The sequence below is a fragment of the Flavobacterium sp. genome, assembly GCF_031537875.1.
Taxonomy (GTDB): Bacteria; Bacteroidota; Bacteroidia; order Flavobacteriales; family Flavobacteriaceae; genus Flavobacterium.
In genome coordinates, this window is the sequence record NZ_JAVKNB010000010.1 from 173,015 (window position 1) to 403,700 (window position 230,686).

207 protein-coding genes, 1 tRNA gene and 2 pseudogenes (1 of these 210 only partly in view) are annotated in these 230,686 nt (G+C 34.4%); 80 read left to right on the forward strand and 130 right to left on the reverse strand.

Annotation, left to right across the window (positions count from 1 at the left end; genetic code table 11):
- From yidC to RMR09_RS05995, 6 genes are all read left to right on the forward strand, one after another.
- Nucleotides 1-1,321 carry the 3' portion of a membrane protein insertase YidC gene (gene yidC, locus RMR09_RS05970; protein WP_310594887.1) on the forward strand. The gene continues 584 nt to the left of window position 1, outside the view, so only the last 1,321 of its 1,905 coding nucleotides appear in the window; the start codon falls outside the window, past its left edge; its stop codon occupies nt 1,319-1,321.
- An 87-nt stretch (nt 1,322-1,408) separates the two neighbouring features.
- Nucleotides 1,409-2,110 carry a hypothetical protein gene (locus RMR09_RS05975; RefSeq protein ID WP_310594888.1) on the forward strand — a complete coding sequence of 234 codons (702 nt, stop codon included), beginning with the start codon at nt 1,409-1,411 and terminating at the stop codon, nt 2,108-2,110.
- Between the two features lie 71 nt (nt 2,111-2,181).
- Nucleotides 2,182-3,369 (forward strand): tRNA 2-thiouridine(34) synthase MnmA, encoded by a 1,188-nt coding sequence (gene mnmA, locus RMR09_RS05980; protein WP_310594889.1) that lies wholly within the window; start codon nt 2,182-2,184, stop codon nt 3,367-3,369.
- 38 nt (nt 3,370-3,407) lie between these two features.
- A complete protein-coding gene (locus RMR09_RS05985) occupies nt 3,408-5,009 on the forward strand; it encodes a S8 family serine peptidase (protein ID WP_310594890.1) in 1,602 nt (533 codons plus the stop codon).
- Nucleotides 5,010-5,015: 6 nt separating this feature from the next.
- Entirely contained in the window at nt 5,016-5,960 is a 945-nt protein-coding gene (locus tag RMR09_RS05990) for a nitronate monooxygenase (RefSeq protein WP_310594891.1), read from the forward strand.
- Nucleotides 5,961-5,969: 9 nt separating this feature from the next.
- On the forward strand, nt 5,970-6,383 hold the full coding sequence (locus RMR09_RS05995) for a hypothetical protein (protein ID WP_310594892.1): 414 nt from the start codon (nt 5,970-5,972) through the stop codon (nt 6,381-6,383).
- Here RMR09_RS05995 and RMR09_RS06000 read toward each other — a convergent pair whose 3' ends face one another.
- Entirely contained in the window at nt 6,384-6,824 is a 441-nt protein-coding gene (locus tag RMR09_RS06000; RefSeq protein ID WP_310594893.1) for a DUF4268 domain-containing protein, read from the reverse strand.
- 90 nt (nt 6,825-6,914) lie between these two features.
- Between RMR09_RS06000 and RMR09_RS06005 the strand changes: the two genes are divergently transcribed.
- Together RMR09_RS06005 and RMR09_RS06010 are read left to right on the forward strand one after the other, a co-directional pair.
- The gene (locus tag RMR09_RS06005) at nt 6,915-7,559 is read left to right on the forward strand and encodes a CoA pyrophosphatase (protein WP_310594894.1); all 645 of its coding nucleotides are present in this window, start codon (nt 6,915-6,917) and stop codon (nt 7,557-7,559) included.
- Nucleotides 7,560-7,643: 84 nt separating this feature from the next.
- Nucleotides 7,644-8,453, forward strand: coding sequence for a lysophospholipid acyltransferase family protein (locus tag RMR09_RS06010; protein ID WP_310594895.1), 810 nt, complete (start codon nt 7,644-7,646; stop codon nt 8,451-8,453).
- A gap of 29 nt (nt 8,454-8,482) precedes the next feature.
- Here the strand turns inward: RMR09_RS06010 and RMR09_RS06015 are convergent, their stop codons facing one another.
- The 3 genes from RMR09_RS06015 to RMR09_RS06025 all read right to left on the reverse strand — a co-directional run bounded on the left by RMR09_RS06015 (nt 8,483) and on the right by RMR09_RS06025 (nt 10,806).
- A complete protein-coding gene (locus RMR09_RS06015) occupies nt 8,483-9,097 on the reverse strand; it encodes a hypothetical protein (protein ID WP_310594896.1) in 615 nt (204 codons plus the stop codon).
- Nucleotides 9,094-9,597 carry a sigma-70 family RNA polymerase sigma factor gene (locus tag RMR09_RS06020; protein ID WP_310594897.1) on the reverse strand — a complete coding sequence of 168 codons (504 nt, stop codon included), beginning with the start codon at nt 9,595-9,597 and terminating at the stop codon, nt 9,094-9,096. Before RMR09_RS06020 ends, RMR09_RS06015 begins: the two co-directional genes overlap by 4 nt.
- A 147-nt stretch (nt 9,598-9,744) precedes the next feature.
- Nucleotides 9,745-10,806: a DUF3810 domain-containing protein gene (locus tag RMR09_RS06025; RefSeq protein ID WP_310594898.1), complete on the reverse strand. Its 1,062-nt coding sequence runs from the start codon at nt 10,804-10,806 to the stop codon at nt 9,745-9,747.
- Nucleotides 10,807-10,906: 100 nt separating this feature from the next.
- Between RMR09_RS06025 and RMR09_RS06030 the strand changes: the two genes are divergently transcribed.
- Nucleotides 10,907-12,370, forward strand: coding sequence for an aminoacyl-histidine dipeptidase (locus RMR09_RS06030; protein ID WP_310594899.1), 1,464 nt, complete (start codon nt 10,907-10,909; stop codon nt 12,368-12,370).
- Nucleotides 12,371-12,441: 71 nt separating this feature from the next.
- Here the strand turns inward: RMR09_RS06030 and RMR09_RS06035 are convergent, their stop codons facing one another.
- Nucleotides 12,442-13,209: a carboxypeptidase-like regulatory domain-containing protein gene (locus RMR09_RS06035; RefSeq protein ID WP_310594900.1), complete on the reverse strand. Its 768-nt coding sequence runs from the start codon at nt 13,207-13,209 to the stop codon at nt 12,442-12,444.
- An 86-nt stretch (nt 13,210-13,295) separates the two neighbouring features.
- Nucleotides 13,296-15,188, reverse strand: a complete 1,893-nt coding sequence (locus tag RMR09_RS06040; protein ID WP_310594901.1) for a DEAD/DEAH box helicase — start codon at nt 15,186-15,188, stop codon at nt 13,296-13,298.
- 182 nt (nt 15,189-15,370) lie between these two features.
- On the opposite strand from RMR09_RS06040, the gene RMR09_RS06045 reads away from it, so the two are divergent.
- Nucleotides 15,371-15,982: a trimeric intracellular cation channel family protein gene (locus tag RMR09_RS06045; protein ID WP_310594902.1), complete on the forward strand. Its 612-nt coding sequence runs from the start codon at nt 15,371-15,373 to the stop codon at nt 15,980-15,982.
- Here the strand turns inward: RMR09_RS06045 and RMR09_RS06050 are convergent.
- Complete coding sequence (locus tag RMR09_RS06050) at nt 15,954-16,535, reverse strand: non-canonical purine NTP diphosphatase (protein ID WP_310594903.1); 582 nt, start codon at nt 16,533-16,535, stop codon at nt 15,954-15,956. The two genes, RMR09_RS06045 and RMR09_RS06050, sit on opposite strands and share 29 nt — an antisense overlap.
- A gap of 475 nt (nt 16,536-17,010) precedes the next feature.
- Between RMR09_RS06050 and RMR09_RS06055 the strand changes: the two genes are divergently transcribed.
- Complete coding sequence (locus RMR09_RS06055; RefSeq protein ID WP_310594904.1) at nt 17,011-18,270, forward strand: aminotransferase class I/II-fold pyridoxal phosphate-dependent enzyme; 1,260 nt, start codon at nt 17,011-17,013, stop codon at nt 18,268-18,270.
- A gap of 68 nt (nt 18,271-18,338) precedes the next feature.
- Here RMR09_RS06055 and RMR09_RS06060 read toward each other — a convergent pair whose 3' ends face one another.
- The gene (locus RMR09_RS06060; protein ID WP_310594905.1) at nt 18,339-19,457 is read right to left on the reverse strand and encodes a GTP cyclohydrolase; all 1,119 of its coding nucleotides are present in this window, start codon (nt 19,455-19,457) and stop codon (nt 18,339-18,341) included.
- Nucleotides 19,458-19,467: 10 nt separating this feature from the next.
- The gene (locus RMR09_RS06065) at nt 19,468-20,418 is read right to left on the reverse strand and encodes a transporter (RefSeq protein WP_310594906.1); all 951 of its coding nucleotides are present in this window, start codon (nt 20,416-20,418) and stop codon (nt 19,468-19,470) included.
- 135 nt (nt 20,419-20,553) lie between these two features.
- On the opposite strand from RMR09_RS06065, the gene RMR09_RS06070 reads away from it, so the two are divergent.
- From RMR09_RS06070 to RMR09_RS06100, 7 genes are all read left to right on the forward strand, one after another.
- On the forward strand, nt 20,554-20,835 hold the full coding sequence (locus tag RMR09_RS06070; protein ID WP_310594907.1) for a DUF4834 family protein: 282 nt from the start codon (nt 20,554-20,556) through the stop codon (nt 20,833-20,835).
- 46 nt (nt 20,836-20,881) lie between these two features.
- Nucleotides 20,882-23,290: a YfhO family protein gene (locus RMR09_RS06075; protein ID WP_310594908.1), complete on the forward strand. Its 2,409-nt coding sequence runs from the start codon at nt 20,882-20,884 to the stop codon at nt 23,288-23,290.
- A gap of 45 nt (nt 23,291-23,335) precedes the next feature.
- Complete coding sequence (locus RMR09_RS06080) at nt 23,336-23,494, forward strand: hypothetical protein (protein ID WP_310594909.1); 159 nt, start codon at nt 23,336-23,338, stop codon at nt 23,492-23,494.
- Nucleotides 23,495-23,498: 4 nt separating this feature from the next.
- Nucleotides 23,499-23,963, forward strand: a complete 465-nt coding sequence (locus RMR09_RS06085) for a hypothetical protein (RefSeq protein ID WP_310594910.1) — start codon at nt 23,499-23,501, stop codon at nt 23,961-23,963.
- Between the two features lie 5 nt (nt 23,964-23,968).
- On the forward strand, nt 23,969-25,261 hold the full coding sequence (locus tag RMR09_RS06090) for a glycosyltransferase family 4 protein (protein ID WP_310594911.1): 1,293 nt from the start codon (nt 23,969-23,971) through the stop codon (nt 25,259-25,261).
- Between the two features lie 18 nt (nt 25,262-25,279).
- A complete protein-coding gene (locus tag RMR09_RS06095; protein ID WP_310594912.1) occupies nt 25,280-26,743 on the forward strand; it encodes an oligosaccharide flippase family protein in 1,464 nt (487 codons plus the stop codon).
- A gap of 130 nt (nt 26,744-26,873) precedes the next feature.
- On the forward strand, nt 26,874-27,167 hold the full coding sequence (locus RMR09_RS06100; RefSeq protein ID WP_310594913.1) for a hypothetical protein: 294 nt from the start codon (nt 26,874-26,876) through the stop codon (nt 27,165-27,167).
- A 9-nt stretch (nt 27,168-27,176) separates the two neighbouring features.
- Here the strand turns inward: RMR09_RS06100 and uvrA are convergent, their stop codons facing one another.
- Nucleotides 27,177-29,960 carry an excinuclease ABC subunit UvrA gene (gene uvrA, locus RMR09_RS06105; RefSeq protein WP_310594914.1) on the reverse strand — a complete coding sequence of 928 codons (2,784 nt, stop codon included), beginning with the start codon at nt 29,958-29,960 and terminating at the stop codon, nt 27,177-27,179.
- A gap of 305 nt (nt 29,961-30,265) precedes the next feature.
- Here uvrA and RMR09_RS06110 point away from each other — a divergent pair, with 305 nt between their 5' ends.
- Nucleotides 30,266-30,850, forward strand: a complete 585-nt coding sequence (locus tag RMR09_RS06110) for a sigma-70 family RNA polymerase sigma factor (RefSeq protein ID WP_310594915.1) — start codon at nt 30,266-30,268, stop codon at nt 30,848-30,850.
- 50 nt (nt 30,851-30,900) lie between these two features.
- Complete coding sequence (locus RMR09_RS06115; RefSeq protein WP_296685533.1) at nt 30,901-31,044, forward strand: hypothetical protein; 144 nt, start codon at nt 30,901-30,903, stop codon at nt 31,042-31,044.
- A gap of 62 nt (nt 31,045-31,106) precedes the next feature.
- Here RMR09_RS06115 and nth read toward each other — a convergent pair whose 3' ends face one another.
- Nucleotides 31,107-31,757, reverse strand: a complete 651-nt coding sequence (nth, locus tag RMR09_RS06120; protein WP_310594916.1) for an endonuclease III — start codon at nt 31,755-31,757, stop codon at nt 31,107-31,109.
- Nucleotides 31,758-31,815: 58 nt separating this feature from the next.
- On the opposite strand from nth, the gene bcp reads away from it, so the two are divergent.
- On the forward strand, nt 31,816-32,268 hold the full coding sequence (gene bcp / locus RMR09_RS06125) for a thioredoxin-dependent thiol peroxidase (protein ID WP_310594917.1): 453 nt from the start codon (nt 31,816-31,818) through the stop codon (nt 32,266-32,268).
- Between the two features lie 69 nt (nt 32,269-32,337).
- On the opposite strand, the gene RMR09_RS06130 is transcribed toward bcp, so the two are convergent.
- Entirely contained in the window at nt 32,338-33,798 is a 1,461-nt protein-coding gene (locus tag RMR09_RS06130) for a TonB-dependent receptor (protein WP_310594918.1), read from the reverse strand.
- Between the two features lie 231 nt (nt 33,799-34,029).
- On the opposite strand from RMR09_RS06130, the gene RMR09_RS06135 reads away from it, so the two are divergent.
- Nucleotides 34,030-34,794 carry an MBL fold metallo-hydrolase gene (locus tag RMR09_RS06135; RefSeq protein WP_310595132.1) on the forward strand — a complete coding sequence of 255 codons (765 nt, stop codon included), beginning with the start codon at nt 34,030-34,032 and terminating at the stop codon, nt 34,792-34,794.
- A 7-nt stretch (nt 34,795-34,801) separates the two neighbouring features.
- Entirely contained in the window at nt 34,802-35,302 is a 501-nt protein-coding gene (locus tag RMR09_RS06140; RefSeq protein ID WP_310594919.1) for a hypothetical protein, read from the forward strand.
- A gap of 10 nt (nt 35,303-35,312) precedes the next feature.
- Here RMR09_RS06140 and RMR09_RS06145 read toward each other — a convergent pair whose 3' ends face one another.
- The 4 genes from RMR09_RS06145 to RMR09_RS06160 form a co-directional block, all read right to left on the reverse strand.
- Nucleotides 35,313-35,963, reverse strand: coding sequence for a dienelactone hydrolase family protein (locus RMR09_RS06145; RefSeq protein WP_310594920.1), 651 nt, complete (start codon nt 35,961-35,963; stop codon nt 35,313-35,315).
- Nucleotides 35,964-35,967: 4 nt separating this feature from the next.
- Nucleotides 35,968-36,297 carry a hypothetical protein gene (locus RMR09_RS06150; RefSeq protein ID WP_310594921.1) on the reverse strand — a complete coding sequence of 110 codons (330 nt, stop codon included), beginning with the start codon at nt 36,295-36,297 and terminating at the stop codon, nt 35,968-35,970.
- A gap of 3 nt (nt 36,298-36,300) precedes the next feature.
- Nucleotides 36,301-37,557, reverse strand: coding sequence for a dihydroorotase (locus RMR09_RS06155; RefSeq protein ID WP_310594922.1), 1,257 nt, complete (start codon nt 37,555-37,557; stop codon nt 36,301-36,303).
- Between the two features lie 144 nt (nt 37,558-37,701).
- Nucleotides 37,702-39,630 carry a BatA and WFA domain-containing protein gene (locus tag RMR09_RS06160; RefSeq protein WP_310594923.1) on the reverse strand — a complete coding sequence of 643 codons (1,929 nt, stop codon included), beginning with the start codon at nt 39,628-39,630 and terminating at the stop codon, nt 37,702-37,704.
- 136 nt (nt 39,631-39,766) lie between these two features.
- Here RMR09_RS06160 and RMR09_RS06165 point away from each other — a divergent pair, with 136 nt between their 5' ends.
- The gene (locus RMR09_RS06165; RefSeq protein WP_310594924.1) at nt 39,767-40,870 is read left to right on the forward strand and encodes a lactonase family protein; all 1,104 of its coding nucleotides are present in this window, start codon (nt 39,767-39,769) and stop codon (nt 40,868-40,870) included.
- 48 nt (nt 40,871-40,918) lie between these two features.
- Here RMR09_RS06165 and RMR09_RS06170 read toward each other — a convergent pair whose 3' ends face one another.
- The 7 genes from RMR09_RS06170 to RMR09_RS06200 form a co-directional block, all read right to left on the reverse strand.
- On the reverse strand, nt 40,919-42,265 hold the full coding sequence (locus RMR09_RS06170) for a DEAD/DEAH box helicase (RefSeq protein WP_310594925.1): 1,347 nt from the start codon (nt 42,263-42,265) through the stop codon (nt 40,919-40,921).
- Nucleotides 42,266-42,334: 69 nt separating this feature from the next.
- Nucleotides 42,335-43,099 carry a TIGR02757 family protein gene (locus tag RMR09_RS06175; protein ID WP_310594926.1) on the reverse strand — a complete coding sequence of 255 codons (765 nt, stop codon included), beginning with the start codon at nt 43,097-43,099 and terminating at the stop codon, nt 42,335-42,337.
- Between the two features lie 247 nt (nt 43,100-43,346).
- Nucleotides 43,347-44,012: an ABC transporter ATP-binding protein gene (locus RMR09_RS06180; RefSeq protein WP_310594927.1), complete on the reverse strand. Its 666-nt coding sequence runs from the start codon at nt 44,010-44,012 to the stop codon at nt 43,347-43,349.
- 78 nt (nt 44,013-44,090) lie between these two features.
- Nucleotides 44,091-44,396 carry a DUF6787 family protein gene (locus RMR09_RS06185; protein ID WP_310594928.1) on the reverse strand — a complete coding sequence of 102 codons (306 nt, stop codon included), beginning with the start codon at nt 44,394-44,396 and terminating at the stop codon, nt 44,091-44,093.
- Between the two features lie 106 nt (nt 44,397-44,502).
- Nucleotides 44,503-45,453 carry a D-2-hydroxyacid dehydrogenase gene (locus tag RMR09_RS06190; protein ID WP_310594929.1) on the reverse strand — a complete coding sequence of 317 codons (951 nt, stop codon included), beginning with the start codon at nt 45,451-45,453 and terminating at the stop codon, nt 44,503-44,505.
- Nucleotides 45,454-45,515: 62 nt separating this feature from the next.
- Nucleotides 45,516-46,586, reverse strand: a complete 1,071-nt coding sequence (gene serC, locus RMR09_RS06195; RefSeq protein WP_310594930.1) for a 3-phosphoserine/phosphohydroxythreonine transaminase — start codon at nt 46,584-46,586, stop codon at nt 45,516-45,518.
- Nucleotides 46,587-46,676: 90 nt separating this feature from the next.
- Nucleotides 46,677-47,738, reverse strand: a complete 1,062-nt coding sequence (locus RMR09_RS06200; protein WP_310594931.1) for an acyl-CoA reductase — start codon at nt 47,736-47,738, stop codon at nt 46,677-46,679.
- Between the two features lie 116 nt (nt 47,739-47,854).
- On the opposite strand from RMR09_RS06200, the gene RMR09_RS06205 reads away from it, so the two are divergent.
- Entirely contained in the window at nt 47,855-48,205 is a 351-nt protein-coding gene (locus tag RMR09_RS06205) for a 4Fe-4S dicluster domain-containing protein (protein WP_310594932.1), read from the forward strand.
- Nucleotides 48,206-48,277: 72 nt separating this feature from the next.
- Here the strand turns inward: RMR09_RS06205 and RMR09_RS06210 are convergent.
- Nucleotides 48,278-50,706 (reverse strand): annotated as a pseudogene (locus RMR09_RS06210) (TonB-dependent receptor plug domain-containing protein).
- Between the two features lie 223 nt (nt 50,707-50,929).
- Here RMR09_RS06210 and ychF point away from each other — a divergent pair.
- The 3 genes from ychF to RMR09_RS06225 all read left to right on the forward strand — a co-directional run bounded on the left by ychF (nt 50,930) and on the right by RMR09_RS06225 (nt 56,799).
- Nucleotides 50,930-52,024, forward strand: coding sequence for a redox-regulated ATPase YchF (gene ychF, locus RMR09_RS06215; protein ID WP_310594933.1), 1,095 nt, complete (start codon nt 50,930-50,932; stop codon nt 52,022-52,024).
- A 185-nt stretch (nt 52,025-52,209) separates the two neighbouring features.
- The gene (locus tag RMR09_RS06220) at nt 52,210-54,063 is read left to right on the forward strand and encodes a DNA topoisomerase IV subunit B (protein ID WP_310594934.1); all 1,854 of its coding nucleotides are present in this window, start codon (nt 52,210-52,212) and stop codon (nt 54,061-54,063) included.
- A gap of 27 nt (nt 54,064-54,090) precedes the next feature.
- Nucleotides 54,091-56,799 (forward strand): DNA gyrase/topoisomerase IV subunit A, encoded by a 2,709-nt coding sequence (locus RMR09_RS06225; RefSeq protein WP_310594935.1) that lies wholly within the window; start codon nt 54,091-54,093, stop codon nt 56,797-56,799.
- A 50-nt stretch (nt 56,800-56,849) separates the two neighbouring features.
- On the opposite strand, the gene RMR09_RS06230 is transcribed toward RMR09_RS06225, so the two are convergent.
- From RMR09_RS06230 to RMR09_RS06260, 7 genes are read right to left on the reverse strand one after another with little or no spacing between them, the layout of a single operon-like run.
- Nucleotides 56,850-57,617, reverse strand: a complete 768-nt coding sequence (locus RMR09_RS06230; RefSeq protein ID WP_310594936.1) for a TerC family protein — start codon at nt 57,615-57,617, stop codon at nt 56,850-56,852.
- A gap of 11 nt (nt 57,618-57,628) precedes the next feature.
- Nucleotides 57,629-58,015, reverse strand: coding sequence for a DNA topoisomerase IV (locus RMR09_RS06235; protein ID WP_310594937.1), 387 nt, complete (start codon nt 58,013-58,015; stop codon nt 57,629-57,631).
- Nucleotides 58,016-58,017: 2 nt separating this feature from the next.
- Nucleotides 58,018-58,590, reverse strand: a complete 573-nt coding sequence (locus RMR09_RS06240; protein WP_310594938.1) for a pentapeptide repeat-containing protein — start codon at nt 58,588-58,590, stop codon at nt 58,018-58,020.
- Nucleotides 58,590-58,811, reverse strand: coding sequence for a DUF6095 family protein (locus RMR09_RS06245; protein WP_310594939.1), 222 nt, complete (start codon nt 58,809-58,811; stop codon nt 58,590-58,592). Before RMR09_RS06245 ends, RMR09_RS06240 begins: the two co-directional genes overlap by 1 nt.
- 4 nt (nt 58,812-58,815) lie before the next feature.
- Complete coding sequence (murQ, locus tag RMR09_RS06250) at nt 58,816-59,637, reverse strand: N-acetylmuramic acid 6-phosphate etherase (RefSeq protein WP_310594940.1); 822 nt, start codon at nt 59,635-59,637, stop codon at nt 58,816-58,818.
- Nucleotides 59,638-59,674: 37 nt separating this feature from the next.
- Nucleotides 59,675-60,343, reverse strand: coding sequence for a ZIP family metal transporter (locus RMR09_RS06255; protein WP_310594941.1), 669 nt, complete (start codon nt 60,341-60,343; stop codon nt 59,675-59,677).
- Nucleotides 60,343-61,107 carry a class I SAM-dependent methyltransferase gene (locus tag RMR09_RS06260; protein ID WP_310594942.1) on the reverse strand — a complete coding sequence of 255 codons (765 nt, stop codon included), beginning with the start codon at nt 61,105-61,107 and terminating at the stop codon, nt 60,343-60,345. The genes RMR09_RS06255 and RMR09_RS06260 overlap by 1 nt, the downstream gene beginning before the upstream one ends.
- Nucleotides 61,108-61,255: 148 nt before the next feature.
- Between RMR09_RS06260 and RMR09_RS06265 the strand changes: the two genes are divergently transcribed.
- Both RMR09_RS06265 and RMR09_RS06270 read left to right on the forward strand, forming a co-directional pair.
- Nucleotides 61,256-62,425, forward strand: a complete 1,170-nt coding sequence (locus RMR09_RS06265; protein ID WP_310594943.1) for a THUMP domain-containing protein — start codon at nt 61,256-61,258, stop codon at nt 62,423-62,425.
- Between the two features lie 5 nt (nt 62,426-62,430).
- Nucleotides 62,431-62,664 carry a hypothetical protein gene (locus tag RMR09_RS06270; RefSeq protein ID WP_310594944.1) on the forward strand — a complete coding sequence of 78 codons (234 nt, stop codon included), beginning with the start codon at nt 62,431-62,433 and terminating at the stop codon, nt 62,662-62,664.
- A 32-nt stretch (nt 62,665-62,696) separates the two neighbouring features.
- On the opposite strand, the gene RMR09_RS06275 is transcribed toward RMR09_RS06270, so the two are convergent.
- From RMR09_RS06275 to rlmD, 3 genes are read right to left on the reverse strand one after another with little or no spacing between them, the layout of a single operon-like run.
- Nucleotides 62,697-63,452 carry a DUF6048 family protein gene (locus RMR09_RS06275; protein ID WP_310594945.1) on the reverse strand — a complete coding sequence of 252 codons (756 nt, stop codon included), beginning with the start codon at nt 63,450-63,452 and terminating at the stop codon, nt 62,697-62,699.
- Entirely contained in the window at nt 63,424-63,966 is a 543-nt protein-coding gene (locus RMR09_RS06280; RefSeq protein ID WP_310594946.1) for a DUF6452 family protein, read from the reverse strand. Before RMR09_RS06280 ends, RMR09_RS06275 begins: the two co-directional genes overlap by 29 nt.
- Before the next feature lie 4 nt (nt 63,967-63,970).
- Nucleotides 63,971-65,383 carry a 23S rRNA (uracil(1939)-C(5))-methyltransferase RlmD gene (rlmD, locus tag RMR09_RS06285; RefSeq protein WP_310594947.1) on the reverse strand — a complete coding sequence of 471 codons (1,413 nt, stop codon included), beginning with the start codon at nt 65,381-65,383 and terminating at the stop codon, nt 63,971-63,973.
- 102 nt (nt 65,384-65,485) lie between these two features.
- On the opposite strand from rlmD, the gene tgt reads away from it, so the two are divergent.
- From tgt to RMR09_RS06325, 8 genes are all read left to right on the forward strand, one after another.
- The gene (gene tgt / locus RMR09_RS06290; RefSeq protein ID WP_310594948.1) at nt 65,486-66,616 is read left to right on the forward strand and encodes a tRNA guanosine(34) transglycosylase Tgt; all 1,131 of its coding nucleotides are present in this window, start codon (nt 65,486-65,488) and stop codon (nt 66,614-66,616) included.
- Nucleotides 66,617-66,624: 8 nt separating this feature from the next.
- Nucleotides 66,625-67,719: an LptF/LptG family permease gene (locus RMR09_RS06295; RefSeq protein ID WP_310594949.1), complete on the forward strand. Its 1,095-nt coding sequence runs from the start codon at nt 66,625-66,627 to the stop codon at nt 67,717-67,719.
- Nucleotides 67,706-68,590 carry a DMT family transporter gene (locus tag RMR09_RS06300; protein WP_310594950.1) on the forward strand — a complete coding sequence of 295 codons (885 nt, stop codon included), beginning with the start codon at nt 67,706-67,708 and terminating at the stop codon, nt 68,588-68,590. The genes RMR09_RS06295 and RMR09_RS06300 overlap by 14 nt, the downstream gene beginning before the upstream one ends.
- A gap of 113 nt (nt 68,591-68,703) precedes the next feature.
- Entirely contained in the window at nt 68,704-69,657 is a 954-nt protein-coding gene (locus RMR09_RS06305) for an acetyl-CoA carboxylase carboxyltransferase subunit alpha (protein ID WP_296685454.1), read from the forward strand.
- Nucleotides 69,658-69,798: 141 nt separating this feature from the next.
- Nucleotides 69,799-71,343, forward strand: a complete 1,545-nt coding sequence (dnaB, locus tag RMR09_RS06310) for a replicative DNA helicase (protein ID WP_310594951.1) — start codon at nt 69,799-69,801, stop codon at nt 71,341-71,343.
- 69 nt (nt 71,344-71,412) lie between these two features.
- Nucleotides 71,413-72,675: an asparagine synthetase B gene (locus RMR09_RS06315; protein ID WP_310594952.1), complete on the forward strand. Its 1,263-nt coding sequence runs from the start codon at nt 71,413-71,415 to the stop codon at nt 72,673-72,675.
- Nucleotides 72,676-72,740: 65 nt separating this feature from the next.
- Nucleotides 72,741-73,067, forward strand: coding sequence for a type II toxin-antitoxin system HigB family toxin (locus tag RMR09_RS06320; protein WP_310594953.1), 327 nt, complete (start codon nt 72,741-72,743; stop codon nt 73,065-73,067).
- 5 nt (nt 73,068-73,072) lie between these two features.
- Complete coding sequence (locus tag RMR09_RS06325) at nt 73,073-73,429, forward strand: helix-turn-helix domain-containing protein (RefSeq protein ID WP_310594954.1); 357 nt, start codon at nt 73,073-73,075, stop codon at nt 73,427-73,429.
- Between the two features lie 10 nt (nt 73,430-73,439).
- Here RMR09_RS06325 and RMR09_RS06330 read toward each other — a convergent pair whose 3' ends face one another.
- The 5 genes from RMR09_RS06330 to thrS all read right to left on the reverse strand — a co-directional run bounded on the left by RMR09_RS06330 (nt 73,440) and on the right by thrS (nt 77,679).
- Nucleotides 73,440-74,243, reverse strand: a complete 804-nt coding sequence (locus RMR09_RS06330; RefSeq protein ID WP_310594955.1) for an endonuclease/exonuclease/phosphatase family protein — start codon at nt 74,241-74,243, stop codon at nt 73,440-73,442.
- A gap of 100 nt (nt 74,244-74,343) precedes the next feature.
- The gene (gene rplT, locus RMR09_RS06335; RefSeq protein ID WP_024982755.1) at nt 74,344-74,688 is read right to left on the reverse strand and encodes a 50S ribosomal protein L20; all 345 of its coding nucleotides are present in this window, start codon (nt 74,686-74,688) and stop codon (nt 74,344-74,346) included.
- Nucleotides 74,689-74,856: 168 nt separating this feature from the next.
- A complete protein-coding gene (rpmI, locus tag RMR09_RS06340; RefSeq protein ID WP_136151968.1) occupies nt 74,857-75,054 on the reverse strand; it encodes a 50S ribosomal protein L35 in 198 nt (65 codons plus the stop codon).
- Nucleotides 75,055-75,161: 107 nt separating this feature from the next.
- Nucleotides 75,162-75,716, reverse strand: a complete 555-nt coding sequence (infC, locus tag RMR09_RS06345) for a translation initiation factor IF-3 (protein ID WP_409070959.1) — start codon at nt 75,714-75,716, stop codon at nt 75,162-75,164.
- Nucleotides 75,717-75,732: 16 nt separating this feature from the next.
- The gene (gene thrS / locus RMR09_RS06350; protein ID WP_310594956.1) at nt 75,733-77,679 is read right to left on the reverse strand and encodes a threonine--tRNA ligase; all 1,947 of its coding nucleotides are present in this window, start codon (nt 77,677-77,679) and stop codon (nt 75,733-75,735) included.
- A 202-nt stretch (nt 77,680-77,881) separates the two neighbouring features.
- On the opposite strand from thrS, the gene RMR09_RS06355 reads away from it, so the two are divergent.
- The 4 genes from RMR09_RS06355 to RMR09_RS06370 all read left to right on the forward strand — a co-directional run bounded on the left by RMR09_RS06355 (nt 77,882) and on the right by RMR09_RS06370 (nt 81,845).
- On the forward strand, nt 77,882-78,901 hold the full coding sequence (locus tag RMR09_RS06355; RefSeq protein WP_310594957.1) for a quinone-dependent dihydroorotate dehydrogenase: 1,020 nt from the start codon (nt 77,882-77,884) through the stop codon (nt 78,899-78,901).
- Between the two features lie 69 nt (nt 78,902-78,970).
- Nucleotides 78,971-79,834, forward strand: a complete 864-nt coding sequence (locus RMR09_RS06360; RefSeq protein WP_310594958.1) for a hydroxymethylglutaryl-CoA lyase — start codon at nt 78,971-78,973, stop codon at nt 79,832-79,834.
- A gap of 59 nt (nt 79,835-79,893) precedes the next feature.
- Nucleotides 79,894-80,454 (forward strand): hypothetical protein, encoded by a 561-nt coding sequence (locus tag RMR09_RS06365; protein ID WP_310594959.1) that lies wholly within the window; start codon nt 79,894-79,896, stop codon nt 80,452-80,454.
- Nucleotides 80,451-81,845 carry a DUF5723 family protein gene (locus RMR09_RS06370; RefSeq protein WP_310594960.1) on the forward strand — a complete coding sequence of 465 codons (1,395 nt, stop codon included), beginning with the start codon at nt 80,451-80,453 and terminating at the stop codon, nt 81,843-81,845. Before RMR09_RS06365 ends, RMR09_RS06370 begins: the two co-directional genes overlap by 4 nt.
- Nucleotides 81,846-81,848: 3 nt before the next feature.
- Here RMR09_RS06370 and RMR09_RS06375 read toward each other — a convergent pair whose 3' ends face one another.
- Nucleotides 81,849-84,341: a cation-translocating P-type ATPase gene (locus tag RMR09_RS06375; RefSeq protein ID WP_310594961.1), complete on the reverse strand. Its 2,493-nt coding sequence runs from the start codon at nt 84,339-84,341 to the stop codon at nt 81,849-81,851.
- A gap of 161 nt (nt 84,342-84,502) precedes the next feature.
- On the opposite strand from RMR09_RS06375, the gene guaB reads away from it, so the two are divergent.
- The gene (guaB, locus tag RMR09_RS06380; RefSeq protein WP_310594962.1) at nt 84,503-85,975 is read left to right on the forward strand and encodes an IMP dehydrogenase; all 1,473 of its coding nucleotides are present in this window, start codon (nt 84,503-84,505) and stop codon (nt 85,973-85,975) included.
- 71 nt (nt 85,976-86,046) lie between these two features.
- On the opposite strand, the gene purB is transcribed toward guaB, so the two are convergent.
- Nucleotides 86,047-87,393 carry an adenylosuccinate lyase gene (gene purB / locus RMR09_RS06385; RefSeq protein ID WP_310594963.1) on the reverse strand — a complete coding sequence of 449 codons (1,347 nt, stop codon included), beginning with the start codon at nt 87,391-87,393 and terminating at the stop codon, nt 86,047-86,049.
- A 69-nt stretch (nt 87,394-87,462) separates the two neighbouring features.
- On the opposite strand from purB, the gene RMR09_RS06390 reads away from it, so the two are divergent.
- Together RMR09_RS06390 and pafA are read left to right on the forward strand one after the other, a co-directional pair.
- On the forward strand, nt 87,463-88,125 hold the full coding sequence (locus tag RMR09_RS06390; RefSeq protein WP_310594964.1) for an RNA methyltransferase: 663 nt from the start codon (nt 87,463-87,465) through the stop codon (nt 88,123-88,125).
- Nucleotides 88,126-88,232: 107 nt separating this feature from the next.
- On the forward strand, nt 88,233-89,846 hold the full coding sequence (gene pafA, locus RMR09_RS06395; RefSeq protein WP_310594965.1) for an alkaline phosphatase PafA: 1,614 nt from the start codon (nt 88,233-88,235) through the stop codon (nt 89,844-89,846).
- 68 nt (nt 89,847-89,914) lie between these two features.
- On the opposite strand, the gene RMR09_RS06400 is transcribed toward pafA, so the two are convergent.
- From RMR09_RS06400 to gltB, 7 genes are all read right to left on the reverse strand, one after another.
- Nucleotides 89,915-90,196: a hypothetical protein gene (locus RMR09_RS06400; RefSeq protein WP_310594966.1), complete on the reverse strand. Its 282-nt coding sequence runs from the start codon at nt 90,194-90,196 to the stop codon at nt 89,915-89,917.
- Nucleotides 90,196-92,169 carry a KUP/HAK/KT family potassium transporter gene (locus RMR09_RS06405; protein ID WP_310594967.1) on the reverse strand — a complete coding sequence of 658 codons (1,974 nt, stop codon included), beginning with the start codon at nt 92,167-92,169 and terminating at the stop codon, nt 90,196-90,198. Before RMR09_RS06405 ends, RMR09_RS06400 begins: the two co-directional genes overlap by 1 nt.
- 109 nt (nt 92,170-92,278) lie before the next feature.
- Nucleotides 92,279-92,956, reverse strand: coding sequence for a response regulator transcription factor (locus tag RMR09_RS06410; protein ID WP_310594968.1), 678 nt, complete (start codon nt 92,954-92,956; stop codon nt 92,279-92,281).
- Nucleotides 92,949-93,995: an ATP-binding protein gene (locus RMR09_RS06415; RefSeq protein ID WP_310594969.1), complete on the reverse strand. Its 1,047-nt coding sequence runs from the start codon at nt 93,993-93,995 to the stop codon at nt 92,949-92,951. The genes RMR09_RS06410 and RMR09_RS06415 overlap by 8 nt, the downstream gene beginning before the upstream one ends.
- Before the next feature lie 116 nt (nt 93,996-94,111).
- Nucleotides 94,112-95,329 carry a diaminopimelate decarboxylase gene (gene lysA, locus RMR09_RS06420; RefSeq protein ID WP_310594970.1) on the reverse strand — a complete coding sequence of 406 codons (1,218 nt, stop codon included), beginning with the start codon at nt 95,327-95,329 and terminating at the stop codon, nt 94,112-94,114.
- A gap of 189 nt (nt 95,330-95,518) precedes the next feature.
- The gene (locus RMR09_RS06425; RefSeq protein WP_310594971.1) at nt 95,519-96,973 is read right to left on the reverse strand and encodes a glutamate synthase subunit beta; all 1,455 of its coding nucleotides are present in this window, start codon (nt 96,971-96,973) and stop codon (nt 95,519-95,521) included.
- 2 nt (nt 96,974-96,975) lie between these two features.
- A complete protein-coding gene (gltB, locus tag RMR09_RS06430; protein WP_310594972.1) occupies nt 96,976-101,493 on the reverse strand; it encodes a glutamate synthase large subunit in 4,518 nt (1,505 codons plus the stop codon).
- A gap of 407 nt (nt 101,494-101,900) precedes the next feature.
- Here gltB and sucC point away from each other — a divergent pair, with 407 nt between their 5' ends.
- Entirely contained in the window at nt 101,901-103,094 is a 1,194-nt protein-coding gene (gene sucC / locus RMR09_RS06435; protein WP_310594973.1) for an ADP-forming succinate--CoA ligase subunit beta, read from the forward strand.
- A gap of 78 nt (nt 103,095-103,172) precedes the next feature.
- On the opposite strand, the gene RMR09_RS06440 is transcribed toward sucC, so the two are convergent.
- The 14 genes and pseudogenes from RMR09_RS06440 to RMR09_RS06505 form a co-directional block, all read right to left on the reverse strand.
- Entirely contained in the window at nt 103,173-104,129 is a 957-nt protein-coding gene (locus tag RMR09_RS06440) for an ion channel (RefSeq protein WP_310594974.1), read from the reverse strand.
- 6 nt (nt 104,130-104,135) lie between these two features.
- Nucleotides 104,136-104,597: a DUF1456 family protein gene (locus tag RMR09_RS06445; protein ID WP_310594975.1), complete on the reverse strand. Its 462-nt coding sequence runs from the start codon at nt 104,595-104,597 to the stop codon at nt 104,136-104,138.
- A 41-nt stretch (nt 104,598-104,638) separates the two neighbouring features.
- On the reverse strand, nt 104,639-105,649 hold the full coding sequence (locus tag RMR09_RS06450; RefSeq protein WP_310594976.1) for a dipeptide epimerase: 1,011 nt from the start codon (nt 105,647-105,649) through the stop codon (nt 104,639-104,641).
- Between the two features lie 11 nt (nt 105,650-105,660).
- Nucleotides 105,661-107,652, reverse strand: a complete 1,992-nt coding sequence (gene uvrB / locus RMR09_RS06455; RefSeq protein WP_310594977.1) for an excinuclease ABC subunit UvrB — start codon at nt 107,650-107,652, stop codon at nt 105,661-105,663.
- A gap of 84 nt (nt 107,653-107,736) precedes the next feature.
- Entirely contained in the window at nt 107,737-108,690 is a 954-nt protein-coding gene (rlmF, locus tag RMR09_RS06460) for a 23S rRNA (adenine(1618)-N(6))-methyltransferase RlmF (protein WP_310594978.1), read from the reverse strand.
- A gap of 33 nt (nt 108,691-108,723) precedes the next feature.
- Entirely contained in the window at nt 108,724-109,386 is a 663-nt protein-coding gene (locus RMR09_RS06465; RefSeq protein ID WP_310594979.1) for a thiamine diphosphokinase, read from the reverse strand.
- Nucleotides 109,387-109,423: 37 nt separating this feature from the next.
- The gene (locus tag RMR09_RS06470) at nt 109,424-109,885 is read right to left on the reverse strand and encodes an META domain-containing protein (RefSeq protein WP_310594980.1); all 462 of its coding nucleotides are present in this window, start codon (nt 109,883-109,885) and stop codon (nt 109,424-109,426) included.
- 62 nt (nt 109,886-109,947) lie between these two features.
- Nucleotides 109,948-110,769 (reverse strand): DUF4249 domain-containing protein, encoded by an 822-nt coding sequence (locus RMR09_RS06475; protein ID WP_310594981.1) that lies wholly within the window; start codon nt 110,767-110,769, stop codon nt 109,948-109,950.
- Nucleotides 110,770-110,774: 5 nt separating this feature from the next.
- Nucleotides 110,775-113,156, reverse strand: a complete 2,382-nt coding sequence (locus tag RMR09_RS06480) for a TonB-dependent receptor (RefSeq protein WP_310594982.1) — start codon at nt 113,154-113,156, stop codon at nt 110,775-110,777.
- Nucleotides 113,157-113,284: 128 nt separating this feature from the next.
- On the reverse strand, nt 113,285-115,507 hold the full coding sequence (locus RMR09_RS06485; protein WP_310594983.1) for an NADP-dependent isocitrate dehydrogenase: 2,223 nt from the start codon (nt 115,505-115,507) through the stop codon (nt 113,285-113,287).
- A 266-nt stretch (nt 115,508-115,773) separates the two neighbouring features.
- A complete protein-coding gene (rplS, locus tag RMR09_RS06490) occupies nt 115,774-116,124 on the reverse strand; it encodes a 50S ribosomal protein L19 (RefSeq protein ID WP_310594984.1) in 351 nt (116 codons plus the stop codon).
- 126 nt (nt 116,125-116,250) lie between these two features.
- On the reverse strand, nt 116,251-116,928 hold the full coding sequence (trmD, locus tag RMR09_RS06495) for a tRNA (guanosine(37)-N1)-methyltransferase TrmD (protein WP_310594985.1): 678 nt from the start codon (nt 116,926-116,928) through the stop codon (nt 116,251-116,253).
- Between the two features lie 93 nt (nt 116,929-117,021).
- A complete protein-coding gene (locus RMR09_RS06500; protein ID WP_310594986.1) occupies nt 117,022-119,286 on the reverse strand; it encodes a T9SS type B sorting domain-containing protein in 2,265 nt (754 codons plus the stop codon).
- A gap of 190 nt (nt 119,287-119,476) precedes the next feature.
- Nucleotides 119,477-119,569: pseudogene (locus tag RMR09_RS06505) on the reverse strand (tRNA (guanosine(37)-N1)-methyltransferase TrmD); the annotation flags it as partial.
- 188 nt (nt 119,570-119,757) lie between these two features.
- Between RMR09_RS06505 and RMR09_RS06510 the strand changes: the two are divergent.
- The 3 genes from RMR09_RS06510 to RMR09_RS06520 all read left to right on the forward strand — a co-directional run bounded on the left by RMR09_RS06510 (nt 119,758) and on the right by RMR09_RS06520 (nt 124,642).
- Complete coding sequence (locus RMR09_RS06510; RefSeq protein ID WP_310594987.1) at nt 119,758-121,890, forward strand: M3 family metallopeptidase; 2,133 nt, start codon at nt 119,758-119,760, stop codon at nt 121,888-121,890.
- Between the two features lie 142 nt (nt 121,891-122,032).
- Nucleotides 122,033-122,965 carry a peptidylprolyl isomerase gene (locus RMR09_RS06515; protein WP_310594988.1) on the forward strand — a complete coding sequence of 311 codons (933 nt, stop codon included), beginning with the start codon at nt 122,033-122,035 and terminating at the stop codon, nt 122,963-122,965.
- Nucleotides 122,966-123,103: 138 nt separating this feature from the next.
- On the forward strand, nt 123,104-124,642 hold the full coding sequence (locus RMR09_RS06520; protein ID WP_310594989.1) for a S10 family serine carboxypeptidase-like protein: 1,539 nt from the start codon (nt 123,104-123,106) through the stop codon (nt 124,640-124,642).
- Between the two features lie 57 nt (nt 124,643-124,699).
- Here the strand turns inward: RMR09_RS06520 and RMR09_RS06525 are convergent, their stop codons facing one another.
- Together RMR09_RS06525 and RMR09_RS06530 are read right to left on the reverse strand one after the other, a co-directional pair.
- Entirely contained in the window at nt 124,700-125,080 is a 381-nt protein-coding gene (locus tag RMR09_RS06525; protein WP_310594990.1) for a PUR family DNA/RNA-binding protein, read from the reverse strand.
- 69 nt (nt 125,081-125,149) lie between these two features.
- On the reverse strand, nt 125,150-126,928 hold the full coding sequence (locus tag RMR09_RS06530; RefSeq protein ID WP_310594991.1) for an ABC transporter ATP-binding protein: 1,779 nt from the start codon (nt 126,926-126,928) through the stop codon (nt 125,150-125,152).
- A 224-nt stretch (nt 126,929-127,152) separates the two neighbouring features.
- On the opposite strand from RMR09_RS06530, the gene nusB reads away from it, so the two are divergent.
- Both nusB and yajC read left to right on the forward strand, forming a co-directional pair.
- On the forward strand, nt 127,153-128,064 hold the full coding sequence (gene nusB / locus RMR09_RS06535; protein WP_310595133.1) for a transcription antitermination factor NusB: 912 nt from the start codon (nt 127,153-127,155) through the stop codon (nt 128,062-128,064).
- A gap of 28 nt (nt 128,065-128,092) precedes the next feature.
- Nucleotides 128,093-128,365, forward strand: coding sequence for a preprotein translocase subunit YajC (gene yajC, locus RMR09_RS06540; protein ID WP_310594992.1), 273 nt, complete (start codon nt 128,093-128,095; stop codon nt 128,363-128,365).
- Nucleotides 128,366-128,425: 60 nt separating this feature from the next.
- Here yajC and pepT read toward each other — a convergent pair whose 3' ends face one another.
- From pepT to truA, 7 genes are all read right to left on the reverse strand, one after another.
- Entirely contained in the window at nt 128,426-129,667 is a 1,242-nt protein-coding gene (pepT, locus tag RMR09_RS06545; RefSeq protein WP_310594993.1) for a peptidase T, read from the reverse strand.
- 30 nt (nt 129,668-129,697) lie between these two features.
- A complete protein-coding gene (glgA, locus tag RMR09_RS06550; protein WP_310594994.1) occupies nt 129,698-130,921 on the reverse strand; it encodes a glycogen synthase in 1,224 nt (407 codons plus the stop codon).
- A 52-nt stretch (nt 130,922-130,973) separates the two neighbouring features.
- Nucleotides 130,974-131,420 carry an endo-arabinase gene (locus RMR09_RS06555; RefSeq protein WP_310594995.1) on the reverse strand — a complete coding sequence of 149 codons (447 nt, stop codon included), beginning with the start codon at nt 131,418-131,420 and terminating at the stop codon, nt 130,974-130,976.
- 124 nt (nt 131,421-131,544) lie between these two features.
- A complete protein-coding gene (cysK, locus tag RMR09_RS06560; protein WP_310594996.1) occupies nt 131,545-132,459 on the reverse strand; it encodes a cysteine synthase A in 915 nt (304 codons plus the stop codon).
- A 94-nt stretch (nt 132,460-132,553) separates the two neighbouring features.
- Entirely contained in the window at nt 132,554-133,942 is a 1,389-nt protein-coding gene (gene lpdA / locus RMR09_RS06565) for a dihydrolipoyl dehydrogenase (RefSeq protein ID WP_310594997.1), read from the reverse strand.
- 135 nt (nt 133,943-134,077) lie between these two features.
- Entirely contained in the window at nt 134,078-135,832 is a 1,755-nt protein-coding gene (locus tag RMR09_RS06570; RefSeq protein ID WP_310594998.1) for an ABC transporter ATP-binding protein, read from the reverse strand.
- Between the two features lie 100 nt (nt 135,833-135,932).
- Nucleotides 135,933-136,673 carry a tRNA pseudouridine(38-40) synthase TruA gene (gene truA, locus RMR09_RS06575; RefSeq protein WP_310594999.1) on the reverse strand — a complete coding sequence of 247 codons (741 nt, stop codon included), beginning with the start codon at nt 136,671-136,673 and terminating at the stop codon, nt 135,933-135,935.
- 135 nt (nt 136,674-136,808) lie between these two features.
- On the opposite strand from truA, the gene RMR09_RS06580 reads away from it, so the two are divergent.
- A complete protein-coding gene (locus RMR09_RS06580; RefSeq protein ID WP_310595000.1) occupies nt 136,809-137,306 on the forward strand; it encodes a metallophosphoesterase family protein in 498 nt (165 codons plus the stop codon).
- On the opposite strand, the gene RMR09_RS06585 is transcribed toward RMR09_RS06580, so the two are convergent.
- The 3 genes from RMR09_RS06585 to RMR09_RS06595 form a co-directional block, all read right to left on the reverse strand.
- Entirely contained in the window at nt 137,307-139,001 is a 1,695-nt protein-coding gene (locus RMR09_RS06585; RefSeq protein WP_310595001.1) for an ATP-binding protein, read from the reverse strand.
- Between the two features lie 22 nt (nt 139,002-139,023).
- Nucleotides 139,024-139,686: a response regulator transcription factor gene (locus RMR09_RS06590; RefSeq protein ID WP_310595002.1), complete on the reverse strand. Its 663-nt coding sequence runs from the start codon at nt 139,684-139,686 to the stop codon at nt 139,024-139,026.
- A 137-nt stretch (nt 139,687-139,823) separates the two neighbouring features.
- Nucleotides 139,824-140,237 (reverse strand): DUF4293 domain-containing protein, encoded by a 414-nt coding sequence (locus tag RMR09_RS06595; protein ID WP_310595003.1) that lies wholly within the window; start codon nt 140,235-140,237, stop codon nt 139,824-139,826.
- A 187-nt stretch (nt 140,238-140,424) separates the two neighbouring features.
- On the opposite strand from RMR09_RS06595, the gene rho reads away from it, so the two are divergent.
- A complete protein-coding gene (rho, locus tag RMR09_RS06600; protein ID WP_310595004.1) occupies nt 140,425-142,125 on the forward strand; it encodes a transcription termination factor Rho in 1,701 nt (566 codons plus the stop codon).
- A gap of 65 nt (nt 142,126-142,190) precedes the next feature.
- On the opposite strand, the gene RMR09_RS06605 is transcribed toward rho, so the two are convergent.
- From RMR09_RS06605 to RMR09_RS06615, 3 genes are all read right to left on the reverse strand, one after another.
- Nucleotides 142,191-143,408, reverse strand: a complete 1,218-nt coding sequence (locus RMR09_RS06605) for a methyltransferase domain-containing protein (RefSeq protein WP_310595005.1) — start codon at nt 143,406-143,408, stop codon at nt 142,191-142,193.
- Nucleotides 143,409-143,525: 117 nt separating this feature from the next.
- Nucleotides 143,526-145,487, reverse strand: coding sequence for a KUP/HAK/KT family potassium transporter (locus RMR09_RS06610; protein WP_310595006.1), 1,962 nt, complete (start codon nt 145,485-145,487; stop codon nt 143,526-143,528).
- Nucleotides 145,488-145,597: 110 nt separating this feature from the next.
- Nucleotides 145,598-146,530 (reverse strand): hypothetical protein, encoded by a 933-nt coding sequence (locus RMR09_RS06615; RefSeq protein ID WP_310595007.1) that lies wholly within the window; start codon nt 146,528-146,530, stop codon nt 145,598-145,600.
- Nucleotides 146,531-146,647: 117 nt separating this feature from the next.
- Here RMR09_RS06615 and RMR09_RS06620 point away from each other — a divergent pair, with 117 nt between their 5' ends.
- A complete protein-coding gene (locus RMR09_RS06620) occupies nt 146,648-147,691 on the forward strand; it encodes an oxidoreductase (RefSeq protein WP_310595008.1) in 1,044 nt (347 codons plus the stop codon).
- A gap of 47 nt (nt 147,692-147,738) precedes the next feature.
- Here RMR09_RS06620 and RMR09_RS06625 read toward each other — a convergent pair whose 3' ends face one another.
- From RMR09_RS06625 to RMR09_RS06645, 5 genes are all read right to left on the reverse strand, one after another.
- Entirely contained in the window at nt 147,739-148,200 is a 462-nt protein-coding gene (locus RMR09_RS06625) for a sensor of ECF-type sigma factor (protein WP_310595009.1), read from the reverse strand.
- Nucleotides 148,201-148,223: 23 nt separating this feature from the next.
- Entirely contained in the window at nt 148,224-148,637 is a 414-nt protein-coding gene (locus tag RMR09_RS06630; RefSeq protein WP_310595010.1) for a hypothetical protein, read from the reverse strand.
- Nucleotides 148,638-148,671: 34 nt separating this feature from the next.
- Entirely contained in the window at nt 148,672-149,214 is a 543-nt protein-coding gene (locus tag RMR09_RS06635; protein WP_310595011.1) for an RNA polymerase sigma factor, read from the reverse strand.
- A gap of 54 nt (nt 149,215-149,268) precedes the next feature.
- On the reverse strand, nt 149,269-150,360 hold the full coding sequence (locus tag RMR09_RS06640) for an SRPBCC family protein (RefSeq protein ID WP_310595012.1): 1,092 nt from the start codon (nt 150,358-150,360) through the stop codon (nt 149,269-149,271).
- A 76-nt stretch (nt 150,361-150,436) separates the two neighbouring features.
- Entirely contained in the window at nt 150,437-150,625 is a 189-nt protein-coding gene (locus RMR09_RS06645; RefSeq protein ID WP_310595013.1) for a hypothetical protein, read from the reverse strand.
- Nucleotides 150,626-150,705: 80 nt separating this feature from the next.
- On the opposite strand from RMR09_RS06645, the gene RMR09_RS06650 reads away from it, so the two are divergent.
- Nucleotides 150,706-151,092, forward strand: coding sequence for a nucleoside triphosphate pyrophosphohydrolase family protein (locus tag RMR09_RS06650; protein WP_310595014.1), 387 nt, complete (start codon nt 150,706-150,708; stop codon nt 151,090-151,092).
- A gap of 72 nt (nt 151,093-151,164) precedes the next feature.
- On the opposite strand, the gene RMR09_RS06655 is transcribed toward RMR09_RS06650, so the two are convergent.
- Nucleotides 151,165-152,232 (reverse strand): branched-chain amino acid aminotransferase, encoded by a 1,068-nt coding sequence (locus RMR09_RS06655; protein WP_310595015.1) that lies wholly within the window; start codon nt 152,230-152,232, stop codon nt 151,165-151,167.
- A 302-nt stretch (nt 152,233-152,534) separates the two neighbouring features.
- Here RMR09_RS06655 and mnmD point away from each other — a divergent pair, with 302 nt between their 5' ends.
- Both mnmD and RMR09_RS06665 read left to right on the forward strand, forming a co-directional pair.
- The gene (mnmD, locus tag RMR09_RS06660) at nt 152,535-153,197 is read left to right on the forward strand and encodes a tRNA (5-methylaminomethyl-2-thiouridine)(34)-methyltransferase MnmD (RefSeq protein ID WP_310595016.1); all 663 of its coding nucleotides are present in this window, start codon (nt 152,535-152,537) and stop codon (nt 153,195-153,197) included.
- A gap of 124 nt (nt 153,198-153,321) precedes the next feature.
- Nucleotides 153,322-153,519 (forward strand): hypothetical protein, encoded by a 198-nt coding sequence (locus RMR09_RS06665; RefSeq protein WP_310595017.1) that lies wholly within the window; start codon nt 153,322-153,324, stop codon nt 153,517-153,519.
- A 28-nt stretch (nt 153,520-153,547) separates the two neighbouring features.
- Here the strand turns inward: RMR09_RS06665 and RMR09_RS06670 are convergent, their stop codons facing one another.
- Nucleotides 153,548-154,489: a LysR substrate-binding domain-containing protein gene (locus tag RMR09_RS06670; protein ID WP_310595018.1), complete on the reverse strand. Its 942-nt coding sequence runs from the start codon at nt 154,487-154,489 to the stop codon at nt 153,548-153,550.
- Nucleotides 154,490-154,594: 105 nt separating this feature from the next.
- On the opposite strand from RMR09_RS06670, the gene can reads away from it, so the two are divergent.
- A complete protein-coding gene (can, locus tag RMR09_RS06675; protein WP_310595019.1) occupies nt 154,595-155,233 on the forward strand; it encodes a carbonate dehydratase in 639 nt (212 codons plus the stop codon).
- 33 nt (nt 155,234-155,266) lie between these two features.
- On the opposite strand, the gene RMR09_RS06680 is transcribed toward can, so the two are convergent.
- The 7 genes from RMR09_RS06680 to RMR09_RS06710 form a co-directional block, all read right to left on the reverse strand.
- Nucleotides 155,267-156,469 carry an LETM1-related biofilm-associated protein gene (locus tag RMR09_RS06680; protein WP_310595020.1) on the reverse strand — a complete coding sequence of 401 codons (1,203 nt, stop codon included), beginning with the start codon at nt 156,467-156,469 and terminating at the stop codon, nt 155,267-155,269.
- Nucleotides 156,470-156,585: 116 nt separating this feature from the next.
- Nucleotides 156,586-157,110, reverse strand: a complete 525-nt coding sequence (locus RMR09_RS06685; RefSeq protein WP_310595021.1) for a superoxide dismutase family protein — start codon at nt 157,108-157,110, stop codon at nt 156,586-156,588.
- Between the two features lie 146 nt (nt 157,111-157,256).
- Nucleotides 157,257-159,047 (reverse strand): acyl-CoA dehydrogenase family protein, encoded by a 1,791-nt coding sequence (locus RMR09_RS06690; protein ID WP_310595022.1) that lies wholly within the window; start codon nt 159,045-159,047, stop codon nt 157,257-157,259.
- 136 nt (nt 159,048-159,183) lie between these two features.
- On the reverse strand, nt 159,184-160,365 hold the full coding sequence (locus RMR09_RS06695; protein ID WP_310595023.1) for an acetyl-CoA C-acyltransferase: 1,182 nt from the start codon (nt 160,363-160,365) through the stop codon (nt 159,184-159,186).
- A gap of 32 nt (nt 160,366-160,397) precedes the next feature.
- A complete protein-coding gene (locus tag RMR09_RS06700) occupies nt 160,398-162,788 on the reverse strand; it encodes a 3-hydroxyacyl-CoA dehydrogenase/enoyl-CoA hydratase family protein (RefSeq protein WP_310595024.1) in 2,391 nt (796 codons plus the stop codon).
- The gene (locus tag RMR09_RS06705) at nt 162,772-163,239 is read right to left on the reverse strand and encodes a MarR family transcriptional regulator (protein WP_310595025.1); all 468 of its coding nucleotides are present in this window, start codon (nt 163,237-163,239) and stop codon (nt 162,772-162,774) included. Before RMR09_RS06705 ends, RMR09_RS06700 begins: the two co-directional genes overlap by 17 nt.
- A 149-nt stretch (nt 163,240-163,388) precedes the next feature.
- Nucleotides 163,389-165,161 (reverse strand): long-chain fatty acid--CoA ligase, encoded by a 1,773-nt coding sequence (locus RMR09_RS06710; protein WP_310595026.1) that lies wholly within the window; start codon nt 165,159-165,161, stop codon nt 163,389-163,391.
- Between the two features lie 117 nt (nt 165,162-165,278).
- Here RMR09_RS06710 and RMR09_RS06715 point away from each other — a divergent pair, with 117 nt between their 5' ends.
- A complete protein-coding gene (locus RMR09_RS06715; protein WP_310595027.1) occupies nt 165,279-167,207 on the forward strand; it encodes a sulfatase-like hydrolase/transferase in 1,929 nt (642 codons plus the stop codon).
- Between the two features lie 6 nt (nt 167,208-167,213).
- The gene (locus RMR09_RS06720; RefSeq protein WP_310595028.1) at nt 167,214-167,783 is read left to right on the forward strand and encodes a dual specificity protein phosphatase family protein; all 570 of its coding nucleotides are present in this window, start codon (nt 167,214-167,216) and stop codon (nt 167,781-167,783) included.
- Nucleotides 167,784-167,817: 34 nt separating this feature from the next.
- Here RMR09_RS06720 and purL read toward each other — a convergent pair whose 3' ends face one another.
- Nucleotides 167,818-171,486: a phosphoribosylformylglycinamidine synthase gene (gene purL, locus RMR09_RS06725; RefSeq protein WP_310595029.1), complete on the reverse strand. Its 3,669-nt coding sequence runs from the start codon at nt 171,484-171,486 to the stop codon at nt 167,818-167,820.
- A gap of 84 nt (nt 171,487-171,570) precedes the next feature.
- Entirely contained in the window at nt 171,571-173,073 is a 1,503-nt protein-coding gene (locus RMR09_RS06730) for a right-handed parallel beta-helix repeat-containing protein (RefSeq protein WP_310595030.1), read from the reverse strand.
- Nucleotides 173,074-173,169: 96 nt separating this feature from the next.
- Here RMR09_RS06730 and tnpA point away from each other — a divergent pair, with 96 nt between their 5' ends.
- The 4 genes from tnpA to bshB1 all read left to right on the forward strand — a co-directional run bounded on the left by tnpA (nt 173,170) and on the right by bshB1 (nt 176,271).
- Nucleotides 173,170-173,631, forward strand: coding sequence for an IS200/IS605 family transposase (gene tnpA / locus RMR09_RS06735; RefSeq protein WP_310595031.1), 462 nt, complete (start codon nt 173,170-173,172; stop codon nt 173,629-173,631).
- A gap of 398 nt (nt 173,632-174,029) precedes the next feature.
- Nucleotides 174,030-174,461 carry a hotdog fold thioesterase gene (locus RMR09_RS06740; RefSeq protein WP_310595032.1) on the forward strand — a complete coding sequence of 144 codons (432 nt, stop codon included), beginning with the start codon at nt 174,030-174,032 and terminating at the stop codon, nt 174,459-174,461.
- Between the two features lie 15 nt (nt 174,462-174,476).
- Nucleotides 174,477-175,520, forward strand: a complete 1,044-nt coding sequence (locus tag RMR09_RS06745; protein ID WP_310595033.1) for an isochorismate synthase — start codon at nt 174,477-174,479, stop codon at nt 175,518-175,520.
- 34 nt (nt 175,521-175,554) lie between these two features.
- Nucleotides 175,555-176,271, forward strand: coding sequence for a bacillithiol biosynthesis deacetylase BshB1 (gene bshB1 / locus RMR09_RS06750; protein WP_310595034.1), 717 nt, complete (start codon nt 175,555-175,557; stop codon nt 176,269-176,271).
- A 1,104-nt stretch (nt 176,272-177,375) separates the two neighbouring features.
- Here the strand turns inward: bshB1 and RMR09_RS06755 are convergent.
- From RMR09_RS06755 to RMR09_RS06765, 3 genes are all read right to left on the reverse strand, one after another.
- A complete protein-coding gene (locus RMR09_RS06755; RefSeq protein WP_310595035.1) occupies nt 177,376-178,077 on the reverse strand; it encodes a fibrobacter succinogenes major paralogous domain-containing protein in 702 nt (233 codons plus the stop codon).
- A 69-nt stretch (nt 178,078-178,146) separates the two neighbouring features.
- Nucleotides 178,147-178,638: a hypothetical protein gene (locus tag RMR09_RS06760; RefSeq protein WP_310595036.1), complete on the reverse strand. Its 492-nt coding sequence runs from the start codon at nt 178,636-178,638 to the stop codon at nt 178,147-178,149.
- A gap of 666 nt (nt 178,639-179,304) precedes the next feature.
- A complete protein-coding gene (locus RMR09_RS06765; RefSeq protein ID WP_310595037.1) occupies nt 179,305-179,988 on the reverse strand; it encodes a hypothetical protein in 684 nt (227 codons plus the stop codon).
- A gap of 213 nt (nt 179,989-180,201) precedes the next feature.
- Between RMR09_RS06765 and RMR09_RS06770 the strand changes: the two genes are divergently transcribed.
- A complete protein-coding gene (locus RMR09_RS06770; protein WP_310595038.1) occupies nt 180,202-180,696 on the forward strand; it encodes a hypothetical protein in 495 nt (164 codons plus the stop codon).
- Nucleotides 180,697-180,759: 63 nt separating this feature from the next.
- Here RMR09_RS06770 and RMR09_RS06775 read toward each other — a convergent pair whose 3' ends face one another.
- A complete protein-coding gene (locus RMR09_RS06775) occupies nt 180,760-181,860 on the reverse strand; it encodes a site-specific integrase (protein WP_310595039.1) in 1,101 nt (366 codons plus the stop codon).
- Nucleotides 181,861-182,136: 276 nt separating this feature from the next.
- Between RMR09_RS06775 and RMR09_RS06780 the strand changes: the two genes are divergently transcribed.
- A tRNA-His gene (locus RMR09_RS06780) sits at nt 182,137-182,210 on the forward strand.
- A gap of 78 nt (nt 182,211-182,288) precedes the next feature.
- On the opposite strand, the gene RMR09_RS06785 is transcribed toward RMR09_RS06780, so the two are convergent.
- Nucleotides 182,289-182,837, reverse strand: a complete 549-nt coding sequence (locus RMR09_RS06785) for a hypothetical protein (RefSeq protein WP_310595040.1) — start codon at nt 182,835-182,837, stop codon at nt 182,289-182,291.
- Between the two features lie 38 nt (nt 182,838-182,875).
- Nucleotides 182,876-183,406 (reverse strand): hypothetical protein, encoded by a 531-nt coding sequence (locus tag RMR09_RS06790; protein WP_310595041.1) that lies wholly within the window; start codon nt 183,404-183,406, stop codon nt 182,876-182,878.
- Nucleotides 183,407-183,668: 262 nt separating this feature from the next.
- On the opposite strand from RMR09_RS06790, the gene RMR09_RS06795 reads away from it, so the two are divergent.
- On the forward strand, nt 183,669-184,508 hold the full coding sequence (locus tag RMR09_RS06795; protein ID WP_310595042.1) for a sulfurtransferase: 840 nt from the start codon (nt 183,669-183,671) through the stop codon (nt 184,506-184,508).
- Nucleotides 184,509-184,558: 50 nt separating this feature from the next.
- Here the strand turns inward: RMR09_RS06795 and RMR09_RS06800 are convergent, their stop codons facing one another.
- From RMR09_RS06800 to RMR09_RS06810, 3 genes are read right to left on the reverse strand one after another with little or no spacing between them, the layout of a single operon-like run.
- Nucleotides 184,559-185,575, reverse strand: a complete 1,017-nt coding sequence (locus tag RMR09_RS06800) for a M28 family peptidase (RefSeq protein ID WP_310595043.1) — start codon at nt 185,573-185,575, stop codon at nt 184,559-184,561.
- 30 nt (nt 185,576-185,605) lie between these two features.
- The gene (locus RMR09_RS06805; protein WP_310595044.1) at nt 185,606-186,379 is read right to left on the reverse strand and encodes a dienelactone hydrolase family protein; all 774 of its coding nucleotides are present in this window, start codon (nt 186,377-186,379) and stop codon (nt 185,606-185,608) included.
- 40 nt (nt 186,380-186,419) lie between these two features.
- Complete coding sequence (locus tag RMR09_RS06810; RefSeq protein WP_310595045.1) at nt 186,420-186,872, reverse strand: Lrp/AsnC family transcriptional regulator; 453 nt, start codon at nt 186,870-186,872, stop codon at nt 186,420-186,422.
- A gap of 235 nt (nt 186,873-187,107) precedes the next feature.
- On the opposite strand from RMR09_RS06810, the gene rocD reads away from it, so the two are divergent.
- Both rocD and RMR09_RS06820 read left to right on the forward strand, forming a co-directional pair.
- Nucleotides 187,108-188,391: an ornithine--oxo-acid transaminase gene (gene rocD, locus RMR09_RS06815; RefSeq protein WP_310595046.1), complete on the forward strand. Its 1,284-nt coding sequence runs from the start codon at nt 187,108-187,110 to the stop codon at nt 188,389-188,391.
- Between the two features lie 114 nt (nt 188,392-188,505).
- Nucleotides 188,506-189,312: a DUF481 domain-containing protein gene (locus RMR09_RS06820; RefSeq protein WP_310595047.1), complete on the forward strand. Its 807-nt coding sequence runs from the start codon at nt 188,506-188,508 to the stop codon at nt 189,310-189,312.
- 4 nt (nt 189,313-189,316) lie between these two features.
- Here the strand turns inward: RMR09_RS06820 and RMR09_RS06825 are convergent, their stop codons facing one another.
- The 9 genes from RMR09_RS06825 to RMR09_RS06865 form a co-directional block, all read right to left on the reverse strand.
- A complete protein-coding gene (locus tag RMR09_RS06825; RefSeq protein ID WP_310595048.1) occupies nt 189,317-190,093 on the reverse strand; it encodes an NIPSNAP family protein in 777 nt (258 codons plus the stop codon).
- A gap of 108 nt (nt 190,094-190,201) precedes the next feature.
- Nucleotides 190,202-190,549 carry a DUF86 domain-containing protein gene (locus RMR09_RS06830; RefSeq protein ID WP_310595049.1) on the reverse strand — a complete coding sequence of 116 codons (348 nt, stop codon included), beginning with the start codon at nt 190,547-190,549 and terminating at the stop codon, nt 190,202-190,204.
- Nucleotides 190,542-190,841 carry a nucleotidyltransferase domain-containing protein gene (locus tag RMR09_RS06835; RefSeq protein ID WP_310595050.1) on the reverse strand — a complete coding sequence of 100 codons (300 nt, stop codon included), beginning with the start codon at nt 190,839-190,841 and terminating at the stop codon, nt 190,542-190,544. The genes RMR09_RS06830 and RMR09_RS06835 overlap by 8 nt, the downstream gene beginning before the upstream one ends.
- A 270-nt stretch (nt 190,842-191,111) precedes the next feature.
- Nucleotides 191,112-191,636, reverse strand: coding sequence for a hypothetical protein (locus RMR09_RS06840; RefSeq protein ID WP_310595051.1), 525 nt, complete (start codon nt 191,634-191,636; stop codon nt 191,112-191,114).
- 425 nt (nt 191,637-192,061) lie between these two features.
- The gene (locus RMR09_RS06845) at nt 192,062-192,640 is read right to left on the reverse strand and encodes an outer membrane beta-barrel protein (protein WP_310595052.1); all 579 of its coding nucleotides are present in this window, start codon (nt 192,638-192,640) and stop codon (nt 192,062-192,064) included.
- Between the two features lie 265 nt (nt 192,641-192,905).
- On the reverse strand, nt 192,906-193,571 hold the full coding sequence (locus tag RMR09_RS06850) for a hypothetical protein (protein ID WP_310595053.1): 666 nt from the start codon (nt 193,569-193,571) through the stop codon (nt 192,906-192,908).
- 196 nt (nt 193,572-193,767) lie between these two features.
- Nucleotides 193,768-194,340 carry a hypothetical protein gene (locus RMR09_RS06855; RefSeq protein WP_310595054.1) on the reverse strand — a complete coding sequence of 191 codons (573 nt, stop codon included), beginning with the start codon at nt 194,338-194,340 and terminating at the stop codon, nt 193,768-193,770.
- Between the two features lie 217 nt (nt 194,341-194,557).
- A complete protein-coding gene (locus tag RMR09_RS06860) occupies nt 194,558-194,947 on the reverse strand; it encodes a hypothetical protein (RefSeq protein WP_310595055.1) in 390 nt (129 codons plus the stop codon).
- 160 nt (nt 194,948-195,107) lie between these two features.
- The gene (locus RMR09_RS06865) at nt 195,108-195,716 is read right to left on the reverse strand and encodes a hypothetical protein (protein WP_310595056.1); all 609 of its coding nucleotides are present in this window, start codon (nt 195,714-195,716) and stop codon (nt 195,108-195,110) included.
- Nucleotides 195,717-196,038: 322 nt separating this feature from the next.
- On the opposite strand from RMR09_RS06865, the gene dnaK reads away from it, so the two are divergent.
- The 6 genes from dnaK (at nt 196,039) to RMR09_RS06895 (ending at nt 206,344) form a co-directional block, all read left to right on the forward strand.
- Nucleotides 196,039-197,925 carry a molecular chaperone DnaK gene (gene dnaK / locus RMR09_RS06870; RefSeq protein ID WP_310595057.1) on the forward strand — a complete coding sequence of 629 codons (1,887 nt, stop codon included), beginning with the start codon at nt 196,039-196,041 and terminating at the stop codon, nt 197,923-197,925.
- 381 nt (nt 197,926-198,306) lie between these two features.
- A complete protein-coding gene (gene corA / locus RMR09_RS06875) occupies nt 198,307-199,377 on the forward strand; it encodes a magnesium/cobalt transporter CorA (RefSeq protein WP_310595058.1) in 1,071 nt (356 codons plus the stop codon).
- A gap of 28 nt (nt 199,378-199,405) precedes the next feature.
- Nucleotides 199,406-201,499: a phosphate acetyltransferase gene (gene pta, locus RMR09_RS06880; RefSeq protein ID WP_310595059.1), complete on the forward strand. Its 2,094-nt coding sequence runs from the start codon at nt 199,406-199,408 to the stop codon at nt 201,497-201,499.
- 16 nt (nt 201,500-201,515) lie between these two features.
- Nucleotides 201,516-202,709, forward strand: coding sequence for an acetate kinase (locus RMR09_RS06885; RefSeq protein WP_310595060.1), 1,194 nt, complete (start codon nt 201,516-201,518; stop codon nt 202,707-202,709).
- Between the two features lie 55 nt (nt 202,710-202,764).
- Nucleotides 202,765-204,864: a glycoside hydrolase family 97 protein gene (locus RMR09_RS06890; protein WP_310595061.1), complete on the forward strand. Its 2,100-nt coding sequence runs from the start codon at nt 202,765-202,767 to the stop codon at nt 204,862-204,864.
- A 103-nt stretch (nt 204,865-204,967) separates the two neighbouring features.
- On the forward strand, nt 204,968-206,344 hold the full coding sequence (locus RMR09_RS06895; RefSeq protein WP_310595062.1) for a M20/M25/M40 family metallo-hydrolase: 1,377 nt from the start codon (nt 204,968-204,970) through the stop codon (nt 206,342-206,344).
- A 46-nt stretch (nt 206,345-206,390) separates the two neighbouring features.
- Here the strand turns inward: RMR09_RS06895 and RMR09_RS06900 are convergent, their stop codons facing one another.
- From RMR09_RS06900 to RMR09_RS06920, 5 genes are all read right to left on the reverse strand, one after another.
- Nucleotides 206,391-207,230 (reverse strand): hypothetical protein, encoded by an 840-nt coding sequence (locus RMR09_RS06900; RefSeq protein ID WP_310595063.1) that lies wholly within the window; start codon nt 207,228-207,230, stop codon nt 206,391-206,393.
- Between the two features lie 18 nt (nt 207,231-207,248).
- Nucleotides 207,249-208,067 carry a 3-deoxy-8-phosphooctulonate synthase gene (gene kdsA / locus RMR09_RS06905; protein ID WP_310595064.1) on the reverse strand — a complete coding sequence of 273 codons (819 nt, stop codon included), beginning with the start codon at nt 208,065-208,067 and terminating at the stop codon, nt 207,249-207,251.
- Between the two features lie 136 nt (nt 208,068-208,203).
- Nucleotides 208,204-208,770 (reverse strand): YceI family protein, encoded by a 567-nt coding sequence (locus RMR09_RS06910; RefSeq protein WP_310595065.1) that lies wholly within the window; start codon nt 208,768-208,770, stop codon nt 208,204-208,206.
- Between the two features lie 27 nt (nt 208,771-208,797).
- Nucleotides 208,798-209,430: an NAD(P)H-dependent oxidoreductase gene (locus RMR09_RS06915; RefSeq protein ID WP_310595066.1), complete on the reverse strand. Its 633-nt coding sequence runs from the start codon at nt 209,428-209,430 to the stop codon at nt 208,798-208,800.
- Between the two features lie 15 nt (nt 209,431-209,445).
- A complete protein-coding gene (locus RMR09_RS06920) occupies nt 209,446-209,901 on the reverse strand; it encodes a MarR family transcriptional regulator (RefSeq protein WP_310595067.1) in 456 nt (151 codons plus the stop codon).
- A 365-nt stretch (nt 209,902-210,266) separates the two neighbouring features.
- On the opposite strand from RMR09_RS06920, the gene RMR09_RS06925 reads away from it, so the two are divergent.
- Entirely contained in the window at nt 210,267-213,164 is a 2,898-nt protein-coding gene (locus tag RMR09_RS06925; protein WP_310595068.1) for a chemotaxis protein CheB, read from the forward strand.
- A 79-nt stretch (nt 213,165-213,243) separates the two neighbouring features.
- Nucleotides 213,244-215,445, forward strand: coding sequence for an ATP-binding protein (locus RMR09_RS06930; protein ID WP_310595069.1), 2,202 nt, complete (start codon nt 213,244-213,246; stop codon nt 215,443-215,445).
- On the opposite strand, the gene RMR09_RS06935 is transcribed toward RMR09_RS06930, so the two are convergent.
- The 8 genes from RMR09_RS06935 to RMR09_RS06970 all read right to left on the reverse strand — a co-directional run bounded on the left by RMR09_RS06935 (nt 215,395) and on the right by RMR09_RS06970 (nt 222,433).
- Nucleotides 215,395-216,135 carry a TIGR00730 family Rossman fold protein gene (locus tag RMR09_RS06935; RefSeq protein WP_310595070.1) on the reverse strand — a complete coding sequence of 247 codons (741 nt, stop codon included), beginning with the start codon at nt 216,133-216,135 and terminating at the stop codon, nt 215,395-215,397. The two genes, RMR09_RS06930 and RMR09_RS06935, sit on opposite strands and share 51 nt — an antisense overlap.
- A gap of 50 nt (nt 216,136-216,185) precedes the next feature.
- Nucleotides 216,186-216,929, reverse strand: coding sequence for an acyl-ACP thioesterase domain-containing protein (locus RMR09_RS06940; protein WP_310595071.1), 744 nt, complete (start codon nt 216,927-216,929; stop codon nt 216,186-216,188).
- Between the two features lies 1 nt (nt 216,930).
- On the reverse strand, nt 216,931-217,857 hold the full coding sequence (gene miaA / locus RMR09_RS06945) for a tRNA (adenosine(37)-N6)-dimethylallyltransferase MiaA (protein WP_310595072.1): 927 nt from the start codon (nt 217,855-217,857) through the stop codon (nt 216,931-216,933).
- A gap of 109 nt (nt 217,858-217,966) precedes the next feature.
- The gene (locus tag RMR09_RS06950; RefSeq protein WP_310595073.1) at nt 217,967-219,328 is read right to left on the reverse strand and encodes an exonuclease domain-containing protein; all 1,362 of its coding nucleotides are present in this window, start codon (nt 219,326-219,328) and stop codon (nt 217,967-217,969) included.
- A gap of 118 nt (nt 219,329-219,446) precedes the next feature.
- Nucleotides 219,447-219,815 (reverse strand): four helix bundle protein, encoded by a 369-nt coding sequence (locus RMR09_RS06955; RefSeq protein ID WP_310595074.1) that lies wholly within the window; start codon nt 219,813-219,815, stop codon nt 219,447-219,449.
- A 72-nt stretch (nt 219,816-219,887) separates the two neighbouring features.
- The gene (locus RMR09_RS06960) at nt 219,888-220,553 is read right to left on the reverse strand and encodes a YggS family pyridoxal phosphate-dependent enzyme (RefSeq protein WP_310595075.1); all 666 of its coding nucleotides are present in this window, start codon (nt 220,551-220,553) and stop codon (nt 219,888-219,890) included.
- Between the two features lie 15 nt (nt 220,554-220,568).
- Complete coding sequence (locus RMR09_RS06965) at nt 220,569-221,456, reverse strand: 3-hydroxyacyl-CoA dehydrogenase NAD-binding domain-containing protein (RefSeq protein WP_310595076.1); 888 nt, start codon at nt 221,454-221,456, stop codon at nt 220,569-220,571.
- Nucleotides 221,457-221,467: 11 nt separating this feature from the next.
- Nucleotides 221,468-222,433, reverse strand: coding sequence for a Gfo/Idh/MocA family oxidoreductase (locus RMR09_RS06970; RefSeq protein WP_310595077.1), 966 nt, complete (start codon nt 222,431-222,433; stop codon nt 221,468-221,470).
- Between the two features lie 143 nt (nt 222,434-222,576).
- On the opposite strand from RMR09_RS06970, the gene RMR09_RS06975 reads away from it, so the two are divergent.
- Complete coding sequence (locus tag RMR09_RS06975; RefSeq protein ID WP_310595078.1) at nt 222,577-223,218, forward strand: protein-L-isoaspartate(D-aspartate) O-methyltransferase; 642 nt, start codon at nt 222,577-222,579, stop codon at nt 223,216-223,218.
- Nucleotides 223,219-223,246: 28 nt separating this feature from the next.
- Here RMR09_RS06975 and RMR09_RS06980 read toward each other — a convergent pair whose 3' ends face one another.
- The 3 genes from RMR09_RS06980 to RMR09_RS06990 all read right to left on the reverse strand — a co-directional run bounded on the left by RMR09_RS06980 (nt 223,247) and on the right by RMR09_RS06990 (nt 225,359).
- The gene (locus RMR09_RS06980; RefSeq protein ID WP_310595079.1) at nt 223,247-224,296 is read right to left on the reverse strand and encodes a Fic family protein; all 1,050 of its coding nucleotides are present in this window, start codon (nt 224,294-224,296) and stop codon (nt 223,247-223,249) included.
- 65 nt (nt 224,297-224,361) lie between these two features.
- Nucleotides 224,362-224,814, reverse strand: a complete 453-nt coding sequence (gene smpB, locus RMR09_RS06985) for an SsrA-binding protein SmpB (protein WP_310595080.1) — start codon at nt 224,812-224,814, stop codon at nt 224,362-224,364.
- A 53-nt stretch (nt 224,815-224,867) separates the two neighbouring features.
- Complete coding sequence (locus RMR09_RS06990) at nt 224,868-225,359, reverse strand: phosphoglycerate mutase family protein (protein WP_310595081.1); 492 nt, start codon at nt 225,357-225,359, stop codon at nt 224,868-224,870.
- A gap of 49 nt (nt 225,360-225,408) precedes the next feature.
- Here RMR09_RS06990 and RMR09_RS06995 point away from each other — a divergent pair, with 49 nt between their 5' ends.
- Nucleotides 225,409-225,642: a VF530 family protein gene (locus RMR09_RS06995; protein ID WP_310595082.1), complete on the forward strand. Its 234-nt coding sequence runs from the start codon at nt 225,409-225,411 to the stop codon at nt 225,640-225,642.
- On the opposite strand, the gene RMR09_RS07000 is transcribed toward RMR09_RS06995, so the two are convergent.
- Together RMR09_RS07000 and RMR09_RS07005 are read right to left on the reverse strand one after the other, a co-directional pair.
- A complete protein-coding gene (locus tag RMR09_RS07000; RefSeq protein ID WP_310595083.1) occupies nt 225,639-226,193 on the reverse strand; it encodes a GNAT family N-acetyltransferase in 555 nt (184 codons plus the stop codon). The genes RMR09_RS06995 and RMR09_RS07000 overlap by 4 nt on opposite strands.
- 9 nt (nt 226,194-226,202) lie before the next feature.
- A complete protein-coding gene (locus RMR09_RS07005) occupies nt 226,203-227,057 on the reverse strand; it encodes an aldose 1-epimerase family protein (protein WP_310595084.1) in 855 nt (284 codons plus the stop codon).
- A 142-nt stretch (nt 227,058-227,199) separates the two neighbouring features.
- Here RMR09_RS07005 and RMR09_RS07010 point away from each other — a divergent pair, with 142 nt between their 5' ends.
- Entirely contained in the window at nt 227,200-229,464 is a 2,265-nt protein-coding gene (locus RMR09_RS07010; protein WP_310595085.1) for a M1 family metallopeptidase, read from the forward strand.
- A gap of 67 nt (nt 229,465-229,531) precedes the next feature.
- Here RMR09_RS07010 and RMR09_RS07015 read toward each other — a convergent pair whose 3' ends face one another.
- Entirely contained in the window at nt 229,532-230,572 is a 1,041-nt protein-coding gene (locus RMR09_RS07015; RefSeq protein WP_310595086.1) for an agmatine deiminase family protein, read from the reverse strand.
- Between the last annotated feature and the right edge of the window lie 114 nt (nt 230,573-230,686).

The following is a 230,686-nucleotide window of genomic DNA, read 5'->3' on the forward strand; positions in this document are numbered from 1 at the left end:
CTTGAAACCGAATGATTATATGGTTGGTTTCGATTTGCGTTCTCGAGGGTTGAATAAAGTCTTAAATACTGCTAAACCTTTGGACTTAGAGTTCGACATGAAAACGTTTAGAAACGAGAAGAGTATTTCGTATGAGAACCGTTATGCTGAAATTTATTTTGAACACGAAGGGGATAAAATTAATTATGTAGGACAAGGTAAAGACAAAGAAGAAACACCGGAAAAAGTAAATTATATCGCTTTCAAGCAACATTTTTTTAGTGCTATTTTATTGACTAATACGCCGTTTGCAACTTCAAAATTACATTCTACTAATTTAGTGAATGACGAAACAAAAGATACTGTTTTTACCAAACAATTTAAAGCAGAAGTACCTTTAGCGTTTACCAATGGCGAATTGGATTATAAAATGAATTGGTATTTTGGGCCTTCAGATTATAAAACGTTAAAAGCATACGATAAGAATTTAGAAAAAATTATTCCTCTAGGTTGGGGAATTTTTGGTTGGATTAATAAATTGATTTTCATTCCATTGTTTGGATTTTTAAGTTCGTTTATTGCCTATGGTATTGCAATTATTGTATTTACAATCATTATTAAAGTGGCCATGTCGCCAATTACTTTCAAGTCATTCTTGTCTCAAGCCAAAATGAAAGTATTGCGTCCTGAGATTACTGAATTGGGTGAAAAATTTAAAAAAGACCCAATGAAAAAACAACAAGAAACGATGAAGTTGTATAACAAAGCGGGTGTGAATCCAATGGCAGGTTGTATTCCAGCTTTGATTCAGTTGCCATTTATGTATGCTTCATTTCAGTTCTTCCCATCGGCTTTCGAATTGAGACAAAAAAGTTTCCTTTGGGCGGATGATTTATCGTCATTTGATGAGGTAATCAAATTGCCATTCCGCATCCCTATGTATGGAGATCATATTAGTTTGTTTCCAATTATGGCAGCAATCGCGATTTTCTTCTACATGAAAATGACTTCGGGTGACCAACAAATGGCGGCACCTCAACAAGAAGGAATGCCTGATATGGCAAAAATGATGAAATATATGATATATATATCGCCATTAATGATGTTGATTTTCTTCAATAGTTACGGGGCAGGATTGAGTTTGTATAACTTTATCTCTAACTTAATTACAATTGGAATTATGATCGTGATTAAAAAGTACTTTATTGATAGCGATAAAATTCACGCTCAAATTCAGGAAAACAAACTGAAAGAGCCTAAAAAACCAAGTAAGTTCCAACAAAAATTGCAAGAGGCAATGGAACAAGCCGAAGCTCAAAAAGCACAACGTAACAAAAAATAATTTTCAAAAAAATCTCGATTCATTTCGGGATTTTTTTTGCAGCAATAATTTTATGTAAAACGATTCGTTAGTATAAAAAAATAAAATATGAGAAATATACTATTCTTCTTGTTCACCATGCTGTTTAGTGTTTTGCATGCGCAAACAGAAACTAATAAATTAGACGCTAAAGGATTAAAGCACGGTGTTTGGAAAGGTCTTTACGAAGAGTCAAAAAGACCGCGTTATCAAGGTACTTTTGAGCACGGAAAGGAAATTGGTCTGTTCCAATTTTTTGATGATACTCAAAAAGGAGATGTAATTGCCACACGTGAATTTAATCCAAAAGACAATTCAGCATACACGATTTTTTATGACCAAAATAAAAACAAAGTGAGCGAAGGTAAAGTGGTTAATAAGGTATTTGAAGGATTGTGGAAATATTACCATTATGCTTCTCCAGCTGTGATGACAACAGAGAATTATAAAAACGGAAAGTTAGAAGGACTAAGAACTGTATATTTCCCTAACGGAAAGATTGCAGAACAAATCAATTATGTGAATAATTTAAAGGAAGGAGCGTATAAAAAGTACACCGAAACTGGGATTGTGATTGAAGAATCGTTTTTTAAAAATAATGAATATGATGGCTTGGCTATTTTTAGAAATGTAAATGGGAATGTGGTTTCAAAAGGACTATTTGCCAAAGGTCTAAAAATAGGAATTTGGGAAGTTGTGGAAAATGGGAAATTAGTTAAAAAATCGAGCGAAGATTTGGCCACAAAATCGAAAATTACCAAAAAGAATTAAGATAGAGGCAAAGCCAAATTCAGCCAAATGTTTTGTAACTTTGTCTCCCATTTAATCCTAATATAGTAGAAATGAAACGTGTAGTTGTTGGACTTTCCGGAGGTGTTGATTCGAGTGTTGCTGCCTATTTGTTGCAACAACAAGGGTATGAAGTGATTGGCCTTTTTATGAAAAATTGGCACGATGACTCGGTTACCATTTCTAATGAATGTCCGTGGCTAGAAGATAGCAATGATGCGTTGTTAGTAGCTGAAAAATTAGGAATTCCTTTTCAGACAGTTGATTTAAGCGAACAATACAAAGAAAAAATCGTGGACTATATGTTCAACGAATATGAAAAGGGACGCACTCCAAATCCTGATGTATTGTGCAATCGCGAAATCAAGTTTGACGTTTTTATGAAAATTGCTTTAAGCCTTGATGCTGATTATGTTGCTACAGGTCACTATTGTCAGAAAAGTGAAATTGAGGTAGACGGAAAAATGATATACCAATTGAAAGCGGGGGCAGATAATAATAAAGATCAATCGTATTTTTTATGTCAGTTGTCGCAAGAGCAATTGGCAAAAGCGTTGTTCCCTATTGGGAATTTAACCAAACCAGAAGTGCGCGAAATAGCAGCACAAATGGATTTAATTACTGCCGAAAAGAAGGATTCTCAAGGCTTGTGTTTTATTGGAAAAGTTCGGTTACCCGAGTTTTTACAACAAAAATTACAACCTAAAGCAGGATTAATTGTTCAAATCGATAAAAATAATCCAGTATATCAAATAGCTAAACCAGAAGGACTTTCGATAGAAGAAAGTTTGGCTTTTGATGCGAATAAAATTAACTATACTCCTGAAATGGGCAAAGTAGTGGGCAAACACCAAGGTGCGCACTATTTTACTATCGGTCAACGAAAAGGACTGAATGTTGGAGGTACCACTGATCCTTTATTCATCATAGCTACTGATGTGGAAACTAATACCATTTACACGGGTTTGACTAGTCAGCACCCAGGGTTATTCCGTAAGGCGTTATTTATTTCTAATTCGGAAGTGCATTGGGTGCGCCCAGATTTGGCTTTAGCCAAAGGAGAATCGATGGAGGTAATGGCGCGTATTCGCTACCGACAACCATTGCAAAAAGCCACTTTACACCAATTTGAATCAGGAATGTACGTCGCCTTTGACGAACCACAATCCGCTATTACTGAAGGACAATTTGTAGCTTGGCATTTAGGCGAAGAATTAGTAGGTTCGGGAGTAATTTCTTAGCTTAGATGTATTGCCATAGAAAGGTAAAAGAAATTGATATGAGAATTGTTTTTATTTTCCTTTTATCGCTTACCAGTTCGATGGTTTTTTCGCAAGAAGATGCTTGGGTCTATTTTAATGCAAAATCCAATGCGCAAGCCTATTATAATGCGCCTTTGCAAATGCTTTCGCAAAGAGCTTTGGACAGGAGAATTCGACAAAATATTGCTTTGGACGCCAAAGATATTCCCATTTCGTTATCCTTTGTCAATCAAATCAAATCAGCTAATGGGATTACCGTTATGGCTCAATCCAAATGGTTGAATGCGCTCCATATTCGGGGAACTGTAGCGGCTATAAATGCCTTGAAAAATCTGGCTATTGTCGAAAAAATAGTTTTTGCTAATCGTTCGTTGAATTCAACGGCAAAAACGGCATCCATTGCTAAACCTAAGAACCTAATCAATAAATTGGAAACCCAAATTGATTTTGCTTATGGAAGTTCGGCTAACCAAATCCAGATGTTGAATGGTCAGTTGTTACACCAACAAAATTTCACGGCTTCAGACAAAATTATTGCCATTATGGATGCTGGATTTCCAGGTGTCAACACAGCGCAACCTTTTCAACGCTTGCGCGATCAAAATAAAATCTTGGGAGGCTATGATTTTGTGCATCGTTCTTCCAATTTCTATTCTGGAAATCATCATGGAACAATGGTGCTATCGAGTATGGGTGGTTATAAAGAAACTGCTTTGGTAGGCACTGCACCGGATGCTTCCTATTATTTGTTTATTACGGAAGACACAACATCCGAAAATCCAATTGAAGAATCGCTTTGGGTTGAAGCCGCTGAAAAAGCCGATAGTTTAGGGGTGGACGTTATCAATACTTCATTGGGCTATTTTGGTTATGATAATCCCAATTATAGTCACCGGTACTCCGATATGACGGGCGACACTAATTTTATATCTAAAGGAGCTAATATCGCTTTTTTGAAGGGAATGATTGTAGTGGCTTCGGCAGGAAATGAAGGTGGTACATCAGAACCACATGTGGGAGCGCCAGCAGAAGCAACGGAGGTAATTGCGGTGGGGGCTGTGACGGCTTCAAAAGCATTGGCAAGTTTTAGTTCGATAGGACCTTCTTATGACGGAAGGGTCAAGCCCAATGTGATGGCACAAGGTCAGTCTTCTGTACTTTCAGATGAATATGGGAATATAGTTACCGCTAGCGGAACGTCTTTTTCAGGTCCAATTATGGCGGGAATGATTGCTAGTTTATGGCAAGCTTTCCCAAATAAAACCAATCAAGAAATTAGGCAATTGGTGCAAACTTCGGCAGATCGATATGCGAGTCCCAATCCCCAATTTGGTTATGGAATCCCTAATTTTAGTTTGGCTTTAGCCAATGGGCAATTGACCCAAGATGATTTTGTGGTGTATCCTAACCCAAGTGCTGACGAAATTCATTTCAATCTTCCAGAAAATAGTACAAAAGGAACTTTAGTTGTTTATTCTATTTTGGGACAAAAATGTATTGAACAAGTTTGTTCAAGTCGATTTGTTATGCTTTCAGTATCTCATTTGCAAGAAGGGATTTATTTTTATACATTCGAATCGGAAGGATTTTCTAAATCAGGCAAAATCATTAAAAAATAATACAGTATGAACAGTATTACGAATCTTTTTAAAATTAAATATCCTATTGTTCAAGGCGGAATGATTTGGAATAGTGGTTACAAATTAGCTAGTGCGGTGAGCAATGCAGGAGGTTTAGGGTTAATTGGTGCTGGTTCGATGTATCCTGAAGTACTTCGTGAACACATTCAAAAATGTAAAAAAGCGACTTCAAAACCTTTTGGAGTAAATGTTCCGATGTTGTATCCAAATGTTGAAGAAATTCTCAAAATAATCATTGAAGAAGGGGTGAAGATCGTTTTTACTTCGGCAGGAAATCCAAAAACTTGGACGCCTTATTTGAAAGAAAATGGTATTACAGTAGTTCATGTGGTGAGCAGTTCTACCTTTGCCTTAAAGGCACAAGAAGCAGGAGTAGATGCAATTGTGGCAGAAGGTTTTGAAGCTGGAGGACACAATGGTAGAGAAGAAACCACTACGCTCACTTTGATTCCGATGGTGAAAGAAAAAATCAGAATTCCACTGATTGCTGCAGGAGGAATTGCTACAGGGAGAGGGATGCTTGCCGCCATAGTTTTAGGTGCTGACGGAGTACAAATGGGAAGCCGTTTTGTGGCTTCGAATGAATCTTCGGCTCATGACAATTTTAAAAATACGGTAGTGAATACGAAAGAAGGCGATACCCAATTAACTTTGAAAGAATTGGCTCCTGTTCGTTTGATTAAAAATAAGTTTTATCAAGAAGTTCAAGAATTGTATGCTAAAGGAGCTACTAAGGAAGATTTAATTCAATTATTAGGCCGTGCTAGAGCAAAAAGAGGTATGTTTGAAGGTGATTTGGACGATGGGGAATTAGAGATTGGCCAAATTGCAGGTTTGATTCATAAGATTCAACCAGTGAGTGAAATTATTGAAGAGATTATTTCTGAATTTGAATTGGCACAAAAAGAAAGTGCAAAATGGACTTTTTAATACCCACTAATGAATAAATTAATTCGATATCTGTTTTTTCTTTTGATAACTTTAGGATGGCAACAGTCCTATGGGCAGGTGTACAAATTTAGCACTTCGGGTTTTAGTGTGTTAGAAAAAAATGAGAAAGGGAAATGGGGCGAATGGTCCGATTTAGAACTATCTAAAATGATGGTTTCTTTGGATACCAACAAAAATAGAATTGTGATTTATTCTCAAATTATACAATTGTTTGAGATTGTAGACTACCTCCCAACTACAGAAAATGAAACCGATATTGTGTATGGTTTTACTTGTAAAGACAATGATGGAGTAGATTGTAACGTGTCAATCATTACTAGAAAAAAACAGGGTAATCGAAAACAGTTGTACCTTAATTATGGCAATCAAATTATAGTGTACAATATCTTTAATATGGATTAATTAGGGTAGTTCAATGTCTTTGATGAACTCGTCATATTCGGCATAAAACAATTCTAAAGCCATCATCTTTTCGTTGAAAAAATCAAAAATAGCATCCCAATAATTCCTATTGCTAACACTTACTCCTTCTTTTTCAATCCAAATACGGCTAATGGTCTTTCCATTTTCTAGGTAGTAATTTTTTTCAAACACAAGGTCAGAAATGAATTCTTCTTCCAAAATACTTTTTAGTGCTTCTAATTTTTCAAAATAAGCGATGCGTTTATCGTCATTTCGAGGTTCAATATCGATGAGAACTTGCGCTTTTTTATTGTCAACATAAAACTTAAAAGAAAAATCTTTAATTTTTGTATCATACAAAAGCCATTTTCTAGGATATTTTTCGGCAAAGGCAATCCAAAATTCACGTTTCAATCGTTGTGCTTCCTCTTTACTGTACATAGGTATTGATTTTGATGTAGAAAGTTTGTGTACTTGCTATTTATAAACTAAATTTATATACTCTTGTTATTGCAAAAATAGACTTTGATTATGGATTTTCAAGACTTTTTACAATATGTTCCAAAATTAATTGCTTCCAACTTACCCGCCATGGATGCGCATCTTAAAATGGCTCCTTTGGAACGCGTGGTTAGTTTGAAAAATAATTCTGTGGATAATAAAAATCCAAGAACTGCTGCTGTTTTAATGTTATGTTATCCTAAAAATGGAAAAACCCATCTGGTCTTGATAGTTCGTAATTCTTATCAAGGTGTTCATTCGGCTCAAATTGCTTTTCCCGGAGGTAAGTTTGAACAAGAGGATGTTGATTTCGCTGCTACTGCCATTCGGGAGACCCATGAAGAAGTTGGAATTCATCCCAACCAAATTGAAGTTGTAAAATCATTTACACAGGTGTACATACCTCCAAGTAATTTTATGGTATATCCTTTTTTAGGAATTTGTAGAGAAGAAATTAGCTTTATTCCAGATCCATTAGAAGTAGCGGGAATTATTGAGTTACCAATTACAACTTTCTTAAGCGATACAATTGTAATAGAAACAGAACTTAAGACCTCTTATGCCAATTCAATCAAAGTTCCTGCTTTTGAAATCGAAAACCATATTGTGTGGGGAGCTACAGCAATGATGCTGAGTGAGTTAAAGGAAGTTTTTAAAACTACATTTGTTTCCTAATTTCAAACGTATTTATAGACCATTTGCACCCAAAAATAAATTTTGTATGTTTGTTTTTTAAATGTTTAAAAACACACCTAATTTATGGGATTGTTAAAGAGAAATCCTTTTGGTCATATACTATTTATAAAAAAGTGGCTCATCCGAATTTTGGGATGTTTGACTCATAGAAGGTATAGAGGATTTAACGAATTACAAATTGAAGGTTCAGAGATTATTAAGAACCTGCCCGATACTAATGTATTGTTTATTTCAAATCATCAGACCTATTTTGCTGATGTTGTTGCGATGTTTCATGTATTCAATGCGAGTTTAAGCGGACGTACAGATTCGATTAAAAATGTGGGTTATTTGTGGCAACCCAAAATGAATTTGTATTATGTAGCTGCAAAAGAAACTATGCAAGCTGGATTGTTACCCCGAATTTTTGCTTATGTAGGAGCGATTACTGTGGAGCGTACTTGGCGTGCCAAAGGTGTCGATGTAACTGAAAAACGAGAAGTTAATCCGAATGATACGGAGAATATTAAAATAGCTTTGGCAGATGGTTGGGTAATTACTTTTCCACAAGGAACTACCAAGTCGTTTAAGCCAGTTAGAAAGGGTACAGCACACATTATTAAAGAACACAGACCAATTGTAGTGCCAATTGTAATTGATGGCTTTAGACGCTCTTTTGACAAAAAAGGGCTCCGCATGAAAAAGAAAGGGATTTTACAGTCTTTCATTATCAAAGAACCGTTGGATATTGATTATGAAAATGACACTATCGACGAGATTGTTGAAAAAGTAGAATATGCCATTGAGCAGCATCCTTCCTTTTTAAAAGTAATTCCTGTTGAGGAATTAGATGAAGCAGAACGCTTAAATAAATTGAGAAATTGGGAATGTTAATATAAAAAAAGAGGCTTTGCCTCTTTTTTTTACGATTCTATTTTTTGAAGTTCTTCGTAGTTGGTTTTTAGTTTTCCTAAGAAATTACCATATAATAATTTGTAAAATGCCCAAATAAATAACATTATAAACAGCATAGCAAATACAAATGGTAGTATCATAGCTGTTCCATGGTCAGGAATACTACCTATTTTACCCGATTCTTTCCAACTTTGATTCCAACTGTCTATAAAACTGAAAGCAGCAATATAGCCACCTATAATAATATTCCAATAGATGTAATAGTTAACTATTTTTCGAGTTTTTAAAATATGCTTGATAAGTATTGAAGCATTGTTCAAAACAGAAATTGTTTTGTAGTTTTTAAAGAATAAGTAGATGAAACCTAAAATAACAAAATAGTTTAAATTTACTGCAATACTTAAATAAGGGTGTAGCTCGTTGTATTTTGAATTGTATGGATCAGGAAGTAAAAGTCCAATCCCATTCAAAACTACAAATTCTAATATGCTCACAATTAAAATCCACTTCACTATAGAAGATGATTTTTTATGAATCATAGCATAAATATCCTTTTCGCTTAGTTGTTCAAAAGAGGCCTCACTCTTTTGCCAATCTTTCTTTAGTAAATCCAGCTCTTTCATATTCCTTGAGGATTTAATAGTTTTTTTAATTTTCCTTTAATTCGGTTCATTTTTACTCTTGCATTGACTTCGCTAATTCCTAATGTTTCTGCAATTTCAGTGTAATCTTTGTCTTCCAAATACATAAAAATGAGGGCTTTTTCGATGTCATTCAGTTGGTAGACGGCTTTGTATAATAATTTGAGTTGTTCTTCTTCTTCGTAATTGTAATGGACTTCGGGGACAAAGTGGGAATTGCCTTCGTAGCCTACAGTATTAATGGATCGCTTTGTCTTTCGGTATAAAGTGATAGCGGTATTCAATGCTACTCGGTAGGCCCAAGTGGAGAATTTGCTATCGCCTCTAAATTTGGGATAGGCTTTCCATAACTGAATCGTAATTTCTTGAAACAAATCTTTGTGCGCGTCTTCGTCCTCAGTATACAATCGACAAATTTTGTGGATTATATTCTGATTCTCTCGCAATTGCTTTACAAAAGAGTGTTCTAGTTCCGATTTCATATTGGGATTAGTAGTAGATTGAGTTGTTTTGTTACATATTTTTTGCCGCAAAGACACAAAGGCATCACTTTTTTTATTCTTTACCTCTGGTGCACAGATTTTACAATTGTTTTTTGATATTGAATTTGATTTTTGATATTGTTATTTTCACAAGGGTTTGTTTTTGTAATAATTAACCATCAAGTTGACAAATTTACTATACCCTTCCATCCCGTCTTTTTGTTGGTTCCATTTTAAGAAGCTATCATAAAAAAGATGAAATCCTTTTTCAATAGGAGTCTCATAGGCTTTCCAAAAGGTATCACTCTCTTCATAGTTTTTCAAAATACCTGGATGAATGGTTTGAAGCAATTTTTTGTAAACAGTTTCATTTCGGACTTGCCAATTTGTTAAGCAATACCGCAAAGCAAAGCTATACCCAGAGTATTTAAAATACAAATCATTATTTTTTATAGATGCCATAAAGCCAATAAAGTTACATTCGCTTTCGCTAGCATAACCCATTTGGTGGGCCATTTCGTGACAAGTCGTAGTGGGCGAATTATACATAGGCATTAAATAATTGATTTGAGCTTCATTGGTAAACGGATTCAAGTAACCGCCAAAACCCATATAAGTCAATGGCAAACTGAAAAGCGATTTTTTAGCACTTAATTCAGAATACTTTAAAAAAGGATATTGTGTAGCTATATTTTTATATCCTTTTGGATCCATTTGAAACACTTGCTCTTGTGAATAGGGGAAGACTATTTTTGCATTTTTATCATTGGTTATTTGGGATTGAATAGCATTTGTTTTAGCAATTAATTTTTTGGTAAAAACCAATAAATCGGCATCGGTATAATCACGTTCAATTTTCATTTTCTCAAAAAGAGGTTCGCGATAATAGTTTAGTCCCCAAAGCGTATGTAAGAAAAAATAAAATAGTGCTAGACAACTCACTATTGAAAGTGTGTTTTTTTTCCAATGGTTTTTCCAAGATTTTCGGGAATACCAAATCCATCGTATCGCTAATACAATCAATATGAAGTAACCAATATCTCCTACTGAGAAAGGGATGCTTCCAAATACAATTCGGAGTGCTTTAGAAACTAAGGGGTACAGTCCGTTACTATACCATTGTTCTACAGTCTTTGGAAAAAGTCCAATTACTTTGACTAAAATGATTTGAATCAAGAGAAAATAGGGTAGTAGGTATTGGCGTTTCACAAAATACATTTTAGGATGTAAATATAATCACAATATCAATTCATAACGAGTTTAAACTTTGTAACTTTGCTCGTTTGATACTTAAAAACGAATACAATAAATGAGCCAAGAAATACGCAATTTAGAGCCTAAAGTACTTTGGAATCAGTTTGCCAATTTGAATGCAGTGCCACGTCCTTCTAAAAAAGAAGACCGTGTTATAGCGTTTATGAAAGACTTTGGAAACCAATTAGGATTAGAAACTTTTGAAGATGATATTCGAAATGTAATCATCAGAAAGCCTGCTACTCCAGGTATGGAAAATAGAAAGCCAGTAGTGCTACAAGGGCATTTGGATATGGTTCATCAAAAAAATGCGGATACCATTTTTGATTTTGATACTCAAGGGATCGATATGTATGTAGATGGCGATTGGGTTCGCGCGCGCGGCACTACCTTGGGGGCTGACAACGGACTAGGTGTTGCCGCTATTATGGCGATTTTAGAAAGTAAAGATATTCAGCATCCAGCAATTGAAGCCTTATTTACTATTGACGAAGAAACTGGAATGACCGGTGCTTTAAACCTAAAAGGCGGAATTTTACAAGGACAAATTCTTTTGAATTTGGATACCGAAGAAGACGACGAAATTGACATTGGTTGCGCAGGTGGGATTGATGTAACGGCTACAGCTGAATATGATGAAGAAGCTACTCCAGAAGGATCAGTTGGATATACTATTACGGTTAAAGGATTGAATGGAGGACATTCAGGAATGGATATTCATAAAGGATTGGGAAATGCTAACAAAATTATGAATCGCTTGTTATTTGACGGCTTTGATAATTTTGGATTGCAAATCGCATCTATTCAAGGTGGAAGTTTACGTAATGCTGTTCCGCGTGAAAGTGTGGCAAAAGTAATTATTGCTGAAGTGTATGATGAAGCGTTTGTATTTGACATGCAACAAATCGTAAATGAAATCAAATCGGAATTAAAAACGACCGAACCTAACTTAGAGATTGTTTTCGAAAAAATGAAAACTACTCCTGCAAAGGTAATGCCTTCGATTGCTCAGTTTTATTTTGTTCGCGCCATGTACACAGCTCATAATGGGGTATATCGCATGAGTGCTGACTTTGATAATTTAGTAGAAACCTCTAACAATATTGCTAAAGTAGATTTAAGTAATGGTCAACTTTCGGTTCAGTGTTTAACGCGTTCTTCTGTAGAATCGGCTAAAATGGATTTGGCAAATGCCTTGCGTTCTGCTTTTGAATTAATGGGTTGCGAAGTAGAATTTTCAGGTTCTTATCCAGGTTGGACTCCTAATTCTAAATCCGAAATTTTAGATGTATTGACTTCTATTTATGAAAAACAAAATAATGAAAAAGCCAAAGTAGTAGCTTGTCATGCGGGTTTAGAGTGTGGTATTTTAGGCGCTAATTATCCTGAAATGGATATGATTTCTTTTGGACCAACTATTCATGGTGCGCATTCGCCAGATGAAAGAGCAAGCATTTCTTCAGCAAAAAAATTCTGGAAATTTTTAGTGGAAATTTTAGGTAACATTCCTATGAAGTAATGTTTTAATACAATAAAAAAAGCCTCGTTTGTTACTAAACGAGGCTTTTTTATTGGCAATAAATTGAAAAATTATTTTTTCTTTAATATTTTATATTCTTCATAACAACCACTGATGGCGTCTAAGATTTGTAAATCATTTGCCGTTTGGATAAACGATTCAGAGTAATTACAACGTTGCAAAATCTCGGCAATTTCTTTGGTGTCAATACCCAGTAATGCGGTAACAGTTTCTCTATCGTATTTGGATTCTAAAAGTTTTCTAACAGTTTCATCTTTTTTCATTTCCTTCAGCTTTTTGAGCTCTTTGGGTTTTTTACCGAAGAAATTATATAGCATATCGGCGGGGTTGAAAATAGATCCCATCACTCTACCAAAGGCATTTGGCGAATACTCTCCAGCTTCGTAACCTTGGGTTAAACCTGAAATGCTATAACGGAAGTTTTCTTTGGTAGGAATCAATTTCGAATCAACCTCAAGATAGCCTGTTAGATAAAAAGGTCTGATGATGACTTCTTCTAGAGCAATTGCTTTTTCCGTTAACTGAATGCGGGTACTTTTGTTTTTAATCCAATCATTAGTTACACGTACGCGTAGGGGTTGGAAACCTAGAATAGTAAAGTGTAATGTGTCGTTAACTTGTACATTGATTTCAAAACGCCCGTTCGCATCGGTTGTGGCACCACGAACTTTGTTCAAGTTAATGATATTTACATTAGATAAGGGCTGATTAGTATTGTCATTAACAACAATTCCCGAAACTTTTTGGGAGGGTTCTACTTCTTGTGCAGTAAGATGTACTGAAAGTAGTATGAAAAAGAAAACTACAAAATATTTCATAAACTGATTTAAGACTTTAAAAGTAATAAATCAGTCGGGAATATTTTGTAGTTTTTCTATAATTATAAGAAAATTAACAAAAGCTGTTAGTCTCTTCTTGGTCTTCTTGGTCTTGAAGAATCACCAAAGCTTTCAGAACGTCTTGGCGCTCTTTCAGAAACTCCGCCTTCTCTTCCTTCGCCTCTTCTTGGAGCTGATCCTCTTTCACTTCGGAAACCACCTTCTCTTGGAGCTGAATTTCTGTCGCTTCTAAAACCGCCTTCGCGTCTAGGAGCAAAGCTTCCTTCTCTTCTTGGAGCTGAACTTCTTCCGCCAAATCCACCACCAGAATTTCTTCCATTATGGTCACGTCTTCCGCCACCATCATTTTTAGAAATTTCAACGTTGATTCGTCTTCCGTTTAAGTCATATCCGTTAAGTACTTCCATCACTTTATCCGTGTGTTCTGCATCGGTGTTAAAGAAAGAGAAACCTTCTTTTACATCTACTTTGAAAACGTCGTCACGACCTAATTCTAATGTCTCTTTCAAGAAGTCTTTCAATTGCATCCAATCGAAATCGTCTCTAGATCCAATGTTTACGAAATATCGTGTAGCACCACCATTGTTGTTTTCTCTTGGAGCTCCATCTCTTTCTCTTCGGTCTGAACCTGAAGATTGAGAAGAAAGATCTCTGTTTTTCTTGTAGTAGTTGATGAAACGGTTGAATTCTACCGATACCATTTTCTTGATTAACTCTTCTTTAGATAATCCTTCTAATACTTCGTTGATAGCTGGAAGGTAGTTGTCAATTTCGTGATCTACTTCAGTATCTTTGATTTTGTTAGCTAAGTGTAACAATTGGATTTCGCAGATTTCAATTCCAGATGGAATTGTTTTCTCTTGAAATTTTTGTTGGATAATTCTTTCTATAGAAGAAATTTTACGAATTTCACTTTTAGTTACAATAACAATAGAAGTTCCTAATTTACCTGCACGTCCAGTACGACCTGAACGGTGGTTATAGGTTTCGATTTCGTCAGGTAATTGATAGTTTACTACGTGAGTAATATTATCAACGTCAATTCCACGAGCCGCAACATCAGTTGCAACAAGCATTTGAATTTGACGACCTCTAAATGATTTCATTACACCATCACGTTGCGCTTGAGATAAATCTCCGTGCAAGGCAGCAGCGCTATATCCATCTTCAATTAATTTTTCGGCAACAGCTTGTGTATCACGTTTTGTTCTACAAAAAACTACTGAAAAGATGTCTGGATTAGCATCAGCTAAACGTTTCAATGCTTCGTAACGATCACGAGCATTTACCAAGTAAAATTCGTGTGATACTGTAGCCGAACCTGAGTTTTTACTACCTACAGTTACCTCAGCTGGGTTTGACATGAATTTTTTAGCAATTCGTGCTACTTCAGCAGGCATTGTTGCAGAGAATAACCAAGTGTTTTTCTCGTCTGGAGTATCTGATAAAATCGATACGATGTCTTCATAAAAACCCATGTTCAACATCTCATCTGCTTCGTCAAGAATACAGAAATTGATGTTTTTAATGTTCACAAGACCTCTGTTAATCATGTCTTGCATTCTACCTGGAGTAGCCACAATAATTTGTGCTCCACGTTTAATTTCTCGGGCTTGTTCTGTAATGCTTGCACCACCATAAACTGCCACTGTATGTAAACCTTTTACGTATTTTGAGTATTGTTTAATCTCGTTGGTGATTTGTAAGCATAGCTCACGCGTTGGTGATAAAATTAACGCTTGTGTACTTCTGTCTTCAGCATCAATTTTTTGAATAAGTGGAAAACCAAAAGCTGCCGTTTTCCCTGTACCTGTTTGTGCTAAAGCTACTAAGTCTGTGTTTTGTTCCAATAGTACTGGAATCGCTTTTTCTTGCACTTCTGACGGATTCTCAAATCCTAGATCTTTGATCGCCAGCAGTAGCGACTCATTCAGACCTAATTGTTCAAATTTGTTCATATATTATTTTAAATTGGCTGCAAAGGTAGGTTTTAAAAACCATATAAACTAATTTGTTAATTATTGATTTTCAATGAATTATGTTTTGTTGAATTTTGATGTATTTTCTAAAAGAGGGTTTTAAGTAAAATAAAAAATAAAAATGTGAAAAATGAGAACTACTTTTACTGAAAAAGAGAGATATGTTTGAATTTTTAGATACTATTGGAATATTAGTATTTGCTATGTCAGGCGCTTTGACTGCTATATACAAGAAATTAGATTTGTTTGGTGTGTATTGTATCGCTTTTGTTACAGCTTTGGGAGGTGGAACTTTGCGAGATGTTTTGATAGGAAGAACCCCAGTTGGTTGGATGTTAAATATTGATTATGTGTACATTATCACCTTAGGATTTGTACTCTCAATTGTATTTAATCGTTATTTGGAGCGATTGAGAACTTCCATGCTTTTGTTTGACACTATTGGATTAGGGGTATTTACTTTAATAAGTTTAGAAATTGGTCAGGAGTATCATTTAAATGCAGTTGTTTGTATAATTTTAGGTACTATTACGGCTACTTTTGGAGGAGTTATTCGTGATATTTTGTGTGCCGAAATCCCAGTTTTATTTCGAAAAGAAATTTACGCTACTCTGTGTATTGTTGGTGGAATCTTATTTTTTATTCTTCAAGAACTACAAGTGGCGTCCAATAGTATTTCATTGATTGTAGTTTCTTTTATAATCAGTTTTCGATTGATTGCATTTAAAAATAATTGGAGTTTGCCTATCGGAACTGTTTTTGCAAAAAAGTAATCAATTGTTTTACTGCGATTCCACGATGACTGATGTTTGATTTTTCTTCTAAGGTCAGTTCTGCAAAGGTTTTTTGGTAGCCATCCGCCACAAAAATAGGATCGTATCCAAATCCGTTTGTGCCGACTCTTTCCTCGATAATTTGTCCGTTTATGATACCTGTAAAAAGTTGTTGTTCTCCATTGATGTTCAAACAAATTACGGTTTTGAAATTGGCTTTTTTATTTTCAATTTCTTTTAAATTGACTAATAGTTTGTCAATATTATTTTCGTCATTTTTAGGTTCGCCTGCATATCTCGCCGAAAAAACGCCGGGTTCGCCATTCAAAGCATCTACTTCAAGACCAGAATCATCAGCAAAACAATTAAAACCGAATTTTTCAGTTACATAATTGGCTTTTAAAATAGCATTTCCTTCAATCGTGTCTGCAGTTTCGGGAATATCTTCGGTACAACCAATTTCTTCCAAACTTAAAATCTGAATAGTATCAGAAACGAGTAATTGAATTTCTTTGATTTTATTTTTATTGTTAGAAGCGAAAACGAGTTGCATAATTTAGGTTTGATTTATTTTCAAAGGTATTGAAATTTGAGTTCTTAATTTTTGATAAAATTAAAAATGTTATTTTGATGTTAAAATATTGATTTATAATATTTTATATAAGTTTAATAATTAACTTTAGGTGTGTTTTTGATGGTGCTTGAGTATGTCAATATTCCTTAACTTAGGATTGGTTGACAGTTCAATAGTCTACCATACGAGTAAAAAGTATCGGTAAGATAATGGTATCTCAAAATCTACAACTGGAGGACTCTAAAGGTCCTCCTTTTTTTATTTATTTCAGTCTCGAAGTTTAGGGAGTAGTGAAAAAAACTTCTTTACAGGTAGGTTTTACTATAAACTGGGTAAGATTGTAAGATATAGTATGATTAAGCTCTCAAAAATAAATTTGCTTTCAATTCTTTTATAAATTTTAAATAATTATTTTTGCTGCTGGTTTAAAATAAATAATCCCTTACATATAATTATGGTAAAAGATTTATTCGAAAGAATTCAGACAAATAAAGGTCCGTTAGGGAAATGGGCTTCACAAGCAGAAGGTTATTTTGTTTTTCCAAAATTGGAAGGCGAATTAGGACCAAGAATGAAATTTCAAGGGAAAGATATTTTGAACTGGAGTTTGAATGACTATTTAGGTCTTGCCAATCATCCAGAAGTGCGTAAAGCGGATACTGAGGCTGCTATTGAATACGGTGCTGCCTATCCTATGGGAGCTCGTATGATGAGTGGTCATACTAAATACCACGAACAATTAGAACAAGAATTGGCTGCTTTTGTAATGAAAGAGTCAGCCTATTTATTGAATTTTGGTTACCAAGGAATGGTGTCTATTATTGATGCTTTGGTAACTAAAAATGATGTAATTGTGTATGATGTTGATGCACATGCTTGTATTATTGATGGAGTTCGTTTGCACATGGGGAAACGTTTCACATACCGCCATAACGATGTGGAGAGTATGGAGAAAAACTTGCAACGTGCCACAAAATTAGCAGAAGAAACTGGAGGCGGAATTTTGTTCATTACCGAAGGTGTTTTTGGAATGCGTGGTCAACAAGGAAAGTTGAAGGAAGTGGTTGAAATGAAAAAGAAATACAACTTCCGTTTGTTAGTAGATGATGCGCATGGTTTTGGTACACTAGGAAAAACAGGAGCCGGAGCAGGTGAAGAGCAAGGTGTCCAAGATGATATCGATGTGTATTTTTCTACTTTTGCTAAATCAATGGCTAATATTGGTGCTTTCGTAGCAGCGGATAAAGATATTATCGATTACTTAAAATACAATTTACGTTCGCAAATGTTTGCTAAAGCGTTGCCAATGATTCAAACGATTGGTTCATTGAAACGTTTGGAATTACTGCGTCAATCGTCTGAAATTAAAGATAAATTGTGGGTTAATGTAAATGCGTTGCAAAATGGATTAAAAGAAAGAGGTTTTAATATCGGAGATACAAATACCTGTATTACACCGGTATATCTTGAAGGATCTATTCCTGAAGCGATGATTATGGTAAACGATTTGAGAGAGAATTACGGAATTTTCTTGTCTATTGTGGTGTATCCTGTAATTCCAAAAGGAATTATCTTGTTGCGTATGATTCCTACAGCTTCTCATACTTTGGCTGATATTGACGAAACCTTGGCTGCTTTTGAAGCCATCCGTGAAAAATTAGTAAACGGAACGTATAAGCAAATTGCTGAAAAAACTACAATTGATGTTTCTTAACTAAGAAACCCCTACTTTGATAAATAAAAAATCCATTCGTTTGAATGGATTTTTTTATGCATAAATTTTTATAATTCTATTCGAAACGTTTTTCTACGACAAACAATTTTAGGGTCAAAGTTTTTCCACAACAGGTGTATTGCATGGTTGTCAATCAGTTCTGGTGTTCGGATGCAATTTTGAATTCCTTTCTCGGTAAAAGTAGTGTGGTACTCTTTGAAAATAATCGCGTGAACACCCTTGTTTTGGTATTCTGGATGCACTCCAATCAAATAAAAAGTAACGTCTTTACTATTGTTTCTTGCATTTAATAAATGAAAGAGTCCAAAAGGGAAAAGTTTTCCTTTGGCTTTTTGCAATGCCTTTGAAAAACTAGGCATCACAATGGCAAAAGCCACTAAATTACCGTCTTTATCTTCAACAAATTTGATATATTCCGGATTGATGAAGCTGATGTATTTTTTCTTGAAATACTCTTTTTGAACATCTGAAATAGCAACAAATGATGATAAATTAGCATAGGAAGCATTGAACAAATCAAACATTTTGTCCACATAAGGCATAACGTCTTTAGTCTTCTTGAAGTTGATTGGGCGAAGTTGGTAACGCCTTTTGATTAATTCCTGTGCTTTGTCAAAATGTTCTAGTTTAACATTTGCAAAAGGAAACTTATTTTCTAAATATTCTTTTTCAACCGCATAACCCAATTGTTCGAAATGCTTAGCATAATACGGATGGTTGTACCACGTAATCATGGTGCCTATTTCTTCAAACCCTTCGGTAAGAACGCCTACTTTGTCTAGATTTGAAAATCCCATTGGACCTTCAACATATTCTAACTTATTTTTCCGACCCAATTCATACACTTTTTCTAGCAAGGCTTGGGTTACTTCAACATTATCAATTACGTCAAACCACCCGAAGCGAACTTTCTTTTTTTGTTGGTTGTTGACTTCTTCCCAATTGATGATAGCGGCTATTCGGCCTACAATTTCATTGTTGCGATACGCCAAATAAAAATAGGCTTCGGCATTTTCGAAAGCTGGGTTTTTGGTTTTGTCAAAGGTTTCTAATTCGTCAGCAATAATGGGTGGTACCCAATATTGATTGTCTTTGTATAAGAAAAAAGGGAATTTGATATAGTCAGTCAATTCACTTTTAGTAATCGCTTCTTTAATTTGAATCATGGTAATTAATCTAAAAAATCAGGAATTTTTTCTTTTTTGTACCTTTCTTAGCTCTTTTTTGTGCTTTCAAAACATTAGGATCTTCAACAGGCATTCGGACTTCATTATAGTTGCCATCATAGCGCCAAGAAAATCCAAGCCCACCATAAAAAATAGAGGGTGTGTTTTTTAAGCTGGCACTGGCAGAGGCGTCAATTTGAAGATCATCGGTAATTAAAAATGCTGCTCCAGCTCTCACGATAGCATCGCTATAAAAATCACTTTTATATCCTTGATTTTCTACAAAACCAGACCATTTGTCGTTGAATCCCTTAGTTAGAGTCACTGCGTATCCGTAACTTGGATATTCGGTGCCAATATAATCGGCAATGGTATTGGTTACAAATACCCAAGTGCCATCTCCTAAATGGTTCTGAGTAATCAGGATTACTTTAGGAGAAATCCCCGCATTAGGTGAAAAATGATATGGATTATTCGCAGATGTAAAATTAGCTCCTGCAAATACGGAAACCGCCGGAATCAATTGACGCCAGCTAAATTTTTTGTTGGCATTCCAACTGTATACGTTGATTTTTTTTTCGTGATTTTTAAACGGGTCGTAGAGTAAGTATTTAGCTCCTAAAATCGTTTGTTTTAAGGCTTTTTGATTTGTTTTTGTGTACAATGCTTCGTATACCTGACTTTGGTATTGAATGTCGGCAATTACTTCTAATTTTTCCATCAACATTCCATAACGCAAAGTAGCGTCAATTCCATAACCATTAGCTACATAATTCAGTAAATGGTGTTTTTGAGAAATGCCATAAGCGCCTGTTTCTAATTGTATTACTGATTTTCCTACTGAAAAAGCCGACATCGTTTCTCCAGGCCTGTTGGAATTAATTTGGTCAGTATATTGAGCAAAATTCAGTAGCGGCATTAGCAAAAGTGTCAGTAACAAGGAGGTGTTGGGTTTAAACATAATGATCTTGTTTGGATTAAAAAGAAATAACGCTTCCCAAATGTACTATATTTTATCATTTATTTAAGAATGATATTTTTATTTTGTCCCGAAGTTTCGGGAGGAATTTATTATTTTTGAAAAAAATATTTGATTATGCAAGAAGCCTCTTTTTCTAATTTGATAAGAACAATATTCTATATAATGATGTTCTATTATGTTTTTAAATTTTTAGCCCGTATATTTTTGCCAATTTTAGTCAAAAAAGCGGTTGAAAAAGCAGGAGAAAATTTTCAAAAACAACAACAATATACACAGGATGCCGCTTGGAAAAAAGCACAACATAACGATGATATAATTTATAAAGAAACCGAATCTAAAAACCCTCGCGAAACCAAAAAAGTAGGGGATTATGTGGATTACGAAGAAATAGATTAAATTTGTCTCACCCCACTTTTTATATTCTAACCAAACTACTTTTACATTGAAAAAACTCCATACGTTTTATCCTCATTTGCTTGCCATTATTGGTTTCGTTCTGATTTCGTTGATTTATTTTTACCCTGTTTTACAAAGAAAACAAATCTTTCAATCAGATATAGCACAATACACCGGAATGGCAAAAGAGCAAAATGATTTTAGAGCTTCCACTCATATTGAACCGTATTGGACGAATTCAGCTTTTGGAGGTATGCCAACGTACCAGTTAGGAGCTAAATACCCTCATGATTACATTGGTGCTTTAGATGATGGATTGCGTTTTTTACCCCGTCCGGCTGATTATTTGTTTCTCTATTTCTTAGGGTTTTATGGGTTGTTGTTAGTATTGAAAATTGATCCACTCAAGGCTTTTTTCGGTGCTATTGCGTTTGGGTTCTCGACTTATTTGATTATCATTTTAGGTGTGGGACATAATGCGAAAGCCCATGCGATTGCGTATATGCCTCTTGTAATTGCTGGATTTTTATTGGTATTTCGAAAAAAATATGTCTGGGGAGGTTTACTGACTTTATTTGCTACGGCATTAGAAATCAATGCAAATCACTTTCAAATGACCTATTATTTGTTGATTTTTTTATTGGTTTTGGTGGGGTACTTCTCGTGTCAATTTATCAAAGAAAAAGACTTCAAAGGATTAGGATTTACTTTTGGGACGCTTGCTATAGCTGGAATTTTTGCAATTGGTGCCAATGCAACTAATTTATTAGCCACAACGGAATACACCAAATTTAGTACTCGAGGAAAAAGCGAGTTGACTTTCAATGCAGATGGTTCTAAAGTAACTGAAAATAGTGCGTTGTCCCGCGATTACATCACCGAATACAGTTATGGTATAGCGGAAAGTTTTAATTTGATTGCGCCACGACTTTTCGGAGGCTCCAATAATGAAGCTTTGGGATCGGATAGCAGTATGTATCAATTCATGATCAATCAAGGAGTTCCTGAAGTGCAAGCAATAGATTATGTAAAAGGAATGCCAACCTATTGGGGAGATCAGCCTATTGTGGCAGCTCCAGCTTATATCGGAGCAGTAGTTTTCTTTTTGGCTTTTTTAGCGCTATTTATTGACAATCGAAAAATTAAATATGTTTTCTTTGGAGGAGCGATGATTGCTTTGGTTCTTTCTTGGGGAAAAAATTTCCCGAGTGTAACCAATTTCTTCATAGACTATGTTCCAATGTATGATAAATTTAGAGCTGTTTCATCCATTCAAGTTATTCTAGAATTGTGTTTCCCAGTTTTAGCGGTCATGGGATTGCAATCTTTTTTTCAATTAAATGGCGACGAGCAAAAGAAAGGTCTATTACAAACTACTTTATTTGGAATTGGGACCCTAGTTATTTTGTTCTTTGCCAAAGGACTATTTAATTTTTCTGGGAGCGGAGATGAATATTTCTTAAAAAGCTACGGACCTGCTTTTGTGGATGCTTTAAAAGCAGATAGGAAAACAATGTATAGCGCTGATTTATTGCGCTCTGGTTTTTTTATTGTAATTACGACCGCTGCTTTATGGTTGTTTATTAAAAATAAATTGGCACAAAAAACAACTATTATAGTTATTGGTTTAGTGATGATTTTTGACTTATTCTTAGTCGATAAAAAATACGTTTCTGAAAAAGATTTTGTAAGTAAAAGGGAAGTAGAAGTTCCATTCCAAGCAACACCAGTGGATTTGCAAATATTGAAAGACTCGTCTAATTATCGTGTTTTTGAAATCAATGGTAATTTATCGAGCGCAAGAGCTTCATTCTTTCATAAATCGATTGGAGGTTATCATGCGGCGAAACCAAGAAGAATGCAGCAATTATTTGATTACCAAATAGCTAAAAATAATTTAGAAGCCTTAAACTTTCTGAATGTAAAATACCTGATTCAAACGGATAAAGATGGAAAAGAATTTCCAATTGCCAATCCAGATGCGAATGGGAATGCTTGGTTTGTTAGTCAGGTGAAAGCAGCACATTCTGCAGACGAAGAGATGAAAGCTTTAGATAAATTGGATTCTAAAAATGTAGCGGTAATCAATACCAACAACTTTGAGGTTAAAAAGACAAATTTTGTCAAAGACAGTTTATCAATTATAACCTTAGATTTGTATCAGCCGAATGATTTGAAATACACTTCGATCAATACGAATGAAGGTTTGGCAGTATTTTCTGAAATGTATTATAAAAATGGTTGGAATGCTTATATAGATGGTAAAAAAGTGGATCATTTCCAAGCGGATTATGTATTGAGGGCTTTGCCAATTCCAGCAGGAAAACACAGTATAGAGTTTAAATTTGAACCTCAAGTTGTGCAAACAGGAAGTACAATCACTTTGATAAGTTCCATTGGAATAGTTTTACTTTTGATTGCAGGGATTTATTTGGAGAGAAAAAAGTCAATTTAATAGTTGAAGTTAAATTTGTAAATTTGATTATTAATTTCAGTAAAAATGAAGGCAAACAAAATAAATCATGATCACCCCTCAAAAATGGAAGCTCGTCATATTGATGAGGTTAGAAATATGACTCCTCAACAACGGTTTGAAAAAATGATGGCAATAATTGAACTTTCAAATATGCTGAAAAATGCAAAAAAAATATCAAAGTAATTAAATGAATAGTCAAATAACTGAGATATGGAAGTACTTCTCTTTGTGTAAAGTCAAATATTTGACCATTGGAGGATTTGCGGTTAATATTTATGGCTATGGAAGAAATACTGGTGATATTGATATATATATTGAAGATTCATTGGACAATAGAAAAAACTTAAGAGAAGCATTAAAACAACTTGGCATTGGTGATTTTGAAAATATCAATACGATGCAGTTTATTCCGGGTTGGACTGATATTACTTTGAATTTTAATTTACGATTAGATATTATGACCTCTGTAAAAGGTTTAGAAAATAGTTCTTTTGAGCAGCTTTTAGAACAAGCCTATATTGTTGAGATTAATGAAACACCAGTTTACTTTTTAGATTACAATAATTTAATTAAAGCTAAGAAAGCTGCAAATCGTCCAAAAGATATTTTAGATATTGAAGAATTAGAAAAAATCAATCATAAATCTAATTAATAAATTTGGAACCAAAACAAAAAAAACTTTTAATCATTACCTATTATTGGCCACCAGCAGGAGGACCAGGTGTGCAGCGTTGGTTGAAGTTTGTCAAGTATTTACCAGAGTTTGATGTTCAACCTATTGTTTATGTCCCTGAAAATCCAACGTATCCTATTGTCGATGCACATTTGGAAACTGAGGTTTCGGACAAAGCGATTATTTTAAAAAATAAAATTTTCGAACCCTATCAATTAGCGTCTTTTTTATCCAAAAATAAAACCAAAAAAATCAGTTCAGGAATTATTCCCAATCAGAAAAAGCAATCTTTTTTAGAGAAGCTAATGCTTTGGGTTCGCGGTAATTTATTTATCCCTGATGCCCGCGTTTTTTGGATAAAACCTTCTGTAGCTTATTTAGAAAAATACATTCGTGAAAACGAAATTGACATGATTGTTACTTCGGGACCGCCACATAGTTTGCATTTAATTGGATTGGAATTGAAGCAAAAACTAAACTTAAAATGGTTGGCTGATTTTCGAGATCCTTGGACTACAATTGGATACCATAAATCATTACGATTGTCTAATTACGCAGCTAAACGTCATAAACAATTAGAACATCAAGTGCTGAATTCGGCAGACACTATTATAGTAACGAGTAAAACTACTAAATTAGAATTTCAAGCGATTACATCTAAACCAATATCTGTTATTACCAATGGTTTTGATGTCGAAAAAATAGAAAAACAAACCTTGGATATCAAGTTCAGTTTGGCCCACATCGGTTCGTTTTTATCTGAAAGAAATCCACTGATTTTATGGGAAAGTTTGGTTGAACTACTTCAAGAAATACCCTATTTTCAATCCCATTTGGAGATTAAATTGATGGGTGCTGTAAGCCAAGAGGTATTGGAAACCATTTCGCAATTTGGTTTGAATTCCTGTTTGAATAATTTAGGGTATGTTTCACATGCTGTGGCGGTGGAACACCAACGTAAATCACAAGTTCTATTGTTAATTGAAATCAATTCAGAGGATACCAAAAGTATTATACCAGGAAAATTATTCGAATACATGGTTTCGGAACGACCTATTATTGCCATTGGCCCAAAAGATTCTGATTTTGCTGAAATTATTACCAATACGAATACGGGAGTGTTTTTTGACTATTCAGAAAAAGCCAGATTAAAACAAACCATTTTAGATTATTATACTCAATTTTTAGAAGGTAAATTACAATCGAATGGAGTTGGATTACAACATTATTCTCGAAAAAACCTAACCAAACAGTTGGTTGAATTAATCAATCAATAACAAGTAACCAAGTCAACTATGGGAATCGTTTTAAACCAATCTTTGAAAAATACAATCATTACCTATATTGGTTTTGCAGTTGGTGGTGTAAGTACTTTGTTTTTATTTCCTCCCATTTTAGGAAAAACATATTACGGTTTATCTAACTATATTTTGTCTTGTGCCAATGTAATTATGCCTTTGTTTGCTATTGGAATGCAAAACACCTTGGTTAAATTTTATTCCCAATGCAAAACAGAAAAAGAAGAAAATCAATTCTTGTCTTTTACAGTTTTGTTCCCGCTTTTTCTATGTATCCCATTGATTTTAATTGGTTTGTTTTTTTATGATGAGATTGCTTTTTTTATGACAAAGAAAAATCCAATCGTAAAAGATTTTATCTACTTAATTCCTTTTACCGGACTATGCATGGCGTATTTTGAGATTTTTTACGCTTGGGCTAGAGTTCATATGCATTCCGTATTTGGCAACTTTATCAAAGAGGTAGGTTTGCGTTTGTTTTCAGTAGTGGGACTTTTAGGCATTTATTTTAAATTAATTACAGCAATTGATTTTATTTATCTTACTGCGGTGATTTATTTTGTAGCCTTTTTGGTGACCATGTTGTATGCTTTTAAGGTCAAAAAGCCAGTTTTCCAATTTTCTATTCCTCACAATGTTAAAGCTATTTTAGAATATACTTTTTATATCATTTTGTCAGGAAGTGTAGCGAACTTACTTTTAGATGGAGATAAAATCATGTTAAATCAATACATGGACATTGGAAATATAGCCTATTACTCTGTGGCTACTTATATCGCTTTGGTGATTTCGGTTCCAAGCCGTGCGATGCACCAAATCGTTTATCCTATTACCGCGAAATTAATGCACGAAAACAAACACGACGAATTGAATGATTTGTATAAGAAAACCTCTATCAATTTGCAATTAGTAGGAGGGTTTGTTATGTTGTGCATTTTTGTGAATATTGAACAATTGTACGAGATGGTTCCCAAAGAATATGCAGGAGGAATTGTGGTGGTTTTTATGATTGGGCTTTCTAAATATTTTGATTTAATATTAGGAAATAACAATGCCATCATTTTTAATTCTAAATACTACCGAATGGTCTTATTTTTAGGATTAATGTTAGTGTTTGTTACACTTATTTTGAATATGATTTTTATTCCTCTGTATGGTATTATAGGGTCTGCATTTGCTACTTTATTATCTATTACGTTGTATAGTGTAGCCAAATTGATGTTTGTAGTAAAACGGATGCATTTGTATCCATTCACTAAGCAAACGTTGTATTCTATAGGAATTACTTTTGTACTCTTTTTATTATTTTATTTTTGGAAATTCCCATTTCATCCGATTATAGGTATTGGATTGAAGTCGATTTTAGTAACTGTTCTTTATGTGTATTTGAACTATAAATTGGTTATTTCTATTGAAATTAATCGTTTCTTAGATAGTATTTTTACGAAACTAAAATTATAATCGTAATTTTAATATACCCTTAAAACTACTTCTTTTTTTATATTGTAAATATCACTAAAAGTGGGTATTGTACATACTATGTAATGGAATTATTTTTGTTATTAGTTTATGAAACATAATCCCAATTCAAATGAATAACAATCCCATTAGTTCTGAAAAAAGTTTACAAGACTATTACAATAGAGTTAGTACTAAAATACGTGCAGGCTTTACTGTAAAGGAAAAAAACGATAAATTACCTTTTGCTATTTTGTCAAGAGAAGCCAGAGCCATCAATCACACATTTAATTTTGTGTTGTTTTGTTTGACTTTCGGTTTATGGTCTATTGTATGGTTGTATTTGACTTTTGTCTACGGTAAAGAAAAAAGAATTCTTATTGCAATAGATGAAGACGGTAAAACTTTCGAGGAACGATGCTATTAATTATCCGATTTATAGTTTTTCTTTTAAATAAGTAGCTGTAATAGACTCCTTCATTTTTACTAATGATTCAGGAGTTCCCGCACCCAATAATTTTCCGCCATTTTCTCCTCCTTCTGGCCCCAAATCGATAATCCAATCGGCACATTTAATAAGGTCCAGATTGTGTTCAATGACAATAATAGAATGTCCTTTTTCGATTAATGCATCAAAAGAGGCTAATAACTTTTTGATGTCGTGAAAATGCAATCCCGTAGTTGGTTCGTCAAAAACAAAAAGCGCTTTGTCTTTGGTAGCTCCTTTTACTAAGAAGGAAGCCAATTTAATACGTTGTGCTTCTCCGCCAGAAAGGGTAGATGATGATTGTCCTAATTGAACATAGCCCAATCCAACATCTTGAAGTGGTTGTAACTTCTGATTGATTTTAGTTTGTTTGTGTGTGGCAAAAAAGTCAATCGCATCATCAATAGTCATCGTTAAAATATCATTGATATTTTTGCCTTCAAAGGTTACTTCTAACACTTCTTTTTTGAAACGTTTTCCATTACACGCTTCACAATGCAATTGCACATCAGCCATGAAAACCATTTCTACGTTGATTGTACCTTCTCCCTTACAGCTGTCGCAACGACCACCATCCACATTGAAAGAAAAATGTTTAGCTTGGTACCCTCTAATTTTAGATAGTTTCTCTTTGGCATACAAATCCCGAATATCGTCATACGCCTTGATGTAGGTTACTGGATTCGAACGTGAACTTCTTCCAATAGGATTTTGGTCTACGTATTCAATATGTTTGATGTGCGAAAATGAGCCTGTCATTTCAGTAAATTGACCCGCTTTTTCACCTGCATTATCTAATTTTTTCTGTAAAGCAGGAAATAAAATCTTCTTTACTAAAGTACTCTTTCCACTTCCAGAAACACCTGTGATTACAGTTAAAACGTCTAAAGGAAAAGTAACATCTATATTTTGTAAATTGTTTTCACGTGCGCCTTTTATTTCGATATGATTTTTGAAAGGTCTTCGCTTTTTCGGAACCGAAATTTCTAAATTGCCATTCAAATATTGAGAAGTTAACGAATCCGATTTTAAAATTTCGTCATACGTCCCTTGGGCCACTAAATTTCCTCCATGTGTTCCTGCTTCTGGTCCAATATCAATAATCATATCCGAAGCTTTCATAATGTCTTCGTCGTGTTCTACTACAATTACGGTGTTACCTAAGTCTCGTAAAGACAACAATACTTTAATCAATCGTTCAGTGTCTTTGGGGTGTAAACCAATACTGGGTTCGTCCAAAATATACATGGAACCAACCAAACTACTTCCTAATGAAGTCGCTAAATTGATGCGTTGCGACTCACCGCCAGAAAGGGTAGCTGAATTTCGATTGAGTGTGAGGTAATCTAACCCAACTTCAGTTAGAAATGACAAACGATTGTTGATTTCAATTAACAGTCGTTTAGCAATTTGTTTTTCGTATTCGTTAAGGTCAATATTTTTGAAAAATGTTACCAAATGACGAATCGGTAAATCTACCAAATCCGAAACGGTTTTGCCATTTATTTTCACATAAGAAGCTTCTACACGCAAGCGTTTGCCTTTGCAAGTGTTGCATTTGGTTTTGCCTCGGTAACGCGACAACATCACACGATTTTGAATCTTATAATTTTTTTCTTCTAATTCTTTGAAGAAATCATTTAGTCCTTGAAAATATTGATTTCCTGTCCAAAGCAATTCTTTTTGAGCATCTGTCAGTTCAAAATAGGGTTTGTGAATTGGGAAATCAAACTTGTAGGCATTTTTGACTAATTCATCTCTGAACCAACTCATACTTTCGCCACGCCAAGGAAAAATAGCATTTTCAAAAATAGATAAAGTTGTGTTTGGCACTACCAATTCAGCGTCAATTCCAATGATATTACCGTAGCCTTCGCAGACAGGACATGCTCCATAAGGATTGTTAAAACTGAACAAATGAACATTAGGTTCTAAAAATGTAATTCCGTCTAACTCAAAATTATTGGAATATGAAAAACGTTTTTCGGCATTTAATTCTTGCAAATAACAAATTCCTTTTCCCTCAAAAAAAGCGGTTTGAACGGCATCGGCTAATCGGTTGTAAAATTCTTCTTCCTCCTTAACAACGATTCGGTCAATAATCAAAAAGATTTCTTTTTTACCCAAATTTTTTGGTAATTCGTCCAAACGAACCATTTCGCCATCGACTAAAATTCGAGCAAAACCTTGTTGCAATAAGACTTTCAATTTGTCTTCTAGTTGGCGTCCTTTTTCTAAATGAATAGGAGCGAGGAGGAGCCATTTACTATCAATAGGAAGTTGTTTTACATCTGCTACAACATCAGTCACGGTATTTTTTTTGACTTCTTGACCAGAAATTGGAGAAAAAGTACGCCCAACACGTGCATATAGCAATTTGATGTAATCGTAAATCTCTGTTGAGGTTCCCACAGTGGAACGCGCATTAGTGGTATTTACTTTTTGTTCAATAGCAATAGCGGGCGCAATACCTTTGATATATTCTACTTTGGGTTTGTCTAAACGTCCCAAAAATTGGCGCGCATAAGACGATAAACTTTCTACATAACGACGTTGTCCTTCGGCATACAAAGTATCAAAAGCCAAACTTGATTTTCCAGAACCTGAAAGTCCTGTAATGACTACCAGTTTGTTTCTAGGAATCGCTACATCTACATTTTTTAGGTTATGTACTTGAGCGCCTTTAATAATGATGTTTTTCTTCGGATCTAATGTAGAAAGGTCAATTGACATAAAAAGTATAGTTTTCACAAAAGTAATCAATTTTCAACTGAGAATTACTACTACCAGAAATACAAATTAAGGGTTTAATTACTTCTTTTTTGGCTCCCTCAAAAGAAGGTTTACGAGCTAAGATTTGGTGAGTTGTTTTATCGTGAATCTCACATAACATGGATTTTATTCCTTTTTTGTTTGCATATTCCGATAAAATTAAGTTAAATTTGTCCGTATAATCATCATATAAAACAAAACGCCTATTTAACAATATTACTTTTTAGAACATTATTTAGAATTACAAACCCTCTAAAAGGTATATTATGGCTATTACTCCTATTGATGATGCTACATTAGTAAATGATTATATTGCTGGCAATGAAACTGCTTTAGCAACTCTTATCAAACGACACCAATCTAAAATTTTCGGTTTTATCTATTCCAAAGTAGGCGATAGAGATCTTTCCGATGATATTTTTCAAGATACGTTCATTAAAGTAATTCGTACTTTAAAATCCAACGCTTATAATGAAGAAGGTAAATTTCTTCCTTGGGTAATGCGTATTGCACATAATTTGATTGTGGACCATTTTCGCAGAAACAAAAAAATGCCGCTGTACAGAGAAACAGAGGAGTTTTCTATCTTCTCCATTATGACCGATGATACGCTCACGATAGAAAATAAATTAATTTCGGATCAGGTGGCTAAAGATTTACGTCAATTGGTTGAGGAACTCCCCTCAGATCAAAAGGAAGTCTTGATGATGCGTTTGTACCAAGACATGAGTTTTAAGGAAATATCAGAAGCAACTGGAGTAAGTATTAATACTGCTTTAGGTCGAATGCGTTATGCTTTGCTGAATTTGAGGAAAGTGATTGATAAGCACCAAATTATTTTGACCAACTAAGCAATATTTCATAGATTTTGGCGTTGTAGTGTAAATTGTAAACACAAACTATGGCAAAAATCTACTCTAAGAAATCATTTGTTGCTCCAAAAATGAAACCAAAGAAAGAAGTTGTGTCTTTCTTGTTGAACTATTCAAAAGCGTTGAAAGTAGTCAAAACTGAGCAAGCTACTTTTGAATTAATCGCTAATTAAAATTTCATTGTTAGTTACTAAACTGCCTTTATTCTTGTAGAATAGAGGCAGTTTTTTATGTTTTACTTCTTGGAGTAATCTTCTAAAACAGATTTGCGTCCGATAGTTTTGGTAATGATGTCTTTCTCTAAATCCCAACCACGCGCAGGCGAATATTCGCGCCCGTACCAAATGATTTGTAAGTGCAATTCATTCCATAAATCTTCAGGGAAAATACGTTTGGCATCTTTTTCAGTTTGCACCACATTTTTTCCATTGGTTAAATTCCAACGATACATCAACCGATGAATATGTGTGTCCACAGGAAAAGCTGGAACACCAAAAGCTTGTGACATGACAACACTCGCCGTTTTATGTCCTACGGCGGGTAATTCTTCTAAGGCTTCAAAACTTTGAGGAACTTGTCCGTTGTGTTTTTCAATAAGAATTTGAGATAAACCATAAATACCTTTTGATTTCATTGGCGATAAGCCGCAGGGGCGAATGATTTCTTTGATTTCCTCTACGGTTAATTTTACCATATCGTAAGGGTTATCAGCTTTTGCAAATAAAAGAGGCGTGATTTGGTTCACTCGAACATCAGTACATTGCGCAGAAAGTAATACTGCAATAAGCAAAGTATACGAATCTTTGTGATCTAAAGGGATAGGAATTGTAGGATACAATTCTTTTAACGTATTTATAACAAATGTTACCCGTTCCTGTTTGTTCATTTTTGTATTTTTATTCCTGTAAAAATAGCACAATTTCAATTATTCAAAAATAGAATTTATGACAACATTAAAAATAGGGGATCCCGCACCAAAATTTTCAGGCGTAGATCAGGATGGTAAACCGCACCAATTAGCAGATTACAAAGGAAAAAAATTAGTGGTATTCTTTTATCCTAAAGCGAATACTCCAGGTTGCACCGCCGAAGCTTGCGATTTAAGAGATAATTTTGAACGTTTTCAAGCTAATAATTATGCGCTTTTAGGAGTTAGTGCCGATGCGCAAAAAGCACAAGCCAAATTCAAAGAAAAATTCGATTTCCCTTTTCCATTATTGGCTGACGAAGACAAATCTGTAATTCAAGCATTCGGAGTTTGGGGACCAAAGAAATTTATGGGTAAAGAATACGATGGAATTCACAGAACGAGTTTTGTGATTGATGAAAACGGAATTATTGAGGATGTGATTTCAGATGTTAAAACGAAAGCACATGCCGCTCAGATTTTGAAGTAATTTTATTCAAGTAAAATAAAAATCCCCAACCGGTTAAGTTGGGGATTTTTTTGATTTTATATTTCAGTTTTATACTTCTTTCAAAAATTTACTCGGTTCATAACCAAACAAATGGTGTTCTTTGATAATTTCAGCCACACCAGTAGGGAGCATTGGTTCCCAACCTTCTTTTCCTTGACTAATCATTTTTAAGATTTCACGAGAGAAGACTTCTAAAATATCAGGATTGTAATCTGCTATATCAACCACTTTACCATTGAATTTAAAGAATTTGTATAATTCTTTCATTCGTGGATGTACTTTTAAGTTTTCTGAAGTAATGATTTCTCCATTTTCGCCAAGCATTGGGTACAAGAATACTTTCATGTCGCGATAGAATAATTTACCAAAGGCTTCTAGGATTCCTCCGCTTAAATGACGGTAGTATTTCTCGTCAAAAATATCAACAAGATTATTTACACCCATTGCCAATCCCATACGGGCTTTGGTATAATTAGCAAAATATTCGACTACTTTATAGTATTCTTGGAAATTGGAAATCATAACCGTTTGGCCTAGTGAACAAAGTAGTTCTGCTCTATCCATGAAATCTCTTTCGTCGATTTCTCCGTCAGAGCGTAAGTTAGACAAGGTAATTTCAAAAACCACGAGTGTATTCTCTTTTTCTACCTTGTTTTCTTCAAGGAACATCTTCAAGGATTTTTCATACATGTCCATGTTTACCTTGGTAACAGGACGGAAACTTCCTCTAAAAGCCAATAAGTTTTTCTTGTATAGAATAGCTGCGGGTAGAATATTTTTCCCTTCAGGGTTGAACATTACGGCATCTGTCATTCCATTTTTTACCAATTGTAAACTCATCAAACGATTATCAACATCAGCAAAACGAGGTCCGGAGAAGTTGATAGTATCAATTTCAAGTTGGTCTTTGTCTAAGTGGTCGTACAAATAGCGCAATAACTTTTTAGGATCGTTGTATTTGTAATAAGCTCCATAAATTAAGTTTACTCCAAGAATACCTAGCGTTTCTTGTTGCAATCTCGAATCGGTTTCTTTGAAACGAATGTGAAGAATGATTTCGTTATAAGCTTCATCAGGTTCGATTTGGAAACTGATCCCAACCCAACCATGACCTTTAAATTGTTTTGCAAAATCAATAGTTGCCACGGTATTGGCATAACTGAAGAACATTTTGTTGGGGTGCTTGTCTCTACTCAAACGCTTTTCAATCAAACTCACTTCGTGAGAAAGCATCTTTTTTAAACGGCTTTCGGTTACATAGCGACCATCTTCTTCTATTCCGTAAACGGCGTCACTAAAGTCCTTGTCGTAGGCAGACATCGCTTTTGCAATAGTCCCAGACGATCCACCCGCTCTAAAAAAATGGCGAACCGTTTCTTGTCCGGCACCAATTTCAGCAAAAGTTCCGTAAATATTTTCGTTAAGGTTGATACGTAGCGCTTTATCCTTGATAGAAGGAATTTGCTCCATTACCTTATCTCCTTTGAGTTTTATCTTTTTGGTATGCATTATTTATATCAAAAGTGCTTTTATGTTACAAAGTTAACAAATTAGCGGTTTGATGAAAGATATTTAACCTTATTTTTGTAAAAAATCGACATCTTAGCATCATTATTATTTGAATCGTATTTTTAGTGCATTCAAATGTAGAATTACTATTTTTGAATACTGATTTTTTCGTTATTGATAGTAGAAGAAACGGATTCTAATTTGAAACCAATTCTAAATAAACCACCACTTTTGAAAGTATATTTTTTAGGTACCGGTACTTCGCAAGGAATTCCAATTATTGGAAGCGATCATCCTGTATGCAAAAGTCTTGATGCAAAAGACAAACGCTTGCGTGTTTCGGCATGGGTGTCGTGGGAAAATTATTCTTTTGTGTTTGATTGTGGGCCTGATTTCAGGCAACAAATGTTGGTTTCCAAATGTCAGAAAGTTGATGGAATTTTGTTCACTCACGAACACGCAGATCATACCTCTGGGATAGATGATATTCGTCCTTTTAATTTTAGACAAGGGGCAATGCCAATTTATGCACATCAACGCGTAATTGATAATTTGAAGCAACGTTTTGATTATGTATTCGAAACAGTAAATAAATATCCTGGGGCGCCTTCTGTTACTACTTTTGAAGTTCAAAATAATGCTCCTTTTACTATTGGGAATAAAATAGCAATTCCTATTAATGTGATGCACGGCGACTTGCAGGTTTTTGGGTATCGCATTGATGATTTTGCTTATTTGACCGATGTAAAAACAGTCGCAGAATCAGAAATCGAAAAACTAAAAGGACTCAAAGTTTTGGTCGTAAACGCTTTACGTGAAGAGCCGCACCAAACTCATTTCAATTTGCAAGAAGCTTTAGATTTTATAACTTTGGTCCAACCCGAAAAAGCATATTTGACTCACATTAGTCATCATTTAAGTTTTCATGAAGAAGTACAAAAAAAGCTTCCTGAAAATGTTTTCTTGGCGTATGATAATTTAGAAATCACAATTTAATTCCTATATGAAACGTTCACTACTACTTTATTTAACGATACTTTTTGCTTTGACTACTTTGTTTACCTACGTGTTTTTAAGTAATGAAGTTTCTTTTGAACAAAAACGTTTCGACAAGTCAACCACCAGATTGAAAGATAGTTTGACTTCCCTTTCGAATCAATTAGCAGATGCTAATTATTTTTCTCTAGCCAAAAATGAAAATGCACAGAATTATTTTGAGAATCAAAATACTCAGAAGACTATTCAGTATGAGAAACTAATTCCTGTAGTTACAGAAAAGCTATTGGATTACAATTCGAATCCAAAAGGGAATCCTTATACAGGACAAGACCAAATTGGAGCTAATAAATTTATTGTCAATAAAGTGAAAATCTTGAATCACCGTTGGATTATTGCTGATTTTAGCGATGGCGAAATTTGGGGAGAAGTATTGTTGAAATACTTTGTTAATGAGGATGAAACTATCTCTTTTGAAGTAAATCAGTCGCTTTTATATCAAAAATAAAGGATATTTTTTAAGAGTGGGCTTGTAGCCAATTCTTAAAGTCAAAAAATACTTGTGGCGAAATACCATGACCAATAGGGTATTCTTTGTACGTGTGAGCAATGCCTACTTGGGTTAAAAACGCGTCTGATTTTCTTGCCCATTCAATAGGAATAACTTGATCTACAGTTCCGTGAGAGGCAAAAATTCCCAAATTAGAAAAGTCATTTTGTTCAAAGCCTTCTTTTAAAATAGGTTGGCTTACATAACCACTCAATCCAATTACATTTTTAATTTTTTGAGGTTCAGAAAGTGCCACTCCATAACTTAAAATTGCACCTTGGCTAAAACCAATTAACGTAATTTTTTTAGCATCAATAGGATAGTTTTCTATTAGTTCATCAATGAAAGTACCAATTAAATCTCTTGATACTTTGGCTTGTTCGTGGTCAGAGAATTTATTTTCGTCAGCGTCAAAGTTGATGGCGTACCAAGCATAACTTCCGTATTGTAAGTCATACGGAGCGCGCGCCGAAATGATATAATACTCTTCAGGAAGTTCAGAAGCGAATGAGAATAAATCAGCTTCGTTGCTGCCATATCCGTGTAATAAAAGTAAAAGCGGATTGCTTTCTTTTTTTATTTTGGGTTCCTTGATGAGGTATTCTAAAGATAAATTCATGGTGTTACGAGATATTAGACAACCATTTTTGGAAATACGTTCCTAACAGCGGCATCGGTTTCGTTTCACCTTTAATCGCTGTAAATATTCCATAACCCCATAAAACCGAAATGAAAATCCACATCGGAAATGAAATCAATAAACTGTCAAAATTACTGATGATTAAGCCTAAAGAAATAAAGGTTAGAGTTAGACCTAAACCTTGACGAATATGAAAGGTGGCGAAGGGATTTTTAGTTTCAGCATTCATAGACATGGCAATGAATACGCCAATTCCTAAAATATAACTGGTAATAGCGGTTGCTTTTCCTGCTTCAATTGTTTCTTTGTTCATGATTTATTGATTTAGAATCAATTGGTTTTGATTCACAATTCCGTACACTTTTCCTTCTTGTTCCGTACCAATAAAAGCGGAGTTTTTAGATTTTGAGTGGATTGAATCTGCGGTAAAAGTGCTTTTCCCTTCTGGGTTGAATAAGCTTAAATTTGCTTTAGCACCTTCAGTGATTGTAGGACTTTCTATCCCAAATGTAGTTCTACCCGCAGTTAGTTTTTCGATTACCATTTCGACAGGCAAAATCGTCATTAAAGCGCCAAATGCACTTTCTAAACCAATCGAACCGCTTTTTGCGGTATCAAAATCCATTTTTTTATGTTCAATATCAATCGGGTTGTGATCTGAAGTAATCATGTCGATGGTTCCGTTTTTGACTCCTTCAATTAAAGCGAGTCGGTCGGTTTCCGTTCGCAAAGGCGGAGTTACTTTGCAGCGAGTGTCAAATTCTTCTAATTTCTCATCGGTTAAAACCAAATGATGTACTGCTACAGAGCAGCTTATTTGTAATCCTTTGGCTTTGGCTTCTTGAATTAAAGCTACTGATTTAGCCGTTGAAATGGTTGGGATATGTAATTTTCCACCAGTATATTCTAGTAAAAACAGGTTTCTGGCTACTTGTAATTCTTCGGCTAAATTCGGAATTCCTTTTAGTCCTAATCGTGTTGAAACAATTCCTTCGTTAGCCACACCATTTCCTTTAATTTTTTCATCTTGTGAAAAGGCAATGACTAAGCCGTCAAAATCTTGAACGTACTGCAAAGTAATTTTAAGCAAATTAGCATTGTCTAAACTTCGATTGTAATCTCCAAAAGCAACTGCTCCTGCATTTTTCATGTCGAATAACTCAGCCATGTCTTTTCCTTCACTTCCTTTGGTTAAGGCACCAATTGGGAACAATTCGGTTGCTGCTCCAATGGCTTTGCTTTTTACAAAAAGTATTTGAGATTGATTATCGATAACAGGGAAGGAGTTGGGTTGTAACGCAATTCCGGTGAATCCACTTTGTGCTGCTACTTGTAATCCGTTTCCAATTGTTTCTCGATCTTCAAAACCAGGTTCGCCTAAAGAGACACTACTGTCAAACCAACCTTGTGAAACATGTAAGTTTTCACGATTGATTTCTTCAAAATTTTCTGGATTAGGTAGTGCTATTCCTATTTTGGCAATACAACCATCAGCAATTAAAATATCTACAGTCTTATTGTGGAAAGGACTTTTTGAGTCGATAATTTTTGCGTTTCGGAGGATTGCTTTCATGTTTTTCTTTGATTTTTTATTGTGTAAAATCGAATGTTTATTTAATTCTAAACCAGTATTTTAATGGTTTTTATTTAAAGTTTTTATTTGATTTAAATTATAACGCATTTTATTAATTTTAAAAAGATTAAATTGTATTCAAATTTACTTCATGAATCGTATAATTGCCATTTCTGTTACTAGAAATAACAGTGCAAATATAAGAAACCATTTCCATATCTGGCTATCGTTATTTTCGGATTGTATGTGATTGAAAAGAGTAGCTACGGAGTCTATTTGGACATTATTAGAAAGTAGTTTTTCATTATTTTGAAACAAGTCACTTTCGCTTCGATTATAATTGAAACTAATATTTTTTATCCATTGTTTGTTATTGAAAACACTAAAATTTCCAGCTAGGTTTGGATATTCGCCAAAATTCATTTTGACTTTAGTACTCAAAATCTGTTGTATTGGAATGAATTGTTCATTCTCATTTTTGATAGTTAGTACTCCTTCTTCAGCAATAGTAGTTTTGACAAAAAAAGAATCGGTATTTCCAATGGTCAGTGCATCTATGTCATTCATTTGATGGCTTTGTGCCAATTGGTAGAATACAGGTACTATTAAAGGCGATTGTTGAAAGTTTGAATTTTCTCGATTTAATGGTGCAGAGAAAATAGATAGCGTTCCAGCTTCTTTATTTGAAGAAATTAAAAACGGACTTTCGTCTTGGTATGATAAAATAGCAGGGCTTGTACTTGTAATGGTAAACGAAGATTTGGTTTTTGGATACTGAAAATTTGAAATTTGATTTTCAAAAACATTCTTGAAAATAGGATGATTGAAATGAATTTTAGTGATCAATTTCTCATTGGTACTGAGAGATTGAAAAACCACATTACCCAATTTTTGAGCGATTGAATTCAAATTTGAAATTTCGCCTTTGGCAGCAGGAATCAGAATTAGATTGCCGCCTTTGTTTACAAAAGATTGTAAAGTGGTTTGAAGTGCTTGCGGAATTTCTTCCACTTCGTTCAAAATAATCGCATCCTGTGCTTCCAGTTGGTTGTAATCTAATTGGGCTAAGGTGCTGTTGTGGTAATCAAATTCGTCACTAGTGTAAATTCGTGCCAAGAAATTGCTTTTAGCTGCTTCGCCAATGCTTATACAATTGCTTTTTTTTCTTTCTGAAATGCTGAAATAAAATGTGTTGTCAAAAGTTAATCCATTATCAGTTAGCGAAACGTATCCGTGAAAGGCTTTTTTGGGAATAGTAAACGGAATCACTTGTTTTTGTTTTTTTAAAGTAAACCGGGTTTTAGCAACCAGCTTTTTTTCATTGTATAAGCCCATCGAAATAGGCTGGGTGTTTTCGCCATAACTGCTAATTTGAACACCTAATTCATAAAAGTTATCGAGTGTCTGACGAATAAAAACACTATCAATAGATACATTATTTTGTTGTTCCGCTTTGGGAATAATGAAAGAAAGGTCTTCGTTATCATTAATTGTTTTGAGTTGTTTCGACTCTAAACCAATTCCGTCGGTAATTACTACAATTTCTTTTTTATACGGAGACGGATGTGCTTTGATTTGGTTTAAAATAGGATCCAATTGAAAAGGGGTTGCGCTATATTGTAGATTTTGAAGTTCTTTTTGAATGGATTGAATGTCGGTGTTCCAAAAAGCTTCGGTATTGGTTAACAAAGAAAAATGAAGACTTTCGGGTGTTACTTCTAATAATTCCTGAATGGCACGTTGCAAAAGAGCTCCTTTCTTGCCCTTGGCTTGCATGCTGTACGAATTATCAAGAACGATATAAATATCTTTTTGAGTAGGGGATTCATCTTTGGAGGTAAAAAAAGGTTGGGCAAAAGCCAAAATTAAAGCGGTTACCAAAAGCAATCGTGTGGCAAGTAATAACCATTTTTTGATTTTAGAACTTTTCCGACTTTGGATAGTGAGTGCTTTTAAGAAGCGGACGTTAGTAAAATATTCTTTTTTGAAGCGTCGCAATTGAAACAAATGAACCAATATTGGTACAACCAAAAGAAATAGAAAGTATAAAATTTCGGGATGTTTGAATTGCATTGCTCTTTGTGTTGTATTAAAAACGCATTAGCCAAAAATACAAATTTGAAATGAGTTGCACCGTTTGAAAGTATACAATTTAATGACTTACTATTTCGATTTATTGTGTATTTTAGCTTTTTAATCCCGTCACAAAATGAAAAATACACTTACTCTTCTATTAGTTTTGCTAGTTTCTTTGGCACAAGCCCAAACAAAAAAGTACCCTTTGTTAATTGGTACCTATACTAATACTTGTGATAGCAAAGGAATTTATGTTTATGATTTTGATACTAATACTGGGGATTTCGTATTTAAAAATGCTACCGAAAAAGTGATTAATCCTAGTTATTTGACACTTTCTAAAGACCAAAAAATAGTGTATGCTGTCAATGAAAATGGCAGCGAAAGTACCGTGAGTTCGTTTCAGTTTAACTCAGCAAGTGGTGAGCTAACAAGCTTGAATCAACAAAAAGCACAAGGAGCCGATCCTTGTTATATAATCAATGATGATAAAAATGTAATTGTTGCCAATTATTCAGGTGGGAATATTGCTGTTTTTGGTAAAAACTCCAATGGCAGTTTGACAGCGATCAAGCAAGTGGTACAGCATAAAGGAAAAGGTATTCATTCGCGTCAAGAAGGCCCACATGTTCACATGGTCTATTTTTCACCAGATAAAAAATATGTTTTGAGTAACGATTTAGGAACGGATGCGGTGTCTATTTATGAATACCGTCCTAATGCAGGAACTGAAGTTTTGAAATTAAAAACTACGGTTGCTGTTCCATCAGGAAGTGGACCAAGACATTTAACGTTTAGTAAAGATGGGAAATATGTTTATTTGTTGCAAGAATTAAACGGTGCTTTGTCGGTTTTTAGTTTTGCCAATGGTCAATTACACAAAATCCAAGAAACCACTATTTTAGCCACAGATTTTAAAGGTAGTTTTACCGGAGCAGACATTCATATTTCGCCTGACGGAAAATTTTTATATGCTTCGAATAGAGGAGACGCTAATACCATTTCTATTTTTAAAATCCTGAAAAATGGTCAATTGGTTTCACAATCAGTAGTTTCTTCTTTAGGGAAAGGTCCTCGTAATTTTGCTATTGACCCAACTGGTAAGTTTCTTTTAGTAGCACACCAATACTCTAATGAAGTCGTTGTTTTTAAAAGAGATGCCGTTTCAGGAGCTATAACAGATACTGGTAAGCGCATTGCGTTATGTTCGCCGGTCTGCTTGGTATTTGGTAAATAATATTAGATTTACGAAATACGATTTACGAAGAGCGTAAATAAGAGACTCTTATTTTTTCTTCTTCTTTTGAGCTCTAGTTTTCAGCATATTTCGATTAACCGAACCATGTGTTTTCTTTTTAGTTTTTGAAGGCCCACCTAAGTTGACTTTGGTATTCTTTTTGGCTTTGTCATGAAAAGCACCATCGCCTTCCAATTTTACTTTTTTCATCAAAAACTTTACGGGTTGGCGGTCTTTTTCAGGACCAATCAACTTAATAGAAATTTCAACTTCTTCTGGAAAAGGAGTGATCTCAAGTTCTTTATTCATTAAGACTTCTACTTCCACAAACGATTCTTCTTCGCGAGGAGTAACAAAGCTAATAGAAGTACCTTCTGCATCAGCACGACCGGTACGACCAATACGGTGCATGTATAATTCGGGTAATTCAGGCATTTCAAAGTTGATAACATGGGTAATATTGGAAATATCCAAACCTCTCGCCATAATATCAGTAGTGATTAAACCACGTAAATTACCTTCTTGAAATTCAGCCATTGTACTCAAACGGTAGTTTTGTGATTTGTTAGAGTGAATTACACCAAACTGTCCTTCAAATTCTTCATCAATACTTTCAAAAAGTAGATCCGATATTTTTTTATTGTTCACAAAGACTAAAACTCTACTCATACTTTCATCCGTAGTCAACAAATGTTTTAATAAATTGACTTTGGTGTTGAAATTAGGAACTTGGTAAGTGATTTGTGTAATTTTTTCTAAGGGAGTTCCTGAAGCCGAAAGCGTTACTTCTTCTGGATAATCAAAAAAGTCATTCAAAACAGCATCAACTTCTTCCGTCATGGTAGCTGAAAACAAAATATTTTGACGTTTGGTTTTCATCATTGCCAGTAAGGCAGTTAATTGGGTTCTGAAACCTAAATTTAGCATTTCGTCAAATTCGTCAATGACTAATTTTTGGGTTTCGTCAAAACGAACTACCGCATCAAGTGCTAAGTCCATGGTTCGACCAGGTGTTCCAACTAAAATATCAACTCCTTCGTAAACGGCTTTTTTCTGGGTGTTAATGTTGACACCTCCGTATATTCCAAGGGTGTTGACCGACATATATTTGGTCAATTTTTCTACTTCTTCCACTACTTGAACAACTAGTTCTCGGGTTGGAACTAAAATCACGATTTTGGGTGTATTGGTAGGCGTGAATTTGTACAATTTTAACAACGGCAATAAATAAGCAAAGGTTTTACCTGTTCCTGTTTGTGCAATACCCATCATATCACGTCCCGACATAATTACAGAAAATGATTTTTCCTGAATGGGTGTAGGCGTCGTAAAGCCTAATTCGTCAATGGCTTTTTGTACGGATTTAGGAAGATTGAATTGCTCAAAAGTGCTCATAAATTGCTATTTTGTGCAAAGGTACATTAAAAAGGGGGATTTTTGGTGTATTAAGTTGTTCGTGTCAAATCAAAACCCTTCAAATACTCCTAAACCAAACAAAGCAAAATCATATTTCACAGGGTCGTTGGGGTCTAGAGTTCGTAATTGAGTATCGAGTTCGGCTAACGCTTTGGCGTCGTTTTGTTTACGATGTAGCAAACCTAATTTCCGAGCTACATTTCCTGAATGTACATCGAGCGGACAAGAGAGTGCTGCCGGTGAGATACTTTTCCAGATTCCTAAATCAACTCCTTTAGTATCTTGACGAACCATCCATCTGAGGTACATATTGATTCGTTTGGCCGCCGAATTGTTCATTGGGTCTGAGATGTGCTTTTGGGTTCGTATAAGATGTGGAGCTTCAAAAAATAATTTCTTAAATTCATGAATGCTTTTTTGCATTGAATGAAGTTCTTGATTTTGTGCAAAAACCGCTTCCAGTCCGTTGCAGTTTTTATAGATATGTTGCAACCCCTTTATAAATCCAATAAAATCTTGCCCATTAAAAGTACGATGTACAAACGATTCTAAATCTTTTAAATCGGTTTCTTGATGTGAAATTACAAAGTCGTAGGGTGAATTGCCCATTAATTCCATCATCCGATGCGCATTTTTAATAATCATTTTACGGTTGCCCCAAGCTATGGTGGCAGCCAAAAATCCTGCAATTTCGATATCTTCTTTTTGAGAAAACAAATGCGGAATTTGAACGGGATCACTATCGATAAAATCGCGTGTATTGTACTGAATTACTTTTTCGTCAAGAAAAGATTTTAGTTCAGAATGAGTCATGGTAGTGTCAAGAATAAATGGTATTTCAAAGATATGTTATTTAGAGTAATTTAGATTATTAGTAAATATTACAGATATTAATAAAATTTAACCACATAGATACATAGATGTATTAGATTCAAAAGAAGGGATAGAAATAGTTCTATTTTCCACATAGTTATTATGTGAATAGTGTAACGTCTATCTTATTCTTTCAGTATAATTTTGACTATGTTTCTATGTGGTAAAAAAAGAAATAATTTTGCAATTACGAATTACTAATTTGTCCGTCTACCATAATTAATTTTCGATCCGCCATATTAGCTAAGTCTTCGTTGTGTGTTACTATGACAAAGGTTTGTCCAAATTCATCACGCAATTGAAAAAACAATTGATGTAAATTTTCTGCCGAATGCGTGTCGAGGTTTCCAGAAGGTTCGTCAGCAAAAATTACATCGGGTTTATTAATTAAAGCTCGTGCTACTGCTACACGTTGTTGTTCTCCACCCGAAAGCGCATTGGGTTTATGGTTAATACGGTGCGAAAGACCTAGGTAATTGAGTAATTTTTTCGCTTCAGTTTCGGTTTCTTGTTTGTTTTTATTGGCAATAAAAGCAGGAATGCACACATTTTCTAAAGCGGTGAATTCAGGTAGTAATTGATGGAATTGAAAGATAAAACCCAGGTTCAAATTTCTAAATTTAGATAAGGTTTTGTCGTTCATTGTCAATACATTTTCTCCATTGATGAACAACTCCGTCCCTTCTTGTACAGAAGGTTGATCTAAAGTACCTAATAATTGTAGTAAAGTAGTTTTTCCTGCTCCCGAAGCTCCAACTATAGAAACGATTTCTCCTTTTTGAATGTGTAAATCTACTCCTTTTAGTACTTCTAATTGGTCGTAAAATTTATGAAGTTTTTTCGCTTGTATCATCTGAAACTTGTTTTTACAAAGAAACAAAGATTTTTGGTTATCCAAATTAAAAATTCAGTTAAAGAATTTGGTGTGAGATTATTTTTCTTTCAATAAAAAACCTAAGCCAATTTGGTGAAGCAATTTTTTTTCGAATTTCCAAAAGAACGCAAATTGACCAAAAAGAAATCCGATACTGACTAAAAGGACTTGGTACAATGGAAATATCAAAAGTAGTCGAATAGGAGTGAAGAAAAATCCAAAATCATCTTTAGTGATACCTAGCCAAAGACATACGGGTTTCGAAACCATAGCTGAGGCCGAACCGGTTATTGCAAAAACGATAAAAATGATACTGAGTTGGAAATTAGATTGCACACCCCAACGCTGTTTTAATTTTTTCATTATGATTGTCTAAAGCGTTACAAAGTTATCATTTTAGGAATAAAGCAAGCATAAAAAAAAGGATGTCTTTTTCAGACATCCTTTTCAGTTCTATTTTTTGAAAAAATTAACCTAAAATACTGATGATTTGTTGTGCTAATTCAGTTCCAATTCTATCTTGTGCTTCTCCTGTAGCTGCTCCAATGTGGGGAGTCAAAGAGATTTTTGGGTGCATAAGGATTTTCATTTCTGGTTTTGGTTCGCTTTCAAAAACGTCTAATCCAGCAAATCCAACTTTTCCACTATCTAAAGCATCGATTAAAGCAATTTCGTCAATTACTCCACCACGTGCACAGTTAACGATACCAACACCATCTTTCATTATTGCCAATTCAGCTTTTGAGATGATGTATCCGTTTTGAGCAGGAACGTGTAATGAGATAAAGTCAGCTTCTTTAAACAAGGACTCTAAAGATTGAGAAACGATAGTAGTCGTTACTGATTGACCGTCAAAGAATTCTACTTTTACATCTACTTTGTCAATAAAGCTATCAGCAGCAATTACTTTCATTCCTAAACCAAGCGCCATTTTTGCGGTAGCTTGACCAATACGACCAATTCCCACAATACCTAAAGTTTTACCTCTTAATTCAGTTCCGTTAGCGTATGCTTTTTTCAAACCTTCAAAATTAGAATCACCTTCTAAAGGCATATTTCTGTTAGAGTCGTGTAAAAAACGAACTCCATTAAATAAATGACCAAAAACCAATTCAGCAACTGATTCTGATGAAGAAGCTGGTGTATTGATTACGCTGATTCCTTTGCTTTTAGCATACTCTACATCAATATTATCCATACCAACACCACCTCGACCGATGATTTTGATACCAGGACAAGCATCGATAATATCTTTACGTACTTTAGTTGCACTACGAACCAAGATAACACTTACGTTATTTTCGTTAATAAAGTTAGCCACTTGTTCTTGTGCTACTTTAGTAGTAATCACTTCAAATCCACCTTTTTCTAATGCTTGAATTCCGCTTTTAGAAATTCCGTCATTTGCTAATACTTTCATTGTGTTTATTTCATTGCGAGGAATGAAGTAATCTCATCCTCAAATTGATAAATTGTTTATTTTTATACTGCTTTTTCTAAAGCTTGCATTACGTCAACTAAAACTTGAACGCTTTCAATTGGCATGGCATTGTACATAGAAGCTCTGTAACCACCTACTGAACGATGTCCTGGCAATCCAGAGATTCCAGCTTCTTTCCACATTGCGTCAAAAATTGGTGCATGTTCTGGGTTATTCAATAAGAAAGTAGCATTCATGTTAGAACGATCTTCAACAACTGCTGCTCCTTTGAATAATGGGTTTCTGTCAATTTCGTTATAAAGCAATTCAGCTTTAGCATTGTTGATTTTTTCGATAGCGGCAATTCCTCCTAGTTTTTTCAACCATTGCAATGTTAGTAAAGAAGCGTACACTGGAAAAACAGGTGGTGTATTGTACATACTTTCTGCTTTAATGTGTTTAGCATAATCTAACATACTTGGAATTTCTCGTCCGTTTTTACCTAGAATTTCTTCTTTGATAACTACTAAAGTTGTTCCAGCAGGGCCCATATTTTTTTGAGCTCCAGCATAGATGATATCAAATTTAGTAAAGTCCAATTGACGTGAAAAAATATCAGAACTCATATCGCATACTACAGGAATGTTAGTAGTAGGGAATTCTTTCATTTGAGTTCCAAAAATAGTATTGTTACTTGTACAGTGGAAATAATCTGCGTCAGCAGGAATAGTATATCCTTTAGGTACGTTGTTATAATTTTGTTCTTTTGATGAAGCCACAACAACAGTTTCTCCAAAAAATTTCGATTCTTTGATAGCGGCTGATGCCCAAGTACCTGAATCTAAATACGCTGCTTTTCCGTTTTCTTTCATCAAGTTGTAAGGAACCATCAAGAATTCTAAACTAGCTCCTCCAGCAAGAAAAAGGGCTTGGTATCCTTTGCCTTCTAAACCTAATAATTCAAGAACTAATGCTCTAGCTTCATCCATTACCGCAACAAAATCTTTGCTTCTGTGCGATATTTCCAAAATAGATAAACCTGAATTATTGAAATCTAAGATAGCTTGTGCTGATTTTTCAAAAACTTCTTGTGGTAAGATACAAGGTCCTGCGCTGTAGTTGTGTTTTTTCATGGTTGTTGTTTGTTCCAAATTTTAAAAGTGCAAATTTCGGGAATCAGACTTTAAAAACCGTTAAATAATCAGAAATATTTAAACAATTTTTTACTTTATTGTTAACGAAAACGAAATAGTATCGACGTTGTCAGCATAATCCCATAATTGCGGCCGTTGTGTCTGTCCAAATGGGATGCTATTTTTAACCAAATTGGCACTTACAACACATTGAATTTTGTCTGACTCAGTAGCTATCCTTTTCTCCACATCGGCAAGTTCATCGTAGTACTCGTAAAACACGCTCGAAATAGGAGAAGCGTGACTTGAATCTTCTTTTAAAGTCAAAAATCCGTTGTCTAATAACTTGTAATTACTCATCAAAAACACCGCTTTATTGTAATCGTAATTGTTAGCATATTTCTCGTAATGAATTACATCTTGGTATTCAAAAATAGCTTCAAAAAAAGCATCAAAAGAGTATCCTTTTGGTACAAAAATTTTAGATACATTACGGCAACCTAAACCGAAATAGCGAAAAATATCTTCTCCCAAAGCGATGAGCTGTTCTTTAGTTTCTTTTCCGTTTAGTACTGCAATTGAGTTTCTGTTTTTTCGAATAATTGAAGGTTTGTCTTTGAAATAATATTCAAAATAACGCGCTGTATTGTTGCTTCCTGTGGCAATTACGGCATCAAAATTTTCTAATTTCCCATCAATAAATGTGATTTTACTAGCCAATTCGGGTTCAATTGCAATAAGATATTGGGCTAAAAATGGCAATAAGTGTTGGTCGTCTGATGAGGTTTTTACCAAAACATTGTGACCCGAAATTAAAACGGATATAAAATCGTGAAATCCTACTAAAGGAATATTTCCAGCCAGAATCAATGCAATGGTTTTGGATTCGGTTGAAGTAAAATCATAGGATGAAGTCCATTGGTTCAGATTTTCTGCCGTTAAGGCTTTTGCCCAAGATTGTATTGAGAAATAGACTTGCTCAGGAGTGTACCAACCGTTATGAGATTGGGACAATTGAATTAATTGTTCAAAATTATCAAAAAACAAATCATTATGCAGGACGCTAGAATCCTTGGTAGAATTGCCTTCATTGAACTGATTTAAAAAGCGTCCTAATGTAACAAAAACATTTTTTTTTGTTTCTAAGTCCATAATGTTTGTTTATGAATGGTTTTGATTGTAATTTTGCACAAAAATAAGGATAAATAAGCCGAAAGTCAAAAGACAAATCGAAGACTTTAGACTTTCAAACTTTAAGACTAGAAAATATGGCAATTATAATTACAGATGAATGTATCAATTGTGGGGCTTGTGAACCAGAATGTCCAAATACTGCAATTTACGAAGGAGCTGATGACTGGAGATATAAAGACGGAACAAAACTAAGTGGTAAAGTAATTTTACCTGATGGTACAGAAGTTGATTCAGATGCGGCTCAAACCCCAATTTCTGATGATGTGTATTATATCGTTCCTGGAAAATGTACTGAATGTAAAGGATTCCACGATGAGCCACAATGTGCTGCGGTTTGTCCAGTAGATTGTTGTATTCCTGATGAAAATCACGTTGAGTCTGAAGAAACATTGTTGAACAGACAAGCTTTTTTACACAACGAATAGGTTAAAAAAAATTTAAGTATAAAAAAAATCCTGAGCATTTGCTCAGGATTTTTTTGTTTGTAAAGTATTGTATTAGAATGTAAATCCTAATCTAGTATAGTAATACGCTCCGCTGAATCCCATTTGAACAGCATCCCAGTATCCACCAGCTTCAGTATTTCCTTGCTCATCTTGTTTGTCTGGATAGATGTTAAACAAATTGTTAGCTCCAACACTTAATTTTAATTGTTTAGATAATTTGTATCCAACAGTCAAATCAGTAACTACTTTTGCAGAATACACATCTTCTTCATCAGCATAATCATATAATACTACTTTGCTGAAACGAGTGAAAGCCATACCAGCATCTAATTTTTTTCTTGAGTAATTCAAGTTCAAACCAAATTTGCTTTTTGGAGCAGAAGCCAATAAGAATGCTTTTTCTCTTTTTCCAAAGAAAGTACCTTCATCTAAACACCATTTTTAACATTAGTAATTGACATGTCATTGATGTTACCTACTAAAGTAGCGCCAAATCTTGACTCACCAATTGTTTTTTTCCAAGCTAATACTAAATCAACACCTGCTGTTTTAGTATCTACTGCATTGGTGAAAAATTGAGCTGCAGAAACTCCAAGGTTTAATGCAGAAGCATCGAAATAACCTGTTAATACGATTCTGTCTTTTACATTAATAAAGTAGCCATCAACAGTAGCTGTAAATGCTCCAAAATTAGCAGTTACGCCTAAAGATCCGTTTACCGCTTTTTCTTCGTTCAATTTTTTAATTCCGAAAGCCTGAGTTACAGGGCTGTCATTTGGAGCAAGAAGTACTTCGGTAGCTCCAGCAGAACTAAAGTTAGTAAAGTGTAAGTTGTAATATACTTGTGCCAATGAAGGCGCTCTAAATCCTGTGCTTAATGACCCTCTGAAGTTGATATTGTCAGTAGCTTTCAAGCGAGCAGCAATTTTTCCGTTTAAAGTGCTTCCAAAATCACTGTAATTTTCATAACGAACCGCAGTACTTACTAACAAACTTTTAGTAACGTCAAATTCAGCATCAGTATATAAAGATACATTGCTACGATTTTTCTTTACTTCGTTAGCAGGACTATAACCAGGAAAACCTTGTGAACCTCCAGGTCTTAATTCTCCTGAAATTGGATCTACCGGTGCTGTTTGAGTCAAAGGATTTGTGATAGGTAAACCGTGAGTGTCGTAAGTAGCATAAGAACCAACTTCTCCAGCAAAAATGCCAAATTGTTCTGTTCTGAATTCTGCTCCAAAAGCTAAGTTCATTCCATTTAATACAGAATCATAGTTTTTAGAGAAATCTAAATTAGTCGTGTTTTGACTTAAGCTATGTCCACCTGCATCAAATTGAGTAGGAGAAGCTCCTTGTAATGAAGCATTAAGTGTTCCTTTAATGTAATAGTGGAAAAGGTTTTTTCCGAAAGTATTACTTAAATCAATTTTCCATCCACTTGCTGTTTTAGTTCTAAAACCAGCTGCAACTGAATTATCAATAATTTTAGAAGTAATTCTTGGGGTATAACCTCCAGGATAAATTGATTCTACCACTCTTTCTCCATCATTTCTTGTAAATGCGTAAGCATCAGTGTCTCTGTAATTTCTTCCTCCAAAAGCATAAAATTCTGATTTGTCAGAAACAGGTAATACCATATTTCCGAAGAAATTGAAACCTTGAATTCCTGCTTCTCCAAAACCTTTTCTGAAATCATATCCAGGACGTAATGTTTTTTCTTTATTTAGGTATTCTCCAGTGAAGTTTACAAAACCTCCTTTTTTACCCAAAGCAGTACCGTAATTAGCACTTACTTTTAGAGATTGTCCGTCAAAATTTTTGTATTTTCCAACTGTATTCCCATTTCCGTTTTGATCCAAAAAGTAATTTTTAGTATTGGTCGTTCCTGGTAAAAAGTTACCTTGAGCATTGGTGTTGAACGCTCCATAAGTTACAGCTCCTGTCAATTGGTCAATATTGTCATTTAATACAATATTAATAACTCCAGCAATGGCATCTGAACCGTATTGTGCAGCTGCTCCATCTCTCAAAATTTCGATTCTTTTAATTGCAGAAGCAGGGATAGCATTCAAATCTGTTCCTGTATTTCCACGACCTCTTGTTCCAAATAAATTGATTAATGAAGATTGGTGTCTTCTTTTACCATTAATTAAAACCAAAGTTTGGTCAGGTCCCATACCTCTTAAAGAAGCTGGATCTACGTGATCGGCTCCATCAGAACCTGATTGTTTGTTGGCATTAAATGAAGGTGCAACGTATTGTAATAATTCGTTGATTTCTAATTTACCACTTTGTGTGGTTACATCTTTAACGTTGATAACGTCAATAGGTACAGCAGAATTCACTACTGTTCTTTTCGTATTTCTAGAACCTACAATTTGAACTTCTTTTAATTCTTGTGCTTTAGAATTGGTGTTTTCCTGAGCAAACAGACAAGTCAAATTGAATAACAATAAAAGTAAGCTGTACTTTTTCATAAATAAATTTGGTTTGGTTTTTATTTGGTTTAAATCGGGTGCAAGATACTAATTTTGTGAATAATAGTAAGTGGAATTCCTGTTTTAGTGCGAATTTTATAAAGAATGTAAGAATTCTATGTTTTTGTTTAACGAAACTTTTTTTAATTCTATATTTGCACACTTTAAAAAAGGAATTGCAAAATTTTGTGGTTGTTGACCACTATTTGAAAATAAAATTATCATGAAAGCAGGAATTGTAGGATTACCAAATGTTGGAAAATCAACTTTATTTAATTGTTTGTCTAATGCCAAAGCGCAAAGTGCCAACTTTCCGTTTTGTACTATTGAACCTAATATTGGTGTAGTAAATGTTCCTGATTCGAGAATGGCTAAGCTAGAAGAATTAGTAAAACCAGAACGCGTACAAATGGCAACGGTTGATATTGTTGATATTGCGGGATTGGTAAAAGGGGCAAGTAAAGGAGAAGGTTTAGGAAATCAGTTCTTGGGAAATATTAGAGAATGTAATGCAATTATCCACGTTTTACGTTGTTTTGATAATGATAATATTGTTCACGTAGATGGTAATGTAAACCCGATTCGTGATAAAGAAACAATTGATATCGAATTGCAATTAAAAGATTTAGAAACGGTTGAGAAACGCTTGGAAAAAGTAAATCGTGCCGCTAAAACCGGAAATAAAGAAGCGCAAGCAGAGCAATCGTTATTAAACAGAATTCGCGAAGCTTTATTGCAAGCAAAATCAGCTAGAACGGTTGTTCCAGCTAATCAGGATGAGGAGGAATTAATGGAAAGTTTTCAGTTAATTACTAATAAACCTGTATTGTACGTGTGTAATGTAGATGAAAATTCAGCGGTAAACGGAAACAAGTATGTAGATCAGGTTCGTGAATTAGTAAAAGACGAAGATGCTGAAGTGATTATTCTTTCTGTAGGTGCTGAAGCGGATATTAATGAATTAGAAAGCTACGAAGAGCGCCAAGTGTTCTTAGAAGACATGGGGTTGACTGAACCGGGTTCGTCAGTTTTGATTCGTGCGGCTTATAAATTATTGAAACAACAAACGTATTTTACAGCTGGTGTGAAAGAAGTGCGTGCTTGGACTATCAATATTGGGGCTACTGCACCACAAGCTGCGGGAGTTATTCATACTGATTTTGAAAAAGGATTCATTCGTGCGGAGGTAATTTCGTATGAAGATTTCATTCACTATGGTTCGGAAGCAAAATGTAAAGAAGCAGGTAAATTCAAGGTGGAAGGAAAGGAATATGTAGTAAAAGATGGTGATGTAATGCACTTTAGATTTAACGTGTAGTCAATCAAATTATAGTAATAAAACCGCTAAAGTAATTTAGCGGTTTTTTTGTTTCTCTGCTTCGTAAATCGTACCTCGTAAATCGTACTTAGTATTGTCAATATCATTCTTAATAACTTTGACTTAGGCTTGTTTTAATTTTTGTCAAATTAGCTTACATTAGCACCAAATCGATACTTTTTAAAATGTCCGAACAAAATCAATACAACGAAGATAATATTCGTTCGCTCGACTGGAAGGAACACATCCGTATGCGTCCCGGTATGTACATTGGGAAACTGGGTGACGGTTCTTCGCCAGATGATGGTATTTATATCTTACTCAAGGAAGTACTAGACAACTGCATCGATGAGTTTGTCATGGGTGCTGGGAAAACTATAGAGGTCACTATTAAAGACAAGATGGTCACCGTTCGCGATTACGGTCGTGGAATTCCATTGGGTAAAGTGGTAGATGTAGTTTCCAAAATGAATACAGGAGGTAAATACGATTCTAAAGCCTTCAAGAAATCGGTAGGTTTGAATGGAGTAGGTACCAAAGCGGTAAACGCGCTGTCGAATTACTTTCGTGTAGAATCGGTTCGTGACAACCAACAAAAAGCAGCAGAATTCTCGGCGGGGAATTTAGTTTTGGAAGAAGAAGTGCAAGAATCAACCAAACGTAAAGGAACTAAAGTAGCCTTTATTGCTGACGAGCAGATTTTTAAAAACTACAAATACCGTAACGAGTATGTGGTAAAAATGTTGAAGAACTATTGTTACCTCAACACGGGTTTAACCATTTATTACAACGGCGAAAAATACTATTCGGATAACGGATTGAAAGATTTGTTAGAAGAAACTATTACTGAAGAAGATTCGGTCTATCCAATTATTCACTTGATAGGTGAAGATATTGAAATTGCATTAACGCATAGTAAATCGCAATATTCAGAAGAATACCATTCGTTTGTCAACGGACAAAACACGACTCAAGGAGGAACGCACCTGAACGCTTTTAGAGAAGCGGTGGTAAAAACCATTCGGGAGTATTACAACAAAGGTTTTGAAGCTTCTGATATTCGAAAATCAATTGTTTCGGCAGTTTCGATCAAAGTAGAAGAGCCAGTTTTTGAAAGTCAGACTAAAACCAAATTAGGTTCTACAGATATTGGTCCGAATGGGCCAACAGTTCGTACGTTTGTTCATGATTTTATTACGACCAAATTGGATAACTTCTTGCACAAAAATCCAGAAGTTGCTGATTTATTGTTACGTAAGATTTTACAAGCAGAAAGAGAGCGTAAAGAATTGTCAGGTATTCGAAAATTAGCCAAAGACCGTGCTAAAAAATCAAGTTTACACAATAAAAAATTGCGTGATTGTCGCGTGCATTTGCCCGATATTAAAAATCCACGTTATTTAGAAAGTACTTTGTTTATTACTGAGGGGGATTCGGCTTCAGGTTCTATTACTAAATCGCGCGATGTGAATACTCAAGCAGTATTTAGTTTGCGTGGTAAGCCGTTGAATTCGTATGGAATGACGAAGAAAATTGTGTACGAAAACGAAGAATTTAATTTACTTCAAGCGGCTCTGGACATCGAGGAATCCATGGAAGATTTGCGTTACAACAATATCGTAATTGCTACCGATGCCGATGTCGATGGAATGCACATTCGCTTGTTGTTAATTACGTTTTTCTTGCAATTTTTTCCGGAGCTAATCAAAGACGGCCATTTGTATATTTTGCAAACACCTTTGTTCCGTGTTCGTAACAAGAAAGAAACCATTTATTGTTACAGTGAAGAAGAACGCGTGAATGCCATTGAAAAATTAAAACCAAAACCAGAAATCACCCGATTCAAGGGGTTAGGGGAGATTTCGCCAGACGAATTCAAGCACTTTATTGGAGCAGACATTCGATTGGATCCTGTAATGTTAGACAAAGCAACCTCAATTGAAACACTATTGGAGTTTTATATGGGTAAAAACACACCTGATCGTCAAACGTTCATCATCAATAATTTGAAGGTGGAATTAGACGTAGTGGAGAAATAAAAAAATACTGAAAATAATTCAGCATAAATGAAAGACGAAGAAGAAGATAACATCATTCCAAACGAAGACGAGACCAACGATTCTTTGGAAACAACAGCAAACGAAAACGAAGAAGGCTTTGACGACATCGTTTCTTTTGGTGGAAATCATTTTTATGAAAATAATGAAAACCCCGAAGATACGATTACTAAAGTTACAGGAATGTACAAAGACTGGTTTTTGGACTATGCTTCGTATGTAATCTTGGAGCGTGCCGTTCCTGCTATTGAAGACGGTTTCAAACCTGTACAACGCCGTATCATGCACTCTATGAAAGAGTTGGATGACGGTCGATACAATAAAGTTGCCAATATTGTTGGACATACCATGCAGTATCATCCACACGGAGATGCGAGTATTGGTGATGCCATGGTGCAAATAGGTCAAAAGGATTTGATTATCGATATGCAAGGAAACTGGGGTAACATTCTTACAGGGGATAGTGCAGCAGCTTCTCGTTATATCGAAGCCCGAATCAGTAAGTTAGGACATGATATTTTATATTCGCCTAAAATTACCCAATGGGGAATGTCGTATGACGGTCGTAGAGCTGAGCCTATCAATCTGCCTGTAAAGTTCCCATTATTGTTAGCACAAGGAGCAGAGGGAATTGCGGTAGGTCTTTCGACCAAAATTTTACCTCATAATTTCAATGAATTAATTGATTGCTCTATCAAAGTATTGAAGGGTAAATCATTCACACTATATCCAGATTTTCCAACAGCGGGTATTGCAGATGTTTCTAATTACAATGATGGTTTGCGTGGTGGACGAGTGAGAGTTCGTGCCAAAATTGCTCAATTAGACAAACAAACGTTGGTGATTACTCAAATTCCATTTTCAACTAATACTTCAACTTTGATTGATAGTATTTTGAAAGCGAATGAAAAAGGGAAAATCAAAATCAAGAAAATTGAAGATAACACGGCTGCTGAGGTAGAAATTTTGATTCACCTTCCGCCAGGAGTTTCACCAGATAAAATGATTGATGCGTTGTACGCATTTACAGCTTGTGAAACTTCAGTAGCGCCTTTAGGTTGTGTTATTGAAGATAATAAACCATTGTTTATTGGTGTTTCCGAAATGTTGAAAATTTCAACCCATCGCACGGTTGATTTGTTGAAACGGGAATTGGAAATCCAATTGGACGAATTGGAAAACAAATGGCATTTCTCTACACTAGAAAAAATCTTCATTCGCGAAGAAATGTACATTGATTTCAAATTGTATGGAGACAGAGAATCGTTATACAAATATATGTATGACCGATTTGAACCTTTCAAAAAATCCTTTGTTCGTGAAACAAACGATGACGATTTGCAAAAATTGACGCAAATTCCAATGATTCGTATTACACGTTTTGACTCGGATAAAGCCGATGATGCTATTGCGAAGTTGGAAGCTGAAATGGAAGAAGTGAAACATCATTTGGATAACATTATCGACTTTACCATTGACTTTTTCCAAAAACTAAAAGACAAATATGGTAAGGGGCGTGAACGCCAAACTGAGTTGCGTAGTTTTGATACAATTGAAGCCACAAAAGTAGTTTTACGTAACACCAAATTGTATGTCAATAGAGAAGAAGGATTCTTAGGAACAGGGCTTAAAAAAGACGAATACGTTGCCGATTGTTCGGATATTGATGATGTGATAGTTTTCCTTCGCGATGGAAAAATGATGATTACCAAAGTGGATGAAAAGAAATTTATAGGTAAGGACATTATTCATATTGCGGTGTTTGACAAAAACGACAAACGTACCATTTATAACATGATGTATCGCGATGGTAAAAATGGTTCTACCTTTATCAAGCGTTTCAATGTTTCGGGAGTAACTCGTGATAAATTCTATGATTTAACGCAAGAAAATGCAGGATCAATGGTCTTGTATTTTTCAGCTAATCCAAATGGAGAAGCTGAGGTTGTGACTATTTTATTGCGTCAGGTAGGAAGTGTAAAAAAATTAAAATGGGATGTTGATTTCTCTGATATCGCGATTAAAGGACGTGCTTCGAGAGGAAATACCGTTTCTAAATATCCAATTAAGAAAATCGAGTTGAAGGAGAAAGGAATTTCGACTTTACGACCAAGAAAAGTTTGGTTTGACGATACAGTTCAACGATTGAATGTAGATGGTAGAGGAGAGTTGTTAGGGGAATTCAAACCGAATGATCGCTTATTGATTATCAATCAAACGGGTAAACTAAAAACGATAATTCCAGAGTTGACTACACATTTTGACGAAGACATGATTGTATTAGAAAAATGGAATCCAAAGAAACCTATTTCTACCATTTATTATGACGGAGAAAAAGAACGTTATTTTGTGAAACGTTTCTTGGTAGAGAATGAAAACAAAGAAGAATTGTTCATTACCGAACACGAAAAATCACAATTAGAAATTGTTTCAACAGATTGGCGTCCAATGGCAGAAATTGTTTTTACCAAAGTGAAAGGTGTTCAAAAAGAGAATCAAACCATTGATTTGGAACAATTCATCGCTGTAAAAGGAATTAAGGCTATTGGTAATCAATTGACGACTGATAAGCTAAAACAAGTGAATCTACTAGAGTCTTTGCCTTATGAAGAACCTGAAGAAGAAGTGGAAGAGTCAACTTCAGAAGAATTAGGTGAATTGGAAGACATTCCAACTGATACAGATGACGATGGTCAAATTACTTTGAGTTTAGATTAAGCATAAAAAAAGCTCCTTTTCAGGAGCTTTTTTTATTGATAAAGACAAGATTATTTTTTCTTGATTTTCATATTAATCATTTCTACCACTAAAGAGAAAGTAATGGCAAAATACAAATACCCTTTAGGTAGTGGTGTTACATGATTTCCGAAGATTAAAGCGTCAGATAAATGCGCACTTTCGGTAAGTAACATCATTCCAATTAGGATTAAGAAAGCCAATCCTAAAATTTGTATCGAAGGATGTTTATTTACGAAACTTCCAACTGGAACTGCAAATTGCATCATAATAAATACTGAAATCACTACCGCCGTAATCATAATATACAAAGCGCCTTCGACACCATTAGTCATCCCCACAGCCGTTAAAATACTGTCAAAAGAGAATACTAAATCAATCATAATGATTTGTAAAATCACGTTTTGAAAGGATTTCGTAGCTGCTTCTTTGATGTCTTTTTCTTCTTCCCCTTTTTCATCTACTTTCTCACGGATTTCATTCGTGCTTTTGTAAATTAAGAACAAACCTCCTAACAATAAAATAATACTTTGCCCAGTTATTCCCGCAGAGAACCAACTTAATTCAATATGAAACCAAGGTTCTTTCATTTGGATTAATAAATTGATTCCAAATAAAAGCGCAATACGCATAAACATAGCTAAAAACATACCTAATTTCGTGGCTTTTTTACGCTTTTCTAGAGGTAGTTTCCCGGTAGCTATAGAAATGAAAATGATATTGTCAATTCCTAATACAATTTCTAGAAAGGTTAAGGTTAAAAGCGCTATCCATGCATCTGGATTTAAAAATACTTCCATTTTAGTTGGGTTTATTTGGTGTTGATTTCTCCAATTTTAGTAACAGTTCCACGTTGTTTCGTATCTACGCCTACCATTCCAAATTCAAAGGTATAGGAATTTTTTGAGGTAGTCAAAATCTTCATGCTAATCGCACTTTTTTCTTGATTGTTTTTTGGGTGTTTTTTACGCAATACATATTCACAATCGCTTATCCAACGTACAATTGCAGTATCTCTTTTTCCTTCAAAAGTTTCGATTTCGATGCTGTCATTGCGTTCGAAAAAAGTGACTTTTTTTACGCCGTCTACTTCGTGTTCAAATTTGAATTTTCCTGTTTTGAAGTCTTTGCAGTTGTATTCGGTGTTGTAACAAGATACTACTAATAGAACCGAAAGTAAGCCAAGTATTTTTTGCATAATTATTCTATTTTGATATCATATTTATCTAAAAGTCCCACAATACCTTGAGTGGAAAATTTTGCTTTTTTCATCGGGTTGTATTCGGGGTCAATTTTGTAATTGTAAGCTGATCGAAAATCAGCACCTGCTAATTGGGTATCATTAAAAATAGCGTTGTCCAAATTGCAATTGTCAAAAATGGCATTGTTTAATTGGGTGCCAATGAAACCGGTCTCTTTCATAGAGCAAGCTATGAAATTCGTTTTAGGCATTTTTTTATTGGCAAACGAAGCATAATCTAAAACACATTCTTGAAAACTCACTTGAAATAGAAAATCAGCACAAGTATTAAAATGAATGCCTAATAATTTACAATTTTTAAAGTGAACTGTTTTTAGACTCGTTCCTATAAAACTGACCATAGATAAATTGCAATCAATGAATTCGCAATCTATAAAAGTGTTGTTGCTTAAATCAGAATTCGCGAAATCACAATTTTTAAAAACACAGTCTTCAAATTCCCGATGATTGATTCGGCCGTTGAGGACAACTACTTTTTCAAATGTTTTTTGGATGTTGATGAGGTTTTCCATTAGTCGTTGAATAAACTTTTCATAATGGTTTTTAGTCCGATAAATAGACAATATACGCCAAAAATACACAAGCCAATTCCTACAGCTAAAACCAAATAATGCCAGTTATTTTTTTGGTTCATAAAGGCATTATGTATTACGGCAGGGCCCAGAAATAACAAAGGTAAAGCACCCGATAAGTATTTGAGGGCTTTCGCCAAAAGGTCTTTGTTGGTAGCCATGAGTTTAGTGTTTTTGCGAATTGTAAAAGTCCACTGCTTTTCTAACACTTCCCATTTGGCTTAGCAGTTGGCTTCCTTCTTCGTATGAAACAGGAATTTCACTCATGATCATTTTGACACCACGATCGACTAATTTAGCATTACTCAATTGCATATCAACCATTTTATTTCCTTTTACTTTCCCTAACTGAATCATTGTAGCAGTAGAAATCATATTCAATACTAATTTCTGAGCCGTTCCAGCTTTCATACGGGAACTTCCCGTTACAAATTCAGGTCCTACGATCACTTCAATTGGAAATTGAGCCGTTTGCGACAGCGGACTTCCTGCATTGCAAGAGATACTTCCAGTGATGATGTTATTTTCGTTACAGGCTTGTAACCCACCAATGACATACGGAGTTGTTCCTGATGCGGCAATACCAATTACCACATCACTAGCATTGATGTTATGTTCTTGTAAGTCAATCCAAGCTTGTGTAGCATTATCCTCAGCATTTTCAACTGCACGGCGAATGGCTTTGTCTCCTCCTGCGATAATTCCATTGACCAAATCAAATGAAACCCCAAAGGTTGGAGGACATTCGGATGCATCTACAATTCCCAATCGACCAGAAGTTCCTGCTCCAATATAGAACAATCGGCCTCCTAATTTCATTTTAGCCACAATTTGAGTTACTACGATTTCAATAGAAGGCAATGCTTTGGCCACAGCCAATGGTACGGTTTGGTCTTCTTGATTGATGTTGAACAGTAATTCTTGTACTGACATTTTTTCTAAATGTTCGTATTTTGAGGCTTGTTCTGTAGTTTTAGTAAAAGTCATTTGTTTTATTTTTATCTGGGGCTATTTACATTAAAAATTATATAAAATACGCCAAGGCAAATCCCAATACAATCATCGATATTTTAGCGATATTGAATTTGTGTCCTTCGCTACTTTCAAAGATGATAGTAGACGAAATATGAAACAAAATTCCAATGACTATGGCAGTGATTTCGGTATAATACGCATTCAAGATAGGCAAGTAGTCAGAAATTACAGTGCCTAAAGGTGTCATTATTGCAAAAGTAATCATAAACAGAAAAATTGCTTTTTTATCGAGATTGGAATTGATGAAAAATGTTGTTAAAATAATGGCAATCGGTAAGTGATGAATGGCAATACCTAAGGCCAAATCGTGATGGTGTCCTACAGGAAATCCTTCGGCTAAGGCGTGAATGCAAAGACTGATGAATAATAGCCAAGGAATATGTTCCATTTTGGAGTGACCGTGTACATGACCGTGTTCTGCCCCTTGAGAGAAATATTCTAAAATAATTTGGAACAAAATACCCATCATAATGAATAGCCCGATTCGGGTATTATGACTTTCGTAAATTTCGGGTAACAAATGAATCACGGTTAGCGACAACAAAAAAGAACCGCTGAACGCTAAAAGCAATTTGAGTTTCGCTTTGTTTTTCGGTCGGATAACCAAAGCAAAAATGTATCCTAATACTACAGAAAGTAGGGGTAAAAGATAATTCATTATTTAAAAATCATGATTAATCGTTCGCTTTCGGTTTTGTGAAATTTCTTCAATTTATAATCTCCAAAGATATCCAATAAATAAATACCTGCTTTTTCCATCATATCTTGAAAATCTTGCAAAGTCAAGGATTGTACTTTTTCAGTGAAGTGAAAAGATTCGCCTTGGTCTTGAAATGCAATTTCTTTGAAAATATGCCCGTCTTTGACATAGCGTTTGATGTGGAAATCAATCCCATCCACCGTTTTGGTTTCTTCAGGAACTAAGTTGGCAATTACTTGATTCACATTCATAAAATCAATCACAGCAAAACCGTGTTCGGTCAAGCTTTCTTTGATAGCAATTAGCGTTTTCAGGTTATCAGCGTCGTTTTCAAAATAGCCAAAACTGGTAAATAAATTGAAAATAGCATCAAATTGATTGTCGAATTTTTCACGCATATCATGCACCTGAAAGTGCAAACTGCTATTGCTGTTTTTGCTCGCTTCGGCAATACTGTTTTCTGATAAATCAGCACCGATGACATCAAAGCCTAATTGGTTCAAGTAAATCGCGTGACGCCCTTTTCCGCAAGCTAAATCCAACACTTTGGCTTTCTCAGGAAGATTAAGATAGTGTGTCAAATTATCCATGAAAATTTGTGCTTCACGGTAATTGCGTTCCTTGTATAAAATATGGTAATAGGGTGTATCAAACCAGGAAGCAAACCAGTTTTGAGTTGGCTTTTGAGCATCTAATACAGCTGGTTTAGAATCTTCAGACATTTATTCTTTTTCAATTAATTCAAGTCCACAAATTTAGTGTATTTTTGCACAAAATAACCATATTATTTGGATTGAAAATCCGGGTGTTGGTTTTTTACTTTCTGCTTAACCTAAAACAGTAGTATAGCAGTTGAATTGATACGAAAAAATGGAAGAAAATTTTAAAATGGTAGCCAAAACCTTTTTTGGTTTTGAAGAGATATTAGCGAAAGAATTACGTGATTTAGGCGCACAAGAGGTGGAGCAAGGAATTCGAATGGTCAGTTTTAAAGGCGACAAAGGATTTATGTACAAAGCCAATTTGTCGTTGCGAACGGCTTTGAAAATATTAAAACCGATTTACACTTTTAGAGCCAATAATGAAAATGCCTTGTACAAAGGAATCTCAGGAATTAATTGGTCGAAATATTTGAATGCCAATCAAACTTTTGTGATTGATGCTACCGTTCATTCGGATCATTTTAACCATTCTGAATTTGTTTCCCAAAAATGTAAGGATGCCATTGTCGATCAATTCAGAGAAAGAACAGGGCAACGTCCTAGTATTGACAAGGCTTATCCTGATTTACGAATTAACATTCACATTGGTAAAGACCAAGTTTCAGTTGCTTTAGATACTTCTGGAAATTCGTTACACCAACGAGGATATAGAACGGCTACTAATATTGCACCAATTAACGAAGTATTAGCAGCCGGAATTTTGTTGCTTTCAGGATGGGAAGGACAAAGCGATTTTCTTGACCCAATGTGTGGTTCAGGAACATTTTTGGCGGAAGCCGCAATGATTGCGTGTAACATTCCAGCCAATATCAATCGTAAAGAATTTGCTTTTGAAAAATGGAACGATTGGGACAATGATTTGTTTGACCAAATTGTGAATAGCTTAATGAAAAAAGTGAAAGAGTTTCATTACACTATAAAAGGGTATGACAAGGCGCCAAGTGCGGTGAGTAAAGCCAAAGACAATATTCGAAATGCGAACTTGGAAGATTATGTGAGTATTGCAGAAGATAACTTTTTTGATACTGAGAAAACTTCAGAGGGAAAATTACACATGGTTTTTAATCCGCCGTATGACGAACGATTGGACATTCACATGGAAGAATTTTACAAGAATATTGGCGACACACTGAAAAAAAGTTATCCTGGAACGAATGCTTGGTTTATTACAGCCAATTTAGAAGCATTGAAGTTTGTGGGGTTGAAACCTTCACGTAAAATTAAATTGTTCAATGCCAGTTTAGAAGCGCGATTAGTGAAATACGAAATGTACGAAGGAAGCAAACGAACTAAATTTCAAGTAGAAAATAAAAATTAATTCAGATGACTAAATTACAATTAAGAGCCTTTTTATATCAGTTGGGTAGCTTTGCTATCTTATTTATCTCTTTTCGCTACTTGATTTTTAGATATACTAATTTGACAGGTTTATTTATTCCTTTTACTGCATTTGTAGTAGGAACGATTCTTTCGCCAAAATTTCAAACAGTTAAAACTAGAGATGGGGAGAAACTCTTCATGTCTTGGCTTTTTATAAAAGGGATAAAAGAATTGTAGTTTTTGGTTTTCACCTAGTTAATTACCACAGATTATTTAGTAATCACTTTCTTTTTATATAGCGGAATAAAATAAGTAACGCTGTAATTGAATCCAATCCCGAAACTACCGTTGTAGGTTCTATTAAATCCAGGAATGTACAGATTATCAAATCCGTCAGGTTTCTTGTTGGTAATTAAAGTTTTCAATTGCACACTGAAACCCACAAAAACATTATTGAACATTTTGGCTTTCATTCCGGTGACTACCTCAAGCCAACTCGCACTTAAACCATTGAATTTTTCACTCGCAGGAATAGGAGGTAATTCTCCCCAATACGGATGTGCATTGTAGATTTTGTAACTATTTAACTCTTCGCTAAAGGTGCTAAAACCATAACGTAAACCTACAGAGATGATATTTTCCATGTCCAGCCAGTTTTCGTACATGTTGTAATCAAAACCTGCTTTTAAATAGGAACCTTTACTTGTTGAGGTCAAGCGGTCGTCTTCGGTGGTTTTATTTTCGTTTCCAAGTTCAGCGGCTAAAAAATATTTTTTATTCCATCTAAAATCGCCAGTAAGTTCAACTCCCTTGTAATTTTTGTCGTAAAAACCACGCGTTAATTTGAATAAATCTACACCAACACGAAGTCCGTAACGGTCTTTTCTAACCGGAATACTATCTTCAGCTTGCTCTTCGGCAACGGTTTCAATATTCGTTTTTACAGTAGATTTTTCTTGTGCTTGTGCCAAGGTTACCACTAACAAGAAGCAACAACTAGAAAAATATTTTAAGATGTGTTTCATTTTCATTTTCTATGTTTGATTTTTCTACTGAAATGTATTGCATCCATTTGTCGGTTGTTGTTGGTACGGCAGTATGTACAATAGGATTGGTTGGTTTTAAGGTAAATATGGTTTTATAACCACAAGCTCTTGAAACGAATACGTTGGTTCTAGTGTAATTAATTTGAATTTTATCAGTAAAAACTAAAGCAGGATTCGTATTTCCGGAATTAAAAGTCAGATTGTAAGTAGTTATATCTTGATCCACTTTTAACGGAATAGAAATAGTACTTCCACTAGTTAAATATTTAGCGTCACCCACAGCAGTGGAGCTAAAAACAATTCCATCAGTCATTCCTTCTCCCACCACTTTTAGTTTGGTTACCGTCTTTACAACACTAGGATTATTAATGTCGTAGAAAGTAAGCACCAATCGGGGAGTGGTTGCAGTATTTGCATCACAAATATCGTCTTTCTCACAACCGGACAAAAAGACAGATAACAGGACTACAACTAGAAGGATTACTTTTTTCATCTGATTATCGTTTCTCCAAAAGTACAACATTTTCTACGTGATGTGTTTGCGGAAACATATCCACAGGGCGTACACGAGTTACTTTGTATTTTTCGTCCATAAGTGCTAAGTCACGTGCTTGTGTTGCCGAGTTACAGCTCACATACACCACTTTTTGAGGTTCAATTTTTAGAATTTGCTCAATGACATCTTTGTGCATTCCGTCTCTTGGTGGGTCGGTGATAATCACATCAGGTTTGCCATGTTGCGCGATGAAACTTTCGTTAAACACCACTTTCATATCGCCTACAAAGAATTCGCAATTGCTAATTTCATTGCGTTTAGCATTGGCTTTAGCATCACTAATCGCTTCCGGAACGCTTTCTACACCTATTACTTTTTTAGCGTTTTTAGACACAAACTGTGCTATAGTTCCAGTTCCAGTATATAAATCATACACAGTTTCATTTCCTGTAAGTCCAGCAAAATCGCGTGTTATTTTGTATAATTCGTAAGCTTGATCGGAATTGGTTTGGTAAAAAGATTTGGCATTAATGCTAAATTTCAAACCTTCCATTTCTTCCAAAATGTAATCGCGACCTTTGTATAATTGAATATCAGTGTCGTATAAAGTGTCGTTTGCTTTATTGTTCACTACAAATTGAAGTGACGTAATTTGAGGAAATTTTTCAAAGATATGATCTAAAATCAATTCTCTATTGGCTTTGTCATCTTCAAAAAACTGAATCAATACCATAATTTCCCCAGTAGAAGCTGTTCGCAACATTAAGGTTCGCAACAAACCTTCGTGCGCTCTTGGGTTGAAGAATGTCAATCCGTTGGCATTAGCAAAAGCTCTAATTTCATTGCGAATTGCATTAGAAGGGTCTTCTTGTAAATGGCATTTGTTGATGTCTAAGATTTTGTCCCACATTTTTGGAATGTGAAATCCTAACGCATTTCGATTACCTAAATCGTCGGTACTTTCAATTTCTTTTTCGGTTAACCAACGGCTATTCGAAAATGAAAACTCCATTTTGTTTCTATAAAAGAATTGTTTTTCTGAACCTAAAATAGGTTCAAATTCAGGAAGTTCAATTTTTCCAATGCGTTGCAAATGGTTTTTGACCTCATTTTGTTTGTAAAACAATTGTTGGCTATACTTCATATTTTGCCATTTACAACCGCCACAAACTCCAAAATGTTCGCAAATAGGTTCGATTCGGTGTTCCGAAAACTCGTGAAATTTCACGGCTTTTCCTTCGTAGTATGCCTTACGTTTCTTGAATGTTTGTACATCCACAACGTCTCCAGGAACTACATTTGGGATAAAAACTACTTTCCCGTCGGGCGCTTTTGCTACCGATACGCCTTTTGCACCAGCATCAAGGACTTTTATTTGATGAAAGACAATTTTGTCTGTATTTTTTCTTGCCATAGCGCAAAAATAAGTGTTTGAATGGTTTTATAAATTCAATTTGGGAAAATTTTTTAAAAAGGATTCAAATTAGCCTATCTTTGCCGACTGAAAAATGCCTATATGAAGTTTGATTTATTACAAAAAGATCCACAATCGAAAGCGAGAGCTGGGAGTATTACTACTGATCACGGGGTGATTGAAACCCCAATTTTCATGCCTGTTGGAACGGTTGCTTCTGTTAAAGGAGTACATCAAAGAGAATTGAAATTGGATATCAACCCCGATATTATTTTAGGGAATACCTATCATTTGTATTTGCGTCCACAAACCGAAATTTTAGAAAAAGCGGGAGGGTTGCATAAATTCATGAATTGGGATCGTAATATTTTGACGGATTCGGGTGGATACCAAGTGTATTCGCTTTCTTCTAACCGAAAAATTAAAGAAGAAGGAGTCAAATTCAAATCGCATATTGATGGTTCCTATCATTTTTTCACACCTGAAAATGTGATGGAAATTCAACGTACGATTGGTGCCGATATTATTATGGCTTTTGACGAATGTACCCCTTATCCATGTGATTATAATTATGCCAAACGTTCGATGCACATGACCCATCGTTGGTTGGATCGTTGTATCACACATTTGGATAAATTACCATATAAATACGGCTACGAACAAACTTTTTTTCCAATTGTTCAAGGAAGTACCTATAAAGATTTGCGACGACAATCAGCTGAATATATTGCGAATTCAGGTCAACAAGGAAACGCTATTGGCGGACTTTCAGTAGGCGAACCTGCCGAGGAAATGTATGCCATGACGGATGTAGTTTGCGAAATTCTTCCTGAAGACAAACCTCGTTATTTAATGGGTGTGGGAACTCCAATTAATATTTTGGAAAACATTGCTTTAGGAATCGATATGTTTGATTGTGTGATGCCAACCCGTAACGCTAGAAACGGAATGTTGTTTACAGCAAATGGTACCATTAACATTAAAAATAAAAAATGGGAAGCTGATTTTTCGCCAATTGATGAGATGGGAATCACTTTTGTAGATACCGAATATTCAAAATCGTATTTACGTCATTTGTTTGCTGCCAATGAATACCTTGGAAAACAAATTGCGACCATTCATAATTTAGGATTCTATATGTGGTTGGTTCGTGAAGCTAGAAAGCATATCTTAGCAGGAGATTTCCGTACTTGGAAAGAAATGATGGTTAAAAATATGAGTCAAAGATTATAATTTTTGCGATGAATAAATTAACAATAATAGATAAATACATCTTAAAGCGATATTTAGCCACCTTTTCGGTGATGCTATTATTGTTTGTCCCTATTGGGATTATTGTTGACGTTTCAGAGAAAGTGGATATGATGATTAAAAATCAGGTGCCATTAGATAAAATTCTATTGTACTATTTCCATTTTACCATTTATTTTGCCAATATGTTGTTCCCGATATTTTTGTTTTTATCGGTGATTTGGTTTACCTCTAAATTAGCCATTAATACAGAAATTATTGCCATTCTAAGTTCAGGAATTTCTTTCACTCGATTTATGCGCCCGTATTTGATTGGAGCTTCTATTATCTCGTTGGTTGTACTATTAATGGGTTTTTATTTGGTTCCCGTAGCCAGTGAAGGCTTTAATAATTTTAGGTATACCTATTTGAGAACAGGAGGGAAACAATTGATGCAAGGAGACAATACCGATGTGTACAGACAAATTAGTGATACCGAATTTATCTATGTGAATAGTTTCAATACAGAAACGAAAATGGCTTACAATTTCTCTTTGGAAAAATGCAACAAAGAAAAATTAGATTATAAAATTACGGCTTCTAGAATTCAATGGAATCCCAAAGAAAAAAACTACACTTTATTTGATTATACCAAAAGAACTGTGGGGGCTTTAGGGGATAAAATTGAAAAAGCACCAGAGAAGAAAATGAAGTTTAAATTCGATTTAGAAGATTTAGCTCCAGTGGTGTACATAGCAGAAACCTTAAGTCTGGGTAAATTAAATGATTTTATCAATAAAGAAAAAAAGCGGGGTTCCTCTAATATCAATGTGTATTTGGTGGTTTTCTATAAAAAATTCAGTATTCCAATTTCGGCGTTTATTCTAACAATTATTGCCGTTTCGGTTTCAGCTATGAAACGAAGAGGCGGAATGGGAATGAATCTAGCCATCGGAATTGCTGTAGCCTTTTCTTTTGTCTTCTTTGATAAGATATTTGGCGTATTAGCTGAGAAGTCAAGTATGTCTCCGTTGATTGCGGTTTGGTTGCCTAATGTACTTTTCGGGATATTAGCCTATTATTTATTACGAAATGCAAAACGATAATTTAAAGAGCTACCTCAATCTTCATTTAATAGTATTTATTTGGGGATTCACAGCTATTTTAGGCGCTTTAATTACCATTCCTGCTGATGATTTAGTTTGGTATCGAATGCTTTTTGCCAGCGGTTTTTTAGGATTATTTTTGTTGACCAAGAAAAAATCATTTCGCATCCCAATCCGTGGATTATTGCAATTAGTATTTGTAGGTTTATTGATTGCTTTGCATTGGATTTTCTTTTTTCAAGCCATTCATATTTCGAATGTTTCCATTACACTTTCTGTATTTTCTTTAGGTGCTTTTTTTGCTTCTTTGCTTGAACCTATTTTTTATGGAAGAAAAGTGCTTTGGTATGAAGTGTTCTTTGGATTGATTATTATAGCAGGTTTATCTTTGATTTTACAAGTAGAAAGCGGTTATATTAATGGAGTGTTTTTTGCTTTGGCATCAATTATTTTAGGAGTATTATTTACCTTAATGAACGGAAAATTAATTGCAAAACACGATCCCTCAGTGATTACGTTTTATGAATTCCTTTCTGGCTTCTTTTTTATTTCTATTTATTTTATTTTTCAAGGAAAATTCAAAACAGAATTCTTTGTACTTACCTTTAATAATTGGGCTTTACTTTTTGTGTTGGCTTCGATTTGTACGGCCTATGCTTTTACTGCTTCGGTTCGTGTTATGCGCAAATTAACACCTTATACAGTAATGTTAACTACTAATTTGGAGCCAGTTTACGGTATTATTCTCGCTTATTTTATCATTGGCGGAAAAGAAAAAATGAGTACTGAATTTTATATTGGGGCATTAATTATAGTGATTACAGTTATTTTGAACGGGGTAATCAAACACTATTATAAAGGCAAGGAATAAGCCCAATAGAGGCATTTTTTTTTACACATAATTAGAAAATATAGACTGTCAAACGATATTAAATTTTTATATTTGCAGTTCTAATCGAAAAAATAAATAACACAGTAACTCCTATGGAATATTTAGATTTTGAGCTTCCTATCAAAGAATTAGAAGATCAGTTAGAAAAATGTGTTGTTATTGGGAAAGAATCAGATGTTGATGTGACCAATACGTGCAAACAAATCAATAAAAAGTTAGAAGAAACTAAACGTAATATATACAAAAATCTAACAGCTTGGCAACGTGTTCAACTGTCAAGACACCCTAACAGACCGTATACGTTGGATCATATCAACGCGCTTTGCGGAGATACTTTTTTAGAATTACACGGAGATCGTGGTTTTAAAGATGACAAAGCAATGGTGGGTGGTTTAGGAAAAATTGCGGGTCAATCGTTTATGATTATTGGTCAACAAAAAGGATACAACACTAAGACACGTCAATACCGAAATTTTGGGATGGCTAATCCAGAAGGATATAGAAAAGCGTTGCGTTTGATGAAAATGGCTGAAAAATTCGGTATTCCTGTGGTGACTTTAGTCGATACTCCGGGAGCATATCCAGGTTTAGAAGCTGAAGAACGCGGACAAGGAGAAGCAATTGCTAGAAATATCTTTGAAATGGTTCGTCTGAAAGTACCAGTAATCACTATTATTGTGGGGGAAGGTGCTTCAGGAGGAGCTTTAGGGATTGGTGTTGGTGACCGAGTGTATATGTTAGAAAATACCTGGTATTCTGTAATTTCTCCAGAATCTTGTTCGTCTATTCTTTGGAAAAGTTGGGAATACAAAGAACAAGCTGCCGAAGCGTTGAAACTGACTTCTTCCGATATGAAAAAGCAAAAATTAATTGATGATATTATTCCAGAACCATTAGGTGGAGCTCATTTCGATAGAGAAAGCACTTTCAAAACGGTGGAACAATACATCATGAAGGGATACAATGAGTTGAAAGACTTATCAACAGAAGAATTATTAGCCCAAAGATATGAGAAATACCTTGCGATGGGACATTTTAAAGACTAATTATCTTACAAATCAATATCAAATCCGAAGCCTTATGGTTTCGGATTTTTTTTGACTTATAAACAAAAAATAGTTAGTTATCAACAATATTTTGTAATAAGTCGTTGTGGACTATTTTTTAATTTTTCTTATTTTCGCTACATGGAAAATTTTAGAAATATAGCGCCTGTTAAGGTCGATAAAGCCACTATCATTAATCTCGAAAAAGGGAAATTACCACCACAGGTATTGGACCTAGAAGAGGCGGTATTGGGTGCCATGATGATTGACAAAAAAGGAGTAGATGAAGTTATTGATATTTTACAAGCCGATGCCTTTTACAAAGATGCACACAAATATATTTTTGAAGCGATTGTTCAGCTTTTTGTTGAAACGCAGCCTATTGACTTATTAACGGTATCCGCTCAGCTAAAGAAAAATGGAAAGTTAGATCTTGCAGGAGGCGATTTCTATTTGATTCAATTAACACAGAAAATTTCCTCTTCTGCCCATATTGAGTTTCACTCTAGAATTATTCTACAAAAATTTATTCAACGTAGTTTGATTCGAATTTCATCTGAAATTATTGAAGAATCGTATGATGAAACGACCGACGTTTTTGATTTGTTAGACAAAGCCGAGTCTAAATTGTATGAAGTAACGCAAGGAAATATCAAACGTAGTTCTGAAACGGCACAGAGTTTAGTTTTACAAGCCAAGAAACGAATTGAAGAGATTGCGGGTCAAGAAGGTTTAAGTGGGGTGGCTACTGGTTTTGAAAAATTAGATAAGATTACTTCGGGTTGGCAACCCAGCGATTTGATTATTATTGCCGCTAGACCAGCAATGGGGAAAACGGCATTTGTATTGTCTATGGCACGTAATATGGCAATTGATTTTGGAATGCCTGTAGCGTTATTCTCTTTGGAGATGGCTTCGGTACAATTAATTACCCGTTTGATTTCTTCCGAAACAGGTTTATCTTCAGAAAAATTGCGTACAGGTAAATTAGAAAAACACGAATGGGAGCAATTAAGTACCAAAGTAAAAAACCTTGAAAAAGCTCCTTTATACATTGATGATACACCGTCACTTTCTATTTTTGATTTAAGAGCGAAAGCAAGACGTCTAGTATCTCAGCATGGTATCCGAATCATTATTGTGGATTATTTGCAATTGATGACTGCTGGAGGAAACGGAAAAGGCGGCGGAAATAGAGAGCAAGAAATTTCAACGATTTCGCGAAATTTAAAAGCATTAGCTAAAGAATTGAATGTTCCGGTTATCGCACTTTCTCAATTATCACGTGCGGTGGAAACTCGTGGTTCAAGTAAAAGACCTTTGTTGTCTGACTTACGTGAATCGGGAGCGATTGAGCAAGATGCCGATATCGTTTCGTTCTTATACCGTCCTGAATATTATAAAATTGACGAATGGGATGATGATGAAGCTTCGCCAACAGCGGGTCAAGCCGAGATTATGATTGCCAAGCACCGTAATGGTAGTATCGAAAATGTACGGTTGAAATTTATTGGTCACTTAGGTAAATTTGATAATTTAGATGATTATTCAGGTAGTTACGACGATTTGCCTTCAAGTATGAATAGTGATGATAATCCGTTTATTACTAAAAACCTACCATCGGCTAATGAAGCCTTCGGCAGTAATCTAAATGATGACGATGAGGACAGTGATGTTCCATTTTAGAAAATAAATTAAAATCCGCTATGAAGCGGATTTTTTTATGAAACCAATTATCTTTGAAATAAAAACACCATGTCCTTCAATAAAATAGTTTTGCTATTGCTGTTCCTGATTTCTTTTTCAGGGAAGGCTTCTTTTATTTTGTTGCCAATGGACGAAACCAGTCAACAAAATCATTTGAAGGCGTATGGTATTACCTATTGGTGTTTGGATAAAAACTACAAAGCGCATTGGTTGCTCAATTATCGTGGAGGTTCTTTTTTGTTACCCGATGCGGATGAAATTCGTAAAGAATGTCAAATTCGCGGAGTGAGTTTTGAGATCCTTTCGGATGGAGAACAAGAATCTATTTTGAATGAAATTTCGAGTCCATCACAAAATATGGAATCGGTCTTATTAGAAAAAGCACCGAAAATTGCTGTGTATACTCCTAAAGGGAAACAGCCTTGGGATGATGCAGTGACTTTGGTATTGACTTATGCGGAGATTCCTTTCACACCCATTTACGATCAAGAAGTGTTGTCAGACCAATTGCTTTTATACGATTGGTTGCATTTGCATCACGAAGATTTTACGGGACAATACGGAAAATTTTACGGAGCGTATCGCAATGCACCTTGGTACATAGAACAAAAGAAACAAGCCGAAGCCTTAGCGCAACAATTAGGGTTTTCCAAAGTAGCACAAGAAAAAGGGGCAGTAGCCAAAAAAATCCGTGATTTTGTTATCGGTGGGGGATTTATGTTTGCCATGTGTTCTGCAACAGATAGTTTTGATATTGCGTTAGCAGCGGAAGGGTTGGATATTTGCGAAGCCATGTTTGACGGAGACGCAAGTGAAGCCAGTTACCAATCCAAATTAAATTACACTAACTCGTTTGCGTTTAAAGATTTTACTTTGGAACGTAGACCGGAACAATATGAGTTTTCGGATATCGACATGACGTTAAAGCGTCAAATTCCTCCAGATAAGGATTACTTTACCTTAATGGAGTTTTCAGCTAAATGGGACCCGATTCCAAGTATGTTGTGTCAAAACCATACTCAGTTAGTCAAAGGATTTATGGGGCAAACCACCGCTTTTGATTCGAATCTAATCAAATCTAATATCTTGGTTTTAGGAAGTTGTGAGTTGAATAGCGAAGTGCGTTATCTTCACGGTCAAAAAGGGAAAGGAATGTTCACGTTTTATTCTGGTCACGATCCCGAAGATTTCCAGCACCAAGTAGGCGATCCTCCAACGGTTTTGGATTTACATCCGAATTCGCCAGGCTATCGATTGATTTTAAACAATGTTTTATTTCCTGCTGCTAAGAAGAAAAAGCAGAAGACGTAAAATTAGTATTACATCACAAAACAAAAAGTTTGCATTTTGCAAACTTTTGTATTAAATTTGCCCCTATGAAAATTCTTGTAAAGAAAACGGTTTTATTTTACATTGATAAATACCCATTAGCAAAAACACAATTATTAATTTGGTTTAATGAGTTTTCCAAATTAGAGTTTCATAATTTTAATGAACTTAAACGGGTTTATGGGAATGCAAGTGTTATCAATAATGAAAGGGTCGTTTTCAATATTAAAGGAAATGACTTTAGATTGGTAGTAGCTATCAATTTTGTACAAACTGCTTGTTATGTAATTTGGTTTGGAACACATGCAGAATATGACAAGATTAATGTTGAAACGGTTGCCTTTGATACAGCAATTTTAGCTTATAAAAAATAATAACAATGAACTGGAAGGTATTAAAAACAGAAGAAGATTACAGTAAAGCGTCTTTACGATTGATGGAGCTATTCCATGCCGCACCGAATACCAAAGAAGGTGATGAGTTAGAATTGTTATTGGTTTTGGTTAAAGATTATGATGACAAACACTATGAGCTACCAGAGTTAGATGCTTTAGAAGTAATTAGATACAAAATGGAAGAAATGGGGTTGAAAGCCAAAGACCTAGAACCTATTATAGGAAGTAAAGGTCATGTTTCATCAATCCTTTCAGGTAAACGCGAAATCACTTTAAAAATGGCACAAAAGCTCAAGAACTATTTTAGTATTCCAGCCGAAGTGTTTTTACATAGTGTTTAGTTTTAAACTATCAATTCAAACTAAACTCCATCCAAATAGGGCAGTGGTCTGAAACGGTTCTAGCTTCCTTTAGCGACGGGAAGTTTTGGTAAAAAGTAACTACTCCCGAATTGAGTTTCCTGATTTTTGATTTCGAGAAATACATATTATCAAATTCAGAGGCAAGGCATTCGCCATTTTTGCAACTGCGTTTCAAAGATGTTTTTTGGTTGACCAAAGCAGAAGTAACTCCTGTTTTTCGTAAAGGCACAAAAACAGAGTGGGATTGTGGACAATTGAAATCACCTGTAAATATCAAGTTCAACGTAGGATATTCTAAAGGGAAGAATTGAAAATATTTAATTTCTTTTTCAGGTTGTTTAGTTTTGGTGATAGCGTGAAAGGATACAGCTGTAAATTGTTTATTGTGGTATTCAAAAGTGCATAAATAAGGTTCGCGCTCTATGGCTGATGCATACTTTTTTTCGAGCCAAGCTTTTCCTATTTTCTTAAGCGGTGCTGTTTTCCAGATAAAGGCATAGCGTTCGGTTTTATTGGGAGTACTTGTAGTTGGGTCACTAATGGTATATTCCCATTTACTTCCCTTACGGTTGAGTTCGTCAGCCAGTTTGGCAACCGCCTGAGCACCGCCATATCCGGCTACCACTTCTTGAATTGCTACAATATCATATTCCTTTATAACATTAGCCATAAAGCTAATAGCAGCATCGGATTTTGACTTCCCAAAATTTTCTAAATTCCAAGAAATCATTTTGATTTGGCTAAAGCCAAAAGAAGTTATACAAAGTAGTAGTAGCGTAAATAGCTTTCTCATTGAGATAATTGGTTTATGAAATCAAAAATAACAAAAAACCCCAATCTTTCGATTGAGGTTTCTCTATAAGTAAGTAATCTAAATTGAGTTGATAAAACGTTTATTTTACTTTATTAAGTATTGCTTTGAAAGCTTCTGGGTGGTTCATAGCTAAATCAGCAAGAACTTTACGGTTCAATTCGATATTGTTAGCTTTAACTTTTCCCATGAATTGAGAATAAGACATTCCTTCTAAACGAGCTCCAGCGTTGATACGTTGAATCCATAAAGCACGGAAATTTCTTTTATTCACTTTTCTGTCACGGTAAGCGTAGCACATTGCTTTCTCTACCGCGTTCTTAGCAACTGTCCAAACGTTTTTACGTCTACCAAAGAAACCTTTGGCTTGCTTCATTATTTTTTTTCTTCTTGCTCTTTTAGCAACTGAGTTTACCGATCTTGGCATAATTTTACTGTTTTTTTGTAGCAGGCGTCCCGAATTTAATCAAGGGAACTTAAGGCCATACTCCAAGGTTATTAAATTGTTTTTAACCTAAAGAATACAATAGTTTTTGGTTGTCGGTTATTGGTTGTCGGAAAATCCATCAACTAGTAACTTTCAACAATCAACTATTTAGATAATTCTTAATTGTTGTTTGATGCTTTTTTCATCTGTTGGGTGAACTAACGCTGAGTGAGTCAAAGCTAATTTACGTTTTTTAGATTTTTTAGTCAAGATGTGACTTTTAAAAGCATGCTTTCTTTTAATCTTTCCAGAACCAGTAACTTTAAAACGTTTCTTGGCGCTAGATTTGGTTTTCATTTTAGGCATTTTTTCCTAGTGTTTTTAATTTATCTTACTTACTATTTTTGAGTGATTAGCCATTAGCCATCGGCCATTAGTTTTAAAAATTTTGCCTGTTGGCTTATGCCTAATTACTATTTCTTTTTCTTAGGAGCAATGAACATAATCATTCTCTTTCCTTCAAGAACTGGCATCGCTTCAACTTTACCAAATTCTTCTAAATCAGTAGCCAAACGCAATAATAAGATTTGACCTTGATCTTTATAGATGATTGAACGTCCTTTAAAGAATACAAAAGCTTTCAATTTAGATCCTTCTTTCAAGAATTTTTCAGCATTTTTTCTTTTGAATTCGTAATCATGCTCATCAGTTTGAGGACCAAAACGAATTTCTTTAATCACCACTTGTGTTGATTTTGCTTTCAAAACCTTCTCACGTTTCTTTTGTTCATAGACAAACTTTTTGTAGTCCATGATTTTACAAACGGGCGGTTCTGCATTTGGCGAAATTTCAACTAAATCCAGTTCAAATTCGTCAGCTAATTTCAAAGCATCTGCAGTTTTAAAAACTCCAGGCTCAATATTTTCACCTACAAGACGTACTTCTGGTACACGAATAAAATTATTAATTCGGTGTGCATCTTTCTTTTCTACGCGAGGTTGGTAACCTCTGTTGCTTCTTATTGCTATGACTTTATAATTTAAGTTAAACTGTAAATACTTTTAATGTTTTGTTGATTTCTTCGGTAACAATAGCGGCAAATTCCTCTATCGTAACTGTTATATTTCCTTTTCCTTCTTGACCGTGACGGCGAATAGAAATTGTACCGTTTTTTTCTTCTTCTTCACCTACAATCAGCATGAAAGGCGTTTTTTGCATTTCAGCATCTCTAATTTTCTTCCCGATTGTTTCATTTCGGTTGTCAATTAGGGCGCGAATTTCGTGATTTTCTAGCAAATCTAAAACTTTTTTGGCATATATTTCGTATTTCTCGCTCAATGACAAGATAATAGCTTGTTCTGGCATTAACCACAATGGAAAATTACCAGCAGTATGCTCTAATAAAATAGCAATGAAACGCTCCATTGAACCAAACGGCGCACGGTGAATCATTACAGGTCTATGAAGTTGGTCATCAGAACCTTTGTAGGTCAAATCAAAACGCTCAGGCAAGTTGTAATCTACTTGAATTGTTCCTAATTGCCATTGTCTTCCCAATGCGTCTTTGACCATGAAATCCAGTTTTGGACCATAGAAAGCAGCTTCTCCATATTCTACAACGGTATTCAGTCCTTTGTCTCTTGCCGCATTGATGATAGCATTTTCTGCCTTTTCCCAATTTTCATCAGTACCAATGTATTTCTCTCTATTTTCTTGATCGCGCAAAGAAATTTGAGCGGTAAAATTTTCAAATCCTAATGATCCAAAAACATACAATACCAAATCAATTACTTTCTTGAACTCTTCGTCTAATTGTTCTGGTGTACAAAAAATGTGGGCGTCATCCTGAGTAAATCCTCTTACACGAGTTAATCCATGTAATTCACCGCTTTGTTCGTAACGATAAACCGTTCCAAATTCAGCATAACGTTTTGGTAAATCTTTGTATGACCAAGGACGAACATTATAAATCTCACAGTGGTGAGGACAGTTCATTGGTTTTAATAAGAACTCTTCACCTTCGGCAGGCGTATTGATAGGTTGGAAACTATCCGCGCCATATTTCGCATAGTGGCCAGAGGTTACATATAATTCTTTTTGACCAATATGTGGAGTAACCACTTGTTCGTAACCTGCTTTTTTCTGTGCTCTTTTCAAGAATTGCTCTAAACGATCACGTAAAGCAGCACCTTTTGGCAACCACAATGGCAATCCTTGTCCTACTTTAGATGAAAAAGCAAACAATTCTAATTCCTTTCCTAGTTTTCTGTGGTCGCGACGTTTAGCCTCTTCTAATAATTCCAGGTATTCGGTTAAATCTTTTTGTTTAGGAAATGAAATTCCGTACACACGAGTCAATTGTTTGTTTTTCTCATCTCCTCTCCAATACGCACCAGCTACACTCATGATTTTCATCGCTTTGATGATACCTGTATTAGGAATATGTCCTCCACGACATAAATCAGTGAAGTTAGAATGGTCACAGAAAGTGATGGTTCCGTCTTCTAAATTGGAGATTAATTCCGTTTTATAAACATTGTCCTTGTACACTTCTAAAGCCTCAGCTTTTGAAACAGGACGCAATTTGAATTCGTGTTTTTCTCTTGAAATTTCTAATACACGATCTTCAATTTTTTTGAAATCGGCATCCGTAATTTTATGTTCTTCAAAATCAACATCGTAGTAAAATCCATTGGCGATAGCAGGTCCAAGAGTTAATTTGATTCCAGGAAACATTTCTTCGAGAACTTGCGCCATCACGTGCGAAGTAGAGTGCCAAAATGCTTTTTTCCCTCCCTCGTCATTCCAAGTAAAAAGAACAAGACTACCATCCGTGGTCAAAGGCGTCGTGGTTTCAACAGTAGTACCATTGAATGTAGCAGAAATTACATTTCTAGCCAATCCTTCGCTTATGCTTTTTGCAACGTCCATAGGAGTAATCCCAGTCGCAAATTCTTTCACAGACCCATCGGGTAAAGTAATCTTAATCATTTTAAATTATTTTTAGGATTGCAAATATAGGGTATTGAAAAAACACATACAAAATATAAGCAAGGTTTGTGAGTGGTTTTTAGTGCTTTTGGGCAAATAATTCGCAAAAAATTTCAAAAAAGAGGAGTGTTTCTAAAATTGATTCTAGAAGTTTCTTTACTGAAAACAATTCTTTACTTTTGCGACACACAAAAACACAACTATGTACAAGCAATTAATTCGTCCGATACTTTTCTTTTTTGATCCAGAAAAAGTGCATTATTTTACTTTCTCTGCTATTCGAATATTTTCTAAAATACTAGGTTTTTCAAGTCTTTTTCGTGCTTTATATGAAGTGAAAGACAGTCGATTAGAAACCGAAGTTTTCGGATTGAAATTTAAAAACCCAGTAGGTTTAGCTGCCGGATTTGATAAAAATGCTGTTTTGTATAAAGAGTTGTCTAATTTCGGATTCGGATTTATTGAAATTGGTACGCTTACGCCAAAAGCACAAGATGGAAATCCTAAAAAACGATTGTTTCGTTTGAAAGAAGATAGCGCCATTATCAACCGAATGGGATTTAACAATGGCGGTGTTGAAGAAGCGGTATTGCGATTGAAAAAAAATAACGGAGTACTTATTGGAGGAAATATTGGAAAAAATAAAGTAACTCCTAATGAAGAAGCTACCTCTGATTACGAAATTTGTTTCGACGCTTTATTTGATTATGTAGATTATTTTGTGGTGAATGTGAGTTCGCCAAACACCCCTAATTTACGTGCTTTACAAGATAAAGAACCCTTAACACAGTTGTTACAAACTTTACAAAATAAGAATTTGGCTAAGCCAAAGCAGAAACCAATTTTGTTGAAAATTGCACCGGATTTGACTGATGAGCAATTGTTAGATATTATTGACATTGTGAACGAAACTAAAATAGCTGGAGTGATTGCTACCAACACCACTTTATCTCGCGAAGGACTGCAATCTGAAAATAAAATCGAAGCGGGTGGATTGTCAGGAAAACCTTTGGAAAAACGCGCCACAGAGGTGATCCGATTTTTATCTGAAAAAAGCAATAAATCCTTTCCAATCATTGGAGTAGGAGGGATTCATTCTGCTGAAGATGCTATTGAAAAACTAGAAGCGGGTGCCAGTTTGGTTCAGCTCTACACAGGCTTTATTTATGAAGGACCTGCTTTAGTCAAAGCGATTAATAAAGCAATTTTAAGAAGAAAGTAATTGCTTAAGGTCGATCTTTGCAATTGAAATTGCCTTTGTGATTATCTTTTTTTGCTACCTTTGATTGCTATGGAAACAGTAAAAATTATCGAATGTCCGCGTGATGCCATGCAGGGAATAAAGGCTTTTATTCCTACGGCTAGTAAGGTGACCTATATTCAGTCACTATTGCGTGTGGGGTTTGATACCATAGATTTTGGAAGTTTTGTTTCTCCAAAAACAATTCCGCAAATGCAAGATACTGCCGAAGTTTTAGCACAATTAGATTTGTCACAAACTCAAAGTAAATTGCTAGCTATCATTGCTAATACACAAGGAGCTGAATCGGCTTGTAATTTTCCTGAAATACAGTATTTAGGTTTTCCATTTTCCATTTCAGAGAATTTTCAAATGCGAAATACACACAAGACTATTTCACAATCTTTGGTTAGTTTAGAAGAAATTTTGAATTTGGCAGATGCCAAAAATAAAGAAGTAGTCGCGTATCTTTCAATGGGGTTTGGGAATCCGTATGGTGACCCTTGGAATACTGAAATTGTAGGAGAGTGGACTGAAAAATTAGCAGCTATGGGAGTTACTATTTTGTCGCTTTCGGACACCATCGGAAGTTCTACTCCTGAAACGATTGCTTATTTGTTTTCTAATTTAATCCCAGCTTATCCTGAAATTGAATTTGGTGCTCATTTGCATACTACACCCGACTCCTGGTTTGAAAAAATTGATTCGGCATACCAAGCAGGTTGTCGCCGATTTGATGGAGCCATTCAAGGTTTTGGCGGATGCCCAATGGCCACCAATCATTTGACTGGAAATATGCCAACGGAGAAATTACTATCGTATTTTACGGCTCAAAAAGCCACCACTAATTTAAGTCCGATGAGTTTTGAAAGTGCGTATAATGAAGCTTCTAAAGTATTCGGTCAATTTTTTTAAAAACAATAAATGCTTCACTCTTACGTTTTGCTTTTTTACATTATTTGAATCCTGATTTTATGAAACGCCTCCTTTATCTCCCTTATTATCGCTATTTAGGAATATGCTTATTATCGCTATTTTTTGCAGCATGTTCCAGTGATTTGGATTTTAATCAAACCAAAAACTTACGATTAGAACCTACCTATGTTGCTAATTTGGTCTATTTTGATATTCCAGCAAATGAATTTGTGACCAATGGAATAGAATCGTCTCAATTTATAGATCGTTCTACAGTTGATGTTTTTAATAACACATTTTTTGTCAATGATTTAGCCAAAGTTGATTTGGATTTTGAAATTAATAATACCATAGCAAGAGCATATACTTTGGACGTCAAATTATTTAATGCTAGTGGTACTCAATTGGATAGTATTTCGATTGCTGTACCCGCTTACTATGGAGCGTCCAATATCATTACACAAAAAGAAGTGTTTCAAGGGACTCGATTGAGTACTTTAAAAAGTACTACTCGAATTGAGATGGCGTTACGAATGGCTTCGGGAACTGCCTTGACAGAAACAAGTTCAGGTACCATAAAAATGCGTTCAGGTATAACCGCTTATTTTGTAATTCAATGAGAAAAGTAGTATTCCTTTTTTGTCTTTTTTCGGCAACTAATTTAATAGCACAAAATAAACAACTGTTGTATAATTTTACTGATATTCCTCAAACTTTGATGACTAATCCAGGTGCAGACGTGAAGTACAAATGGTATGCAGGTGTTCCGTTTTTATCTGGTATTTCAATGAATATGAGCTCAAGTGGATTCTCAGCGTATGATTTGTTTGCCAATGATGGAGTTGATTTTAATACCAAATTGAGAAATGTACTTTCCAAAACTACGCATAATGATGTGTTGAGTTTGAATCAACAAATGGAACTGTTTAGTGGTGGATTTAAACTAGGCAATAATTATGAAAATAAAGGCTATTTATCTTTTGGTTTGTACCAAGAATTTGATTTTCTATCCTATATGCCTCAAGACATAGCCACTTTGGCCATAGATGGCAATAAAAATTATATTGGAAAACGATTTGATCTTGGAGACCTAAGTGCCAAGGCGGAGTTATTGTCAGTGTTTCATATTGGATACCATAAAAAAATCCAAGACAATTTAATTGTAGGCGCTAGAGCCAAAATATATTCTAGTATTTTTAATGCGAGTTCCATTAATAATGCAGGATATATTTATACCACTACATCTACAGATGCTTATTACGAACAAATAGTGTATTCTAATTTACAATTGAATACTTCAGGTATTGCCCAATATAATGATGCAAATAACACTACCAATGTTGGAACAGATGTTAAGAAGGGGATTTTATTAGGAGGAAATTTAGGATTTGGACTGGATTTAGGATTGACTTATTATCCGCAAACTAATTTGCAGTTTACGGCTAGTGTTATTGATTTAGGCTATATTAATCACACGAAGAATGTAGAAAGTTATAGCTATAAAGGTTTTTATAATTACAAAGGATTAGTGCCTCATTTTAACAATGAAAATGCCGCTCAAGCGAATTATCAAGATTTTAAAAATGCCATTGTATTGGATACCTTACATACAAAATACACTACTTGGAGGCCAACTAAATTCAATGCTTCGGCTCAATATTCTTTTGACGAAGAAAGAGTGATAGATGGGACTTGTAATTGTGAGGGTTCTGATCCTAGTATATTTTATAAAAGTGCGGTAGGAGCGCAATTATTTGTCATGACCACTCCAAAATCGCCATTGTTTGCATTTACAACGTATTACAAAAGAAGCTTTTCAAAAAGTGTACAAATGAAAGCCACCTATACATTAGACTCTTTTTCTTATACCAATCTAGGATTAGGGATGTCAACCAAAGTGGGACCAGTTAACTTTTATGTATTGGCGGACAATTTGTTGTCGTATGCTGATATTTCAAAGGCGAATAGCCTTTCGTTTCAACTGGGATTAAATGTTGTTTTTAAAGAATAATTTTTATTTCAATCGGCGAATAAGTTTGAATATTTCAATCCAAAATACAGCCATACCAGCTACAACCATACTATATCCGAAATCTTCTAAAGTAACTACTTCAAACTGAAAAAACTTTGCTAAAGTCGGGATAAAAACAAGTAATGTTGTAGTAAGAATGGTAATTCCTATAATAAGTACAACCAGGTTGTTTTTGTATTGTAAAGTGGTAAAAATCGAATAATAAAAAGAACGATTTGAGAGTGTCAGGAATATATTAGAACCAACTAAAGTTAAGAAAACTAAAGTCCGAGTCCCATTCTCTGAGTTTCCATTCCATACGCCATACTGGTACATAACAATTAATCCTAAAGTAATTGCAAGTCCTTGTATAATGCTTAAAGCGATTTCCTTAAACTTAAAAAAAGTAGTAGTTAATGGTCTCGGCTTTAACTCCATTAGATTTCGTTCCATAGGCTCATTTTCATAGATTATAGAACAAGTAGGCCCCATAATAATTTCTAAAAATATAATATGAACTGGAGAAAATATGTTGGGATATATCCATCCTAATGCCAAAGGAATAAATACAATTAAAATCAAGGGAATATGAATTGAAATAATGTACTGAATGGCTTTTTTTAGATTGATGTAAATTTTTCTCCCCATTGCAATTGCTTCCGTCATTTTAGCAAAATCATCGTCAATTAGAATCAGGTTTGCGGCTTGCTTAGCAATTTCAGTGCCTCTTTTTCCCATTGCAATTCCGATGTGTGCTGATTTTAGAGCGGGACCATCGTTAACGCCATCTCCAGTCATGGCTACAATTTGGTTGTTGTCTTTTAGGGCTTTGATAATCTTAAGTTTGGCTTCGGGAAACATCCTTGTAAAGAGATGAGTTTCCATTACTTTTGATTTCAAGCTTATTTCGTCCATAGCCATCAATTCGTCTCCACTTAAGGCTTTATCATGATTTTTAAAACCTACTTGTTTTGCAATAGTAGTCGTAGTTTCGGTATTATCGCCAGTGATGATTTTAATATCTATTCCTGCTTTATAAAAGGTTTCAAACACCTCTTTGATATTGCTTTTTGGAGGATCGTAAAAAGCAACCAACCCTTTAAATTGAAAAGAAAAATCTTGTTGCTTTTCGGGAAAGTTATCTCCATAGAATTTGGCTTCGGCTACTGCCAAAACCCGAAAGCCTTCTTGAGTCATTGTAGTTAAGGCTTGTTGAATTTTTTCAAATTCATTTTTAGATAAATTAGAACAAGAAAGCAGGGCTTCAGGTGCGCCTTTGGCTGCTATAATTCGAATGCCTTTGTCGTTTTCAAAAATATGAGTCATCATGGGCGGCTTGCCATTCAGAGGATATTCGTAAGCTAATTTAAAATCGGCACGTTCGTCTACTAAATCCAGATTGGTATAGGTATCGTGTAGCGCTATTTCCATCGCGTCAAAAGGAATAGGTTCGCTTGCCCACATAGCCAAGGTTAGCAGTTCATTTTCTTCTGGAGTGCGATTTATTTTTATTCCTGAAATTTGATTGGAGGAAAGGGAGTACCATTGTGACAAACTCATTTTGTTTTCAGTGATGGTTCCTGTTTTATCGGTACAAATTACAGTAGCGCTCCCCAATGTTTCGACTGTTTTAGTTTGTTTAACAATGATTCCCATTTTCATTAAACGCCATGCGCCGAGTGCCATAAAAGTGGTAAATGCCACAGGAATTTCTTCAGGAATAATGCTCATCGCAATTGTTAGAGCCTTGAGTAAACTATCTAAAACAATTCTAGAATGGTAATAATTTATCCCCCAAACAATGCCGAAAATTACCAAGCCAACGACAGACATTTTTTTTGCAAAATTTTCGATTTGTTTCTGAAGCGGCGTTTTTTCTTCTTCAATACTGCTTAAACTTTTTCCAATTTTGCCTAATTGAGTAGCGTTTCCAATGGCAGTTACAATACAAATGGCTAAACCACTTGCTACAATAGTACCCTGAAAGACGTTTTTGTTTTCTGATTTTTCATTTTTGGTCACCGAAAAAGATTCACCAGTCAATACAGATTCGTTTATAGTAAAATCATTGGATTGAATAATGATTCCATCAGCAGGAACAAAGGTGCCTTCCTCAATTTGAATGTAATCTCCTAGAACAATCTCCTCACTAGCAATTTCAATTAATTCACCATTTCGGATTACTTTGCTTTTAGGTTGGGTTAGTTTTTCAAGGGCTTGAATGGCATTTTTACTTTTAGATTCTTGGTAGAGGGATATACTAGCCATGAGTACAATTGCAATCGACATAAAAATCCCATTGCCATAATCCCCCATTACGAAATAAATACTGGTAGCAGTTAGCAGCAGTATGAACATTGGCTCCTTACTAATTGCTATGACTGAAGACCAAAAAGCATTTTTGTGCTGATGGTCTAATGTGTTCGAACCATTTTTGATTCGAGACTCATGTACTTCATTGGTAGATAACCCTTTTATTTCTGTTTGTATTGCCATTGAAAAGAAATTAATGACATTATTCTAAATAATTTGTGTGTACTGAAATCGATTGAAATATGTGATACACTGCAATTTAATCATAAATTATAAGATTGCGATGGTTTTTTACTTAAGATTATCTATATTTGCACGCAATTTAACCACAACTTCAAATTGCAATGATCGCACACAATTCTAAGATTATCGGCGAAGGATTAACTTACGATGACGTTCTATTAGTTCCTAACTATTCTAATGTGCTTCCTCGCGAAGTAAGTATCCAATCTAAATTTTCAAGAAATATTACGTTAAATGTTCCAATCGTAGCTGCTGCTATGGATACGGTTACAGAAAGTTCTATGGCGATTGCTATGGCTCAGGAAGGCGGAATTGGAGTATTGCATAAGAATATGACTATTGAGCAGCAAGCGGCTAAGGTGCGTAAAGTAAAACGTGCAGAATCTGGGATGATTATTGATCCTGTGACTTTGCCATTAACTTCTACCGTAGCTGATGCAAAGAATGCGATGAAAGAATTTGGAATTGGAGGAATTCCAATTGTAGACGAACATAAAATCTTAAAAGGAATTGTTACTAATCGTGATTTGCGTTTTGAAAAAAATGGAGCGCGCCCGATTGTTGAAGTAATGACTTCTCAAAACTTAATTACTGTTGCTGAAGGAACTTCTTTAGAACAAGCTGAAGTCGTTTTACAAGGAAATAAAATTGAAAAATTACCTGTGATTAATGCTAAAAATGAATTAGTAGGTTTAATCACTTTTAGAGATATTACTAAATTAACTCAGAAACCTATTGCTAATAAAGACGTTTATGGACGTTTGCGTGTAGCTGCAGCTATCGGAGTTACAGGAGATGCAGTGCAAAGAGCAGAAGCTTTAGTGAAAGCTGGAGTAGATGCAATTATTATTGATACGGCTCATGGACATACGCAAGGTGTGGTGAATGTGTTGAAAGAAGTAAAAGCTAAATTTCCTCAAATTGATGTTATTGTTGGAAACATTGCTACGCCAGAAGCGGCTAAATATTTAGTTGAAAATGGTGCTGATGGTGTAAAAGTAGGAATCGGACCGGGGTCTATTTGTACCACTCGTATCGTAGCAGGTGTTGGTTTTCCTCAATTCTCAGCAGTTTTAGAAGTAGCAGCGGCTATCAAAGGAACTGGAGTTCCAGTTATTGCAGATGGTGGTATTCGTTATACAGGAGATATTCCTAAAGCGATTGCTGCAGGAGCGGACTGTGTGATGTTAGGTTCGCTTTTAGCAGGAACCAAAGAATCTCCAGGAGAAACCATTATTTTTGAAGGAAGAAAATTCAAATCGTATAGAGGAATGGGTTCTGTGGAGGCAATGCAAGGTGGTTCTAAAGATCGTTATTTCCAAGATGTAGAAGACGATGTGAAGAAATTGGTTCCAGAAGGAATTGTAGGTCGTGTACCTTACAAAGGAGAATTAAACGAAAGTATGTTGCAATTCATTGGAGGTCTTCGTGCTGGAATGGGTTATTGCGGTGCAAAAGATATTCCAACGTTACAAGAGAATGGACGTTTTGTTCGTATTACTTCAAGTGGAATCACAGAAAGTCACCCACACAATGTGACAATTACTAAAGAAGCTCCAAATTATTCAAGATAATAAGTAGTTTACCAAATAAAAAAAGGCTTAAGATATTTTCTTAAGCCTTTTTTATGTTTTCAATTTTTAGATTAAATCCCTACAAAATTACTTGGTGTAATTTGTAGTAATTCCGTTTTAATAGCGTCAGATACTTCTAAACTAGCAATGAAACTGTGAATCGATTCTTTAGTAATGGCTTCGTTTGTTCTGGTTAAACCTTTCAACGCTTCATACGGATTTGGATACCCTTCACGGCGTAAAATAGTTTGTATAGCCTCAGCAACAACTGCCCAGTTTCTTTCTAGATCTTCGTGAAATTTAGGTTCGTTTAACAATAATTTGTTCAATCCTTTCAAAGTGGCTTCAAAAGCAATAATAGTGTGTCCCATGGGTACACCTATATTTCTTAAAACGGTACTGTCAGTCAAGTCACGTTGTAATCTTGAGATAGGCAATTTAGCTGATAAATGTTCGAAAATAGCATTGGCAATTCCTAAATTACCTTCTGAATTTTCAAAATCAATCGGGTTTACTTTATGTGGCATAGCCGAAGAACCAATTTCTCCTGCTTTGATTTTTTGTTTGAAATACTCCATTGATACATACGTCCAGATATCGCGATCTAAGTCAATGATAATGGTATTGATTCGCTTCAAGGCATCAAAAAATGCTGCAAAGTGATCGTAATGCTCAATTTGTGTAGTAGGGAAGGAATGGTGTAATCCTAAATTATTTTCTACGAAGGTATCTCCGAATTGTTTCCAATCAATTTGTGGATATGCTACATGGTGTGCATTGTAGTTTCCAGTGGCACCTCCAAATTTTGCTGCAAATGGAATATTGAATAGCAAACGCATTTGCTCTTCTAAACGTTCTACAAAAACCCCAATTTCTTTCCCTAAACGAGTTGGAGACGCTGGTTGTCCATGAGTACGTGCTAGCATTGGCACATCACGCCATTCGGTGCTTAATTCTTTTAGTTTTGAAATTAAACCAATTAAAGAAGGCATATACACTTTTTCAAACGCTTCTTTGGTCGAAAGCGGAATCGCGGTATTGTTGATGTCTTGAGAAGTTAACCCAAAGTGAATGAACTCTTTGTACTCTGATAAACCTAATTTTTCAAAGGCATCTTTGATGAAATATTCTACCGCTTTTACATCGTGATTGGTCACTTTTTCCGTTTCTTTAATCCAAAGGGCATCTTCAGTAGAAAAGTTTTTGTAGATGGCACGCAAACTTTCAAACAAATTCGGATTTACATTTTTTAGTTGAGGTAAAGGTACTTCGCACAAAGCGATAAAGTATTCAATTTCAATTAAAACGCGGTATTTGATTAAAGCTTCTTCTGAGAAAAAAGGAGCTAATGAAAGGGTTTTATTTCTGTATCTTCCATCAATTGGGGAGATAGCATTCAATTCGTTTAGAGTGGTCATTTTTGTGTTGTTTTTTCGAAAGTGCAAATATAAACCTTTTTAGTATTTTTGTCTCCAAAAAAAGAGACAATGATTGATATCGATTACCTTAATTTTCTTGAAAATATTTTGACAGACAATCGAAAAGAACGTTTTTTGAATGTCTTGAAAAATAGAACCAATCATTTTACAATAGCTGTTGAAGATGTTTTTCAAATGCACAATACAAGTGCTGTAATGCGTAGTTGTGAAGTTTTTGGTATCCAAGAATTGAATGTGATTGAGCAACGTTATGGGAAAAGTATCGACAAACAAATTGCGATGGGCGCTCAAAAATGGGTAGATATTCATACCTATGAAACCCCAGCAGCGTGTGTTCAAACGCTACGAAACAAAGGCTATCAAATTATTGCCACTACACCTCACGAAAATGATTGTCTGTTAGAAAATTTTGATATTTCTAAACCTAGTGCTTTGTTTTTTGGAACAGAAATAGATGGTTTGTCGGAAGAAATTATGCGTGAAGCCGATGGTTTCTTAAAGATTCCGATGGTAGGATTTACAGAAAGTTTAAATATCTCTGTTTCGGCAGCAATTATTATTCAGAACTTAACTAACAGACTTCGCAATTCAGATATTGATTGGCAATTATCTGAAGAAGAAATTCTGGAAAAAAGATTGGCTTGGGCCAAGAATTCTATCAAAGACATCAAACGAATTGAAAAACGCTATTTTGAGGAAAATCCAAAATAGAAATCGTTCTTGATGTTATTTTTAAATTAATTTTAGTTAAAAAACCGATTTATTGGAAATAGTTATCCAAATTAATCTGTATTTTTGATTCATAAAATACCTTTTATATGAAGAAATTAGCATTGTTTTTGACTTTCAGTCTTGTACTTACGGTTCAAGCGCAACAACGCCCAAAATTAGTCGTTGGAGTTGTAGTTGACCAAATGAAAATGGAATACTTGTATCGTTTTTCAGATGATTTTTCGGCTAACGGTTTCAAACGTATTATGAATGGGGGTTATACGTTCCATAATATGCATTATAATTATGTGCCCACTTACACCGCTCCAGGACATGCTTCAATCTATACAGGAACGACTCCTGCTACTCATGGGATTGTGGGTAACGAATGGTTCAATCGTGCTACAGGAAAAGAAATGTATTGCACTGATGATGCTAGTGTGAAAACGCTGGGTGATGGAACAGACAAAGAAGGTGCTATGTCGCCTAAAAATTTGCTAAGCACTACCATTACGGATGAATTGCGCATGGCTACTAACTTCAGAGGGAAAGTGATTGGAATGAGTATTAAAGACCGTGGCGCTATTTTGCCTGCGGGCCATTTTGCTAATGGTGCCTATTGGTATAGTAAGACCGGATCTTTTATTTCGAGTACATTTTATGGTGCTAGTTTACCTGCTTGGGTGACGGAATTTAATAACGAAAAGCGTTATATGAATTACATCAATGGCGGTTGGAATTTATTAAAACCAGTGGGTACTTATGACGAAAGTTTAGTAGATGACAACCCGTATGAAGGTAAAATAGATAAAACTACAGGCCCAGTTTTTCCGTATGATTTGAAAAAAATATACGATGAAAAAGGAGCTGATGTATTGCGAACTACTCCTTTTGGTAACGATATTTTGGCAGATTTAGCCATAAGAGCGATTGATAAAGAAAATTTAGGTAAAGATGCTATTACTGATTTCTTAACGGTAAGTTTCTCTTCAACTGATTATGTTGGGCATACTTTTGGACCCCGTTCTATGGAGTTGCAAGACACCTATTTGCGATTGGATTTAACTTTAGCTAAGTTCATGACCTATTTAGATCAAACGGTTGGAAAAGACAATTATGTGTTGTTTTTAACGGCCGATCATGCAGGAGCCGAAAATCCTAATTATTTAAAGGATAACAAATACAATGTGAAAAATGTACCAGCAAAAAATGTTGATGCAGCTTTGAGAAAATTTTCAACGGAAACTTTTGGAGCTGACTTGATCTTGAATTATTCTAATTTCAATTTGTTCTTTAATAAACCAGTATTAAAAGAAAAAGGTTTAGACTTGGCAAAAGTAAAACAAAGTTTTAAAGACTTCTTAATGACGCAAGACCAAGTGAAACGAGTATATACTGAAGAAGAAATTTTAGCTTCAACAGGCGATGATTATTTCTTGAGTTTTATTGCCAAAGGCTATGATCCAAAACAAAATGGAGATATCTTTATTTTGGACAAAGCGGGTTATATGGAATACATCGAAACAGGAACAACACACGGTTCGCCAAATAGTTATGACACTCATGTACCCATGCTTTTTTATGGTTGGGGAATCAAAAAAGGAAACTCACATACCAAAAAACACATTACTCAAATAGCACCTACGCTTTCGCAATTATTAAAAATCCCATTTACCAATGGTACTGAATCGGAAGTTTTGGAAGAGTTATTTGTGAAATAAAACTTTTAGAATTTAGTTGATATAAAAAATCCCGTTCTGATACAGAACGGGATTTTTTGTTTTGAGGACTAAATAGTATTGAGATAAATAATTGAATCATCTTCCAAGAACCGTACACTCAAAATGTCTCGGTGTTCAATAAGTTGTCCAATTAAAAAACCAAATTGATCTCTGCCAAATTTTGTATCGACAGCAGTAAAATGCCACTTTGTTATATATTCCTTATTTCCTCTGAAATAACCAATAAATTTTCCTTTTAGAACTTCATGGTTTTTCAATTCAATTTCAATTGATCTATTACTATGATTAAAATACTTTTGAAAGAGAGCCAATGATGAATCAGGTTTCATTAGTGTCTAATTTTTCGATCTAATTTGATATTGGTAATGGGTTGGTATACCAAAGGAATTTGTTCCACTTCAACATCAGATTTCTCTAAACCAAAAGCTTTTTCATCACTTAAGCCCATTCGTTTTAGTAAGAAATAAGAATTAAGGATCATGCCTTCACGTAATGCAAATTCATTCTCTATAGATAGAAATTTTTCAATAACAACAAATTTAAAATCGGGTTCGCTATTGTATTTACTGGATCCATCTGGGCGAATATGTAAATTCAATTCTTTATTGGCTACCAATTCTTTGACAATATTTTTGAAATACAGTTCTGTTTTTGGCTGAATTCTAAATCCTACGTTAATATTTACTTTTATTACCTTGTCGTCAACCAATTCGGACACGTCATAAGATAGCGTAAAAGGATCTTCCGTACGATTCAAATGTAGAAACCAATAGACATCGGCACGTTTAGGTTTTTTAGCAAAAATTGATTTCATGATTTTTTCTTCAATCTCATGACGTCTATCGGCTTTGGATAAGTAAATTAAATGAGTAGCAAATTTTGGTATGGCATCGTCTTCACTAAGTTCGGTTAGGGTACTGCTGTATTTGCCTAATTCAACAAATTTGGTGAATCTATTGTTGATTTTTCTAGCGAAAAACCAAACGTACATTACTGTAAAAATGAAGAGTTCAAAAAACAAGAACATCCATCGTTCTTTAATTTTGGCAACATTGGCAATGAAAAAGGCAATCTCGATAGTACCAAAAATACTTAAGAACAAAATGACTTTTAGTTTGTTCCATTTCAACCTATAATTGATAAAAAAGCTTAGTAAGTAAGTTGTCATCAACATGGTAATCGTAATAGAGAATCCATAAGCGGCTTCCATGTGCGCACTTTCTTTAAAATACACCATCATTAAAATACAACCAAACCATAAAATGGAGTTGACACTTGGAATATAGACTTGTCCTTTGCTGTCGCTGGGTTGCTTTACGGTTACTCTTGGCCAAAAATTCAGGTTCATACCTTCGCTGATTAACGTAAAACTTCCACTGATTAAAGCTTGTGATGCAATAATGGTAGCGCATGTAGCAATAATGATACTAGGTAATAAAAACCAGGTTGGAATGATTTCAAAAAACGGATTTCTACCATTTAATAGATTTTCTCCTTGGTGCATCAACCAAGCAGCTTGTCCTAAATAGCAGGTTACTAAACTTATTTTTACATAAATCCAAGTAATTCGAATGTTCTTAATCCCGCAATGACCTAAATCAGAATATAAGGCTTCAGCTCCAGTGGTACAAAGAAAAACAGCTCCTAATAGCCAGAAACCATTTGGGTAATTTAGTAAAAGATTGTATCCATAATACGGATTTAAGGCTTTTATTATATCGGGATGGATTGCAATTTCATGTAATCCAACAACCAATAGCATGGTAAACCAAACTGCCATTATAGGGCCAAAAAATTTTCCTATAACATGAGTTCCAAATCGTTGGAAGAAAAATAGTAATGATAAGATGGCGACTACAATTCCTATCGTTAAAGTGTTTCCTGGAATGATAGTATTTTCAAGGCCTTTCACCATTCCAAGGCCTTCAATTGCTGTAGAAACCGAAATAGGAGGGGTGATAATTCCATCAGCTAATAAGGTAGTTGCTCCGAGAATAGTCGGAATAACTAATTTTTTCCCAAAGCGTCTCACTAAAGCATAAAGAGAAAATATTCCACCTTCACCATGATTGTCAGCACGTAGTGTCAGCCAAACATATTTTATTGTGGTTTGAAAAACTAAAGTCCAAAAAATACAGGAAACTCCACCGTAAACTAAAGTTAAATCGATGGGTCTATCTCCAATTACAGCTCTTAATGCATATAATGGGCTGGTACCAATATCTCCATAGATGATTCCAAGTGCCACTAAAAGAGAGGCAGCAGTTACTTTACTTGCCACTCCATTTTTTGTTGTATTCATTATTGAATTTGTTAAAAATTATATGATACAAATTTCAATAAAATGGTATTGGCAGAATGTAAAGATGTAGCGGTTAGATATAAAGATTTTATAAAGATTTTATAAAGATTTAGCTAAAACGGTATCCCACACCACTTTCAGTAATGATGTGTTTGGGCTGATTTGGATTTTCTTCAATTTTTTTGCGTAGCGTGGCTACAAACACTCGCAGGTATTGTGTTTCTGTTTGATAACCTACTCCCCAAATTTCTTTTAAAATGTATTGATGTGTTAGCACTCTCCCTTCATTTTTCATAAAAAGGGCTAGTAAATTAAATTCGGTAGCAGTAAGTTTCAGAGTTTCATTATCTCGTTTTATGATTCGTGCGACAAAATCAATTTCTAAATTTCCAGATGTTAATAGGCTATTATCATTTTGAGTTTGATTTCTTCGAATCACGGAACGAATTCTAGCCAATAATTCGGCTGTTCTGAAAGGTTTAGTAAGATAGTCGGTTGCTCCATTGTCTAAGGCTTTTACAATATCCTCTTCGCTGTCTTGAACAGAAAGAATAATAATGGCTTTGTTGTACCAAGTTCGGAGCTCTTTAAGGATTTCGTGACCACTTTTATCAGGGAGTCCTAAATCCAATAAAATGAGTTCAGGCGGGTGATTCACTGCTAAAAGAATACCTTCTTTTCCTGTTTCAGCAAGCCAAACTTTGTATTCATTACTTTCTAAAGTGATTTCAAGTAATTTACGAATGGGTGCTTCATCATCAATAACTAATATTTCAGCTTTATTCATTTTTAAGGTAGTTTAAATATGAAGTTTCGGTGGGTATAGTTATTGTGAAACAAGCCCCCGAATTGGGAATATTTTTTAATGATATAGTGCCATTGTGCGCTTCTACAAAACCTTTTACAATCGATAAACCAAGTCCACTACCACCTGTTTTTGTGTTGGGTAATCGATAAAATTTATCAAAGGCAAATTCAATTTCGCTTTCGGGAAAACCATTTCCAGTGTCAGAAATAGTAATGATACAGTTTTCTGATTGATGTGTTGCTGCAATTTTTATTATGGATTTCTTAGGTGTATATTGAATGGCATTCAAAACTAAATTTTGAATAATTTCTTCGATTAATCCTGTATCTAATTTGAATAAAGGTAATTTTTCATCAGGAACAAAATCAATATTGTGTTCATTTTTAACCACGGCAATTTTTTCAATCAAAGAATAAATCAATTCGTTCAAATCACACCAATCTTGTTTTGTTTTCAAGGTTCCCGTTTCTAACCTACTCATATTGAGTAAATTTTCAACTTGTCTATTCAATCGAATACTAGCTTTGTCAATTTCTTCTAATAAAACGGTTTGGTTATTTTCGGAGAGTTTGTTTTTGTTTTCTTTCAGAGTATCAATTGCACCAATTATTGTTGCAATTGGAGTTCGCAGTTCATGAGAAAGTGAATTGAGTAAAGTATCATACAGTTGAATTGTTTTTTCTTTTTCTTCTTTATCTCTAGCCTTATTTTCGGCTTCTCTAATTTTATAAGTAAGCACTGCGTTAACTAATGCAATAATGAGGTACATTAAGAACAATAGAATATCTTCAGTATTTGTAATATGAAGTGTAAATAAGGGTTGGATGAAAAAATAATTCAGAATTAACCCACTCAAAAAAGCAGTTATTAGCACAGGGATGATGTCGAATAACATTGCCGTAACTGATACAGTCATGAGTAATATCAAAGCTGTAATTCGATAATCAATGTGATTGGATAAAAAAAAACAAATTAGAGAAACAGATACTACTAATGTAATACTGATTAGGCATTGCATTATTATTGATTGTTTTTTTGTTTGGAGCTTATTCAAAATAATTTATTTTCCTTTTCAAATATAACGATAAATGAAATAAAAAAATCCCGTTCTAATCAGAACGGGATTTTTTTATATTAAACGCTTGCAGCGACTGGCAATGGAATTTGGTTGCGAAGTAAATCTTCAAAAGATTCTTTGGCACGAATCAAATGGCCTTGACCATTCATCCATAAGACCTCTGCAGGTTTGTATCTTGAATTGTAATTTGATGACATAGAGAAGCAGTAAGCGCCTGCATTTTTGAAACAAAGAATATCACCTTCGTTAATTTCAGCAATTCGTCTATTGTTAGCAAAAGTATCCGTTTCGCAAATGTATCCCACTACCGAGTAAAAACGCTCTTTTCCTTCAGGATTAGAAATGTTTTCGATATGGTGTTGTGAACCGTATAACATTGGACGAATCAAGTGGTTGAATCCACTATCTACCCCTGCAAAAACGGTAGAAGTAGTTTGTTTTACTACATTCACTTTCGCCAAGAAGAATCCCGCTTCACTCACTAAGAATTTTCCAGGTTCAAAAATTAATGTCAAATCTTTTCCATACTCCGTACAGAAATCGTTGAAACGTTTCGATAATTTTTTACCTAACTCTTCAATATCAGTTTCGATATCATCTTTTTTGTAAGGTACTTTGAATCCGCTTCCAAAATCTAAGAATTCTAAGTTTTTGAAATTTTTAGCCACATCAAATAAGATTTCAGCAGCATACAAGAACACTTCGATATCCAAAATATCTGATCCTGTGTGCATGTGAATCCCTACTATATTCATTTTTGTATTTTCTACAATACGAATTAAGTGTGGTAATTGGTGGATTGAAATACCAAATTTACTATCAATATGACCTACTGAAATGTTGGTGTTTCCACCTGCCATTACGTGAGGATTGATACGAATACAAACTGGAGTATCAGGATATTTGGTTCCAAATTGCTCTAGAATTGACAAGTTGTCAATATTGATTTGAACTCCCATAGCCGCTACTTCTTCAATTTCTTCTAAAGAAACACCGTTAGGAGTAAAAAATATTTTTTCAGGAGCATATCCTGCGTGTAAACCTAATAATACCTCTTGAATAGAAACGGTGTCTAAGCCAGAACCCATATCTCTCAATAATTGAAGAATGGCTACATTAGACAATGCTTTCATTGCATAATTAATGCGAAGGGTATCTACTTTAGAAAACGCTTTAGTCAAACGGTTGTATTGCGATTGTATCTTTTCGGCATCATAAACATATAAGGGGCTACCAAATTGTTCTGCTAATTGTAATAAGTCTTTTCCTTGCATTGGATTCTAATTTTGAGCAAATTTATAGTTCTTTATCCTCACAAACAAATAAAATCTAAATGTTTAACAAAATATAACAAAATGTTTGTTTTTGAACATTAAACGTTGTTTTTAGTGTTTTTGTAAAATAAACATCCCTTGATATAAAATACCAAGGGATGTTAGTAGTAGTGTTGTGTTGTTTTGGTTTTACAAACTAGGTAAGTCTCCGTTACCTTTTGTTGGTAGATTAGTTGATCCCATTAAGAATAAATCTACTTCTCTAGCCGCTTCACGACCTTCAGAGATAGCCCAAACAATTAACGACTGTCCTCTTCTCATATCACCAGCAGTGAAAATGTGAGGTACATTCGTTTGGTAGTTGGTTGCTTTGTAATTCGTTCTAAAATCAGTTTCGATGCCTAATTGCTCGCTTAACGTTTTCTCAGGACCTGTAAATCCAAGTGCCAATAACGCTAAGTCACAAGGCCATATTTTTTCTGAACCTTCTTTTTCAATTAATTCAGGGCGTTGTCCTGGAACAATTTTCCATTCTACTTCTACTGTTTTTAAAGCAGTTAATTCGCCTTTATCATTGGTAATAAATTCTTTGGTATTAATCAACCAGTTTCTGTTACAACCTTCTTCGTGAGAAGACGAAGTTTTCAATTGTAACGGCCAATAAGGCCAAGGAGTAGATTCGCTTCTTCCCACTGGTGGTTTTGGCATAATCTCAAAATTAGTTACTGATTTGGCTCCTTGTCTGTTTGAAGTACCGACACAGTCAGAACCAGTATCTCCACCACCAATGACAATTACATCTTTACCAGTAGCTAACACTTGGTCAGGAACAGATTCTCCCCAAACTACTTTAGTTTGTTGAGTCAAGAATGTCATGGCTTGAACTACACCTTTAGCATCGGCACCTTTTGTTGGTAAACCTCTTCTTTCAGTAGCTCCACCACAAAGTACAACCGAATCAAATGCATTCAATTCATCAACGCTGAAGTTTACTCCAACGTGTACATTGGTTTTGAAAGTAATTCCTTCTGCTTCTAAGATAGCTACTCGTCTGTCTATGATTCCTTTTTCTAATTTGAAGTTTGGAATTCCGTAACGCAATAAACCTCCAATAGCATTATCTCTTTCAAACACTGTTACAGTATGACCGGCACGGTTCAATTGTTGTGCTGCAGCTAGTCCTGCTGGTCCAGAACCTACAACCGCTACAGTTTTGCCTGTTCTTTGTGCAGGAACTTGTGGTTTAATCCAACCTTCAGCAAAACCTCTTTCGATAATATTTTTCTCAATATTCTCAATAGCAACTGGTTCTTTGATAATTCCAAGTACACATGATTTTTCACATGGTGCTGGGCATAATCTTCCAGTAAATTCAGGGAAGTTATTGGTTGATTGCAAGATGGCTAAAGCGCTTTCCCATTCTTCTTGGTGTACCATGTCATTAAAATCAGGAATTAAATTTCCTAACGGACATGAACTGTGACAGAACGGAATTCCGCAATCCATACATCTTGAACCTTGTTCTTTTATTTTTTCTTTCGATAACGGAATGGTAAATTCATTGTAATTAGAAACACGTTCTACTACAGCTACATTACTTTCGTCCGCTCTACTATATTCTTTAAATCCACCTATCTTTCCCATGACTATTGTGCTATTAATTCTTCAACTTTATTTTCTTCTGCCAATCTTTGTAATGCTTTTTTGTAATCTGTTGGCATCACTTTGATAAAGTGTTTTTGTTGATTTTCCCAATCCGCTAAAATTCGTTTCGCTAATGGGCTATTAGTATACATAGAATGATTTTTAATCAAACGTCTCAATTTTGTAATATCTTCTGCTTCGTTTTCTTCGAAAGCTACCATTTCCATATTGCAAACAGTGGCATCGAATTTTTTCTCAGGGTCGTATACATAAGCAATACCACCACTCATACCTGCAGCGAAGTTTCTACCTGTTTTACCTAAAATGACTACGTTACCACCTGTCATGTATTCACAACCGTGATCTCCAATTCCTTCTACAACTGCTGTTGCACCAGAATTACGTACCGCAAAACGTTCTCCTGCCATACCATTGATATACGCTTCACCAGTAATCGCTCCGTAAAGAGCAACGTTACCAATGATGATGTTCTCTTCTGGTTTGAAAGTAGCTGTTGGTGGTACTTTGATGATTAATTTACCACCTGAAAGTCCTTTTCCTAGGTAATCGTTACAGTTACCATGGATTTTGAATGACAATCCGTTCGTAGCAAATGCTCCAAAACTTTGTCCAGCGGAACCTGTAAAATCCACTAAGATCGTATCGTCTGGTAAACCTTGCGCTCCATAAATTTTAGAAATTTCGTTACTTAAAATTGCACCAACTGAACGGTCTGTATTCTTGATATTGAAAGTAACTCTTGTTTTCTCTTTTCTATAGATAGAAGGGATAGCCGCTTTGATGATATCAAAATCCAATACATTTTCTAAAGCGTGGTCTTGAGTTGTAGTATTATGATTTGGAACTACGTTTGCTTTTTCTGGTTTGTACAAAATAGTTGATAAATCCAAACCATTCGCTTTGTAATGATCGATCGCTTTGTTCACATTTAATTTTTGTGATTGACCTACCATTTCTTTCAAGGTTCTGAAACCTAATTGCGCCATGATTTGTCTTAATTCTTCAGCAATAAAATACATGAAGTTAATTACATGTTCAGGAGTTCCTTTGAAATTCTTTCTTAATTCAGGATCCTGTGTTGCAATACCTACTGGGCAAGTATTCAAGTGACAAGCTCTCATCATAATACAACCTGAAGCTACTAATGGAGCAGTTGCAAATCCGAATTCTTCAGCTCCTAATAAAGCAGCAATAGCTACGTCACGACCTGTTTTTAATTGTCCGTCACACTCTAAAACGACACGACTTCTTAAGTCGTTTAGAATCAAAGTTTGTTGTGCTTCGGCTAATCCCAATTCCCATGGAATACCTGTATGTTGTAATGAAGTCAATGGTGCAGCACCAGTTCCTCCATCATATCCTGAAATTAAGATGACGTCAGCTTTTGCTTTGGCAACACCCGCAGCAATAGTTCCAACACCCACTTCAGAAACTAATTTTACGTTCACACGTGCCTCACGATTGGCATTTTTCAAGTCAAAGATCAATTGTGATAAATCTTCAATAGAATAAATATCGTGGTGTGGAGGAGGAGAAATTAATCCTACATAAGGAGTTGAATTTCTAGTTTCTGCAATCCAAGGCACTACTTTTTCTCCAGGAAGCTGTCCACCTTCACCAGGTTTTGCTCCTTGAGCCATTTTAATTTGGATTTCTTTAGCGTTAGTCAAATAGTTAATTGACACACCAAAACGACCTGATGCTACTTGTTTAATAGCACTATTTTTAGAGTCACCGTTTAATTCTTTTTGGAAACGTTTTGGGTTTTCACCACCTTCTCCAGAGTTACTCTTACCACCAATTCTATTCATGGCAATCGCTAAATTCTCATGTGCTTCAGAACTGATTGATCCATAAGACATGGCACCCGTTTTGAATTTTTTAACGATTTCTGTCCAAGGTTCTACTTCGTCAATAGAAATTGGATCTAAATTATTGAATTCGAATAAACCTCTAATGGTCATCAAGTTTTTACTTTGATTGTTTACCATATCAGAGTATTGTTGGTAGGCTTCTGGGCTGTTCAAACGAACTGCTTGTTGCAATTTAGCAATAGTAGTTGGGTTGAACATGTGTTTCTCACCTGATCTTCTCCATCTGTAAATACCACCAATTTCCAAAGGTAATAAGTTGGCAATTTTAGAATTCGGAAACGCTTTTTGATGTCTTTTCTTGATTTCTTTTTCTACTTCCATCAAACCAATACCTTCAATTCGAGAAGGAGTGAAAGGGAAATATTTAGTGCTAAACGATTTGTTTAAACCTAGAATTTCGAAAATCTGAGCCGCTTTGTAGGAATGTAAGGTAGAGATACCAATTTTATTCATAATCTTAACGATTCCTTTTGCAATAGCTTTATTGTAGTTTGTAATAGCGTAATCTGCTTTTACTCCTGTGATATGTCCTTCATTTACTTGGTCATGAATAATTTCATTTACCATATAAGGGTTAATAGCACTTGCACCGTATCCAAATAATAAAGCAAAGTGGTGTGGTTCACGTGGTTCAGCAGACTCAATTATAATACCGAATTTAGAACGAACACCTAATTTATTTAAAGTATGGTGAATGTAAGAACATGCCAATAACATTGGGATTGGAGCCAATTGTTCAGTAACTCCTCTATCTGAAAGGATAACAATATTACATCCTTCAGAAACCGCTTTATAAGTAGCTTGAATGCATTTTTCTAACGAACGTTCTAAACCGTTAACTCCTTTTTCTATTTTGTATAAAGTAGAAATGGTAACTGATTTAAAGTCGGCGTGATCAATGTTTCTTATTTTGTCCAAATCCTCGTTTGAGATAACTGGATTTTGAATTTTGATTTTTTTACTGTGTTTTTCGTCAATATCAAAAATATTGAAATCACCACCCACAGCTAAACTAATATCAGTAATGATTTCCTCACGAATACCATCCAAAGGTGGATTAGTCACCTGAGCAAATAACTGTTTGAAGTAGTTGTATAATAATTGTGGTTGTTCTGATAAAACTGCAAGAGGTGTATCGTTACCCATTGAGCTGATAGCTTCTGCGCCTTTCGCTCCCATTGGGTTGATAATAGTTTTCAAATCCTCAATAGTGTATCCAAACAAACGTTGTCTTGTATGGAAATCAACACTTTCAGTAGGAATAGGGTTGTTTGTATAAGGGATTTGAGCCAATTGTACTAAGTTGCCATCCAACCATTTTTGGTAAGGACGTTTGGTAACAACGGCATTTTTAACTTCCTCATCTTCAATAATTCGGCCTTCATTCATGTCTACCAAGAACATTTTTCCTGGCTCTAGACGACCGTGTTGAATTACATCTTCTGGATCGATATCTAATACACCAATTTCTGATGACATGATTACGAATCCACTTTTTGTTAAAGTATAGCGAGAAGGACGAAGTCCATTTCTATCTAATAAAGCACCAATTACATTTCCGTCAGTAAACGGAATAGAAGCTGGACCATCCCAAGGTTCCATGATACAAGAGTTGTATTCGTAGAATGCTTTTTTCTCTTTAGACATGGTTTGGTGTTTTTCCCAAGCTTCAGGAACCACCATCATCATTGCTTCTGGTAAAGAACGCCCAGTCATCAATAACAATTCAACTACCATATCCATAGAAGCTGAATCTGATTTTCCTTCTAATATAATTGGGAATAATTTTTTGATATCGTCTCCAAAAATTGGACTTTCCATCAACTCTTCACGTGAACGCATACGGCTCACATTTCCTCTTAATGTATTGATTTCCCCATTGTGACACATGTATCTGAATGGTTGAGCCAAATCCCAAGAAGGGAAGGTGTTGGTAGAGAAACGTTGGTGAACCAAAGCTAATCTGGTAACCAAATCAGTATCAGTTAAATCAGTATAATATCTACTAATGTCTTCTGGCATCAAAAGACCTTTATATATAATAGTAGTTGTAGATAAACTTGTGAAGTAGTATTTATGGCTTTCTGAAGTTTTTGAATTACGGATAGCATGCTCCGAAATTTTTCTTGCTGCAAATAATTTGGCATTGAATTCTTGTTCTGTAAGATTCAAGCCGTTTTTACCAACGAATACTTGTTTGATAGTTGGTTCTTTCTCTGCAGCCACCTGTCCTAAATTAGACACGTCAACTGGCACCTCTCTCCAACCTAATATTTGTAAATTTTGATCTTGAATACATTTTTCAAAAGTGTTGACACAAAAATCAACTTGATTTGGGCTTTTAGGTAAAAAAAGCATACCCACAGCATACTCACGAACTTCAGGTAAATTGAAATCACATACTTTTTTGAAGAAAGCGTCCGGAATATCAAATAAAATTCCAGCTCCATCTCCAGTTCTTCCATCGGCACTTACTGCACCACGATGCTCTAACTTTATTAGGATGTCAAGTGCTTTGTGAATAATATCATTCGACTTAATTCCATTCAAATTACAGATAAATCCTGCACCACAATTGTCGTGCTCAAATTCTGGTAAATAAAGGCCTTGTTCTTTAACTTTCATGCTTGATAATTTTTTTACAAAATTAAATATTTCGTACTATTTACCGAATTCAAAACCCCTTTTCGGTTGATTTTTACCAAAATAATAGAAAACGCTTCTATAAATGAAGATATTGTTGTTAAAAGGTGATTGGATTGAGGTATTGATAATTGGGAGAGCTAAAATTGCCTTTAAAATGCCGATTTTCAACTTAAAAACAGAAATATAACAGAATGTTATTTTTTGTAACAAATTAGTTTGTTTTATTTAAATTTTATTAAAAAAGTACTGATTTTGGCAAAGCTTAGAATATAATTCGGATTCTATCGGTTTTTAATGAAAAAAAAATATTATATGTATATTATTTTGTTATTTTTGTAGCACTTTTATTCTGAAATAATTTCAGAGAAGCAGACAAATTCTTAATTATGAACATACACGAATATCAAGGAAAAGAAATTCTATCTAGTTATGGAGTTCGCATTCAACGCGGAATTGTAGCTAATAGTCCAGTAGAAGCTGTTGCTGCAGCGAAACAATTAACTGCCGAAACCGGAACAGGTTGGTACGTAGTTAAAGCACAGGTTCACGCAGGTGGACGTGGAAAAGGTGGTGGAGTGAAATTAGCTAAAAACTTGCAACAAGTGGAAGAGATTTCTGAGCAAATCATCGGAATGCAATTGGTAACACCACAAACTTCTGCAGAAGGTAAAAAAGTACACAAAGTTTTAATTGCTGAGGATGTTTATTATCCAGGTGAAAGCGAAACTTCTGAGTTTTATGTATCTGTTTTGTTAAACAGAGCAACAGGTCGCAACATGATTATGTATTCTACTGAAGGTGGAATGGATATCGAAGAAGTGGCTGAACATACACCTCATTTAATTTTCACTGAGGAAATTGATCCTGCTGTTGGTTTACAAGGATTTCAAGCAAGAAGAGTAGCTTTTAATTTAGGTGTTTCTGGAAATGCTTTCAAAGAAATGGTTCAATTCATTACTGCTTTATATAATGCTTATATCGGTTCTGATGCCTCTATGTTTGAAATCAATCCAGTATTGAAAACATCTGACGATAAAATTTTAGCAGTTGATGCTAAAGTAAATATCGATGATAACGCTTTATACAGACAAAAAGCATATGCTGACATGCGTGATATCCGTGAGGAGAATCCAATTGAAGTAGAAGCAAAAGAAGTAGGGTTGAACTATGTTGACCTTGACGGAACTGTAGGATGTATGGTAAACGGAGCTGGATTAGCAATGGCTACTATGGATTTAATTAAATATGCAGGTTTTGAACCAGCTAACTTCCTTGACGTAGGTGGTACTGCTGATGCAAAACGTGTTGAGACAGCTTTCCGTATTATCTTAAAAGATCCTAACGTAAAAGCAATCTTAATTAATATTTTTGGTGGAATTGTTCGTTGTGACCGTGTGGCACAAGGAGTAGTTGATGCTTACAAAAATATGGGTGATGCTATTAAAGTGCCAATCATTGTTCGTTTACAAGGTACGAATGCTGCTATTGCAAAAGAATTAATTGATAATTCAGGAATGCCAATTTTATCTGCTGTTGAATTTCAAGAAGCAGCTGACCAAGTTCAAGCGGCACTTTCTTAATTAAATTAAATAGTTATAAACAAAAAAATCCTGAGCGAAAGCTCAGGATTTTTTTGTTTATAATGTGAACTGGTTATTTTAAAGATTCACTCTTTCGAAAAGATTGAGTCGGTCTATATGTAATACAGTTTTAGAATCGTCTTCACTTCGGGTAAACATAGGGGCAAATTTTGCACCATAAATGATTTCTTCAAATGTATACGATGTTCGTCTAACTACATTTGTACTATACATGTCATCAAACATCTTTGTGAAAACAATTAATTCTCCTATTGTATTCTTGTATTCTTTTTCTTTGAAACCATATAAAGGACTATCTTCTGTAATTGGATGTACTAAGGTCCAACTTAAGGTCAAAGCATTCACTTTGTTCATTTCTAAATCTAAAGTGAAAAATTTATTGGTTATAACTCCATTTTCTTCAATATGCATTCCTAGAGTTATTTTTACTTCGGCCTCTGATAAATTGGTGTTTTTATAGGGTGAAATTCGCAACATCAAGGCTGTTCTACCTTGATACGGTGCGATGATTGCGTTTTTAGAAAAAAGTACGTGTGCTTTAGGTTTACTAAATCTTCCGTACAATAAACCGGTAGCAATAGCAAAACTTAATAAGCCAAGTAAAGCTTCAATTGCTGCTACTGAGCTAGTTAAGAAACCCTTTGGACTAATGTGTCCATAACCTACAGTAGTATAGGTTTGAACACTAAAGAAATAGGCCTGTCCAAATTTATCTAATCTAGATAGAGCAGTAATTCCATTTAAATGCTCAACCCCCAATATAAAGTAGATGGAGGCAAATACAAAATTGATTGTGAAATAAAAAAGAAATACAATAAACAAAAACTTCCATCTTGGAATAGTAATCATGGTGTGGTACCAACTAATACTATCGAAAAAAGAAACGCCAGTTTTACGCACATTTGCATTACCATTTTTTGTAATGAAACGTCCCCCATAGCTTGAAGAATTACTTCCAAAGCCGGTATTTTTGTCTATTCGTATTTTTGAGTTTAATTTTTTTCGAAGGGGCATTAGAGATTAGTTTTTCTTATTTTTTCCGTTTTTAAATTGAACTTTTTCAACTACTTGTACTTTTGGGGTTGCTTTGGAGTTGTTTTTCTTAAATGGTTTTTTTGCTCCAACCGACTTGGGTTTTTGATCTCCTCTTGCTTTTTCAGTATCTCTTGGACTAGTTTTAAACTCAGGTCTGTCTTTTGTGTTTTCTTTCTTAGGGATTTCAGCTTTATGTTTGGCTAAAACATCAGTAGGATTTTTAGGATTTTCTTTTGTTCCTCTTAAATGAATTACCAAACCATTCAAGAAATTACGTAACACTTGGTCACCACATTCCATATAATTCTCGTGTTTTTCATCACGGAAGAAAGCACCTAATTCTGATTTTGAAATTCTAAAATCAACTAATTCTAAAATTTCAACTATTTGGTCATCACGGAGCATCAAGGCGACACGTAATTTTTTAAAGATATCGTTATTGGTCATATTTTTATTTTTTACAAAGGTACATTTAAAAAGTATTTAATTTAGAATAAACGAACACCAGTTCCATTGCCTTTGGCATAACTGATTTTTCCAAACTCCATCGTAATTCCACTAGCGATATCTTCTTTCAAAAGTAAGGCTCCGTCCATATCGACATAATCTAATTCGGGCAATAAATGGGCGATAGCAGATATTCCCACCGTTGATTCGGTCATACAACCTACCATGGTTTTTAAACCTAATTGTTTTGCTTCTTGAAGCATACGTCTGCCAGGAGTAAGTCCGCCACATTTGGCTAATTTAATATTTACCCCATGAAAATGGTGGAAACATTTGGATACATCTTCTTCTTTGATACAACTTTCATCCGCTACAATTGGTAAAACGGAATGTGTAAACACTTCTTTATGTCCGTCCCAATCATCTGCTTTTAGAGGCTGCTCTAAAAATTCAACCCCTAACTTTTTTAGTTCTATTGCATTAGTAATGGTTTCATCAACTCCCCATCCGCAATTAGCATCTATTCTAAAAATAGCAGTACTGTGTTTTCGAAGTTCCTTTACAATAGCAATATCTTCTTGGGTTCCCAATTTGATCTTGTAAATCGGCCAGGGTAATTCTTCCATTTTAGCGACCATTTTTTCTATAGAAGCGATTCCAATAGTATAATCAGTCAATGGATTTTTATCTGTAGTGTAACCCCATAATTCATAGAGTTTCTTTCCTTTTTTACGAGCATATAAATCGTTATAGGCAATATCCAAAGCACACAAAGCAAATAAATTGTCTTTTAAATAAGGATGGATTTTGTGCCAAAATTCTTCTGGAGTTTCATCTCCCGAAGACTCAATAATTGGTCTAATTTTTTCCAAATCAGCTAGCATCATTGGAACGGTGATATTGTAATAGGGATTGGAAGAAGCTTCTCCATATCCCTCCAATTCACCTTCTTTTAAAATAACAATGACACAGGGTTGGATATCAATTGATTTCCTAGAAATAGTAAAAGTATGTTTTAGTTGAAGGTCGAAGGCTTTTAGTAATAATTCCATATTCAACACATTTAAGAGGCTTGATCTTGCAGTTTTTTTATTTCATCACGCAATTTTGCGGCTTGCATAAAGTCCAATTCTTTAGCTGCTTTTTCCATTGATTTTCGCTTTTCGCGAATCAATTTATCAATTTCAGATTTGGATAAATAAGCCGTTTCTGGTTCGGCCGCTACATTTAAGTTATGTCCTAATTCGTATTCCACCAAAGGATTTTTGGTAAAAGCGGAATCAATTTTTTTATTCAAAGCTTGAGGAACTTGATTGTTCTCCAAGTTGAAATTAATCTGTTTCGTTCTTCGGTAATTGGTTTCGTCAATGGTTTTTTGCATGCTGTCGGTAATCTTATCCGCGTACATGATAGCTTTCCCATTCAAGTTTCGTGCAGCACGGCCAATAGTTTGTGTTAACGAACGATGGCTTCTCAAAAAACCTTCTTTGTCTGCATCCAAAATAGCTACTAGAGACACCTCTGGTAAATCCAGTCCTTCACGTAATAAGTTAACTCCAATCAGCACGTCAAAAATACCTTTTCGCAAATCTTGCATAATTTCGATTCGCTCTAAAGTATCCACATCCGAATGAATATAACGGCAACGAATAGATACCTTGGTTAAATATTTAGCCAATTCTTCTGCCATACGTTTCGTCAAAGTGGTTACCAAAACTCTTTCGTCTAATTCACAACGTTGTTGAATTTCTTCAATCAAATCGTCAATTTGATTCAAACTTGGACGTACTTCAATAATGGGATCCAAAAGACCTGTTGGGCGAATCACTTGTTCAACAACGACTCCGTCTGTTTTTTGCAATTCATAATCTGCAGGGGTAGCCGAAACATAGATAACTTGATTTTGCATTGCCTCAAACTCCTCAAATTTCAGCGGACGGTTGTCCATAGCCGCAGGTAATCGAAAACCGTATTCGACTAAATTTTCTTTTCGGCTCCGGTCGCCGCCGTACATGGCATGAACTTGCGATAGGGTTACGTGACTTTCGTCGACCACCATCAGATAATCTTTTGGAAAATAATCCAATAAACAGAATGGCCTAGTGCCAGCTTCACGTCCGTCAAGGTAACGAGAATAATTTTCGATACCCGAACAATAGCCTAATTCTCTAATCATTTCCAAATCAAAATTGGTGCGTTCTTCGAGACGTTTGGCTTCTAAATGTTTGCCTATTTCTTTAAAATAATCGACTTGTTTGACCAAATCTTGTTGGATTTCCCAAATGGCATTTTGTAATACATCTGGCGAAGTCACAAACATATTCGCGGGATAAATCGTTAGTTTCTCAAATTTTTCTAAAACTTGAGCGTTTTTGACATCAAAACTTTCGATTTCTTCGATTTCATCTCCAAAAAAGTGAATGCGAAACGCCTCATCAGCATAACTTGGAAAAACTTCCACCGTGTCGCCTTTAATTCGGAAGGTTCCAGGGGTAAAATCAGCCTCGGTACGGGCATATAAACTCTGAACCAAACTGTGTAATAATTTGGTTCTCGAAATCACTTGATCCCGTTCAATTGCGATGACGTTTTTTTGAAATTCTACCGGATTCCCAATACCGTATAAACACGAAACAGACGCTACCACTAGAATATCTCTACGACCAGAAAGGAGGGAGGAAGTGGTGCTTAAACGCATTTTTTCGAGTTCTTCATTGATAGATAAATCTTTTTCAATAAAGACTCCAGTTACCGGCATAAAAGCTTCGGGTTGGTAGTAATCGTAGTAAGAAACAAAGTATTCTACTGCATTATTAGGAAAAAATTGTTTGAATTCTGAATACAATTGTGCCGCCAAGGTTTTATTGTGTGCCAAAACCAAAGTAGGTCGTTGCACTTCTTGAATGACATTGGCTACCGTAAATGTCTTACCAGATCCCGTTACTCCTAATAAAGTTTGGAATTGTTCGCCGTCATTAATCCCTTGAGCTAATTTTTTAATAGCTTGGGGTTGGTCGCCTTTGGGTTGGTAATCAGATACTACTTGAAAATTCATTTGGTAAAGATACTTAATTCAATCCAAGACACAAAAGTGGCATAAGAACCTAATTTGTAATTAAAATTAGTGTTTGTTTTTAATCTAAAATTGCCACGCTTTTTGTTGGTCAGCAGTCATAAAAGTCCAAGCTACAAAACGACTTGTTTTTTGGCCTTGAGCCATATCAATAGTTTTAATTTCGACTGCATTTACTTTATTTAATGTTTTGTAAATGGTTGCGAGGTGTTCTTTTTTCGAAACTAAAGTAGTGAACCACAAACAATTTAAAGGGTATTTGACACTTTCGTAAATCATTTGGGTAATAAAGCGTAGTTCACCACCGTCACACCATAGTTCGCTATTTTGTCCTCCAAAATTTAGAGTAGCTTGTTTCGTTTTTTGTTGTTTTAGATTCGAAATTTTGCGGAGAGTCCCTTTATTAGCTTCTTCTTCTGATTTATGAAAGGGAGGATTACAAATGGTAAAAGTAAATCGGTCTTCGGGAGTGATGATGTTTTTGAAAATAAATCGTGGTTCAGTTTGTAATTGTAAACTAATTCCATCAATTAGTTGGGAATTATTTTGAATGATTTTTTTGCAATTTTGAATGGCCTTTTCATCAATATCTGTCCCCACAAAACTCCAACCATAAGAGCTATTTCCTATTATCGGATAGATACAGTTAGCTCCAATACCGATATCTAAACCTTGAACAGTTTCGCCTTTTGGAATAACTCCGTTATTGCTTGAAGCTAAAACATCTGCTATATAGTGTATATAATCAGCGCGTCCTGGAATAGGCGGGCAGAGGTAATTTTTTGGAATATCCCAATTTTTAATTCCAAAGTGAAAGGCTAATAAAGCCTTGTTTAACTCTTTTACTGCTTCTGGATTTGCAAAATCAATAGTTTGAATTTGATATGTATTGGTAAAAACAAAAGATTGAAGTTCAGGACAAATTGCTATTAATTGTTCAAAATCATAGCCTGAATTGTCGCGATTTCTAGGATGTAAATTTTGTTTTTTTGGACTAATTGTTGCGGGTTGTTTTTCCATTTATATGCAAAGATACTCAATCTCCAGTTGATATTAATCAATACATTCCATGAGTAATAAATCTCCTTCTTCGTGTTCAATGGTCACTATGCCATCTTGAGTTACATGATTACTACTTCCTGTTCGATAGCCTATGGTAAGGGTATCATCTTGAAGTGGATAAAATAAATTGGAAGAATGAATGCCTGTAACATGACCTATTGGAATCAAAGAAATGGAGGTCTGGGCAGGATACCATTTTTCGAATTTTTTGGGTAGTAAAAACACTTTGGAGTGGTCGTCTAAAATAACAATTTTCAACACATCCCGGTAACGTGTGATATTGGTAATGTTGGTAATCGTATGGTCAGCTCTTTTTCCTGTTGCCCATACTACATTTACCGCTGGAATGTTTCGTGAAATTAGATAATCAAAAGCCTTTTCTAAATCGGTTTTGTTTTGATCGGGTGTATGAATAATTTCAATAGGAAATTGTGTCGTTTGATACTTTTCTGGATTAAAGTCTCGATCAAAATCACCTAATAAAACATCTACTTTTATGTCTAATTCCATCACTCGTTCTATGGCAGAATCGAGTACTATAACTAATGGAGACCACTCTAATAATTGTCCTAGCAATTCAGGTTGGCATGCGGCGCCATTAGCAATGATTAGAGCAGGTTCTTGATCGTCTCGAACGATATGATGTGAAGACATTTTGATTTTTTTAGTGCTGTAAATGTACTAAAATTATCTATTTTTCTAATTCAAATTGAGCAACAACTATATCGTCTTTAAGTAATATAAATTTAGTCGAGTCAATTACAATGTATTTACTTGTATTGGATAGGATAGAAAGAAAAGCATCTTCTAATTTCATGGTTTCAAAGCAGTACATTTTAGTAGAAACACTATTTGAAAACGAGATATAATTATCTTTTAATTGGAACTTTCCAATAATTTGATTGCAACCTGCTTTTGATTCAAAACTACTTGTAGAGGAATTAAGTTTTAAATAGAAATCGGTTGGGTTGCCAGTTATTGATTCGCTATTAATTAATGTTATTTTCCATGTTTTATTAGTAATATCCAAAGATATAGCTCCTCCTGAATTAGAAATACTTTTTGTTTCCGTATTTTTAATTGAAGTAGGTTCGCAGGAGGAAATTGTTAGAATAGTAAAAAATGGAATTACTAAAGATTTTGGGTTCATCATTGGGATAAGATTTAGGGTAATGAATGTATTAAATGGTTATAAAATTTTAAAAAAATAGCGGTTTATTGGACTACATAATTAACTGTATCGTATTCGCTTAGCGAGAAATATCCTAAAGGAAAGTTATCAGGTTGTGTTGTGTTAATTATGTTGCCTCTAATAGTTGCAGGAGGTGATTGAAAAGGGCCTCCGCCATTGTTACCTGCAATATTTACTAATATACTCATGTAGTTATAATACGTTTTAGAAATTCCATAATGGCTGATTTCAATTCGGTCACCTGCTTTTACATCTTTATTTCGTGAAAGACTAAAAAAGGGATTCCCATTAAAGAATACATCTTCGTCAACGTAAAAATTCGATTTTACTTGAGTGGAATACGTATAACGATACAGGTAGTAGTTTGTCTCAGCAGCAGGATCAATAAAGTGCGTTTTAAGTTCGATATCTTTTCCTGAAAATCCACCTTGGTTGTTCTGTTCTACATTTGTGATAGGAGCTACAGATTTCAAGGTTTCATTTGCCGTATACGTATTTCCATTATTAATTACGGTCAAGGTATAATTTTCTCCAATTACGGGAACAAAGTTTGAACATCTATATTCGCCTGTATTGGGTACTTCTGTAAAAGTAAAAGTAGTATTGGCGCTATTTTTTATAAAAACAGTGGCACCTAAAACCTTAATTGGAGTATCGCTATAAAAACTAGTTGTGGTACTTAATTTTATTTTTTGAGCACTTCCTGTAGTTCCTTTTTTCCACACAATTGAAGCCTCAATGACTAATTTTGGTGGTGCGGTTTCTAAGTTTAACGGAATCACTTCTTCGCAACTAAAAAACAAGAAGCTCAATATAAAAACTGAAAAGAAATATATTTTTTTCATGATACTTAAAATTTGAAATTATAGCTTACTGCAGGAACCATTCCGAAGATGGAAGTTTTGACCGCTTCATTAGTTCCCGTTTGACTATTTTGTCTGAAATTAATAGCTGCCGCATTTTTTCTGTTGTACAAATTGTAGATACTAAAAACCCATTCACCTTTCCAATTGCGGTTGTTGTTTTTTCTTGGTGTTAATGTGGCTGAAATATCCAAATGATGATAAGCAGGCAAGCGATTTTCGTTTCGAAGTCCATAACTAGGAACAGTGATGCCTAGGTATTGGTACTGACCATTAGGATAGGTTATAGGTTGGCCAGTTTGCAAACTAAAATTGGCTCCAAAAGACCATTTTTCATTCAATAAATACGAACTTGTTACAGATAAATTATGCGTTTTATCATACGCTGAATTGTACCATTGCCCGTTATTTATTCCGCTTTCTGTAGTGGTTCTTCCCGGAGTTTGTTGCTGTGATTTTGATAAAGTATAGGAAATCCATCCGTTGAGACGTCCTTCATTTTTCTTTATCATGACTTCTAGACCGTACGACCTCATTTGTCCATTAAGTATTACTTGTTCCAAAGCATTATTAGCAATTAAATCGGCTCCATCTATGTAGTCAATTCGATTTTGTACTTTTTTGTAATACCCTTCGACTTCTAAAGAATAGTTGTCATTTGTAAAATTTTTGAAATAGCCTATTGCCACTTGGTCTGCAATTTGAGGTTTGATGTATGCGTCGCTTGGTGTCCAAACATCTAATGGAGTAGGAGATGATGTGTTAGAAATCAGCTGAAGGTATTGCACCATACGGTTATAACTCGCTTTGATGGATTGTTTTTCATTTAATTGGTAAGCCAAAGAAAAACGGGGTTCTAGATAATTGTAACTTTTTAATACCTCATTTTTTTGAAAAGTTTGCGTTCCAATTGGAGTTGCTTTTTCATAAATCTGCATATTAGTATTGAAAGTCACAGGATTGTTGTTTGCATAAATGTTCACATTGGATTGTCCCAAACGATAAAACAAGCTGTATCGTAATCCATAAGAAATAGAAAATTTCTTAGACAGTTCTTGATCAGCATTGATATAAACCGCTGGCTCGAAAGCATATTTTTTATCCAATTGCGAAAAGTTTATTCCTGAAGTAGCACTTGAGGGCTTTATGATACCCGGATTGAAATCATAATAGATTGCATTAAGTCCGTAATTTAATTTGAATCGGTCTGAAATGTAATTTTTGAAATCGTATTTGATATTGTAATTTTTGATTCCTGAATCCCATTGGAATCCTACAAAATTCAAATCAAGTCCATAATAGTAATCGGAATAAATCATGGATAAATTGGAGAATAGTTTATCTGAGAATAAATGATTCCAACGTAAGTTAAGTGTTGAGTTTCCATAAATATTAGTAAAACTATTAGCTAAACTAAACACATCGCGACCAAAATAGCCTGATAAATACAAATTATTATTAGGGTTGATCTGATAACTCATTTTAGTATTCAAATCATAAAAGTAGGCCGCATTATTTTTTTGGTCTTTAGACAATTTCATGAATAAATGGGCATACGAACTTCGTCCTCCAATTAAGAAAGAGCCTCTGTTCTTTACTAAAGGTCCTTCTAATAATAAACGACTTGAAATTAATCCGATTCCTCCATTAGCATGAAATTCTTTGCTACTACCGTCTTTTTGGTAAATGTCCAAAACAGAAGAAGCTCTTCCTCCAAAACGAGCGGGAATACCACCTTTATACAATTTTAAATCTTTAATAGCATCCGGATTGAAAACAGAGAAAAAACCAAATACATGAGATGAATTAAATATGGTGGCTTCGTCCAACAAAATTAAGTTTTGATCAGCACCACCGCCGCGTACATTGAATCCAGAAGCGCCTTCGCCTGCATTTGTAACTCCTGGTAGTAGTAAAATGGATTTTAAAACATCTACTTCTCCTAAAACTACGGGCATTCTTTTAATAGCTGAGATGGAAAGTTTGTTGACACTCATTTCGGGTTTACGAATATCGGTTCGGGTTTTAGTATCGGTAATAATAACCTCCTTTAATGTGTTTTCATTGGTTATTAATTTGAAATTTGTCTTGGTATTCTGGTTTAATTGCAATTTATCTTCAAGAGTTTGATAACCCATATAGCTGATTCGAATGCTATAATTGCCCTTAGGAATAGTTATCGAATAAAAGCCATACTCATTTGTGGTTACTCCAGTCTTTAGTTCAGGAATAAAGAGATTGACCCCAATTAATGTTTCATTGCTATTGTTATCGCTAATAGTTCCGCTAAGGGTAAATTTTTCTTGGGCTGAAGCCAAAATTCCACTCAGCAGAAGTAAACAAAATAAAAAATATTTTTTTGAAATCATGGTTTTGTTTTTCAATAGTAATTGGTGCAAATTTCATTAAAAGTTGTGAGAAAATTTCCAAACAAACGTTAAAAATAAAAAGGCAACTAAAATAGTTGCCTTTTTAAATTATAATTTAGGAGTTGGTGTTAAGCAATCTTTGCTAAAATAGCATTGAATGTTTCACTTGGTCTCATTGCTTTACTTGTTAATTCAGGATTAGGCTGGTAGTAACCACCAATAGTTTGTGGTTTTCCTTGTGCGCCAATTAGTTCTGAATTGATTTTATCTTCATTTTCGATGAAAGCTTTTGCAATTGGAGAGAAAGTAGCTTTCAAATCCACCTCTTTATCTTGTGCAGCTAATGCCTCTGCCCAATACATAGTTAAGTAGAAATGAGAACCACGGTTGTCAATTTGACCTACTTTACGTGCTGGTGATTTATCGTTAGCTAAGAATTTTTCAGTAGCTACATCCAAAGTTTCAGCTAATACTAATGCTTTTGGATTATTTAATGTTTGACTTAAATGCTCTAAAGAAGCACCCAATGCTAAAAATTCTCCAAGAGAATCCCAACGCAAGTAGCCTTCTTGTGTGAATTGCTCTACGTGTTTTGGAGCCGAACCACCTGCACCTGTTTCAAACAAACCTCCACCATTCATTAAAGGAACGATAGATAACATTTTAGCAGAAGTTCCTACTTCTAATATTGGAAATAAATCAGTTAAATAATCACGTAAAACGTTTCCTGTAACTGAGATAGTGTCCAATCCTTTTACGATTCTTTCTAAAGTTGCTTTAGTAGCAGCAATTGGAGATAGAATTTGAATGTCTAAACCAGTGGTGTCGTGATCTTTTAGATATTTTTGAACTTTTACGATCAATTCTCTATCATGCGCTCTATTTTCGTCTAACCAAAAAATAGCAGGTGTGTTTGATAGACGCGCTCTGTTTACGGCTAGTTTAACCCAGTCTTGAATTGGAGCATCTTTGGCTTGACACATTCTAAAAATGTCTTTAGCTTCAACTGCTTGTTCCATTAATACATTTCCGTTGGTATCCACTACACGAACTACTCCGTCTGCTTGGATTTGGAACGTTTTATCATGAGAACCATATTCTTCCGCTTTTTGAGCCATCAAACCTACGTTAGGCACACTTCCCATTGTAGTTGGATCGAAAGCTCCATTTTGTTTACAAAAATCGATAGTAGCGGTATAAACACCAGCATAACAACGATCTGGAATAATAGCTACAGTATCTTGTTGTTTTCCAGCTGCATTCCACATTTGACCTGAAGTACGAATCATAGCTGGCATAGAAGCATCTACAATTACATCAGAAGGAACGTGAAGGTTGGTAATTCCTCTTTCAGAGTTAACCATGGCTAAAGCGGGTCCGTTTTCAATGGCTTGATTGATGGCAGCTTCTACCTCAGCTTGTTTTGCATTTCCAGCAATTTTTGCATAAACATCACCTAAACCATTTCTAGTATCGATATTTAATTCAGCAAATAAAGCAGCATATTTTTCAAAAACGTCTTTGAAATACACTTCTACGATGGCGCCAAAGATAATTGGGTCTGACACTTTCATCATTGTTGCTTTCAAGTGAACAGAAAGTAAAATCCCTTGTTCTTTAGCTTCTTTGATTGTTTTGGCTACAAAAGATTTTAATGCATTTAAGTTCATTACAGAACTGTCAATGATTTCTCCTGCTTTAAGCGGTGTGCTTGCTTTTAAAACGGAAGTGCTTCCGTCTTTTCCAACGAATTCTATTTTCACGTCAGTAGCATCGGCAACAGTAACTGATTTTTCACTTCCGTAAAAATCACCCGTTTCCATTGAAGCTACATGTGTTTTTGAAGTGGATGACCAAGCTCCCATAGAGTGTGGGTTAGCTTTGGCGTAATTTTTTACTGCTTTTGGTGCTCTACGGTCGGAGTTTCCTTCACGTAAAACTGGATTTACAGCCGAACCTAAAATTTTAGCATATTTTGCTTTTACATTTTTCTCTTCCTCAGTTTGAGGTTCTTCAGGAAAGTTAGGTAAAGCATAACCGTGAGATTGTAATTCAGCAATGGCGGCTTTCAATTGTGGAACTGAAGCAGAAACGTTTGGTAATTTAATAATGTTCGCTTCAGGTGTTGTAGCTAATTGACCTAATTCAGCTAAAGCATCTCCTGTTTTTTGGTTATCTGCCAAATATTCAGGGAAATTAGCTAAAATTCTTCCTGCTAAGGAAATGTCTCTTGTTTCAATTTCAATATCGGATGTTCCAGTGAAAGCTTGAACGATCGGTAAAAAAGAATAAGTTGCTAACAAAGGGGCTTCGTCTGTAAGCGTGTAAAAAATTTTGGATTTCTGTGCCATTGTTTTATTTTTAAAATCGAATCTATTTATGGTTTTGCTACTCAAACGTTTGAGTTCGTTTTTTTAGCGGGGCAAATATATGAAAATCAGATGTAAAAACGATTCGGATTAGTTGATAAAAGCGAATATTTTTAGGGATTGAACACCTTATTTCTAAATTGTGATTTTTAAGGGGGTAAAATTCCTAATTTGTAAATTTTAGCCTCTATAATTAGCAAAAAAAAGTCCCAACATTGTTGGGACTTTTATGATTAAGAGATAGTATATTATCTTCTTTTATCTTTAATTTTTGCTTTTTTACCAGTAAGTTCTCTGAAGTAGAAAATTCTAGCTCTACGTACAGCACCTTTCTTATTGATTTCAATTTTTTGCAAAGCTGGTAAGTTAACTGGGAAGATACGCTCTACTCCAATAGCTCCAGACATTTTACGGATGGTAAAAGTTTCTGTAGTTCCAGAACCTCTTCTTTGAATAACCACTCCTTTAAAGAACTGAGTTCTTGTTTTTTCACCCTCTTTAATTTCGTAGTACACAGTGATAGTGTCACCAGCTCCGAATTCAGGGAAATCTTTTCTTGTTACAAATTCGTCTTTAACGAATTTCATTAAATCTGCCATGATAATTTTAATTATGGTTTAATATAGAGCAACATTCACGGTTCTCGCCAGAGGTTGATCTAATGCGGCTGCGAAATTAATTATAAATTTTGAATTTTGAATAAAAAATCGAAAAAAAATAAAATACTACTCTTCCAATAAGTCAGGACGACGATTTTTAGTGTGTTCGTAGGCCATATCTTCGCGCCATTTGTCAATTTTAGCAAAGTTACCGCTAGTTAAAACTTCTGGGACTTTCCATCCTTTATAGTCGGCAGGACGTGTGTATATTGGTCCTGACAATAAACCATCTTGAAAGCTGTCGGTCAAGGCAGAGGTTTCGTCACTTAAAACTCCAGGAATTAACCGAATTAAAGCATCGGATAAAACTAATGCGCCTAATTCGCCACCACTTAGGACATAATCGCCAATAGAAATTTCTTTGGTAATAAAATGATCTCTCACTCGCTGATCGACACCTTTATAATGTCCACACAAAATAATAATATTTTCGTACATGGACATGGTATTGGCCATTTTCTGATTCAATGTTTCTCCGTCAGGCGACATATAGATAATCTCGTCATATTCTCTCTCTCTTTTCAAATGGGTAATACAAGCGTCGATAGGTTGTACGGTCATCACCATTCCAGCTCCTCCTCCAAAAGGGTAATCATCTACACTTTTTTGTTTGTTAGTAGTGTAATCACGTAAGTTGTGAATGTGAACTTCTACCAAACCTTTGTCGATGGCACGTTTCATAATTGAGGCTTCAAAAGGGCTTCGTAATAATTCAGGAAGTACGGTGATAATATCTATACGCATTATAAAGTCTGCAAAGTTGTAAAGAGGCAAAGGTACAAAGTTTAAAATCAAATCCTAAATGGTTTTTATTTGATTATCACTCTATCTATTGTCTTATCTTTTTAATGAAAAATGAGATCTAAATTCTTTTTCAATATCATTTTCTCGAAAGATTACATGAAACCAATAATCACTAGAAGGTAAAGGCTGACCGTTGAAAGTACCGTCCCATCCTAAAGATGCCCCGCTCATTTCTTTAATTAATTTACCAAAACGATCAAAAATGAAAATTTTTGAATTGGGTTGATTACTTAGACCAATTATATTCCAATATTCATGATAAGAATCTCCGTTTGGAGTAAAGTAATGAGGGTAATTAATTAAAATCACTTTTAATTTTTCAGTTGTGCAACCCTTTGTGTCATCCACAGTAATTAGATGCTCACCGGGACTTACATTTTCAAAAATTGGACTTGTTTGTATTGATTCATTATCCAATTGATAATTCAATTCACCTAATCCACCACTCGCAATTATTTTAATCGATTGTGTATCCTGAAAAGCTTCCGAAAAGGTATATCTAATAGTAATAGGAGTATTGATTAATGTAACTAGAATCAATTTTGAAGTTGAGAAACAACCTGTATTGATATCTTTTGCTATGATTGAATAATTGCCTGGTGTATCCACGGTTAAACTTTCGGAGGTTTCGTTCAATACTATGCCATCTTTGAACCATTCAAATGTGTGTGACAATTTATCTAAATTGGATTCAATAGTGTAGGAGGAATTTGTATTTGTTACCGAGTTAAAACAAATTACCCCATCTATGGGATTAGGTCGTGGCAAAGAATTTACAGTAACGGTCAAACTCGTTGAGGAAGCACATTCTCCGGTACTTGGCGTAAAAGTATAAGTTGTGGTTTTGGTGTTGTCCAAAGCAGGCGACCAAGTTCCCGTTATTCCATTAGTCGATTTGGTTGGCAAAGCTGCTAAAGTTGCGCTTTCACAAATGGAGGAAACCGGATTGAAATTAGGTGTTACTTTCGGATTCACGCTCACGGTCAAACTGGCTGTAGCTGAACATTGTCCCGTACTTGGCGTAAAGGTATAGGTAGTAGTTTTAGTGTTGTCCAAAGCAGGCGACCAAGTTCCCGTTATTCCATTAGTCGATGTGGTTGGCAATGCTGTTAAAGTGCCGCCTTCGCAAATGGTGGAAACTGGATTGAAATTAGGCGTTGCTTGCGGATTCACGGTCACGGTCAAACTCGCTGTAGTTGCACATTTTCCCGTACTTGGCGTAAAGGTATAGGTAGTAGTTTTGGTGTTGTCCAAAGCAGGCGACCAAGTTCCCGTTATTCCATTAGTCGATTTGGTTGGTAAATCTGCTAAAGTTGTACCTTCACAAATGGCTGAAACTGGGTTGAAATTAGGTGTTACTTTCGGATTCACGGTCACGGTCAAACTGGCTGTAGCTGCACATTGTCCCGTACTTGGCGTAAAGGTATAGGTAGTAGTTTTAGTGTTGTCCAAAGCAGGCGACCAACTTCCTGTTATTCCATTAGTTGATGAAGTTGGCAAAGCTGTTAAAGTTGTGCCTTCGCAAATGGTGGAAACTGGATTGAAAGTCGGAGTAATCATTGAAGTACTTCCATTTTCGGCAGAACTCGCAGTGTCAAAAATTGTAAAATTGAGAGTACAGGTTGTCGTGCCTACTGTTTTTGTGTCTAAATTGATGGGTAATAAACTAGTAGATAATCCAGAAACATTTATGGCGAAAAGTTGATTTTCTCCACAAGAAGTATTAACAGTACTTAGTCCAAAAATTTGCGAACCGGAGGGGAAATCTAATATTTCTTTAGAATTATTTAAATTAGCAAGATCTATTTCAATAAGTTTAAAAGATTTTGTTGCCATTAATAGTTTTCCTTTATGAAAAATTAAATCGCCTGAACTTTCCCATTGTGATGGTAAGTTACCAACAACCGAAAAAGTGTTGGTTACAGGGTCAAATTTTTCAATTCTATTGTCAGAAGCCGCATATATAAAACCATCTTGACTTGAGGTTAATGCAGTAACAAGATTCCCTTGAAAAGAACCTAATGGGATACACGAACTACTTGAGTTAAATCCAGTTTTAAAAAGCTGTTGCCCCATTCCAGGGAAATTTGTACCGTCTATAAAGTAAATTTCATTATTCAAAAAAGCTATAGAAAACGCTTTAACATTAGAACAACTTGCGATAGGTGTACTAGAGCAATTTGTGGGGTTCACTTCCCTAATTTGACCGTTAGAATCTACCGAAATAAAATTTTTAGGATTTTGAGATAAGAGTAGATTTGAGATAAATACAATAAATAGAAATAGTTTATTTTTCATAAAGTTTGTAAACTAGGGCTGATTTACAATTTGTTATTTCAATACAATATTAATAAAAAGAAATAGAAGTACATAATTCTTGTCAATAAGTTAAAAAAGAATCGCTTCAATTGCGTGAGGGAAGGAAGTGGCATCCTTTTTAGATCGTCGATCCACGCGAGACCGCCTAAAAAGATATAATGGACAGCCCGACCGGGCTTTTGTCGATGGCACGTTTCATAATTGAGGCTTCAAAAGGGCTTCGTAATAATTCAGGAAGTACGGTGATAATATCTATATGCATTGTAAAGTCTGCAAAGTTGTAAAGAGGCAAAGGTACAAAGTTTAAAGTATTTTTATTATTTGTGAAAAGATATGTTTTGTTGATTATCCAAATATTTTAAAACTAGGAACTATAATTTTTTTCATTTCACTTTTCAAAGTGTTTTTTTTGACTACTTTTATCTCCTTAATATATCTAACTAGTTAATTATGAAAAATATATCAAAAGTAGTTGTGGCAGGTGTAATGGTTTTAGGATTTGCTTCTTTTCCAATACAAAGGCTAAATGCACAAAATAAACCTATTGAAATGACAAATCCACTTTTTCAACAAAGCACGCTACAGTATCAAGCACCTCCTTTTAATTTAATTAAAGATGAACATTTTAAACCTGCTTTTGAAAGAGGTATTAAACTTCAAGAAAAAGAGATTCAAGATATTGTCAACAACCCCGCTGCACCCACTTTTCAAAATACTTTATTGGCATTAGAAATTAGTGGTGCTGATTTAGGTAGAGCAACAGGAATTTTTTACAACCTAACAAGTTCGAATACCAATCCTACTTTACAAGCAATTGAAGCAGAATATGCTCCCATTTTTTCGGCACATAATGATAAAATATTCATGAATAGCCAACTCTATAATAGAATAAAATCTATCAATAGTAAGACTTTAAAAGGAGAGGATGAGAAATTGAAGCAATATTATTTGCAACAATTCGAGTTGGCTGGTGCTAATTTATCTCCTGCGGATAAAGAAAAAATGAAAAAAATCAACGAGGAGTTGGCAAGCTTAAGTACGCTTTTTAGCAATAAATTACTTTTAGCTCGAAAAAACGGAGCGGTTTTACTAGACAATATAACTGATTTAGAAGGTTTAAGTACAGATGAAATTGCTGCTGCAAAAGACAAAGCAAAAGCTGCTGGATATGAAGGCAAATATCTTATTGGATTGTCAAATACAACACAACAGCCTTTATTGTCAAGTCTTAAAAACAGAGCAACAAGAGAAAAAATATATAAATCTTCTTGGAATCGCGCCGAAAAAAATGATGAAGGAGATACGAGAGAAGTTCTAGAAAAGTTGGCTAGGTTGCGTTTGCAAAAAGGGCAGTTAATGGGTAAAAAAAGTTTCGCAGAATGGAAACTACAAGACCAAATGGCTCAAACACCAGAGGCTGCTATGGATTTGTTAGCTAAAATTGCAACCCCAGCAGTGGCAAAAGCACAAGAAGAAGCCAAAGAAATTCAGGATTTAATAGATGCTCAACAAGGTGAATTTAAATTAGCACCTTGGGATTGGAATTTTTATTCTGAGCAAGTAAGAAAAGCAAAATATGATTTAGACGAAAGTAAAATAAAACCCTATTTTGAAGTGAATACGGTTTTAGAAAAAGGAGTCTTTTTTGCTGCCAAAGGGATGTATGGAATAACATTCAAAGAACGAAATGATTTACCTGTTTATAATCCAGATGTAAAAGTATATGAGGTTTTTGATAATGATGGAAAATCGATGGCAATATATTATTTGGATTTTTATACTAGAGATAATAAAAGTGGAGGAGCTTGGATGAATAATTTTGTTAATCAGTCTCATTATTTAAAACAAAAACCAGTAATTGTAAATGTTTACAATTTTGCTAAACCAGTTAACGGAAATCCTTCCTTAATTAGTTTTGATAATGTAACTACTATGTTTCACGAATTCGGACATACTTTGCATGGACTTTTTGCCAATCAAAAATATACGAGTCTTTCGGGAACTTCAGTGCCTCGTGATTATGTAGAATTTCCTTCTCAAATAAATGAACACGCCGCATTAGTTCCTGCGATATTAAAAAATTATGCAATTCATTACGATACAAAAGAAGTTATACCACAAGAATTAATTGATAAAATTAAAAAAGCAGAAACTTTTAATAAAGGGTATAGAATTACTGAATTACTAGCAGCTTCAACCATAGATTTGGTTTGGCATAGTGTGGAAAAAGAATCCGATTTTAAGCCAGCATTAGTTTTTGAAAATGAAGCACTACAAAAATACGGACTTCTAATAAATGAAGTCCCTACCAGATACCACACTCCTTATTTTGCTCATATTTGGGGCGGAGGATATTCAGCTGGGTATTATGCATATACTTGGTCCAAAACATTAGATTATAATGCATTTGATTGGATGGAAGCAAATGGAGGGATGAATAGAGCCAATTGTGAGCGTTTTAGAAAATACATTCTATCTGTTGGTAATAGTGTAGATTTAAAAAAGGCATTCCAAGAGTTTGTTGGTCATGATATGCAAATTGAGCCTTATTTGAGAATTTCAGGATTATCGACTAAGAAATAACTTGATGCTACATAAAAAAAAATAACCTTCAATTGAAGGTTATTTTTTTTTAAAATTATTAGCTTCTTAATTTTCTAATTTTCACATGGACGCAATCTATAATTAATTTTGTAATTTTGCATTTCAATAAAAAACAACAAAAATGGGAAACGGGATATACGCTAAATTCAACACCGCTAAGGGTTCAGTTTTAGTAAAATTAACACACGATTTAACGCCAGGAACAGTAGGTAACTTTGTCGCTTTGGCCGAAGGGAATTTGGAAAATAAAGTAAAACCACAAGGGACAAAATATTATGACGGATTAACTTTTCACAGAGTAATCCCTGATTTTATGATTCAAGGTGGTTGTCCACAAGGAACAGGAACTGGAGATGCAGGGTACAAATTTGACGATGAATTCCATCCTAGTTTGAAACACGATCGTCCAGGAGTTTTGGCGATGGCCAATGCAGGGCCTGGTACTAATGGTTCTCAGTTTTATATTACTCATGTACCCACTTCTTGGTTGGATGGAAAACATACGGTTTTTGGACATGTTGTAGAAGGGCAAGATGTAGTGGATGCTGTTGCTCAAGGAGATGTTTTGGAAACTTTAGAAATTATTAGAGTAGGAGCTGAGGCTGAGCAATGGAATGCAGTTGAGGCTTTTAGAACGTTTGAAGGTTCTCGTGCTAAACGTATCGAGGCTGAACGCGCTGCTGCCGAAGCTGAAATGGAAAAATTAGCAGCTGGTTTTGAAAAAACAGAAAGCGGTTTGCGTTACCAATTCATCCAAAGAGGTTCTGGTAAAAAAGCAGAAGATGGTAAAACAGTTTCGGTTCACTATTCAGGGCAATTGCCAGATGGGAAAGTATTTGATAGTTCGTATGCACGCAAAAAACCAATCGAATTTCCATTAGGAAGAGGAAATGTTATTGAAGGTTGGGATGAAGGAATTGCTTTATTGCAGGTAGGTGACAAAGCTCGTTTTGTGATACCATCTCACTTAGGATACGGTTCTCGTGGTGCAGGAGGTGTTATTCCGCCAAACGCCACTTTAATCTTTGACGTTGAGTTAATGGATGTAAAATAATTTATTTCTTTACAAATAGTAAGATCCCAGAGTGAAAGCTTTGGGATTTTTTTTGTTCTTGTATTTAACTTGTTTACAAAGAGTTGTTTGTGTCGATTTTATTTTACATTTGTTAAGCTTATCTAATATATAATTATTATGAAAAAAACACTGTTAACTTTTGTGATTACAAGTTCGTTCTTTTTGAGTAACGCACAAAACCAACTTAAAAAAGCAGAAGTCCCTGCTGCTACAACCGAAAAAGTTGAGAATTTCGCATCCAATATTAAATTCAATCCAGATGAAAAAGTAATTACGCAACATAGTACAACCATTAAAGGTCAAAAGGTGCCTTATCAAGCTACTACGGGTACATTGCCTGTTTGGGATGAAGATGGAAAGACAATTGCGGGATTGTTTTATACCTATTATGAGCGTTCGGATATTCAAGATCGCGCTAATCGTCCTTTAGTGATTTCTTTTAATGGAGGGCCGGGTTCGGCTTCTGTTTGGATGCAAATTGCATATACAGGTCCTACTTTGTTAAATATAGATAGTGAAGGATATCCTATTCAACCGTATGGAGTTAAGGAAAATCCTCATTCTATCTTGGATGTAGCTGATATTGTATTTGTAAATCCAGTAAATACGGCTTATTCTAGAATAACGAATAAAGAAACTCCAAAATCTACTTTTTTCGGCGTAAATGCAGATGTCAAGTACTTAGCTGAATGGATAAAAACATTTGTTACGCGCAATAATCGTTGGGCTTCTCCAAAATATCTTATTGGCGAAAGTTATGGTACTACACGTGTTTCAGGCTTGGCATTGGAATTACAAAATAGTCAATGGATGTATTTAAATGGGGTTGTTTTAGTTTCACCAACTACACTAGGAATAGAAAGAGGAGTTGTTTCTAAAGCCGCTTTACGATTGCCTTATTTTGCAGCAACTGCCTGGTACCATAAAATGCTTTCCTCTGATTTACAATCTAAGGATTTAACTGTAATGCTTCCAGAAGTAGAGCAGTTTACCATTAACGAATTACTACCTGCATTGAGTAAAGGTGGATTTTTAGAAGAATCCAAACGCAAAGAGATTGCTTCTAAAATTGCGCATTATTCAGGAATATCAGAAAAAGTTATTTTACAAAATAACTTAGATGTTCCTTTGGACTATTTTTGGAAAGAATTATTAAGAGATCAAGGGTTTACAGTGGGTCGATTGGATTCTCGTTATAAAGGAATTGATCGTAAAGATGCTGGTGATAATCCTGATTTTAATTCAGAGTTAACTTCTTGGTTGCATTCGTTTACACCAGCAATTAATATGTATCTCCGAAATGATTTGAATTACAAAACGGATTTAAAATACAATATGTTTGGGCCAGTTCATCCATGGGATAATTCAGGTGATCAAACAGGAGAAAATTTGCGTCAAGCGATGGCTCAAAATCCGTATTTACATGTGTTAGTTCAATCGGGATATTATGATGGAGCTTGTGATTATTTTAATGCAAAATACAATCTTTGGCAAATGGACCCTAGTGGAAAATTAAAAGAAAGAATGTCTTGGAAAGGTTATCGTAGTGGGCATATGATGTATCTTAGAAAAGAAGATTTGATAAAGGGAAATGATGATTTAAGAGAGTTTATTCAAAAATCACTTCCTAAGCCCGGTGTGCCGGCAAAATATTAAATAAACAAAAAGCCCAAAATCATTTGATTTTGGGCTTTTTGTTTTTATAAATCGTAATTAAATATCGTCAAAGTCAATATCTGTAAAATTCGATACTTGAGGAGTAATTTCATCATCTGAATTTTCAGCAGTGTATTCTTTTTTGAAATCTTTTTGGTGTCTTTCAGAGATTACTTCTTCTCCTTTATGGTTTAAAACATAAGAAGTCATATCGCCAAGAATTTCTGTAAACGCAGCAAAGTCTTCTTTGTATAAATAGATTTTATGCTTTTTAAAATGGAATGAACCATCTTCTTCTGTGAATTTTTTACTTTCAGTAATGGTAATGTAATAGTCGTCGGCTTTAGTTGCTCTTACATCAAAGAAATACGTTCTTCTCCCAGCTCTTAAAACTTTAGAAAATATTTCTTCTTTTTCTAATAAGTCATTTTCTCTCATAATCCTTTCGTCATTTTAGTGGTTTAATGGTATCCAAAAATGATAAAAATAAATTGATAAAACAAAAAATTATAGCAATTCTTTTTCTGAAAGTTGTTTCAAATACAAATCGGCGTAGTAGCCTTCTTCATTTATTAATTGATTATGAGAACCTTGTTGAATGATTTTCCCTTCGTCAATAATAATAATTTGGTCGGCATTTTTAGCCGATGAAACTCTATGACTTACAATAATTGTCGTTTTGTCCTTACAAATTTCGAATAAATTATTCAAAATAGCTTCTTCAGTTTCGGTATCAACAGCAGACAAACAATCGTCGAAAAGTAAAATAGGAGGGTTTTTGATAATGGCTCTTGCGATTGATACACGTTGTTTTTGTCCGCCAGAAAGTGTTATTCCTCTTTCGCCTAAAATCGTGTCATATTTTTTATTGAAGCCTAGGATATTATCGTGTACTACAGCACTTTTTGCTGCTGATTCGATAGCTTCATCGGTAGCATCTTCGTTGCCAAATTTGATATTGTTCTTAATGCTATCTGAAAATAAGAAAGCGTCTTGAGGAACAATTCCGATACTATTTCTTAAATCGTACAGATTAAGTTGGCTAATTGGTGTTCCGTCAACCGTAATTTCTCCTTCAGTAACATCATGTAAACGAGATATGAGGGATAGAATAGTAGATTTTCCCGCCCCAGTTTTTCCTAAAATAGCTAAGGTTTGTCCTTTTTTAACTGAAAACGAAATGTTTTGAATCGCTTTGATATTAGTGTCTTCGTAAGTGTAACTTACATTGTTAAAAGCAATACTTCCTTCAACAGTTGAATGATTTGGGTTGGTGTTTTTAATTTCAGGTTCGATTTTCAAAAACTCATTCAAGCGTTTTTGAGAAGCTTCTGCTTCTTGCACCATAGACGAAACCCATCCTAAAGACGCCACCGGCCAAGTTAACATGTTTACGTACAAGATAAATTCGGCAATAGTACCGATACTTTTGATAGTGCCTTCCATATACATCAAACCTCCAAAATAAATAACCACTAAGTTACTTACTCCAATTAAAGCCATCATCAATGGACCAAACAGTGATTGTACTCGAGCCAAATCCAAACTTTTGTTTTTACTTTCGTCAGCCAAATCAATCATATTGTTCTGATGTTGGTTTTCTAACGAATAAGCTTTAATTACTCGAATTCCAGAGAAAATTTCTTGAGAAAAGCTAGATACTTTGGATAAATATTGTTGAAAAATAGTACTCCTTTTGTTGATTTCAGAGCTGAGTTTGAAAATAGTATAGGATAAGATAGGTAGGGGTAAAAGTGTGTATAATGTTAGCCTTGGCGATACGTTATACATATAAGCAATCACTATCGCAAAACGGATAAATGTATTGATAGTGTACATTACTGCTGGCCCCACATACATTCTAACTTTAGAAACGTCTTCACTTATACGATTCATTAAATCACCTGTTCTGTTTTGTTTGTAGAATTGTTGGGATAGATTTTCGTATTGTCTAAAGACTTCGTTCTTTAAGTCAAATTCGATATGACGAGACATTACAATCAATGTTTGACGCATCAAGAAGGTCAAAAAACCCGCAATTATGGTGGTGCCAATGATTAATAAAATATTGGTTACTAATTCTCCTTTGAAATGAGATAAGACGGTTTCAGAAGTTTTCTTAGCATCTGAAAGTTTATCAAATTGTTCAATAGCACCAAGAGACTCACTAATTAGTTTAGGGGTGTACAAAGAGAAAAATTGAGCAATGATTGTGGTTACAATTCCTAGTAAAAAACTAAACTTGTATTTGACAAAGTATTTATTTAAATAACCTAATTCTTTCATTGTAGTATTGCTCTTTTTCAAAGGCAAATATACAGGATTAAAAGGAATATTTAGATGTTAAAATAGAAGTAGTGAATTAAATAATTGATTTGCAACCAACTCATTTTTGATTCAAAAAAAGAAATTTTAATTTTATTTTAAGGTATGAAATGACTACTTTTGCAGTCTAATTCATTAAAAGTTCTTACAAAGTGGTAAATAGAAGACACATTCGCGTTAAGGTTATGCAATCCATTTATGCCATGCACCAAAACGGTTCGGATAATTTAGAAGGTCAAGAAAAATTTCTATTTTACAGCATCGATGCTATTCAAGATTTATACCTTATCATGCTTTCTTCTTTAATTGAAATGGCTAAAAAGGAAAAAGTCTTCTTACACTTATCAAGTCAAAAACATTTGGCAACCCCTGAAGAACGCAATCCAAACAATAAATTTGTTAAGAATACTATTTTTCAATTATTGGAAGACAATAATTCGTTGAGTATTGCTTTGGAAAACAGAAAAATAACCAATTGGAATATTCATGATGATTATATTAATTTACTTTTAACTTCTTTGAAAGAAAGTAAATTGTATGCTAAATACATGAGTACTACTGTCAATACATTTGAAGAAGATAAGCAGTTTGTTGTAGATCTTTTTTCGGAAATTATTGTTCCAAATGAAAAATTATACGAGTATTTAGAGGATGATAAACTAACTTGGATTGACGATATTCCAGTAGTGAATACGCATATTGTTAAGCAATTAAAAGCAATCAAATCAGCTGAGGATGATAGTTTTAGAGTGCCAAAATTGTTTAAAGATGCTGATGATAAAGATTTTGCGAAAGATTTGTTTAGAAAAACGGTTTTGAACGAAAAAGAATTAGCCAAAGAATTTGATTCTAAAACACCTAATTGGGATATGGAACGAATAGCTGAAATAGATACCATTATTCTTAAAATGGCTATTTGCGAATTGTTGAAATTCCCATCAATTCCAGTAAAGGTAACTTTGAACGAATATTTAGAGTTGGCTAAAGAATATTCTACTCCAAAAAGTAGTATTTTTATCAACGGAATTTTAGATAATTTAGTCAAAGAATTCCAATCGAATAAAAAAATGATCAAAGCAGGAAGAGGCTTGATGTAATACGTTTAACAAAAAATAAAATAAAATCATGGGACAATTAAGTCAATTTGCACTGTTCTTATTAATGTTTGTAGTAATCTATTTCTTTATGATTAGACCACAACAAAAAAGAGCGAAAGCCGAAAAAGAATTTGAAAGCAGCTTAAAAGTTGGAGATAAAATTATCACTAAAAGTGGTCTTCACGGTAAAATTGCTGAATTAGCTGAAACTACAGTAGTCGTTGAAACAATGTCAGGGAAATTGAAAATGGAGCGTTCAGCTATTTCAATGGAAATGAGTGCTGCTTTGAATAAGAAATAGTTTCAAAGAAAAAATAAAAAAAAACTCCCAATTCTATTGAATTGGGAGTTTTTTTATGGCTTAATTTTTAGAAGCGGTCAATTCGGCAATTTTAACAATAACTTCAATTGCTTTTTGAATGCTTTCTACTGGAACATATTCGTACTTTCCATGAAAGTTATGTCCACCAGCAAAAATATTAGGACAAGGCAATCCCATGTAAGACAATTGAGAGCCATCTGTTCCGCCTCGTATAGGTTTAATTAGTGGTTTAATACCTACTTCTTTCATTGCTTTTTCGGCAATATCGACAATGTGTTTGACAGGCAATACTTTTTCTTTCATATTATAGTATTGGTCGTTGATTTCAGCAATGGCTATATCTTCACCAAATTGTTTGGCAAACTTTTTATTGATTTTTTTTGTGATTTTTTCAATTAGTGCTTTACGCTTTTCAAACTTTGATTTATTGTGATCTCGAATAATCAATTCTACTACGCTTTCTTCAATGCTTCCACTAAGATGATGCACATGAAAAAATCCTTCATATCCTCTAGTTTCTTCTGGGGTTTCACCTTTTGGTAATGCATTAATAAATTCGTTAGCAATAAGCATGGAGTTGATCATTTTCCCTTTGGCATAACCAGGATGTACACTTTTTCCTTTGAAGGTAATTTTGGCTCCAGCTGCATTAAAATTTTCATACTCTAATTCGCCTACCTGACTTCCATCCATAGTGTACGCCCAATCAGCACCAAACTTAGCTACATCAAAATGATGCGCACCACGTCCTATTTCCTCATCGGGAGTGAACCCAACTCTAATTTTTCCATGTTTGATTTCAGGATGTTGGATGAGGTATTCCATAGCGGTTACAATTTCTGTAATTCCGGCTTTGTCATCTGCACCTAGTAAAGTAGTTCCGTCGGTAGTAATTAAAGTTTGTCCTTTATATTGCAATAAATCTTTGAAATACTTTGGTGATAAAACGATATTTTGTGCTGTATTTAATACGATATCTCCTCCATCATAATTAGGAATAACTTGAGGTTTTACATTAGCTCCCGAAAAATCTGGTGAAGTATCAAAATGGGAAATGAATCCAATAGTAGGAACCTCGTAATCTACATTACTAGGTAAAGTAGCCATGATGTAGGCTTTGTCGTCTATAGTTACATCTTGAAGTCCGATAGATTTTAATTCTTCAACAAGTTGGTTCGCCAAATCCCATTGTTTTTTAGTGCTTGGAGTAGTAGTTGAATTGGGGTCAGATTCGGTGTCAATAGTAACATAACTGATGAATCTATCTATAATGTGTTGCATGGAATTGTATTTTTGACCAAAGGTAAGTTTTTATGCTTTTTCTTTCTCAAATCGGTTAATTACTTCTTGGTAATAATTGAAAGTAGTTTTAGCGATGGATTCCCAACTGAATTTTTCTAAAACTCTTTTACGGCCGGCTTTTCCCATTTGTATAGCTAAAGATTCATCTTCTAATAGTAGATTAATTTTTGCGGCAAATTGTTTCTGAAACTCTTCGGGACGAGCAGGGTTGAAGTCGGTTCTTGAAACACTATCTAACGGAATTAAATAACCTGTTTCGCCTTCTGTAATGATTTCGGGAATACCACCAACTGCGCTTCCTACAACGGGAGTTTCACAGGATAGGGCTTCTAAATTGATGATTCCAAACGGTTCGTATAACGAAGGGCAAGCAAATACTCGAGCATGACTGTACAGTACTTTTATTTTTTCGCGAGGTAACATTTCTGAAATTAAGATAACTCCGTCTCGTTGGGATTGTAATTCATTAATTAATGTTTCAGTTTCAGCGGCGATTTCAGGAGTGTCTGGAGCCCCTGCACAAAGCACAACTTGGCAATTTGTATTAAAATATTTGGCTGCATTAATGAGTTGCGAAATTCCTTTTTGACGAGTAATTCGGCCCACAAATAAAACAAAAGGGATGTCAGGATTAATCCCATATTCTACTAAAAGAGATTGGTCAAAAGTAGGTTGATAAAATTCAGGATCAATACCGTTGTGTATCACGGTTACTTTTTCAGGAGCTACATTATATGCCTCAATTACATCCTGTTTCATTTGTTCGCTCACCGCAATAACGCCATCGGCAGTTTTATAGGCTCTGTCTTCAATCCAACGAGAAAGGAAATAACCATTTCCCAATTGTTCGACTTTCCAAGGGCGATGTGTTTCTAAACTGTGTGTGGTTAAAATTAGTGGCACTTGCAGCAATTCTCGAGTAAAAACACCAGCGAGATGGGTGTACCAAGTATGACAATGAATTACATCTGCTTGAGGAGTAGCTTGAGACATCTCCACATTTCGACTCAAATTATGAAACATTTTGATATGGGAATTGGAAGCGTCTTCCATTTTGTTCAAACAAGGGGTAATACACTGAACGTTCATAGTAGTAGTTTCAGACTGTTCTCCAAAACACCGCACTTCCACGTCGCCTAATTTAGCTAATTCTTGACTTAAAAAATCAATATGTACACCAGCTCCACCATAAATGTGTGGTGGAAATTCGTTTGAAAAAAGCGCTATTTTCATCTTTTTACTACATTTTAGTTGGACATAAATTTAAAAAAATAATTGCGGCTAATTACTCTTTTTTATAAATATGGAGTGATTGTCCAACCAATTTCCATTGTCCTTTAATTTTTTCTAATAATCGAATTTCATACGACCAAGTACGTTTCCCTTCCGCATCGGTGGATACTTCGTCATGGCTAACCCAAGCATTGTTTTCGGTAATACTCATTTTATAATTCGAATGTAATGCAAATCCTCCATTACCCATAGTTTCTGGTTTTTCGTTTTGCATTGCGGTAGGTGGGACGTCTATGGTTTGACCGTTGGGTAAAGAAACTAAAATTCGGCTATACGGTTGAATGTGCCAACAATCCAAATGTCCCTGAACGTCTTTAGCTCGCCATGTAGCCGATTCTTTTTCTAAAAGTTTTTTAATGGCAGTTTCTTCATCTATTTTTTGACTGTAAGCAAAAGCAGTTAGACTTATAATAAAACTAAGGGCTAATTTCCATTTCATATCTAGAGTGTGTTAAAGGGTTATTTCTGACTTACGAAAGATACGTAAAATTTATAAATCTAATAAGGTATAAAAAAATCCGATCGTTTTTCAACAATCGGATTTCAATTATAAGAGTGAAAGTTTATTCAAACAATCCTTCGATACTCAAGTAACGTTCCCCTGTATCGTAACAAAAAGTTAACACAGTAGCCTCTGCTGGAATATCTTTTATTTTTTTTGCAACAGCAGCTAGAGAAGCACCAGAAGAAATACCTAAAAGAATTCCTTCTTCTTTGGCTGCTCTTTGTGCATATTCAAATGCTTCATCTTTGCTTACTTGTACTGTTCCATCTAAGGCATCAGTATGTAAGTTAGTTGGAATAAATCCAGCGCCAATACCTTGAATAGGGTGAGGAGCAGGAGATCCCCCACTGATTACAGGCGAAGCTTCTGGTTCTACTGCATATACTTTTAAGTTAGGATAATGTGCTTTTAATATTTCAGCACAACCTGTTATATGTCCGCCTGTTCCAACTCCAGTAATCAAGTAATCTAATCCGTTTGGAAATGCCTTGATGATTTCTTGCGCGGTTGTTTTCTTATGAACTTCAATATTGGCAGGGTTTTCAAATTGTAGTGGCGACCAAGCATGCGGAATTTCAGCAGTTAATTCTTGTGCTTTTTCAATGGCGCCTTTCATCCCTTTTTCACGAGGTGTCAATACAAATTCGGCTCCGTAAATGCTCATCAAGCGTCTTCTTTCAACTGACATCGATTCGGGCATTACCAAAATTAATCGGTAGCCTTTAACGGCAGCTACCATAGCTAAACCAATTCCAGTGTTTCCAGAAGTAGCTTCAATGATTGTGCTGTCTTTTTGCAAAAGTCCTTTTGCTTCGGCATCCTCGATCATGGCTAATGCAATTCTGTCTTTGATACTTGCCCCCGGATTTGCGCGTTCTAGTTTAATATAAACGTTTTTGTTTTCGCCAAAAAGGCGATTCACTTTGATGTGTGGCGTATTGCCAATAGTTTCTAATATGTTGTTGTATTGCATGATATTGTTTTTTATTCGATTTATAAAGATAAGTAAAAAAATAACCCCGAAAGAATAATTCCATCGGGGTTTATAATAGACATTGTTATGTGAATTACAAGTGAATTACTTCCCCGTAAGCATCAGCCACTGCTTCCATTACAGCCTCACTCATAGTAGGGTGTGGGTGGATTGCTTTTAAGATTTCGTGCCCAGTAGTTTCTAATTTACGAGCTACAACTGCTTCAGCAATCATATCAGTAACACCAGCACCAATCATGTGGCATCCTAACCATTCTCCGTATTTAGCATCGAAAATTACTTTTACAAAACCATCTGCCGCTCCTGAAGCTTTTGCTTTTCCTGAAGCTGAGAATGGGAATTTACCAATTTTCAACTCGTATCCTTTTTCTTTAGCTGCTTTTTCAGTCAATCCAACCGAAGCAATTTCTGGAGTAGCATAAGTACAACCAGGAACGTTTCCGTAGTCGATTGGTTCAACATGTAGTCCTGCGATTTTTTCCACACAGTTAATTCCTTCAGCTGAAGCTACGTGAGCTAATGCTTGTCCTGGAGTAATATCTCCAATAGCATAATAACCTGGAATATTGGTTTGGTTGTAAGCGTTTACTAAAATTTTATCTCTATCAGTAGCAATACCAACTTCTTCTAAACCGATGTTCTCAATATTAGTTTTGATACCCACAGCAGAAAGTAAAATATCAGCTTCTAACACTTCTTCTCCTTTAGCTGTTTTCACAAATGCTTTCACTCCTTTTCCAGAAGTATCAATTTTTTCTACAGAAGCATTGGTCATAATGTTTACCCCTGCTTTTTTCATAGAACGTTCCATTTGTTTCGAAATATCTTCGTCTTCAACTGGAACAATATTTGGCATAAATTCTACAATAGTCACTTCAGTTCCCATTGAGTTGTAAAAATGTGCAAATTCAATTCCAATAGCTCCAGAACCAACGATAATCATTGATTTAGGTTGTTTTGGTAATGTCATTGCTTGACGGTATCCAATTACTTTTACACCATCTTGAGGCAAGTTAGGCAATTCACGAGAACGCGCTCCAGTAGCCAAAATGATATGATCTGCACTATATTCCGTTACTTTTCCGTCTTTGTCAGTTACATCCACTTTTTTTCCTGGTTTTATTTTACCAAAACCATCAATAACGTCGATTTTATTCTTTTTCATCAAGAATTGAACACCTTTGCTCATTCCTTCAGCCACTCCTCTTGAACGGTTTACTACCGCTGAGAAATCTTTATCAAATGATGAAACAGTCAATCCGTAATCAGAAGCGTGTTTTAAATAATCAAAAACCTGAGCTGATTTAAGCAAGGCTTTAGTTGGGATACATCCCCAGTTCAAGCAAACTCCACCTAAATTTTCTTTTTCGATTACAGCTACTTTGAAGCCTAATTGAGAGGCTCTGATGGCTGTAACATATCCTCCAGGTCCACTTCCTAAAACAATAATATCGTATTTCATGTGTATAATTTTATCTATATTAATTGATGCTGCGAATTTAAGGAATTATTCTGTTTTGTGAAATTTTCAAACCTATAAAGTCAAAAACTAACAAAATTTCAAAAAAAGCAACGGAATATAAACCCTGATGTAAGGTTAATTAGCTACCGAAAACTGTGAATCGTACAAGTTTTTGTAATAGCCAGTTGCTCTGTTGATGAGCTCTTGGTGCGTGCCTTCTTCTACAATTAAACCTTTGTCCATCACCACAATTTTATCCGCGTTGACAATAGTAGCTAATCTATGGGCGATGACAATAGAAGTTCGACCTTCGGTAATCGTTTCGGTAGCACGTTGAATCAATTCTTCCGAATAGGTATCGATAGAAGAGGTTGCTTCATCCAAAATCAAAATACTTGGGTTACTCACAAAAGCACGTAAAAAAGCAATCAGTTGGCGTTGCCCCGAGGATAGCATTACCCCTCGTTCTTTTACATCAAAATCGTAGTTGTCAGGCAAACTCATAATAAAATCATGCACACCGATTTTTTTGGCTGCAGCCAAAACTTCTTCACGAGTGATTGCAGGATTGTTGAGTGTAATGTTGTTGTAGATGGTGTCTGCAAACAAGAAAACGTCTTGTAAAACCACTGCAATTTGCTTACGTAGCGACTCCAAAGTGTAATTTTCAATGTTATGATGGTCAATGTAAATTGTCCCGCTATTAATTTCGTAAAATCGATTCAATAAATTAATTATGGTCGATTTACCAGCTCCAGTAGATCCAACAATTGCAATAGTTTGTCCTGCTTTTACTTCTAAATCAATTCCTTTAATCACTTCTTCATCAGGAACATATCCAAAGTGAATGTCTTTGAATTCGATATTTCCTTTAAAAATAGGCGCTTCAATAGTACCGGTATCTTGAATTTGGTCTTGAGTGTCTAATATATCAAAAACACGATTAGCTGCAATCATTCCTAATTGCATTTCGTTGAATTTATCTGCAATTTGACGCAGTGGATTGAATAACATTCCGATGAACATGGTGTAGGAGAACAAATCACCAAAAGTGGTAAAAGTATCCCCGTTCAAAATCTTAAAACCACCGTATAAAACAATAAATCCAAGGGTTAATGACGAAATAATATCAGCAATAGGGAAGAAGATAGAGTTGTACAAAATCGTTTTAATCCATGCTTTTCTATGTTTGTCGTTGATGTTTTTAAACTTGTCAAATTCAATATCTTCTCTATTGAATAATTGCACAATTTTCATTCCTGTAACACGCTCCTGAACAAAGGAATTCATATTGGCAATTTCGGTTCGGACTTCTTCAAAAGCGACCTGCATTTTGCGTTGGAATATTCGGGTGAAGAACACTAAAATTGGCATAGCTACAATGACAATCCAAGTCAATTTCCAGTTCATATAAAACATAAAAATCAGCACCACAACCATCTTCATCAAATCACTAATGATCATAAAAAGGCCTTGACTAAAAATACGAGCAATTGCCTCAATATCTGAAACCGAGCGCGTTACTAATTGGCCCACAGGCACGTGGTCAAAATACTTCATTCGAAAACTCAAAAGATGTTTGAAGAGCTTGGTTCTAATGTCTTTGACAATGTCCTGCCCCAACCAATTCGCCCAATACACAAAATAATATTGCGAAAAAACCTCTGCCAAAAGCACAATTCCCATGAAGGAGATGTACAATAAAAGACCTTGCTGGTCGTGAGTTTTAATATATCCGTCTACGGTTTGTTTCAATAAATAAGGACGCAATGCTGCAAAAACTGAAAGCGAAATGGCAAAAACTATCACCCCTCTAAATCGTAATTGGTACGGTTTAGTGTATTTTAAAATTCGCTTGAATAATCTGGTGTCGAATGCTTTTGCTTTCATAATATTTTGTGTAGCTATTCCTGCTATCCGCTTTATCTTTTTAGATGTGTACTTCGAGAGCCTCAGTCCTCATCAAAAAAGGATGCCGCTGCTATCAGGGCTATGGGTTGATGTAATCGTACTCTATTTTCGTTAAATATAAACCATGTGCTGGAACTGAAAATCCTGCTTTTTCTCTGCTTTTGCTTTCTATAATTTTTGTAAAATCGTCTAAGGTGATTTTATGCAAACCCACATTGACTAATGTTCCAACTATTGAACGTACCATATTTCTTAAAAAACGATTGGCCGAAATGGTAAAAACTAATTGTGAATTTTCTTGCTTCCAATACGCCTCAAAAATAGTGCAATCAAATGTATTTACATCGGTGTTGACCTTAGAAAAACACTCAAAGTCAGTATAGTTGAATAATAATTTTGCTGCTTCATTCATCAATTCAACATCTAAGGACTGATGAAAATACCAACTTAATTCGTCTAAAAACGGATTTTTGAATTGGTGAACATGATATTCGTAGGTTCTTTTTGTAGCATCAAAGCGTGTATGTGCTTCGTCGTGAACGGGAATAATATCATAAATCACAATGTATTTTGGTAAATAAGAATTCAGTTTATGGACCAAATTAGGTATATCAAAAGAGGATTCAAAATCAAAATGAGCATACATTTCTCTAGCATGAACACCGGTATCGGTGCGTCCAGCGCCCATCAAATTAATTTCAGATTGTAGCAAAACAGAAAATGCCTTGTTCAATGTTTCTTGAACAGAGGTAGCATTAGGCTGTATTTGCCAGCCATGGTAAGGAGTTCCGTTGTAAGCTAAATGTATAAAATATCTCAAGTTGAATCGTCACAAAGTTGAAGTCCCAAAGGTACAAAGTTTTTAGGTAGAGCAAAGCCTAAAAACAGGAAGTTCGTCCAGACTTTTTTATCGTCTTTTATGTTTGTAACTTTGGCCTTGTTATTTACCTTCAATATGAAAAAAATACTCTTGCTTTCGGACACTCATAGTCATATTGACGATACTATTTTAAAGTATGTTGCTCAAGCAGATGAGGTTTGGCATGCTGGAGATATTGGGGATTTAGCAGTAACAGATGCAATCAAAAAGCAAAAACCTTTGCGAGCAGTATATGGTAATATTGATGATGCGCAAGCTCGTTTAGAGTTTCCATTGCACAATCAATTTTTATGTGAAGGAGTTTCGGTTTGGATTACTCATATCGGTGGTTATCCAGGAAAATACAACCCAGCTATTCGGGAAGAGTTAGCTCAGAATCCACCTCAATTGTTTATTTGTGGACATTCGCACATTCTCAAAGTACAATTTGATAAGAAAAACAATCTATTGCACATGAATCCTGGTGCTGTGGGGAAAAGTGGATTTCATCAAGTACGTACCCTATTACGTTTTGTAATTGACGGGACGGCAATTAAAGATTTAGAAATCATTGAAATTGAAAAGCGGGTATGATTAGGTCTTACTAATCGGGACATCTATAGTTATTATGGTTCCCATATCTATTTTGGAATCAATAGTTAGATTGCCTTTCATAGCATTTATTCTAGCTCTAATTTGGTTAATTCCAAATCCCTCTAGTAGTTGAAATTGATTGGTATCAAATCCTTTACCATTATCAAAAACTTGAATTTTTAAAACCGTATCATTTTCAGTTAGTGTTACTTTTCCAATAGTGGCTTGGCTATGTTTAATAATATTATTTAATAATTCAGTAATGATAAAGTAAATTTTGATTTCAAAATCCTCGGGATATCTTTTTTGATTGTCGATATTGCTTTCAAATTCAAAAGTAATAGTCGAATTGGAGTTTTTTTCGCACAAGTCCTCTAAGGCATATAAAAGACCAAAACGAACTAGAAGAGCAGGAATTAATTCGTGAGATAAATCACGAACTTTATCGTGTGCTTCTCCTAGTAATGCTATTGTTTTAATGATTTCATCGCTTGGATTTTGATTTTTGGTATTAAAAACACTCAAATGCAATCCCGCTGAAGATAGTAAAGCACTTATGTTATCGTGTAAAAAAGCGGCAATTTTTTTTCGTTCTATTTCTTGCCCTGATAAGGATGCATTAATAATGTTTTGCTGAATTTTATTTCGTAGTCCGTTCAATCGGTTCTTTTGAATAAGTCGTGAATTTTGAACATAAAAATAGAAAAGCACAATACTAATTAAAAAGATGGAAATCACAGCTATGAATTTTCGTCGAGCCATTGTTTTTTCTTGTTGTAATATTTCTTGCTGAGTCTTATATTCAGATTCAATTTTTTCAACTTCTCTTTTGTATTCTTCTATTTCAAGGTTTAGCCCCTCTGTTTTTGCCTTATTTAGTTGTTCTTCATTGTCAAGTTCGTCAGTAATCGAATTGTAAAGGGTCAAATTTTCATAGGCTTTTTGATATTGCCCATTTGACTTTAAAAATTTGGCATATTCTTGATGGGTTAGGGCTAAGTCAAATTTTTCACTTCCAGCATTTCCTAGTTGTATGGCTTTATTGAAATAAAATTCTGCTTTTTGATTCTCTTTTTTATCAGCATAGTAGAGGGCATTTAACATGTTTAATGCAACAATAGTCATCCCACTCCCATACTTTTCTTGGTATTTATTTACGAATTGTAGATAAGGGTGTCCTTGATTGAATTCTTGGATATCAAAATAAGCCCAAGCAATGTTTAAGTTGGTAAGTACTAATTGAGAAGAATCATTTGCTTTTGCACTGTATTCTAATGACTTTTTGTAATGTGCAATTCCTTTTTGATATTCTTTTTTATCGAAGCAATAAATGTTGCCTAAATTGTTATGTAATAAGTTTTTTAATTTAGAATCATTCGTTTTATCTGCATAAATCAATCCTTTGTTATAATAGAAAAAAGATTTTTCGGGATTAGAGAACAAATCAAAATTTCCTCCAATAGTATTGTAAGTAGAAGCAATTAAATCATTGTCTTTGATAAAAATAGCATGGCGTAAAATACGTCTGCATTTGATTAAAGATTGATCATGTTTTCCTTCACGCATCAAATGAATAGCACTTTTTAATTCTTTGGCTATTTCATCTCTAGAAGGCGTTTTCTCCTTAGAAAAAACACTCATTCCATTGAAGAAAAAGAATAGAAAAATAAAAGATATAAACCTATTTGATGACATAATTAGCTTTTGAAAACAGATGTTACGATTTGATTAGGTTATTTTTAATAGCATACTTAACTAACCCAATGGTGTTTTTTGCGCCAATTTTTTTCATAATATTTTTACGGTGGGTTTCTACCGTATTAGTGCTAATGAATAATTTGTCGCTAATTTCTTTTCCGCTTAGCTCTAGCGATATTAAAGTAATTACTTCCAATTCTCTTTCAGTAAGAAGGGTATTAGCTAAGGAGAAGTCTTTGTTTACTTTTTGATTGTCTCTGGTAACCAAATTGAAAATTTTCTCTCGAACGGATTTGCAGAAATAATCTTCTTCATTTCGAACGGCATAAATGGCTTCTACAATGTTTTCACCGGCGCATTTTTTAGTAAGATAACCATTCGCGCCTAGACGCATGACTTCTTTGATAAGTTTTAAATCGTCATAGCTTGATAAGATAATTACTTTACAAGGAATGCCTTTTTGAGCAAATTCTTTAATTACTTCAATGCCATCTTTCTCTGGCATATTCAAATCTAAAATTAAAATATCAGCTTGAGTTGTTATGACCTCTTCGTATAAGTCTTTTCCGTCTAAAGAAAATCCTACGACTTCAAAGTCTGGAATAGTTTTCAATAAAAATTGTATACCATCAAGAAGTACTTGATGATCATCGGCTAAGTAGATTTTAATTTTTTCACTCATAGGTTTGGGAATTGTATTTTCAAATGTAAGAAAATTTGACTAAGAGCTGTTATTTTTCTTCAAAATAGAATAAAAATGAAAAACCCGAATGGGTTACATTCGGGTTTTCGTCGCACTAATAAACTAAGTTTATAGGTTTACCTCAATCGATCCACAGATTTTACAAGATCTTCGTCCTTCTTGATGGCCTTATTAGCAAAACCTAATAATACGATAGCCAAGATAGGTAGAAACATCCCAATACCCTTCTCAGAAACTGCAGGAGTTTCTCCGGATAAATTTAGTGAATGATAAACAAATAATCCTAATAAAATTAAATTTAATATGATGTTCAATCTGCCAATAACAAATTGATTTTGTCTCTTTTTAAAAGAAATAATACTCAACAAAGTTAATGTTGTACTTAATCCAAAAAGGATAACATACAATTGGTTTTGCATAAAAAGAAAGTCTTTTCCATCTGCTGTTGACCATAAAGGAAAAATAAAAGGTAATACACCTGTTATTACAAAAGCAAGAAGTAAATATAAAGTTTGAATTCTTTGTATCATTGTTTTCTTATTCTCCCACAAAAATATAGTTTCTTTTTTATAAATACTATTGTATGATAAAAAAATATTCGTATTATTGCATAACAAATCCGTAAGCACTTCATACTACGGACAATCCAAAAAAAACTTTACTACCTATCTTTTACAATTAAGTTTCCTAAAAATAAATTAAACCCATAGAACATTCATGTTTGATATTTCTGCATTAAAAGAAATGAAGCTTTCTGAGCTTCAAGAAATAGCTAAATTGGCTAAAACCATAAAATTTAACGGAGTAAAAAAAGAGGACTTGATTGCTCAAATTTTAGAGCAACAAGCTAAGTCGTCAGATTCAGTCGATTCTTCGAAAGAAGTCAGTGCTGAAAAGCCAAAAAGAGCCCGAATCACAGCTTCGAAAAAGGAAACAGTCGCATCTGCTTCAGAAAGAATTGTTGATGTAGAAGTAATTCCAAATTCAAAATCAGAAGAAACAACTCCTGAGAATTCAAATGAACCAAGCGACAAAAAAGCTCCGAAAGTAGTTAAATTTAATAAGTCGGCTTACGAACAAAAATTAGCTAAAAAAGAAGTGGCTCCTAAAGAAAATGAAGGAGAACCTGAATTGCCTTTGGAATCAACTACTAATGAAGGTGGAGAAGCTCCAACTGTTAATAAAAAAGTAAATCCAAATCAGCTAAATAAACAAAACCAGAACCCTAATCAAAATGGGAATGGAAATCAAAATCCGAATCAAAAGAATAAGAAAAATAATTTTGGACATTCAGATTATGAATTTGACGGAATCATCGAAAGTGAAGGGGTATTAGAAATGATGCCTGATGGATATGGTTTCTTGCGTTCATCGGATTATAATTATTTGGCTTCGCCAGATGATATTTATTTATCGACTTCTCAAATTCGATTGTTTGGTTTAAAAACAGGAGATACTGTAAAAGGAGTGGTTCGTCCTCCAAAAGAAGGGGAGAAGTTTTTCCCATTGGTTCGTGTATTAAAAATTAATGGACATGATCCACAAGTAGTTCGTGATCGTGTTTCTTTTGAGCATTTAACACCTGTTTTTCCAAAAGAAAAATTCAAATTGGCCGAAAAACAAAGTACTATTTCGACAAGAATTATTGATTTGTTTTCTCCGATAGGAAAAGGACAACGTGGTATGATTGTAGCGCAACCCAAAACAGGTAAAACAATGTTGTTAAAAGACATTGCCAATGCTATTGCTGCCAATCATCCTGAAGTGTACTTGATTGTTCTTTTGATTGATGAACGTCCAGAAGAGGTGACTGATATGCAACGTAGTGTTCGTGGTGAAGTTATTGCTTCTACTTTTGATAGAGAACCACAAGAACACGTTAAAATTGCGAATATTGTTTTAGAAAAAGCCAAACGTTTGGTAGAATGCGGACACGATGTAGTCATTCTTTTAGACTCGATTACTCGTCTAGCAAGAGCGTATAACACGGTTCAACCTGCCTCAGGAAAAGTATTGAGTGGAGGTGTTGATGCTAATGCGTTACAAAAACCAAAACGTTTCTTTGGAGCGGCTCGTAATGTAGAAAATGGAGGTTCATTGAGTATTATTGCAACTGCTTTGACCGAAACAGGTTCTAAAATGGATGAGGTGATTTTTGAAGAATTCAAAGGAACAGGTAATATGGAATTGCAATTGGATAGAAAAATTGCTAACAAACGTATCTTCCCAGCTATTGATTTAACCTCTTCAAGCACGCGAAGAGATGATTTATTGTTAGATCCTCAAACTTTGCAACGTATGTGGATTATGCGTAAATATTTATCAGATATGAATCCTGTGGAAGCAATGGATTTTATCAATGATAGATTCAAAAAGACTAGAAATAATGAAGAATTCTTGATTTCAATGAATGATTAATTCTGAACTATAAATACATAAAAAAAGTCCCAATTTGGGACTTTTTTTATGATTATAACTTTCGATTAAGCGTTTTTACGTTCTAATAAGGCCATGTAAAAACCATCAAAACCAGATTCTGAAGCTAATATTTTGCGATCTTCAATAAACTGAAATTGTTTTCCAATTTCGGTTGTTAAGAAACGTTGTACTTGTTCTTGGTTTTCTGAAGGTAAAACAGAGCAAGTAGCATACACTAATTTTCCTCCTGGTTTTACAATTTTAGAATAGTTTTCTAACACTTCTGCTTGAACTTTACGGATGTTGTCTATAAATTCAGGTTGTAATTTCCATTTGGCATCTGGGTTTCTTTTTAAAACCCCTAAACCACTACAAGGTGCGTCTATCAAAACACGATCTGCTTTTTCGTGTAATTTTTTAATGACTTTAGTAGAGTCAATAATTCGGTATTCAATATTGAAAGCACTGTTTCTTTTGGCTCTTAGTTTTAATTGCTTCAATTTACTTTCGTACAAATCCATAGCAATCAATTGTCCTTTATTTTCCATTAAAGAAGCAATATGTAAGGTTTTTCCACCCGCACCTGCACAAGTATCTACGACACGCATTCCTGGTTTTACATCAAGGAAAGCAGCCACTAATTGTGAGTTAGCATCTTGAACTTCAAAAAAACCTTGTTTGAATGCATCGGTTAAAAATACATTTGCTCTTTCTTTTAAAACTAAAGCATCTGGTTGGTCTTTCAAATATTCGGTTTCGATATTCAAATCCATTAAGATGGCTTTCAGTTTTTCTTTGGTAGTTTTTAAAGTATTGACACGAAGAATTACTTTAGCAGGTTGGTTTTGAGCTGCAATTTCTTTTGCCCAAACCTTTTCTCCTAATTCTTTCACGCCCAATTCATCCATCCAATCCGGAATCGATTCTTTGAATGTTCTGATTTTAGATAATTCATCAAAACGACCTTTAATTTTTCGTTCTGGAGTACCTTCTAATTGGCGCCAATCCGGAATTGGATATCCTCTCAAAACCGCCCAAACAGAAAATATTCTCCATAGATTGTCTCGGTCAAAAGGTTCTTTTACTTCAGCAATTTCAGAATATAATCGTTTCCAACGTACAATTTCATAAATCGTTTCGGCTACAAATTTTCTATCGGAACTTCCCCAACGTTTGTCTTTTTTTAAGGAACGTGCTACCACTTTATCTGCATATTCTCCTTCGTTGAATATTGCATTTAAAGCATCAATGGTAGTATAAACTAAATTTCTATGTAATCTCATTTTAAATAATTGAATTGCAAAGGTACTATTTATTGGTGTGAAAGCTAAATTTTAATGTTCTAAATAAAAAGACACTGTCGTGAAACAGTGTCTTTAGTATGTGTAGACAATCCAGTTTTATTTAACTCTTGTCAATCCTATGTTTTCTGGTGCATGAAGTACCATTGGGAATTTTTCAATTTTCACCGAACTACTATCTAATCCAAAGGCTCTTTCTTCAGATAAGCTGAGTTTTTTGATGAAGAAATACGAATTCATAACTAATTTTTCATGCCACAATAAATCACTATCATTAGATAAAAATTTCTCAGACAATACAAACTTAAAGTCTCCAAGGATGTTGTTTTTGTTCAATGATTCGTAACGACTTGTAATATCTACTTCACCTTTTTTAACCATGTCTTTTAGAACTTCGCGGAACATTAGATTGATTTTAGTAGGTTCTCTAAATCCTAAATTAAAGTCAACACGGTACAAATCGTCTTTTAAGATTTCGGTTACTTTATATTCTGTTTTATAAGGTTCAGTTAAAATGTTCACGTGAACAAACCAATAAATGTCAGCTCTTTTGGGTCTTTTTTGTAGAATAGAATACATTACTTTTTCTTCAATTTCATCCACTCTTCCTGCATTGGTCATATACACCAAATGGGTTGCGTATTTTGGAATTGATAAATCAGCACTTAATTCGCCCAATACTTTTTTATAGTCTTCAATCTTAACAATTTTAGTGTAAGCCTTGTTGATTTTCTTAGCTAGGTACCAAATGGTCATAATAGAAATAAGTAGCATTGCTATGAAAAGAGTAACATAACCACCTTCGGCAAATTTGGTAATATTGGCAGCTAGGAAACTAAATTCAATCATTAAATAAATGCTAATTAATGGAACGTATAAGAACCATTTAACTCGTTTCATTATCAAATAGTAATTCAATAAAAGAGTCGTCATAATCATGCAAAGGATAATAGCTAAACCATACGCATGTTCCATATTGCTAGATTCTTCAAAATGCAAGACGATACCCACACAACCAAAGAATAATAACCAGTTGATAGAAGGGATATATAGCTGACCTTTTAGCTCGGTTGGGTATTTGATTTTGACTTTTGGCCAGAAATTCAAACGCATGGCTTCATTGATTAAGGTAAATGAACCACTAATTAACGCTTGAGAGGCAATTACAGCTGCCAAAGTAGCTACTACAATTCCGATAGGTTGGAACCAATCGGCCATAATTAGGTAAAATGGGTTTCCATTTTTCCCACCTAAACTTTCTAGTGATTGTCCTTCGTGGTGTATCAAATAAGCACCTTGACCAAAATAGTTTAGAACTAAAGCTATCTTTACAAAAATCCAACTGATTCGAATATTTTTACGTCCGCAATGCCCCATGTCCGAATACAATGCCTCAGCTCCAGTAGTACATAAGAATACAAAACCAAGTACAAAAAAACCATCTGGATGAATTGATAATAAATGATAGGCGTAGTAAGGATTTAGTGCATTTAGCACTTCTATGTGTTTGAAAATTTGAATACCACCTAAAATCGCTAACATGCTAAACCAAATTAACATCATAGGAGCAAAAAACTTTCCAACTAATTTGGTTCCAAATTGTTGAATGGTAAATAGTATAAATAAAATTCCGATTACGATTGGAATGGTATTGATTTCAGGATAAAAGGTTCTAACTCCCTCAACAGCAGAGGATACTGAGATAGGAGGGGTAATGATTCCATCGGCTAGTAAAGCACTTCCTCCAATAATGGCAGGAACAATCAACCATCGAATTTTTGTTTTTTTGACTAAAGCATATAAGGCAAAAATTCCACCTTCGCCATGGTTGTCAGCACTTAAGGTGATGAGTACGTATTTAATTGTAGTTTGCAGAGTAAGTGTCCAAAAAACACAAGAGATTCCACCTAAAACAATATCGGCATTAATTATATGGTCGCCAAGGATGGCTTTCATTACATACAAAGGAGAAGTTCCAATGTCACCATATATAATTCCTAAAGAAACTAATAAACCGCCAAGTGTTAATTTACTATGGAGATCTTTGTGCGCTACGCTCATGATATTTAATTAAAAAGTGGGCAAATTTACTCTTTTTAAATAAATTAGGGTAAAAAATAACAAAAAAACACGGAGACTATTTCCGTGTTTTTAATGATTCTAATTTAATGTTAATTTCGTCTATGGTTTTCTCTAGAACCTCTTCCATTTTCTTTCGTTGACGGAAGCGTTACATATTGATTTCTATTACGTTGAATTTCCACCTCTTTAATTTCTAAAGGTCTATTTTGTGTCATTTCTCTTCTGTAATTTGTTCTTTGAATATCGTTACCACTTCTATATTGTCTATCATTATTACGATAATATTCATTGGAGTTGCGTTGTGTAAAACCTCGATGATTGGTATCGTATTCATCTCTATTTGAGTAACTATAGTTGGGGCGTTGGTTTTCGTATCTAGATGGGTAGCGATATTCAGATTGATAATTTTTTCTATAATTTACATATTTGTAATTATTGTTACTGTTTATACAAAAAGAGATGTTGCGACGGTATTTGTATATTGGGTATGGATTCCAAGTATAGTAAGCTCGAGGATAATAATTCCATTTCCAATTAGAATAGTAGGGACGGTAATTTGAAGTCCAAAATAGACTTAATAAACTCGGAGAACTATAATATACGGGTTCATAAATGTAGTTTGGGCCGTATAAATTGGTATTCCCTACAATTTGAATACTCACTCTGTCATAGTAATCTTTTGCTACATCAATTGTGGCTACATCTTGATAAATGTCACTATTAATAACGGCTTGAATTAGAATGACATGAGTTTGGTTTTCAATGGATTCTACAACTCTAAGGTAATCTACCTGATTGTCATTATTCAAATCCAAGTTAGATAATTGAAGTTTTGGGTCGTTTAGTCTTCTTTCGAAATCTTCTAAATTTTGTGATTCTCCAAATACAGATGCAACGGCTCTTAAATCTAAATTGGCACTAATTTCACTATTCATTGCATTTATTTGAGTTCTATTTTGTGCTTGTATCTGTGTTGTACAAAAAGTGATGATTGCACTTAAAAAAAATAAATTCGTTTTCATAATAAGTCAATTTAAGATTAGTAGTTATAACTTTCCAATTACTATGCCAATAATTGATTCTAAGATTTCGGATAGGTTGTAATTAATTGTATTTTAGCTTTCTAAATTTCTGTTTTTATGAATAAAATAATTCTCACTCTAGTTTTTGGTCTTCTTTTTTGGTCTTGTAAATCACAGAATGTAAATACGAATCACTTTACTTCAGTAACTATTGATACTTTATTTCAAGATAAAATTAGCATTCGAGCGTTGACTTTGGATCAAAATAAAGTTTGGTATGCAGCTGATAAATCAAGATTTGGTTTTTTTGATTTGACATTGAATCAAAAGAAAGAAGTTCAGATACCTTTTGAGAAAAGTGTTGAGTTCAGGAGTATAGCTCAAACAAATAAGTATGTATTTATTATTAGTGTTGCGAATCCCGCTTTGTTGTACCGAATTTCAAAAGAGGATTTTAGCTATAAATTGGTATATCAAGAAAATCATGAGAAGGTATTTTATGATAGTATGCAATTTTGGAATGATAAAGAAGGTGTTGCTATCGGAGACCCACTAGAAGGAAGTTTTTCAATTATCACCACTCGAGATGGAGGAAATTCTTGGCAAAAAATACCAGCCAATCAAATCCCGAAATTAGAAGAAGGTGAAGCTGCTTTTGCCGCTAGTAATACTAATATCGTAATCAAAGGAAATACTACCTGGATCGTATCTGGAGGAAAGAAATCGAGAGTATTTTCTTCAAAAGACAAAGGGAAGAGCTGGACAGTTTATGAAACACCAATGGTGCAAGGAAAACAAATGACAGGAATATTCACGGCGGATTTTTATGACTCTGAAATAGGATTTATTTCTGGAGGTAATTACGAAGTTCTAACTCAAAATTTTGACAATAAAGCGCGAACCACTAATGGAGGAAAGACGTGGGATTTAGTGGCGCAAAACCAAGGTTTTGGATATGCTTCTTGTGTACAATATGTTCCCCATAGCAATGGAAAAGGATTAGTTAGTGTGGGAGCTTCTGGTTTGTTTTATTCGAATGATGGCGGAGATAATTGGAAGCAATTAGCATTAGATAATACTCTTTATACGATCCGATTTTTAAATGATTTTACAGCTATTGCTGCTGGTAAAAATAAATTGATTCGAATTCAGTTTAAATAAAATAACCACCCTAACGAGGATGGCTATTGGAAGTTATTAAGCAATAATTATTCTTTCTTATTACCGCGATCTCTATATTGATGTAGTAATTTTCTATTGAAATCTTCTTCGGATTTTTTTAGTTTTAAAATTTTAGATGCAGGGAGAATATTTCGTAGTGTAGCGGTTAATTTTTTTCGCAACATAAATATTTCTTCATCATTGCTTTCCATTTGATTTAAGAAAGTACTGGCTTCTTTTTCGGTCATCTGACTAACAGAACCATCTTTTATTTTTTTTATAAAAGCGCCCATTTTTTGATGTCTCAATTCAAATTGTTTGTCTTCAAAAGCATTATATACAGGCCAAAATTTTTCTGCTTCAGCTGACGTTAAGTCTAATTCGGTAGTTAGAAAAGCTACTTTCATAGTTTTAATCTGTTCTCTTTTTTCTTTCATTTTCTCACCTTGAGCGTAAAAGTTGAGAGAAGAAAATAATACAAGGATGGGTAGTATTTTTAATAGTTTCATAATCGTATGTTATTGCAATAAATTTATTCTGAAATCAGTCGTTCTAAATCTGGGTTTGTGGTTAATACATCTTCTACAGTTTCCTCTTTTAAGGTCGTTGTAGGGTGTATTTTATTGATGTCTGTTTCTTCTAATTCGCTAATTAATTCATAAGGATTTATATCCGTTTGATAGGTCAAGTGATTCTCTAAAGTAGTTGTGTCTAATTCTTCACTAGTTGTCGAAAACTGATTGTAAATAGGAAGTAGCAAGGCAATAATTACAACAGCTGCTACAGCAAAAAACAGATTTTTTCTTCTTTGAAAAAGAGGTACCACTTTACTTTTTTCTTCAGGTAATTGTGAAAGTACCTTTTTAGAAAAATCATCAAAGTAATGCTCTGGGATTGTAAATCCTGATTCAATTTTTGGTTCGTTTTCTAATTTAAATGTTTTCATAACTATCGTTTAGACTAATAAGAATTTAAAAGGTTTAATTTGAAGTAATATAGGCTTCTATTTTTTTTACGGCATGATGGTAAGAAGCTTTTAATGCTCCTACAGAAGTTTCTAAAATAGTAGCGATTTCTTCATATTTTAATTCTTCAAAATATTTCATTTTGAATACTAGTTGTTGCTTTTGCGGTAAAAGTGCAATTGCTTTTTGTAATTTGATTTGAATTTCATTTCCATCAAAATAAACATCAGCTTTTAAATTGTCAATTGTCTTATTCTGTAATTCTTCGGTTGAGACTTTATTCTTTTGTGCTTTTTGTTTAATAAAAGTCAAAGCTTCATTTGTCGCAATACGGTACATCCATGAAAATAGTTTACTATCTCCTTTAAAGTTTTTGAGATTTTGAAATACTTTAATAAATGTATTTTGTAACACATCATCAGCATCATCATGATTCAATACAATGTTTCTAATATGATGGTACAAAGGTTTTTGATAATCTTGCAAGAGCTTCTGAAACGCTTCATTCTGCGTTTTAGGATGTAATAATTCTTGAATAAATTCTTTTTCTTCTTGCAAAGCTTCTATTTAACTAATTAGAATAGCATTTATCCAAAAGGTTTAATCGAAAGATTAAATTTCAGATGCAGTTGTTTCCGTTTCTGGGTTAGGTTCTTCAGTTTTAGGAACTACTTTAGGCGCACTATTTTTTGGCTTAACTGGAAAATACATTTCTGTTTTCCATTTAGAAGGATTTTTAATATCCAATTTGTTGATAGTGTACACTTCTAGATGAGCAATTTTAGAATCAGGAGTAATAACGTTTTGATTGATATAATTCTTTGATTTTTTTAAAGCTTCTTTGGTATGAGAATAGTCACCATATAAGGTGGTTTTGATTGCCGAAAAAGATTCTAATTCATCAGACATAATATCACTTCCATAACTAGTCATAATAGCTTCCTTAATTGGAACACAGATAGAAATTTTAGCTAAACCACTTTTCTCATCGTAGGTGTGATAAATTACAAATGGCTTTCCGTTAAGTTCAATTTTATTTTGTTTACAAAAAGTAATGATTTTAGGGAAAACAATTCGGGTGTTTTTTACAATAGAACTAATCTTACTAGTAAAACTTTGTTTAAGGTATGGAGTACCTAATTTTTGAACTAATCCATTTACTTTTATTTGGTAGGTATTAATTTCGTAATCTAGGCTTTTATCTAAATTGGCTAAACTTTTTTCAAATAACCCACCTATTATCCTGTTAGCACCGCCGTGAAGTGCTGTATAGATTTTATAAGAAAAACTCATTTCACCACTAGATTTCAAAGTAACTTTTGTACCTCCTAAAGTGTCTTTAAATACCCATGTAGTATTAAATTCAGTTCCATCCCAATTCATTTTTTGTGTAATACTATCATTTTCTTTTACAGAGAAAGTTTGAATAGTTCCATTGCCATCAATTCCTTCCCACATACATTTAGCTCCTTTACCGATGGTAGTTTTAGGATAATGTGTTCTTGTTGTAGCATCTTCTACCATAAAGGCCATAAAATCTTCCCAGTTTTGATAATCATTTACATAATTGTATAGATCAGCTTTTGAAGTATGAATTACTTTGCTTCGTTCTATAGTAAAACTCCCTTTTTGTGTTGCAATAAAAACAGAAAAAGAAATAAAACTAAGTAATAGTAAAAGGAAGATGTATTTTAAGATTTTCATGTTGGGTGCCAATTTAGGTTTCTTTAGTAAAGTTAGTTCTTTTATTCGAAAATGATAATGAATAATTAGAAATAAACTAACGTTTGAAGAAAATCTTGATTACAAATAGTAACCCAATAAAAATAAGAAATCCTAACAATATTTTATAATTCCCTTTATAGAATAGTTGATGTAATTTAGCGTCTTTTCGATAGGAAAAAACCATTGCTATTACAAAAGCTATGAAGAAAAGAAGAGCGAAGATCAATTGTCCTGTACTAAACATATGTTGAAAATTTTATAGCAAATTTAGTCATTTGTTCAGGAATAGTTATTACTTTTCCAATTCATTTAATGAAATATAATATGCAGAAACAAATTAAAGCGGTAAAGGAATTTCATACCGCATTCCGAATAGGTCATAGCGAATCTCCAATTGCTGATTTAGGCGAAGCCAAAAAATACCTTCGTTATAATTTGATGAAAGAAGAAAATGAAGAATATCTAGAAGCGGTCTTGAATAACGACTTAGTTGAAATTGCAGATGCTTTAGGCGACATGATGTACATACTTTGTGGGACTATTATAGAGCATGGTTTACAACATAAAATAGAAGAAGTTTTTGACGAAATTCAACGTTCTAATATGAGTAAATTAGGTGAAGATGGAAATCCAATTTACAGAGAAGACGGTAAGGTAATGAAAGGACCTAACTATTTTAAACCGGATTTTTCTAAAATATTAGGAGAATAATTGATGCCAATTTAGGACATAAAAAAAGCGATTTTCATTTGAAAATCGCTTTTTTATTTAAGTGAAGAATAATTATACTTTTACGGTCCAACCAAAAGTATCTTCAGCTAATTTATTTTGAATATTCGTCAATTTTAATTTCAAATCAGCAGCAACTGAATGCTCTAATTTAGGTAATTCGTAGTAGTGATCTTTATAAGAGAATCCGGCAATTGGACTGATAACAGCTGCAGTTCCTGCTCCAAAAATCTCTTTCAAACTTCCGTTATTAGCAGCTTCCACTAATTCATTTACTAATACTGAACGAACTTCTACAGTAATACCTTCTCTTTTAGCTAAATCAATAAGTGTTTTTCTAGTAACCCCATCAAGTATTCTTTCGCTTGTTGGTGCAGTGAATAAGGTATCATTTATTCTGAAGAAAACGTTCATGGTTCCTGCTTCTTCTAATTTAGTGTGTGTAGCGTCATCTGTCCAAATAACTTGTTGAAAACCTTCTTTGTTGGCTAAATTCGTTGGGTAGAATTGACCAGCATAATTTCCAGCCGCTTTTGCAGCACCAATTCCGCCATTTGCCGCTCTACTATAATGTTCTGCAACAATTACTTTGACTTCGCCTGCATAATACGATTTAACAGGAGATAAGATAATCATGAATTTATAGTTATCAGAAGGGTTAGCAATTACTCCCGTACCAGTTCCAATCATGAATGGTCTAATATACATGGAGTTTCCATTTCCTTTTTTTACCCAAGCTTGATCAATTTTAAGCAATTCTTTTAGTCCATTCATGAAGATGTCTTCAGGAACTTCGGGCATCGCCATTCTAACTGCTGATTTATTGAAACGTTTGAAATTTTCATCAGGTCTGAACAACCAAATGGCGTCTTGCTCGTCTTTGTAAGCTTTCATACCTTCAAAAATAGCTTGTCCGTAATGAAATACACGTGTAGACGGATCAACTAAAAAAGGTGCGTAAGGTTTAATAGTTGGTGTCTGCCATTCTCCATTTTTAAAATCACATTCAAATAAATGGTCTGTAAAAACAGCGCCAAAACTTAAATTTTCAAAGTCTACTTCATTAATTTTTGAAGTAGTTGATGGTATAATTTCAATTTTTTTGTTTTGAGTTGCACTCATAATTAAGAATTGTTTTTTTATGGTATTAAGTAATAAGCATCAGCTTACAACATTGGAATTGGGATGTACTTATTTAATGATTACAAAATTAAATAAAAATCACTAAAAAACTTATCAAAATTGTATTAATTATAGCTATTAACTGCGATTTATGTATATTTAAAAATAATCATACAATTAAGGGTGATTTATGGGAATTATATAAAAAATATCAATTTTTTTCGAATGAAACGTTTTTGTTTTAACTAATTTTGGGCATAAAATAGAAATACTTAGTTACTACTAATCTCAAAAAACATCCATTGGAAAGAGAAATTATTCAAACTCTTGACGGCTCTACCACAATTCATTTGAAAGAATGGGACGAGTGTTATCATTCAAAACATGGTGCAATTCAAGAAGCCCAACACGTTTTTATTCAAAATGGACTCTCATTATTTCCAAATCAATCAGTATCTATTTTAGAAATAGGATTTGGTACGGGTTTAAATGCATTTATTACTTTTTTGGAATCCTCAAAATTGAATCAGTCGATTAATTATGTGGGTGTTGAGGCTTATCCTGTTAATGCTTCCGAAGTGCTTGCAATGAATTATGTGGACGAATTGAATGCAAGTCATCAGCAAATTATTTTTGAACAAATGCATGAAGGCAAATGGAACGAACAATTTGAATTAGCTTCTCATTTTATATTAACCAAGCGAAAACAATTTTTTGATGAGATTGATGATTTTCAGCAATTCGACTTGATTTATTTTGATGCTTTTGGTTACAGAGTTCAGCCCGAATTGTGGAGTACAGCTATTTTTAAAAAGATGTATGAAGCACTTCGTCCAGGAGGAAAATTAGTTACTTATGCTGCTCGAGGGGTAGTTAAAAGAAGTATGATAGAAGTTGGTTTTACAGTAGAAAAACTACCAGGTCCACCGGGAAAAAGGGAAATGTTTAGAGCAAGTAAAGGGTAAACGAGTAATTTATCTTGGATAAAATAAATTACTTAAAACTTCGTTAAATAATAGTAATTGCATTTTATATTGATGTAAATTTATGCTAATTAAAATGAACGTTTAACCCAAAATTGAATTCATTATGACAAAAGTAATGCTTGACTACACCAAATCTATTCTAGAAAGAGTCAGTTTTGATCCCGCACTTTTTTACAAAGAATTACAAAAAGCAATTAAAACTTTGCTGCCCTACGAAATGGAACAATTGAAAGAATGGTTATATAATTTCACGCATGAAAAGCCAGAATTAAAACCTTGTTTGTTAGTAATCAATACATAAAAAAAAGGAACCTTTATGGTTCCTTTTTTTATTTCTTTTGAATTGGGCTAATAATTTCAACATTTTGAAATACAATAGCTCCTTTGACTACTCCAGCTATCGTACTTCGTAAAGCATCAATGATGTGGATTTTTAATTCACTTTTCGGGAAGATTAAACTCACTTCTCGAGCAGGTTTTGGTTCTTTGAAATGACGTAACTTCTTTTTGTCAGATTCCTTTAAATCTAGGGTATGTAAATAAGGCAATAGGGTAGTACCTAGTCCTTCATCAGCAAGCTTGATTAGGGTTTCAAAACTGCCACTTTCGATTTGAAAATGGTTGATTTCGTTGCGACTATTATTTTTGCATAGATTCAAAATACCATCTCTAAAGCAATGACCGTCTTGCAATAATAGAATTTCATCTAAATTTAAGTCAGCTACTTCAATTTCTTGTTTTTGATAATGTTGGTGACTTTCTGGAATGTAAGCTACAAAAGGTTCAAAATATAAGACTATTTCTTTGATCTTTTCTTCTTGAAGCGGAGTAGCAGCAATTGCAGCATCGAGATGACCATTGTTTAATTTGGTTATAATTTCATCTGTATTGAGCTCTTCAATGATGAGTTTTACTTTTGGATATTTTTTTATGAAATTGTTTAAAAACATGGGAAGTAAAGTAGGCATAATTGTTGGGATGATTCCCAATCTAAATTCGCCGCCTACAAATCCTTTTTGTTGTTCTACAATATCTTGAATTCGATCTGCTTCATTGACGATATTTTTCGCCTGACTCACTATTTTTTGACCAATATCAGTTAATTGAATTGGTTTTTTGGTTCGATCAAAAATTTGAATATTGAGTTCTTCTTCAATTTTTTGAATTTGCATGCTTAAAGTGGGTTGCGTTACAAAGCATTTTTCAGCAGCAAGAGTGAAATTTTGGTGTTCAGCAACAGCGAGAACATATTTTAGTTGAGTAATGGTCATTTGTATAGTAAATTTTGATGCAAATATAAAAACAATCAATTTATTTTATAGTGATTAAAGGGATTTAATTTTAGACTACTTTTGATTCTACTAAGACTTTTATTTATGAGCAACGATTTTTATAAAAAGATATTAGATAATAATAAAAAATGGGTGGAGGATTCTTTGGCTCTTGACCCTGATTATTTTCAAAATTTGGCAGAAAAACAGACGCCTCCTTTATTATGGATTGGATGTTCAGATAGTAGAGTGCCTGCAAATGAAATTGTTGGAGCTAAACCTGGAGAAGTATTTGTACACAGAAATATTGCCAATATGGTAATTCATTCGGATATGAATATGTTAAGCGTTTTAGATTATGCAGTTAATGTTTTGAAAGTAAAACACATTATTGTTTGCGGACATTACGGCTGTGGTGGGGTTCAGGCAGCCATGAACAATCAATCTATAGGGATTATTGATAACTGGATTAGACATATTAAAGACATCTATCGTTTGCATAAAACCTATTTGGATGCTATTGAAGACGAAACGGAACGTTTTAATGCGTTTGTTGAAGTCAATGTAAAAGAGCAAGTTTTTGATTTGGCCAAAACTTCTATAGTACAATCAGCATGGAATTCTGGACAAGAATTGACCTTGCATGGTTGGGCTTACGGTTTGAACTCTGGATTTGTAACTGACTTGGATGTTAACTTTAGTTCTGATGTAGATTTGGATGAGGTATACCAATTAAAATTTTAAAATATAAACTGCTTTAGGGCAGTTTTTTTATGCTTATTCCTCAAGATCTAAATTCTCGTTAAATGCAGAAGGTAGTAGGGTAGGGATAAATTTAATTAACATCGGTAACAATAGACTTCCTCCCGGTAACAGGAAAATGGTTAGTGATGGGATTGTTTTGCAAATGTCTAATAATTGTTTTTTAATTTTCTTTTTCTCCTTTTCATCCAAATCTCTTCTGGTAGAATAGGCGAGCAAAACCATTAATTCTTTACTTTGAACAATCTCTTTAACTAGACGAGTTTTATTTCGAGCAATAAGTGTTACCACACTTTGAGTAGTCTGATCGTAAAAATGTTTAACAGGATTTGAATAGTTAAAGTATGGAATCTCTTTTTTATGTTGCGATATTAACGTATTGGTGTCGTTGATACTTTGTTGTACAAAATCATCAGAAACAGTAAGTGTTTCGGCTAATTGATATAAGAAATAAGATTCATTATTCTCTAATACACCATCATTCCATAGCGCCATTCCAGCAATATCAATTAGGTATTTTTTTTCCAATTCGTTAGTGAAATAATCCAAATGCAATGTTTCTAAACTTAAATTGGAGTTTTTAGAGAATTTGCTGTAGCGAATAGAAGCTTCAAAAAGTTTAATTAATAAATCGTCATATTGCGACTTATTGGTTTTTACTTTTAAAGCTAATGTGACAATATTAACAATAGTTTCTTCAATCTTTTTAAGGTACTTATCAGGAATCGTTCCGTGAATTAAATACTGACGAAAAGCCAAAACATCAATGAATAACAATGCGTTAGTTACCAAATGAGAAAAGTTTTTGCTTATGATGTTTTCATTTGTTTGAACGCGTTCATCAATAAATTTCTCAAGGGTAAGTGAAGGTGTATTTTTTGGAAGTAACTTTTTGAATAAGTTAAACTCTTCTGGATGCATTTCATTATAAAAGGATACCGTTTCTGAAATGAAATCGTTCCAATTTACCTCCTGTTTTGTGATGGTATAGACTCCAAATAACGAATTGAATAAAGCTACTTTAGAAACTTCTTCTTTGAACCAACCTTTAATTGGAATTGGTGATTTTGTATCGAGCGAAATGATGTGTCCGTATATAAACCCCGTTGCTTTTAAGTTGTCATAGAAAGAGGTGTTTTCAGGAACTAATTTCATTTCTGAAATTTTCTGTTCACTGAAAAATTTATCTATCCAACCAGGTACTGAAGGGTTTATCATCAACTTAATTTAATAATGCAAAGCTATGTTTTTTTCTTATTCTAAGATGAATTTAAAATTAAAAAACCGTTTCGTATTACTATACAAAACGGTTTTAAATAAGAAATAAATGTTGATTATTTTATAATTGCAGAGCAAGCTACTCTAGCTCCTGAATTCCCTGTAGGTTGAGTTACAAAATCATCTGCACCTTGGTGAACTATTAATCCTTTTCCTAATACATCTTTGGTTGGATCTCCACAGCCAATGCACCATTCATTAGTAGCTAAAGTAATGGTTCCATTTCCATTTTCATCCGCTGTAAAATTACCAATATCACCTTTGTGGTATTCTCCTTCTCCCCATTTACCATGTTTTTTAAAGGTTGGATTCCAATGTCCTCCTGCTGAACTGCCATCTGCTGCTGAACAATCTGATTTTTCGTGTATATGAATAGCATGAATACCAGGTTTTAATCCTGCAATTTTAGCTTCAAAGGTTACTTGACCATTTTTCTCTACAAAAGTGGCTGTTCCAGACACTGTACTATTGCTTTTGGGTTCGAAATTCAAAAGTAATTTTTTTGAGTCGTTTGAGTTGGCGGTTTTACAACCTATAATTACAGCTACAATAACTACGATAGATACAATTATTTTTTTCATGATTTTCTTTTTTTTAATCCTATAAAGTTACGTATTAATGTATAGGCAAAAATTAATATTTTCTTAAAATATAAAAACCGCTCTGAATACAATCCAGAAACGGTTTTTAAAACAAATTAAATCTAAACTAAAAACTATCTTTCTGCTTAAAAGCAATATTTATTTTCTGCAACTAATTTTGCTGTAATAATTTCTCTAAGTGCTACAACATTGGGCATATTAGTATATTTGGTAAATCGGCGTAATCCCATCAACATCATACGTTGCTCGTCACCTTCAGCAAAAGAAACAATACCTTCTTTTCCTTTTTGAGTGACAATATCAACGGCTTTGTATAAATACAATTGCGCCATAGCAATTTGTTCTTGGATACTTGCTTCGCCTTGTTTTTTAGCCAATTTTTCAGTTCTAAGAATGGTGCTTTCTGCTATGTAAATTTCGATTAGCATATCGGCAGCAGCCATCAATAATTGTTGGTGTGCTTCTAAATCAGCTCCGAATTTTTGTACTGCTCCACCAGCAACCATTAAAAATGCTTTTTTCAATTTGCCAATCATCTCTTTTTCTTCGGCAAACAATTCAGAATAATCAGGGGTGTCAAAAGAGGGAATTCCCATTAATTCTTCTTGTACTTTCATCGCAGGGCCTAATAAATCCACTTGACCTTTCATGGCTTTTTTGATTAGCATTCCAACAGAGAGCATTCGGTTGATTTCGTTAGTTCCCTCGTAAATACGGGCAATTCGAGCATCTCTCCAAGCCGATTCCATTGGAGTATCCTCAGAAAATCCCATTCCTCCGTAAATTTGAATTCCTTCATCAGCACAATTTTGAACATCTTCAGAAACGGCTACTTTTAGAATGGAACATTCAATAGCAAATTCTTCTACGCCTTTTAATTCGGCTTCTTGATGAGAAGTTCCTTCTGCAACGCGGACATTGATTCTGTCTTCAATTGATTTGGCTGCACGATAAGTTGCACTTTCTCCCGCATAAGTTGAGGTTGCCATCTCGGCTAATTTAGCACGAATAGCACCAAAACTCGCAATTGGAGTATTAAATTGAATTCGGTCATTTGCATAATGTACCGCGTTTGAAGTTACACGACGTTGTGCATCCAAACATGCAGCTGCTAATTTGATACGCCCAACATTTAAGGCATTCATCGCTATTTTAAATCCATTTCCTCTTTCGGATAACATGTTTTCGACAGGTACTTTGGTTTCGTTAAAAAACACCTGACGAGTCGATGAAGCACGAATTCCTAATTTATGTTCTTCTTCTCCAAAAGAAATTCCATTGTCTTTAGTATTTTCCAAAATGAAGCCAGTGATGTTTTTATCATCTTCAATTCGAGCAAAAACGATGAAAAGCGAGCAGAATCCTGCATTAGAAATCCACATTTTTTGTCCTGTGATTTTGTAATGTGTGCCATCTTCTGATAGAACAGCTTTCGTTTTTCCAGAGTTGGCATCACTTCCCGCTCCTGGTTCAGTTAAACAATAAGCGCCAAACCATTCGCCAGAAGCTAATTTGGGTACATATTTTTGTTTTTGTTCTTCGGTTCCGTACAAAGTAATTGGCATGGTTCCAATACCCGTATGAGCTCCAAAAGCAGTAGAAAACGAACCCGTTGCTCCTGAAATATAATCACAAACTAAACACGTATCCACAAATCCCATTCCCATTCCTCCATACGATTCAGGAACAGCAATACTCAAGAAACCCATTTCTCCTGCTTTACGCATGGTTTCTTCAGTTAAGGCATAATCTTTCTTTTCAAATCGGTCTTTGTGAGGCCAGATTTCTTTGTCTACGAATTCTTTTACAGAATCGCGCATCATAATTTGTTCTTCTGAAAAATCTTCGGGTGTGAATATATTTTCACATTTAGTTTCTTTAACTAAAAACTGTCCACCTCTGGTTATATCTTCCATATCAGCCCCCTAACCCCCAAAGGGGGAAATCCTACTAGGGGTAAGTAGGGTTTAAATTTTATAAAATATTTTATTTATAATTTTTTGTACAAAGTGTATCCATAACCTAAATTCCCCCATTTGGGGGTTAGGGGGCTTATAAAATCTCGTAGATACCTGCAGAACCTTGACCTGTTCCTACACACATACTTACAATACCATATTTGTTACCACGACGTTTCATTTCGTCAAATAATTGGACTGACAATTTAGCTCCTGTACAACCTAGTGGGTGGCCTAAAGCAATGGCGCCACCATTTACGTTTACGATGTCAGGATTTAAACCTAATTCTCTAACTACGGCTAATGATTGGGAAGCAAAGGCTTCGTTTAACTCGATCAAATCAATATCGTTTAAAGTCAATCCTGCTTGTTTCAATGCTTTTGGAATAGCTTTTACTGGTCCAATTCCCATGATTCTTGGTTCAACTCCTGCCGAAGCGTAATTGACTAAACGTGCAATAGGTGTCACACCTACTTCTTTAACCATTTCTTCACTCATGATTAAAACAAAAGCAGCACCGTCACTCATTTGAGAAGAGTTCCCAGCGGTTACACTTCCATCAGCTGCAAAAACGGGTTTTAAATTTCCTAAAGCGGCTATATTAGTATCTACTCTTGGACCTTCGTCCTTTGTTACTGTATAGGTTTTAGTTTCTTTTTTACCATTTTCATTGATGAAGGTTTGCTCTACATTTATTGGGACAATTTGATTGTCAAATTTTCCTTCCGCTTGCGCTTTCAAAGCTTTTTGGTGTGAGTTGAAAGCAAATTCATCTTGGTCTTCACGCGAAATAGTATATTGTTTAGCAACGGCTTCGGCAGTTAGTCCCATTCCCCAATAGTAATCTTCATTTCCAGCAGCAGCTACACCATAATCTGGAGTAGGTTTGTAACCTCCCATCGGAATCAATGACATACTTTCAGCACCTCCTGCAATAATACAATCGGCCATGCCACTTTGAATTTTAGCAGTTGCCATTCCAATAGTTTCCAATCCTGAAGCACAATATCTATTCACGGTTACACCAGGTACATCGGTTACTTTTAATCCCATTAACGAAATCAATCGACCTACGTTTAATCCTTGTTCGGCTTCAGGCATAGCATTGCCTACCATGACATCATCGATTCGAGTTTTGTCAAAGTCTGGCAACTCATTCATTATAAATTGAATGGTTTCTGCAGCTAATTCATCGGGTCTTTTGAATCTGAATACCCCTTTTGGAGCTTTACCAACGGCTGTTCTGTATGCTTTTACTATATATGCTGTTTTCATAATTTTGTTTTTTTAGAACGCAGATTAAAAATCTAATTTCTCAACGGTTTACCTTTGGTTAACATAAACTGGATTCTCTCCAAAGTTTTTCTCTCCGTACATAAACTCAAGAAAGCTTCACGTTCAATATCTAAAAGGTATTGTTCACTTACTAATGTCGGTTCAGACAAATCACCACCAGCCATTACATAAGCTAATTTGTTAGCAATTTTTCTGTCGTGTTCTGAAATGTATTTACCTGCTTGCATTTGGTCGGTTCCCACTAAGAACATTCCCAAGGCTTGTTTTCCAAGCACTTTTACATCTTTTCTTTGTATAGGTTGGGTGTACCCTTGTTCCGCCATTTGAAGCGCCACTTGTTTAGCGACTGCAATTTGACGGTCTTTATTGACTACCACAATATCTTTTCCTTTTTGTAAAACACCCATATCAAAAGCTTCATAAGCGGATGTCGCTACTTTTGCCATTCCAATAGTTAGGAAATATTCTTGTAATACATTCAGTTCGACATCATTTTTGTGGAACAAATCCGAAGCACGTAGCGCCATTTCTTTAGAACCACCACCACCAGGAATAACACCAACACCAAACTCCACTAAACCAATATAGGTTTCAGCGGAAGCTACCACTCGGTCTGCGTGCATTGTCATTTCGCAACCTCCACCTAATGTCATTCCGTGAGGTGCGACAATCACTGGAGCGGCCGAATAACGCACTCGCATCATCGTGTCTTGGAATAATTTGATAGCCATATTCAATTCGTCATATTCTTGCTCAACCGCCATCATAAAAATCATTCCGATGTTGGCACCCACAGAAAAATTAGCTCCTTGATTCCCAATAACCAAACCGTTATATTCTTTTTCTGCTAAGTCAATGGCTTTATTGATAGCTTGCAATACATCGCCACCAATGGTATTCATTTTAGATTGAAATTCTAAATTCAAAATCCCATCGCCTAAATGTTGGATTACCGCACCGCTATTACTCCATACTTTTTTGCTTTCGCGAATGTTATTCAGAATGATAAAAGCATCTTGTCCAGGTACTTTAGCTTGCGATTTTGAAGGAATACTGTATGCGTAACTCGCCCCTTCTTTTACAGTGTAAAAACTGGTATTTCCAGCCGCAACCATTTCGGTTACCCAAGCAGCGGGTTCGTATCCTTCTGCTTTCATTAATTCGATTCCGTTAGCTACTCCAATAGCATTCCAAATTTCGAATGGTCCATTTTCCCATCCAAAACCGGCTTTCATGGCATCGTCAATTTTGTAGAAATCATCTGAAATTTCAGGAATTCTATTCGAGCAATAGGCAAACATGGCAGCGAAATTTTTTCTATAAAATTCACCTGCTTTATCTTTTCCTTTTACCAAAACTTTGAAACGATCAATCGGTTTATCAATGGTTTTAGTTAATTCCAAAGTAGCAAAAGACGCTTTTTTAGCAGCTCTGTATTCAAGAGTATTCAAATCCAAAGATAGAATCTCTTTTCCTTCTTTTTTGTAAAAACCTTGTCCGGTTTTGCTTCCCAACCATTTGTTTTCCATCATTTTGGAAATAAAATCAGGAAGTTGGAACAAGTCGTGTGCTTCGTCATTCGAGCAGTTTTCATACAACCCGTTGGCAACGTGAACCAAAGTATCTAAACCTACAACATCTACCGTTCTAAACGTAGCCGATTTTGGTCGACCAATTACAGGCCCAGTTAATTTATCCACTTCTTCAATAGTCAATCCCATTTCTTTCACCAAATGGAATAAACTTTGGATACCAAAAATTCCGATTCGATTTCCAATAAACGCAGGCGTATCTTTAGCAACTACCGAAGTTTTACCTAAGAATTTTGAACCGTATTCTGTTAAGAAATCCAATACTTCTGGATTGGTTTTTGGTCCAGGAATAATTTCGAATAATTTTAGGTAACGCGCTGGATTAAAAAAGTGCGTACCACAAAAATGAGCTTGAAAATCATCCGAACGGCCTTCACTCATAAATTGAATTGGAATTCCAGAAGTATTGGAAGTAACCAATGTTCCCGGTTTTCTGTATTTGTCGATTTGCTCAAATACTATTTTTTTGATATCCAAACGTTCTACAACTACTTCGATAATCCAATCGCAAGAAGCAATTTTAGACATATCATCAGTGGTATTCCCTGTTATAATTCGGTTGGCAAATTTGATATTGTAAATAGGAGAGGGCTTTGACTTTAGTGCATTCGCCAAATGATCGTTCACTACTCGGTTACGAACCACTTTGCTTTCTAGGGTCAATCCTTTCTTTTCTTCAGCCTCTGTTAGTGCATTTGGAACAATGTCTAAAAGTAAAACTTCCAGACCTATGTTAGCCAAATGACACGCAATTCCAGAACCCATAATCCCAGAACCTACAACCGCTACTTTTTTAATGATTCGTTTCATCGCTTATCGTATCCTTTTGATTAAATATATTTTTATCTTGAATTAATTCGTTAATTGTTTCGGCCACTTCCATAAAGTGTTGCAATTTTTCGTCCGAAACGTGTTGTTTGACTGTTTCATTAAATTTTAAAACAGTGCTTTTAGAAAGTTCTCGTTTTTCTTTTCCTAAATCAGTAAGATAAATCAAGACTCCACGTCCATCAAAAGGATTCTTTTTTCGGATGATTAATCCTTTTTCTTCCATTGATTTTAATGTTCGTGTTAGGCTTGTGGCTTCCATTCCCATTTTTGGACCTAAAGTAGTTGAGGGTGTGCCTTTTTCTTTGTCAATGCTAAGCAAAACAAAACCCGTTGCCATTGTAGCACCGTATTTTGCAGCTTCTTCATTGTACATTCTGGATACTGCTTGCCAAGTAGCGCGTAGAATGTAATCTATTGTTTTATCTTTCATATGCTTAGTTGTATCGATTTCAAATATAAGAAATAAATACTATGCATGCATAATAAAAACAGTAAATTTTTGTAATTTTTTTAATTTTAATTCAACTCCTCCTTGTGAAGAAAGTAGAGGAGTTGTTTTTTATTGGAGTAATCAGATAACTAATTGTATATTTTATGAAATAAATCGAGGTATTTTTCCATTACAATTTTTCTTTTCAATTTAAGAGTAGGGGTAAGGTGACCCGCTTCAATGGACCAAATGTCAGGAGTCAATTCAAATCGTTTGATTTTTTCCCAATTTCCAAATTTTTCGTTTAATTTATTTACTTCGTCTTGAATACGTTCAATAACTTTAAGGTTGCTAACTATTTCTTCGTTGCTGTTACCAATTGTTATTTTATGGATTTTAGCCCATTCTTTTACAAATTCAAAGTTAGGTTGAATAAATGCAGCAGGCATTTTTTGCCCATCGCCAATAACCATGATTTGCTCAATGAAACGAGATTGTTTCATTGTATTTTCAATTAATTGAGGTGCAATGTACTTTCCGCCAGAAGTTTTGAACATTTCTTTTTTACGGTCGGTGATTCTCAAAAAGCCATCGGAGTCAAATTCGCCAATATCTCCAGTATGGAAATAATTATCAGTCATGACTTCTGACGTCAGTTTTTCATCTTTATAGTACCCCATCATTATATTGGGACCTTTACATAAGATTTCGCCATCATCGGCAATTTTAACAGTTACACCATCGATGACTTTACCTACAGTACCTACTCTAAACCCGTGATTTCTCATGTCATTTACCGAGATAACAGGAGAGGTTTCTGTCAATCCATAGCCTTCCATTACAGGTATTTCTGCTGCTGCAAATACACGTGCTAATCGAGTTTGTAAAGCGGCACTTCCAGAAACCATTAGATCTAGATTGCCTCCTAAACCTTCTTTCCATTTGCTGAAAATTAATTTACGCGCTATTTTAAGTTGGAATTCATACCAAGCGCCATTTGCACCATAAGGTTCGTAACGTAATCCTAAATCAATTGCCCAAAAGAAAAGCTTCTTTTTAATTCCGGTTAATTGCGTTCCTTTAGCATAAATGCTGTCGTATACTTTTTCAAGAAGTCTTGGAACTGCTGACATTACGTTCGGTTTAACTTCTTTTATATTGTCACTGATTTTGTCGATTGATTCGCCAAAATAGATGGATACACCGTAATATTGGTATAAATACAGTATCATTCTTTCGAAAATATGACAAACAGGTAAGAAACTTAAAGCACGACTTTTTCCTTTTTCAAAAGGAATTCGTGGTGCGCTGTTAATTACATTTGAAACAATATTTTGGTGTGAAAGCATTACTCCTTTGGGTCTTCCTGTAGTTCCAGAAGTATAAATAATTGTAGCTAAATCACCTGAATCAACTTTGTTTTTTCGATCTTCAACTTCATTTTGATTGCTTTCATCTTGTCCCAATTCCAATAATTCACTCCAGTGATTACAACCTTGAATTGTATTGAAAGAATAGACTTGTTTTAGAGTTGGAACATTTGCGTTAATTGCAGTTACTTTACGTAACACTTCTTCGTCAGAAACAAAGCAATAGGTAGATTCAGAATGATTTAATATGTACTCATAATCTTCTTCTGAAATGGTTGGGTAAATAGGAATGGTTTGTGCTCCTGTTTGAAGTACACCAATGTCCACAATATTCCATTCCGTTCTATTATTAGATGAAATGATAGCAATTTTATCATTTTTCTGAACTCCTAATTGTATTAAAGCTCTTGAAATTGCATTGGCTTTAGCAATATATTCTTCAGTGGATGTTTTAATCCATTTTCCGTCTTTTTTGGTAACTAAAGCATCTGCAATATTGAAGTTTTCTTGCTGATAGTAAGGGAAGTCAAAAAGTCTTGTAATTGAAATCATTTAATATAAATTTCATGCAAATTAATTAATTTATACGGATTCACAATATTTATTTAAAATATATAATAGTTAGTACGAAATGTCTAATTTTGTGAATTATAATTTTCGATACAGAATATGAAACGATTTCCAAGATTTGAGGAGTATAAATTAGTGTTTTACAGAATTTTACTTGCTTATTTATTTTATTTTATTGCTCGTCTTTTATTCTTTATTTACAATCGAAATTTAATTCAAATAGATGGAATAACTGATGTAGTTTCCATGTGCTATCACGGTTTAGCATTCGATACTACCTCTATTTTATATTTGAATTTATTATTTATTGTTTTTTCAATTCTTCCTTTTCGAATTAATCATAGTAGAAAGTACCAAACCTTTTTATTCTACTTGTATTTTATTCCCAATTTGTTAGGTTATGCAACCAATTTTGTAGACTTTATCTATTATCGTTTTAATTTTGGGAGATCAACTATTGCGGCGCTTGATTCGTTAAAACACGAGAGTAACAAATCATTGTTGTTACTAAATTTTTTAATTCATTACTGGCATGTTTTTGTATTGTTCTTTTTGATTTCATTTTTGTGGATTTATCTGTACAAAAAGATTTCATTACAAATCACAAATCATCATTCAGGAGTAGTTTATTTTGGAACCTCGACATTTAGTTTTTTAGTGATAGCAACCTTAATTGTTGGAGGGATTAGAGGTGATTTTAAAAAAAGTACCCGACCTATTAATTTACTAGACGCCAGTAGATATGTCAAAAATTCATCGCAAGCCGATGTAATTTTAAATACTCCTTTTGCATTAATTAGGACGATGTTTAGCAACAATTTTAAGAAAGTGAATTTTGTTAGTCAAGCTACTATCGATTCGTTAATTGTACCCATAAAGCAGTATAAAAACAATCCTAAAACCAAACCGAATATTGTTATTTTTATTTTAGAAAGTAATGCCAAAGAGTATTATGGTGCATTTAATAAAGAGTCTACTATTCCTAATTATAAAGGGTATACACCTTTTGTAGATTCGTTGGCACAACATAGTATGATTTATACCAATGCCTATTCGAATGGGTATAAATCTATCCATGCAATGTCATCAATTTTAGCAGGTATTCCTTCTTTTAAAGATGCATTTACTTCTTCTCCTTATCCAAAACAAAAAACTGAATCATTGGTTTCAACCCTAAAAAGTGAGGGGTATACCACTTCGTTTTTTCACGGAGCTCCTAATGGTTCAATGGGATTTTTAGGCTATTCCAATATTTTGGGATTTGATAATTACTATGGAAAGAATGAATACAACAATGACGCCGAGTTTGATGGGGTTTGGGGAATTTGGGACGAACCTTTTTTCCAGTATTTCAATAGTACAATAAGCAAGAAAAAGCAACCGTTTTTGGCCACATTGTTCTCCGTTTCTTCTCACGAGCCGTATCAAATACCAGAGAAATATGAGGGCAAATTTCCTAAAGGAGATGTCAATATTCATCAGTGTATTGGATATACTGATTATGCTTTGAAACAATTTTTCAAAGCAGCTAAGAAAGAGCCATGGTTCAACAACACTATTTTTGTTTTGGTTGGAGATCATGGCAATACCATTTTTTATGATGATTATAAGAAAGAAGTCAATAAAAATAAAGTAGCGATGTTAATTTACAAACCCAATTCTAAATTTGTGGGAGAGTACAAAGACTATGCGCAACAAATTGACTTGTATCCTACTATATTAGATATGGTGGGTTATGATAAACCATTTAGAAGTTGGGGAAGAAGTTTAGTGGGTGATTCTAAAATCACTCCTTTCTTAATTCGCTATTCAGCGAATGTGTACCAATTTATGAGTGGTAATTATATCTGTACATTTGATGGAAATAAAGTGATTGGCTTTTATGATAAGAAGGATAAAGATTTGAAATACAATTTGATTTCAAAGAGAAATGCCGAAATGGAGGTACAGGAATTAAAATGCAAAGCCTTTATTCAAGATTATATGGCTAGAGTTATGGATAAAAGATTAGGAGAATCTAAAAAATAAAAGAAAATGAGTGTAAAGAAGAAAGTAGTTATTGCTTTGATTGCGATTGTCTTAATCGGCGTTGGTAAATATGTATACGATATGAATATCAACCATAATTTTGAAACAATTACCGAAGGGAAAGTATATAAATCGGGAGTTATTCCACCGAATGAAATCGCGGATTATGTAAAAAAATATAAGATTAAGTCAATTATCGATTTACGATTTCCAGGTACAGGTGATGATGTCAATAATCCCGAAGTCCCTGCTGAATTAACAGCTGAAAAAGAAGCGGTTGCAAAAATAAAAGGGGTGAATTATTTTAATAATGGTTCAGATCAGGTACCAGCCCAAAAGAATTTAGATATGTTCTTTTCTATAATGGATAATAAAGATAATTACCCTGTATTAATTCACTGTTATCACGGTGTAGGGCGTGCTGAAATGTACTCTGCTATTTACAGAATTGAGTATGAAAATATGGATCGTGATCAAGCTAGAACGAGTACTCGTTTATTGACTAAGTGGAGTTCATTTGATTTAGGAACCCCTAAAGGAGATTATCTACATCAGTATCAAAAAAGAAATAAGTAATCATAAAAAAAGCGACCATTTGGTCGCTTTTTTTTTATCTATTTTCAATCCATATTCTAGCATTGACAAAGGCTTCTTCCCAAGGCGAAACTTCGTCGTTTCTGTCTTTTGGATAGTTAGCCCAGTTCCACTGAAAAATCGAACGTTCAATATGTGGCATCATCACTAAGTGACGACCTGTGGCATCACATAGCATGGCAGTGTTGTAATCCGAACCATTTGGATTGGCAGGATAGCCTTCGTAACCATATTTAGCCACAATATTGTAATTTTCTTCTCCCATTGGCAAGTTAAATTTTCCTTCACCATGCGACACCCAAACTCCTAAAGTACTTCCTGCTAAACTTGACAACATCACTGACTTGTTTTCTTGCACTTTTACCGAAGTAAAAATACTTTCGTGTTTGTGACTGTTGTTGTGGTGCATTTTTCCATGCACTTCGTGTTCTGGATTGATTAATTCCAATTCCATGAACAATTGACATCCGTTGCAAATTCCAACTGACAACGTATCTTCTCTTTTGTAGAAATTAGTCAAAGCCGTTTTTGCTTTTTCATTGTATAAAAATGCACCAGCCCAACCTTTTGCTGATCCTAACACATCTGAATTAGAAAAACCACCAACAGCTCCAATAAATTGAATGTCTTCCAAAGTTTCACGTCCCGAAATCAAATCAGTCATGTGAACATCTTTCACATCAAATCCAGCTAAGTACATTGCATTGGCCATTTCACGTTCTGAGTTACTTCCTTTTTCACGAATAATCGCTGCTTTAGGACGAGGCTTAGTTGCGTCAACAACTGGTTTTTTTCCAGTAAAATGAGTTGGAAAACTAAATTGTAAGGCTTGATTTTTATAATTGTCGAAACGTTCTTTTGCCGTCCCGTTTTTAGCTTGTTTTTGGTCTAATAAAAACGAAGTTTTGAACCAAATATCTCTATATTCAGCAATATCTAATTTCCAATCCGCTATTTCTAAACTAGGGGTATTGGTCGCTTTACCAATTTTAAAGAATTCAATTTGATTCGCATTTAGTTTTGCTTCAACTTCAGTATCTGATTTCGCCTGAAGCACCAATCCTATATTTTCTGCAAAAAGAATTTTAATAAGGTCTTTTTCTGCGAAAGCACTAAAATCCAATTGTGCTCCTAAATTGACATCAGCAAAACACATTTCTAAAAGGGTAGTAATTAAACCACCGCTTCCAATGTCATGTCCAGCTACAATTTGGTTTTCACCAATTAATTCTTGAATTGTATTGAACGCTTTTTTGAAGAAAGCGGCATCTTTAATAGTTGAAGTTTCAGTGCCAATGGTATTCAAAATCTGTGCAAAAGAAGAACCTCCTAATTGAAATTGGTCTTGTGACAAATTGATATAATAAATGGACCCAGCTGTCATTCCCTCGCTTGGGAATCTCAATACGGGTTCTACTACTTTTCTAATATCGGTACAATTTCCACCAGCCGAAATAATTACTGTTCCTGGTGCAATCACTTCATCATTAGGGTATTTTTGTTTCATCGAAAGCGAATCTTTTCCAGTTGGGATATTGATTCCTAATTCGATCGCAAACTCCGAACATCCTTCTACAGCAGCATACAAACGCGCATCTTCTCCTTCGTTTTTACAGGCCCACATCCAGTTGGCTGAAAGTGAAATTCCTTTCAACCCATCTTTGATTGGAGCCCAAACTATATTCGATAATGATTCGGCAATAGCATTTCTACTTCCGGCTATAGGGTCAATTAAGGCAGCAATAGGAGCATGCCCAATAGAAGTAGCAATTCCTTCTTTGCCATTGTAATCCAAAGCCATAACACCACAGTTATTCAAAGGCAATTGTAAGGGTCCAACACATTGTTGTTTGGCTACTTTCCCGCCCACACAACGATCGACTTTATTGGTCAACCAATCTTTACAAGCTACTGCCTCTAATTGCAATACTTCTTTTAAATAAGAAGTAAATTGATTGGTATCGTATTGAATATTTTTGTAGTTATAAGTAACTGTTTTGTCTGTCATTATGGTTTTTGGCGAACTGCCAAAGAAATCTTCCAAAGCATAATCCATGGGTTTCAATCCAGTAGATTTTGATTCGAAAGTAAAACGATGGTCAGCAGTTACGTCACCCACTTGATACATTGGCGAACGTTCTCTGTCGGCGATGCGTTGTAAGGTATCGATGTCTTTTTGACCAATAACCAATCCCATTCGTTCTTGGGATTCGTTACCAATAATTTCTTTAGCAGAAAGTGTAGGGTCACCCACAGGTAATTTATCTAAATCAATTAAACCTCCTGTATCTTCAACTAATTCCGAAAGACAGTTTAAGTGTCCACCTGCTCCGTGATCGTGAATAGACACGATAGGGTTGGTATCACTTTCGACCAAACCACGAATGGCATTGGCAGCACGTTTTTGCATTTCAGGATTCGAACGTTGGATGGCATTCAATTCAATTCCTGAACCAAAAGCACCAGTATCTGCAGAGGAAACCGCAGCACCACCCATACCAATTCTATAATTTTCACCTCCTAAAATGACAATTTTATCGCCAGCTGAAGGTTTGTGTTTAATCGCTTGATCTAATTTTCCGTAACCAATTCCGCCCGCTTGCATAATTACTTTATCGTAACCAATTTTGCGGTTGTTTTCTTCGTGTTCGAAAGTTAAAACTGAACCGGTGATTAGGGGTTGTCCAAATTTATTTCCAAAATCAGAAGCTCCATTCGATGCTTTGATTAAAATATCCATTGGAGTTTGGTACAACCATTTTCTTTCTTGAACGCCATTTTCCCAATTTCTATTATTTTCCAATCGGGAATACGAAGTCATGTATACCGCTGTTCCTGCTAACGGCAATGAACCTTGGCCTCCAGCCAAACGATCGCGAATTTCACCTCCTGAACCCGTTGCGGCTCCGTTGAAAGGCTCCACAGTTGTTGGAAAATTATGTGTTTCGGCTTTTAATGAAATCACCGAATCAAAATCTTTTACTTCATAAAAATCAGGTTTGTCAGCATTTTTTGGTGCAAATTGTTGCACTTTTGGCCCTTTTAGAAAAGCGACGTTGTCTTTGTAAGCCGAAACAATATCATTCGGATTTTCTTGAGAGGTTTTCTTGATTAATTTGAATAATGAGGTTTCTTTTTCTTCCCCATCAATCACGAAAGTTCCGTTGAAAATTTTATGACGACAGTGCTCTGAATTGGCTTGTGAAAAAGCAAAGATTTCAGAATCCGTTAATTTACGTCCTAATTTAGTCGATAAATTATCTAAATACTCCACTTCTTCTGGGCTTAAAGCCAAACCTTCCGTTTTGTTGTACGCATCAATATCCTCAATATCTAAAATAGGTTCTGGTTCAATATTGATGGTGAAAATATCTTGGTGTAATTCAGTATATTTTTGCGAAAGCATTGGGTCGAAATCGGTAAAATCTCCCGTTGCAGGATGAAATTCCTCAATTCTAATGATTCCTAAAATCCCCATATTTTGAGTGATTTCAACCGCATTGGTACTCCAAGGCGTAATCATTGTGGCGCGTGGACCAACAAAAAAATCCGTCAATACGGATTTTTCTATTTTATGTGCGTCGGCAAAAAGCCAGTTTAGTTTTGAAATGTCTGCAGCCGAAATTTGGTTTTGCGTTTGAACGGCAAAAACAGTTTTACTTTGGTTTTCAAAGAAATGAATCATTGTATTGAGTTTGTTGTATTGCGATGCAAATTTAGTTTAAATAAATAGTTCGAGCAAGAATCAAAAGCAAAGACTTATGAAAAATTAGTTAACAAAAGGTTTGTTTTGGTAAGCGCCTAAATCAGGAGGTAAAGTTCGGGTTGTTCCTGAAATATCGAGCGGAATTAAATAGTTTAAATTTCCTTTGGCAACAGCCGCAGAATTCCCGTCGATATTGAGTTTGTTTTTAGCAATACTTTGAAATTTAGGATCTTGGTTTAAGATAATTCCATTGTACCGATTGGCATCTGTTGTAAATTGATACAACGGATTTGCGCTTGCGGATTTCGAATCCATTTTAATGAGGCAATTATTGAATTGGTATTCAAAAGCGGCAGTTGTTTTTTTGTTCAATTCCAATTCGTTGGTGTACGCACCATAAATAATACAATTGTTGAAAGTGGCTTTGCTAAGCGCATTGGTTTCGGGAACTGAACCCAATTTGAAATTGCTTAACGTCACTGCTTGTTGACTAGAACTATTCCAATTGTTGTTAAAAGTACAATGAGTAAAAGTGTAATTACCACCATAAATGCAAGCTAAACTCGCTTCTCCTGCATTGTTGATTACTAGATTCTCGCCAACGATTCTTCCATTTTGGGCTAAAATTCCGTAGTGTGCGGAGTTGTATATTTGGGTGTTCTTGATATTTACATTGGTTCCATTGTTGTTTTGAATTAACAATCCAATAGACGCATTTTTGACAGTAAGGTGGTTGATATTGTTATTAGTTGCCCCTTCGTTGAGCCAGACTGTTTCCCATTGCCCAGTCACATCTGCATAGTCTGATTGCAGTCTGTCTCCTTGAAAAACAACTTCGTTTTCGAGTTGGTTAGTTGCGGATTGACTACCGTTAATTTGTAGCGAAGCATTGTTGCCCACAATCAATCCGGAATTAGCATGAAAATAGACTCTTGCACCCGCATCAAAAACAGCAGTTTTACCTGATGGAATTCCGGCAAATCCATAAATCACGTAGGCTTTTTGATTGGTAAAATGCAATTCAGTATCGTCTAAATAGAAACCTTCTAGCGTTTTACCTCCAATAGAAAGTGTTTCTTTGGTTCCGTTAGCCAAACGTTGCGAAAAGAGAAAAACAGCATCTTTCACTAAAGTTACCAATTCTACTTTTTGAAGATTTGCACCGCTATCAAACTCAATTTGGTCGGTGTATAAAAAATCGGTCGAATTGGCGTCAGTTGCATTGACTGTAGTCTCAACAAAAATATAAAGACTATCTTTCGCTAATAGCGTGACATCTTGAAAAACCTTCCCTTGATTGCCCGACATGCCGTCAACGGTCATTCGAAATTTTGAGTTTAACCCTTTGCCTAATTTGATGGAAGGAATGTGTACATCTTCGTTACTTTTATTGTACACTTTGAGTTGGTAAGTACTCGAACTAATGGTACTAAAAACAGTATCTAAATATATCGTATCATTCGAAAAAACTAAATTTCCCTTACTGGCTACCGTTTCAAAATCGGAACGGCAGGAACAAACTGCTACTACAATTCCGATAAAAAATAGCACTCGTTTCAGTTGCATGGGTTTAGTTTTTTGGTAAAAATAATGAATAATTTCTTAAGCCATAACAACATATTTTTTTAACTTTATATCCAATCCCAATTGAACCCAAATCTTATGTCGAATACCTACACCCAAATTCATATTCAATTTGTATTTGCAGTGAAATACAGAAATGGATTAATTCATTCCTCTTTTAAACAAGAATTGTATCAATACATTTCAGGAATAATTATAGCTAATAATCATAAATTATTGGCTATAAATGGAATGTCTGATCATCTTCATATTTTGATAGGAATGCGACCGTCCCAATCGGTGTCTGATTTAATTCAAAATATTAAAAGCAATTCATCAAAATGGATCAATGAGAAGAAGTTTTTGAAAGTAAAATTTGAATGGCAGGAGGGTTATGGTGCTTTTTCATATTCAAAATCTCACGTGCAAAATGTTATTCGGTACATTCAAAATCAAGAAAAAAAGCATAAAGCAAAAACGTTTAACGAAGAGTATTTGGATTTTTTGAACGCTTTTGAAATTGATTATGACGAGCGTTATGTTTTTAAAGATTTAATGTGATGTCATCCCTAAAGGTATTAATTAAGGCATTATATAAACTCCGTAGGAGTTATATCTTGGTAATCTCTGGTCCAAATCAAATAGAGTCCCGTAGGGACGACACCAATAACTCCGTAGGAGTTGTATTTAGTTAAATGTCATCCCTAGCGGGATTTTCTTTAGTTCTCTCATAATGTTACCGAAATACAATCCCTAACGGGATTAAAATAACGATATTCAATTTATTATTATAAACTCCGTAGGAGTTAAATTTCGGTAGACAATTGATTACAGTCCAACCCAATTAGTCCTGTAGGGACGACATTTCGGTAGCCCCATAGGGGCGATATTTTGTCAATCCAAAACGTAGCATTACATTTCGATAAAATTGGCTATTTTTACATCTTTAAATGGAAACTATGACATTCGATAAACAAAAGATACTAGACTATTGCAACGGATTTGCTGCAACCACTTTGATGGGAACTTTGCATATTGAATATGTAGATGCGGGAGAGGATTTCTTAGTAGCCACTATGCCTGTTAATCCTTCGGTTCATCAACCTATGGGGCTGTTACATGGCGGAGCTACAGTGGCCTTAGCTGAAAGTGTGGGTAGTGCGGCTTCGATGTTATTTGTAAATTCGGATTTGTTCGAAGTACGCGGAATAGAAATCGCTGCCAATCATTTGAAATCCAAACGAGACGGAATAGTGACTGCCACGGCTAAAATTATTCACAAGGGGAGAAGTATTCATCTTTGGGAAATTCGAATTGTGGACGAAAAAGGGAGTTTAATTTCCCTTTGCAAATTAACCAATATGGTGTTGCCAAAACGAAAAATCGAATAATAAGAAACCATTACTATGATTTCATTAGTCGATAAAATGACGCTTCATCACCAGCAAAATTTACCTTTTGTAGTGTATTCTAAACCCAGTTCAGATATCATTTTGGGTTTGTTTCAGCGCAATGACACCTTGTTTGAAGTGGCTGATTTTACTGAAAAAGGGTTTGTATTTGCCTCATTTGACGGAAGTCAGAACTACATTATTCCTGATAATGAATCGGAACAATGGAGCGAAGAATGGACTCCGACCAGTGAAACTATTTGGTTAAAAGAAGAGAATACATTTGATTCTGCCGCCCAAATAAATTTTCAAAATTTAGTTACAAAAGGCGTTCAGGCCATTCAAAATAATCAGTTCAAGAAAGTAGTGGTTTCTCGGAAAGAAGCGGTGGATTTGACCGATTTTAATTTGGCTACTGCATTTGAAAAATTAGTGCAGCAGTACCGTTCTGCTTTTGTGTATTGTTTTTACCATCCAAAAATAGGAACTTGGTTAGGAGCAACACCAGAACAATTATTGAAGGCAAACGCCACGAATTTCGAAACGATGGCTTTGGCAGGAACGCAAAAAGACACAGGAGCTGCAACTGTTATTTGGCAACAAAAAGAACAAGAAGAACAACAGTTTGTGACCGATTATATCGTCTCGAAGTTGAATACGGTAACTACTGCAGTTCAAGTTTCAGCGGCCTATAGCGTTAAAGCAGGTAGTCTTTGGCATATTAAAACGGATATTTCGGGTGCGTTTGGTGCCAACTTGAATTTAAAAAAAGCGATTCAATTGTTGCATCCCACTCCTGCAGTGTGTGGTGTGCCCAAAGAAATTGCGAAAGCATTTATTATGGCTAACGAAGGCTATGACCGAAGTTTTTACACGGGATTTTTAGGTGAATTGAATCGGGATTTTGCATCGGATTTGTTTGTAAATTTGCGTTGCATGCAAATTGAAAACAATCAAGCACATTTGTATATGGGTTGCGGTATTACGAAAGACAGCAATCCGGAGAAAGAATGGAAGGAGAGCGTGAATAAGTCCATGACGATGAAACGAATACTATAGAATTACAAAAAACAATATCAAAAACAATATCAAGATGAAATTAGATATACTGGCTTTTGGAGCGCATCCAGACGATGTTGAATTGGGTTGTGCAGGGACTATTTTGAAAGAAATTGCTTTGGGCAAAACGGTGGGAATTGTCGATTTGACCCGTGGCGAATTAGGAACTCGTGGCTCGGCCGATTTGCGTGACCAAGAAGCTGCAGCTTCTGCTCAAATCTTAGGTGTTTCAGTTCGTGAGAACCTTCGTTTCAGAGATGGTTTTTTTGTGAATGAGGAAGCGCACCAATTGGAAGTAATCAAAATGATTCGTAAATACCAACCCGAAATTGTCTTATGCAATGCCATTGAAGACCGACATATTGATCATGCCAAAGGAAGTCAATTGGTTTCTGATGCCTGTTTTTTATCGGGTTTGATGAAAATAGAAACGCAGTTAGATGGAGAAAATCAACAAGCGTGGCGCCCAAAACTTGTCTATCATTATATCCAATGGAAGGATATTAAACCTGATTTTGTAGTCGATATAACTGGTTTTACCGATAAAAAAGTGGATTCTATTTTAGCCTATCGTTCTCAATTTTACAACCCTAACTCTAATGAACCGGAGTCACCTATAACCAGTAAAAACTTTTTGGAAAGCTTGAATTACCGTTCCAGAGATTTAGGTCGATTGGTAGGAGTAGACCATGCTGAAGGTTTTACTGTCGAAAGGTATTTGGCTGTCAATAGCTTAGGAGATTTGATTTAAAATTGCTTTATTTTTTTTAAAATTTCTTTGCGAAAGCGAACATTTGTGCTATATTTGCACCCGTTATACAAATGGTGGTTGTAGCTCAGCTGGTTAGAGCATCGGTTTGTGGTTTCGCACATTTTAAAATAACAATTCTGCATCACAGTCCTTTTTAAGAGGGCTTTTTTTATGCCTAAATACTTGATTATTATCTGTCTACAGTAATTTAGAAGAACGTGTACTTATTCAAACGAATGTCTGATTAATAATTTCAAATTTAATTAAAAATTGTCAAATAGATGTCTTTTATGACACACTTGTGACACTTTTCATTTCCCAAAAGAAAAAAAGAAAAAAGAAAGCATTCCAATTGAGGTAATGATGAACGAGAATGGAGGAAGCATTCCGACTGATAGTGAAGAATGGACTCTACATTTGCTGTACTTTTATCTTGATGACCATATTACTGCTAAACTGAAAACCACTCCAAAGTACCGCAGAAATTTATGTAGAGCAACGAAATAAATTTTGAGGAACGCCTGTCAGTGGTGTGGCAATTAAAAAGTAGCCTTAGGATGAGAACAGAACGTAGTTTACGAAGTGATGTGAAATCATAAGAGCGTGAAACGTTGGGGAAGTAATTAACCACAGCAAAGCGTTCCTTATTATAATGCAAAACGTAGTGATGCAACCCCAACTACTTTTTAAAATGGCAACCACGAAATTAACATAGAGCGGAATACAACAATACTGCTGCAATGAAATGGAAGCTGTATTTTGGATTGAGTAGCTCTAACGAACGCAGGGAAGGTGATTGTGTGAAGATGATGAACAAGCAGGCAAAAAAAAACAGCTGCTTATTTTCAAGCTGCTGTGTTTTTGATCTGCGAAGTGTTCTTTGAAATGGAGCTTGTTAAAGCGACTGAAAAAGCATCACGTAACAAAAAGAACCCCCGTAGAGAGACCTTTTGATTGTTAATGGATTAACGTTTGTTATTACCAAATAATACCAATGCAATCATAAACCCGAGAGGTAATAAAAAATATTTATCGGGAATAATTGCTATTAATATTATCAGTATAATCCCCAAAAATATGTAACCTGATTTCATAATTCTATGTTTAATCTTTAATACATCTAACAGAAAAACCCGACCTAGGGGATGTTCCAAAAGTGTAACATGTCGTTAAATTATAATTATTTGTAAAACAAACAGAATATGTACCATCATTAGTAGTAGTCCACCAATTTGCTGTAAATCCTGATGTTGAAAAACTTGAGCTGGGATTAGAGCTTGTAGGCATAGTTGAATCTAAAACACCTCCTGTAACTGCATTAAAGCCACTGCTATTATTCGCTCCTAAATTTGGATATGCCCAAGTAGCATTAGCTGTTGATTTCATTTTACCTCCTGCGATTTGCCAGCCTCCAAGACAATTTATCATACTTAATGCTTCATTTTCGCTAGGAATATGCCAGCCACTTGGAGCAATACCTCTTGAATCATTCACTGCATACCAATTGTATAATTTTCCAAAGTAAGTGCCATTTGCAGTTATATTTTGATAATAACACCAAGCTCCTGTTGTTAATCTTGCCCATTGAATTGGGTCAGTAACTTGTGGAATAATATCTCCGTTCCTATAGTGTATAACATTTAAGTTGCTTTTCATCCATATTTGATTACAAATAGCCACTGTTTGATATGAGTTTCCATCTGTATCTGATACAGTTGTTGGAACATTAGTTGTGCCTGAATTACTTCCACTATCCTTTGAAGAACATGATTGTAGTAGTAAAAATGTAATGCTTATTAAGAACAATTTTTTCATTTCTAATGAATTAATAAACAACAACCTTACAATTTTAATGTAAGGCTGTAAGTCTGAAAGTTATTTTTTTCTCATTTCGTAAATTCCATAATCAACACCATTACTCTCCCAAGTAACCACGTTATTACCTTTCAAAGTAAACTTAACGTAAGTCTTTACTTCTTGTGAAACAGTTTGAGCAGCTGCATTAGCATTTGCTCCACCAGCTGTATTAGTAGTTGATGTTCCACTTGCACTACCTGATGCCATACCACCAAAACTTGAAGTACTTGCAGAACCTGATGAATTAGTCGTTTTACTGCTTCCAAAAAGAGCCTTTAATGATGCATTTCTGTCTGTTACGGTTTTAACACCAAACAAATAATAAAGTTCTTCGTAATCACCATCAGTTCTTTTTGATGTTGGAATACCAAACTTGCCAATAACTTGTTCTTTAGTCTTGTAGCTATCCATAACTTGTTTGTGCGTTGTTGTTGCCACTCTAACCATTGTTGTACAGCTTGACAGTAAAATGATGCAGAATGCAACCGATAGTAATAATGTTCTTTTCATTTTTTAAACAATTTTAATTAATTAGAATCCTACAAATGTAAAATATTTTTCGACTTATAAGTCGTGATAAAGAAAGTTTTTTAGTTTGTTACTTTATTTCCTTTGTTCAATGCAGAATCAGTTTGAACAAATAGAAGCTCAATTAGTGACTAAGATTTATAAAGAATTCTTAGTTAAGTTCGATGGGAATAAATCAAAATTCGCAAAAGCTTCACTATGTTCTGAAACTACTGTCAGAAGAGTATTCCTGAATAAACAAAGAATGACTGTCGATTTGTTATTACGATTCTGTACTGCATTAGAAATCGATGTTATTGAACTTTTCAAGAGTATTGACATTAACACTCCAAACGTTATTTAAAAGCTTCTTTTAGAGCATATTTCACCAAACTTTCTACAAAAGACTAACAAACTCTCGTCTTGTGTAAAGCATGTGGGGGTGCTGTCGGTTTGAAATTAACCACTGGGGGACTTGGCTGGGATGCTACTACTGTCCTGTACATGCTGAAATAATTTTTCCAGTTACAAATCAGCTAGAACTAACAATTCTCGTGATGCAAGCATTTTAATGCGATATTAATTAGTTGGGAGCCTCGGATGGTACTTTCAATAAAAACAGTCAAATCAGCACTACTGAACCCACTGCTTCATCTTAACGCTTACAAATCATTTCTTTAGTAAGTCAATCTGTGGCAGTAAATAATCTTTCACAACCAACTTTTTTTCAGCTAGCTTGTTAACGTACAATGTGAATGCTCTGTTTCTAATTACGTTGTTCTTAAATCCAAGCACGATTGGATTCATCATGTATCTATTACGTGCTACATTAATAATCAATCGCATTTCACCCAACTTCTTTATTGCATCTTTCATAGCTGATGATGATACTTTGTATCCTGTTACCCTGCAGAACTCTTCGTAATAATGTTTTACCAGTGAATCAGTACGAAATTCAAGTGTTTCTTCGTTGAGCAAGTAATACAAGATGTACAGAAACACGTTCTTTGGATGCCCTGCAAGATGTACCAAGTAGAGCAATGCTTCATCAGAGAGGCTGATTTTCTGATTGGATAAATTAACAGCATCACTGTTGTTAGTCGTGATTATTGCACTAGGATTGGATGCATCCTTTACTAAAAGAGGTATATTATCCGTTTGATATTGAGGCTTACCTGTTTCATTTACTATTTTAGAACTAGACTCCTTTACACGCTTACCAGCAACATGTTTAAGCGTGTTGACTTGCTCTTTGGTACGATGGAACTCGTTGACCATACTTTTACTGAAAGAACGTAATTCATCGTGTATGGGAGATGTTATGATGCTTGTTGTGGATGTTTTCTTTGACATGTGGCTGAAATTTTATAAAATTGCATTGAAATGATAAGCTGGTTACTATGATAAGCTGGTAAAATGATTGCGCTACCAAGGAACATCGATAAGCATTCTAAATTAATAGTAAGTCGTATCGACAATCTTTTAAGCATATAGCAAATTTAGGGTTTAATTTCATTAAAAACAAGGGATACAAAAGAAAAACAGGGGTATATTAGACCCATAAAAATGGAAAAAAAGTACATCACAATAAAAGCAAGCCTCACTAACGAAGGTAAAACAGTGAATCCAAACATCAGTTTTATGGAGGATGGGCACACTGTACACCACAACTTCCAACATATTATTCTGGAGCTGAATTTAAACGCTATAGGAGTGTCTTTCCTGAATTACATTTGCGAAAGGATGAATGAGGACAACATAGTTACACTTGATGGCTCATTTAAAGCTGAATACATTGCTTTTGCTGAAGAAATATCAGGTAAAGCACCAAACATTAGAACGTTAGGTAATCTGATTAATAAGTTCGTAGAGAAGCATTTATTAATAAAACGCTTGGACTTTTCATTTTTGTACATCGTGAACCCAAAATACTTTTCAAAGGGTTCTAAAGAAAAACGCAGAAAGATGCTTCAACGTTTACTCAGCACAGAATATGATGGCAAAATATACAAAGAAGCCCTGCTGAATGAACCATTCCAGAGCTTCTTTAAAGGAAAATAAACTATTGAATCACATGCTTGTGCATCGCATCAAGGACATCAGTATCAAAGATTAACTTTATAATTAAAACAGCTCTGGCATGTCCTCAATTGTCAATTGCTTTACACCTAAGCCTCTTAAATAGGTTAGCGATGTATTTAGATTACTGTGACCCATAACTTGCTGTAATTTGCTCAAACTTCCAGTCTTTTCATAAACATTGATTGCCCCAGTATGTCTAAAACTATAAAGTGTATTGTCATCTTTGACCAATGTGGACTCCTTTTTGTATCTGCCCCATAATGTTTTGAAATAGAACTCATTGTATACTTGTTCCGAATTAGTGAAAATATTGTGCTCATCGTTACCTTTTACGATATACTGTTGAACGAATTTAGGAATAGGAACGATTCTGTTCTTCTTACCTTTGTTTTGTGATCCTGAGAGGCTAATGAATGTACAATCGTCATCAAAATTACTCCATTTAAGATTTCTTATTTCTCTGTGAGGCCTTAATAAGCATCCATAGGCTAATAAACAACACAGGTGTAGGTTTGAATTAAACAATCGTAACTCTTCAAATACTAGCTTGATGTCCTTAATTGGCTTATGAAGTACTTCTTCTTGCTTAACTAACTTGACTTGACGAAATGGGTTGGAAAGATTGAACTTCTCGAAGTATTCTGTTAGCAGAGAGGAGTAGTTGTTCTTGTAGTTAAGTTGTACTCGTTTGGATGCACTGATGTAATTCAGCAGCTCTTTGATTAAGCCAGCATCAAATTCACTTAGCATTAGTTTTTTGTATCCTTTGTGGAGAATGTAATCGCTTATTTTTTTGTACGCACAGGTTAAATCTTTTTTATAACGATTGCTGTAGTCCATTCTCTTTTTTTGTTCGAATGCTAACGTAATTGCTTCGTAAAGATTGATGTCAATTGGTTTGATAGCTTTAGGCTTGATTACTTCAGTAGGACGCCACCCTTTTGCTAATTTTTCAGCGAAAGCAAGAAACATCAATTCAAGTTGTTTGTCCTTTAGATTCGCTTTACAAGTGTTTGGTTGGTAATCAGTATCGATTGTTTTTCCATTAAAATAACGATACCTTTTGTTGTTATAGAAGAAGGATATCCCAACTCTTCCATTAGAAAGTTTTACTTTTTTTAAAAATTTAATTTCATAGCTCATTTCATGACACTTTTGTGACACACGAGAAAATAGCACTTCGTTTTTCTAAATTTTCACTACCACAGCTTGAGTAAAACACTATCTAAATTTCATCTGCATAGAACTTTAGTTTATGTACTTAAGATGTAGTTTGTTAGCTTGGACTGGAGCTGTACTGTAGAAAGGTATTTGGCTGTCAATAGCTTAGGAGATTGGATTTAAAATTGCTGTATTTTTTTTAAATTTTTATTTGCGAAAGCGAACATTTGTACTATATTTGCACCCGTTATACAAATGGTGGTTGTAGCTCAGCTGGTTAGAGCATCGGTTTGTGGTGCCGAGGGTCGCCGGTTCGAACCCGGTCATCCACCCAAAAGGCAAAAGCCTCGAAGCAATTCGGGGCTTTTTTTGTGGCTATAATTGAAATAAGCAATAAAGTATTTAGATTATCATGATAGGTTTAATCGATATTCAATCGTGCTTTCTAATATTTCTGATGGTTTTTTTGAAATAAAATCAAGATCAATATTTTCATAAGGCTCTAAACTTTTTGCAATTTCAGCGACTCTATCCAATCTTTTATTTATTGCAGAATGTCTTTTTAATTCTTCAATTCCTTTTACTATTGAATTAATTTCCAGGCACTTTGAAATATAATCTTGCTTAATTTTGGAGATACAACTATCACAATATTTTTTATTTGTAAATTCAAGTGAAGAGTATTGAAAACTTTCATTGCAGAAGTCGCATTTTGTTTCAATTAAACTTTTTTGATATTCTAATTCTTTTTTCCTTTTTTCTTTTTCTTCAGATGCAATTTTAGCACCTAATGAAGCGCCAGCTATTGTTCCTAATCCTCCAAAAATAATTACTTGAATGGTTTGTTTTGTTGCAAGTTCTGATTTTTCAGTATACATAGTGTCAAATATGAATCCGAAGATTACGCCAAAAAAAAGTCCTATAACTCCTCCTAAAATTAGATATATAAAATGTTTCATTTTAGTATTTAAAATAGTTTATCAGAATCGTTTTCAATTTATTTTTTTAGGGGAGTAAAAGATTTTAAATATCCATTTACAATAGGTAATTCAATTTTTGAAAATTCATTTTCAAAAGATACCCCGCTTTCAAATTTAGCAGTATTAAATTTTATGTAATATTTATTGTTTTCTTGAAGATTTTCAAGTTGTGAATTTTTAATAATACAAGTTACTTTTACATAATATTTTTCGTCTTCATATATAAAATTTCCATAAACTTTTCCATTATTCATAGCGGTTGCCATCAATTCAAATGGTAAATCATTATATAGTCCTTTTTTATCGATTAAAGGCAACATTTGATTTGTACACAAAGCTTCATATTTTTCCTTTAGCACTGTGTTTTTCTCTATATTACTCTTATTAATTTTCACAAAACTATCAATAAGTTTTAATGATTGATATATTTCTTCGGGTTCCTTAATAGTTATTGTTGAATAATTATTTGTTGTTTGTTTTTTATTTTCACAACTACTAATTGTAAATATTGTGAATACTATAAAAATATAAATACCGATTTGTCTCATAATTTTAGTTTTTTAATGATTTATTTCTATTAAAATATTTTAGATTAATTTATTAAAATTTCAATAAAACTCTATAGATAGAGGTTTTTAATAAAAGTTTAAAGTGTTTATAATTTCTGTAATGGAATTTGATTTGGAGTCTATTGTAGTTACAGGGCATTACAAACATAAGAAATTATTTATTATATTTTGAAATGAAAAGATTTAATTGTTTGGTGTTATATAAAATAACTATGTTTATACTGGTTAATCTTATACTAACATGAATCCAATAATCACTCCAAATCAATTACTTGAAGCTGTACAAACCAACGCAATAGTTTTGGTTGACGCCACTAACAGTCAGACAGCTTACCAGAATTACCAACAATCCCATCTAAAAGGCGCTTTGTTTGTAGATGTCAATACCCAACTAGCCGATATCAAAGAAGATGTAGCCGCTGGTGGTCGCCATCCGTTACCCACAGCCGAACAATTTTCTAAAACACTGACCGATTTAGGCATTACACCCGAAACTTGGGTAGTGGTCTATGACGATAAAAATGGAGCGAATGCAGCAGCACGTTTTTGGTGGATGTTGCGTTCTATTGGTCACGAAAAAGTACAAGTATTGAGTGGAGGTATTCAAGCGGCAATTCAAGCGGGTTTTCCTGTAAGTTCAGCAGTTGAAGTCCCAAATCAAGTCGAACTCTATCCTGTTCAACATTGGCAATGGCCTACTATTGATTTGGAAGGAATGGATGAAATGATACAAAACGATAATTTTGTAGTGATTGATGTTCGCGAATCGCAACGGTTTAAAGGAGAAAAGGAACCAATAGATTTGGTTGCAGGACATATTCCAGGCGCAACTAATATTCCGTTTACGACTAATTTAGACGAAAATGGTTTTTTCTTATCTCCTGAGAAATTGAAATCGAACTACCAAAAGTCTTTTGAAAATACTTTGCCAGAGAATAGAGTAGTGCATTGTGGCTCTGGTGTAACTGCTTGTCATACTCTTTTAGCGATAGCTTTGGCAGGTTTACCCATTCCTAAATTGTATGTAGGTTCTTGGAGTGAATGGTCTAGAAATAATAGGGAGATTGTTGTAGAGAAATAAAAAAGACGCTTTGAGTAATCAAAGCGTCTTTTTTATTTTAAGGATGAAAATTATTTTTTATCCACTACAATTCGGTCTTTTCTATTGGCTAATTCCCAAGCCGTTACAAATGCTAATTGCGCTCTTTTTGCTAAGGCATCGTATTCAATCTTGTCTGGTTCGTCTGTTTTTTTATGGTAATCAGCATGAACTCCGTTAAAAAAGAAAACAGCAGGAATACCATGTTTTGCAAAATTATAATGATCAGAACGCTCATAAAAATGATTAGGGTCTTTAGGGTCATTAAAACGATAATCCAAATCCAGATTCACGTATTTCTGATTCATTATGGCGCAAACAAAATCCAAATCAGAAGACAAACGATTGGCTCCAATAATGTACACATAATTGTTAGTGTTTGGATGAATTTCGTCACGACGACCAATCATGTCAATATTGACATCAGCTACCGTATTTTCTAATGGGAACAATGGATTTTCAGAATAGAAACGCGAACCGTGTAAGCCGTGTTCCTCTCCAGTTACGTGTAGGAAAAGAATTGAACGTTTGGGTCCGTGTCCTTCTTTTTTAGCGATTTGGAAGGCTTGTGCCAATTCCAACAAAGCCGAAGTTCCCGAACCATCATCATCGGCACCATTATACACTTCTCCGTCTTTTGTGCCTACGTGGTCGTAATGCGCTGAAACAACTACAATTTCATTTGGTTTTTCCGAACCCTCAATAAAAGCCCAGATGTTTTCTGAATCCCCTAAATTGCCTCCGTATTTTTTATTCAAATAAGCCGCAGGAATCGGTTGGTAATAACTTGTGGCTCCTTTAGGAAAAGAAACCTCATTTTTTTGGTATTGGCTAATTAGATAACGACCTGCTTTCTTTTGCCCTGCCGAACCCGTTTCACGCCCTTCCATAGAGTCGGCAGCAATGATGTAAAGGTGTTTCTTTAAATCTTCAGCCGTGATAGTTTTCATGTATTGAGTTGGATCTACATTTTTATTGAATGTAACCAAAGCTCCGTTTTTACAAGAAGTTCCTAATGCGATTAGGGAAAGAAAAAGTATTTTTTTCATTTTAATTTAATGTAGGTTAAGGAATCAATTTTATTTTTTTAATACTTCGTTTAAAAATAATTTTAGGTGTTCAAACGAACGTTTTGCAGCTTTCTCGTTATAGGCGGCTCCTTTTGAGTTGTCATTTCCTGCATCTGGATCAGTGAAAGAGTGAACCGCATTGGCATAATACACCATTTCCCAATCGGCTTTAGCATCACGCATTTCTTGTTGGAAAGCAGCCACTTCTTCTTTAGATTCAAAAGGATCATCCGCTCCGTGACATACCAAAACTTTAGTGGTAATTGGAGTAACGGCACGATTAGCATCTTTACCTAAACCTCCGTGAAAAGAAACCACTCCTTTTACTTTTAAATGATCTCTAGCAGCTTCTAAAGCACCTGTTCCACCAAAGCAAAAACCAATAACCGCAATATTATCGGGATTGGCTCCTGATTGAATCAATTGTTCCAAGGCTAATTCGATACGTTTTTGGTACAAATCAGTGTTTTTCTTATAAAAACCTGCAATTTTACCCGCTTCAGCAGTGGTTTGAGGATAATTGCCTTCGCCATAAATATCCGCCACAAAGGCATAGTAGCCAAGGTTCGCTAAATCTGTAGCAGTAGTTTTTGCATGAGGATCAATTCCTTTCCAAGCAGGAAGTACTAAAATCCCTGGTTTTTGAGCACTCGCTTTACTAGGTTTGATCGCTAATCCATTCAGAATTTGAGTTTCGTCTTTGTATTGGACGGGTTTTAATTGGGCAAATAAACTAGCAGAAGATAGTATTGCTCCTAAAAATAGGTATTTGAAATTTTTCATTTGATTTTGTTTTGGTATAAATGTAAAAGATTTTAATGAATTACAAACTAATATTTCGTTTGAAAGCACAACCGAGTTCAATAATCGAATCGGTTTTAGCAATTCCTGGAATGGAGTCAATTTGTTCGTACAAGATTCTTCGCATGTGTTCGTGATTCTTCGCAATCATTTTTACGTACAAAGTGTATGAACCCGTAATGAAATAACATTCGGTGATTTCGGGTATTTTTTTTAGTTCTTCTATCACTCGTCCTGAATCGTGGTCTTTGTTTAAGGTGATTCCTGTGAAAGCTCCCCAGTCGTATCCCATCTTTTTTTCATTAATAACGGGATGTATTCCAGCAATAATACCTTGCTCAGTCAACTTGTTGATCCGTTGATGCACCATCGTATTGGAAATGTTTAAATTAGAAGCAATAGTGGAGTAGGCAATACGGCCATCTTTTTCCAATTCTTTAATTATTTTGATGTCGAATTCATCTAATTTTTCCATTATGAAAGGGTTTAAAAGTTAGAATTACTTTTTTGAGTAGGATAAAAGTAAGTGTTTTTTAATTTCTATTCTATCTTTTTGATTGTTTTTATTAAAATTTGACTTTTATAATTGTTTTAAGTTAATAATTTGACTTTTATTTAAAATTAATAAGTCAAAAATTGTATTTTTATTCGTTTTGTTAGTTGTATTGACTAAATTTGGTTTTCAAAATTAATACAAAAAAACACTTGTTATGAGTCACGATACTACTACTTTATCTGCTACTTCAGAAGCTTTAATTGCTAAAGAAAATCAATACGGAGCGCATAATTACCATCCTTTACCGGTGGTTTTGGATCGAGGAGAAGGGGTGTATGTTTGGGACGTAGATGGAAAACAATACTATGATTTTCTGTCGGCATATTCAGCGGTAAACCAAGGACATTGCCATCCAAAGATTGTCAACGCCATGGTACAACAAGCTCAAAAGCTAACGTTGACTTCTAGAGCATTTTTTAATGATCAATTAGGTCCGTATGAGGAATATGTAACGAAGTATTTTGGTTTTGATAAAGTCTTGCCTATGAATACAGGCGCAGAGGCAGTGGAAACGGCTTTGAAATTGTGTAGAAAATGGGCGTATGAAGTAAAAGGAATTCCTGAAAATGAAGCTCAAATTATTGTTTGTGAGAACAATTTTCACGGGAGAACCACTACCATTATTTCATTTTCTAATGATGAATCGGCGCGTAAGAATTTTGGACCGTTTACCAATGGATTTATTAAAATACCATATGATGATGTTGATGCTTTGGCGAAAGCCTTGGCTTCTTCCAAAAACATAGCTGGCTTCTTGGTAGAACCAATTCAAGGCGAAGCGGGAGTATATGTGCCTAGCGAGGGGTATTTGGCACAAGCCAAAGCGCTATGTGCAGCCAACAATGTTTTGTTTATTGCTGATGAAGTACAAACCGGAATTGCTCGTACGGGTCGATTACTAGCGACTTGTGGGAATTGCGAATGTAAAAAAGGATGTGAAAACAAACCGGAAGTAAAACCAGATATTTTGATTTTAGGGAAAGCACTTTCGGGTGGGGTATTTCCTGTTTCTGCAGTTTTGGCGAATGATGCCATTATGAATGTCATTCATCCAGGGCAGCACGGTTCTACTTTTGGTGGTAACCCAATTGCTGCAGCTGTTGCAGTTGCGGCATTGGAAGTCATTAAAGACGAAAATTTAGCACAAAACGCGGCCTATTTGGGTGAGGTTTTCCGTCATGGATTGAAAGAAATCGCCTCTAGAAATCCGTTAATTCAATTGGTACGAGGAAAAGGATTATTGAATGCCATCGTGATTGATAGCGATGAAGATTCGGATTTAGCGTGGGAAATTTGCTTGAAATTCAGAGATAATGGTCTGTTAGCCAAACCGACTCACGGGAATAAAATTCGGTTAGCACCGCCATTGGTGATTACCGAAAGTCAAATTCACGAATGTCTCGGAATTATTGAACGTTCGTTGAATGAGTTCAGATAAAAATACAAACCCCAAAAACAATTTGTTCTTGGGGTTTCTTATTTAGAGTAGCGACTGAATGAGTTGTTTTTAAGAAAGTCGCTATATTTGAAGAGTAAATCGTATCCGTTAGTTATGGGAAAAGCATTTTTTAAAATACATTATTGCGCATTTTTATTCCTTATTTCTTTAAGTACTACTGCTCAAGTATTGAGTATTGATAGAGAAATTCAATCGGATTCGATTAAGAATAAATGGCTGCATAGTGTTGATTTTTCTCTCAGTTCCGATAAATTGAAAAAGAACTTATTAGATGTAAATTCAAGAATAGAAACCACTCGATTTTTTACTAACGATTATGTTTTAGTGGGTTCTGTAAATAATGAATTGACTTTGAATGGGAACGATGTCCTTCAGAATGAAGGCTATGTGCAACTGCGTTATCGAGATAATGACAAGCGTCAATGGAGTGATGAATCCTATGTGCAATACCAATGGAATGACGCCTTAGGAATGGAATTTCGTCAAGTTTTAGGTTCCAACTTACGCATTCGAATTTTTGACAGAAAAGCCATTGATCTGTATTCTGGTATAGGTGTTTTTTATGAAAAAGAACGATGGAATTGGAGTGGAGTGGACGACCTAGTTTTGGCTGCCAATCCCAATATATTGAACCGTGATTTGTATCGCCTGAATCATTATTGGAAATTTGCGTGTGCTTTGAATGACAACTTGGATATTTCGGCAGTGTCGTATTTTCAGTTTCCTTTGAATGGCGATTTTACCAATTTGAGATGGTATTGGGATCTTAAAACCAATCTTAAAATCAGCAAGAAAACCAGTTTTGTGATTCATTACGACCACACTTATGACAATTACCGACTAGTACCTATTGCTAAATACTATTACTCCATTGATTTTGGAGTCCAAGTAAAATGGTAAAATTTTAATAATCGGAATAGTCTGTTGGATACAAAAATAAAATATCAATATGTGAAATGGTATTTTTGTATTTATCCATAGCGATTAAGGATTTCCACTCTGGCGAATCGACAAAAGCTTTCCAATGATTGTCTCTACTTTCTTGATTAGCAAACGTAGTTAAATACATCAAATTGGGCATTTTCCCTCCTGATAGCACTTCGCCATAAAACACGGCATTGAATTGCAAGCGTTGGAATAATTTGATTTCTCCACCTGCATTAAACATATCTACTTTTCTGCGGTAAATGGCTTCGGTTGCCGACTCATAACTGCGCAATTCATACACACGATTGGCTCTTGGACGATCTAATTGTGGTAAAGTTAATAACGGATGATCTGTAAAGGCTTGTAATACTACCGATTCGATACGTACATAAGGTGCTTGATTATATGCTGCATCAAGATAAGGTGATCCAATGGTTAGGTATTCTTGGTCTTTGGCTAATTTATTCTCCAATTGCAGAAATTGCTTGCTTGATGCAAACGGAATGACCACTACAATTTTTTTAATAGAATCAGCAGCAAAAGTTTTAGGTTTAAATACACCTACAGCTTTGATACCTATTCTTTTTAACGCCGGTAAATAAGCGTCTTTTAAAAAATTTTCGGTTACGGTTAACTGCGACTCTGATTTGAGGTTATAGGTTTTAATCTGGTACAACTCTCTTTTTTGTGCTGCGCTGTTGTAACTGATTACTACGATAGCAAAGCAGTACAATAGGGTCTTGATGGTTTTCATAACGATGTGTATTTTAGGCTAATGTAAGGAATTGTTTTGGAGTTTTTAATCGAAAGATTATCGAGGTAGTGGGAGGGCGATAGTTATCGTAATTTCAAATAATAATTTTTAATTCTCTGTAATTAACACATCAACTTCTACTTTTAATTTTGGAAGATGGTTTGTAAGTATTGACCAAATATTTTCATCAGAAATATTGTCATAAGCATGAATTACTTGATTTCTTAATCCAATAATTGCTTTCGCATTACTAATTTTATCAGTAAACGAATTGTCTCGGGTAATTATTCTGTTTACTGCTTCTCCAATAATTTCAAGATTTCTTTCGACAGCTCTTTTAAGCATTACGTTATTTTTGTACTTGAAAAAATCTTTTTCTTCTTCTTTGAAAAAGCTATCTATTTCGTCAATACAGAGTTTAATGTCATATAGCCATTTGAGAATTCGTTCATCCATAAATCAGCTCTTTAGATTTGTTTATTGAGTTGATTAAAATTGGGTTTTTAAGTGTTTGTTCTTCAACTAAATCCACTTCACGACCAAATAATTTTTCTAATCTTTCTTTGAAATCCATATAATTATCAAAATATTTTGACAACTCAATGGATTTAAATTTCACAAGAAGATCAATGTCACTTTTTGTATTGAAATTAGAATTTAAAGCTGAACCAAATAGATACATCTTATCCACATTGTATAGTGTACAAAGCAATTTCAAATCTTCTCTATTTTTGTCAATTATTCCCATGAAGCAAATTTAGGTAAAAAATGTTTTCTTTTACGGGTTAATTTAGTTTATTCCTTTCCAGTCATGGCTTTGAATTTGTCCATGTCCAAGTAAATGATTCCCCATTGATGTCCGTATAAGTCTTCAATATTGCGCACTTGCATAAAGCCCTCGTCAAGTAGTGGTGTTGGCTCTGTCCCACCTGCTTTCAGTCCATTGTCAACAATTGTATTAAGTTGGTCAAGACTAGCTAAAGGAAGCGTAAAGGAGTCAATGTTGTTTTCTTTAGGGTTAGCAACGGTTTTTGCTTAAATCACGTTTAAAAAGTATGGTATTGTTTTTAGCAATATAGTCACCAGATAAAATTAAATAAGGATGATTGGGCGAGAGACCGGCACTACGACTTTTTATAGTTATTTTGTCGTTTACTTTCAAGCTTTTTAATTTTTCAAAATCTTTTGAAACGTATTGCATCATGTATTCTTCACCATCGATTTGAACGATAAGCCATTTTGGACCTGATGCATTCGTGGTAGGACGCTGAAAAGTAACAGAGGTAACCACTCCTTCCATTGGAGCGAATGTTTTGATGGAGTTTTTGATCTTTGTGTAACTCGCTTGTACTTTTTTGCCCGCAGGCGAAACTTGCCATTTTTTGTATTGGATGCCATCAGGCGAGGCCTCCCATTTTTTCAAGGCAGCTTTCTTTTCAGTCGCTGAGTTTGGTTTTACCTGTGGGGTAGTTTTAGTATTTGAAAACGCTGGCCCGCACACCATCACAAGTGCTATCACCAGTTTATAAATTAGTTTTATCATTGGTTTTATTTTTTATAAGTTTCAAACTTAAATGATATTTTTTAGTTTGAATCTTAAATATTTCACAAAACTGGGTTGGAAGGTAGTTTCTAGGGATAGGAGTGGATTGTAAAAAAAAAGTGAAATTGAGTTGAAGAATCTGATATTTAAATTTCCTGCTATTGCGAGTATCCATAAATATATTATTAACGTTCCCTCGCCTGGCCTAGTAGCGACCTGCAGCAAGGTTTATAAACTTACTAATTTAAGATTTTTTAGCGAAAAATCGAACGTGTTGTTTATTGTTAATAGAGTTATTGCACTAAACCGCTGTTAGTAGATTTATTAAATTTCCTTAAAGTTCTTTCTTAATTTCAATAACTTATAATAATTGAAGGATGAAGAAAATGGAATATTTGATTCTCCTCTTCCGAATGCTGTTAAGTTTAAAAATTATATCTTAAACCGGTACCTAATGCAATAATATTTATTCTATTATTAGAATTAATTTGGATTACTTGACCTCCAAACTGAAGTTCTTGCCATTTAGCAGCAGTATAATCAAGATTTATTGAAATTTTAAATCCTTTGGACACTCCAAAATTAACAGAACTTCCCAAAACAAAACCATTTCCTGTCAAGGTAGCATCATCATCACCTGTACCTTTAGATTTTCCAACAACGCTTAATGCATACTGAGGTTTCAGATCAAGAGATATTTTTTTTCCAAGATTTTTTGTGTAAATCGGCCCAACTGAAAACACACCTACTCCGACTGCTGAATTACCATTATTTTTAACTAAAAAACCTGAAGAATTAAGATTAATTGTTACTCCCCAAGAATCATTAAAACGATATCCAAAGTTAATAAACCCCAAATTTAGACCTACATTATTCAAATTACCTACACTATCACCTCCTAGCTTTGCTACTCCAACAGAAACACCTAAATAACTCTTAGAATTTTGAGCATTTGTAATACAAATTGTAAACACAACAAAACCTATCAAAAAAAATTTGCTCATATAATATTTTCATTTAAATAATAATTCAAAAATAATTCAAATTTCTTTAACTTTTAAAGTTAAAATTATTGACCCGTTCAACCACTTTTAACTCTCTTAAAATTCGTAACCGTTAAGTTTACGGCTTAACGAAACTTCATATAAATTCAACTAAATTACAGCTTACTCAAAATACAATGGGGAAAAGTTGTTTTAATTGTTGTAATATATTGATAAAATCTTCTCTTTTCTCATTTTTAAAAACAGCTATTGGCAAATCGTTATTTTAGAATTTTGTTTTTAATGTTGATATAGAATTATTTATTGCATCATTTATTGAATTTGTTAGATTTCCAAAATCTTCGCCTTTTTTCCAATTTCCGTTCATTTTAGCGACAGTTTGGAAATTTTCTTGTTGCAATAATGAATTATCGTTTAAATCAATAACTTCTGTTCCAATATTTACATAACCTTGTTTGTCCAACTCTATAAATCCGGAATAACTAACCAATATTCCGTATTTTACCTTTACAAACAAAATTTCGTCCACATTATTTATAGCTTTTAGGTTTCTGAAATCTTTTTTGCTATACTTTTTTTCTGAATTTGGCTTTTCAAAATTAGTTAGATTTTGGTAATCTATTTTCTTGTCTATAAATTGGAATTGTTTATTTTTTGAATTTAAAATATTTGTAATTTCAGATTTCAATGTTTCATTTAAATTAAATTTCGGTTCTACTTTCTTCAAAGTCTCAGTGAATCTATTGCCGGATGTTAAAGCCATATCCAATAATCCTTGTCCTCCATCTCTTGCCATTCCAATGCTGTCCACTTGCAAAATTACTCCAACTTTTTTTGTATTGTAAAATTGTTGATTCAAAGGTAAAGTTGTTACGCAACTTGTAACTATTAGTAAGAATAAGAGTCCGAAAGTCAATTTTAATAATTTCATATTTGTTAAATTAATGTTTGAATTTTTTTTCAATTTTTAGTTAAATTACACACAACTTGTATATAAGCGAAGGTTTATTTCGCTTTATTATTTCCTCGTTTTTTTCTTACAAATCAACAATCCAAATTCTGATTCAGCAGTTATGTTTTAACGAAAATACCTGAATAAAGTGCAGTGATTGTTATAGTAATACATTTTAAATTTCATTATTACTGAGTTTTTGTTTCCATTTATCAATAATTTCTGCATTTTTTCCAAAATTAGATTCAATATCAAATTCATTAAGAGATTTGTCTCGAGCATTTAAATATGTTTCTATAATTCCGTTAATTTTATTTACATTTCCCGCATTTATTTTTTTACTATTAATTTCTTTTTCTGATTGTTTTGCAAAAAAATGTGCAATCTCATATTTCAATTGAAGATAATTTAAAAGTTGTTGTGTTTCAAGTTGTGGGTTAACCCACGATAAATCCCTTCTAATTCCTCCATATGATTCAACTGTAATAACTCCAGTCCAAAAATTTACATTTTTAGTAAAAACGCCAAATGTCAATTCTATATTAGCATTCAAATCTTTATTTAAATCAGGTGACATTTTAAAATCAGACCATTCTAAATTCTTTTTTGACCTTAAACTAATGGTGTCCCCTTTGTTTGCTTTGGTCATTTCCGAAATAACTTTATCCCATTTTTCTTGATTTTTTCCCTGACCAAAAGTAAAAAGTGTTAAACAAAGAGCTAAAACGGTTAATATAATTCTAATCATTTTTTTTAATTTATTGGTTAAGTTAAATTTTAACAGTATTTTTTATATTCTTGTTTTTCGTAGTCACTTACATTGCCTATTTATCTTCACGAGATAAACTCAAGCAGGAACTAATTATGTGTAATCTTTCGGTAAAAACAAAAGGATAAATTGCAAACTTTTTTCAAATTAAACCAATTGTCCAACTAGCGTTTAGCATTCGTTGTCAGTAGTGTATTTACTGTTTTATATATTTTGATTGAAAGCAGTCAGTACATTCATCATTTAAGTATAAATTATCTGACTCTATTTTATAACTTTGTCTAAATTCGTTAGAACCAGTAATTATCATTTCTCTTTGTCCTCCAAAAATTGAATTTTGCGATTGAATTTGGAATTTTTCTTCTGCTTTTAGAAGTCCATTTTCATAAGTTTTAATTGTCGAATCCGTAAATTCAAGTAGGATACTTTTTCCAGTAGTTGTTGGATTTTCTATTCTTCCGTTTATTCCTCCAGATGATTCAATCCATTTCCACTTACCAACCAAATTGTTACTTTTTGCTATTTCACTATCATTATTACAAGATGTGAGAATTAATACTATTAATAATAAAATTGAGTTTTTCATACTATATTTTTTAGTTCATTTTTTTACGCTACTGCCAACGTCCTCGCAATACAGCGGGTTTGAGTTCTAAATTAAGATTTATTTTTCGTTTATCACTAAACTGCCAAATACAAACCAATTTTTCAATTAAGCCAAATCCCCAAATTGCTTGTAGCGTGTGTTAGGCATAGTTTATTATTTTTTGTTCCATGTTATCCCAGATTTTTAAGAGAGTATTTGTGCCCTTTGAAGCTATTTTAAAATCATTTTTCCCTTTTGATGTCAGGATGTATTTATTTCCAACTTTACTTACTATTCCTTTTTCAGACAGCCATGAAATTGAAGTTTGTATTTCTTTGTGCGTTGGAATTACATGATTAATTCCATCAGCAATCATAGAAATGTCATTAAAATCAGCTGGTTCTCTATCTGAAGCTATGGAAATAGCTAAATATATCCATGAGATTGTTCTTTTGTCCTGTGGTTTTTTCAAAGCTTGTATTTCGATCTTTTTCGGAACTCTATTTCGAAGTATAAAACCAGACATTTTTCTGTCTAGTGTCAATTCTTTATATTGATTTTTAATATATGGTCTTGCCCCGTCAGCTGGAAAAAACTCAGTTTTTAAATACTCTACATCTTCTTCATCTAATTCACTAACAGTTCCGTCTTCGTTGACATAAACATACTCAAAACCAGACTCCTTTGATCTTAATGGAATGAAGTATTTTAAATAGATCGTCAGTCCTATGGTGGCGATGATACCTAATATGGTGTAGATTATTGTCATTTTAAATTATGCATAACTTGTATATAAGCGAAACAAACTTTCGTATATATACCCAATACCGAATAAATTGGCGATAGTTTGTTTCGTTTTATTATTTTCTCAAATATATTATTTTTTTCTTACAAATCATTGAAAGGACTTTTGATCATTTTTTTAATAAGCCTATATTAATTCAGTTTCAAAATGTCATCTTGTCAGCCATTTTTACGTCAGTAGGGCTAAAAACTGACAATTTATATACTGTCAGTGCCTTGGCACAAAGATTGACTTACGCACTTCGAGTTATTAAAACGAATATCTAATAAAATTAAATATAATCAAAATGGGTAAAATCATCGGAATTGATTTAGGTACGACCAACTCTTGTGTTTCTGTAATGGAAGGTAACGAGGCAGTAGTTATCCCTAATGCGGAAGGAAAAAGAACAACTCCTTCTATCATCGCTTTTGTAGAAGGCGGAGAAATTAAAGTAGGAGATCCTGCAAAAAGACAAGCGGTAACTAATCCTACCAAAACGATTGCTTCTATCAAACGTTTTATGGGACATTCTTTTGCTGAAGTTTCAGGCGAAGCAAAAAGAGTTCCTTATTCAGTAGTAAAAGGAGACAACAATACACCACGTGTGGATATTGATGGTCGTTTATACACTGCTCAAGAATTGTCAGCGATGACACTTCAAAAAATGAAAAAAACAGCTGAAGACTATTTAGGTCAAACAGTTACTGAAGCAGTTATTACTGTTCCAGCTTACTTTAACGATGCACAACGTCAAGCTACGAAAGAAGCGGGTGAAATTGCTGGTTTAAAAGTAATGCGTATTATCAACGAACCAACTGCTGCTGCATTAGCATACGGTTTAGATAAAAAAGGACAAGATCAAAAAATTGCAGTATACGATTTAGGTGGAGGTACATTTGATATCTCTGTATTGGAATTAGGAGACGGAGTTTTTGAAGTATTGTCTACAAATGGAGATACTCACTTAGGTGGAGATGACTTTGACCAAACTATCATTGACTGGTTGGCAGACGAATTCAAAGCAGAAGAAGGAATTGACTTGCGTTTGGACCCAATGTCATTACAACGTATCAAAGAAGCAGCTGAGAAAGCTAAAATTGAGTTGTCATCTTCAGCTGAAACTGAAATCAACTTACCTTACGTAACCGCTACAGCTTCAGGACCTAAACACTTAGTGAAAAAATTAACAAGAGCTAAATTTGAGCAATTGTCTGATGCTTTAGTAAAACGTTCTATGGAACCAGTGGCTAAAGCGTTGAAAGATGCTGGTTTGTCAACTTCTGATATTGACGAAGTAATCTTAGTAGGAGGTTCTACTCGTATGCCAAGAATTGCTGACGAAGTGGAAAAATTCTTTGGTAAAAAAGCGTCTAAAGGAGTAAATCCTGATGAGGTGGTTGCTATTGGAGCTGCTATTCAAGGTGGAGTTTTATCTGGAGATGTAAAAGATGTATTGTTACTTGACGTAACACCTCTTTCTTTAGGTATCGAAACTATGGGTGGTGTAATGACTACATTAATTGAGTCTAACACGACTATCCCAACTAAAAAATCACAAGTATTCTCTACTGCTGCTGATTCTCAACCATCTGTTGAAATCCACGTATTGCAAGGAGCTAGAGCAATGGCTGCTGATAATAAAACAATTGGTCGTTTCCATTTAGATGGTATTCCACCAGCACCAAGAGGAGTTCCTCAAATTGAAGTAACTTTTGATATTGATGCTAATGGTATCATCAAAGTTTCGGCTACTGATAAAGGAACTGGAAAATCGCACGACATTCGTATCGAAGCTTCTTCTGGATTAACAGCAGAAGAAATCGAAAAAATGAAAAAAGATGCTGAAGCGAATGCTGACGCAGATAAAGTAGCGAGAGAAAAAGCAGAAAAATTGAACGAAGCAGACGGAATGATCTTCCAAACTGAAAGTCAATTGAAAGAATTAGGTGATAAATTATCTGATGACAACAAAGTGGCTATCGAGTATGCTTTAACTGAATTGAGAATGGCTCACCAATCTCAAGATATTGCTGCAATTCAAACTGCTTTGGACAACATCAATGCAGCTTGGAAAAAAGCTACTGAAGCGATGTATGCTCAAGGAGAACAAGGTCAAGCGGATGCACAACCTCAAGGGGATGCACAATCAGGAGACAATGTAGAAGACGTAGAATTCGAAGAAGTGAAGTAATAACTATTTCATTCCTATAAATAAAAAACCGAGCTAGCAATAGCTCGGTTTTTTTGTTTTCAAACCTATTGTTGTTATTTTATTACGTCAGTTCGAGTGTTTTATATGTATCCAGATAATTTTCTGGATACATATAAAATGTATCGAGAACCATTTTTAATATCATTTTCATGTTCTCGATACAATTTTCTTCCCGAAGATTCGGAAGAAAATCACTCGAACTGACGAAAAATGATATTAAAAACTAATTGTCTAAATACTGGTTTAATCAATTGTTTTTTCTTTGTTAAATATGATTAATCTCATGAAAGGGAGTGTTTTTTCTAGTTACTTTTGTAATGTTGTAAAGCCAAAATCGAAATCAACACTAAATCATGCTGAATGAGAAAAATTAGATATAAAAAAGGACGGAAAATCCAGCCTTTTAATTTAGAGTATACCGGACTTCATAAAAGTCATGATGCTGAAATGCAATTGTTTGTGTATAATGATGTTGATTTAATAGAGTATGAAAAAATAGATGTTGCTGATTTTGCCAAAAGTATCGAACCTCAAAAGACCAATTGGATCAACGTCCATGGGTTGAATAATCTAGATTTAGTCAAATCCGTTGGCGATTATTTTGCCATCGATAACTTTATGCTCGCCGATATTTTAAATACAACAAAGCGAACTAAACTAGAGGAATTGCGTGAGGTACTCTTTTTTAATATCAAATCGTTATTGCCTACAGAGCATTCGGATAACATTCAGGTAGAACAAATTAGTTTCTTGATTAAAGATGGTGTCTTGCTGTCGTTTCAAGAAAAACGAAGTGATTTCTTTACACACATTCGAGAACGAATCCGAACCCATTCCGGGATTGTTCGAACTAAAAAAGCAGATTATTTATTGTATATTTTGCTCGATGCGATTATGGAGAATTTCTATATCACGCTAGAACATGAGGAAGATAAAGTAGAAGACTTAATCAATCTTTCCAAAAGAAGTGATAATCCAGTCATTTTAGAACGCATTGAAAAACACCGTGACAATTTTAATTTCTTAAAGCGTTCCATTGTTCCGTTACGCGATTCCTTGTATGATATCAAAAGCATCAAAGACGACAATGTATTCAATGCAATTGAGACTGAGAATTTTAGTTTCTTCGCCCGATTGCATCAAAAGAGTTTAGAACTTTTGGAACAAATAGATTACGATATGGTATCTCTTGAAAGCGCCTCCAATTTCTTTTTTTCGTACCAAGCGCATAAGATGAATGAAATCATGAAAACCTTGACTATCGTGTCGGCTATTTTTATTCCGTTGACCTTTATTGTTGGGGTGTATGGGATGAATTTCGAAAATATGCCTGAGTTAAAATATTCATACGGGTATTACACCGTAATTGGTATTATGGTAGTGATGGGAATAGCCATGTTGTTCTATTTTAAAAGAAGAAGATGGTTTTGATCTTTAGCTAATAAAAACAAAAACAGAAATGAGTAAATCAATATATATAGCAACCAGCGAACCAAGTAGTGGAAAGTCGATAGTGACCTTAGGGTTGATGAGTATGCTGATTGGAAAAACGGCTAAAGTAGGTTATTTTAGACCTATTGTTGAGGATTTCGAAGAAGGTGGATCGGATAATCATATCGAAACTGTAATTTCTCATTTTGGGCTTGATATTCAGTTTGAAGATGCGTATGCGATTACTAAAAGCAAACTAATTAAGAAAAAAAACAAAGGGAAATTAGGCGATGTTCTTGATTTAATTATCGAAAAATACAAACGCCTCGAAGAACGTTTTGATTTTGTATTAGTTGAAGGAACGAGTTTTACCGGAGAAGGAACTGCAATCGAATTAGATATAAACGTTTTAATTGCTAAGAATTTAGGAATTCCCGCAGTTATTGTAGGTACAGGAGTAGGTAAAACTTTAGAAGAGTTAATAGATAGTTTACACCTTGTTTACGATTCTTTCAAGATTAAAGAGGTGGAAGTGTTGGCTATATTTGCCAATAAAGTCCAACCTGAAAATATTGAGTTGGTGACTGCCGGTTTAAGAAAGAATCTTCCAGAGAGTATTTTGATCAATACGATACCGGTGATTTCAAGCTTGAATCATCCAACCGTTCAAGAAATTGTGATTGATTTGAATGCCAAGGTTTTATTTGGCGATGCGTATTTGAACAATCAAACAAGCAATTTTAGTGTAGGCGCGATGCAATTGTGCAATTACCTACTGCATTTGAAAGAAGATAGTTTAGTAATTACTCCTGGCGATAGAGCCGATATTATTTTGGGTGTTTTACAAGCCAATGAATCGGTTAATTACCCCACAATAGCAGGAATCGTTTTAACTGGTAATATTCTTCCAGAACCGAGTATTTTAAAACTAATAGAAGGGCTTTCTCCTGTTGTTCCTATTATTTCAGTTGAAGAAGGAACGTATTATATTACCAATAGAATAGGGGCGATTAAATCTAAAATTTACGCTAATAACAAACAAAAAATAGCAACTTCAATTACTACATTTGAAAAGTATGTTGCTATTGACAATTTAGCTCAAAAGTTAATCACTTTCAAAGCGGAGGGAATGACACCTAAAATGTTCCAATACAACTTAGTCAAACGTGCCAAAATGCATCGAAAACATATTGTTTTGCCAGAAGGTAGTGATGAGAGAATCATCATTGCTGCGGCTCGACTTTTGGCAATGGACGTAGTTGATATTTCTATTATTGGCAACAAAAAACAAATAGAAAGTAAAGTAGCGGAATTAGGTTTGGATTTGGATTTTTCGAAAGTACAAATCATCAACCCAATTGAATCAGAGTATTATGACGATTATGTAGCTACTTACTACGAATTACGAAAAGCCAAAAATGTATCGATGGCGATGGCCAAAGATTTGCTTGAGGATGTTTCGTACTTTGGAACGATGATGGTGTACAAAGGTCACGCTGACGGAATGGTATCTGGTGCAGCTCACACAACCCAACATACTATTTTACCAGCGCTTCAGTTTATTAAAACAAAACCAAATTGTTCCGTCGTTTCGTCTGTATTTTTCATGTGTTTAGAAGACCGGGTGTCTGTTTTTGGAGATTGTGCCATCAATCCAAATCCTACCGCAGAACAGTTAGCCGAAATTGCGATTTCTTCAGCAGACTCAAGTTTGGCTTTTGGTATCGAACCTAAAGTAGCCATGTTGTCCTATTCATCGGGAACTTCTGGAAAAGGCGATGAGGTGGATAAAGTTCGTAAAGCAACCGAAATGGTGAAGGCACAACGTCCCGATTTAAAAATTGAAGGACCCATTCAATATGATGCGGCGGTTGATTTAGAAGTAGGACAAAGTAAAATGCCTAATTCAGAAGTAGCAGGTCACGCTAGTGTATTAATTTTCCCTGATTTGAATACGGGAAATAATACCTATAAAGCGGTACAAAGAGAAACGGGAGCTTTGGCCATTGGACCAATGTTACAAGGTTTAAATAAACCAGTAAATGATTTGAGTCGTGGTTGTACCGTTGATGACATCATTAATACCGTTGTTATTACGGCAATTCAAGCACAAGGTTTATAAATAAAATACACGATTAATGAAAATTGTAATATTAAATTCTGGGAGTTCTTCTATAAAATACCAATTGATTGAAATGCCATCACAAACCGTTATTTGTAGCGGAATGATTGACCGAATTGGTTTGGATAATTCCAATTTTTTATACAGTACACAAAAGAATCAGGTTGAAGAAACTCTCGCTGTTCCTGACCATACCATAGGATTAGAAAAAATTGCGGCTTTATTGTTAGATGAAAAAGTAGGAGTGATTAAAAGTACTTCAGAGATTCAAGCCGTGGGACACCGAGTAGTACATGGAGGGAGTGATTTCTCGGATACAGTTGTTATTACAGATGAAGTAAAAGATAAAATCAAACAACTTTTTGATTTGGCACCCTTACACAATCCTGCTAATTTAGAAGGAATTACTGTAGCTGAAACTATTTTTTCATCCGCAAAACAAGTGGCTGTTTTTGATACGGCTTTCCATCAAACTATTCCTGTTGTAGCACATAAATATGCAATTCCGAATTCTTTTTTGACGGATAATAAAATTCGTGTGTATGGATTTCATGGCACCAGCCACAAATACGTTTCAGAAAAGGCGATTGATTATTTGCAGCAACACAATTGTGCCGCTTCAAAAATCATAACTATTCATTTAGGGAATGGGTGTAGCATGACTGCTATTCAAGACGGTAAAAGTATTGATCATACCTTAGGTTTTGGCCCCATGAACGGACTCATTATGGGAACTCGAAGTGGTGATATCGATCAATCGGTTATTTTCTATTTAGTCAATACTTTGGGCTTTACTTTAGATAAAGTCAATACTCTTTTACAAAAAGAGAGTGGAATGTTTGGGTTGACAGGCTTTAGCGATTTAAGAGATATTGAGGCTAATGCCGAAAAAGGAGACGAAAATTGCCAATTGGCTTTAGCGATGAATGCGTACCGAATTAAAAAATACATCGGTTCGTATGCGGCTGTTTTAAACGGATTGGATGCGATTGTTTTTACAGCTGGAATAGGAGAGAATTCGTCATTGATGCGTAAATTGGTTTGTACGGATATGGATTACTTCGGATTGACATTGGATACCCAAAAAAATGAAATTCGTTCTAAAGAAATTCGAGAAATTAATTTAGCCAATACCAAAACCAAAATTCTAGTCATACCTACCAATGAAGAGCTAGAGATTGCTAATCAGGTATATGATTCCTTGAACTAAATCAATAATAAAAACTTAATTTAACTATATTCGCTTTCTCAAAAAAAACATATAAATGAAACAGTTAATTTCTCTTTTTTTCTTGTTTGCGGTTGGATTAACGCAAGCGCAAACGGTGAGTTCTCCTTCAGGTAAAATCGTACTTAATTTTAAATTATCGGCTTCTGGTCAACCGACTTATGCTGTAAATTACAAAGCTAAATCAGTTGTTGTAACCAGTGATTTAGGGATTAAATTAAAGGATAAACCGGCATTAGATGCTAATTTTGAGATTCAATCCTCTAAAAATAGTACGTTCAATGAATCATGGAAACCGGTTTTAGGAGAACAAGCGTCTATTGTCAATCATTATAATGAATTGGTGGTGGGATTGATTCAAAAAGGGACGAATGTAAAAGTGAATTTGGTATTTAGAGCGTTTGATGAAGGTGTCGCTTTCCGATATGATTTTCCAAAGCAAAAGGAGCTGAATTATTTCATTATTTCCGATGAAAACACGCAATTTAACTTGACTGAAAACAATAAAGTATTCTGGTTGCCAGGCGATTTTGATAGTAATGAATACGAATACAACGAAACTAGATTTTCTGAAATAGACAATTCAAAAATTAATATGAACAATGGAATTGGAGTCAAATCCATTCCCGGAAAATATACGGTTCAAACGCCTTTGATGATGAAGTCACCATCAGGTTTGTATTTGAATATTTTTGAAGCAGCGGTAGTCAACTATCCTGTGATGCATTTGAAAGCGGATGTGACTAATTATAAATTAAAATCAGAATTAGTTCCCAATGCTATTGGTGATAAGGCTTATTTACAAACCCCTTGTGTGTCGCCTTGGAGAACGATCATGATTAGCGATGATGCTAGAGATATTGTGGGTTCAAAAATGATTTTGAACTTAAACGAACCTTCAAAAATTGACGATACTTCTTGGATTAAACCAATGAAATATGTTGGGATTTGGTGGGAAATGCATGTGGGAAATTCGACTTGGGATTATGCAGGTTCTCAAAATGCTACTACTGATTTTGGAACAAAACTAGCATCCTCAGGACGCCACGGAGCGACTACAGAAAACACCAAACGCTATATTGATTTTGCTGCCAAAAATGGATTTGACGGCGTTTTAGTAGAAGGCTGGAACGAAGGTTGGGAAGATTGGTCGGGCAATTGGAAAGAAGAAGTTTTTGACTTTGTTACTCCTTATCCTGATTTTGATATTGCGGCAATTTCAGACTACGCCAAAGCGAAGAATGTTAAAATGATTATGCATCACGAAACTTCGGGTTCAGTAGCGAATTATGAAAGACGTTTGGATCGCGCTCTAGAAAACATGGTAAAATACAATTATCCTGCTGTTAAAACAGGTTATGTGGGTAAAATTATTCCCCGTGGCGAATTTCATGACGGACAAACGATGGTGAATCATTTTGAACATGTGGTTCGACGTGCCGCTGATTATAAATTGATGGTCAATTCACACGAATCGTCTCATCCAACAGGTTACGGAAGAACGTATCCAAATTATGTGGCTGCCGAAGCCGCTCGTGGAACTGAATTCAACGCTTGGAGTGTGGGTAACCCACCCATGCACGAAACCATTTTGCCTTTCACTCGTCAATTAGGAGGGCCAATGGATTATACGCCAGGAATTTTTGAAATTAAGATGAGTCATTATGACAAGAAGAAAACAGAACAAGTACACACGACTTTGGCAAAACAATTGGCATTGTATGTGACGATGTATTCTCCTATTCAAATGGCGGCCGACTTACCCGAAAATTATGAAAAATATCCAGATGCTTTTCAGTTTATCAAGGATGTAGCGGTAGATTGGGATGACAGTACCTATTTACAAGCAGAACCTGGAGATTATTTAACAATTGTCAGAAAAGCAAAAGGAAAGCAATCGTGGTTTTTAGGGGCTATTACCGATGAAAATGCAAGACAAACGGAAATCAAATTGGACTTTTTAACCAAAGGAAAAAAATACAAAGTCACGATTTATGAAGACGCTAAAGATGCTGATTGGAAAAATAATCCGATTGCCTATACCATACGAACAATAGAAGTCACTAGCAACTCAAAAATAAAATTGAGTTTGGCTCCAGGGGGAGGGACAGCCATCAGTTTCGAACCGATTAACTAAAATTAAAAACCTGCAAGATTCCTTTGCAGGTTTTTTTATAGCCTTTGGTTACCCTAGTTTGGAAAAGAATTCCGAAATTGCCCAATCAATAAATCAAATCAAAATGAAAAAATCAATATTAGCAGGATTAGTTTTCCTTAACGGAATAGTTATGGTGGCGCAATCCAAAGACGAACAAATGCTAAAAGATATTTATAAGTCGGGTTTAACCAATGCCAAATGTTATTCTTGGTTGGATCATTTATCTAATACAATTGGATCTAGATTATCAGGTTCAGATAATGCAGAAAAAGCCGTTCAATATACCAAAGCTCAACTAGAGACTTTAGGATTAGACAAAGTGTACTTACAAGAAGTAATGGTACCTAAATGGGTTCGTGGTGAAAAAGAAACTGCTTTTATCCTAGATAACAAAACGAAAATAGCGGTGCCAATTGCAGCTTTGGGAGGTTCAATTGCAACTTCTAAAAACGGTTTGACTGCTGAGCTAATTGAAGTGCAAGGGATTGAAGAACTTAAAATTTTAGGAGATAAAATCAAAGGGAAAATAGTGTTTTACAATCGACCTATGGATCCTGTAAATATTGAAACTTTTAAATCGTATGGTGGTTGTGTGGATCAGCGTTATGCTGGGGCGAAAGAAGCAGCTAAATTGGGTGCAGTGGGAACGATTGTACGTTCCATGAATTTACGATTGGACGATTTTCCACATACGGGTGCGCAAAGCTATGGCGATTTACCTGCGTCAGAATACATACCAACGGCAGCTATTAGTACCAATGGGGCAGAGTTATTAAGTAAAAAATTAAAATCCAATCCAAACTTAAAATTCTATTTTAAACAATCGTGTGCTCAAATGGAAGATGTTTTGTCGTATAATGTAGTGGGCGAAATCAAAGGAAGTGAACATCCTGAAACTATTATGGTAGTAGGAGGTCATTTAGATTCTTGGGATCTTGCTGATGGTTCTCATGACGATGGAGCAGGAGTGGTACAAAGTATGGAGGTATTGCATATTTTCAAAAATTTAGGTTACAAGCCTAAAAATACTATTCGGGTAGTCTTATTTATGAATGAAGAGAACGGAGGTAGAGGCGGAAAAAAATACGAAGAATTGGCACAGTTGAATAAAGAAAACCACGTATTTGCTTTAGAAAGTGATTCAGGTGGGTTTAGTCCAAGAGGTTTTTCATTCGAAGCAGATGATGTTAATTTTAATCAGATTCTAACTTGGAAGAACTTATTTGACCCGTATTTGATTCACAGCTTTGTCAAAGGGCATGCAGGTGCTGATATTGGACCACTAAGTTCATTTAAAATAATAAAAGCAGGACTAAAACCTGATTCGCAACGCTACTTTGATTACCATCATGCGTTGAATGACAAATTTGATGCAATCAATAAAAGGGAATTGGAGTTAGGAGCAGCCACCATGGCTTCTCTTATGTATTTGATTGACCAAAATGGGATTGTAAAATAATAAAAAAAGCTTCGAAAGAAGCCTTTTTTAGTAGTTTGAATTGGAATTATATTTTGAAGATTCCTCCAAAAGCAATGATTCTTTGGAAGAATAAAAAATGTTGTGAAGCCGAATCATTGTTACTGTAAGTAGTTTTGATATCTGGCATATTAATATAACCTCCTTTTAATTCTCCTTGAATATAAAAGTGTTTAAAGAACGTAACGTTTAAGCCTGCTTTTATTGAAGCTCCATATCCTGAAACATGGAAATCATCGTGTCTTTCTTTACTGAATACTTTAGCATTGGTTTTTGGATATAATAAACCTACCCCTATACCTTCAGTTAAGTTCACTTGTACTTTGTCGGTATCATGAATATGAAATAATTTAGAAATATCATCGTGACGAGATACTTCGGTATTGACATAATTTAAACCATCGGTGTGTTCGAAGGTTAAAAATTGCTCCGTTAATAATACTTGATTGTTAGGTAAAGCTTCTCCATAAGTATATCTGTTAGGATACGTTCCAGTATAATTTACAGCTATGTCTTGATCCATTACATATTTCATGTGGTCTACTCCAATAGCTACACTATAATGATCATTGATAAAATACCCCATTCTAAAATTAGTTTGAGGAATAGTCATTCGTCCTGGATTGATATAATCGATATGCCATCCTTTAGGTTTGTCATGAGCAGATACATCATAGATTGTGAAATCATAGTCAGCTCCCTTAAAATGAATATCAGAATTTGAATAGGTTTCACGATTTCCTCCCCATGAGACAAAGAACTTTCCTTTGTTATGAGCGGTGTATTTGTCTTGAATTTTTATAGCTTCTTGTGAAAATACAGAAAGTGTAACTAATAGTAAAGCGCTAGATAAAATAATTTTTTTCAACGATTTAGGGATATTTAATTAAAATTGATTTACAGTTTTTCTAATAGCGACTAATTTAGTCATTAGCGCTTCAAAATAGTCTAAGTGGAGCATATTAGCTCCGTCACTTTTTGCATTAGCAGGATCAAAGTGTGTTTCGATAAATATTCCATCAACACCCACTGCAATTCCAGCTTTAGCAATAGTTTCGATCATATCTGGTCTTCCACCTGTTACACCAGCAGTTTGATTGGGTTGTTGTAAGGAATGGGTTACATCAAGAACTGTAGAAGCATATTGTTGCATAGTAGGGATTCCTCTAAAATCAACAATCATATCTTGATAGCCAAACATAGTTCCTCTATCGGTAACCATTACGTTTTGATTGTTGCAATCCAATACTTTTTGAACAGCATGTTTCATGCTTTCTGGACTCATGAATTGTCCTTTTTTTAAGTTTACCGTTTTTCCGGTATTGGCAGCTGCCACTACTAAATCCGTTTGGCGCACTAAAAAGGCAGGGATTTGTAGTACATCTACATATTGTGCCGCCATATCAGCATCTTCATTGGTATGAATGTCAGTAACTGTTGGCACTCCAAAAGTTTCGGATACTTTACGCAATATTTTCAATGCTTTTTCATCTCCAATTCCAGAGAAACTATCAATTCTAGAGCGATTGGCTTTTTTGAACGATCCTTTAAACACATAAGGTATTTCAAGTTTGTCGGTGATACCAACTAATTTTTCAGCAATGCGCAAAGCCATTTCTTCGCCTTCAATAGCGCAAGGGCCAGCAAGCAAAAAGAAGTTACCACTATCTGTATGTTTGATTTGTGGGATATTTTGTAGGTTCATAGTAATGAATTTATTGAAAGTGCAAAGGTAGTTAGGAATTAGGAATTAGGAATTCGATTTTGCAACTATTTTTGGTTTTGGATATAAAAAAAGCTCTAACTATTGTTAGAGCTTTTGGTAGTTTGAGTTTGAAATATTAGAATTTCAAAGCTACTGTCAATTCAAATTCATCATCAATAGCTTTGTCAGCAAGAGTAGTTAATAAAGTTCCTGAACTATACGTAATGTCATATTTAGTTCTGTTCACTTTAAATGTAGATGTAGCAGAGTTAGCTGTTGTAGCTAAATCAAAAGTTACTGGTTTAGTAATTCCTTTGATAGTTAAGTCTGCAGTTACAGTATAAACGTTAGCAGCTTTTACAGCTACGGTTTTGAAAACTAATTTAGAAGTTGGGAATTTATCCGTTCCAAAGAAATCATCGGCTTTCAAGTGACCGTTTAATTTACCTAACCATTCTCCTGTAAGGTCAGTCGCAGTTAATGATGTCATGTCTACTGTGAAGTTTCCACCAGTTACTTTTTTTCCTTTGAAAACTAAAGCCCCTTCTTTAAAGTTTACAGTTCCACTGTGTTGTCCACCTACTTTTTTGGCTAACCAGTTAATTGAACTTTTTGCAGCGTCAATTTTTTTAGTTTGAGCTGATACTGATACTGTAGCTAAAGCTACTACTAATGCTAACGCAATTGATTTTAAATTTTTCATGTGTTTAAATTTGATTGTTATTAATAATTAAAGTGTGATAAATAATTCTTCGTTTGATTTTCTTACTTTTTTGTAATGTTGTGTATCATCTTCAGTATGTCTGTAACCAATAGGTGCTAATAATGTAGCATTAAGACCTAATTTGTCTAATCCTAAGATTTCATTTACTTGAGCAGGAACAAAACCTTCCATTGGTGTTACATCAATTTTAAGTTCTGCAGCAGCATTTAGTAAATTTCCTAAAGCCAAATACGTTTGTTTTGAAGTCCAAATATTTCTAACTTCTTCAGGTAACCCCGTAATGTTACCCTTCATATAATCTACATATCCTTGTATTGCTTCTAACGGAAGACCTCTAGTTGCACTAATGTTATTTGCTAATTGATCAATTCCAGCAGCACCAAAATTCAATTCGTTAGCAAAAACTAATAGATGTGATGCATCGGCTACTTGTGTTTGTCCATAAGATGCACCAACTAATTTTGCTCTTAATTCTGGGTTTTCAACGATTAAAACTTTGTAAGGTTGTAAGCCATAAGAAGATGCACTTAAACGGATTGCTTCTTTTAAAGTATTCAAATCGGCTGTTGAGATTTTTTTTGACGCATCAAACTTTTTTGTTGCGTATCTCCAATTCTGATTTTCTAAAAATGTACTCATAACTGTATTTGTTGTTTATTGATTTCTAAATTTTTCTAATAATTCATTTAATTGCATCATTTCTTCTTCGCTTAAATTTTTTGAAAAAGATTGCTCGTGTAATTTCACTTTTGGTTCTAATTCTTCTAATAAATTTAATCCTTTTGGCGTAATTAACACTTCTATTTTTCGTCTATTTTCAGGACAAACTTCTCGAGTCACTAATTCTTTCAATAGTAACTTGTCTACTAAACGAGTGGTATTGCTGGTTTTAGCTAACATGCGCTCTTGAATTACACACATATTAGCAGGGTTGCCTTTTTGACCTCTTAAGATACGTAACACGTTAAATTGCTCTGAAGAAATGTCATAAGGTTTTAAGATATCATTAAAATTTTCTGTAATTACATTTTGGGTATAGATAATGTTCATGATAATCTTTTTAGAATTATCCATGGGTACAGTTGATTTTAATACGTGTTCAATTTTCATATTTGTATATATGTAATTTGTAGGTACAAATGTAGTGTATTTTTTATTTGTATATACAAATGTTTGTTATTTTTTTGTTAAATTAAATTAATTATAATTTTTAAAATAATAGTTGTACTTTTAGTGTAACAAATTTTGTTTTCAAATTATTAATAAAAACAGTTGATTTTATCTTTGTTAAGTCCCCAAATAAATGAAGTTACAATTGGTTTTCAATAGGAATGATTTTTGGTATTTCAATCGATTCATAAATTTAAATTGGATGATTTTATTGAATAAATAAATTTTCAAAGAGATTTCTATTTAATAATTGAAGAGGTTATAATATAAAATTAAGAATATAATTTTAGTAATCTTTTATATAAATGAGGGAAATTGAAAGCAAAATTGCGGGACGGGGTAATAATAGAAGTACTAGCTTTACGATTGTTGGGATAGGAGCATCTGCAGGAGGATTTGAAGCATTAGAGAGCTTTTTCAAAAATATGCCACCAGATAGTGGATTAGCATTTGTAGTGATTCAACACTTGGATCCTAATTTCAAAAATATGTTACCTGAACTGCTTCAAAAAACTACTTTGATGCCTGTTTCTCAAATAACGGATAAGCTTAAAGTTTGCCCGAATCATATATATGTTATTCCTCCTAACAAGACTTTAACTATTGAAAATGGATTTTTACACCTTTCTATTCCTAATGAAAATAGGGGGTTGCGATTGCCAATAGACACTTTCTTTCATTCATTGGCTTTGGATCAATTAGACAAAAGTGTTGGTATAATTCTTTCAGGTATGGGATCTGATGGAAGTGAAGGAATTAAGGAAATTAAAAAAAATAAAGGTTTAGTATTAGTTCAAGATCCTACAAATGCTAAATCAGCTAGTATGCCTCAAAGTGCTATTGCAAAAGTGAATCCAAATTGTGTCGCTCCGGCAGATAAATTGCCCGTTAAATTGATGGCGCTTTTACAGTCAAAACCAATTGCTAATGATGAAGAGAGAATGACTTTGAAAGAAAGACAAAATTTAGATACTATTATTGTTTTATTGCGAGAACAAACGGGGCATGATTTTACCTTATATAAAAAAAGTACCTTAATTAGACGAGTAGAAAGGAGAAAAGGGATTCATCAGATTGATAAAATTCAAAATTATGTTCGTTTCTTAAAAGAAAACCCAAAAGAAGTCGAGCTGTTATTTAAAGAACTTTTAATAGGAGTTACTAATTTTTTTAGAGATACTTTAGTTTGGGAAAAACTAAAAAATCAGGTAGTACCAGATGTAATTAATCAATTGCCTGATGGATATACTTTGCGGGCTTGGATTCCCGCTTGTTCAACAGGAGAAGAAGCATATTCATTGGCTATTATTTTTAAAGAAGTGATTGATACCCTTGCCCCAACAAGGAATATAACGTTGCAAATATTTGCTACGGATCTAGATACAGATGCTATTGACAAAGCTCGAAAAGGTTTCTTTGGAGAACATATTATAGAAGATGTTTCTTTAGAAAGAATTAATAACTTTTTCATACAAGAGGAAGAAGGATATCGTATATGTTCATTGATTAGAGAAATGGTAGTTTTTGCACCTCATAATGTGACTAAAGACCCTCCGTTCACGCGATTGAATTTTTTATTCTGTCGTAATATGTTAATTTATATGGAACCAACTTTGCAAAAGCAACTGATGAAGTTGTTTTATTATAGTTTGGTGCCAGGAGGAGTTTTATTATTAGGATCGGCAGAGACCTTAGGCAGAAATAATAGAGGATTTGAGATAATCGATTCAAAATTAAAATTTTTTAAACGCATAGAATCATCAATAAGACCTGATCTTAATGAGTTTCCAAATGCTTTTTTATACAATAAAAAAATGATATCAAAAGATAAAACTACAATCAAAACAGAAGGGAATATACAATCTATCGCAGATCAAATTTTACTACAACAATTTGCACCAGCAAGTGTTTTGGTAAACGAAAAAGGAGACATAATTTACATAACTGGAAAAACAGGTAAGTATTTAGAACCCGTAGCAGGAAAAGCCAATTGGAATATTTATGTAATGGCTCGTGATGGTATAAAAAATGAATTGCCTGATGCTTTTAGAACAGCATTACAAAGTTATGATCCTGTAGTATTAAATAATATTAAAATTAAAAATAATGGGGCTACTAATTTCGTTAATGTAACCGTGCAGCAAATCACTGCTCCTGTATCAGTACGAGGTATGGTTATGGTTGTTTTTGAAGACGTGTCGGTAATTGTTGAGCCAAGTAAATTAGACAAGAAAGAGACGAACTTAAAAACTGCTGCATTACATAGCGAACAGGACGATAAGTTAGAAAAATGCTATCAAGATTTGCAAAGTACAAGAGAAGAAATGAGAACTTCTCAAGAAGAATTGAAATCTATTAATGAAGAATTACAATCTACAAATGAAGAGTTGCAATCTACCAATGAAGAGTTGACAACTTCCAAGGAAGAAATGCAAAGTTTAAATGAAGAATTGCAAACAGTAAATGCTGAATTACAAAGTAAATTGATTGATTTTGAGCAGGCCAACAATGATATGAAAAACTTGCTTAATAGTACAGAAATCGCTACTCTTTTTGTAGATAAAGATTTGAATATTAGACGTTTTACAGACTCTGTTACTAAAATATTTAAACTTCGTTTAACAGATATAGGAAGGCCTTTTACTGACTTAACAACTGATTTGCTATATCCAGAAATGGGAATTAATGCAGCTCAAGTAATTAAGGATTTAATACCTGTTCAGAATGCTATTGGAACTAATGATGGTAGATGGTTTTATGTTCGAATCTTACCTTATCGAACTATTGATGATAGGATAGATGGACTAGTAATCACTTTTACAGACATAACTATTGCACATCAGGCCGAAGAAACATTGATATCTGAGAAAAATTACCGTCACTTTTTTGAATCTGCCAAAGAAGGGATATTTTTCTTAGATATGCAAACTGGAAAAATAATTGATTTGAATTATTCACTACTCAATTGGTTAGGAACTACAAAAGAACAAGTTGCTGAAAAACCAATTTGGGAAATTGATTTTTTTAAATCTATTTTCAATACAAAAAAGCAATGGTTAGAATTAGATGATAAAGAGGTTATATTCAAAGAAAATATTACAATACAAACTTTTGATGAGCAGTCCAGAACAATCAATTGTTTTGGAAATGTTTATGAATCAAAAGACAAAAAAATCATCCAATTTTTTATACGAGAAAAATAACAGTTAATAAGGTTACGCATATTTAGAATACTACGAATACGAATAGTGAATACTATAGTCTAATATAAAGGTTTTATTCATGGAAAATGCAGATCAGAATTTAAATAATATTGATTTAATTCGTCAAAATCTAGCAGATTTAGAACGATTGAAATTAGAACGATTTGGTGTTGATTCCTCAGAAGTAGAAAAACTAAAGCTGATTCATGAATTAGAAGTGCATCAAATTGAATTGGAACTCCAAAATGAAGAGCTGTTATTAGCAAAACAACAAGCCGATTCAGCGATTGAAAAATATACTGAATTATACGATTTTTCTCCGTCAGGTTATTTTACCCTTTCTAGAGAAGGAATCATAATAGATGCTAATCTTACAGGTTCTGTAATGTTAGGGGTTGAACGTATCAATTTGATGCAAACAAAATTTAGGACTTTTTTGTGTAATGCTTCAAAAATGGAATTTGACATTTTTATTGATAAAATTTTCGTCAATAAAATTAGAGAATGTTGCGAAATATGTTTGGAACCTAAAATCAATACACATTATGCCTATCTTTCAGGAATTATAACTGATGATAAACAATTTTGTCATATTACAGTAGTTGATATTACCGATTTGAATTTAGTCAAGAATGCTTTACAGAATAGTGAAGAAAGATACCGGTATTTAATTTCCAATCTAGACGTAGGTATTGTGGTTCATAATTTGGAAACTTCAATAGTAATGAGTAACCCCAAAGCTTCAGAATTATTAGGAATTACGTCTGAAGAAATGAAATATAGGAGTATTTATGACAACCAATGGTTATTTTTTGATGAAAACGATATGCCATTAGCAGTGGATGACTATCCCGTTATTACTATATTACGAACGGGCCAACCTCTTAAGAATTTTAGAGGCAAAGTATTTCGGACCCAAACTAACGATAGTAGATTACTTTTAATTAATGGTTTTCCATTAAAAAATTTTAATGGAGAATTATCAGAGATTGTAATTAGTTTTATCGATATAACTGACACCAAACAAATGGAGTCGGATTTGATTAAAGCTAAAGAACAGGCGGAGTCTGCTAATAAAGCTAAATCCAGTTTTTTGGCGAATATGAGTCATGAAATCAGAACTCCTTTGAATGGGATTATTGGATTTACGGATTTGTTATTAAAAACAAAGTTAGATTATGATCAAATAGAATATATGGGGATTGTCAATCAATCGGCAATTTTATTGATGGAAATTATTAATGATATTCTTGATTTCTCTAAAATAGAGGAGGGGCGTTTAGAATTGAATGTAGAAGAAACAGATTTGTTTGAATTAGTTAATCAGGTAATTAATTTATTTAAACAACAAGCAAATGCAAAGGGTGTTGAACTCATTTTAACAATTGGAGAGCATGTTCCTCAATTTATTTTTTCAGATTCTATCCGATTAAAACAAATTTTAGTAAATCTGATTGGGAATGCGATTAAGTTTACAGAAGAGGGAACTATAGCATTAAACATTACTGAAATAAAATCCTGCGGTAATTTTTCCACGCTCCATTTTTCGGTCAAGGATACAGGGATAGGTATTAAAAAACAAAATCAAGAAAAAATATTTGATTCGTTTATACAAGAAGAGATTAGTACATCCATAAAATTTGGGGGAACTGGTTTGGGATTGTCTATTTCGAATCAACTACTGAAGTTAATGCAAAGCCAACTTTTTCTAACTAGTGAATATGGTATGGGTAGTGATTTTTATTTTTCAATTCAGTTTAGAACGGCTGTCAATAGAAAAGAGATAGTACAAAAACATCCAGCTCAAATATCAAAAATTACAGAAGCAGATTCAATAATAGAAGATAATATTAAAATATTAATTGCTGAGGATAACGAAATTAATATGTTATTGGTCAAGAAAATACTTATGCAAATGTTTCCGAAAGCCATATTGTATGAGGCTCGTAACGGAAAACAAGCCGTAAAAATATACAATAGTATTCCGTTAGATATTATTTTAATGGATGTACAAATGCCTAAAAAGAATGGTTACGAAGCTACGCTAGAAATAAGACAATTAGAACAATCTAAAAGAACGGCTATTATCGCCCCGCCCTTACTGCAGGGATTTTCAATAAGGAAAAGAAAAAATGTCTGGAATGTGGTATGGATGCTTATATTTCAAAACCAATCAATCCAGCCCAATTACAACAAGCAATTGTGCAATGTTTGGCCAATAGACGATCCGCTATCTAGTTTCTCCAAACCACCATTTAGGTTTGTATTTTTCTTTTATTAAGCCAAATTTTTTGATACTGTTTTTTTCAATATGATTGACCAATTCTTTTACAGAATCGGTAACAAACAAAAGGTTCATATCCTCAGGACTAATACTTTCATTTTTAGCCATGATTTCAATATGGTGACATAATTCTTTATGGTATTCTTTGTCAAAAATTACGACAGGAAAACCACTAATCATTTTGGTTTGAATCAAAGTTAAAGCTTCGAATAATTCATCAAGAGTTCCCATTCCGCCAGGCATTACCACAAAGGCATAGGAATATTTTACTAAAATAACTTTTCGAACAAAAAAATAAGGAATGTAAATCCATTTATTGAGGTATGGATTTGGGTTTTGTTCAATGGGTAATACAATGTTACAACCCACGGAGTAGCCTCCAGCCTCAAAGGCACCTTTGTTAGCCGCCTCCATAATACCAGGTCCACCTCCAGTCATCACAGTAAAACCAAGTTGAGCCATCTCGGCTCCAATTTTCTCTGCACTTTTATAATGATCCGTTTTAGGTCCAAATCGAGCTGAACCAAATATAGTAACACAAGGACCAATAAAATGCATCATTCTAAAAGCCCTAATAAAATGATATTGTACCTTAAACGTGAAAATTAAATTTTTAAGTCTTGTAAGCGGTTCTCTCACGAATACAGATTCGGAACTAGAGAGTCTAAAATTTTGATTGCTTTTCATAAAATTAAATTTAAGAAATTTTATAGAATTGTAGTACTTTTTAAATCAAATTAATTTTTCCAATTCAATTGCAAAGCAAAGCAGGTTTTGTCCTCTTTAGTAATGCTAAAAGTAGAAGTGTTTTGTGCTGTATTTTCATGAATAACCACTTCATCTTTTAACGAAAGTTCTTTCATGAAATTCATTTCAAAACTTTCAATTTCTTGATTGAGTAGTTTAGCTTCGTCAGCTAAATCCAAACACCATTCTAAATATTTCACATTATTGGCGTGATTGACAATATCCAAATCCGATAAACGAACGGTCTTTTCAAATACCATTTCTTTCTCGTGGTTGAGGTTTATTTTAGAGAATGTTTCTCGCGTGGCTTTATTATCGGGAAATAATTCAAAATGTTCGTAAGGCAATGCCAAGGCTTCGGGACGGCGAAGTTGTGTATTGAAAACCGCCCAAAACGTTTCGGAACCCACTATTTTTTCACCATTGATATACATTTCTAAGGCACGAATCGAGCGGGAATTTTCTAAGGAATTAATCCACGTTTTTATTGTGACTACGTCACGCCATTTAGGTAATGAACTCACTTCTACGCGCATTCTACTCAAAACCCAAGCTTGGTGAAATTCTTGCATATCAGTAAAACTAATACCTCCCACTTCAGAATGTGCTGCAGCCGTCATTTGCAATAAATTACATAATTCGGTGTATTTTAAATAGCCATTAGGCGCACATTGGGTAAAATTGATTTCCCAGTCTTTGCTTAAAACAGAAGTGAAATTTGGAGAGATTGGCATGTTATGAATTATGAATTATATTTTTAATGAATGCTATAATTTCGTTTCTATCGGTTAAGTAATCAAACCACTTTGCATTTTCGTTTCTTTTAAACCAAGTTAATTGGCGTTTAGAAAAACGACGGGTATTTTTTTTGATTTCTTCAATGGCGAAATCCAAAGTGCATTCACCGTCAAAATAAGTAAAAAGTTCGCGATAGCCAACAGTTTGTAACGCGTTAAGTTCTTTGTGCGGATAGAGTTGCTCAGCTTCTGTCAAAAGTCCTTCATTGAGCATGATATCCACTCGCTGATTGATACGATCATACATCACAGTACGTTCGGCTTCTAAACCAATAACTATTGGGGTAAAATTGCGATTGTTTTTGGTTTGATTCAAGAAAGAAGAATAGGGTTTTCCAGTTCCAATACAGACTTCTACAAAACGCATCATGCGTTGTGGATTTTGTAAAGTTTGTGGATTTTCAATGCTTATTTTTTGAAAATAGTTGGAATCCAAAAGTTGCAATTGTTCTTGTAAATAGGAGATACCGTATTTTTCATAATTAGCTGTTACTTCTTCACGTACTACAGCATCAATGTCTGGAAAAGCATCAAATCCTTTTAAAATGGCATCGACATACAAACCAGAACCACCTACTAAAATGACAAAATCATTACTTTGATACAATTCATCGAGTTTTGCAATGGCTTCTTTTTCAAAATCGCCAACGGTATAGTTTTCAAAAATCGATTTGTTTTGAATGAAATGATGCGTTGCAGCGGCTAATTCATCTGAACTTGGAACGGCAGTTCCAATTCGCATCTCCTTAAAAAATTGACGACTATCACACGAAATAATTTCGCAACCAAAATGTTGTGCCAAAGCAATGCCTAAGGAAGTTTTCCCTATAGCAGTTGGACCAATTATTGTAATGAGGTACTTCATTTGTTGTGAATTCTAAACGTGTTTTAGCCCCGATAGTAGTGAAAATCCTTTGCTTTTTTTCTTCAAAAAAAACAAAGATTGCAACGGATAGCGGGAATAGCTCCTAAAATTAAAACGAAATTACTTTTAGTGTTTTACTTTTCCTAATTTGAGATTGAATAATTGTTTTAGCATCGCGGTTGTGTTGCATCGGAATCAAAATATTTTTCAAGATGTCGATATTAGTTACTTGATAATTCAAATCGTAAAAAGCATATCCTTTGTAAATGCCGTTTTCTATTAATATAGCCGACCGTTCGTTGATAGTTCTACCTCGATCAATTAAGACCATATTTTGCTTTTCGAAACTGTTTTTGGTAATAAAATCGTGTACTCGAAGGTTATATTCCTCTGGCGATACATTACCTATACAAGCTCCATCACATTCTTTGATTTTATATTGAAAACATTCAGATTTAGTCTGGTACAATCCAGTTAATTTTTGGCAAAGTTGGTGCTGAGCTGTAATTCTAAATAAAGCATTTTTACCTTCTTGAAGGGTAGTAAACGAAGTGATTTCTTTTTTACGCCCATCGGCTTTTTGCAAACGTAGATTTAGATAACCATTTGTATCTTTTTCTGCATACAAAGCCCATTCAAAAATACTTTTTCGTTGCGCTCTATTAAAGATAGGTTTGTTGATTTTGATTTCTTCGCTTTCTTTCAAAAGGGCAATCAATTCGCTACCTGTCTCTTCGTAAGTTACGGTAAAAACTTCTCGTTGTATCTTTTTCGATTTGGTTGAAGTTCCTGTAAAATGTTGGTTGATTCGTTTTTTAATGTTACGGCTTTTGCCAATATATATCAGATTTCCTTTTTCATTATGAATGTAGTATATGCCTGTTTTGGAGGGTAAATGCGCTACAATATCCAATAATTTGGGTGCAATTCCTTTCTGAATTTCTTGCTTGATAAAGTCATTCAAAATTTGCTTTTCGATATCTTTTTCTAATAGCATTTTGAATAATTTGGTGGTTGCCATCGCATCACCACTAGCTCGATGTCGGTCTGTCATAGGTATTCCTAAAGCACGAACTAATTTCCCTAAACTATAGGAAGGTTGTTCTGGAATTAATTTTTTAGACAATTCTACGGTACACAATGTTTTGGCTTGAAAATCGTAGCCTAAACGTTTGAATTCGGTTCGTAAAATTCGGTAATCAAATGAGGCGTTGTGCGCAACAATAACGCAGTCTGAGGTGATTTCGATAATGCGTTTTGCTACTTCAAAAAACTTGGGTGCCGACCGTAGCATGGCATTATTAATTCCTGTTAATTTAACTACAAAGGGCTGAATAGGAATTTCAGGATTGACTAAACTAATAAATTGATCTACCACTTCGCGACCGTCAAATTTGTAAATGGCGATTTCGGTAATTCCTTCTTCGTTGAATTGACCTCCGGTAGTTTCTATGTCGAGTATGCAGTACATTTTCAATATCAATATCAAAATTCAAATTCAAAAATCAATTTCAAATAAAAGCAGCAATAAATTACGATTGTAAGTCAGATTGCATTTTGTTTTTTGATATTGTAGTTGTTATTGAAAGTTATTTTTTATTTATAATCATTTTAGAAGCAATTGCAATTAATTCTTCAACTTCAATCAATAGTGAGTCTCTGATAACTTCATTTCCTTCTTTGATGTAATTTAATATTTTTAAAGAATTTCTTGATTCTTTCAGTTCTTTAACTACTAATGCAAGTTTAAATATGCAATCTTTATCGGTTATTGATCCTTGTGCCTCTCCAAAATTTAACGAAGAACTTCCAGAGGATCTAATCAATTGATTTTTGTAATATTCGTTTTCAAATGACTTATTCAAATTTCTTGTGAAGAAAATACATTCACCTGCAAAACGAACTAATCTATCTTCAAAATTGAATATTTTTTCGCTAAAAAGTGGGTTGTTTTGCATTTTTATTTGAATTTAGCTTTTGACATTTACATTATCTTGATTTTTGATTTTGTAATTGACTTTTGAAATTGTTTATCGTCCTCCAAATATACTACTTCCTATTCGAACCATGGTACTTCCACATTCGATAGCGAGGTTATAGTCGCCAGACATGCCCATTGATAGCGTGTTCAGTTGACAGTTTTTAGTATTAAGATTGGCAAATTGATCAAAAATAGTTTTAAGTCGAGAAAACTCTTTCTTGATTTGGGTTTTATTATCGGTAAAGGTCGCCATTCCCATTAAACCGACTATTCGGATGTGATTGAATTCGTTTGTGTCATGTTGAACTTGTTTTAGAACCTCACTTAATTCTTCTTCATCTAAGCCAAATTTAGACTCTTCCTCTGCAATATAGACTTGCAATAAGCAATCAATTACTCGGTTGTTTTTTTGTGCTTGTTTGTTAATTTCTTGCAATAATTTTAAGCTGTCCACACCGTGAATCAAACTTACAAAAGGCGCCATGTATTTGACTTTGTTGGTTTGAACGTGACCAATCATGTGCCATTGAATGTCTTTGGGCATTGTTTCCCATTTGTCAGTCATTTCTTGGATTTTGTTTTCACCAAAAATCCGTTGCCCCGCTTCATACGCTTCTATTAAATCGGAGACAGGTTTGGTTTTGGATACAGCAACAAGAGTTACATTTTCAGGAAGTGTAGCTTGTATAGAGCGTAAATTATTTTGGATTGACATGATAAGTCTTTGGTATTAAATAAATTGAGCAGCTACCTTTTCTGCTTTTTTGCTTTCTGCATAATTGTAAAACCCTTCTCCTGATTTCACTCCTAATTTTCCGGCACGAACCATATTGACTAATAATGGACAAGGCGCATATTTTGGATTTTTAAAACCGTCATACATCACATTTAGGATAGAAAGACAAACATCTAATCCTATAAAATCGGCTAATTGTAAGGGGCCCATCGGGTGAGCCATACCTAATTTCATTACAGTGTCAATTTCATAAACACCTGCCACTTGGTTGTACAAAGTTTCAATGGCCTCATTTATCATTGGCATCAAAATTCGATTAGCTACAAAGCCCGGGTAATCGTTTACTTCAACTGGTGTTTTACCTAATTTTTCCGAAAGTGACATGATAATTTGAGTAACCTCGTCGCTGGTATTGTAGCCACGAATCACTTCTACTAATTGCATAATTGGCACCGGATTCATAAAGTGCATTCCGATAACACGTTCAGGATGCGCTACAACAGCTCCAATTTGCGCGATCGAAATAGACGAAGTATTAGTTGCTAATATGGTATTATGAGCACAAGCCTCATTCAATTGCTTGAAAATAGATAATTTTAAATCAACATTTTCTGTAGCTGCTTCGATAACCAAATCAGCACCTACTACACCGTCTTTTAAATCGGTATAGGTGATAATATTAGTTATAGTTTTGGCAACATCTTCCTGCGAAATAGTTCCTTTAGTCAGCATTCGATCCAAATTAGTAGCAATAGTGTTCATGCCTTTGTCTAATGCTTTTTCAGAAACATCAATCAATTTGACAGTAAAACCTTTTTGAGCAAAAGTATGCGCAATTCCGTTGCCCATTGTTCCTGCTCCAATTACAGCGATTGTTTTCATTTGGTATGTTGTTATTTTTCCATTGAATCAATAATCTGATAGGCTACTCGTAAGGCATTAGTGGCCTGTTCCAATGTTACAACTGGCGTTGTATCGTTGTTGATAGCATCAGCAAAAGATTCTAATTCGTCTAAAATGGCATTATTTTGGTGTACTTCGGGATTAGAAAAATAGATTTGTTTTTTTACTCCTTCAGCATTTTGTAAAATCATATCAAAATCTCCAGGAACTTCTGGTGCGTCTTTCATTTTGACTACTTCGCATTTTTTTTCTAAGAAATCTACAGAGATGTACGCATCTTTTTGAAAGAAACGGGTTTTGCGCATGTTCTTCATCGAAATTCGGCTAGAGGTTAAATTCGCCACACAGCCATTTTCAAATTCAATTCTAGCATTCGCAATATCGGGTGTTTCACTAATAACAGAAACTCCACTAGCATTAATATTTTTAACTTTCGAATTCACTACACTTAAAATAGCATCTATATCGTGAATCATCAAATCTAAAACTACTGGAACATCAGTTCCTCTTGGATTGAATTCAGCCAAACGATGTGTTTCAATAAACATGGGGTTTTCAATCATATTTTTGGTAGCGATAAAGGCGGGATTGAAACGTTCCACATGACCCACCTGACCTTTTACGTTGTATTCATTAGCTAAAGCAATAATTTCTTCAGCTTCTTCAACAGTAGTTGCAATTGGTTTTTCGATAAAAACGTGTTTTCCTGATTTGATGGAAACTTTGGCACATTTGTAATGAGAAAGAGTAGGAGTTACAATATCAATTACATCTACAGCGTGAATTAGTTTAGCAATGGTATCAAATTGTTTGTATCCAAATTCAGCTGCAATTTTAGCTCCATTCTCTTGATTTTCGTCATAAAAACCAACCAATTCGTATTGTTCCGATTGTTGTAATAAACGCAAATGTATTTTACCTAAGTGACCAGCACCTAATACTCCAATTTTCAGCATAATAATGTAGTTTGTACAAAAATAGCAATAAATTGATTAATTCATTAAGTGAAAAGGACAATTATTTGTTCAATTTTAATTTAAAAATCGCTATTTGGAATTAAAAATTCTTTGTTACTTTTACCGAAAGTAAAACCCAAATTTTGAAAGACACGGCTAAACATCAAGGACTTCGTAATCAGTTAGTAAGCATTTTAGAGCAAAAAGGCATAACGGATAAAAATGTACTTGAAGCAATTAAAAAAGTGCCAAGACATTTGTTCTTGAACTCTAGTTTTGAAGATTATGCGTACCAAGACAAAGCTTTTCCAATAGGAGCAGGACAAACTATTTCCCAACCCTATACCGTAGCTTTTCAATCCCAATTATTAGAAGTACAAAAAGAACATAAAGTATTAGAAATAGGAACTGGTTCGGGGTATCAAACGGCTGTTTTATGTGCTATGGGAGCCAAAGTATATACTATAGAACGTCAAATAGAATTGTTTAAAAAAACATCAGTTTTGTTACCTAAATTAGGAATTCGTCCAAAGTATTTTGCTTCTGGAGATGGTTACAAAGGATTAGAGTTACATGCGCCGTATGATAGTATCATTGTTACAGCAGGGGCTCCAATAATACCAAAACCTTTGATGGCACAATTAAAAATAGGTGGGAGATTAGTTATTCCGTTAGGAGAAGAAGTTCAGACTATGACGATGTTAATTCGAAAAAACGAAACCCAGTTTGAAAAACATGAATTTGGCGAATTCCGATTTGTACCACTTTTAGAAGATAAAAATTAAAAGAAAACCCCGCTAATTTGCGGGGTTTTTATTGACCAATAATTTCCAAATAACGCTCTAAACTTTCTTTTTCTATTTGAGCAACAAATAAGATAAACTCTTCTTTGTTGTTTTGGGTTTGAGCAGTTTCTAAGGCTTGATAGTAATGCATTCTATTTTCGTAATCGCCTTTTATATTAGCAATTACATAACCATGTTGCAACAAAATCAAGTTCATTACTAACCTAGATGTTCTTCCATTTCCATCAATAAAAGGATGAATGGTAACCAAACGTTCATGCATTTCAGCAGCTAAAACTATTGGGTGTAATTTATTTTTATTGGTTTCATACCAAATAAAATAATCTTCCATTTCTTTGGCTACTAAAAAAGGTTGAGGCGGCATGTGTGCGCTTCCTTTAATCATGACTTGAACTTTTCTATAGCGACCAGCATCTTCAGGATGTATTCCTCTTAAAATAAGATTATGAATAGACAAAACTTCTCTTTCTATCAAAGAGGTATTCTTGTTCATTAATTCTTTAATAAAAGCAATGGCTTCTTGATGATTAATAGCTTCAAGATGTTCACGCATACTTTTTCCAGAAATAGTCAAACCTTCATTAATTACTAAATCAGTTTCTCTAAGCGTCATCGTATTGCCTTCTATTCGATTGCTTTCAAAAGTATATTCAAGCTCTAATGCTTGTGAAATTCGATAACTATCAAATTGACGAAATGTGTCAAGTTTTGCTTTTAAAATATCAATCTGTGCCAAAATGGATTCTAACGTTTTGGATATGGTATTAGGAGTACTTTTGGCAACATATCGTATTTCTTCCTCGGCAACTTGCAATGCCTTTAAGGCAAATTCATCATGACCTATCTCATATAGTATTTTTTCCTTAAGCCAAGCCACCATTAAGGTTTCGTAATCCATATCTAAAGCAGAAGCTATTTTGGCAATTTGCTCTTTAGTAGGTTTGCGAGTACCCGATTCAAACTTGCTAATCAATGCTTGATCAATGCCTAATAGTTGAGCCAGTTCTCTTGTTTTGAGTCCTTTTAGTTCTCTTGCATTTTTGATTAGTGTTTTCATCTCTACTTGATATTTATTTTGTCATGACAAATTTAGTCATATTTTTGAATAAAAAAAACTTTTTATCAAAAAGCTTTCTTAATTCGATCTAAATCACGTTTAGTATCTTGCTCTTTTAGCGATTCGCGTTTATCATACGTCTTTTTACCACGGCAAAGACCAATTTCAAGTTTAGCCATTCCTTTTTCATTGGTAAATAATTTTAAAGGCACAATAGTCAATCCTTTAGCTTGAACACTTCGAGCGAGTCCTTTTAATTCTCGTTTGTTTAAAAGTAGTTTTCGTTCACTTCTGGACTTATGATTGAATTGATTACCAAAAGCGTATTCTTCGATATAAGTATTGATAGCAAAAAGTTCGTTGTTACTAAATTCACAAAAGCTTTCTGTAATATTGGCTTTCCCTAAACGAATCGATTTGATTTCGGTACCAGCTAAAACAATTCCAGCCGTATAAGTTTCAATTATTTCATAATCAAAACGCGCTCTTTTATTAAGTATGTTGACTGTTTTTAGCATAGTGTGACAAAAGTAGGATAAAAAAGAAAAAATATAAAGGCAAAGTATATTTATTATTTGACGTGAAGCAATTGTGAATGAATTTGATTCCCTGTTATAGTAACAATATATAAGTTTCCGAAAATACTATCTTCGATGTCTTTGTATTTGTTTTGATTAATGATTTGGTTGACCATATTAGGAATTGTGTTGCTATGACCTACTATTAAAATTGTTTTTCCTAAAGTCTCTTTTTTGAATGTCTCAATATCAATAGTTTTAGGATTATATAGGGTAAAGTTTTTGTTTTGTTTTGCTGAAATAGGTTTAATGGTTTGAATAGTTCTATTAAAATCAGTTGAATAAATAGCATCAAACGATAGTTCAGAGAAAAGCAATTGCCATTCTTGTGCTCGTTCCAAACCTTTTTCTGATAAATCTGGATTTTTAGAACTATCCGCTTTTTCAGCATGTCTTATAAAATAATAATTTGTTGTAGTATTTTGACTTTGACCGAAGTTGAACTGAATCCAAAACAACAATACAATCGCTATAATTTTTTTCATTTTTTTACTATTTGATTTATTAGACCTCTAATATAGATATATTTGCACAATGGAAAACAAAGTTTCAAAAGATCCGCTTCATGGTATTACACTCCAAAAAATAGTAGAACAATTAGTTCAATTTTATGGTTTTGATACTCTTGGCGAATTAATTAAAATTAAGTGTTTTAACGAAAATCCAAGTGTGAAATCAAGTTTGACTTTTTTGCGTAAAACCGATTGGGCTAGAAAAAAAGTGGAAGATTTGTATGTAAAAACACTTCCAAAACTAAATGGAACTTAGTAGTTTTTCTTTAGCAAAGAATAAAAAACACTGTCTAGAAACTTGCCTTCAAAAAAGGTATGTTCTTTGAAATGTCCTTCTTTTACAAAATTATTTTTCAAAAGCACTTTTTCAGAACCATAATTTTCAGGATCAATCACCGCTTCGATTGAATTCAATTTCATTTCATCAAATCCAAATTGAATAATTCTTTCTAAAGCTTCAGTAATGATGCCTTGTCCATGGAACTCCGTCGACAAAATATAACCTACTTCAGCCCTGTAGTTTTCGGGTTTCATGCGGTAAAAGCCAATCATTCCGATCAATTTATCCTCTTCTTTGGTAGTTATTGCCCAATTGACAACATTATTGTTGTTTACATTGGTATCCATTACCGAAATGAATTCAAGTGCTTCTTCCTTAGTCTTCATTAGTGGTCTAGGAATGAACTTCATAATTTCAGGATTAGAACGCAAGACAAGAATTTCATTAACGTCTTCAGATTTAAGACGTCTTAAATTCAAACGATTGGTTTCGAGATTCGGGAAGGGAGAAAAATTAAATTCTAACATGAATATTTTTTAAAGGATTTCTATACTAAATTTTGCTTGAAAAGTAGCGTCTGCTTCTAAAACAATAACACCTTCTTTTTCAAAAAGATTACCATTACTTTCAGTGGTGTCAGAGTAACCAAACCAAGGTTCGATACAAAGAAATGGCGCACCTATTTTTGTCCAAATTCCTAAATTAGGGAAGTCTTCAAAGCGTACTTTTAGAATAGGTTTCTCTTCTTTAATAATAGTGAGTGAATTGGATTGTAAATGTTTGAAAATTAAAGCGTCTCTTTGAAATAATTCATAGGAAAGAGGAATAGTGTTGTTATTACTTTTAATAATTTCTGTTTGCGAAGAAACTAAATCATTTTCGAGTAAGGTATATTCTAAAGGTTCGACTTCTTCAAAAGCAAGGGCATAATTTTCAAAATTGCCTGGTAAAGAAAAAGCAGGGTGTGCTCCAATTGAAAAAGGAAAACGATTGTCTGATTTATTAATTACGCAATAGTTAATTTCTAAAGTAGTGTTTACTAAAGTATATTGGATTTGCAATTCAAATTCAAAAGGATAATGTAGTAGGGTTTCTGAATTTGATTCTAAGGATAAAGTAACACTATTTTCTTTCTTTTCAGCCAATGTAAATTCCATATCACGTGCAAAACCATGTCGAGACAAATGATATTCTTTTTCGTCATGAATAAAAGTATTGTTCTTTAAGGTGCCAACAATAGGAAATAAAACTGGCGAATGTTTACCCCAAAAATCAGGATTGCCTTCCCAAATGTATTCTTTGTTTGAGTTGCTCTTTAGCGAACACAGTTCTGCTCCGAGGGTCTTAATTTGAATACTGATTTCATGGTTGGACAGGGATATGATAGCCATTTGCTTTTTATTTTTAAATGGTAAATATAAAAGGATATATTGTAAAACTCGAATGGTTATTTCGTTTTTCAAACATATTTGCTTTGACTTAGTTTAAAATCTGCTTTTTTTTCATTTATTTGTGATAAAAAATTTTAGACAAATGAAAAACATACGTTCCAAAGTCATTTTAGGATTGACTTTTTTATTCAGTATTTCGACGATTTGGGCACAAGATCAAACTAAAACGGGCTTGGTTCAACCTAAATCTAATTACGATTACCACGATGCTTTTGCGCCTTTTTTATATACGAAAAATGGAACCAATACGCGTTCAGCTAATGGGCAACCAGGTCATGAGTATTGGCAAAACAGAGCTGATTATCAATTGACAGCCAAATTAGACGAGCAAAAAAATGAGATTACAGGTTCAGGAGTTGTTACATATACCAATAATAGTCCTGATAAAATGAATTTTGTTTGGATGAATTTGGATCAGAATTTATTTCAAGCGGATTCTCGTGGAAATGCAGTAGTACCTATTTCAGGAAGTCGTAATGGAGCTCAAGGTCAAATTTTTGATGGTGGGCATAAAATCAAAGCAGTAAAAATAGTTACTTCTTCAAATGGAAAAACAACTGAAGTCGCGGCTAAATATGTTATTTCAGACACCAGAATGCAAGTTTTCCTTCCACAAGGATTGAATGCTAAAGGTGGGGTAGTTAAAATTAAAATTGATTTTTCTTTTATCGCTCCGTTTGAAGGATCAGACCGTATGGGAGTTTTGGAAACTAAAAACGGAAAGATTTTTACGATTGCTCAATGGTATCCAAGAATGTGTGTGTATGATGATGTAAGAGGTTGGAATACTAATCCGTATTTAGGAGCGTCTGAATTTTATTTGGAATACGGTGATTTAGAAGTAAACATAACAGCCCCTGCAAATCATATTGTGGTTTGTTCTGGTGAATTAGTGAATCCAACCGAAGTATACTCTTCAGAAGAACAAAAACGTTTGGCTCAAGCTAAATTGAGTGATAAAACAGTTTTGATTCGTACAGCTGATGAAGTAAATGCTTTGGCAAAAAGCCCTTCTTTAGCAACTAAAACATGGCATTACAAGATTAAAAATGCACGTGATTTATCTTGGGCATCTTCTGCGGCCTTCATTTTGGATGGAGCTAAAATTAATTTGCCTAGTGGGAAAAAATCATTAGCCTTATCTGTATATCCAGTAGAAAGTGATGGTAATGCTGCTTGGGGTCGTTCTACAGAATATACTAAAACATCCATCGAAAATTATTCAAAAAGATGGTTTGAATATCCTTATCCAGTAGCGACTAACGTTGCGGGTAACGAAGGCGGAATGGAATATCCAGGAATTGTTTTTTGTGGATGGGAATCAAAAGGAGAAAGTCTTTGGGGAGTTACAGACCATGAATTTGGTCACAACTGGTTTCCAATGGTAGTAGGGTCTAATGAGCGTTTATTTGCTTGGATGGACGAAGGATTCAATACTTTTATTAATTCATTGAGTTCAGTTGATTTTAATAATGGGGAATACAAAGAAGAAAAATCGGATATGCATAAAAATGCAGAACGTTACACAAGTCCTGATTTAGAAACTATAATGAGTTCTCCGGATAATATGAAAGAAGCTAATATTGGGCTTTTATGTTATTCTAAACCAAGTTCTGGTTTGGTTATCTTAAGAGAGCAAGTATTAGGGCCGGAACGTTTTGATTTGGCATTTAGAACCTATGTGGAGCGTTGGGCTTTTAAACATCCAACTCCAGATGACTTCTTTAGAACAATTGAAAACGTAGCAGGAGAAGATTTAAGTTGGTTTTGGAGAGGATGGTTCCAATACAATTGGCGTTTTGACCAAGGAATTAATTCGATTAAATACATCAAAAATGATCCTGCTAAAGGAATCATAATCAATATTGAGAATTTTGAAAAAATGCCGATGCCAATTGTTTTAGATGTTAAAACTAAAAGTGGTAAAGTAACTCGTGTGAAATTACCTGTTGAAATTTGGCAACGTAATGTAGAATGGTCTTTCAAGCACAATTCTACTGAACCAATTGAAAGTATTACTCTAGATCCAGACCATGTATTTCCAGATGTAAATGAATCTAATAATGTTTGGACTGCAGAAAAAGGAAAAGTAGAAGAAGATGTAATCTTAGACGGATTTTTAGGGACATATACTAATGATAAAGCTCCGGTTAAATTTGTAATTACAGAGAAAAATGGTGCTTTGAATGTGGAAATTACGAATTATCCAAAATTCAATTTGACACCAATTGGTAAAAACAAGTTTGAATCGAAACGTGCTGGATTGCAATTGGAATTCAATGAAGCTCAAACAGGGTTTGATATGATTCTAGCAGATGGCAGAAAAATACCATTTAAAAAACAATAATTCTGTATAGGATTTACAAAAAAAACGACTGAGTAATCAGTCGTTTTTTTTGTAATAATTTTTATTCTTAAGAAGGAATTTGTTGGCTCAAGCAATGCAGTGTTCCAAATCCCCAAATAAAATCAGTGGCACTAATTCCTATGATTTCTCTGTCAGGGAAACAATCTGCTAGTATGTTCAAGGCAATTCGGTCATTACTATCGTTAAAAGTAGGAACTACAACGCAATGATTTAAAATCAAGAAATTAGCATAACTAGCAGGTAAACGTAAATCTTCAAAATCCAAACGTTTTGGCATAGGTAGGCAAACGATTTTTGGTGCTTTACCATTTTCTAATTGGGCATTTTGCAAACGCTTTAAATTATCTTGAAGCGGTTGGTAATTCGCATCATTTTTATCTTCTTCAACAATGGTTACAATCGTGTCTTCGTGTACAAAACGGCACAAATCATCAATATGTCCGTGAGTATCGTCCCCTTCAATTCCGTTGCCTAACCAAATCACATTCGTAACTCCTAAATACTCTTTAAAAACCGCTTCATAATCGGCTTTAGTAAAATTAGCATTACGCACTTGAATCGAAGGATGCATCAAGCATTCTTCAGAAGTCAATAAAGTTCCTTTTCCATTCACATCAATAGCGCCTCCTTCTACAATTACAGGTTTCCCTTTATAAGTAACTTGTGTTAAAGGAAGGTTTAAAAAATCAGCTACTTTACTTGGGACATGTTTGTCCAATTGAAAATTGGAATATTTTGCCCAACCGTTGAAGTTGAAATTCAGTGCTTCTCTTTTCGAACCATTTTTTACAATGATGGGACCTGAATCACGCATCCAAGAACGATTGGTTTTATGAATGATGAAAGAAACATTTTTAAGCTGAACATGCGCTCTTTCCAACATTTCAGTTGCTTTTAGTTGTAGTTTGTTATCAGCAACAACCAAAAACACTTTTTCTACAGCGGCTACTTTTTTGATAAATTCCACAAAAGCCCATTGAACGGCTTCGTACTTACCAGGCCAATCGTTTCCATTGTGTGGAAAGCAAAGTAAAATACCTTCTTGTTTTTCCCATTCGGCAGGGAAACGTCTGTTAGGAGTGCTCATAAGTTCTATTTGTAAGAACGCAAAAGTAAATAAAAAATAGAAAGAAGAATATTTAAAATTCTACGTTTTTGAGTTATAAAATTTTGTAGTTTAGTAATCTATTAAAAAACAAAA

What these genes read in the sequence shown, in the direction of transcription:
- RMR09_RS06315 (WP_310594952.1), top strand. Translation starts at nt 71,413, where the DNA reads ATGTCCTTCAATAAAATAGTTTTGCTATTGCTGTTCCTGATTTCTTTT.
- RMR09_RS06765 (WP_310595037.1), bottom strand. Translation starts at nt 179,988, where the DNA reads ATGTCAAAGAAAACATCCACAACAAGCATCATAACATCTCCCATACAC.
- pta (WP_310595059.1), top strand. Translation starts at nt 199,406, where the DNA reads ATGAGTAAATCAATATATATAGCAACCAGCGAACCAAGTAGTGGAAAG.
- RMR09_RS06610 (WP_310595006.1), bottom strand. Translation starts at nt 145,487, where the DNA reads ATGAGCGTAGCGCACAAAGATCTCCATAGTAAATTAACACTTGGCGGT.
- RMR09_RS06860 (WP_310595055.1), bottom strand. Translation starts at nt 194,947, where the DNA reads ATGAAAAACTCAATTTTATTATTAATAGTATTAATTCTCACATCTTGT.
- RMR09_RS06710 (WP_310595026.1), bottom strand. Translation starts at nt 165,161, where the DNA reads ATGATTTCAATTACAAGACTTTTTGACTTCCCTTACTATCAGCAAGAA.
- RMR09_RS06625 (WP_310595009.1), bottom strand. Translation starts at nt 148,200, where the DNA reads ATGAAACTATTAAAAATACTACCCATCCTTGTATTATTTTCTTCTCTC.
- trmD (WP_310594985.1), bottom strand. Translation starts at nt 116,928, where the DNA reads ATGCGTATAGATATTATCACCGTACTTCCTGAATTATTACGAAGCCCT.
- RMR09_RS06295 (WP_310594949.1), top strand. Translation starts at nt 66,625, where the DNA reads ATGAATAAATTAACAATAATAGATAAATACATCTTAAAGCGATATTTA.
- RMR09_RS06425 (WP_310594971.1), bottom strand. Translation starts at nt 96,973, where the DNA reads ATGGGAAAGATAGGTGGATTTAAAGAATATAGTAGAGCGGACGAAAGT.
- corA (WP_310595058.1), top strand. Translation starts at nt 198,307, where the DNA reads ATGAGAAAAATTAGATATAAAAAAGGACGGAAAATCCAGCCTTTTAAT.
- RMR09_RS06370 (WP_310594960.1), top strand. Translation starts at nt 80,451, where the DNA reads ATGAGAAAAGTAGTATTCCTTTTTTGTCTTTTTTCGGCAACTAATTTA.
- RMR09_RS06020 (WP_310594897.1), bottom strand. Translation starts at nt 9,597, where the DNA reads ATGAAATCGGAACTAGAACACTCTTTTGTAAAGCAATTGCGAGAGAAT.
- dnaK (WP_310595057.1), top strand. Translation starts at nt 196,039, where the DNA reads ATGGGTAAAATCATCGGAATTGATTTAGGTACGACCAACTCTTGTGTT.
- RMR09_RS06220 (WP_310594934.1), top strand. Translation starts at nt 52,210, where the DNA reads ATGTCCGAACAAAATCAATACAACGAAGATAATATTCGTTCGCTCGAC.
- dnaB (WP_310594951.1), top strand. Translation starts at nt 69,799, where the DNA reads ATGGAAAATTTTAGAAATATAGCGCCTGTTAAGGTCGATAAAGCCACT.
- RMR09_RS06685 (WP_310595021.1), bottom strand. Translation starts at nt 157,110, where the DNA reads ATGAAAAAAATAATTGTATCTATCGTAGTTATTGTAGCTGTAATTATA.
- yajC (WP_310594992.1), top strand. Translation starts at nt 128,093, where the DNA reads ATGGGACAATTAAGTCAATTTGCACTGTTCTTATTAATGTTTGTAGTA.
- RMR09_RS06410 (WP_310594968.1), bottom strand. Translation starts at nt 92,956, where the DNA reads ATGAATAAAGCTGAAATATTAGTTATTGATGATGAAGCACCCATTCGT.
- RMR09_RS06580 (WP_310595000.1), top strand. Translation starts at nt 136,809, where the DNA reads ATGAAAAAAATACTCTTGCTTTCGGACACTCATAGTCATATTGACGAT.
- pafA (WP_310594965.1), top strand. Translation starts at nt 88,233, where the DNA reads ATGAAGAAATTAGCATTGTTTTTGACTTTCAGTCTTGTACTTACGGTT.
- RMR09_RS06205 (WP_310594932.1), top strand. Translation starts at nt 47,855, where the DNA reads ATGGCAATTATAATTACAGATGAATGTATCAATTGTGGGGCTTGTGAA.
- glgA (WP_310594994.1), bottom strand. Translation starts at nt 130,921, where the DNA reads ATGAAAATAGCGCTTTTTTCAAACGAATTTCCACCACACATTTATGGT.
- RMR09_RS06500 (WP_310594986.1), bottom strand. Translation starts at nt 119,286, where the DNA reads ATGAAAAATAAACTATTTCTATTTATTGTATTTATCTCAAATCTACTC.
- RMR09_RS06145 (WP_310594920.1), bottom strand. Translation starts at nt 35,963, where the DNA reads ATGAATTTATCTTTAGAATACCTCATCAAGGAACCCAAAATAAAAAAA.
- guaB (WP_310594962.1), top strand. Translation starts at nt 84,503, where the DNA reads ATGATCGCACACAATTCTAAGATTATCGGCGAAGGATTAACTTACGAT.
- RMR09_RS06050 (WP_310594903.1), bottom strand. Translation starts at nt 16,535, where the DNA reads ATGCAACTCGTTTTCGCTTCTAACAATAAAAATAAAATCAAAGAAATT.
- RMR09_RS06100 (WP_310594913.1), top strand. Translation starts at nt 26,874, where the DNA reads ATGAATAACAATCCCATTAGTTCTGAAAAAAGTTTACAAGACTATTAC.
- RMR09_RS05985 (WP_310594890.1), top strand. Translation starts at nt 3,408, where the DNA reads ATGAGAATTGTTTTTATTTTCCTTTTATCGCTTACCAGTTCGATGGTT.
- RMR09_RS06475 (WP_310594981.1), bottom strand. Translation starts at nt 110,769, where the DNA reads ATGAAAAAAATATATTTCTTTTCAGTTTTTATATTGAGCTTCTTGTTT.
- RMR09_RS06825 (WP_310595048.1), bottom strand. Translation starts at nt 190,093, where the DNA reads ATGAAAACCATCAAGACCCTATTGTACTGCTTTGCTATCGTAGTAATC.
- thrS (WP_310594956.1), bottom strand. Translation starts at nt 77,679, where the DNA reads ATGATTAAGATTACTTTACCCGATGGGTCTGTGAAAGAATTTGCGACT.
- smpB (WP_310595080.1), bottom strand. Translation starts at nt 224,814, where the DNA reads ATGCTAAAAACAGTCAACATACTTAATAAAAGAGCGCGTTTTGATTAT.
- RMR09_RS06655 (WP_310595015.1), bottom strand. Translation starts at nt 152,232, where the DNA reads ATGAGTGCAACTCAAAACAAAAAAATTGAAATTATACCATCAACTACT.
- RMR09_RS06930 (WP_310595069.1), top strand. Translation starts at nt 213,244, where the DNA reads ATGGAAAATGCAGATCAGAATTTAAATAATATTGATTTAATTCGTCAA.
- RMR09_RS06955 (WP_310595074.1), bottom strand. Translation starts at nt 219,815, where the DNA reads ATGCAAAACAACCCACTTTTTAGCGAAAAAATATTCAATTTTGAAGAT.
- RMR09_RS06045 (WP_310594902.1), top strand. Translation starts at nt 15,371, where the DNA reads ATGTTTGAATTTTTAGATACTATTGGAATATTAGTATTTGCTATGTCA.
- nth (WP_310594916.1), bottom strand. Translation starts at nt 31,757, where the DNA reads ATGAACAAACAGGAACGGGTAACATTTGTTATAAATACGTTAAAAGAA.
- lpdA (WP_310594997.1), bottom strand. Translation starts at nt 133,942, where the DNA reads ATGAAATACGATATTATTGTTTTAGGAAGTGGACCTGGAGGATATGTT.
- RMR09_RS06730 (WP_310595030.1), bottom strand. Translation starts at nt 173,073, where the DNA reads ATGCAACTGAAACGAGTGCTATTTTTTATCGGAATTGTAGTAGCAGTT.
- RMR09_RS06225 (WP_310594935.1), top strand. Translation starts at nt 54,091, where the DNA reads ATGAAAGACGAAGAAGAAGATAACATCATTCCAAACGAAGACGAGACC.
- RMR09_RS06015 (WP_310594896.1), bottom strand. Translation starts at nt 9,097, where the DNA reads ATGAAAGAGCTGGATTTACTAAAGAAAGATTGGCAAAAGAGTGAGGCC.
- RMR09_RS06785 (WP_310595040.1), bottom strand. Translation starts at nt 182,837, where the DNA reads ATGAAACATTTTATATATCTAATTTTAGGAGGAGTTATAGGACTTTTT.
- rlmD (WP_310594947.1), bottom strand. Translation starts at nt 65,383, where the DNA reads ATGGCAAGAAAAAATACAGACAAAATTGTCTTTCATCAAATAAAAGTC.
- RMR09_RS06585 (WP_310595001.1), bottom strand. Translation starts at nt 139,001, where the DNA reads ATGTCATCAAATAGGTTTATATCTTTTATTTTTCTATTCTTTTTCTTC.
- RMR09_RS06200 (WP_310594931.1), bottom strand. Translation starts at nt 47,738, where the DNA reads ATGGACTTAGAAACAAAAAAAAATGTTTTTGTTACATTAGGACGCTTT.
- RMR09_RS07015 (WP_310595086.1), bottom strand. Translation starts at nt 230,572, where the DNA reads ATGAGCACTCCTAACAGACGTTTCCCTGCCGAATGGGAAAAACAAGAA.
- RMR09_RS06995 (WP_310595082.1), top strand. Translation starts at nt 225,409, where the DNA reads ATGGAAAACAAAGTTTCAAAAGATCCGCTTCATGGTATTACACTCCAA.
- RMR09_RS06915 (WP_310595066.1), bottom strand. Translation starts at nt 209,430, where the DNA reads ATGAGTACATTTTTAGAAAATCAGAATTGGAGATACGCAACAAAAAAG.
- RMR09_RS06005 (WP_310594894.1), top strand. Translation starts at nt 6,915, where the DNA reads ATGGATTTTCAAGACTTTTTACAATATGTTCCAAAATTAATTGCTTCC.
- RMR09_RS06850 (WP_310595053.1), bottom strand. Translation starts at nt 193,571, where the DNA reads ATGAAATTATTAAAATTGACTTTCGGACTCTTATTCTTACTAATAGTT.
- RMR09_RS06605 (WP_310595005.1), bottom strand. Translation starts at nt 143,408, where the DNA reads ATGAGATTACATAGAAATTTAGTTTATACTACCATTGATGCTTTAAAT.
- RMR09_RS06970 (WP_310595077.1), bottom strand. Translation starts at nt 222,433, where the DNA reads ATGCTGAAAATTGGAGTATTAGGTGCTGGTCACTTAGGTAAAATACAT.
- RMR09_RS06650 (WP_310595014.1), top strand. Translation starts at nt 150,706, where the DNA reads ATGCAGAAACAAATTAAAGCGGTAAAGGAATTTCATACCGCATTCCGA.
- RMR09_RS05995 (WP_310594892.1), top strand. Translation starts at nt 5,970, where the DNA reads ATGAATAAATTAATTCGATATCTGTTTTTTCTTTTGATAACTTTAGGA.
- RMR09_RS06640 (WP_310595012.1), bottom strand. Translation starts at nt 150,360, where the DNA reads ATGAAAATCTTAAAATACATCTTCCTTTTACTATTACTTAGTTTTATT.
- RMR09_RS06990 (WP_310595081.1), bottom strand. Translation starts at nt 225,359, where the DNA reads ATGAAAAAAATTATAGCGATTGTATTGTTGTTTTGGATTCAGTTCAAC.
- RMR09_RS06800 (WP_310595043.1), bottom strand. Translation starts at nt 185,575, where the DNA reads ATGAAAAAAATACTTTTTCTTTCCCTAATCGCATTAGGAACTTCTTGT.
- rocD (WP_310595046.1), top strand. Translation starts at nt 187,108, where the DNA reads ATGAGTCACGATACTACTACTTTATCTGCTACTTCAGAAGCTTTAATT.
- RMR09_RS06530 (WP_310594991.1), bottom strand. Translation starts at nt 126,928, where the DNA reads ATGAAAGAATTAGGTTATTTAAATAAATACTTTGTCAAATACAAGTTT.
- sucC (WP_310594973.1), top strand. Translation starts at nt 101,901, where the DNA reads ATGAACATACACGAATATCAAGGAAAAGAAATTCTATCTAGTTATGGA.
- RMR09_RS06855 (WP_310595054.1), bottom strand. Translation starts at nt 194,340, where the DNA reads ATGATTAGAATTATATTAACCGTTTTAGCTCTTTGTTTAACACTTTTT.
- RMR09_RS06740 (WP_310595032.1), top strand. Translation starts at nt 174,030, where the DNA reads ATGACATTCGATAAACAAAAGATACTAGACTATTGCAACGGATTTGCT.
- RMR09_RS06035 (WP_310594900.1), bottom strand. Translation starts at nt 13,209, where the DNA reads ATGAAATATTTTGTAGTTTTCTTTTTCATACTACTTTCAGTACATCTT.
- RMR09_RS06275 (WP_310594945.1), bottom strand. Translation starts at nt 63,452, where the DNA reads ATGAAACACATCTTAAAATATTTTTCTAGTTGTTGCTTCTTGTTAGTG.
- RMR09_RS06300 (WP_310594950.1), top strand. Translation starts at nt 67,706, where the DNA reads ATGCAAAACGATAATTTAAAGAGCTACCTCAATCTTCATTTAATAGTA.
- RMR09_RS06555 (WP_310594995.1), bottom strand. Translation starts at nt 131,420, where the DNA reads ATGAAATGGAAATTAGCCCTTAGTTTTATTATAAGTCTAACTGCTTTT.
- RMR09_RS06865 (WP_310595056.1), bottom strand. Translation starts at nt 195,716, where the DNA reads ATGACAATAATCTACACCATATTAGGTATCATCGCCACCATAGGACTG.
- RMR09_RS06480 (WP_310594982.1), bottom strand. Translation starts at nt 113,156, where the DNA reads ATGATTTCAAAAAAATATTTTTTATTTTGTTTACTTCTGCTGAGTGGA.
- RMR09_RS06065 (WP_310594906.1), bottom strand. Translation starts at nt 20,418, where the DNA reads ATGTTTAAACCCAACACCTCCTTGTTACTGACACTTTTGCTAATGCCG.
- can (WP_310595019.1), top strand. Translation starts at nt 154,595, where the DNA reads ATGAGCAACGATTTTTATAAAAAGATATTAGATAATAATAAAAAATGG.
- RMR09_RS06360 (WP_310594958.1), top strand. Translation starts at nt 78,971, where the DNA reads ATGGAAACAGTAAAAATTATCGAATGTCCGCGTGATGCCATGCAGGGA.
- RMR09_RS06680 (WP_310595020.1), bottom strand. Translation starts at nt 156,469, where the DNA reads ATGATAAACCCTTCAGTACCTGGTTGGATAGATAAATTTTTCAGTGAA.
- rlmF (WP_310594978.1), bottom strand. Translation starts at nt 108,690, where the DNA reads ATGGAAAAACAACCCGCAACAATTAGTCCAAAAAAACAAAATTTACAT.
- uvrB (WP_310594977.1), bottom strand. Translation starts at nt 107,652, where the DNA reads ATGAATTTTCAAGTAGTATCTGATTACCAACCCAAAGGCGACCAACCC.
- RMR09_RS06845 (WP_310595052.1), bottom strand. Translation starts at nt 192,640, where the DNA reads ATGAGCAAATTTTTTTTGATAGGTTTTGTTGTGTTTACAATTTGTATT.
- RMR09_RS06525 (WP_310594990.1), bottom strand. Translation starts at nt 125,080, where the DNA reads ATGAGAGAAAATGACTTATTAGAAAAAGAAGAAATATTTTCTAAAGTT.
- lysA (WP_310594970.1), bottom strand. Translation starts at nt 95,329, where the DNA reads ATGCAAGGAAAAGACTTATTACAATTAGCAGAACAATTTGGTAGCCCC.
- RMR09_RS06980 (WP_310595079.1), bottom strand. Translation starts at nt 224,296, where the DNA reads ATGAAAACACTAATCAAAAATGCAAGAGAACTAAAAGGACTCAAAACA.
- RMR09_RS06620 (WP_310595008.1), top strand. Translation starts at nt 146,648, where the DNA reads ATGAATAAAATAATTCTCACTCTAGTTTTTGGTCTTCTTTTTTGGTCT.
- RMR09_RS07005 (WP_310595084.1), bottom strand. Translation starts at nt 227,057, where the DNA reads ATGGCTATCATATCCCTGTCCAACCATGAAATCAGTATTCAAATTAAG.
- RMR09_RS06245 (WP_310594939.1), bottom strand. Translation starts at nt 58,811, where the DNA reads ATGGCTACCAACAAAGACCTTTTGGCGAAAGCCCTCAAATACTTATCG.
- RMR09_RS06690 (WP_310595022.1), bottom strand. Translation starts at nt 159,047, where the DNA reads ATGGAAGATATAACCAGAGGTGGACAGTTTTTAGTTAAAGAAACTAAA.
- RMR09_RS06965 (WP_310595076.1), bottom strand. Translation starts at nt 221,456, where the DNA reads ATGAAAACAATCGCTGTAATTGGAGCAGGAACAATGGGCAACGGAATT.
- RMR09_RS06235 (WP_310594937.1), bottom strand. Translation starts at nt 58,015, where the DNA reads ATGCAAAAAATACTTGGCTTACTTTCGGTTCTATTAGTAGTATCTTGT.
- RMR09_RS06260 (WP_310594942.1), bottom strand. Translation starts at nt 61,107, where the DNA reads ATGTCTGAAGATTCTAAACCAGCTGTATTAGATGCTCAAAAGCCAACT.
- RMR09_RS06160 (WP_310594923.1), bottom strand. Translation starts at nt 39,630, where the DNA reads ATGCAATTCAAACATCCCGAAATTTTATACTTTCTATTTCTTTTGGTT.
- bcp (WP_310594917.1), top strand. Translation starts at nt 31,816, where the DNA reads ATGACAACATTAAAAATAGGGGATCCCGCACCAAAATTTTCAGGCGTA.
- RMR09_RS06440 (WP_310594974.1), bottom strand. Translation starts at nt 104,129, where the DNA reads ATGCCCCTTCGAAAAAAATTAAACTCAAAAATACGAATAGACAAAAAT.
- RMR09_RS06255 (WP_310594941.1), bottom strand. Translation starts at nt 60,343, where the DNA reads ATGAATTATCTTTTACCCCTACTTTCTGTAGTATTAGGATACATTTTT.
- RMR09_RS06270 (WP_310594944.1), top strand. Translation starts at nt 62,431, where the DNA reads ATGACTAAATTACAATTAAGAGCCTTTTTATATCAGTTGGGTAGCTTT.
- RMR09_RS06950 (WP_310595073.1), bottom strand. Translation starts at nt 219,328, where the DNA reads ATGTACTGCATACTCGACATAGAAACTACCGGAGGTCAATTCAACGAA.
- RMR09_RS06515 (WP_310594988.1), top strand. Translation starts at nt 122,033, where the DNA reads ATGGGAAACGGGATATACGCTAAATTCAACACCGCTAAGGGTTCAGTT.
- RMR09_RS06520 (WP_310594989.1), top strand. Translation starts at nt 123,104, where the DNA reads ATGAAAAAAACACTGTTAACTTTTGTGATTACAAGTTCGTTCTTTTTG.
- RMR09_RS06745 (WP_310595033.1), top strand. Translation starts at nt 174,477, where the DNA reads ATGATTTCATTAGTCGATAAAATGACGCTTCATCACCAGCAAAATTTA.
- RMR09_RS06810 (WP_310595045.1), bottom strand. Translation starts at nt 186,872, where the DNA reads ATGGAAAAATTAGATGAATTCGACATCAAAATAATTAAAGAATTGGAA.
- cysK (WP_310594996.1), bottom strand. Translation starts at nt 132,459, where the DNA reads ATGCAATACAACAACATATTAGAAACTATTGGCAATACGCCACACATC.
- RMR09_RS06665 (WP_310595017.1), top strand. Translation starts at nt 153,322, where the DNA reads ATGACAAAAGTAATGCTTGACTACACCAAATCTATTCTAGAAAGAGTC.
- RMR09_RS06110 (WP_310594915.1), top strand. Translation starts at nt 30,266, where the DNA reads ATGGCTATTACTCCTATTGATGATGCTACATTAGTAAATGATTATATT.
- RMR09_RS06230 (WP_310594936.1), bottom strand. Translation starts at nt 57,617, where the DNA reads ATGGAAGTATTTTTAAATCCAGATGCATGGATAGCGCTTTTAACCTTA.
- tnpA (WP_310595031.1), top strand. Translation starts at nt 173,170, where the DNA reads ATGTCGAATACCTACACCCAAATTCATATTCAATTTGTATTTGCAGTG.
- mnmA (WP_310594889.1), top strand. Translation starts at nt 2,182, where the DNA reads ATGAAACGTGTAGTTGTTGGACTTTCCGGAGGTGTTGATTCGAGTGTT.
- RMR09_RS06510 (WP_310594987.1), top strand. Translation starts at nt 119,758, where the DNA reads ATGAAAAATATATCAAAAGTAGTTGTGGCAGGTGTAATGGTTTTAGGA.
- RMR09_RS06670 (WP_310595018.1), bottom strand. Translation starts at nt 154,489, where the DNA reads ATGACCATTACTCAACTAAAATATGTTCTCGCTGTTGCTGAACACCAA.
- tgt (WP_310594948.1), top strand. Translation starts at nt 65,486, where the DNA reads ATGAAGTTTGATTTATTACAAAAAGATCCACAATCGAAAGCGAGAGCT.
- RMR09_RS06895 (WP_310595062.1), top strand. Translation starts at nt 204,968, where the DNA reads ATGAAAAAATCAATATTAGCAGGATTAGTTTTCCTTAACGGAATAGTT.
- RMR09_RS06330 (WP_310594955.1), bottom strand. Translation starts at nt 74,243, where the DNA reads ATGAGAAAGCTATTTACGCTACTACTACTTTGTATAACTTCTTTTGGC.
- RMR09_RS06935 (WP_310595070.1), bottom strand. Translation starts at nt 216,135, where the DNA reads ATGAAAAGCAATCAAAATTTTAGACTCTCTAGTTCCGAATCTGTATTC.
- RMR09_RS06910 (WP_310595065.1), bottom strand. Translation starts at nt 208,770, where the DNA reads ATGAAAAATTTAAAATCAATTGCGTTAGCATTAGTAGTAGCTTTAGCT.
- RMR09_RS07000 (WP_310595083.1), bottom strand. Translation starts at nt 226,193, where the DNA reads ATGTTAGAATTTAATTTTTCTCCCTTCCCGAATCTCGAAACCAATCGT.
- RMR09_RS06485 (WP_310594983.1), bottom strand. Translation starts at nt 115,507, where the DNA reads ATGGCACAGAAATCCAAAATTTTTTACACGCTTACAGACGAAGCCCCT.
- RMR09_RS06170 (WP_310594925.1), bottom strand. Translation starts at nt 42,265, where the DNA reads ATGAGCACTTTTGAGCAATTCAATCTTCCTAAATCCGTACAAAAAGCC.
- RMR09_RS06450 (WP_310594976.1), bottom strand. Translation starts at nt 105,649, where the DNA reads ATGGAATTATTACTAAAAGCCTTCGACCTTCAACTAAAACATACTTTT.
- RMR09_RS06630 (WP_310595010.1), bottom strand. Translation starts at nt 148,637, where the DNA reads ATGAAAACATTTAAATTAGAAAACGAACCAAAAATTGAATCAGGATTT.
- RMR09_RS06175 (WP_310594926.1), bottom strand. Translation starts at nt 43,099, where the DNA reads ATGACTCATTCTGAACTAAAATCTTTTCTTGACGAAAAAGTAATTCAG.
- uvrA (WP_310594914.1), bottom strand. Translation starts at nt 29,960, where the DNA reads ATGTCAATTGACCTTTCTACATTAGATCCGAAGAAAAACATCATTATT.
- murQ (WP_310594940.1), bottom strand. Translation starts at nt 59,637, where the DNA reads ATGACTTTTACTAAAACTACAGAACAAGCCTCAAAATACGAACATTTA.
- nusB (WP_310595133.1), top strand. Translation starts at nt 127,153, where the DNA reads ATGCAATCCATTTATGCCATGCACCAAAACGGTTCGGATAATTTAGAA.
- purL (WP_310595029.1), bottom strand. Translation starts at nt 171,486, where the DNA reads ATGATTCATTTCTTTGAAAACCAAAGTAAAACTGTTTTTGCCGTTCAA.
- RMR09_RS06320 (WP_310594953.1), top strand. Translation starts at nt 72,741, where the DNA reads ATGAAAATTCTTGTAAAGAAAACGGTTTTATTTTACATTGATAAATAC.
- kdsA (WP_310595064.1), bottom strand. Translation starts at nt 208,067, where the DNA reads ATGAACCTACAAAATATCCCACAAATCAAACATACAGATAGTGGTAAC.
- RMR09_RS06060 (WP_310594905.1), bottom strand. Translation starts at nt 19,457, where the DNA reads ATGATTCAAATTAAAGAAGCGATTACTAAAAGTGAATTGACTGACTAT.
- RMR09_RS06705 (WP_310595025.1), bottom strand. Translation starts at nt 163,239, where the DNA reads ATGAAAGATAAAACAATAGATTACATTCTACGCGCTACTTGGCAAGCA.
- RMR09_RS06165 (WP_310594924.1), top strand. Translation starts at nt 39,767, where the DNA reads ATGAAAAATACACTTACTCTTCTATTAGTTTTGCTAGTTTCTTTGGCA.
- RMR09_RS06445 (WP_310594975.1), bottom strand. Translation starts at nt 104,597, where the DNA reads ATGACCAATAACGATATCTTTAAAAAATTACGTGTCGCCTTGATGCTC.
- RMR09_RS06835 (WP_310595050.1), bottom strand. Translation starts at nt 190,841, where the DNA reads ATGGGAATAATTGACAAAAATAGAGAAGATTTGAAATTGCTTTGTACA.
- RMR09_RS06070 (WP_310594907.1), top strand. Translation starts at nt 20,554, where the DNA reads ATGCAAGAAGCCTCTTTTTCTAATTTGATAAGAACAATATTCTATATA.
- miaA (WP_310595072.1), bottom strand. Translation starts at nt 217,857, where the DNA reads ATGAAGTACCTCATTACAATAATTGGTCCAACTGCTATAGGGAAAACT.
- RMR09_RS05990 (WP_310594891.1), top strand. Translation starts at nt 5,016, where the DNA reads ATGAACAGTATTACGAATCTTTTTAAAATTAAATATCCTATTGTTCAA.
- rplS (WP_310594984.1), bottom strand. Translation starts at nt 116,124, where the DNA reads ATGGCAGATTTAATGAAATTCGTTAAAGACGAATTTGTAACAAGAAAA.
- ychF (WP_310594933.1), top strand. Translation starts at nt 50,930, where the DNA reads ATGAAAGCAGGAATTGTAGGATTACCAAATGTTGGAAAATCAACTTTA.
- RMR09_RS06180 (WP_310594927.1), bottom strand. Translation starts at nt 44,012, where the DNA reads ATGATACAAGCGAAAAAACTTCATAAATTTTACGACCAATTAGAAGTA.
- bshB1 (WP_310595034.1), top strand. Translation starts at nt 175,555, where the DNA reads ATGAAATTAGATATACTGGCTTTTGGAGCGCATCCAGACGATGTTGAA.
- RMR09_RS07010 (WP_310595085.1), top strand. Translation starts at nt 227,200, where the DNA reads ATGAAAAACATACGTTCCAAAGTCATTTTAGGATTGACTTTTTTATTC.
- RMR09_RS06400 (WP_310594966.1), bottom strand. Translation starts at nt 90,196, where the DNA reads ATGAAACCTGATTCATCATTGGCTCTCTTTCAAAAGTATTTTAATCAT.
- RMR09_RS06305 (WP_296685454.1), top strand. Translation starts at nt 68,704, where the DNA reads ATGGAATATTTAGATTTTGAGCTTCCTATCAAAGAATTAGAAGATCAG.
- RMR09_RS06770 (WP_310595038.1), top strand. Translation starts at nt 180,202, where the DNA reads ATGGAAAAAAAGTACATCACAATAAAAGCAAGCCTCACTAACGAAGGT.
- RMR09_RS06405 (WP_310594967.1), bottom strand. Translation starts at nt 92,169, where the DNA reads ATGAATACAACAAAAAATGGAGTGGCAAGTAAAGTAACTGCTGCCTCT.
- RMR09_RS06720 (WP_310595028.1), top strand. Translation starts at nt 167,214, where the DNA reads ATGAGTGTAAAGAAGAAAGTAGTTATTGCTTTGATTGCGATTGTCTTA.
- RMR09_RS06265 (WP_310594943.1), top strand. Translation starts at nt 61,256, where the DNA reads ATGGAAGAAAATTTTAAAATGGTAGCCAAAACCTTTTTTGGTTTTGAA.
- gltB (WP_310594972.1), bottom strand. Translation starts at nt 101,493, where the DNA reads ATGAAAGTTAAAGAACAAGGCCTTTATTTACCAGAATTTGAGCACGAC.
- RMR09_RS06465 (WP_310594979.1), bottom strand. Translation starts at nt 109,386, where the DNA reads ATGTCTTCACATCATATCGTTCGAGACGATCAAGAACCTGCTCTAATC.
- RMR09_RS06925 (WP_310595068.1), top strand. Translation starts at nt 210,267, where the DNA reads ATGAGGGAAATTGAAAGCAAAATTGCGGGACGGGGTAATAATAGAAGT.
- RMR09_RS06595 (WP_310595003.1), bottom strand. Translation starts at nt 140,237, where the DNA reads ATGATACAAAGAATTCAAACTTTATATTTACTTCTTGCTTTTGTAATA.
- RMR09_RS06940 (WP_310595071.1), bottom strand. Translation starts at nt 216,929, where the DNA reads ATGCCAATCTCTCCAAATTTCACTTCTGTTTTAAGCAAAGACTGGGAA.
- RMR09_RS06095 (WP_310594912.1), top strand. Translation starts at nt 25,280, where the DNA reads ATGGGAATCGTTTTAAACCAATCTTTGAAAAATACAATCATTACCTAT.
- RMR09_RS06615 (WP_310595007.1), bottom strand. Translation starts at nt 146,530, where the DNA reads ATGAAAACGAATTTATTTTTTTTAAGTGCAATCATCACTTTTTGTACA.
- RMR09_RS06830 (WP_310595049.1), bottom strand. Translation starts at nt 190,549, where the DNA reads ATGGATGAACGAATTCTCAAATGGCTATATGACATTAAACTCTGTATT.
- RMR09_RS06150 (WP_310594921.1), bottom strand. Translation starts at nt 36,297, where the DNA reads ATGAACAAAGAAACAATTGAAGCAGGAAAAGCAACCGCTATTACCAGT.
- RMR09_RS06280 (WP_310594946.1), bottom strand. Translation starts at nt 63,966, where the DNA reads ATGAAAAAAGTAATCCTTCTAGTTGTAGTCCTGTTATCTGTCTTTTTG.
- RMR09_RS06715 (WP_310595027.1), top strand. Translation starts at nt 165,279, where the DNA reads ATGAAACGATTTCCAAGATTTGAGGAGTATAAATTAGTGTTTTACAGA.
- RMR09_RS06055 (WP_310594904.1), top strand. Translation starts at nt 17,011, where the DNA reads ATGGTAAAAGATTTATTCGAAAGAATTCAGACAAATAAAGGTCCGTTA.
- RMR09_RS06805 (WP_310595044.1), bottom strand. Translation starts at nt 186,379, where the DNA reads ATGAAAAATTTCAAATACCTATTTTTAGGAGCAATACTATCTTCTGCT.
- serC (WP_310594930.1), bottom strand. Translation starts at nt 46,586, where the DNA reads ATGAAAAAACACAACTACAGCGCAGGACCTTGTATCTTACCACAAGAA.
- RMR09_RS06415 (WP_310594969.1), bottom strand. Translation starts at nt 93,995, where the DNA reads ATGCAATGCCTAATCAGTATTACATTAGTAGTATCTGTTTCTCTAATT.
- RMR09_RS06130 (WP_310594918.1), bottom strand. Translation starts at nt 33,798, where the DNA reads ATGCATACCAAAAAGATAAAACTCAAAGGAGATAAGGTAATGGAGCAA.
- purB (WP_310594963.1), bottom strand. Translation starts at nt 87,393, where the DNA reads ATGACCACTCTAAACGAATTGAATGCTATCTCCCCAATTGATGGAAGA.
- RMR09_RS06155 (WP_310594922.1), bottom strand. Translation starts at nt 37,557, where the DNA reads ATGAAAGCAATCCTCCGAAACGCAAAAATTATCGACTCAAAAAGTCCT.
- RMR09_RS06885 (WP_310595060.1), top strand. Translation starts at nt 201,516, where the DNA reads ATGAAAATTGTAATATTAAATTCTGGGAGTTCTTCTATAAAATACCAA.
- RMR09_RS06645 (WP_310595013.1), bottom strand. Translation starts at nt 150,625, where the DNA reads ATGTTTAGTACAGGACAATTGATCTTCGCTCTTCTTTTCTTCATAGCT.
- RMR09_RS06080 (WP_310594909.1), top strand. Translation starts at nt 23,336, where the DNA reads ATGAAGGCAAACAAAATAAATCATGATCACCCCTCAAAAATGGAAGCT.
- RMR09_RS06240 (WP_310594938.1), bottom strand. Translation starts at nt 58,590, where the DNA reads ATGGAAAACCTCATCAACATCCAAAAAACATTTGAAAAAGTAGTTGTC.
- RMR09_RS06185 (WP_310594928.1), bottom strand. Translation starts at nt 44,396, where the DNA reads ATGAAAAAATTAAAACAGCGTTGGGGTGTGCAATCTAATTTCCAACTC.
- RMR09_RS06775 (WP_310595039.1), bottom strand. Translation starts at nt 181,860, where the DNA reads ATGAGCTATGAAATTAAATTTTTAAAAAAAGTAAAACTTTCTAATGGA.
- RMR09_RS06700 (WP_310595024.1), bottom strand. Translation starts at nt 162,788, where the DNA reads ATGAAACGAATCATTAAAAAAGTAGCGGTTGTAGGTTCTGGGATTATG.
- RMR09_RS06695 (WP_310595023.1), bottom strand. Translation starts at nt 160,365, where the DNA reads ATGAAAACAGCATATATAGTAAAAGCATACAGAACAGCCGTTGGTAAA.
- RMR09_RS06085 (WP_310594910.1), top strand. Translation starts at nt 23,499, where the DNA reads ATGAATAGTCAAATAACTGAGATATGGAAGTACTTCTCTTTGTGTAAA.
- RMR09_RS06030 (WP_310594899.1), top strand. Translation starts at nt 10,907, where the DNA reads ATGAGCCAAGAAATACGCAATTTAGAGCCTAAAGTACTTTGGAATCAG.
- RMR09_RS06140 (WP_310594919.1), top strand. Translation starts at nt 34,802, where the DNA reads ATGAAACGTTCACTACTACTTTATTTAACGATACTTTTTGCTTTGACT.
- rplT (WP_024982755.1), bottom strand. Translation starts at nt 74,688, where the DNA reads ATGCCAAGATCGGTAAACTCAGTTGCTAAAAGAGCAAGAAGAAAAAAA.
- rho (WP_310595004.1), top strand. Translation starts at nt 140,425, where the DNA reads ATGTTTGATATTTCTGCATTAAAAGAAATGAAGCTTTCTGAGCTTCAA.
- RMR09_RS06840 (WP_310595051.1), bottom strand. Translation starts at nt 191,636, where the DNA reads ATGATAAAACTAATTTATAAACTGGTGATAGCACTTGTGATGGTGTGC.
- RMR09_RS06355 (WP_310594957.1), top strand. Translation starts at nt 77,882, where the DNA reads ATGTACAAGCAATTAATTCGTCCGATACTTTTCTTTTTTGATCCAGAA.
- pepT (WP_310594993.1), bottom strand. Translation starts at nt 129,667, where the DNA reads ATGCAACACATTATAGATAGATTCATCAGTTATGTTACTATTGACACC.
- RMR09_RS06920 (WP_310595067.1), bottom strand. Translation starts at nt 209,901, where the DNA reads ATGAAAATTGAACACGTATTAAAATCAACTGTACCCATGGATAATTCT.
- rpmI (WP_136151968.1), bottom strand. Translation starts at nt 75,054, where the DNA reads ATGCCTAAAATGAAAACCAAATCTAGCGCCAAGAAACGTTTTAAAGTT.
- RMR09_RS06960 (WP_310595075.1), bottom strand. Translation starts at nt 220,553, where the DNA reads ATGTCAATCCAAAATAATTTACGCTCTATACAAGCTACACTTCCTGAA.
- RMR09_RS05975 (WP_310594888.1), top strand. Translation starts at nt 1,409, where the DNA reads ATGAGAAATATACTATTCTTCTTGTTCACCATGCTGTTTAGTGTTTTG.
- RMR09_RS06115 (WP_296685533.1), top strand. Translation starts at nt 30,901, where the DNA reads ATGGCAAAAATCTACTCTAAGAAATCATTTGTTGCTCCAAAAATGAAA.
- RMR09_RS06470 (WP_310594980.1), bottom strand. Translation starts at nt 109,885, where the DNA reads ATGATGAACCCAAAATCTTTAGTAATTCCATTTTTTACTATTCTAACA.
- RMR09_RS06375 (WP_310594961.1), bottom strand. Translation starts at nt 84,341, where the DNA reads ATGGCAATACAAACAGAAATAAAAGGGTTATCTACCAATGAAGTACAT.
- RMR09_RS06325 (WP_310594954.1), top strand. Translation starts at nt 73,073, where the DNA reads ATGAACTGGAAGGTATTAAAAACAGAAGAAGATTACAGTAAAGCGTCT.
- RMR09_RS06390 (WP_310594964.1), top strand. Translation starts at nt 87,463, where the DNA reads ATGATTGATATCGATTACCTTAATTTTCTTGAAAATATTTTGACAGAC.
- RMR09_RS06795 (WP_310595042.1), top strand. Translation starts at nt 183,669, where the DNA reads ATGAATCCAATAATCACTCCAAATCAATTACTTGAAGCTGTACAAACC.
- RMR09_RS06000 (WP_310594893.1), bottom strand. Translation starts at nt 6,824, where the DNA reads ATGTACAGTAAAGAGGAAGCACAACGATTGAAACGTGAATTTTGGATT.
- RMR09_RS06040 (WP_310594901.1), bottom strand. Translation starts at nt 15,188, where the DNA reads ATGAACAAATTTGAACAATTAGGTCTGAATGAGTCGCTACTGCTGGCG.
- RMR09_RS06760 (WP_310595036.1), bottom strand. Translation starts at nt 178,638, where the DNA reads ATGAAAAGAACATTATTACTATCGGTTGCATTCTGCATCATTTTACTG.
- RMR09_RS06820 (WP_310595047.1), top strand. Translation starts at nt 188,506, where the DNA reads ATGGGAAAAGCATTTTTTAAAATACATTATTGCGCATTTTTATTCCTT.
- RMR09_RS06570 (WP_310594998.1), bottom strand. Translation starts at nt 135,832, where the DNA reads ATGAAAGCAAAAGCATTCGACACCAGATTATTCAAGCGAATTTTAAAA.
- RMR09_RS06190 (WP_310594929.1), bottom strand. Translation starts at nt 45,453, where the DNA reads ATGAAAGTATTAGCAAATGACGGAATTTCTAAAAGCGGAATTCAAGCA.
- RMR09_RS06890 (WP_310595061.1), top strand. Translation starts at nt 202,765, where the DNA reads ATGAAACAGTTAATTTCTCTTTTTTTCTTGTTTGCGGTTGGATTAACG.
- RMR09_RS06010 (WP_310594895.1), top strand. Translation starts at nt 7,644, where the DNA reads ATGGGATTGTTAAAGAGAAATCCTTTTGGTCATATACTATTTATAAAA.
- RMR09_RS06790 (WP_310595041.1), bottom strand. Translation starts at nt 183,406, where the DNA reads ATGAGACAAATCGGTATTTATATTTTTATAGTATTCACAATATTTACA.
- RMR09_RS06590 (WP_310595002.1), bottom strand. Translation starts at nt 139,686, where the DNA reads ATGAGTGAAAAAATTAAAATCTACTTAGCCGATGATCATCAAGTACTT.
- RMR09_RS06365 (WP_310594959.1), top strand. Translation starts at nt 79,894, where the DNA reads ATGAAACGCCTCCTTTATCTCCCTTATTATCGCTATTTAGGAATATGC.